180 protein-coding genes and 8 tRNA genes (2 of these 188 running past the window's edge) are annotated in these 230,686 nt (G+C 30.8%); 104 read left to right on the forward strand and 84 right to left on the reverse strand.

All coding sequences use genetic code 11. The annotated features are described in order from the left end of the window. On the forward strand, positions 1-892 hold the final stretch of the coding sequence (locus LPC16_RS04995; protein ID WP_229637052.1) for an alpha-mannosidase. Its footprint begins 2,213 nt before the window's first position; 892 of the gene's 3,105 nt are visible here — the last part of the coding sequence; its start codon lies off the left edge, out of view; it ends in the stop codon at positions 890-892. Between the two features lie 76 nt (positions 893-968). Here the strand turns inward: LPC16_RS04995 and ruvA are convergent, their stop codons facing one another. After that, positions 969-1,610, reverse strand: a complete 642-nt coding sequence (ruvA, locus tag LPC16_RS05000) for a Holliday junction branch migration protein RuvA (RefSeq protein ID WP_229637061.1) — start codon at positions 1,608-1,610, stop codon at positions 969-971. A gap of 631 nt (positions 1,611-2,241) precedes the next feature. Here ruvA and psaA point away from each other — a divergent pair. Both psaA and psaB read left to right on the forward strand, forming a co-directional pair. Next, positions 2,242-4,482 carry a photosystem I core protein PsaA gene (gene psaA, locus LPC16_RS05005; protein ID WP_040054741.1) on the forward strand — a complete coding sequence of 747 codons (2,241 nt, stop codon included), beginning with the start codon at positions 2,242-2,244 and terminating at the stop codon, positions 4,480-4,482. 207 nt (positions 4,483-4,689) lie between these two features. Beyond that, the gene (psaB, locus tag LPC16_RS05010) at positions 4,690-6,906 is read left to right on the forward strand and encodes a photosystem I core protein PsaB (protein WP_040054740.1); all 2,217 of its coding nucleotides are present in this window, start codon (positions 4,690-4,692) and stop codon (positions 6,904-6,906) included. 96 nt (positions 6,907-7,002) lie between these two features. Here the strand turns inward: psaB and LPC16_RS05015 are convergent, their stop codons facing one another. Together LPC16_RS05015 and LPC16_RS05020 are read right to left on the reverse strand one after the other, a co-directional pair. Then, positions 7,003-7,422: an acyl-CoA thioesterase gene (locus LPC16_RS05015; protein WP_229637062.1), complete on the reverse strand. Its 420-nt coding sequence runs from the start codon at positions 7,420-7,422 to the stop codon at positions 7,003-7,005. 33 nt (positions 7,423-7,455) lie between these two features. After that, a complete protein-coding gene (locus LPC16_RS05020; RefSeq protein ID WP_229637063.1) occupies positions 7,456-7,992 on the reverse strand; it encodes a hypothetical protein in 537 nt (178 codons plus the stop codon). A gap of 1,282 nt (positions 7,993-9,274) precedes the next feature. On the opposite strand from LPC16_RS05020, the gene LPC16_RS06200 reads away from it, so the two are divergent. Both LPC16_RS06200 and LPC16_RS05025 read left to right on the forward strand, forming a co-directional pair. Next, entirely contained in the window at positions 9,275-9,409 is a 135-nt protein-coding gene (locus LPC16_RS06200; protein ID WP_261345098.1) for a hypothetical protein, read from the forward strand. A 157-nt stretch (positions 9,410-9,566) separates the two neighbouring features. Further along, positions 9,567-9,752: a hypothetical protein gene (locus LPC16_RS05025; RefSeq protein WP_229637064.1), complete on the forward strand. Its 186-nt coding sequence runs from the start codon at positions 9,567-9,569 to the stop codon at positions 9,750-9,752. 123 nt (positions 9,753-9,875) lie between these two features. Here the strand turns inward: LPC16_RS05025 and LPC16_RS05030 are convergent, their stop codons facing one another. Beyond that, entirely contained in the window at positions 9,876-10,472 is a 597-nt protein-coding gene (locus LPC16_RS05030; protein ID WP_040054735.1) for an ATP-dependent Clp protease proteolytic subunit, read from the reverse strand. A 43-nt stretch (positions 10,473-10,515) separates the two neighbouring features. Continuing rightward, positions 10,516-11,196, reverse strand: a complete 681-nt coding sequence (locus LPC16_RS05035; RefSeq protein ID WP_040054734.1) for an ATP-dependent Clp protease proteolytic subunit — start codon at positions 11,194-11,196, stop codon at positions 10,516-10,518. A gap of 809 nt (positions 11,197-12,005) precedes the next feature. Between LPC16_RS05035 and LPC16_RS05040 the strand changes: the two genes are divergently transcribed. From LPC16_RS05040 to infB, 5 genes are all read left to right on the forward strand, one after another. Then, positions 12,006-12,818, forward strand: coding sequence for a squalene/phytoene synthase family protein (locus tag LPC16_RS05040; RefSeq protein WP_040054733.1), 813 nt, complete (start codon positions 12,006-12,008; stop codon positions 12,816-12,818). 438 nt (positions 12,819-13,256) lie between these two features. After that, the gene (gene rimP / locus LPC16_RS05045; protein WP_040054732.1) at positions 13,257-13,712 is read left to right on the forward strand and encodes a ribosome maturation factor RimP; all 456 of its coding nucleotides are present in this window, start codon (positions 13,257-13,259) and stop codon (positions 13,710-13,712) included. Positions 13,713-13,756: 44 nt separating this feature from the next. Continuing rightward, positions 13,757-14,908: a transcription termination factor NusA gene (gene nusA / locus LPC16_RS05050; RefSeq protein WP_040054731.1), complete on the forward strand. Its 1,152-nt coding sequence runs from the start codon at positions 13,757-13,759 to the stop codon at positions 14,906-14,908. Between the two features lie 57 nt (positions 14,909-14,965). Beyond that, positions 14,966-15,223, forward strand: coding sequence for a YlxR family protein (locus tag LPC16_RS05055; RefSeq protein ID WP_040054730.1), 258 nt, complete (start codon positions 14,966-14,968; stop codon positions 15,221-15,223). A gap of 222 nt (positions 15,224-15,445) precedes the next feature. After that, positions 15,446-18,424, forward strand: a complete 2,979-nt coding sequence (infB, locus tag LPC16_RS05060) for a translation initiation factor IF-2 (RefSeq protein ID WP_229637065.1) — start codon at positions 15,446-15,448, stop codon at positions 18,422-18,424. Positions 18,425-18,548: 124 nt separating this feature from the next. On the opposite strand, the gene LPC16_RS05065 is transcribed toward infB, so the two are convergent. Further along, complete coding sequence (locus tag LPC16_RS05065) at positions 18,549-21,542, reverse strand: glycosyltransferase (RefSeq protein WP_229637066.1); 2,994 nt, start codon at positions 21,540-21,542, stop codon at positions 18,549-18,551. Positions 21,543-22,240: 698 nt separating this feature from the next. Between LPC16_RS05065 and LPC16_RS05070 the strand changes: the two genes are divergently transcribed. The 4 genes from LPC16_RS05070 (at position 22,241) to gmk (ending at position 26,310) form a co-directional block, all read left to right on the forward strand. Further along, positions 22,241-22,831: an L-threonylcarbamoyladenylate synthase gene (locus LPC16_RS05070; protein ID WP_229637067.1), complete on the forward strand. Its 591-nt coding sequence runs from the start codon at positions 22,241-22,243 to the stop codon at positions 22,829-22,831. 539 nt (positions 22,832-23,370) lie between these two features. After that, on the forward strand, positions 23,371-24,831 hold the full coding sequence (locus tag LPC16_RS05075; protein ID WP_229637068.1) for a CCA tRNA nucleotidyltransferase: 1,461 nt from the start codon (positions 23,371-23,373) through the stop codon (positions 24,829-24,831). Between the two features lie 628 nt (positions 24,832-25,459). Further along, complete coding sequence (gene remA, locus LPC16_RS05080; RefSeq protein ID WP_040054726.1) at positions 25,460-25,729, forward strand: extracellular matrix/biofilm regulator RemA; 270 nt, start codon at positions 25,460-25,462, stop codon at positions 25,727-25,729. 20 nt (positions 25,730-25,749) lie between these two features. After that, on the forward strand, positions 25,750-26,310 hold the full coding sequence (gene gmk / locus LPC16_RS05085; protein WP_229637069.1) for a guanylate kinase: 561 nt from the start codon (positions 25,750-25,752) through the stop codon (positions 26,308-26,310). Positions 26,311-26,330: 20 nt separating this feature from the next. On the opposite strand, the gene rlmN is transcribed toward gmk, so the two are convergent. Continuing rightward, positions 26,331-27,356: a dual-specificity RNA methyltransferase RlmN gene (gene rlmN / locus LPC16_RS05090; RefSeq protein WP_229637070.1), complete on the reverse strand. Its 1,026-nt coding sequence runs from the start codon at positions 27,354-27,356 to the stop codon at positions 26,331-26,333. 360 nt (positions 27,357-27,716) lie between these two features. On the opposite strand from rlmN, the gene LPC16_RS05095 reads away from it, so the two are divergent. Then, on the forward strand, positions 27,717-29,288 hold the full coding sequence (locus LPC16_RS05095) for a photosystem II high light acclimation radical SAM protein (protein WP_407084178.1): 1,572 nt from the start codon (positions 27,717-27,719) through the stop codon (positions 29,286-29,288). A gap of 217 nt (positions 29,289-29,505) precedes the next feature. Here the strand turns inward: LPC16_RS05095 and LPC16_RS05100 are convergent, their stop codons facing one another. The 6 genes from LPC16_RS05100 to sufB form a co-directional block, all read right to left on the reverse strand. Continuing rightward, positions 29,506-31,248, reverse strand: coding sequence for an ABC transporter ATP-binding protein (locus LPC16_RS05100; RefSeq protein WP_040054722.1), 1,743 nt, complete (start codon positions 31,246-31,248; stop codon positions 29,506-29,508). A gap of 72 nt (positions 31,249-31,320) precedes the next feature. After that, positions 31,321-32,529: a lipid-A-disaccharide synthase-related protein gene (locus LPC16_RS05105; RefSeq protein WP_229637071.1), complete on the reverse strand. Its 1,209-nt coding sequence runs from the start codon at positions 32,527-32,529 to the stop codon at positions 31,321-31,323. Between the two features lie 677 nt (positions 32,530-33,206). Continuing rightward, the gene (locus LPC16_RS05110) at positions 33,207-34,451 is read right to left on the reverse strand and encodes a SufS family cysteine desulfurase (RefSeq protein ID WP_229637072.1); all 1,245 of its coding nucleotides are present in this window, start codon (positions 34,449-34,451) and stop codon (positions 33,207-33,209) included. Positions 34,452-34,500: 49 nt separating this feature from the next. Beyond that, positions 34,501-35,838: a Fe-S cluster assembly protein SufD gene (gene sufD / locus LPC16_RS05115; protein ID WP_229637074.1), complete on the reverse strand. Its 1,338-nt coding sequence runs from the start codon at positions 35,836-35,838 to the stop codon at positions 34,501-34,503. Between the two features lie 117 nt (positions 35,839-35,955). Continuing rightward, positions 35,956-36,726 (reverse strand): Fe-S cluster assembly ATPase SufC, encoded by a 771-nt coding sequence (gene sufC / locus LPC16_RS05120; RefSeq protein WP_229637079.1) that lies wholly within the window; start codon positions 36,724-36,726, stop codon positions 35,956-35,958. Positions 36,727-36,797: 71 nt separating this feature from the next. After that, positions 36,798-38,240, reverse strand: coding sequence for a Fe-S cluster assembly protein SufB (gene sufB, locus LPC16_RS05125; protein WP_229637081.1), 1,443 nt, complete (start codon positions 38,238-38,240; stop codon positions 36,798-36,800). Between the two features lie 935 nt (positions 38,241-39,175). Here sufB and LPC16_RS05130 point away from each other — a divergent pair. Continuing rightward, positions 39,176-39,248, forward strand: a tRNA-Thr gene (locus LPC16_RS05130). A 194-nt stretch (positions 39,249-39,442) separates the two neighbouring features. Continuing rightward, a complete protein-coding gene (gene secA, locus LPC16_RS05135; protein ID WP_229637083.1) occupies positions 39,443-42,241 on the forward strand; it encodes a preprotein translocase subunit SecA in 2,799 nt (932 codons plus the stop codon). Between the two features lie 26 nt (positions 42,242-42,267). Here secA and LPC16_RS05140 read toward each other — a convergent pair. Further along, positions 42,268-42,352, reverse strand: a tRNA-Ser gene (locus tag LPC16_RS05140). A gap of 537 nt (positions 42,353-42,889) precedes the next feature. Here LPC16_RS05140 and metG point away from each other — a divergent pair. The 5 genes from metG to acs all read left to right on the forward strand — a co-directional run bounded on the left by metG (position 42,890) and on the right by acs (position 50,308). Further along, positions 42,890-44,500, forward strand: a complete 1,611-nt coding sequence (metG, locus tag LPC16_RS05145) for a methionine--tRNA ligase (protein ID WP_229637085.1) — start codon at positions 42,890-42,892, stop codon at positions 44,498-44,500. 128 nt (positions 44,501-44,628) lie between these two features. Continuing rightward, positions 44,629-45,234 carry a LabA-like NYN domain-containing protein gene (locus LPC16_RS05150; protein WP_229637728.1) on the forward strand — a complete coding sequence of 202 codons (606 nt, stop codon included), beginning with the start codon at positions 44,629-44,631 and terminating at the stop codon, positions 45,232-45,234. 52 nt (positions 45,235-45,286) lie between these two features. After that, a complete protein-coding gene (gene lptC / locus LPC16_RS05155; RefSeq protein ID WP_229637086.1) occupies positions 45,287-46,462 on the forward strand; it encodes an LPS export ABC transporter periplasmic protein LptC in 1,176 nt (391 codons plus the stop codon). A 520-nt stretch (positions 46,463-46,982) separates the two neighbouring features. After that, positions 46,983-48,122 (forward strand): DegT/DnrJ/EryC1/StrS family aminotransferase, encoded by a 1,140-nt coding sequence (locus LPC16_RS05160; protein ID WP_229637088.1) that lies wholly within the window; start codon positions 46,983-46,985, stop codon positions 48,120-48,122. A gap of 176 nt (positions 48,123-48,298) precedes the next feature. Further along, entirely contained in the window at positions 48,299-50,308 is a 2,010-nt protein-coding gene (gene acs / locus LPC16_RS05165; RefSeq protein WP_229637094.1) for an acetate--CoA ligase, read from the forward strand. A 228-nt stretch (positions 50,309-50,536) separates the two neighbouring features. Here the strand turns inward: acs and tatC are convergent, their stop codons facing one another. The 3 genes from tatC to psaM form a co-directional block, all read right to left on the reverse strand. Continuing rightward, entirely contained in the window at positions 50,537-51,301 is a 765-nt protein-coding gene (gene tatC / locus LPC16_RS05170; RefSeq protein WP_229637095.1) for a twin-arginine translocase subunit TatC, read from the reverse strand. Positions 51,302-51,571: 270 nt separating this feature from the next. Further along, entirely contained in the window at positions 51,572-51,919 is a 348-nt protein-coding gene (locus LPC16_RS05175) for a slr1601 family putative cell division protein (protein WP_229637096.1), read from the reverse strand. Positions 51,920-52,018: 99 nt separating this feature from the next. Next, positions 52,019-52,111: a photosystem I reaction center subunit XII gene (psaM, locus tag LPC16_RS05180; protein WP_040054708.1), complete on the reverse strand. Its 93-nt coding sequence runs from the start codon at positions 52,109-52,111 to the stop codon at positions 52,019-52,021. Positions 52,112-52,324: 213 nt separating this feature from the next. On the opposite strand from psaM, the gene LPC16_RS05185 reads away from it, so the two are divergent. Continuing rightward, on the forward strand, positions 52,325-52,681 hold the full coding sequence (locus LPC16_RS05185; protein WP_229637097.1) for a phage holin family protein: 357 nt from the start codon (positions 52,325-52,327) through the stop codon (positions 52,679-52,681). A gap of 63 nt (positions 52,682-52,744) precedes the next feature. On the opposite strand, the gene LPC16_RS05190 is transcribed toward LPC16_RS05185, so the two are convergent. After that, positions 52,745-54,406 (reverse strand): TolC family protein, encoded by a 1,662-nt coding sequence (locus LPC16_RS05190; protein ID WP_040054707.1) that lies wholly within the window; start codon positions 54,404-54,406, stop codon positions 52,745-52,747. 424 nt (positions 54,407-54,830) lie between these two features. On the opposite strand from LPC16_RS05190, the gene groES reads away from it, so the two are divergent. Continuing rightward, the gene (groES, locus tag LPC16_RS05195) at positions 54,831-55,142 is read left to right on the forward strand and encodes a co-chaperone GroES (RefSeq protein WP_012954133.1); all 312 of its coding nucleotides are present in this window, start codon (positions 54,831-54,833) and stop codon (positions 55,140-55,142) included. Positions 55,143-55,202: 60 nt separating this feature from the next. Next, entirely contained in the window at positions 55,203-56,831 is a 1,629-nt protein-coding gene (gene groL / locus LPC16_RS05200) for a chaperonin GroEL (protein ID WP_040054706.1), read from the forward strand. Between the two features lie 113 nt (positions 56,832-56,944). On the opposite strand, the gene kaiC is transcribed toward groL, so the two are convergent. Further along, positions 56,945-58,504 (reverse strand): circadian clock protein KaiC, encoded by a 1,560-nt coding sequence (gene kaiC / locus LPC16_RS05205; RefSeq protein WP_229637098.1) that lies wholly within the window; start codon positions 58,502-58,504, stop codon positions 56,945-56,947. A 315-nt stretch (positions 58,505-58,819) separates the two neighbouring features. Continuing rightward, the gene (locus tag LPC16_RS06230; protein WP_407084200.1) at positions 58,820-58,930 is read right to left on the reverse strand and encodes a hypothetical protein; all 111 of its coding nucleotides are present in this window, start codon (positions 58,928-58,930) and stop codon (positions 58,820-58,822) included. An 816-nt stretch (positions 58,931-59,746) separates the two neighbouring features. On the opposite strand from LPC16_RS06230, the gene scpB reads away from it, so the two are divergent. Both scpB and LPC16_RS05215 read left to right on the forward strand, forming a co-directional pair. Then, entirely contained in the window at positions 59,747-60,223 is a 477-nt protein-coding gene (gene scpB / locus LPC16_RS05210) for an SMC-Scp complex subunit ScpB (protein ID WP_040054704.1), read from the forward strand. Positions 60,224-60,325: 102 nt separating this feature from the next. Then, positions 60,326-60,682, forward strand: coding sequence for a DUF760 domain-containing protein (locus LPC16_RS05215; protein WP_040054703.1), 357 nt, complete (start codon positions 60,326-60,328; stop codon positions 60,680-60,682). Between the two features lie 241 nt (positions 60,683-60,923). On the opposite strand, the gene LPC16_RS05220 is transcribed toward LPC16_RS05215, so the two are convergent. Beyond that, the gene (locus tag LPC16_RS05220; protein ID WP_229637099.1) at positions 60,924-62,243 is read right to left on the reverse strand and encodes a proton extrusion protein PcxA; all 1,320 of its coding nucleotides are present in this window, start codon (positions 62,241-62,243) and stop codon (positions 60,924-60,926) included. 88 nt (positions 62,244-62,331) lie between these two features. On the opposite strand from LPC16_RS05220, the gene LPC16_RS05225 reads away from it, so the two are divergent. Next, positions 62,332-64,446 carry a DEAD/DEAH box helicase gene (locus LPC16_RS05225; protein WP_229637100.1) on the forward strand — a complete coding sequence of 705 codons (2,115 nt, stop codon included), beginning with the start codon at positions 62,332-62,334 and terminating at the stop codon, positions 64,444-64,446. 150 nt (positions 64,447-64,596) lie between these two features. On the opposite strand, the gene rpsU is transcribed toward LPC16_RS05225, so the two are convergent. Together rpsU and LPC16_RS05235 are read right to left on the reverse strand one after the other, a co-directional pair. Next, on the reverse strand, positions 64,597-64,779 hold the full coding sequence (rpsU, locus tag LPC16_RS05230) for a 30S ribosomal protein S21 (RefSeq protein WP_229637109.1): 183 nt from the start codon (positions 64,777-64,779) through the stop codon (positions 64,597-64,599). A 140-nt stretch (positions 64,780-64,919) separates the two neighbouring features. Beyond that, positions 64,920-67,100, reverse strand: coding sequence for an IMS domain-containing protein (locus LPC16_RS05235; RefSeq protein ID WP_229637111.1), 2,181 nt, complete (start codon positions 67,098-67,100; stop codon positions 64,920-64,922). Between the two features lie 352 nt (positions 67,101-67,452). On the opposite strand from LPC16_RS05235, the gene pdhA reads away from it, so the two are divergent. From pdhA to cysE, 7 genes are all read left to right on the forward strand, one after another. Further along, positions 67,453-68,484 carry a pyruvate dehydrogenase (acetyl-transferring) E1 component subunit alpha gene (pdhA, locus tag LPC16_RS05240; protein ID WP_040055045.1) on the forward strand — a complete coding sequence of 344 codons (1,032 nt, stop codon included), beginning with the start codon at positions 67,453-67,455 and terminating at the stop codon, positions 68,482-68,484. 415 nt (positions 68,485-68,899) lie between these two features. Next, entirely contained in the window at positions 68,900-69,439 is a 540-nt protein-coding gene (locus LPC16_RS05245; protein WP_261345099.1) for a Ycf51 family protein, read from the forward strand. 98 nt (positions 69,440-69,537) lie between these two features. Further along, positions 69,538-70,164: a cobalt-precorrin-8X methylmutase gene (locus tag LPC16_RS05250; RefSeq protein WP_229637114.1), complete on the forward strand. Its 627-nt coding sequence runs from the start codon at positions 69,538-69,540 to the stop codon at positions 70,162-70,164. A 34-nt stretch (positions 70,165-70,198) separates the two neighbouring features. Beyond that, positions 70,199-71,446: a precorrin-6y C5,15-methyltransferase (decarboxylating) subunit CbiE gene (cbiE, locus tag LPC16_RS05255; RefSeq protein WP_229637116.1), complete on the forward strand. Its 1,248-nt coding sequence runs from the start codon at positions 70,199-70,201 to the stop codon at positions 71,444-71,446. A 334-nt stretch (positions 71,447-71,780) separates the two neighbouring features. Continuing rightward, entirely contained in the window at positions 71,781-72,326 is a 546-nt protein-coding gene (cysC, locus tag LPC16_RS05260) for an adenylyl-sulfate kinase (protein WP_040055049.1), read from the forward strand. 356 nt (positions 72,327-72,682) lie between these two features. After that, the gene (locus tag LPC16_RS05265) at positions 72,683-73,264 is read left to right on the forward strand and encodes a PspA/IM30 family protein (protein ID WP_229637118.1); all 582 of its coding nucleotides are present in this window, start codon (positions 72,683-72,685) and stop codon (positions 73,262-73,264) included. Between the two features lie 348 nt (positions 73,265-73,612). Continuing rightward, the gene (gene cysE / locus LPC16_RS05270; RefSeq protein ID WP_040055050.1) at positions 73,613-74,320 is read left to right on the forward strand and encodes a serine O-acetyltransferase; all 708 of its coding nucleotides are present in this window, start codon (positions 73,613-73,615) and stop codon (positions 74,318-74,320) included. Between the two features lie 10 nt (positions 74,321-74,330). Here the strand turns inward: cysE and lepB are convergent, their stop codons facing one another. The 6 genes from lepB to LPC16_RS05300 form a co-directional block, all read right to left on the reverse strand. After that, complete coding sequence (gene lepB / locus LPC16_RS05275) at positions 74,331-74,912, reverse strand: signal peptidase I (RefSeq protein WP_229637120.1); 582 nt, start codon at positions 74,910-74,912, stop codon at positions 74,331-74,333. A 284-nt stretch (positions 74,913-75,196) separates the two neighbouring features. Further along, positions 75,197-76,849: an apolipoprotein N-acyltransferase gene (gene lnt, locus LPC16_RS05280; protein ID WP_229637122.1), complete on the reverse strand. Its 1,653-nt coding sequence runs from the start codon at positions 76,847-76,849 to the stop codon at positions 75,197-75,199. 70 nt (positions 76,850-76,919) lie between these two features. Beyond that, a complete protein-coding gene (locus LPC16_RS05285; protein ID WP_229637124.1) occupies positions 76,920-77,447 on the reverse strand; it encodes a hypothetical protein in 528 nt (175 codons plus the stop codon). A 335-nt stretch (positions 77,448-77,782) separates the two neighbouring features. Further along, positions 77,783-78,583: an LmeA family phospholipid-binding protein gene (locus LPC16_RS05290; RefSeq protein ID WP_040055054.1), complete on the reverse strand. Its 801-nt coding sequence runs from the start codon at positions 78,581-78,583 to the stop codon at positions 77,783-77,785. A 51-nt stretch (positions 78,584-78,634) separates the two neighbouring features. Beyond that, the gene (locus LPC16_RS05295; RefSeq protein ID WP_040055055.1) at positions 78,635-78,949 is read right to left on the reverse strand and encodes a DUF3067 family protein; all 315 of its coding nucleotides are present in this window, start codon (positions 78,947-78,949) and stop codon (positions 78,635-78,637) included. 256 nt (positions 78,950-79,205) lie between these two features. Continuing rightward, positions 79,206-80,564, reverse strand: a complete 1,359-nt coding sequence (locus LPC16_RS05300) for a UDP-N-acetylmuramoyl-tripeptide--D-alanyl-D-alanine ligase (protein WP_229637125.1) — start codon at positions 80,562-80,564, stop codon at positions 79,206-79,208. Positions 80,565-81,161: 597 nt separating this feature from the next. On the opposite strand from LPC16_RS05300, the gene LPC16_RS05305 reads away from it, so the two are divergent. Next, on the forward strand, positions 81,162-82,676 hold the full coding sequence (locus tag LPC16_RS05305; RefSeq protein ID WP_229637127.1) for a UDP-N-acetylmuramoyl-L-alanyl-D-glutamate--2,6-diaminopimelate ligase: 1,515 nt from the start codon (positions 81,162-81,164) through the stop codon (positions 82,674-82,676). 446 nt (positions 82,677-83,122) lie between these two features. Here LPC16_RS05305 and LPC16_RS05310 read toward each other — a convergent pair whose 3' ends face one another. After that, positions 83,123-83,347: a ferredoxin family protein gene (locus tag LPC16_RS05310; RefSeq protein WP_229637132.1), complete on the reverse strand. Its 225-nt coding sequence runs from the start codon at positions 83,345-83,347 to the stop codon at positions 83,123-83,125. Positions 83,348-83,467: 120 nt separating this feature from the next. Here LPC16_RS05310 and LPC16_RS05315 point away from each other — a divergent pair, with 120 nt between their 5' ends. The 3 genes from LPC16_RS05315 (at position 83,468) to LPC16_RS05325 (ending at position 87,561) form a co-directional block, all read left to right on the forward strand. Next, positions 83,468-84,613: an AZOBR_p60025 family cell surface glycopolymer formation protein gene (locus LPC16_RS05315; protein WP_229637133.1), complete on the forward strand. Its 1,146-nt coding sequence runs from the start codon at positions 83,468-83,470 to the stop codon at positions 84,611-84,613. 522 nt (positions 84,614-85,135) lie between these two features. Beyond that, entirely contained in the window at positions 85,136-86,005 is an 870-nt protein-coding gene (gene bchL, locus LPC16_RS05320) for a ferredoxin:protochlorophyllide reductase (ATP-dependent) iron-sulfur ATP-binding protein (RefSeq protein ID WP_040055060.1), read from the forward strand. Between the two features lie 158 nt (positions 86,006-86,163). Beyond that, complete coding sequence (locus tag LPC16_RS05325) at positions 86,164-87,561, forward strand: ferredoxin:protochlorophyllide reductase (ATP-dependent) subunit N (protein WP_229637140.1); 1,398 nt, start codon at positions 86,164-86,166, stop codon at positions 87,559-87,561. 205 nt (positions 87,562-87,766) lie between these two features. Here the strand turns inward: LPC16_RS05325 and LPC16_RS05330 are convergent, their stop codons facing one another. From LPC16_RS05330 to LPC16_RS05340, 3 genes are read right to left on the reverse strand one after another with little or no spacing between them, the layout of a single operon-like run. After that, positions 87,767-88,006 (reverse strand): 2Fe-2S iron-sulfur cluster-binding protein, encoded by a 240-nt coding sequence (locus LPC16_RS05330; RefSeq protein WP_229637142.1) that lies wholly within the window; start codon positions 88,004-88,006, stop codon positions 87,767-87,769. An 18-nt stretch (positions 88,007-88,024) separates the two neighbouring features. Beyond that, entirely contained in the window at positions 88,025-89,509 is a 1,485-nt protein-coding gene (cobQ, locus tag LPC16_RS05335) for a cobyric acid synthase CobQ (RefSeq protein WP_229637153.1), read from the reverse strand. A 49-nt stretch (positions 89,510-89,558) separates the two neighbouring features. Continuing rightward, positions 89,559-89,915: an Npun_F0494 family protein gene (locus LPC16_RS05340; RefSeq protein WP_407084201.1), complete on the reverse strand. Its 357-nt coding sequence runs from the start codon at positions 89,913-89,915 to the stop codon at positions 89,559-89,561. A 150-nt stretch (positions 89,916-90,065) separates the two neighbouring features. Between LPC16_RS05340 and LPC16_RS05345 the strand changes: the two genes are divergently transcribed. The 4 genes from LPC16_RS05345 to LPC16_RS05360 all read left to right on the forward strand — a co-directional run bounded on the left by LPC16_RS05345 (position 90,066) and on the right by LPC16_RS05360 (position 93,371). Continuing rightward, the gene (locus LPC16_RS05345; RefSeq protein ID WP_229637162.1) at positions 90,066-90,506 is read left to right on the forward strand and encodes a peroxiredoxin; all 441 of its coding nucleotides are present in this window, start codon (positions 90,066-90,068) and stop codon (positions 90,504-90,506) included. Positions 90,507-90,760: 254 nt separating this feature from the next. Beyond that, positions 90,761-90,955, forward strand: coding sequence for a 50S ribosomal protein L33 (rpmG, locus tag LPC16_RS05350; RefSeq protein WP_229637163.1), 195 nt, complete (start codon positions 90,761-90,763; stop codon positions 90,953-90,955). 32 nt (positions 90,956-90,987) lie between these two features. Next, complete coding sequence (gene rpsR, locus LPC16_RS05355) at positions 90,988-91,203, forward strand: 30S ribosomal protein S18 (protein ID WP_040055066.1); 216 nt, start codon at positions 90,988-90,990, stop codon at positions 91,201-91,203. A 152-nt stretch (positions 91,204-91,355) separates the two neighbouring features. Beyond that, positions 91,356-93,371: a ribonuclease catalytic domain-containing protein gene (locus tag LPC16_RS05360; protein WP_229637164.1), complete on the forward strand. Its 2,016-nt coding sequence runs from the start codon at positions 91,356-91,358 to the stop codon at positions 93,369-93,371. Between the two features lie 313 nt (positions 93,372-93,684). Here LPC16_RS05360 and LPC16_RS05365 read toward each other — a convergent pair whose 3' ends face one another. After that, positions 93,685-94,605 carry a hypothetical protein gene (locus LPC16_RS05365; protein WP_229637166.1) on the reverse strand — a complete coding sequence of 307 codons (921 nt, stop codon included), beginning with the start codon at positions 94,603-94,605 and terminating at the stop codon, positions 93,685-93,687. A 184-nt stretch (positions 94,606-94,789) separates the two neighbouring features. Here LPC16_RS05365 and LPC16_RS05370 point away from each other — a divergent pair, with 184 nt between their 5' ends. Continuing rightward, on the forward strand, positions 94,790-95,017 hold the full coding sequence (locus LPC16_RS05370; RefSeq protein ID WP_229637743.1) for a hypothetical protein: 228 nt from the start codon (positions 94,790-94,792) through the stop codon (positions 95,015-95,017). Next, entirely contained in the window at positions 95,007-95,465 is a 459-nt protein-coding gene (aroQ, locus tag LPC16_RS05375; protein ID WP_229637168.1) for a type II 3-dehydroquinate dehydratase, read from the forward strand. The genes LPC16_RS05370 and aroQ overlap by 11 nt, the downstream gene beginning before the upstream one ends. A 215-nt stretch (positions 95,466-95,680) precedes the next feature. On the opposite strand, the gene thrS is transcribed toward aroQ, so the two are convergent. Beyond that, positions 95,681-97,507 (reverse strand): threonine--tRNA ligase, encoded by a 1,827-nt coding sequence (thrS, locus tag LPC16_RS05380; protein WP_229637170.1) that lies wholly within the window; start codon positions 97,505-97,507, stop codon positions 95,681-95,683. A 203-nt stretch (positions 97,508-97,710) separates the two neighbouring features. On the opposite strand from thrS, the gene serS reads away from it, so the two are divergent. Further along, positions 97,711-98,994 carry a serine--tRNA ligase gene (gene serS / locus LPC16_RS05385; protein WP_229637171.1) on the forward strand — a complete coding sequence of 428 codons (1,284 nt, stop codon included), beginning with the start codon at positions 97,711-97,713 and terminating at the stop codon, positions 98,992-98,994. Positions 98,995-99,306: 312 nt separating this feature from the next. On the opposite strand, the gene LPC16_RS06235 is transcribed toward serS, so the two are convergent. Continuing rightward, a complete protein-coding gene (locus tag LPC16_RS06235) occupies positions 99,307-99,417 on the reverse strand; it encodes a redoxin domain-containing protein (protein WP_407084202.1) in 111 nt (36 codons plus the stop codon). On the opposite strand from LPC16_RS06235, the gene LPC16_RS06205 reads away from it, so the two are divergent. Further along, positions 99,380-99,514 (forward strand): hypothetical protein, encoded by a 135-nt coding sequence (locus tag LPC16_RS06205; RefSeq protein ID WP_261345100.1) that lies wholly within the window; start codon positions 99,380-99,382, stop codon positions 99,512-99,514. The two genes, LPC16_RS06235 and LPC16_RS06205, sit on opposite strands and share 38 nt — an antisense overlap. 442 nt (positions 99,515-99,956) lie before the next feature. Here LPC16_RS06205 and rodA read toward each other — a convergent pair whose 3' ends face one another. After that, positions 99,957-101,231: a rod shape-determining protein RodA gene (gene rodA, locus LPC16_RS05395; RefSeq protein ID WP_229637173.1), complete on the reverse strand. Its 1,275-nt coding sequence runs from the start codon at positions 101,229-101,231 to the stop codon at positions 99,957-99,959. A gap of 89 nt (positions 101,232-101,320) precedes the next feature. After that, on the reverse strand, positions 101,321-102,382 hold the full coding sequence (locus LPC16_RS05400; RefSeq protein WP_040055072.1) for an Mrp/NBP35 family ATP-binding protein: 1,062 nt from the start codon (positions 102,380-102,382) through the stop codon (positions 101,321-101,323). A 536-nt stretch (positions 102,383-102,918) separates the two neighbouring features. Between LPC16_RS05400 and LPC16_RS05405 the strand changes: the two genes are divergently transcribed. The 3 genes from LPC16_RS05405 (at position 102,919) to bchM (ending at position 106,039) form a co-directional block, all read left to right on the forward strand. Next, a complete protein-coding gene (locus LPC16_RS05405) occupies positions 102,919-103,224 on the forward strand; it encodes a DUF6825 family protein (protein ID WP_040055073.1) in 306 nt (101 codons plus the stop codon). Between the two features lie 119 nt (positions 103,225-103,343). Next, positions 103,344-105,029, forward strand: a complete 1,686-nt coding sequence (locus tag LPC16_RS05410) for an ABC1 kinase family protein (RefSeq protein WP_229637730.1) — start codon at positions 103,344-103,346, stop codon at positions 105,027-105,029. Positions 105,030-105,349: 320 nt separating this feature from the next. Beyond that, a complete protein-coding gene (gene bchM / locus LPC16_RS05415) occupies positions 105,350-106,039 on the forward strand; it encodes a magnesium protoporphyrin IX methyltransferase (RefSeq protein WP_229637174.1) in 690 nt (229 codons plus the stop codon). Positions 106,040-106,315: 276 nt separating this feature from the next. On the opposite strand, the gene LPC16_RS05420 is transcribed toward bchM, so the two are convergent. Next, the gene (locus tag LPC16_RS05420; protein ID WP_229637175.1) at positions 106,316-107,605 is read right to left on the reverse strand and encodes a glucose-1-phosphate adenylyltransferase; all 1,290 of its coding nucleotides are present in this window, start codon (positions 107,603-107,605) and stop codon (positions 106,316-106,318) included. Positions 107,606-107,900: 295 nt separating this feature from the next. Between LPC16_RS05420 and uvrB the strand changes: the two genes are divergently transcribed. Beyond that, entirely contained in the window at positions 107,901-109,895 is a 1,995-nt protein-coding gene (uvrB, locus tag LPC16_RS05425) for an excinuclease ABC subunit UvrB (RefSeq protein ID WP_229637177.1), read from the forward strand. 119 nt (positions 109,896-110,014) lie between these two features. Here the strand turns inward: uvrB and LPC16_RS05430 are convergent. The 3 genes from LPC16_RS05430 to LPC16_RS05440 all read right to left on the reverse strand — a co-directional run bounded on the left by LPC16_RS05430 (position 110,015) and on the right by LPC16_RS05440 (position 112,850). Continuing rightward, positions 110,015-110,095 (reverse strand) — tRNA-Leu (locus LPC16_RS05430). A 369-nt stretch (positions 110,096-110,464) separates the two neighbouring features. Continuing rightward, on the reverse strand, positions 110,465-111,151 hold the full coding sequence (locus LPC16_RS05435; RefSeq protein ID WP_229637179.1) for a M15 family metallopeptidase: 687 nt from the start codon (positions 111,149-111,151) through the stop codon (positions 110,465-110,467). 40 nt (positions 111,152-111,191) lie between these two features. Beyond that, on the reverse strand, positions 111,192-112,850 hold the full coding sequence (locus tag LPC16_RS05440; RefSeq protein ID WP_229637180.1) for an ABC transporter substrate-binding protein: 1,659 nt from the start codon (positions 112,848-112,850) through the stop codon (positions 111,192-111,194). A 285-nt stretch (positions 112,851-113,135) separates the two neighbouring features. Here LPC16_RS05440 and sat point away from each other — a divergent pair, with 285 nt between their 5' ends. From sat to LPC16_RS05475, 7 genes are all read left to right on the forward strand, one after another. Further along, positions 113,136-114,299 carry a sulfate adenylyltransferase gene (sat, locus tag LPC16_RS05445; RefSeq protein ID WP_229637181.1) on the forward strand — a complete coding sequence of 388 codons (1,164 nt, stop codon included), beginning with the start codon at positions 113,136-113,138 and terminating at the stop codon, positions 114,297-114,299. A 150-nt stretch (positions 114,300-114,449) separates the two neighbouring features. Next, positions 114,450-116,678, forward strand: coding sequence for a caspase family protein (locus tag LPC16_RS05450; protein WP_229637182.1), 2,229 nt, complete (start codon positions 114,450-114,452; stop codon positions 116,676-116,678). A 294-nt stretch (positions 116,679-116,972) separates the two neighbouring features. Further along, complete coding sequence (locus LPC16_RS05455) at positions 116,973-119,525, forward strand: DUF3769 domain-containing protein (RefSeq protein WP_407084179.1); 2,553 nt, start codon at positions 116,973-116,975, stop codon at positions 119,523-119,525. Between the two features lie 79 nt (positions 119,526-119,604). Next, a complete protein-coding gene (gene rpsP / locus LPC16_RS05460; RefSeq protein ID WP_040055199.1) occupies positions 119,605-119,853 on the forward strand; it encodes a 30S ribosomal protein S16 in 249 nt (82 codons plus the stop codon). After that, positions 119,846-120,187: a KH domain-containing protein gene (locus LPC16_RS05465; RefSeq protein ID WP_315855027.1), complete on the forward strand. Its 342-nt coding sequence runs from the start codon at positions 119,846-119,848 to the stop codon at positions 120,185-120,187. Before rpsP ends, LPC16_RS05465 begins: the two co-directional genes overlap by 8 nt. A 74-nt stretch (positions 120,188-120,261) precedes the next feature. Beyond that, a complete protein-coding gene (locus LPC16_RS05470; protein ID WP_229637183.1) occupies positions 120,262-121,521 on the forward strand; it encodes a glycosyltransferase family protein in 1,260 nt (419 codons plus the stop codon). A 242-nt stretch (positions 121,522-121,763) separates the two neighbouring features. After that, positions 121,764-122,177 (forward strand): DUF2996 domain-containing protein, encoded by a 414-nt coding sequence (locus tag LPC16_RS05475; protein WP_040055196.1) that lies wholly within the window; start codon positions 121,764-121,766, stop codon positions 122,175-122,177. A 221-nt stretch (positions 122,178-122,398) separates the two neighbouring features. On the opposite strand, the gene murB is transcribed toward LPC16_RS05475, so the two are convergent. The 4 genes from murB to fabG all read right to left on the reverse strand — a co-directional run bounded on the left by murB (position 122,399) and on the right by fabG (position 127,143). Then, complete coding sequence (murB, locus tag LPC16_RS05480) at positions 122,399-123,334, reverse strand: UDP-N-acetylmuramate dehydrogenase (RefSeq protein WP_229637184.1); 936 nt, start codon at positions 123,332-123,334, stop codon at positions 122,399-122,401. A gap of 116 nt (positions 123,335-123,450) precedes the next feature. Further along, positions 123,451-124,905, reverse strand: coding sequence for a UDP-N-acetylmuramate--L-alanine ligase (murC, locus tag LPC16_RS05485; RefSeq protein WP_229637732.1), 1,455 nt, complete (start codon positions 124,903-124,905; stop codon positions 123,451-123,453). A 674-nt stretch (positions 124,906-125,579) separates the two neighbouring features. Then, a complete protein-coding gene (locus tag LPC16_RS05490; protein ID WP_229637185.1) occupies positions 125,580-126,179 on the reverse strand; it encodes a peroxiredoxin in 600 nt (199 codons plus the stop codon). 208 nt (positions 126,180-126,387) lie between these two features. Next, entirely contained in the window at positions 126,388-127,143 is a 756-nt protein-coding gene (fabG, locus tag LPC16_RS05495; RefSeq protein WP_229637186.1) for a 3-oxoacyl-[acyl-carrier-protein] reductase, read from the reverse strand. 88 nt (positions 127,144-127,231) lie between these two features. Here fabG and LPC16_RS05500 point away from each other — a divergent pair, with 88 nt between their 5' ends. Both LPC16_RS05500 and LPC16_RS05505 read left to right on the forward strand, forming a co-directional pair. Next, the gene (locus LPC16_RS05500) at positions 127,232-129,595 is read left to right on the forward strand and encodes a DHH family phosphoesterase (protein ID WP_229637187.1); all 2,364 of its coding nucleotides are present in this window, start codon (positions 127,232-127,234) and stop codon (positions 129,593-129,595) included. An 88-nt stretch (positions 129,596-129,683) separates the two neighbouring features. Continuing rightward, positions 129,684-130,517, forward strand: coding sequence for a tetratricopeptide repeat protein (locus LPC16_RS05505; protein ID WP_229637188.1), 834 nt, complete (start codon positions 129,684-129,686; stop codon positions 130,515-130,517). 142 nt (positions 130,518-130,659) lie between these two features. Here the strand turns inward: LPC16_RS05505 and LPC16_RS05510 are convergent, their stop codons facing one another. The 3 genes from LPC16_RS05510 to LPC16_RS05520 form a co-directional block, all read right to left on the reverse strand. Then, positions 130,660-131,859 (reverse strand): class I SAM-dependent methyltransferase, encoded by a 1,200-nt coding sequence (locus LPC16_RS05510; RefSeq protein WP_229637189.1) that lies wholly within the window; start codon positions 131,857-131,859, stop codon positions 130,660-130,662. A gap of 314 nt (positions 131,860-132,173) precedes the next feature. Further along, complete coding sequence (locus LPC16_RS05515; RefSeq protein WP_229637191.1) at positions 132,174-133,106, reverse strand: glycosyltransferase family 2 protein; 933 nt, start codon at positions 133,104-133,106, stop codon at positions 132,174-132,176. Positions 133,107-133,194: 88 nt separating this feature from the next. Then, positions 133,195-134,067, reverse strand: a complete 873-nt coding sequence (locus tag LPC16_RS05520; RefSeq protein ID WP_229637193.1) for an FkbM family methyltransferase — start codon at positions 134,065-134,067, stop codon at positions 133,195-133,197. Between the two features lie 179 nt (positions 134,068-134,246). Between LPC16_RS05520 and LPC16_RS05525 the strand changes: the two genes are divergently transcribed. Continuing rightward, positions 134,247-136,028, forward strand: coding sequence for a hypothetical protein (locus LPC16_RS05525; RefSeq protein ID WP_229637195.1), 1,782 nt, complete (start codon positions 134,247-134,249; stop codon positions 136,026-136,028). Continuing rightward, entirely contained in the window at positions 136,025-138,196 is a 2,172-nt protein-coding gene (locus LPC16_RS05530; RefSeq protein WP_229637197.1) for a 6-pyruvoyl-tetrahydropterin synthase-related protein, read from the forward strand. Before LPC16_RS05525 ends, LPC16_RS05530 begins: the two co-directional genes overlap by 4 nt. A gap of 56 nt (positions 138,197-138,252) precedes the next feature. Here LPC16_RS05530 and LPC16_RS05535 read toward each other — a convergent pair whose 3' ends face one another. Further along, positions 138,253-138,978 carry a WecB/TagA/CpsF family glycosyltransferase gene (locus LPC16_RS05535; protein WP_229637199.1) on the reverse strand — a complete coding sequence of 242 codons (726 nt, stop codon included), beginning with the start codon at positions 138,976-138,978 and terminating at the stop codon, positions 138,253-138,255. A gap of 335 nt (positions 138,979-139,313) precedes the next feature. On the opposite strand from LPC16_RS05535, the gene rpsL reads away from it, so the two are divergent. The 5 genes from rpsL (at position 139,314) to rpsJ (ending at position 144,231) form a co-directional block, all read left to right on the forward strand. After that, entirely contained in the window at positions 139,314-139,688 is a 375-nt protein-coding gene (gene rpsL / locus LPC16_RS05540) for a 30S ribosomal protein S12 (protein WP_040054393.1), read from the forward strand. 104 nt (positions 139,689-139,792) lie between these two features. Continuing rightward, positions 139,793-140,263, forward strand: a complete 471-nt coding sequence (rpsG, locus tag LPC16_RS05545; RefSeq protein ID WP_040054392.1) for a 30S ribosomal protein S7 — start codon at positions 139,793-139,795, stop codon at positions 140,261-140,263. A 160-nt stretch (positions 140,264-140,423) separates the two neighbouring features. After that, entirely contained in the window at positions 140,424-142,520 is a 2,097-nt protein-coding gene (gene fusA / locus LPC16_RS05550) for an elongation factor G (RefSeq protein ID WP_229637201.1), read from the forward strand. A 52-nt stretch (positions 142,521-142,572) separates the two neighbouring features. Then, positions 142,573-143,802 carry an elongation factor Tu gene (tuf, locus tag LPC16_RS05555; RefSeq protein ID WP_229637202.1) on the forward strand — a complete coding sequence of 410 codons (1,230 nt, stop codon included), beginning with the start codon at positions 142,573-142,575 and terminating at the stop codon, positions 143,800-143,802. A gap of 111 nt (positions 143,803-143,913) precedes the next feature. Beyond that, complete coding sequence (gene rpsJ, locus LPC16_RS05560; protein ID WP_040054389.1) at positions 143,914-144,231, forward strand: 30S ribosomal protein S10; 318 nt, start codon at positions 143,914-143,916, stop codon at positions 144,229-144,231. Between the two features lie 150 nt (positions 144,232-144,381). Here the strand turns inward: rpsJ and LPC16_RS05565 are convergent, their stop codons facing one another. Continuing rightward, positions 144,382-145,074 carry an NnrU family protein gene (locus LPC16_RS05565; protein ID WP_229637733.1) on the reverse strand — a complete coding sequence of 231 codons (693 nt, stop codon included), beginning with the start codon at positions 145,072-145,074 and terminating at the stop codon, positions 144,382-144,384. 205 nt (positions 145,075-145,279) lie between these two features. Between LPC16_RS05565 and LPC16_RS05570 the strand changes: the two genes are divergently transcribed. Next, a complete protein-coding gene (locus tag LPC16_RS05570) occupies positions 145,280-146,281 on the forward strand; it encodes a LysR family transcriptional regulator (protein WP_229637203.1) in 1,002 nt (333 codons plus the stop codon). 232 nt (positions 146,282-146,513) lie between these two features. Here the strand turns inward: LPC16_RS05570 and LPC16_RS05575 are convergent, their stop codons facing one another. The 3 genes from LPC16_RS05575 to nblS all read right to left on the reverse strand — a co-directional run bounded on the left by LPC16_RS05575 (position 146,514) and on the right by nblS (position 150,437). Continuing rightward, complete coding sequence (locus LPC16_RS05575) at positions 146,514-146,882, reverse strand: 2Fe-2S iron-sulfur cluster-binding protein (protein ID WP_040054387.1); 369 nt, start codon at positions 146,880-146,882, stop codon at positions 146,514-146,516. A 100-nt stretch (positions 146,883-146,982) separates the two neighbouring features. Continuing rightward, positions 146,983-148,155, reverse strand: a complete 1,173-nt coding sequence (gene moeB, locus LPC16_RS05580; RefSeq protein WP_229637204.1) for a molybdopterin-synthase adenylyltransferase MoeB — start codon at positions 148,153-148,155, stop codon at positions 146,983-146,985. Positions 148,156-148,478: 323 nt separating this feature from the next. Next, positions 148,479-150,437, reverse strand: coding sequence for a two-component system sensor histidine kinase NblS (gene nblS / locus LPC16_RS05585; RefSeq protein ID WP_229637205.1), 1,959 nt, complete (start codon positions 150,435-150,437; stop codon positions 148,479-148,481). Between the two features lie 203 nt (positions 150,438-150,640). Here nblS and LPC16_RS05590 point away from each other — a divergent pair. From LPC16_RS05590 to LPC16_RS05605, 4 genes are all read left to right on the forward strand, one after another. After that, positions 150,641-150,722 (forward strand) — tRNA-Tyr (locus LPC16_RS05590). A gap of 6 nt (positions 150,723-150,728) precedes the next feature. Next, a tRNA-Thr gene (locus LPC16_RS05595) sits at positions 150,729-150,800 on the forward strand. A 210-nt stretch (positions 150,801-151,010) separates the two neighbouring features. Further along, on the forward strand, positions 151,011-152,051 hold the full coding sequence (gene recA, locus LPC16_RS05600) for a recombinase RecA (RefSeq protein ID WP_229637206.1): 1,041 nt from the start codon (positions 151,011-151,013) through the stop codon (positions 152,049-152,051). A 186-nt stretch (positions 152,052-152,237) separates the two neighbouring features. Beyond that, positions 152,238-153,308, forward strand: a complete 1,071-nt coding sequence (locus LPC16_RS05605; protein WP_229637207.1) for a Gfo/Idh/MocA family protein — start codon at positions 152,238-152,240, stop codon at positions 153,306-153,308. An 88-nt stretch (positions 153,309-153,396) separates the two neighbouring features. Here the strand turns inward: LPC16_RS05605 and LPC16_RS05610 are convergent. Then, a tRNA-Val gene (locus tag LPC16_RS05610) sits at positions 153,397-153,468 on the reverse strand. A gap of 88 nt (positions 153,469-153,556) precedes the next feature. Here LPC16_RS05610 and LPC16_RS05615 point away from each other — a divergent pair. Then, entirely contained in the window at positions 153,557-154,081 is a 525-nt protein-coding gene (locus LPC16_RS05615) for a metal-binding protein (protein WP_229637208.1), read from the forward strand. Between the two features lie 66 nt (positions 154,082-154,147). Here LPC16_RS05615 and nuoK read toward each other — a convergent pair whose 3' ends face one another. The 4 genes from nuoK to nuoH form a co-directional block, all read right to left on the reverse strand. After that, positions 154,148-154,459: an NADH-quinone oxidoreductase subunit NuoK gene (gene nuoK, locus LPC16_RS05620; protein ID WP_229637209.1), complete on the reverse strand. Its 312-nt coding sequence runs from the start codon at positions 154,457-154,459 to the stop codon at positions 154,148-154,150. Positions 154,460-154,492: 33 nt separating this feature from the next. Then, positions 154,493-155,116, reverse strand: a complete 624-nt coding sequence (locus LPC16_RS05625; RefSeq protein ID WP_229637210.1) for an NADH-quinone oxidoreductase subunit J — start codon at positions 155,114-155,116, stop codon at positions 154,493-154,495. Positions 155,117-155,208: 92 nt separating this feature from the next. Then, positions 155,209-155,802: an NAD(P)H-quinone oxidoreductase subunit I gene (gene ndhI, locus LPC16_RS05630; RefSeq protein ID WP_229637211.1), complete on the reverse strand. Its 594-nt coding sequence runs from the start codon at positions 155,800-155,802 to the stop codon at positions 155,209-155,211. A 32-nt stretch (positions 155,803-155,834) separates the two neighbouring features. Then, entirely contained in the window at positions 155,835-156,953 is a 1,119-nt protein-coding gene (gene nuoH / locus LPC16_RS05635) for an NADH-quinone oxidoreductase subunit NuoH (protein WP_229637212.1), read from the reverse strand. A gap of 374 nt (positions 156,954-157,327) precedes the next feature. Here nuoH and LPC16_RS05640 point away from each other — a divergent pair, with 374 nt between their 5' ends. From LPC16_RS05640 to ald, 7 genes are all read left to right on the forward strand, one after another. Further along, positions 157,328-158,254 (forward strand): NAD-dependent epimerase/dehydratase family protein, encoded by a 927-nt coding sequence (locus LPC16_RS05640; RefSeq protein WP_229637213.1) that lies wholly within the window; start codon positions 157,328-157,330, stop codon positions 158,252-158,254. Positions 158,255-158,268: 14 nt separating this feature from the next. After that, positions 158,269-158,859 carry a D-sedoheptulose 7-phosphate isomerase gene (gmhA, locus tag LPC16_RS05645; protein ID WP_040054377.1) on the forward strand — a complete coding sequence of 197 codons (591 nt, stop codon included), beginning with the start codon at positions 158,269-158,271 and terminating at the stop codon, positions 158,857-158,859. Positions 158,860-158,866: 7 nt separating this feature from the next. Next, positions 158,867-159,439 (forward strand): D-glycero-alpha-D-manno-heptose-1,7-bisphosphate 7-phosphatase, encoded by a 573-nt coding sequence (locus LPC16_RS05650; protein WP_040054376.1) that lies wholly within the window; start codon positions 158,867-158,869, stop codon positions 159,437-159,439. A 19-nt stretch (positions 159,440-159,458) separates the two neighbouring features. Next, a complete protein-coding gene (locus tag LPC16_RS05655) occupies positions 159,459-160,643 on the forward strand; it encodes a glycosyltransferase family 1 protein (RefSeq protein ID WP_229637214.1) in 1,185 nt (394 codons plus the stop codon). Beyond that, positions 160,636-161,811, forward strand: a complete 1,176-nt coding sequence (locus tag LPC16_RS05660) for a glycosyltransferase family 4 protein (RefSeq protein WP_229637215.1) — start codon at positions 160,636-160,638, stop codon at positions 161,809-161,811. Before LPC16_RS05655 ends, LPC16_RS05660 begins: the two co-directional genes overlap by 8 nt. A gap of 70 nt (positions 161,812-161,881) precedes the next feature. Then, positions 161,882-162,979: a glycosyltransferase family 4 protein gene (locus tag LPC16_RS05665; protein WP_229637216.1), complete on the forward strand. Its 1,098-nt coding sequence runs from the start codon at positions 161,882-161,884 to the stop codon at positions 162,977-162,979. A gap of 37 nt (positions 162,980-163,016) precedes the next feature. Beyond that, positions 163,017-164,099 (forward strand): alanine dehydrogenase, encoded by a 1,083-nt coding sequence (gene ald, locus LPC16_RS05670; RefSeq protein ID WP_040054372.1) that lies wholly within the window; start codon positions 163,017-163,019, stop codon positions 164,097-164,099. A gap of 16 nt (positions 164,100-164,115) precedes the next feature. Here ald and LPC16_RS05675 read toward each other — a convergent pair whose 3' ends face one another. Continuing rightward, positions 164,116-166,548: an endonuclease MutS2 gene (locus LPC16_RS05675; RefSeq protein ID WP_229637217.1), complete on the reverse strand. Its 2,433-nt coding sequence runs from the start codon at positions 166,546-166,548 to the stop codon at positions 164,116-164,118. 243 nt (positions 166,549-166,791) lie between these two features. Then, a tRNA-Glu gene (locus LPC16_RS05680) sits at positions 166,792-166,864 on the reverse strand. Between the two features lie 281 nt (positions 166,865-167,145). Here LPC16_RS05680 and accD point away from each other — a divergent pair. The 3 genes from accD to LPC16_RS05695 all read left to right on the forward strand — a co-directional run bounded on the left by accD (position 167,146) and on the right by LPC16_RS05695 (position 171,007). After that, positions 167,146-168,069, forward strand: a complete 924-nt coding sequence (accD, locus tag LPC16_RS05685; protein ID WP_040054370.1) for an acetyl-CoA carboxylase, carboxyltransferase subunit beta — start codon at positions 167,146-167,148, stop codon at positions 168,067-168,069. 771 nt (positions 168,070-168,840) lie between these two features. Further along, complete coding sequence (locus LPC16_RS05690) at positions 168,841-170,826, forward strand: DICT sensory domain-containing protein (RefSeq protein ID WP_229637218.1); 1,986 nt, start codon at positions 168,841-168,843, stop codon at positions 170,824-170,826. 100 nt (positions 170,827-170,926) lie between these two features. After that, positions 170,927-171,007: transfer RNA gene (locus LPC16_RS05695), tRNA-Leu, on the forward strand. Positions 171,008-171,037: 30 nt separating this feature from the next. Here the strand turns inward: LPC16_RS05695 and LPC16_RS05700 are convergent. Then, positions 171,038-172,792, reverse strand: coding sequence for an ABC transporter substrate-binding protein (locus tag LPC16_RS05700; RefSeq protein WP_229637219.1), 1,755 nt, complete (start codon positions 172,790-172,792; stop codon positions 171,038-171,040). Between the two features lie 112 nt (positions 172,793-172,904). Next, positions 172,905-173,930: an ABC transporter permease gene (locus tag LPC16_RS05705; protein ID WP_229637220.1), complete on the reverse strand. Its 1,026-nt coding sequence runs from the start codon at positions 173,928-173,930 to the stop codon at positions 172,905-172,907. 506 nt (positions 173,931-174,436) lie between these two features. Between LPC16_RS05705 and LPC16_RS05710 the strand changes: the two genes are divergently transcribed. Both LPC16_RS05710 and LPC16_RS05715 read left to right on the forward strand, forming a co-directional pair. Beyond that, entirely contained in the window at positions 174,437-175,570 is a 1,134-nt protein-coding gene (locus LPC16_RS05710) for a hypothetical protein (protein ID WP_040054366.1), read from the forward strand. 279 nt (positions 175,571-175,849) lie between these two features. Beyond that, the gene (locus LPC16_RS05715) at positions 175,850-176,194 is read left to right on the forward strand and encodes a hypothetical protein (protein ID WP_040054365.1); all 345 of its coding nucleotides are present in this window, start codon (positions 175,850-175,852) and stop codon (positions 176,192-176,194) included. A gap of 170 nt (positions 176,195-176,364) precedes the next feature. On the opposite strand, the gene LPC16_RS05720 is transcribed toward LPC16_RS05715, so the two are convergent. From LPC16_RS05720 to LPC16_RS05735, 4 genes are all read right to left on the reverse strand, one after another. Further along, complete coding sequence (locus tag LPC16_RS05720; RefSeq protein ID WP_229637221.1) at positions 176,365-179,259, reverse strand: UPF0182 family protein; 2,895 nt, start codon at positions 179,257-179,259, stop codon at positions 176,365-176,367. A gap of 434 nt (positions 179,260-179,693) precedes the next feature. Beyond that, positions 179,694-181,583 (reverse strand): DNA-directed RNA polymerase subunit gamma, encoded by a 1,890-nt coding sequence (locus LPC16_RS05725; protein WP_040054363.1) that lies wholly within the window; start codon positions 181,581-181,583, stop codon positions 179,694-179,696. Between the two features lie 571 nt (positions 181,584-182,154). Then, complete coding sequence (deoC, locus tag LPC16_RS05730) at positions 182,155-182,817, reverse strand: deoxyribose-phosphate aldolase (RefSeq protein ID WP_229637222.1); 663 nt, start codon at positions 182,815-182,817, stop codon at positions 182,155-182,157. Positions 182,818-183,679: 862 nt separating this feature from the next. Continuing rightward, entirely contained in the window at positions 183,680-184,993 is a 1,314-nt protein-coding gene (locus LPC16_RS05735) for a GAF domain-containing sensor histidine kinase (RefSeq protein WP_229637223.1), read from the reverse strand. 223 nt (positions 184,994-185,216) lie between these two features. Here LPC16_RS05735 and LPC16_RS05740 point away from each other — a divergent pair, with 223 nt between their 5' ends. Further along, the gene (locus tag LPC16_RS05740; protein WP_040054359.1) at positions 185,217-185,537 is read left to right on the forward strand and encodes a DUF3155 domain-containing protein; all 321 of its coding nucleotides are present in this window, start codon (positions 185,217-185,219) and stop codon (positions 185,535-185,537) included. Positions 185,538-185,615: 78 nt separating this feature from the next. On the opposite strand, the gene LPC16_RS05745 is transcribed toward LPC16_RS05740, so the two are convergent. Beyond that, positions 185,616-186,143: a cofactor assembly of complex C subunit B gene (locus LPC16_RS05745; RefSeq protein WP_229637224.1), complete on the reverse strand. Its 528-nt coding sequence runs from the start codon at positions 186,141-186,143 to the stop codon at positions 185,616-185,618. A gap of 1,790 nt (positions 186,144-187,933) precedes the next feature. On the opposite strand from LPC16_RS05745, the gene LPC16_RS05750 reads away from it, so the two are divergent. Then, entirely contained in the window at positions 187,934-188,686 is a 753-nt protein-coding gene (locus LPC16_RS05750; RefSeq protein WP_040054356.1) for a Tic22 family protein, read from the forward strand. Positions 188,687-189,135: 449 nt separating this feature from the next. Then, positions 189,136-191,205: an FAD-dependent oxidoreductase gene (locus tag LPC16_RS05755; RefSeq protein ID WP_229637225.1), complete on the forward strand. Its 2,070-nt coding sequence runs from the start codon at positions 189,136-189,138 to the stop codon at positions 191,203-191,205. A gap of 160 nt (positions 191,206-191,365) precedes the next feature. On the opposite strand, the gene smc is transcribed toward LPC16_RS05755, so the two are convergent. The 3 genes from smc to LPC16_RS05770 form a co-directional block, all read right to left on the reverse strand. Next, positions 191,366-194,956 (reverse strand): chromosome segregation protein SMC, encoded by a 3,591-nt coding sequence (smc, locus tag LPC16_RS05760; RefSeq protein ID WP_229637226.1) that lies wholly within the window; start codon positions 194,954-194,956, stop codon positions 191,366-191,368. Positions 194,957-195,247: 291 nt separating this feature from the next. Next, positions 195,248-196,183: a 4-(cytidine 5'-diphospho)-2-C-methyl-D-erythritol kinase gene (gene ispE, locus LPC16_RS05765; protein WP_229637227.1), complete on the reverse strand. Its 936-nt coding sequence runs from the start codon at positions 196,181-196,183 to the stop codon at positions 195,248-195,250. Positions 196,184-196,308: 125 nt separating this feature from the next. After that, positions 196,309-196,716 (reverse strand): hypothetical protein, encoded by a 408-nt coding sequence (locus LPC16_RS05770; RefSeq protein WP_229637228.1) that lies wholly within the window; start codon positions 196,714-196,716, stop codon positions 196,309-196,311. 364 nt (positions 196,717-197,080) lie between these two features. Here LPC16_RS05770 and hisS point away from each other — a divergent pair, with 364 nt between their 5' ends. Further along, positions 197,081-198,379: a histidine--tRNA ligase gene (gene hisS / locus LPC16_RS05775; RefSeq protein WP_229637229.1), complete on the forward strand. Its 1,299-nt coding sequence runs from the start codon at positions 197,081-197,083 to the stop codon at positions 198,377-198,379. Positions 198,380-198,612: 233 nt separating this feature from the next. Here hisS and LPC16_RS05780 read toward each other — a convergent pair whose 3' ends face one another. The 3 genes from LPC16_RS05780 to LPC16_RS05790 are packed head-to-tail and all read right to left on the reverse strand — an operon-like array spanning position 198,613 to position 201,044. Continuing rightward, positions 198,613-198,774 carry a DUF5989 family protein gene (locus LPC16_RS05780; protein ID WP_229637230.1) on the reverse strand — a complete coding sequence of 54 codons (162 nt, stop codon included), beginning with the start codon at positions 198,772-198,774 and terminating at the stop codon, positions 198,613-198,615. Beyond that, a complete protein-coding gene (locus LPC16_RS05785; RefSeq protein WP_229637231.1) occupies positions 198,774-199,172 on the reverse strand; it encodes an SxtJ family membrane protein in 399 nt (132 codons plus the stop codon). Before LPC16_RS05785 ends, LPC16_RS05780 begins: the two co-directional genes overlap by 1 nt. Positions 199,173-199,202: 30 nt before the next feature. Continuing rightward, positions 199,203-201,044, reverse strand: a complete 1,842-nt coding sequence (locus LPC16_RS05790; RefSeq protein WP_229637232.1) for a carbamoyltransferase family protein — start codon at positions 201,042-201,044, stop codon at positions 199,203-199,205. Between the two features lie 795 nt (positions 201,045-201,839). Between LPC16_RS05790 and aspS the strand changes: the two genes are divergently transcribed. Then, a complete protein-coding gene (aspS, locus tag LPC16_RS05795) occupies positions 201,840-203,636 on the forward strand; it encodes an aspartate--tRNA ligase (protein ID WP_229637233.1) in 1,797 nt (598 codons plus the stop codon). A 90-nt stretch (positions 203,637-203,726) separates the two neighbouring features. Here aspS and LPC16_RS05800 read toward each other — a convergent pair whose 3' ends face one another. Both LPC16_RS05800 and cofH read right to left on the reverse strand, forming a co-directional pair. Beyond that, a complete protein-coding gene (locus LPC16_RS05800; protein ID WP_040054348.1) occupies positions 203,727-204,881 on the reverse strand; it encodes an FtsW/RodA/SpoVE family cell cycle protein in 1,155 nt (384 codons plus the stop codon). Between the two features lie 199 nt (positions 204,882-205,080). Beyond that, complete coding sequence (gene cofH / locus LPC16_RS05805; protein WP_229637234.1) at positions 205,081-206,226, reverse strand: 7,8-didemethyl-8-hydroxy-5-deazariboflavin synthase subunit CofH; 1,146 nt, start codon at positions 206,224-206,226, stop codon at positions 205,081-205,083. Between the two features lie 328 nt (positions 206,227-206,554). Between cofH and galE the strand changes: the two genes are divergently transcribed. Further along, positions 206,555-207,556 carry a UDP-glucose 4-epimerase GalE gene (gene galE, locus LPC16_RS05810; RefSeq protein WP_229637235.1) on the forward strand — a complete coding sequence of 334 codons (1,002 nt, stop codon included), beginning with the start codon at positions 206,555-206,557 and terminating at the stop codon, positions 207,554-207,556. Between the two features lie 146 nt (positions 207,557-207,702). On the opposite strand, the gene acsF is transcribed toward galE, so the two are convergent. After that, the gene (gene acsF, locus LPC16_RS05815; protein ID WP_040054345.1) at positions 207,703-208,779 is read right to left on the reverse strand and encodes a magnesium-protoporphyrin IX monomethyl ester (oxidative) cyclase; all 1,077 of its coding nucleotides are present in this window, start codon (positions 208,777-208,779) and stop codon (positions 207,703-207,705) included. A 576-nt stretch (positions 208,780-209,355) separates the two neighbouring features. Here acsF and LPC16_RS05820 point away from each other — a divergent pair. After that, positions 209,356-209,994, forward strand: a complete 639-nt coding sequence (locus LPC16_RS05820; protein WP_229637236.1) for a cofactor assembly of complex C subunit B — start codon at positions 209,356-209,358, stop codon at positions 209,992-209,994. Positions 209,995-210,134: 140 nt separating this feature from the next. Here the strand turns inward: LPC16_RS05820 and LPC16_RS05825 are convergent, their stop codons facing one another. Beyond that, positions 210,135-211,964, reverse strand: a complete 1,830-nt coding sequence (locus tag LPC16_RS05825) for an ABC transporter ATP-binding protein (RefSeq protein ID WP_229637237.1) — start codon at positions 211,962-211,964, stop codon at positions 210,135-210,137. Between the two features lie 72 nt (positions 211,965-212,036). After that, positions 212,037-213,452 (reverse strand): amidase, encoded by a 1,416-nt coding sequence (locus tag LPC16_RS05830; RefSeq protein WP_229637238.1) that lies wholly within the window; start codon positions 213,450-213,452, stop codon positions 212,037-212,039. 280 nt (positions 213,453-213,732) lie between these two features. On the opposite strand from LPC16_RS05830, the gene wecB reads away from it, so the two are divergent. Further along, on the forward strand, positions 213,733-214,857 hold the full coding sequence (gene wecB, locus LPC16_RS05835) for a non-hydrolyzing UDP-N-acetylglucosamine 2-epimerase (RefSeq protein WP_229637239.1): 1,125 nt from the start codon (positions 213,733-213,735) through the stop codon (positions 214,855-214,857). Positions 214,858-214,915: 58 nt separating this feature from the next. Further along, the gene (gene cysS, locus LPC16_RS05840) at positions 214,916-216,364 is read left to right on the forward strand and encodes a cysteine--tRNA ligase (RefSeq protein WP_229637240.1); all 1,449 of its coding nucleotides are present in this window, start codon (positions 214,916-214,918) and stop codon (positions 216,362-216,364) included. A gap of 15 nt (positions 216,365-216,379) precedes the next feature. On the opposite strand, the gene ftsY is transcribed toward cysS, so the two are convergent. Then, positions 216,380-217,684: a signal recognition particle-docking protein FtsY gene (gene ftsY / locus LPC16_RS05845; protein ID WP_229637241.1), complete on the reverse strand. Its 1,305-nt coding sequence runs from the start codon at positions 217,682-217,684 to the stop codon at positions 216,380-216,382. 288 nt (positions 217,685-217,972) lie between these two features. Here ftsY and rpsO point away from each other — a divergent pair, with 288 nt between their 5' ends. Next, complete coding sequence (rpsO, locus tag LPC16_RS05850) at positions 217,973-218,242, forward strand: 30S ribosomal protein S15 (protein ID WP_040054338.1); 270 nt, start codon at positions 217,973-217,975, stop codon at positions 218,240-218,242. 156 nt (positions 218,243-218,398) lie between these two features. On the opposite strand, the gene chlG is transcribed toward rpsO, so the two are convergent. Both chlG and LPC16_RS05860 read right to left on the reverse strand, forming a co-directional pair. After that, positions 218,399-219,379, reverse strand: a complete 981-nt coding sequence (gene chlG, locus LPC16_RS05855) for a chlorophyll synthase ChlG (RefSeq protein ID WP_229637242.1) — start codon at positions 219,377-219,379, stop codon at positions 218,399-218,401. 198 nt (positions 219,380-219,577) lie between these two features. Continuing rightward, the gene (locus LPC16_RS05860; protein WP_229637243.1) at positions 219,578-220,822 is read right to left on the reverse strand and encodes a site-2 protease family protein; all 1,245 of its coding nucleotides are present in this window, start codon (positions 220,820-220,822) and stop codon (positions 219,578-219,580) included. 611 nt (positions 220,823-221,433) lie between these two features. Between LPC16_RS05860 and LPC16_RS05865 the strand changes: the two genes are divergently transcribed. The 4 genes from LPC16_RS05865 (at position 221,434) to LPC16_RS05880 (ending at position 223,448) form a co-directional block, all read left to right on the forward strand. Beyond that, a complete protein-coding gene (locus LPC16_RS05865; protein ID WP_229637244.1) occupies positions 221,434-221,598 on the forward strand; it encodes a hypothetical protein in 165 nt (54 codons plus the stop codon). Between the two features lie 47 nt (positions 221,599-221,645). Further along, positions 221,646-221,840: a hypothetical protein gene (locus tag LPC16_RS05870; RefSeq protein ID WP_229637245.1), complete on the forward strand. Its 195-nt coding sequence runs from the start codon at positions 221,646-221,648 to the stop codon at positions 221,838-221,840. A 109-nt stretch (positions 221,841-221,949) separates the two neighbouring features. Then, positions 221,950-222,183 carry a hypothetical protein gene (locus tag LPC16_RS05875; RefSeq protein ID WP_229637246.1) on the forward strand — a complete coding sequence of 78 codons (234 nt, stop codon included), beginning with the start codon at positions 221,950-221,952 and terminating at the stop codon, positions 222,181-222,183. A 473-nt stretch (positions 222,184-222,656) separates the two neighbouring features. Next, positions 222,657-223,448, forward strand: coding sequence for an HpsJ family protein (locus LPC16_RS05880; RefSeq protein ID WP_229637247.1), 792 nt, complete (start codon positions 222,657-222,659; stop codon positions 223,446-223,448). Between the two features lie 55 nt (positions 223,449-223,503). Here the strand turns inward: LPC16_RS05880 and fabI are convergent, their stop codons facing one another. Then, positions 223,504-224,280, reverse strand: a complete 777-nt coding sequence (gene fabI / locus LPC16_RS05885; RefSeq protein ID WP_229637734.1) for an enoyl-ACP reductase FabI — start codon at positions 224,278-224,280, stop codon at positions 223,504-223,506. 241 nt (positions 224,281-224,521) lie between these two features. On the opposite strand from fabI, the gene ntcA reads away from it, so the two are divergent. Genes ntcA through LPC16_RS05900 form a run of 3 tightly spaced genes read left to right on the forward strand, consistent with a single transcriptional unit; the run spans position 224,522 to position 227,099 of the window. Then, positions 224,522-225,199: a global nitrogen regulator NtcA gene (gene ntcA, locus LPC16_RS05890; RefSeq protein WP_040054403.1), complete on the forward strand. Its 678-nt coding sequence runs from the start codon at positions 224,522-224,524 to the stop codon at positions 225,197-225,199. 24 nt (positions 225,200-225,223) lie between these two features. Then, complete coding sequence (locus tag LPC16_RS05895; RefSeq protein WP_229637248.1) at positions 225,224-226,684, forward strand: DUF3084 family protein; 1,461 nt, start codon at positions 225,224-225,226, stop codon at positions 226,682-226,684. Next, a complete protein-coding gene (locus LPC16_RS05900; RefSeq protein ID WP_229637249.1) occupies positions 226,677-227,099 on the forward strand; it encodes a pre-16S rRNA-processing nuclease YqgF in 423 nt (140 codons plus the stop codon). The genes LPC16_RS05895 and LPC16_RS05900 overlap by 8 nt, the downstream gene beginning before the upstream one ends. A 48-nt stretch (positions 227,100-227,147) precedes the next feature. Here LPC16_RS05900 and alaS read toward each other — a convergent pair whose 3' ends face one another. Further along, positions 227,148-229,790, reverse strand: a complete 2,643-nt coding sequence (alaS, locus tag LPC16_RS05905; protein WP_229637250.1) for an alanine--tRNA ligase — start codon at positions 229,788-229,790, stop codon at positions 227,148-227,150. 190 nt (positions 229,791-229,980) lie between these two features. Between alaS and LPC16_RS05910 the strand changes: the two genes are divergently transcribed. After that, positions 229,981-230,400: a BlaI/MecI/CopY family transcriptional regulator gene (locus LPC16_RS05910; protein ID WP_229637251.1), complete on the forward strand. Its 420-nt coding sequence runs from the start codon at positions 229,981-229,983 to the stop codon at positions 230,398-230,400. A gap of 2 nt (positions 230,401-230,402) precedes the next feature. Then, on the forward strand, positions 230,403-230,686 hold the start of the coding sequence (locus LPC16_RS05915; protein WP_040054330.1) for a M56 family metallopeptidase. Its footprint extends 568 nt past the window's final position; 284 of the gene's 852 nt are visible here — the first part of the coding sequence; the start codon lies at positions 230,403-230,405; the stop codon falls past the right edge of the window.

Raw genomic sequence — 230,686 nt, forward strand, 5'->3', positions numbered from 1 at the left:
TTGGAATATTGATCCAGAATATAATAAATATCCTTTGCCTAATGCAACATTGAAATTTATTGAGGTTTTAGAAAAAGGTCCTATTCAATGGAAAATAAGAGTCATTAAAAAGATAGGACAATCTCAATTTATTCAAGATTATATATTACAGATAAATTCTTCTATCTTAGAGATTGAAACTACTGTTGATTGGAAAGAAACATATGTATTAGTTAAAGCTTCTTTTCATTTTAGTATTAGAGGTGATTATACTAGTTATGAAATTCCTTTTGGTTCTATAAAAAGAACAAACCTGTCTAAAACAAGTTATGAAAAATCAAAATGGGAAGTTCCAAGTTTGAGATGGGCTGATATTACTGACAACAATAATAGTTACGGAGTTAGCTTACTAAATGATTGCAAATATGGTTATGATAGCAGGAATGACTTGTTAAGATTAACTTTATTAAAAAGTCCCAGATGGCCTGACTCGAATTGTGACAAAGGAATTCATCAGTTTAGTTATGCTATTTATCCCCATAAAGGTACTACAAAAGAGGCAAAAACTATTCATAAGGCACATGAATTTAATATGCCTTTACAAGTCATTAGAATTAACAGTCAGTATAAATGCAGAGCTAAGTTACCTCCTGTTTTCTCAGGGATAAGTATCAATAATGATAACTTAATTCTGTCTGCATTTAAACCTTCAGAAGATAAGAAATATAATTATATACTAAGGTGTTACGAATCTGAGGGAGAAAAAACGAATATAGATTTCAGAAGTGATCTAGAGTTAAGATTAGACAAAAAAGTTAATTTATTGGAACAAGAAGTTGATCAAAATAAATACTTAGTTAAGCCCTGGGAGATTATAAGTTTTATGCTTATAGATAAAAATTTATGTAATTAAAGTTTAGTACATATTTTGTTTTTATATAATAATGTAAAAAAACTTATACATAAGGATTTTTTAATCAATTAAAATATTAATAACTATTATTACTCAACCAAGTAATTGCTACCCTTAATAATTCTTCTATATCTATCTTTTTTAATAAGAATTTATTATTTTGTAAATAAGTAGTTGCAAGATTAACTTCTTTATGACTGTAACCTAAAGATAATAAGGTCAATTGAATATCTTCCAACATACCTTCATATGAAATACAAAAAGATGATTCTGCTTTTATTTCAAATAACTCCATTAATTTTAATAATTTACTATTTAATTCTAAAATTATTCTTTCAGCTGTCTTCTTACCTACTCCAGGTGATTTAGATAATGTTTTAATATCACCTGAACAAACTGCTTTTATTAACTCTTCTGAACCTAACGTGTTAAGCAAAGTGATTGATAATTGTGCCCCAATACCAGTAATATTTACTAGCTGACGAAAAATCTCTTGTTCCAACTTATCAATAAATCCATATAAAATCTGGCAATCTTCTCGTATTTGCATGTGTATAAAAACTTTAATTTGATCTGATTTCCTATCAGATATTTTTTTTGCTAGCTTGGAAGTAATTTGTAATTCATATCCTATTTGATTAACTTCCATAACTAAAATTATTCGATTTTTAGTATTGTTTACAATCTCGACAAATTTTCCCTTAAGATAGTGAATCACAAGCGCCTTATATATTGATTAACAGTAAAATTGCAACAAAATTATTAAATTTGATATTATCAAAGAAAATATAACTTTAACAATAATCTTCTGTCTATATCTGAAGTTTGATATTTGAAACGATATTTTTATGGAGTAAAATAAACAGTTAAAGCCTATTTTTTTAAAAAAATAATTATTCTTCTTAGAACTCCTTTCAATTAGTAATTATTGAAATTAACTTATATTTTTAAAAAATATAAGTTAATTTATTTATGTCGAAAATTAGAGTGATTTCTGAATATTTAAACTTAGTAACTAAGCTTAAGATTTTTATTTTTCTATAAGCTGATCGAAGACCTTCTTTTTTAGTTCGATATGTCTTTAGTGAAGCTTTACCTAAAAAGGCGGCACTATAAATGTAAACCTAATCTTAATAATTGTTAAGCTTCTTTCTCAGAACATAGATCTAACCTTTATTATTTATGATGAATGGAATGCTTTTGATTGCTTTGCTTGGAACTAAATTGAAACAGGCATACTAAAATGCGGTCATGTAGATAAAGCAAGTTGTTTTATCATCAATGGATGCTGCACTCAAAAGAAAAACCTTAAAGTTTATAAAGTTTATTGTCGAGAGAGAAGAACCCTCATGGCAAAAGGTACTGAGGCGAGAGCTAAGGTTATAGTAGATATCGATCCAGTGCCCACCTCTTTTGAAAAATGGGGTGAGCCAGGACATTTTGATCGCACTTTGGTTCGAGGTCCCAAAACTACTACTTGGATTTGGAACCTCCATGCTAATGCACACGATTTTGATAGTCAAACAGATGATCTAGAAGATGTTTCACGGAAAATTTTCAGTGCGCACTTTGGTCATCTAGCCGTTATTTTTGTTTGGCTGAGCGGCATGTTTTTTCATGGCGCAAAATTTTCTAATTATGAAGCGTGGTTAACTAACCCAACACTTATCAAGCCTAGCGCTCAAGTTGTTTGGCCAGTCGTAGGCCAAGGAATTTTAAACGGAGATATGGGTGGTGGTTTTCATGGTATTCAGATCACCTCTGGTCTGTTCTATCTATGGAGATCCTCAGGTTATACTAATAGCTATCAACTCTATGCTACTGCCATTGGTGCATTAGTCATGGCTGCTTTAATGTTGTTTGCTGGATGGTTCCATTACCATAAAAAAGCTCCCAAGCTTGAATGGTTTCAGAACGTGGAATCCATGCTTAATCATCATGTAGCGGGAATATTAGGATTAGGTTGCCTTTCTTGGGCAGGTCATTTAATTCATGTTTCTTTACCAGTTAATAAGTTGTTAGATGCTGGGGTAGCTATCAAGGATATCCCTCTTCCTCATGAGTTTTTCGATGCTAGCAAAATGGCCGAATTATATCCAAGTTTTGCTAACGGAGTAACTCCTTTCTTTACTTTGAATTGGGGAGCATATTCAGATTTCTTAACTTTTAATGGTGGACTAAATCCACAGACAGGAAGCTTGTGGCTTACTGATATAGCTCATCACCATTTAGCAGTTGCTGTCCTTTTTATAATTGGCGGCCATGTTTATAGAACTAACTGGAATATTGGTCATGGGATGAAAGAGCTTCTTGATGCTCATCAAGGTCCTCTTACAGGAGAAGGTCATAAAGGCTTATATGAAATTTTAACTACTTCATGGCATGCCCAGTTAGCAGTCAATTTAGCGCTGTTAGGGTCATTGAGTATCATAATAGCTCAGCATATGTATGCTATGCCTCCTTACCCTTATTTGGCAACTGATTATGCGACTCAGCTATCTTTATTTACCCATCATATGTGGATTGGTGGATTTTTAATAGTTGGTGCTGGTGCGCATGGTGCAATCTTTATGATAAGAGATTACAATCCTGCCCAAAATGTCGATAACCTCTTGGATAGAGTAATTCGTCATCGTGACGCAATAATCTCCCATCTTAATTGGGTTTGTATGTTTCTTGGTTTTCATAGTTTTGGACTCTATGTTCACAACGATACTATGAGAGCACTAGGACGTCCACAAGACATGTTTTCAGATTCAGCTATTCAATTACAGCCAATTTTTGCTCAATGGTTGCAGAATATTCACACACTAGCACCTAGTGGAACAGCACCTCATGCACTAGCAACTGCTAGCTATGCTTTCGGTGGTGATACTATTGCAATTGCTGATAAAGTTGCTATGATGCCTATTACTTTAGGAACAGCTGATTTCATGATTCATCATGTTCATGCTTTTACTATTCATGTAACTGTTCTTATTCTTTTAAAAGGTGTACTGTATGCTCGTAGTTCTCGTCTTATTCCAGACAAGAATGAACTAGGATTCAGATTCTCTTGTGATGGTCCTGGACGAGGCGGTACTTGCCAAGTTTCTGGTTGGGATCATGTATTCCTTGGATTGTTTTGGATGTATAACTCTATCTCTGTAGTTATCTTTCATTTTTCTTGGAAAATGCAATCAGATGTTTGGGGAACGGTATCTTCTAGTGGAGATGTTACACATACTACTTTAGGTAACTTTGCACAAGGCGCTATTACCATCAATGGTTGGCTAAGAGACTTCCTTTGGGCACAATCAGTTAACGTAATTAATTCTTACGGTTCTGAATTATCAGCATACGGAATTATGTTCTTAGCTGGTCACTTTGTATTTGCTTTTAGTTTAATGTTCCTATTTAGTGGACGTGGTTATTGGCAAGAACTTATAGAGTCTATTGTTTGGGCTCATAACAAGTTGAATGTTGCACCTTCTATTCAACCTCGTGCTTTAAGTATCATTCAGGGACGAGCTGTTGGGGTAACCCACTATCTATTAGGTGGAATCGTAACTACTTGGGCATTCTTCTTAGCAAGAAGCTTATCACTTTAGTTTGTGGCAAAAGGATTAGGAAAATAAAATTAGTTAGTAATTTTTTTTCTATTTGTCCTTTACCCAATTTTGAAAAATCTAAACGATCAATTTATATCGTTCTTTTTCTAATAAGTCTTTAGTTATAAAAACTAATGGCATTTGGAAAATAAATAGCACTTTTGCAACAGCCTCATTGTTTTAGAGAGGAGAATTTCCTAAAAAGCTATGGCAACTAAATTTCCAAAATTTAGCCAGGATCTCGCTCAGGATCCAACTACCCGTCGGATCTGGTATGGAATGGCTACGGCCCACGATTTTGAAATCCATGATGGAATGACCGAAGAAAATCTTTATCAAAAGATTTTTGCTTCTCATTTTGGTCATCTTGCTATCATATTTTTGTGGACTTCCGGTACCCTTTTTCACGTAGCCTGGCAAGGTAACTTCGAACAATGGATCAAAGATCCTCTTAATACCCATCCTATCGCTCATGCGATATGGGATCCGCATTTTGGTAAAGGCGCGATTGATGCTTTTACACAAGCTGGTGCTTCTTCTCCTGTTAATATAGCTTATTCAGGTGTTTATCATTGGTTCTATACAATTGGTATGACAAGTAATAGCGAACTTTACCAAGGATCTATTTTTCTTTTGATTCTTGCTTCACTATTATTGTTTGCTGGTTGGTTACATTTACAACCTAAGTTTCGTCCAAACTTGGCTTGGTTTAAAAATGCTGAATCCCGCTTAAATCATCATTTAGCTGGTTTGTTTGGCGTTAGTTCTTTAGCTTGGGCAGGTCACTTAATTCATGTTGCAATACCTGAATCTCGTGGTCAACACATACGCTGGAACAACTTTTTATCTACTCCTCCTCACCCAGCAGGACTAGAGCCATTTTTTACAGCTAATTGGAGTGTTTATGCACAAAATCCTGATACTATCAACCATGCTTTTGGTACAGCTGAAGGTTCAGGAACAGCAATATTAACTTTCTTAGGTGGTTTTCATCCTCAGACTGAATCACTTTGGTTAACTGATATAGCTCATCATCACTTGGCAATCGCAGTAATATTTATTATTGCAGGCCATATGTACAGAACTAACTGGGGAATTGGTCATAGCATCAATGAAATACTTGAAGCTCATAATCCTCCTCTTAGTGATCCATTCCATCATGGAAGATTAGGTGCTGGTCATCGTAATATGTATGACACAGTCAATAACTCTCTTCATTTCCAACTTGGTTTGGCATTAGCTTCTTTAGGAACTATTACTTCCTTAGTAGCACAACATATGTACTCCATGCCTTCTTATGCTTTTATTAGTCAAGATCACACTACTCAAGCTGCTCTTTATACTCATCATCAATACATAGCTGGATTTTTGATGGTAGGCGCTTTTGCTCATGGTGCAATATTCTTTGTACGTGATTACGATCCTGAAAGTAATAAAGATAACGTTCTAGCACGAATGTTAGAACACAAAGAAGCAATTATTTCACATTTAAGTTGGGTATCGTTGTTTCTTGGTTTTCATACCTTGGGACTATATGTTCATAACGATGTAGTAGTTGCTTTTGGAACTCCTGAAAAACAAATTTTAGTCGAACCAGTATTTGCTCAGTTTATACAAGCAGCTTCTGGAAAAGTTATGTATGGCTTTGATGTCTTATTATCTAATCCTGATAGTATGGCGTCTACTGGAGCTGCATATCTACCAAATTGGCTAGAAGCGATTAATAGTGGAAAAAATTCACTATTTCTTGATATTGGTCCTGGTGATTTCTTAGTACATCATGCTATTGCTCTTGGATTACATACTACAGTTCTAACTTTAGTCAAAGGAGCATTAGATGCTAGAGGTTCTAAGCTAATGCCTGATAAGAAAGATTTCGGCTACGCCTTCCCTTGTGATGGGCCTGGTCGTGGAGGTACTTGTGATATTTCTGCTTGGGATTCCTTTTACTTAGCAATGTTTTGGATGCTTAATACAATAGGATGGGTAACTTTCTATTGGCATTGGAAACATTTAGGTATCTGGTCTGGTAATGTAGCTCAATTTAATGAAAATTCAACCTATATAATGGGTTGGGTCCGTGATTATCTTTGGGCTAACTCAGCTCAGTTAATTAATGGATATAATCCATATGGAACAAACAATTTATCCGTCTGGGCTTGGATGTTCCTACTCGGACATTTAGTTTGGGCAACCGGATTTATGTTCTTGATTTCTTGGCGTGGTTACTGGCAGGAGTTAATCGAAACACTTGTTTGGGCACATGAACAAACACCGTTAGCTAACCTAGTACAATGGAAAGATAAACCAGTTGCTCTTTCTATTCTACAGGCTCGTTTAGTTGGCTTAACACACTTTACAGTGGGTTATGTACTGACTTACGCCGCTTTTCTTATTGCTTCAACCGCTAGTAAGTTTGGCTAAAACAGTTTATTGTTTAAAGCATAAATCAGTTTAAAAAAGAGATCTTCTACCTTTTAGATAGAAGATCTCTTTTTTAAACTGATTTATGCCTGAGTTTCACTTATGCATATTCTCACTCTTTTTATGTAACCAGTTAAGAATGGATGGTGCAAGAGAGGTTCTCTGACGGTTATTAATATCAATAGACACATGAGTAGTTTGGGCTATTGCAGAATATTTATTAGGAATTAATTCGGAAATTACATAATAAGTAATGCTAAAACCAGTATTGTTGTAATTAGTAATTGAAATATCTAACCGTAGATTATAACCACAAAATAAAGGTTGATAAAAGTCAATTTCAGCATGAGTAATAGGAATTGCTATTTCGGAATTTAGAAATAGACTTTTTAAATCAATTCCCATTAATTGGAGTTCTCTCTCATAAGCTTCATGACAAATTGATAATAGAGAAGAAAAATATACAACTCCTGCTGCATCAGTATCTGAAAGATGAATAGTTCGATGGTAGGTCATTTATTATACTGTGTATTAATTAAGCTAGTAGTTTTAGTTATTAATATTATTAGGTAATAAATTACTGGAATATTTTATGGTTATATAAGCCAATGTCATGCTGAGTAATATTAAAGACATGATAATCGGGAAAAAATTGAACATTTTTAGGATCATAATACCTAGGCCTAAATAATTAGCTGTCAAAACAGAAATTCTTTGAAAAATACCAGAACATTCAATTGATATTATCTTTAGAACTAAGATATTGATTTTTGCAAAAGAATTAAAAAATATTAAACTGATCAAAATTATTGCTATACTCCAATCTTTAGAAAAAGATACTAAATAAAAGCCTAGTAACTCCATAGTAATAGTAATACTAGTAATAATTAAAAAATTATCAAGTTGAGGATCTCTTAAATACTTTTTAGATATTCTGATATTTGTAAAGTCTACTGTGGCCATCTTTGCCTGTTCTAAGCACATCATAAAAATAGTCAGGCATAAAATCTGATCATTCCAATTTGTACTGATAGTAAGCTGATAAAAAATATTTACTCCAGCAAAAGAAAATAATAGAAGTATCATAATATTTGATTTTTAGTAAAAGATTTGATTACAGCACCATGGTTCAAGACTACTTATCATAATTTTTTTATATTAACTTCAATAAACTTCAAACATAACAATTTCTAATAAATTAATGTAGATTTTATTATTAAAAGTAAGAGTATTAGCTTTGTACTTAATGATTTTAAATAGTAAAAAATGTACAACTTTAAATTATAAATTAATTTCTACTTTTAAGAATTATTTAAAAAAGTCTATCATTCATTTTTGGTACGTAGATATTATATCGACTAGTACTAATAATAGTATGGAAAAGCTTAAATTTAAGATGTATAGAAATAAGATACTATAAAAAGTAAATGATAAGGCAACTCATATAAAAACTTTTTCAGAAAATAAATCATTTGATAAAGTCATTCCTTTAAAAAAACAAAACTTACAAATGGAAAGTATGCCATTTTCTGTCTGTTTAATAACTATTGAAAAGGCTGTAAAAAAATTCCCAGAATTCGAAGATGTAATATTAATTTTGCGTTGAAAAAGATGATTATTTTTTATAACCTTCATAAAACAAATATAGAAGAATTCATTTTTTCTATTACGGAAATAGGATATTGAGCGTATGTTCTAGATACTAATAATAAAAAAAGTTTAAATATTAATAAACAAACAATAGAGTATTCTTATTTACTAAGAAAGGTGATTTTTGGGAGCATTATAAATTTAATATTATGAGTTATTTCTTCACCAAAAATGGTTGGTTTTCCTATTCCCCTGATATCTAATTATTTGGGTAGTCCTAGATTACAGTTAATTTTAAGTGTTCCAGTGGTTCTTTGGTATGGAGAGTATTTTTATAGAGGAGTAATTAAATATTTAAACCAGTTAACTACCAAGATGAGCATATTATTAATAATAAGAACAGGAACTGCTTTTTTTGTATTCTATTTTTATAACTTTTTTCCCTAAAATTTTAACTTTTCATGAATTAACTACTGGTATTTACTATAAAGTATCGGTAGTTATTATTACTTTAATTCTATTAGATTCAATTACTAAAATGTAATGTATCTGAAAAAACTCTAGAAATAGTTAAAAGTTTAATGGACTTGCAGGCGAAAACTGCTAGAGTAATTCGCTACAATACAATTCAAGATACTGCCATTAATAAATTAACGATATTATTATTGTGCGTCCAGGAGAAAGAATACTAATTAATGGAAAAATAAAAGGTTTGTTCACGATATCTGATATTGTTAAACCTTCATCTACTAAAGCTATTAAGTAGTTTACAAAGATTATGCTCACTGGGGATAATTTACAAACTGCCAAAGCAGTATTTGCTGAAGTAATAATATATAAAACCTTTGCACAAGTACGTCCTAGCGGAAATGTAGAGAAAATTAAACAATCATTAAGAAAATTGTTGAGATGATTGGAGATGGTATTAATGATGCTCCAGCACTAGACAGGCATCTATTGGTATTGAGATTGGAATAGGGACAGATATCGTAATATCAGCTAATGATATTACTTTGATTTCAGGAGATTTAAGAAAAATTATAGTAGCAATTCAACTAGATCTTATAACTATGAATAACATTCGCGAAAATCTGTTTTTTACCTTTATGTACAATATAATAGGGATTTCTATTGCTGCAGGAATTTTATATACATCACTTGGCATTTTGCTAAACCCTATGGTAGCTGGAGCAGCTATAATTTTCAGTTCATTGTCTGTAATCTTTAATTTACTAAGATTAAATCAACATAAATAAGTTTTATTGTTATTATTTTCTGCGAATATTGAGTATTAGAAAATAATAAACATAAAATAAACAACCCTCATACTTTTTTCATGGTGAGGGTTATTTATTTTATGCCAATTGATAACTTAAAGGTTATGTTCTTTCTTCGATCACTTGATCAATCAGGCCATACTTTTTAGCTTCTTCTGCAGATAAGAAGTAATCTCTATCCGTGTCTTTCTCAATCTTTTCAAGAGGTTGTCCACATTTACTAGCTAAGATACTGTTTAATTGAGCACGAATACGTAATATTTCATTAGCTTCAATTTCAATATCTGATGCCTGACGTCGTCCAGTACCTCCCATAGGTTGATGAATCATAATTCGAGCATGAGGTAGTGCTAAACGTTTTCCTGGGGTTCCTGCTGCTAATAGAAACGATCCCATAGAAGCAGCCAAGCCAACACAAATAGTGATTACATCTGATTTAATGTATTGCATGGTATCAAATATAGCCATACCAGCTGTTACAGAACCACCAGGTGAGTTTATATAAAGATAAATTGGTTTACCTGAATCTTCGGAGTCGAGATACAATAAGAGAGCAACAATACGGTTAGCAATACCATCAGTTACTTCTTGACTAAGAAAAATTATTCGTTCTTGACCTAGGCGAGTATAAATATCTATCCATCGTTCATACTGACTACCAGGGAGACGATAAGGAACACTAGGAATACCAATGGGCATGACTTTAAATAAATATTGGGATAGTCTAAGAATAAGCCAGTAATTAATTAATAAGGCTGGCAGATTTTGGAAGTTCTTTAGTACTTTCTAGTACCCGATCAATTAGTCCGTATTCTTTTGCCTTTTTGGGTGTTAGGTAAAATGTGCGGTCTATATCTTTAGATATTTTTTCGACAGCATTTCCTGTATTTTTAGAAAGAATTTGCAACATAGTGCTTTTATTTCTTAATACTTCCTTCGCTCGAATTTGGATATCTGTTGCTTGACCTTGTGCACCTGAACGATTTTGATTGAGAACAATAGTTGCATGAGGAAGGCTTGCTCGACAACCTTTTGTTCCTGCAGATAATATCATAGCTGCAGTTCCCATAGCCTGACCTATACAAATAGTATGAATTGGAGGCTTTACATAATTCATTGTATCGCAAATTGCAAAAGCTTCCGTTTCGAAACCGACTGCATCTCCAGTGTACCAGGATGTACCCGTCGAATTAATGTAAAAAAAAATAGGTTTATCTGGGTTATCAAATTGCAAATAAAGCAATTGAGCGATAATGAGTTGGGTGACATCAATTCCAACTTGTTGCTTGACCTCATCAGAAGAAAAGAGAGGCAACCCTAGGTAAATAATACGCTCTTTAAGTAATAGAGATTCTAAATCCGGTGGAGGAGTACGAAAATTTGCATCTCCATAGTAAGCGGACTGAACAGCTTTAATTTCCATTGGATAGTTTTTTTATCTAAACAAACGGTGAGTAGAAAATACTCTAATTTCAATTTTAACGAATTCTAAAAATAATCCATTAAAAACAAAATTTCTCTAAAGCCTCAATTAATAATTGAAGCCGAGGTAAGATTAAAAAGCGAAACTTTTATACTAAATCATACTTTTTACACATATACCATTATAGTATATTTCTTGTTATATTAAATAAATTAAAAAATAGCGGTTTCTATTAGATTTTCTAATTATCTACAATAATGATATCGGAAAACATAAGTTTAAACATTTTCTCTCTATCAAGTTTTTTTATGCCTGTCAAAATAGTCCTATAAATAAAAGCTTGTCTCAAAATAAGTCAAATTTTATTAAAGTCACTATTATATATAAAGAAATAATAACTTCTAGTTTAAATAATTAGAGAAAACACATTAACTTAAACTTAGTTACCAAATAGAATCTCACCAAGATAAGGTTTTTATTAATATTAGTCAAAGCGATTTTTAAAAATTTTATCATCATTTCCTTGAAGATAAAATTTGAGTTTTTTAAAGTTTCATTTATTTTTTGTAAAAAGTTAGAAGAGGTAAGAAAAGAAAATCATCGAATAAAATTGAAGAATTGCGGTAAATTTTTACAAACCGTAATACAATAGACACCATCTTTAATGAAAATCTGTCTTCAAATCGGAACTCTCATGGTAAAGTCCAAAAATTTCGTTTGCCAGAAACTTCATAATAACTTATTAGGATCTTACAAGTTAAGTAAGTGTATGTTAGTGCTTAAGTTGGCGTGAGGAGTGAAATTAATTAATGAATTTGCAAAATGATGCTCTAAAGGCTCTCAAAGAAACTAGTAGAACCTTCTATATACCAATTAGTCGTCTTCCTGATAATTTGCGTGAAGCTGTTGCTTCAGCTTATCTCTGTATGCGTGCTATCGATGAAATTGAAGATCATCCCGACATTGAAAACTTCATCAAAGCTAAGATTTTGCGACAAATGAGTCTTAATTTGCAAGCTGTAAATGAAAAATCAGGAGTTAAAGATTTTTCAGCAGATTTGGCACCTTATGGCACTGTCTTACCAGATGTTAGCTTACAGTTAGGGAAATGGGCCTTACTAGCTCCTAACACTATTGCACCTCGAATTTGGGATGCAACGGCAGCAATGGCTGATAGGATGGCTTATTGGACAGAAAATAATTGGACGATTCGTACGGAAGCTCACTTAGATCAATACACTTTTAGTGTAGCTGGTGCAGTAGGAATATTGCTATCAGATTTGTGGTCATGGCACGACGGCACTCAAACAAATCGTCAACATGCTATTGGTTTTGGTAGAGGGTTACAAGCTGTTAATATTATTCGCAATCATCGAGAAGATTTAAATCGTGGAGTAAGCTTCATTCCTCAAGGTTGGCACATAAAGGATGTATACAAATATGCTCGCTATAATCTTACCTTAGCAGATCTCTATACTAAATCCCTTAGTTCAGGACCTGCGTTAGATTTTTGTAAAATTCCTTTGGCTCTGGCTCATGGGACATTAGATGTAATGGCCTTAGGAAAAGATAAACTTAGTCGTAGTGATGTAATGGCTTTAGTACAGCAAGCAACACACTAAATTTTAAATAAATAGAATGTTAGCCCAATTATCATATTAAATTTCTTTTTGAAGAAATCATTCTTTATGCTAATCAGTAATCTTATTAATTTGTCTTATTTAACTAATATTACTTAAGTACATTTTAGATTTCTTAATTAAAAAAATATGAAAATATGAAATTTATTAAGTAGCTTCAAACAAATTTACTTATTTTGTTTAATTATTGAAAAATAGTTATATTGAAAGCTAGTGATTTTTTAACTATTTTAGGCTAAAGTTCGTTTTTATTCGGTTTTTATTAATCTTAAATCCTACCTTTTTTAATTCAAGATTTGTTAGGATAGTAGGCTAAGGCACATTCAAGTAGTATTTAATACTATTTTTCCTAATTATTTAAAGTTATCAAGGAAGTGGGTCATTACCCCACTTCCTTTATTGTCTGATATTTTTTAAGTAATGACTCATTTATTAATTCCACAAATTATTAGTTTAACAACTCCCATTATCAAAGAAATGGGAATAGATATAGTGAATGTATTTTTTCAAACCAATAAGCGTCCTTCTATTTTACGATTTGATATTTCTAATCCTACTAAAAATATCAGTTTGAAGGATTGTGAAGAAGTAAGCCGATCTCTAGAGTCTATTTTAGATGAGACTGCTATTATTCCATATGCTTATATTTTAGAAGTTTCAAGTCCTGGCATATCTCAAACTCTAAATACTAAACGAGATTTTCTCACATTCCAAGGATTTGATATTAGTATTACAACTGATCCTCCCTATTTAAATAAAAAAGAATGGCGAGGAAAACTTCAAAAACGAGATTCTGAAATTATTTATCTTAACTGTAAAGGTAGAATAGTTTCTATTCCACGTTTTTTAGTAGTTCAAGTCCAATTAGCAGACTGATACACACTAGATTTATATAATTTATATATTTAGGAGATTTTTCTATGTCCCTGGTTAGTTTACCTGGATTAATTAATATGATTGGAGAAATTAGTCAACGTCATAATTTACCCAAATCTGCTGTTCAAGAAGCCTTAAGAGAAGCTCTTTTAAAAGGCTATGAACGTTTCCGGCGTTCTCAAAATTTAGACCGTCAACCTTTTTATGATGAATATTTTGACAATTTTGAGGTTGAATTAGATACAGAAGAGGAAGGATTTAGAATTTTATCCACAAAGAAAATTATGGAGAATGTGGAAAATATTGATCATCATATTTCTCTTCAGGAAGTACAAGAAGTAGCTTCTGAAGCTCAACTGGGTGATGAAGTCGTATTAGATGTTACACCTGAGCAAAAAGATTTTGGTAGAATGGCTGCTATTCAGACTAAGCAAGTACTTTTACAGAAATTGCGGGATCAGCAAAGAAAACTCATCCAAGAAGAATTTCAAGAATTAGAAGGTACAGTTCTTAGTGCAAGAGTTTTACGCTTTGAGCGTCAAGATATTATCGTTGCCGTTCAGAGCACTTTTGGTCAGCCTGAGGTGGAAGCAATTATCCCTAAACGAGAACAACTACCAAATGATAATTATCGAGCTAATTCATCTTTTAAAGTATTACTGAAAAAGGTGAGGGAAGGATCTCATCGTGGTCCACAACTTTTAGTATCACGTGCAGCAGCAGGATTAGTAGTAGATATGTTCTCTGTAGAAGTTCCTGAAATTGAAGAAGATATAGTAAGGATTGTTGCTGTTTCTAGAGAAGCTAATCCTCCTTCCCGTTATGTGGGTCCTAGAACTAAAATTGCTGTTGATACTTTAGAGAGAGACGTTGATCCTGTAGGAGCCTGTATTGGTGCACGAGGTTCTAGAATCCAAGCAGTCGTTAATGAACTAAGAGGAGAAAAGATAGATGTTATTCGCTGGTCTCCTGATCCAGCTACCTACATAGCTAATGCTCTTAGTCCTGCTCGTGTGGATGAAGTCATATTGATTAGCCCTGATGAGCGACATGCCCTAATATTAGTTGCAGAGGATCAGCTTAGTCTAGCTATTGGCAAAGAAGGGCAAAATGTTAGATTAGCAGCACGATTAACAGGATGGAAAATTGATATTAAAAATACTATTGCTTATAGAGAGGAATTAGAAAGCCAATAATTTGAAAATTAATTCTATTTAAGATATGTCTTTCGCAATAGACCAATCTAAATCATAATGAAAGCAAATTATCGACGCTGTGTTAGCTGCCGTTGTACTAATCATAAGAAGACATTTTGGAGAATAGTAAAAGTCTATTTATCCCAAAAGGTACAATTAGATAAGGGAATAGGAAGGTCAGCCTATTTATGTCCCAATGAAACTTGTTTAGCTATTGCTAGTCAAAAAAATCGTCTGGGACGAGGACTAAGAACTTCAATTCCTCAAGACATCTATAAGAAGTTATGGAAACGTTTAGAGAGTGAAAGTGCTTAGAAAAGTCTATTTCAGATTATCTATTAGTTTCATAAATTCGAATATAATTTTCTTAAAAATTTGGATACAAAAAATAGTATTCTCATAGATATAGAAGAGAAAATTGTTTTCATAATCATGATTATAAAACTTTACTCATATAGTTTTACAAAGAGCTTTTTCGTCAATTTTGTCGAGAAACTCAGCATTTACAATAGCCAAACTTAGTTAGGGGGATAGTGGATGAACAACGTACATAAAGTGAGAATTTACGATTTATCAAAAGAATTAAATCTAGAAAACAAAGAGATTCTAGAAATTTGTGCTCAACTTAATATTGCCGTAAAAAGTCATAGTAGTACAATTACAGAATCACAGGTTGAGCGTATTAAAGTAATGGCAGAAAAATACATTACAAAACAAGGAACAGCTCAAGTAAATGACATCACTATATCGGGTGAGAAAAAACAGCAAATTTTAGCTATTCACCATAAACAAATTCACTCTTCTTCTACTGAAGGTGAATCTGATGATCAATCAAATTATTTAGAGACTTCACAAACTGCTATTTCACCGCAGTCACCAACAGCCCCGAAACCGCCTCAAAGACCAATTCCACCAACATCGACTAAATCACCAAAAATTGATCGAGGTAACCTATCCAAACCCTCGATTTCAACAGAAAAATCTAAACCAGAAATTATAGATCCTGATTTATTAGAACCTCCCAGTTTAGAAAAATCTTCTAAAGAAAATTTTGAAAAGCCTACTAATAAACCAAGTAGAGAAAAACCATCTTTAGAAGGGAAAAATAAAATTAAACTTCCAAAAAGAGTTTCTAAAAGTATCTCTCTTAAATCAAAAGAAAAATCAGAAATAGTAGATAGCACAACTGAACTTCAACCCAAAAAAAATCTAAAAAAACCTAGCATTGGAAAGCCAGATCTGAAAAAGCCTTCTTCTCATCCAGCAGAAGAGAAAAAACATACTGTAACTTTTTCTACTCTTGACCCCTCTTCAATAATTGAAGAAGAAGACGAAGAAAATGATGAAAATGATGAAATCCTTGATATTGAGCTTAAGCCAAAGCCTCAATTAAAAAGACCTGCACCACCACGAATTTCTAAGAAAAAAGCTTGGGAAGAAGAAGAGGAAGAGGGAAATAAGGCAAAAGCGAACAAGGTAGGTACTAAAGCAAAACGCCGTTTTCAAACGATCGAAGACGATGATGATGATTTTGAATCAGAATCAGACCTTAATACTGTTTCTTTAAGCTTAAGCCTCTCTACAGCACGTCCTCCAAAACCAAAGTCTGATCTTCAAATGGCTGAAGTAGTTCATAAGCCTAAAAAGCCAACTTTAAAAACAATTGGCTCAGGAACTGAACGTAATCGTTCTGAACGTAAAGAGCGTCAAGAAGCTCCTGGACAACCAGAAAAAATAATTCTTGAAAAGAATCTTACAGTTAGAGAATTATCAGAACGCTTACATATATCAGAAACAGAGATTATTAAACTTCTATTTACTAAAGGAATTGCGGTGAATATCACTCAAACTTTAGATCAAGAAACAGCTAAAATGGTTACAGAATCGTTTGGAGTTATTGTAGAAATTCCAGATGAGAAATCTGCAGCTATTAAAAGTATAGAAATGCTCGATGAAACGGACCTTGATAAGCTTCATCGCCGTCCTCCTGTAGTTACAATAATGGGCCATGTAGATCACGGTAAAACAACACTGCTTGACTCTATTAGACAAACGAAAGTAGCTCAAGGAGAAGCGGGTGGTATTACACAACATATTGGTGCTTATCATGTAGATATTGAGCATGACAATAAAAAACAACAACTAGTATTTTTAGATACACCTGGACATGAGGCTTTTACAGCGATGAGAGCTAGAGGAGCCAGAATAACAGATATAGCTATCCTTGTGGTAGCAGCCGACGATGGTGTACAACCTCAAACTAGAGAAGCTATTAGCCATGCAAAAGCAGCTGAGGTCCCAATTGTTGTAGCTATAAATAAAGTTGACAAATTAGAATCAAATCCGGATCGTATCAAACAAGAGCTATCAGACTTAGGTCTTGTACCAGAAGAATGGGGCGGAGATACTATAATGGTTCCAGTAAGTGCTCTTAAGGGAGATAACCTTGATCAGTTACTAGAAATGTTGGTCTTAGTATCTGAAATTGAAGAGTTATCAGCCAATCCTAACCGTTTAGCAAAAGGAACAGTAATTGAAGCTAATTTGGATAAAAATAGAGGCCCAGTAGCAACATTACTAATACAAAACGGTACCCTACGGGTAGGAGATCCTCTTGTTGTTGGTCCTGTATTTGGAAAAATACGCGCGATGATAGATGATCGAGGAAATAAAGTAAAAGAAGCTTCTCCTTCTTTTGCAGTTGAAATTCTTGGATTAAGTAGTGTCCCAGCTGCAGGAGATGACTTTGATATCTATTCAAGCGAAAAAGAAGCACGAGCTGTGGCTAATAAAAATGCACAAGAAAATCGTAAAACGAGATTACAACAAGCTCTATCTTCACGTCGTGTTACTTTAAGTACGTTATCAGCTAAGGCTCAAGATGGAGAGCTTAAAGAATTAAATCTCATTCTTAAAGCTGATGTTCAGGGATCCATTGAAGCAATTTTAGGTTCTTTAGAACAGTTGCCTCAAACTGAAGTACAAATACGTGTTTTATTAGCTGCTCCAGGAGAAGTCACAGAAACAGATGTGGATCTTGCTGCTGCAAGTGGTGCAGTTATTATTGGCTTTAACACTAATTTAGCCAATGGTGCTAGATCTGCTGCAGATAAAGAAGAAGTAGATATTAGAGAATACGATATTATTTATAAACTTCTAGATGATATTCAAGGAGCTATGGAAGGTCTTCTTGAACCTGAAGAGATAGAATCTCCTTTAGGACAGGCTGAAGTCCGGGCTGTTTTTCCGGTAGGAAGAGGAGCTGTTGCAGGTTGCTATGTGTTATCTGGCAAAGTTGTTCGTAACCGCTTTATACGTGTTATCCGGGATGGTAATACGATTTACCAAGGAACACTAGATTCCTTAAAAAGAATGAAAGAAGATATGAGAGAAGTAAATTCTGGTTATGAATGTGGTATTGGTATTGATAAGTTTAATAACTGGAAAGAAGGTGACACGATTGAAGCCTTTGAGATGATTATGAAACGTCGTACTTTAATCGGAAGATCCACATAAATTCTAATTAAAAACGCAACTTAGAACTTTAAGTTGCGTTTTTAATTAGAAAACTAACTTGTAATAATAGACTTGATCTCATCAAGTTTCACTGACAAAACAATAAATTATCAATTATATTGTTTTATTTATTAATTTGAGTAAACCATAAAGATGAATGTTGCTCATGACGATTATCATTAAATATAATATAAGTTGGTTCTAATCCTAAACTTAAATCTTTATTCCATGAAGCTCTATGTTCTTTTTGGATTTGAGAAGCAACTTTACGAATCTCTAATATTTTTTTGAGAGGAGACCACTGAGATAGTTTAGAAATACAATCCAATGAACGATAAGACCTTATTAAGGTTTCAATCCCATTAAAATATTTTAAAACCTTTGACTGGGGATAAATTTCTTTCAAATAAAGACATAAATTATAAGCATATTCTAAATCTGTACTTGTATGTGTACAATAAGATTTTCGGTAACATAAGCACAAATAAATTAGATTTTCTACCTCCTCCATACTTCTATTTGCAAAAGCATAACGAATTCCTCCGAGAGTACGATGAATATACCAAGCTCTCATATCCTCGATTTCGATAGCTGGACTTTGTGTTGTCCTTTCATCAGGGTAATTCCAAAATACTCCTAAAGTACAATCTACAATCTTGCTTTTTATAAATGGAAGAATACGACTTTTAAATTCAGTATCACCAGCTCCTCTAAAGCTACTGTCGTAATAACCAAATCTTTTATGTATAGAACGACGATATAGAGCACCTACCCATGACAAGTAACAAGTTTCCAAATAAACTAAATCTTGTCTATATTCTTTCCGATAATACGGCATAATATCACTTACCCAGCCACCATTACTATCGACTTCGGTAACAAGACTATGTCCAGTAACCCAATCTAAATCTGGAGCTTTATCTAATTCGTGAGCGAGAATTTCTAGACAATTAGGAAGAATTGTTTCATCTACTCCTAAAAAAGATAAAAAGTCTGCTTTAGACAAATCAATTCCTCTATTCCAAGCCATTTGTATGGTTTCTCTCTCTTTAGACCTTGCATAAACAACAGGAATATCTAAGTCATCAACTATTTGCTTAAAGACTGTGTATTCATCTCCTGGGGAACCACTATCTATCAGGATTATTTCTGCTTCTTTTTTTTGAATAAGAGTTTGATGTTTTAAAGTTTTTAAAAAGAAAACCAGTTTAGAGGATGCATTATAAAGAGAAACTATAATACTGACACGATAAGTCGATTTATGACGTCGATCATCTAGAAATTCATAATTCCATTTATTGTTTAAGGAATTGCTTAATCGATTTTGCTCTAATAATTGATAACATTTATCTTCTTTATCTTCTGAAGTACTATACATTGCCTCTATTACATCGGATTCCTTCGTAAAACCTTTATTTTTTAAAACTCTTACTATGGAGGGAAGATCATCAAATAAATCTTTGTTTAGTAAACGTATGCTTCTTAATTTATAAGTAACTGCAACCAGTTCATTCCCTCTCAAATCTTCGATTCTAGCAATTCCTTTCCATAGGCGAGCCCTGTCGATACGATATCCATTACCTAATCGGCTCCGTATACCTTCACTTTCGTAATCAACGTTTGAACCTAATTTCCAGCATTCTTGAATTTTTTTATCAAGATCCTTCTGAGTCAATTCTAAAGTATTAAAAATATGCTTATATCGTCTAACTAGCTTCGGAGCTTTTAAGACTTGGGCATTATGAGCTTTACTTAGCGGAACTTTGATAAGCTCCTTATTTCTTCTAACTTCATTCTTAATTTGTTGATAGATTGGCTTTACATTAGATCTAATTTTAGATTTTAATAATCTAAGACCTGGTATTTTATCTAGGCTGCTTAATTGACCAGACTCCCAATAGCTTATTAATTGTGAGTACCAGCGATTTAAATCTTCGCAAATTTCAGAATTCGAAGTTGGAGAAGAGCTGTAAATTTCCTTCAATAAAGGATCGCTACTTGTAAAATTTGAGTCACGAATTCCAGCAATTAACTTATTTCTATAATCATCATAATTATTTAATAAATTAATAATTTCTGGTAGAGAATCATAAATGTTATTAATATCAATCTTAATAAATGGAATTTTTGGAAAATTATCTTCTAGAAAACGACATACTCCTGCACCGTTTCCGATAATAGTAGGACATCCTGAAAAAAGTGACTCTAAAGCTACTAAATTTAAAGTATCGTATCTAGAAGGAACAAAAGTAATTGATTTACTATTAAATAACTTCACTAGATCTAAATGCGACATTGATGAACATATTTTTAGATCTTTCCCTCTATTTTCAATCATCTTTTCTAAATAATCTTCAGATGATTGAGTTCCATTATAGTTATAACTATGAGGACCTATTATAGAAGCATTACTATATTTGTCTCGTGGTATCCACCAAATTAAATCTACAAATATATCAGGTCCTTTTCGTTTTTCTGTTCTACCAATAAAATTTAGACTAGGTAAAGATTTTGAAGTAGAGTCTAGCCTAACCTCAGGTAAATCCATAAAATGCAATGGATTATAATAATAAGTTTTTAAACTATCAACTTTCTTCCATTCATCTAAATAACTTTTACTAATTCCATAACGAATATCCACAGTTTGATATTGCATTTTTTCTTGTAAAGAAAGTGGAATATTTTCTTTACCCTCGAACCAATCTAACTGTAATGTTTTAGATATTATGCCGTGCATCGAAAGTGCAATTAACCCGCAATTTACATGAAAATAATTTAAAGCAGGACGTAAAAACATTCCCCACTGCTCATAATCAGGTACATCAACCACATCAAAGTTCATATTTGTACAAGAAGCTGCTATGTTACTGGCTTGAACAAAAGCTGACTGTACCCATTTAGGTGGTGTCGTCTCAAAAAAATTTTTGAAATCTTCAGAATTAAATACTTCTTGATAAGGTATTTTATGGGAATTATCAAGATGAGAAGTATTTAAAAATTCATTTTTAGCAATGTAATAAAAATCTATTTGAGGATTCTTTTTGATAAGACTACGATAAAAAGTTTGCCCGCCTCCCATCTTCTGAAATAAATCAAAGTCAGCAATAAGAACTTTCATATAATTAATATTTATATTTGAATAATCGATTAATTTTAAATGTTTTTGAAAACTGTAGCCAAATAATTAGCAAAGTTAAAAATAGTATATTAGTTTAACTGTTATAAAAAAAATAATGAATTGTAAAATGTTGTAAGTTATTCATAAATGTTAAATACAAAAAGAAATATAGTTAATTTATCAATAAAAATTTTCTAAAATTTAGTCAACTAGAGAAAAATTAATCTAAATAAATTATGTATATGTATCACTAATATAACAATATTCAAAAAAATATATCGCTACAAACCGTTTTATAAAAGATAATTTCTTTTATAGATACGATTTACAGTATGTATTGTTTAATTTATGATTATTACATATATGCTAATAAATACTATCAATACCGGTTTTATTTATTATTTACTAGACTAAATTATACATATACAAAAAATTAAACTTCAATGATACTTATAATATTTGTACGTTATTTTTAATAAGCACAACTTTTTGATTTTGTATCGTACTATATAGTTATTATCTAGTTTTTAAATACTTGAATTAATAAAAAGTGTCTCAGTATTTCTTTTAAAAAAATTTATAATGCTACGAATATAAGATTTTATTAATAAATATATGAGTATTATTGTTCTGATGTGATCAATACCTTTTGTTTTTTATCTTACAATGTTTTTATACTATTTACATACTCATAAAAAATGCCAGAAGTATCGCCAGCTGAATTAGTTCAAGGACTATTTAAAGGTAAAGTGGTTAGCTTCCCGACTGATACAGTTCCTGCTTTAGCTACATTGCCTCAAAATGCTTCTTCAATTTTTACAATGAAGAAGCGCTCTTTTAAGAAACCTCTAATTTTAATGTCTTCATCATCAGAATCTGTCTGGAAATATACTCAAGGAACCTCTAGTGAACTGAAGATTTGGAAGAACATAGCATATAAATATTGGCCAGGGCCTTTGACCTTAGTATTACCAGCCTCTAAATTTATTATTAGTACCAACACTAATAATCTTATTAATTCGAAAACAATAGGAATACGTATTCCTAATTGTTTTGCAGCACAAAGAATATTACAGAAAGTAGGATGTTTATTTACCACTAGCGTTAATATTTCAGGAGAAAAACCTGCCAAAAACATAACTGAAATATTAGAAAATTTTCCTGAAGTTTTAGTTTTGCAGAGGCAAAATTTTAATAATTACAAATACAGTAGTGGGCTACCATCTACTGTTGTTGAATGGAAATTAAGAAAATGGGAAATCTTACGACAAGGTTGCATTAATATTTAATATAAATTATCTAAAATAGCAAAAGTATATATTATTACCTAATAAATGAAAATTTTATATATTTAATTTGTAACTTAAAATATTATTCAAGAATATTTTTTCAATAAAATAATAGCTTAAAAACTACTTTGAAATTAACAACTACAAAAAGCTATTTTAGTAAAAAGAACTTTATATAAGAAAAGTTTGGTATACTCAAAGTTATTTTATAGTTAAGATAATTGATGATGAAACAGACTTATTGATTATTGGTAAACCTAATTCTTTTTATAACTATTATTAATCTAATTATCAATATGTATAAAGCACTGGCCAAATTAACTCAACTTAGTAAATTCAACTTACTGATAATAGTTTTAACCAAATAGGTATGCATAGTTTTTTATAAATATTTAGAGCTTTTTGTTGCACATTATGTAGATTTTACGATTCTCAATAAATCTTTCAAAAAAAATTATTTAGAAAGTATTCTATCTTAAGTAAAACTATTTGAAATACGGTACTTTTTAAATACTCTTAATATGAAAAGTATAGCTATCATGAATAAGAAGAAATTACTTAATATCTTAGGGAAAAAAGATCTGTTAGAAATAAACACTAAAAATAGTCTAGTTCGGAATCTTTCTAACGAAAATTTAATTGAAACTGATTTAATAGAATTAATATCTAATCTAGTCAATCATAATATATGGCAACTAATTAAAGAAATTACTTGGGAAGCAGAAATTAAGGCTTGGGATTTATATATTGTAGGTGGTGTAGTTAGGGATTTATTTCTTGTAAACAAAAATAAAAAGATACTAACACAAGATATTGATTTAGTAGTAGATGGAAATAATTCTCCCCTCAATATAGGTGCGGGAATAGAAATAGCACAAACTATAAAACAACGTCACCCCGAGGCTAAATTAGTTGTGCACTATGATTTCAAAACAGCATCTTTATCATGGAATGAAGATAAAAGATATGGTTCAATACAAATTGATATCGCGACATCGAGAACTGAAATATATCCTTATCCTGCTGCAAATCCAAAAGTGCAACTAGCTTCTATTAAACAAGATTTGTCTAGGAGAGACTTCACCATAAATGCTTTAGCAATAAAACTAACATCTCCTGAAAGAGGTAAGTTACTAGATTTATTTATGGGTTTATTAGATTTAAAAAAAGCTCAGATAAAAGTATTGCATCCTAATAGTTTTATTGAAGATCCTACTAGAATTTATAGAGCAGTAAGATTTGCTATACGCCTTAACTTTAATATAGAAGCCAATACCATACAATATATTTATGATGCGACCAAGAATGAAATTTACGATAAAATAAACTCAGAAATAAGTATTCTACCTAGTTTAACTATACGTCTAAAAAACGAATTGAGATCTATTTTAGGTACTAATTGTTGGAGAGCCTCTTTAGAACTATTATCTTACTTTGGTGCCTTAAACTATCTACATCCTAAGCTTACTTTAAATAATAAAGTTTTATGGCAAATGCGTTATGCTGTGAGATTCATAAAATATGTCAATCCTCATTATAAAATAGTACAATGGCTGCTTATATTAGAAATATTACTTTCCTCGATTCCTCAAAAAGAAAGAAATTTTGTTGCTACTAACTTGCAACTTCCTTCTGAGAGCATAAAAAGATTATTAGAAATACAAAATATTAATAAAAAGATTAATCAAAGATTATCGAGCTACTGTAAAGTTAGCGATAAAGTGAAATTATTGAATAAGTTCAATAACGTAGAATTAATATTAGTTGCAGCACAATCTAAAAAAGAAATTCGCTCTCTCATTTGGCAATATTTTACAAGGTTTTCAAAAATAAGTTCTCCTCTAAGTGGTCATGATTTAAAAAAAATGGGGTATTTGCCAGGACCAAAGTATAAAAAAGTTCTCAGCATATTGTTAGACAAAACCCTAGACCGAGAAATTAAGACAAGAAAGGAGGCAGAAGTAATAGTTCAACAGATAATGGCAAGAAGACTCGATTAATTAATTTTTTGCTTTTAATATTAATCAAAATAATTTTGATTATGTAATATCTTTATTTAAATTTTAATAATAACTCTTTAGCTAATATAAAAAAATAACATTTAAATTAACTCTCATAATTAATACACTGTACTTAACAACTATAGTGCGTTCTTCTCATTTAAGATTCTTTTTTATTTTTTATAAATTATGCATTCATAGCCTAATTAAATATAATGAATATCGACTTTTATAGAGATAAAAAACTATAATCAAAACAAATATATAAAATTTCATTATAGAAAATAATTACTCAAGAATACTAAATAAAAAAAACTTGAATCATATAAAGAATGTGTATATGTTAAGTTTAAACTTACTATCTTAATACTTGAAAAAAATCATTTTTTATTTAAAACTATAATACTATCCTAAAATATATCTTTAAATTTATGTTTGTTGCAAGTTTTTCCCTAAAATCATTTTAAATCTAAGTAACATTTATACTTGAAATTAAATATTATTTTTATAGTTATTTATATAAAATAATAATTTAGCTCGAAAAAACTTACTGACTTTGATATTATTAATCTTGACTTTAACAAATATTATTTAATTTTGACGATACAACTATATTAAATTAACTATTATGAAAAATATACAACTCATTAATATTGGGTTTGGTAATATTGTGTCTGCTAATAGAATAATCTCTATCATTAGCCCAGATTCTGCTCCCATTAAACGTATTGTTACTGAGGCAAGAGATCGCGGGCAACTGGTTGATGCTACATATGGTCGCCGTACACGTGCTGTTATTGTTACAGATTCTAGCCATATTATTTTGTCTGCTATACAACCGGAAACTATAGCTCATCGTTTTATTTCTGGTAAGGAAAATATTATTAATAGTAACTAGTAATTAATTTTTTTATTTTTATGATATCAGGTAAACTTATTGTCTTAACTGGTCCTAGTGGCGTAGGAAAAGGAACACTAGTACGTACTCTATTAAGTCGTCATCCAAAGCTTTATCTATCAATTTCTGCAACCACTCGTTCTCCCCGTCTTGGTGAAATTAATGGTCAAGATTACTATTTCATTAACAATACAAAATTTGAAAGTATGATTCAACAAAACCAATTATTAGAATGGGCTCAATATGCTGGCAACTATTATGGAACACCACGTATTAATGTTCAAGAAAAAATCAATAAGGGATTCATTGTTCTCTTGGAAATAGAAGTAGCTGGAGCAGAAGCAATTAAAAAAACTTTTTCTAATGCTTTGAGAATTTTTATATTACCACCTTCTCTTAAAGAGCTTGAAAGTCGCTTAAGAGGTAGAGCGACTGACTCTGAGCAGTCTATTACAAAACGTCTCAAACTTGCGAAAGAAGAATTAGCAGTTAGTCAAAAATTCGATAAGGTAATCACTAACCATAATTTAGAGAAAACATTAAGACAATTAGAACTAATTATTTTTTCTACACAGTCTTAGTTATTTATTAACAACTAAGACTATGTATTATGTGATGCCCTTAACTGTCCACAAGCAGCATGTGTTTCAAGTCCCCTTGAATATCTAATGCTTGCAGGAATTCCATATTTTTCGAGTTGATAAGAGAAAGTTTTAATTCTTTGAGATGAAGATCGTTGATATTTAACTTCTTCAATAGGATTGTAAGGAATTAGGTTAACATGATTTTGAAAACCTTTAAGCAATTTAGCTAACTCTACTGCTTGCTCTAGTGAATCATTGATTTTTTCCAAAAGTATATATTCGAATGTTAATCTTCTTTTCGTTATTTCAACATATTTTTTACAATCACTTAGTAAAGTTGATAAAGGATAAGATTTAGAAGTAGGAATTAATTGTTCTCTTAATATTTGGTTGGAAGCATGAAGACTAACAGCAAAAGTAATCTGCAGCTTATAGTTAGCAAATTCTAAAATTTTTTTAGGAATTCCAACTGTAGAAACAGTTAAGGAACGTTGTCCTATGCCTATATCTTGGTTAATTATTTTTATCGCTTTTATTACTTCTTCCATATTTAGTAAAGGTTCCCCCATACCCATAAATACTACATGACTGACTCTTCGTTGAAAGTCTTCCTGTACAGTCAAAATTTGATCTATAATCTCTCCACAAGTTAAGTTTCTTTTAAAAGTTCCTTTTCCAGTTGCACAAAAATCACAGCTCATAGGACACCCAACCTGTGAAGAGACACAAACAGTTAAACGTTTAGGCGTTGGAATACCTACGGTTTCTATAATTGATCCATCCTTTAAGCTTAGTAAATATTTCCGAGTTTTATCTGGGGCAACCACAAGATCATGAATAACAGAACGACCAATAGGATAGTGTTCCAGATCTTTTCTCCAGCTTTTAGGAAATACTGAGATATCTGTAAATGATCTAATACCTTTACGATATAGCCACTGATGAAGTTGTTTTCCACGGTAATTGGGTTGTCCTTGTAGTTCAACCCAATTAGTTAATTCCTCTATAGATTTGCCCAGTAATGTTTCTTCTTTTAATTGCATAAAAAATTTATAAAATCAAATAACTTTATTTAGATTGAAGTAAAAAAATATATAGTTCGGAGTTACTTTAGAAACTATATCATAAGCTTTTTCGTAACATATATCACTTCAAGGTGAAAAAGATAAAAATATAAACTTTAATTTAGCATCAAAAGCTTACATATCATATACATAGTAAAAAATATTACTTGCTGATTATTAATATAAAAGTTATTATTGGTAGAGATTTAAATGACTTGCTTCTACTTAAAGACTTGGAAGTATATTGTGTTATGAGCTGCAACAAATTAGCAATATGATGTTGATGCTCAAAATATACTCCAGAAACTCACCTCAGAAATGGATTTTAGGATAACAATGATGAAAAAACAGCGTATTTTATACTGCCGCCTTCCTTGTAATCCAATTTTTCCTATCGGTATAGTTTATTTATCAGATCATGTACACAAGTTATTTCCCGAAACTAAGCAAAGAATTCTTGATCTAGGAACAGTACCTCCATTAGATTTCAAAAAAACTTTAAAAAAATGTATTGACGAATTTAAACCTACTTTGCTCATATTTTCATGGAGAGATATTCAGATTTATGCTCCCGTAGGAGGTAGAAGTGGTAATCCTTTACAAAACGCTTTTGAGGTATATTATTCACAGAATATTTTTACTCGGTTAAGAGGAGCTCTAGGTGGTTTAAGAGTAGTTAAAGATTATTACAGTGAGTTATGGAGAAATGTTAATCTAATAAAATTAGGTTTTAGACAAGCTCAAAAATATCATTCAGAAGTAAGATTAATAGTTGGTGGTGGTGCTGCAAGCGTATTTTATGAACAAGTACAGTACTATCTTCCTCACGGAACTATAGTTTCAGTTGGTGAGGGTGAGGGACTGCTACAAAAACTATTAAGTAATAAAGATTTTTCCAATGAAAGATGCTATGTAATAGGAGAAGGTAAACCCCGTGAAAGGTTAATTCATGAATTTCCTGATCCTCTATATAAAACAGCTTGTAACTATGACTATATAGAAACTATTTGGGACGAGTTTAATTATTACTTCGAAGAAAGTGATTTCTATATTGGTGTACAAACTAAGCGAGGTTGTCCTCATAATTGTTGTTATTGCGTTTATACAGTTGTTGAAGGTAAACAAGTTCGAATAAATCCTGTTAATGAAGTAGTTGAAGAGATGAGTCAGCTGTATAAAAGAGGAATTCGAAACTTTTGGTTTACAGATGCACAGTTTATCCCTGCTCGTAAATTCATTAAAGATGCAGAAGAACTGTTAGAAGCAATCATTAAATCTGGAATGACAGATATTAATTGGGCAGCATATATCAGGGCAGATAATTTAACTCCAAGACTGTGTGATCTTATGGTTAAGACAGGAATAAGCTATTTCGAAATTGGTATCACTAGTGGCTCACAAGAGTTAGTTAGAAAAATGCGAATGGGATATAATTTGAAGACTGTTTTACAAAATTGTCGTTATTTAAAAGATGCAGGATTTAATAGTTTAGTTTCTGTTAACTATTCTTTTAATGTTATTGATGAGACATTTGATACTATCCGTCAGACAATTGCATATCATAGGAATTTAGAAGAAATTTTTGGAAAAGATAATGTTGAGCCAGCCATCTTTTTTATTGGCCTACAACCTCATACACATCTAGAAGAATATGCATTCCAACATAAAATTTTAAAGCCTGGATATAATCCAATGAGCTTAATGCCTTGGACAGCAAGAAAGCTTTTATGGAATCCTGAACCATTAGGAAGTTTCTTTGGAGAGGTTTGTTTACAAGCATGGAAAAAGAATCCTAATGATTTTGGTAGAGAAGTAATGAATATCTTAGAATACAAATTAGGAAAATCTAAAATAGAGCAAGCGCTATCTGCACCAATAGTTTCTAAAAATAAATACTTATCTCAAGTATGAATAAAAGTAATTAGTAAATGAGATATATTGTGTCATTTACATTGTTTTTGACTTAAATTTTATTAGCTTACTCAATTATTTTTATTTATAGATAATTGAGTAAGCTGATAGTAATTGCTGTTTATAAAAGTTAGTTAATATAAATTAATTTTCGATTTGAAATAATTCTATGTTTATCAATTTTAGTAGGATTACTGTCGATAGGTAAAGTATCAACCTAAAAGTTATCTAACCCTTTAGCATATTGCTGTTCATAGAACTTTGCATAATATCCCTTCTTAATTAATAATTGATTATGATCTCCTGATTCAACTATTTGTCCATTATTTAAAACTATTATACAATCAGCATTTCTAATTGTGCTTAAACGATGAGCGATTACAAAAACTGTACGATTCTTCATAACTCTTTCTAATGCCTCTTGAACCAAAGCTTCTGATGTAGAATCTAAAGCTGATGTAGCTTCATCTAATATCATGATACGAGGATTTAACATAACGGCTCTAGCAATTGCTATTCTCTGTTTTTGCCCTCCTGAAAGATTTACTCCTCTTTCTCCTACCCAAGTATGATAACCTTGCGGAAATTGCATAATAAATGAATGTGCATTTGCAATTTGTGAGGCTTTTTCTATTGCCTTAAAATCTAACTGATCTTGTCCATAAGCAATATTCTGAGCAATAGTTCCTGAAAATAAAATATTTTCTTGCGGAACAATTCCAATTTGTCGTCGTAAACTAATTATGTTTAGATCTTTAATATCTATATCGTCAATAGAAATTTTTCCTTCTTGAGGATCATAAAAGCGTGAAATTAATTTTACTAAAGTCGTTTTACCAGCACCAGAAGAACCTACTAAAGCTATAACTTTGCCAGGTTGTACTAGTAGATCTAAATTTTTTAGAACTGGTTCATTATATTTATAGTAGAAACTAACTTGTGAAAATTCTACTTTTCCTAATACTGTTGGCAGAGTTAAAGAGTTTTTTTTCTGTTCAACTGCTGGTTGTTGGTCCATTAACTCAAAAATGCGATCCACAGATGCTTCAGCTTGTTTAAATTCATTATAATTACTTGTAATTAGATCAATTGGCTGAAGTAATATAGCAACTGCTGCTAAATAGCTTACAAATTCTTCAGACTTCAAATTTCCTTGAGAAATTTGCCATCCTCCAATAAAAAATAAGAACATGATACTAACAGCTTCTAAGAATCCAACAATAGGATATTGAGTAGCTTTTAACTTTTCTGCTTTGTATCTTGCATTTCTATTATGCCTAGCTTCTTGTGAAAATCTTTCAACTTCATAGTCTTGTGCAGCAAATGCTTGTACTACGCTAACACCATTAAAAACTTCTGTAAGTAAAGAAGATAAATTAGAAATTCGATTTTGACTACGGCTGGATAAAACTAATAATCTTTCTCCAAAACGACTAACCAAGACTGCCATTAAAGGTGCCAAAATTAGACTAGCAATAGTTAGTTGCCAGTTTAGATAAAGCATGTATAAAGGAATTACAATTAACTGGAGTACGTTGGAAACAAACTGATGAGATAATTTATCAACAATTTCTCCGACCTTATCTATATCTTCGGTCAACCTGTAAGTAAGATCTCCTGTCTTTACAGTTTCAAAGTAATCTAATCCTAATTGATGTAAATGTGCATAAGTTTTTCTACGTACATTTAAAACCATTTCTAGGGAAGCATTAATCATGAAAATATTTTGTCCATATTGAAAAATACCTCGTACTAAAAAAGCTAATGTCCCTAATCCCAACCAATAAGTAACTTCTTCTAGTTTTCCTTGTCCAATATGTAAGGAAACTTTTCCTGCCAGATAAGGTAATGATAAGGTTACTAAAACGAAGCCTAAAATACACATTAAACCCTTAGATAGAGACGACCACTCTTGTAATAAATAAGGTAATAGACGTAACCAATTTGATTTTTTTTTCATTTTAAAGAATTAGAACCATTTTTATTTTTTGTTAGTAAATGGTGATTTTATTAACTTTCAACTTAATAGACATTAATTATTATCAATACCCAAATGGCCTAACAGAGAATTTGCAATTCTTATAGAAGCTCCAGGAGATCCAAATCTTTGTTGTCCTTTTTCTACGCAAGCCAATAGATATTCTTTATTGTTTATAGTATCCACAACACATCGGGCAGCCTCTCTTAGAGTTTCTAAAGAAGCAGGTCCTGTACCAATAGTTTGAGCACAACTACCAATTAATCTCGTTTGTGCTTCAGCAAAACTATAAGTAAACTGTGGTCCTTCTCCAGGTATTTGAATAACTGGTTTCCCAATAGCTATCCCTTGGTCTACTGCTAAACCAGCCATTCCAAGCATTAAAGTACACTCATGTAAAATATCGTTAAAAGCATCTGAGTAACATAGGATCTCTACTCTTTGTGCATTATTTTGGTGAATTAATTTATTATTATTACACTCCCATCCTTTACTGCTAGCAATTTCTTCTAACTTGCTCATTAGTCTTGGAACCAAAGCCGCACGAAATTGAACTCTTGAAAAAGATGTAAGTTTACAAATTTCTAAGACAAAATCTAATTGTAATTTTAAGTTACGAATTGCTTCTGGTAGTCTTGAACCTGGAAGTAAAGCAATCATAGGGATATTAGCTTGAAGATTTAAGTTTTTGCCAGTAGGCTTTAATTTATCAAGAGAAGGGATACCACCAAATTTGGCCTTACTTATATTTTGGCTCTGCAAATCTTGGGCAGTATAAGGATCTCTAGTAAATACAGTTAGACATCTGGAAGAATGTAAAAAAGTTCCTAAAAAAGGACCTATATTTAATTTCCCTTCATAAAGAGCAGATAAACAAGATATAAAAGAAATATAAGGGCGACCAGTAGAATAAGCAAAACCTTGAGATATTGAATCTCCCGTAGCCATTATCAAATCACAGGTAGTGGAATATTCCCAAACTTTTTGCAATTGTCTCCAAGTTAAACTTAATAGTCCCGATTGTAGATCCTTTAAAAAATGCAATCGATTAGTATAAGAAAAGCCGCCGGATGGTATATTCTGTGTTGGACCAATAATAGGAATACCTAATCGACGATAAGCATTACCTTCACCGACTATGGGCATTGCTGCTATCTCTATACTTGGGTGCATCTCTAGTAAAGTTTCAATAATATAAGATGAATGATTATCTTCTCCATGACCATTACTGATAAATAAAATTCGTTTTGATGATGATGACATAATGATTTTTTAGGCAATCTCTAATAATTATTATTTAAGCCCAAATTTTAGAATTTATTAATTATGTTTTTAAAAGATTATCTAAATACTATTGGCTAACTACTCTTTTCTGGACTCTGAAAATTTATTTAGCCTATTGAAATTTTATAGAATAAAAATAACATTGTCAGTTTTCTCATTAATATTTAGAAACTGAATTGATACATAATAAATAATCAATAGCTATTGTATTAGATTAATCTTCAAAATAATAATAGTTTATTCTAATTATAATTATTAGTTCATATTAAATGTGTTAATTTAATTAGTTTATACTCATATACAATCTGAGACTTAAATTTTTTAAAATATTATATGTGTTTATTCTTTATCGTTCCAAAATTATTAACAAAGATTTTTCTAAAGTAAATTTATAAATAGTGCATATTATTTTAGATAAAGAGCAAATTAAAAAAAATTTATCTTAATTTTATACTCAAGATTATTTGTTGTTAGCCAAGTATAAACTAACTTTTAGCTTCTGAGAAAAATCAATATGAATTATTTAGTTAATCTATATTAAAAAGTTATACTCTGATTCGTGAATGTAATTTTCTGGTATATTATCCTAACTAAAATTCTAATAAGTTTCACTAAAGAATAAACGATATTCTTTCCATAATCTAGACTGCCTTACATTATTCGGTTATCTTTGTGAAAAAATCAATAGTTTCTTTTAAAGCCACAGTAAATTTATCTATTTCTTCAAAAGTATTATAAAAGTATAAACTTGCTCTAGCACTTCCTGAAGCTTTTAATAAGTGATGTAAAGGTTGAGTACAATGATCTCCAGAACGAATAGCAATTCCTTCATTATCTAATAAAGTTGATAAATCACTTCCGTGTATTCCATCTACATTAAATGATGCCAAGGCAGCCTTTCCTATGCCATTTTTAATTTTCTTTACTCCATAAGCCCTGAGATTTGGAATTCTTTCTAATTGTTGAAATAAATAACTTGATAACTGTTCTTCATAAGAATGAATGGTATTCATTCCTATCTCCGTTAAGTAATCAACAGCTCTTCCTAAAGCTATTGCTTCTGCTATTGCTGGAGTCCCTGCTTCAAATTTATGAGGTAATTCTCCATAAGTAAAATGATCGAGAAATACTTCATCAATCATTTCTCCTCCTCCCAAGAATGGAGGCATTGATTCTAAAATTTTACGTTTTCCGTATAAAAAACCAATACCAGTGGGACCACACATTTTATGACCACTTGCTACCAACCAATCACAATCAATATTTTGTATATCAATTGGAGTATGTGGAACACTTTGACATGCATCAATTAATACTTTAGCTCCAAAACTATGAGATAGTTTAGTTATTTCTTCAATTGGGTTTATACAACCCAGCATATTAGAGATATGAACGATAGAAACCAGTTTAGTCTTTTCAGATAACATTGATTTAAAGTGATCTAAATCAAGATCTTCATTATCCGTTAATTGAATATACCTTATAACAGCTCCTGTCTTCTGAGCAATCATTTGCCATGGAACTAAATTACTATGGTGCTCCATTACAGAAGTTAAGATTTCATCTCCTTGTTTAAGATGATTTAGCCCCCAGCTATAAGCAACTAAATTGATAGCTTCTGTAGCATTTCGCGTAAAAATTATTTCTTCTCGGCAATTTGCGTTAATGAATTTTGCCACTTTATCACGAGATGCTTCATAAGATTCTGTCGCTTTAACACTTAAGGTATGAACACCACGATGAACATTAGCATTATCTTTTTCATAATAGTGGTGTAAAGTCTCGATAACAACTGATGGTTTTTGAGAGGTTGCAGCGCTATCTAGATAAATTAAAGGTTTACCTTGTATCGTTTGATTTAAGATTGGAAAATCATCTCGAATATTTTGAATTAAAGTCATAATGAATTTGCTATAAGTATTTTGCAATTAAATAATTTTTGCATAGAAATTAATATTGTTTAGTATGAGAAACAATATATTTTATCAACTTTTGTTCGAGAGATTTATAAGGTATCTTCATTATTATTTCACGTATGAAAGCATTAACCAACAAATGGCGTGCATTAGCTTCGCTTAAACCTCGGCTTTGCAAATAAAAAAGTTCATTAGATTCTAATTGGCTAATAGTTGCGCCATGAGAGCATTTGACATTATCTGCTGTAATTTGAAGTTCTGGTTTAGTATTAATACGAGATTTTTTTGACAATAACAAATTGCGATTTAGTTGTTTGGCATTAGTTATTTGAGCAAGCTTAGATACAATAATTTTTCCATCAAAAATTCCATGAGCTTTATCATCAACAACATATTTATGTAATTGATCAATCATTCCATTAGGATGATTAAGATTAATAGAAGTTTTTGTACAAGAAATTTGATCATCATTAAGAATACTCAAACCATTTAAGCAACTTTCTGTTCGAGATCCATTCTGACAAATTTGTATATTATTACAACAAACCCTTGAGCCCAAATCAATTTGATTTAATGCATAAAAGCTATCTTTATCTTGAGTAACATTACTTTTTCCAATATGAAAACTTATATTTGACTCTAGTTGTATTCGATTATGAGTAACTCGCGCGTTATCTTTTAAAAAAATTTCTGTTACAGAATTAGTAAAATAGGGATTAATCTGATCTTGATTTAAATGTGAGTTTTCTATGGTTGAATAGCACTCAATAAAAGATACATTAGCTCCTTTTTCTGCTACAAGTAATGTATGTGGCTGTACTAATGAAGAACTACTTTGCTGAGTTGAAATAAATAATAACTGAACTGGTTCCTTGATAGTGGTATTTTCACTAACTATAATAACTGCAGGATCGATCAACCCTATTGTATTTAGTCTACTAAATATATCTTTTTTGTTTAAGTTATTATTTAAAAGAGTATAAACTTCATCCTTCTTTATATCTGGCAAATTTTTTAACGTACCGATAAAGATATCATTGGGTGATAAGGTAATACTTGATAAAGATTCATCATATAGGCCATCTACGAATACTATACAATTTGCCTTAACTTCAGGAATAATAAGATCTTCAATACTTTTCTTTGTAACTTTTGTAGCTTTTGCAATTTTAAATTGATGTTTGTATAGTTCCCTAAGGTCTATAAATCTCCATTCCTCATCTTGGGAAGTAGGGAAAGATAACTTTCTAATTTGTTCAAGTGAATCCTGTTTTAAACTCTTGAAATTATCAATATTATTGATTTGGAATTGATTTAACAGGTTATCTAAATAAAATTCTTTACTTGTTGTTTCTAATATAGAGTTTTTCATGCATTTAAAATCAATAATTGCAAATACAGCGATAATCTTGAATTGTAGTTAAGGCTCAATAAATATTTAAAATGGCTAAAATTTTAATATTTATTAATGATTAAATATGTAAATAATTTAAGTTGTTTTCAGTAATTTTTCTTCTATAAAATCATAGCCAGTTTCTTCTAGCTCTAAAGCTAATTCTTTACCACCACTAATAACAATTTTTCCATCATACATAACATGAATATGATGAGGTTGAATGTATGTAAGTAGACGCTGGTAGTGAGTAATTAGTAGAAAAGCATTATTAGAATGAGCTAATTGATTAACTCCATCAGCAACAATTCTTAAAGCATCAATATCTAAACCGGAATCAATTTCATCTAAGATTGCTAAAGTTGGTTCTAAAAGTGCCATTTGAAGAATTTCGTTCCGTTTTTTCTCTCCACCAGAAAAGCCTTCATTTAAGCTTCTATTAAGAAAAGCAGGGTCCATTTTAACAATATCTAATTTTTTTTCAACTAAATCTTCAAAATCAAAGGTATCTATCTCTTCTAGACCTAAATGTTTTCTGCGAATATTATACGCAACTCTGAGGAAATCAAGATTACTTACTCCAGGAATTTCTAGAGGATATTGAAAAGCTAGAAAGATTCCATCTAATGCTCTTTCGTGGGGTTCTTTTTCTAAAATATTTTGTCCTTTATAAATTATTTCTCCTCCAGTAACTACATAGTCAGGATGCCCTGCAAGGATTTTTGAGAAAGTACTTTTCCCCGATCCATTTCTACCCATAATTGCATGAATTTCTCCTGCTTTAATTTCTAAGTTAACACCTTTTAAAATAGGTGTTCCACTAACATTAGCAGTTAAATTTTTAACAGATAAGATAACATTGTCCATAATTTTTTCTAAATACCTAATAACAAACTAACTATATTTCAATTAATGCTCACACTTTATATTTAATTATATTAACCTACACTTCCTTCTAGTTTAAGGCTTAATAACTTATCTGCTTCAGAAGCAAATTCCATAGGTAGCTCACTTAGTACATCCTTGCAAAAACCACTAACTATAATTGAGACTGCATCTTCTTCAGGGATGCCTCTCTGGGCAAAGTAAAATAATTGATCCTCTCCTATTTTAGATGTAGAAGCCTCATGTTCAACTTTTGTCGTATTGTTATCTGCTTGTATATAAGGAAAGGTATTAGCCTCTGCATTATCACCAATAAGCATTGAATCGCATTGAGAATAATTTCTAGCCCCTTGAGCCTTGGGACCCATTTTAACTAAGCCTCTATAACTATTTGTGGAGTTTCCTGCAGAAATTCCTTTCGAAATAATAGTACTGCGAGTATTTTTTCCAATATGTACCATCTTAGTCCCAGTATCTGCCTGTTGTTTATTGTTAGTCAGCGCAATTGAATAAAATTCTCCAATAGAGTTATCTCCTACTAGTACACAACTTGGATATTTCCAAGTAATAGCTGAACCTGTCTCTACTTGAGTCCAAGATATTTTAGAATTAACTCCTTTACAAAGTCCCCTTTTAGTAACGAAATTATAAATTCCTCCTTTTCCTGTTTCATCGCCAGCATACCAGTTTTGAACGGTAGAGTATTTAATGCTAGCATTGTCTAGGACAACAAGCTCAACTACAGCAGCATGCAATTGGTTAGTATCGAACATTGGAGCTGTACAACCTTCTAAGTAACTCACAGAGGCTCCTTCTTCTGCTACTATTAAAGTTCTTTCAAATTGTCCTGCATCTCCACTATTAATACGAAAATATGTTGAAAGTTCCATAGGGCACTCCACACCTTTAGGGATGAAGGCAAAAGAACCATCACTAAACACGGCAGAATTTAATGCTGAAAAAAAGTTATCACTTATGGGTACTACGCTTCCAAGATACTTTTTAATTAACTCAGGATATTGTTCTAGTGCTTCAGATATAGAACAAAATATAACTCCAGATTCAGCTAATTTGTCTTTAAAGGTTGTTGTTATTGATACACTATCAAAGATGACATCAACAGCTACATTACTAAGACGTTTTTGCTCTGACAAAGGAATTCCAAGTTTATCAAAAGTTTCCAGTAGTGCAGGATCAACTTCATCTAGATTATTAAGTTTTTCTTTTTTTTGCTTTGGAGCAGAGTAGTAGATAATATTTTGATAGTCAATTTTTGGATATGTAATATGAGGCCAAGAAGGCTCAAACATTTTCTGCCATTGCTTGAAAGCCTTGAGACGAAAATCAAGCATGAAATCTGGTTCATTTTTCTTTGCTGAGATGAGGCGGACCACTTCTTCACTTAAACCACGAGGAATAGTATCAGCTTCAATGTCAGTAACAAAGCCATATTTATAAGGTTGATTGACTAGGTTCTTGACGTTTGTTGCATTCATTAGATTTTACGTTCTCCATTTCTCTTTAATGATTCTCCCCGGCAGTGAAGAATCAAGTAATTTCAGATGATTCAAAAGTGTTGATAGATTAGGGTATAAATTATAATAACCCTAGAATCTGCATTTTTTGAGCAGAAGTCAATAAAACAACATTTGTATTTATTAATTATATCTCATAGTAAACTAATTAGTTGATAAAGTGTTACCTCTCCAAGCCATCTAAATCTTTATAAACTACATGTTTAATAGTTGCGAAAATGATAATTGTATAACTTCTTTTAATCAAAGAAGATATTTCGTAGCAGCTACTTAAACAAGATGAAATTACTATTAAAAAATTACAAAAGTTCTTAATACTAAGATTGAAAAAACTTATAGTTGTCTAATAAGTATAAAATATTAAATAATTTAAAAAAGAACACTATATGCTTACCTTCTTAATAAGTTGGGACATAATTATTTGTTAAAGCAGGATGAAAATTTATTAATATTTTTTATAGGTCTTGATAGAAGTAATAAAGAAATAATCTTGAAAAAGTAGTAAAACCACAAGATATAACGAGCATATTAACTAATAGATACTTGAAGAAAGAATAGAAATCACTAATAAAATCTAAAATTTCTTGTTGAATATAAATATGTCGTTTCTATAATTGAAGAATTTGATGCAATAGCTTGTAATGATAAATTAGAATATTCAAATATTGTAGGGTGAAAAGAACATAACTGTGAATATTTAATCAACATAAAAAATCATAAATTTAATGTTAAATTTTATTAATTTACTAAATTCATTATTTCAATTACATATAAGTTATATGTAATTGAAATAATACACCACTATATTTATTAACCTTTTTATTTATAAAAATAACAAAAATATGTTATAGTATTATGTACTTATACATAGAATACTTGTAAAGTTTCATTTTATTGCTTCCTTAGCTCAGTTGGTAGAGCAACTCACTTGTAATGAGTAGGTCGTCGGTTCAAGTCCGACAGGGAGCTTTACAAAAAAAGATACTAACTAAAATTACTATTTTAATTAGTATCTTTTTGTTTTGAGCAATAATGTCTTCATATATATACAATAATTTAGTAGTCTGTTCTATATTCAAATCAATAATTATAAATCTGGATCTCATATTTAAGAAATATGAAAGAGCAGTTAGAAAGTAAAGTTAGTTTTAAAAAAATATCTTATGTTTAAAGCTTTATTTGGTGATCCTAATACTAGAAAAATTAAAAAATTTCAGCCAATTGTTACAGAAATTAACTTGTTGGAAGCAGAGATCCATAAATTATCTGATCAACAACTTAAATATAAAACACATGAACTTAGAGAGGTACTAGGTACCGCTAGTAGTGATGAAGAGTTAAGAAATATTTTAGATGAGATTCTTCCAGAAGCTTTTGCTGTTGTGAGAGAAGCAAGTATACGTGTTTTGGGGATGCGTCACTTCGACGTGCAACTTATTGGTGGTATGGTTCTCCATAAAGGACAAATTGCAGAAATGAAAACTGGAGAAGGAAAAACTCTCGTTGCAACACTACCTGCTTATCTAAATGGACTAACAAAGAAAGGTGTTCATATTGTTACTGTAAATGATTATTTGGCTCGTAGAGATGCAGAATGGATGGGACAGGTTCATCGTTTTCTTGGATTAAGTGTTGGTCTTATTCAGTCAGGTATGAATCCTGAAGAGCGTAGAAAAAATTATTCTTGTGACATAACTTATACTACCAACAGTGAGCTGGGATTTGATTATTTACGAGATAATATGGCTACATCTATGGCTGAAGTCGTACAGCGTCCTCCTTACTACTGTATCATTGACGAAGTTGACTCAATATTAATAGATGAGGCCCGTACCCCGTTAATAATATCTGGACAAGTAGAAAGACCGACAGAAAAATATCTCAAAGCTACTGAAATTGCGAAACATCTCGAAAGGCAAGAGTCTGAAAACGATCCGAAAGAATATGAAGTAGATGAAAAAGCGCGTAATGTCTTGATGACTGATCAAGGTTTTGAAAAAGCTGAAAAATTATTAGAAGTTCAAGATTTATACGATCAAGAGAATCCTTGGGCTCATTATATTTTCAATGCCATTAAGGCTAAAGAATTATTTATTAAAGATGTTAACTATATAGTTAAAAACCAAGAAGTTGTTATCGTTGATGAATTTACTGGACGTGTTTTAGCTGGTAGGCGTTGGAGTGATGGTCTTCACCAAGCTATCGAAGCCAAAGAAGAAGTTCCCATTCAAAAAGAAACACAAACTTTAGCTACTATTACTTATCAGAACTTTTTCCTATTATACAATCAGCTTTCAGGAATGACTGGAACTGCTAAAACAGAAGAGACAGAGTTGGAAAAAGTCTACAATCTTCAAGTTACTATTATTCCTACGAATAGACCTTCTCAACGCTATGACAATCCAGATGTAGTGTATAAAACTGAAATAGCTAAATGGAAAGCAGTAGCACAAGAAGTTGAAGAATTTTATAAAGTAGGACGTCCTATTCTAGTCGGGACAACTAGTGTTGAAAAATCAGATGTAATATCTTCTTTATTGCAAGAAAAAAATATTCCTCACAATATTCTTAATGCTAGACCAGAAAATGTAGAAAGAGAATCAGAAATTGTTGCGCAAGCAGGCAGGAAAGGAGCAGTTACGATTGCTACTAATATGGCAGGAAGAGGAACAGATATTATCTTAGGTGGAAATTCAGATTATATGGCACGTCTTAAAATTCGAGAATACTTAATGCCTCAGGTTGTTACACCTGAAGATAATAAGTTAATAAAAGAAGCAAAAATTAATAATTCTCATTCTCGAGGCTTTGGACAAGAGCATAATAGAAAAAAGTGGAAGCCATCAGCTGATATTTTTCCTACTCAGCTTTCACAAAAAGCACAAGAATTGATTAAAAGTGTAGTGACATTTGCTGTTGACAAATATGGGTTGCAAAATATTTCAGAACTAGAAGCAGAAGAGAAAATAGCTATTGCTTCTGAAAATGCACCTACTGAGGATGTTGTTGTTCTTAAACTAAGAGAAGTTTATAAAATCATACGTCAAGAATATGACATATATACGAATGCAGAACACGACGAAGTGGTTGAACTAGGAGGATTGTACGTAATGGCTACAGAGCGCCATGAATCTCGTCGAGTTGATAATCAATTAAGAGGAAGATCTGGGAGGCAAGGAGATCCCGGAACAACTAAATTCTTTTTAAGTTTGGAAGATAACCTATTAAGAATATTTGGTGGAGATCGTGTAGCAGGATTAATGAATGCTTTTCGAGTTGAAGAGGAAATGCCTATTGAATCAAAAATGCTGACTCGTTCTCTAGAAGGGGCTCAAAAAAAAGTAGAAACCTTTTATTACGATACTCGAAAACAGGTCTTTGAATATGATGAGGTAATGAATAATCAAAGACGAGCTATTTATGCTGAACGTCGTCGTGTATTAGAAGGTTTAGATCTTAAGGAACAAGTTTTGCAATATGCAGAAAAAACCATGGATGAAATTGTTGATGCTTATGTTAATCCAGAACTTCCACCTGAAGAATGGGACGTAAAAAATTTAGTAAATAAGATCAAAGAATTTGTTTATCTCTTAAAAGATATTGTTGCAGAAGATATGGAAGAAATGGATGCTGGAGATATGAAAATTTTTCTTCATGAAGAAGTCCGTAAAGCATACAGCATGAAAGAAGGTCAAGTAGATAAAACTCGACCTGGTTTAATGAGAGAAGCAGAAAGATTTTTTATATTACAACAAATAGATACATTATGGCGTGAGCACTTACAGTCTATGGATGCCTTAAGAGAATCTGTTGGATTAAGGGGTTATGGACAAAAAGATCCTCTTATTGAATATAAGCAAGAAGGCTATGAAATGTTTTTAGAAATGATGATCGATATTCGAAGAAATGTTGTTTATTCCTTATTTCAATTTCAGCCCCAAGAGCAACCTTCAACATTATAGTTGAGATAACTCATGACTATAGGAAACGGAGAGGGTGGGATTCGAACCCACGTTGGCTTTCACCAAACCCGATTTCAAGTCGGGCGCATTCGACCACTCTGCCACCTCTCCACACTCTCAGAAATAATATCCTAACATATAACTGCTACAGACCCCTAACATAACAATTAATCTTTGTAAAAAAATATACAAAAATTATCACTATTACTAATACTCGGAATCAACGCCAAGAAAGTTAGCTGAAATAAAGAGAAAATATCTGTTTAGGCTAATTATTGTCACAACCTGTTTATTTATTTTGAGATATTTCTTCTATAACCTACTATTTTACAAATATCTAATAATATATCCTTTGTTATAAGGTGATTCACAAAGTCATTTTTTTTAAAACTATTTAAATAAAAAACTACTTTAGATTCTTGTTTATTGTTTGTGTTAGAGAATTTTTCGCAAAAACTCTTAAAATAATGATTTTATTCTTAATAAATGGTCCTTAAGAGTATTTTTATTGAAAAGAGAAATATATTTAGGTTATTAGTTAAGAAGTTACACATAGTAATGACTAAAATGTACAAACGCTGCCTATACTTGTGAATACTAAATATAAAACATAAGTATGCCGTTTATTAATAAATATTTATCTTATAAATGACCTTAAAAAAAGTAAAACCTAAAAAATTTGTTTTAACCACTCCTTTATATTACGCCAATGATTTACCACATGTTGGTAGTGCTTACACAACGATGATAGCTGATGTTATTAGTCGTTATAAAAAACTTAAGGGTGAAGAAGTTCTTTTAATCACAGGAACTGATGAACATGGTCAAAAAATAGAAAGAAATGCTGAAGCAAATAACTTACCTGCACAAGAACATTGTGATCGCATCGTCAATAGTTTTAAACTCCTATGGGATAAGTTAGATATACAATATGATCGCTTTAGCCGGACAACAGATTACCAACATAAAAAGATTGTCTATGAATTTTTTCAACGTGTTTGGGACAATGATGATATTTATCTTTCTAGGCAACAAGGATGGTACTGTGTCGCTTGCGAAGAATTTAAGGAAGAAAGAGAATTACTAGAAGGTGGCTATTGCCCTGTGCATTTTAATAAAAAAGCAGAGTGGTATGATGAAGAAAATTATTTCTTTAGATTGTCTAAATATCAATTACAACTAGAAGAGATATATAAAAATAATCCTGAATTTATTAAGCCGGTAAGTTGTCGTAATGAAATTCTAAAGTTTGTTGGTCAAGGACTTAGAGATTTTTCCATATCTAGGGTTAATGTAAAATGGGGCTTTACCGTTCCTAATAATCCAAAACACACTATTTATGTCTGGTTTGACGCTCTTCTAGGCTATATTACTGCTTTATTAGAACCAGAGTCAAAAGAAATAACACTCAATAGTGCTATTTCTCAAGGATGGCCTATTAACTTGCATTTGATTGGAAAAGATATTCTACGATTTCACGCAATTTATTGGCCAGCTATGCTTATGTCAGCAAAGCTACCTTTGCCTGAACATGTCTTTGGTCATGGATTTTTGACAAAAGATGGCCAAAAAATGGGGAAGAGTTCAGGTAATACTTTAAATCCATTCGAATTAGTTGATAAATATGGTTCCGATCCAATACGCTACTATTTTCTAAAAGAGATAGAATGTGGAAAAGATGGTGACTTTAATGAAACCCGCTTTATAAACACTGTTAATGCTGATCTTGCTGATGACTTAGGAAACCTTCTAAATCGTACTTTAGGAATGGCTCAGAAATATTGCAAGGGATTACTACCTTCAATAACTGGGACAGATTTACCTCAAGAACATCCACTCAAAAAAATAGGATTGGATCTAGGAGAAAATGTAATTAAAACTTACGATGACCTTAAATTTAATGAGGGATGCGAAGAAATTTTTACCTTAATTAGAGCAAGTAATAAATTTATTGACGAGCAAGCCCCTTGGACTTTGTTTAAGAAAGGAGAACATGAAGAAATGGAAAAGGTTTTATACGGAGTGTTAGAATCGGTGCGTCTTGCTGCTTATTTATTAGCTCCAATTATTCCGGGCCTTAGTAGCAAAATCTACAAACAACTTGGTTTTTCAGTTGATTTTAATCAAGTTGAGTATTTAAAGAAAATTATTCCTTTTGAGAAACATAGCCAATGGGGAAAAATAGCTCACGACAAACTTTTATCTAAACCTCAACCTATTTTTGCTAAACTTGACGTCTCTTTAAACAAAAACTTTTAGAAACTAAGAAAATCAAAATTTTTCTATTTTTTACTGAAAAAACCAACATAACGATGAAATACAAAACTGAGCTTACAAACAACTTTCATAATTCAACCTTCTTTGATGATCAGAGAGGCATAACAACAATGTATGATGACTTTGAAGATGATTTGCTTTTTACTCCTGAACAGATGCTAGAAAATAGAGGAAGAGTCGCCATCTTTATTGATGGTTCTAACCTATTTTATGCGGCGTTGCAATTAGGTATTGAAATTGATTATACTAAGCTCCTTTATCGTTTAACTGAAGGTTCGCGTCTTCTTAGAGCTTTTTTCTATACTGGTGTCGATAGAACTAACGAAAAACAGCAAGGTTTTTTATTATGGATGCGAAGAAATGGTTACCGTGTTATTGCAAAAGATCTTGTTCAACTTCCAGATGGATCAAAGAAAGCAAATTTAGATGTAGAAATTGCCGTTGATCTTATGGCACTAGTCGGATCGTACGATACAGCAATAATTGTAAGTGGAGATGGAGATTTGGCCTATGCTGCAAACTCTGTAAGTTATCGTGGAGCAAGAGTAGAAGTTGTTAGCTTACGATCTATGACTAGTGATAGCTTAATTAATGTTGCAGATCACTATATTGATCTTGATCAAATCAAAGAAGATATTCAGAAGACCCCTAGAACTAATCTAGCCTATAATAGTTACTCTACTGTTGGAATACTTGAACAAAACAAACCACGCTAATATTCACGTTAATATTAAAGTAGAAAAAATATTCGATTATCATTAAAGGGTAATGGATCAAAAGTATAGAAATCGACAACAGCATTCTCTAAAGCTAAAATTAATTAGGAAGGGAATGCTGCTGCTATTATTAAGTCTACTTGCTTGTCAGGTAGAAGATAAAACTAACACAAATACAAAGACTTTAGAAAAAGTAAAAGAAGAAACTAATTTAAATCTTCAAAATGCTACTTTAGAACAGTCTGATGCTGATGGTAAACTACTCTGGAAAATACAGGTAGATGAGGCTAAATATAGTCCAGATCGTGAAAAAGCAACTTTAACTGCTGTAAAAGGTAATATTTTTGAAAATGGTACACTTGTTTTACAAATCAAAGCAGATTATGGAGAAATTCATGGTAATGGAACTAAGATTTTTTTAAGAAATAATGTTTTAGCAATTGATCCAAGAAATCAAGCAGTTATTCGTAGTGAAGAAATAGAATGGCAGCCACGTGAATCACTTTTAACAATGCGTAAAAACCTACGAGGTTTTCATCCTCAGCTAGAAATTTCTGCTAATGAGGGAAAATATTATACACACAAGCAAAAGTTAGAATTAAAAGGAAAAATTGAAGCCATATCAGAACATAAGAAAATAAAGATGAATACAGAACATTTGTTTTGGGAAATTGAAAAACAAATGGTAACCAGCAATAAGTTATCAAATATTGTTAGGTTCGAAGGTGATACTATAACTGCTAATCTAATAGCTCAAAAAATAGTTATACATTTAAACAAACATCATATCCTTGTTAGGGACAATATTGAATATAAATCTATTCAACCACCTCTTCAAGCATCAGCTAATGCAATTTTATGGAACTATCAAACTCGTCAAATATTTTCTGATCAACCAGTTCAATTAGTTCAATATGAAGAAAATATTACTCTTATTGGCAATAAAGCACATGTTGATTTAAGCAATAATATTGCTTATCTTAAAGGCAAAGTTCAAGGAATAAATAACAATAATAAGAGTGTATTACAAGCTAATAATTTAACTTGGTATATTATTGACCAAAATATTGAAGCTATAGGTAGTGTATTTTATCTTCAAGAAGAAAATCCTAAGTTTACTCTGGCTGGAGATAAAGCCGTTGGAAGTTTGAAAGAAAATACTATAGTTGTAACCAATAGTAATAGGGAAGAACGAGTCGTTACTGAGTTTTTTACAAATTCAAAGTAAACTAAATAATCAATATTATTTACTTGTCAAATATAATAATATCGTTTGTTAGTATGATGGACTTTTAATTAATCATTTACCGATATCAGAAAAAAACAAAATTATATATATTTAAATACAGTTTTAATTAAGAAAGGATTTTCTTTTATTTTAAAATATAAGATAAATAAACTATCAGTATTAATAATTTACAACACTTATGGCAAAAACAATTATATTAGAACTACTAAAAGACTGGTAGTAAAAAAATGATAGGTTTCCTCCTACTTAAGTATAGTCACTATGTTTTTTGTTATCAAATAAAATTGCTTAAAAGTTAAATTTTTGAATATACTTTCTGAATATCGATAGTTTTATATGTATAGATAAAGTTAACATAATTAAAATTTTTAATATTAAGCTTTTAAAGTTAATTATTTTCTATGTTAAGATGCATATTAAATAATGAGATCTCATATATTATTCTCGTTTATCTACAATATATCTCTATTTATGAAACGAATTGCTCTTATAGATAAAAATGCAAGTAAATACTATTCCTCCCGTTGATTTAGTTCGTCAATACGAGTCTATTAATAAAGAAATCGATAATGCGATCCTTAAGGTGGTACGCTCCGGCCACTATATTGGTGGTTCTGTTGTAAAAGATTTTGAACAGCAGTTATCTCAATATATAGGTACCTCCCAATGTTTAACCTGCAACTCAGGTACTGACGCCCTCTATTTAGCCTTAAAAGCACTAAATATTGGTTTTGATGACGAAGTAATCACTACTCCTTTCAGCTTTATAGCTACTGCAGAAACGATTAGCTTAGTAGGAGCAAAACCAGTCTTTGCTGATATTGAGCGTGATACTTTTAATTTGGATTTGGAAAATATAGAGAAAACAATTAGTCCTAGAACTAAAGCAATTATCGTAGTTCATCTTTTTGGACAACCTGTCAATATGACTCGCTTAATGGAAATTGCTAATAAACATAACTTATATGTTATCGAAGATTGTGCCCAAGCTACTGGGGCTAAATGGGAAAAGAAAGTTGTTGGTAGTATTGGACATGTAGGCTGTTTTAGCTTTTTTCCCACAAAAAATTTAGGAGCGTGCGGAGATGGTGGAGCGATCACAACTAATGATTCTAGAGTTGCTCAGACTATTAGAATCATTAAGGAGCACGGCTCTATGCAACGCTATCATCATGATGTAGTTGGTATTAATAGTCGTTTAGACACTATACAGGCTGGCATTTTACAAGTAAAGCTATCTTATCTAGATACATGGAATGAACAAAGACGTAAAATAGCTGATTATTATGACAAGTTATTAAATTCAGTTTCAATGATAAAACTTCCTAAGGAAATTATGGGAGGATATCATGTTTGGAATCAATATACAGTTTTAGTAGAAAACAAAATAAACAACAAAAAATATAATAGAGATATTTTAAAAAAAGGTTTAGAAGATCAAGGAATTATTTCTATGGTCTATTATCCTATTCCTATTCATTTGCAAAAGGTTTACGTAAATTTAGGGTATAAAGAAATGTCATTTCCAATTACTGAAAAGGTATCCCACGAAGTGCTTTCATTACCCATATTTCCTGGCATGTTACCACAGGAACAAGAACAAGTTGCTAATGCAATAAAAGCTAGTTTTAATACATAGCTAATCATTCTGGTTTAACTTTAATTTTTATTCTAATATTATTTATTTAATTTTTATTACATATTTTTAATATATGGTTTATTTTTACTAAATATTGAAGATAATTAAATTTGACTATAAATCAAAGTTATATAATTAACTTGAAAATATAATTTTTACAACTATGATCATATGCCATGTTAAATCACCACAAAGAAGATACTATAGAATCTATTCTTCAAGAAGAAAGAGTTGTTTCTCCTTCATCCAATTTTAGCATTAATGCACATATCAAAAGCTTTCAAGATTATGAGAAACTTTATAAGAAATCTATATTAGAGCCAGAAAGTTTTTGGGAAAACCTTGCAGCAAAAGAGTTGCACTGGTTTCATAAATGGGATAATGTTTTAGAGTGGAATCCACCTAATTCTAAGTGGTTTGTTAATGGAAAATTAAATATTACTTATAATTGTATTGATCGTCACCTTACTCCCTCAAGACGAAACAAACCAGCTATTATATGGGAAGGAGAACCTGGCGATTCTCGAATTTTAACATATGAAAATCTATATGTGGAAGTTTGTAAATTTGCTAATATTCTGAAGCAATTAAAAGTAACCAAGGGTGATTGTGTAGCGATATATATGCCAATGATACCTGAGGCTATCATTGCTATGCTTGCTTGTGCTCGAATAGGTGCAGTTCATGCAGTTGTCTTTGGAGGTTTTAGTGCTGAATCTTTAAAAGGACGCTTAAAAGATTCACAAGCAAAAATTTTGGTTACTGCAGATGGTGGTTTTCGTAAAGATAAAATTGTTCCTCTTAAATCTCAAGTTGACATAGCTCTGGAAAATAATTCTTCAAGCATTGAGAAAGTAATAGTAGTTAGACGCACAGAAGAAAATATTACGATGAGAAATGGACGTGATTTTTGGCTGCATAATTTGCAGCAAAATATCTCTACTGATTGTCCTCCAGAAATTATGGATAGTGAAGATACTTTGTTTATTCTTTACACCAGTGGAAGTACTGGAAAACCTAAAGGAGTAGTACATACTATTGGTGGATATAGTCTATATACTCATATAACAACTAAATGGGTCTTTGATCTAAAAGATACAGATATTTATTGGTGCACAGCTGATATAGGCTGGATTACAGGACATAGCTATAGCGTTTATGGCCCATTGTCAAACGGAGCCACCTCTTTAATTTATGAAGGTGTTCCTCGACCATCAAATCTTGGCTGTTTTTGGAATATTATTGAAAAATATGGTGTTAATATTTTTTACACTGCACCAACTGCCATCCGTTCTTTTATGAAAATGGGGGAAGATATACCTCAAAAGTTTGATTTATCCTCTTTGCGACTTTTAGGAACTGTAGGAGAACCTATAAACCCTGAAGTTTGGATGTGGTATTACCGGATAATAGGTAATGAGAAATGTCCTATTGTAGATACTTGGTGGCAAACAGAAACAGGTGGAATCATCATAACGTCTTTACCTGGAGCAATATCTAGTAAACCAGGTTCGGCTTCTCTTCCTTTTCCTGGCATTATTGCGGATGTAGTAGATAAATGTGGCAACAGTGTGTCTAGAAATACTGGTGGATTGTTAGTAATTAAGAATCCATGGCCAAGTATGTTAAGAACCATTTATGGTGATCACCAACGTTTTGAAAAAAGTTATTGGAAATTTTTATCCGATAAATCGGATAAATGTATGTATTCTTCAGGAGATAGTGCACGTAGGGATACCGATGGCTATTTCTGGATTTTAGGGCGTACTGATGATGTTATGAATATTTCAGGTCATCGCCTAGGTTCTATGGAGTTAGAATCAGCATTAGTCTCACATCACACAGTCAATGAAGCAAGTGTAGTTAGCGTACCACACCAAATTAAAGGAGAGGATATTTATGCTTTTGTAACACTTAATAATAGTTTCAAGGCGAGCGATCAGCTATCTAATGAGCTAAAACAACATGTTACTAGAGAAATCGGAGCCATTGCTCGTCCTGCAACTATTCAGTTTACACAAGAATTGCCTAAAACACGTTCTGGAAAAATTGTTAGGAGATTTTTAAGACAAATTGCAGCAGGACAAAGTATTGAAGGAGATAAATCTACGATAGTTAACCCTAATGTTTTGAATGAACTAGAAGAACAAGCTAAATGGCTACGTAATAATAATTTGTATTACTAGTTACGATAGCTGAAAAACACACGTAAGAATTGATTTGGAGATTTATCAGTTATGTACAAATATTATTTATGTTATTAATATATATGTAGCAATATTAGGACAAATTACTTAACAAAAAAAACATACATATCCATTTTGGATCTTAAAAGTTGAATAGAAAAGTTTAATTATAGATATTAGCCATAGCCTAAATACCTATTGTGCATTAAGAGAACTATTCTTAGTATATTATTTACCACTTAATTTAACGATAAAAATACCACCAAAATATAATACTAGGACTGCTCCAGCTAATAAAGATTGAGTTAAAGGATCTGTAGATGGTGTTAAAATAGCTCCTAAAATGACTGCGCCTACTACCACTATACGCCACTCTCTCAACATTTTATGGGATGATATGATACCCAAGTAACCCAACATTAACTGAATTATAGGAATTTGGAATGCAATACCAGTACTAAACATTAATAGTAAAATAAATTCAAAATAACGATCAATTGACCAAGCTTGTTCAACTACATTAGAGCCGTAAGTTATAAAAAAGTTTAATGCAGCAGGTATTAAAATCCAATAGGAAAATCCTATCCCTGCGAAAAAGAGAACACTAGAGATAAGAATAGTGGGACCTAATAGACGACGTTCCCTACGAGTTAATCCAGGTAAAATAAATCTTAAAATTTGGTAAATGATAAAAGGGCTCGTAATCAGTAAACCACTATAACCAGCAACTTTTATAGAAACAAAAAAGAATTCTCCAGGTGCTAGTTGTAAAAGTTTTACTCCTTGTGCAGGAACCTCCAACCATCTTACGAGGGGTTTTACTACTACAAAACATAAGATTATATTCAAACATACTGCTGCTAAAGCATAAAGAATACGTGTTCTTAACTCTTCAATATGATCTAGTAATGGCATTTCTGCTTCATCTGGTATCTCATTGAGATATTCCTCTTTTCCCAGTTGATCACAAGTTTCACTTAAGGGTTGCTTCATAAGATATAAAATACAGTTTTTTGTTTTTTAATTGTATAAAGTAAAGTTTAATATCTAGTATAATTTTTTATTTTATTGCTCAAGATTCATAATTGATTTTACTATGTCTAGTATTCACAAGAAATAATAATGAATAATAAGTCTTTCTAAAGTCATAACAATATAATTTTACCTTCTAAAAAAGTACTAATAGAATATGAAAATTAAGAATTTATTAGTTATTTGCAAAAACGATGCTTTGAGCAATTTATAATGACTTAATTAATTTTTTTAATTATCGTTTCTATCTGGTAGGTAGATAATTCTTCTACGTTCAGGTTCTGTAAAATGACTCTGCTTATACATAACTCGATAAGTCATATTAGGAGAAAAACTATCTCCAAATTCTCTTGCTAATTTGGAAACCCGTTGTCTAGTCTCTTGAAGTTCAGCTTGTAATTCTCTAAGATTAGTTTGTTGTAATTTTAAATAATTAACCGATCTAATAATACTTAAAATTGCAATAGTTGATAGTAGCCCATTCATTATTAATTTAGTAACAACTTCTATAATCATCCACTTATATTCAAAATGATAGCTATTAGTATCTTTTTTTTGATGAATATGTTTTCTAGACATTAAATAATAAGTAAAGTTACATTAAATACTTATGAAGTTCTCTAGCATCACTGCTAGAGAACTTCACAATATACCTGCTAGTCTTAGCAGACATATAAATTATTTATAAAGTTCCGTAGATAAACGAAACGCTAGAATACCAGGAACTAAAGCAACAGCTAAGGCAATGAAAATTTGTGCATTAGATAACATAAGCTATAAACTCCCTAAAGCTAATAAATATAATCACTTCTCTACTTTGCTTTATGATAAGATTTTATGAAATATATTGTTACAAAGATTTAACTTTACTATTTATCCTTTAAAAAAACTAAATTATGTTTTTCTCTGATTAATATTACGGTTTTCAACTTCTAGTTACTTAAATTATAATATAGCAAAATAATAAATGAGAGAAGAGGTAACATGATAAGTTTACTAATTGTTTGGATCACTACATCAGCAAGTTTGTTACTTGTTAGTAAACTACCTATTGGTGTTGATATAGATAGTTTCACTAAAGCTCTAAAAGCTTCCATTATTTTTGGAATTCTTAATACTTTACTTAAACCAATTTTGGTTTTTTTAACAATCCCTTTAACTATAGTAACACTTGGACTATCTCTGCTAATTATAAATGCTATGATTTTCGGTATCACCTCTATATTTGTTGAAGGTTTTCGTTTACGCTATGGTTTATGGAGTGCTGTTTTAGGTTCAGTTTTTCTAAGCCTTACTAACAATACTGTCTTGAAGATACTTACAGTTACAGGGTGGAACTGAAAACCTTAACGTTAGCATAATTGGATATTCTAATTACTCTTGTTTTATTTGTGATTTATTGAATTAAATTTTTTTGAATAGACGGCTATCTGGAAAGTTACTTACTGCTCTTTGAAGTAAATTAATAGAACGGTTATATTCAATGATTGCTTGCAAAAAATCTCCTCGTGCCTTAGACAAATCTCGTTGAGCATCTATTACATCAGTTTGGACACCTATTCCTTCTTGGAATCTTAATCTAGCTAATCTTAGTCCTTCTTCTCTAGTAATAATGTTTTTGCGTGTACTTTCGATATTTCCTTTGTTGGCAATGAGATTGTAATAAGCCTCTTCGACTTCAAATCGAATCTGACTGCGTAAATCTGCAAATTGGATATTGGCTTGATCAATTCTACGTTCTGCAGCTCTAGCACCTGCAAAAGCCCTACCACCATCAAATAGTCTCCATCTTAAACGAGTCTCAAAACGATAATTAATTAATGCTCCTAAAGCATCTTCAAATTCATCATTAAAGCCATACTGAGCAATAATATCTAGTTTAGGGATTATTTCTGCGATCGCAATACGACGATCTTGCTTTCCTATCTCTACTTGAATGAGTTGTTGTTCTAATTCTGCACGATTTTTATATGCTTGAACTATAGTTTCTTCTAACGAAAGTTTCCAATATCCTAGTTCAGAAATATTGTCAGCAGCTGATAGCTCAACTTTTTGACCTAAATTTAAGGTTTCTGTAAGTTTTTTCCTTGCTATTCGCTGTTTTGCAACAGTTCTTGCTAATTGTTCGTTAGCAGTCGCCAAATCTCCATCTGCACGTAATATATCAAACTTAGTTCCTAAACCAGCCCTTTCTAAAAGCTGTGCATCTCTTAAAGTTTGAGTGGCATTTTCAACATCTGCTTGAGCAATAGCCACCTCAGCATCAGCATTTTGTAAAAGGTAATAATTATCTGTTGCTTCAAAACGAATTTGTTCAGCAATTTGTTCAAGCTGTAGTTGTCGACCCCTAATTTCTCGTTCTGCTTTTCTAATACGACCGTCTCTCTCACCACCAGTATAAATATCATACCGGAGGGAAACATTGAAAATTCCTGTTGTTTCCCGAGAACTTGCTGCAACTTGTTTTCTGAAACCTTGGCTAAAGTCAATAGATTGTCTCTCAAAAAACTTATGATTTAAGCGTGAATCTATATCTAAACTAGGATAAAGCTTTGCTTCCTGCTCAATTAGTCGTGCTTTAAACTCTTCTATGACAACACGAGCATTTTCTATTTCTTGATTATTTTGTAAAGCTACAGAAATAACTTCTCTTAGAGTAAGAGATCTATTAAGTATTATCTTAATATTGTCCTTTTTTATAGAAGATACTAAAAATTTATTATCTATACTTGTACATTCGGAAAGTGATTTTATAGAGACAGTTTTTAAGTAATCAACATATCTAAAATTAAAGGGAAAATTTACTTGTTTACAGTTGATTTCAAAAGATGATTTTATTGTGTTTATGTAATTGCTTTTTTCAAAACTAGATTTTATCAATAAATCCTGTTTTCCTTTAAAATCATCGATATAGTTTTTAACTTGTGATTTTTTATTAGATTTTGGGAAAAGCTTTGTAGTTTCATATTCTTCTTGCATGGGGGATAAAGCCTGTGCTATCAACGACAAATTAAATAGCAATACCATTAAATAACCAGCACATGCATAGTAATTTAGAAGAAACATGATTTTTTGCAAAAATTAAATTTGGATAACTATAGTATTAACTAGAAAAATAAAATAGAAATACTTATCAAGGTATCATACAGTCTACAATATATTTCATTTAATTAAAAACAGGCTAAATTGATCACCTCTTATTACATTACTTGTCATAGTTATAGTTATATGATCTTTATAATTTAAGTAAGATTCTTTTAGTCTTGACCTTCATAATTTATCATAAAAAAAATCTATATCGCATGAAATATTACATGAATATTTTTATTATTTAATAATAGAAAGTTCGGGAACCCGTACACAATGAACAGTTGCCAGAACTCCTAATATTTCGTTAAATTAGCACTCAAGGATTAAGAGTGCTAACTCTATAAAAAGTTACCTTAAAGAACTCTTGATTTTTCAATAAATATTAAAGGAGGATTTATTCATGGCAGCAATCAGTATTAATGTATCTACCGTTAAGCCCCTTGGAGATCGTATTTTTCTTAAGGTCAATCCTGCTGAAGAAAAAACTGCTGGCGGTATTTTATTGCCAGATAATGCTCAAGAAAAGCCTCAAATAGGTGAAGTTGTTTCTGTTGGGCCTGGCAAACGTAATGATGATGGTAGTCGTTCTGAACTGGATGTCAAGGTAGGTGATAAAGTCCTTTACTCTAAATATGCTGGAACTGATGTCAAGCTATCTGGAGAAGACTATGTACTACTTTCTGAAAAAGATATCCTAGCAGCTGTTGCTTAAAATATACATAGCAAATTCTTATTAACTTTATTTAGAATTGACATAAAAGAGGAATAATCTATGGCTAAGTCTATTGTTTACAACGAAGATGCACGTCGTGCATTAGAGAGAGGAATGGACATCCTTGCAGAATCTGTTGCTGTTACTCTTGGTCCCAAAGGTCGTAACGTAGTTCTCGAAAAAAAATTTGGTGCTCCACAAATTGTTAACGATGGTATTACCATTGCGAAAGAAATCGAGCTAGAAGATCATATTGAAAATACTGGTGTATCCTTAATTCGTCAAGCTGCCTCAAAAACTAATGATGTAGCTGGAGATGGGACAACTACTGCTACAGTACTAGCTCACGCTATTGTAAAAGAAGGTTTACGCAACGTCGCTGCTGGAGCTAATCCTATATCTTTAAAGCGTGGTGTTGATAAAGCTACTAATTTTCTAGTAGAAAAGATTGCAGAACATTCAAAACCTATTGAAGATTCTAAAGCTATCGCTCAAGTTGGTTCTATTTCTGCAGGTAACGATGAAGAAGTAGGTCAAATGATCGCCGATGCCATGGATAAAGTTGGTAAAGAAGGTGTTATCTCTCTAGAAGAAGGTAAATCAATGTTTACTGAACTAGAAATAACTGAAGGGATGCGTTTTGACAAAGGATACATTTCTCCTTACTTCGTTACTGATCCTGAAAGAATGGAAGCAGTTTTTGAAGAACCATGTATTCTTATCACTGATAAAAAAATTAATTTGGTCCAAGATTTAGTTCCTATCTTAGAGCAAGTTGCTCGTCAAGGAAAATCTTTAGTTATTATTGCTGAAGATATTGAAAAAGAAGCTTTGGCAACCTTAGTAGTTAACCGTTTACGTGGTGTTCTAAACGTTGCTGCAGTCAAAGCTCCTGGTTTTGGAGATCGTCGTAAGCAAATGCTTGAAGATATTGCTATTCTTACTGGTGGTACTGTAATTAGTGAAGAGACAGGTTTAAAGCTGGAAGGCGCAACAATTGAAATGTTCGGGTCTGCACGACGTCTTATTATGACTAAAGATAACACAACGATTGTAGCTGAAGGTAATGAAGAAGCAGTTAAATCTCGTTGTGATCTAATTCGTCGACAAATTGAAGACTCTGACTCTTCATATGACAAAGAAAAGCTACAAGAACGTTTGGCTAAGTTGTCTGGTGGAGTTGCGGTTATCAAAGTTGGTGCTGCTACAGAAACTGAGATGAAAGATCGCAAACTTCGACTAGAAGATGCTATTAATGCTACAAAAGCTGCTGTTGAAGAAGGTATTGTTCCTGGTGGTGGAACAACGCTAGCACATTTTGCTCCAAAATTAGAAGAATGGGCACATGCTAATCTTGATATTAGTGAAGAATTAACTGGTGCATTAATTGTCGCCCGTGCTTTAACTGCTCCTTTGAAACGCATTGCTGAGAATGCAGGTCAAAATGGGGCAGTTATTGCTGAACGTGTTAAAGAAAAAGATTTTAATATCGGCTACGATGCTGCTACAGGACAATTCTCTGACATGTTAGCTAGTGGAATTGTTGATCCCGCAAAAGTAACTCGTTCCGGAATACAAAATGCTGCTTCTATTGCCGGCATGATTTTAACCACTGAATGTATTGTAGTTGACAAGCCAGAGAAGGTGAAATCCGCTGCTGCTGGAGGTCCTGGAGATTATGATTATTAATAACTGCTTCTTAATTAAATAAATAAGGAATGCTCTGTCTTTTTATAAGACAGAGCATTCCTTATTTATTTAATTAAGAATAAATTTAATCTATTTTGCCAGAAAATGTAACGCTATGATCCCGTTGCATCTCTAACACCATGAATAGTGTGCGAAAGTTCATTTGTCTCATTGAAAGCTACTCTAGTTTTAGAATTACTGACTATATCTTCACAGTTACGAAAAAAGTCTTGAATAATAGGGCCATTATGATTAATAATATATTGTCTGATATTTTTATCATGCCAAGATCCCCTCATCTTAAAGACATTAATTGATTTAGACATTTTTCCATGATTTTCTACATATTTAAGCATTAATATTGTATCTGTAATAGTAGAAATATGAGTCTCTGTAATAGAGTAATCCTCCATAAGCTGATCAGTTGTATTAGTAAAAAATCCTGTAATTTCTTCTTGTTTTACATATCCTGTGATTCCAGTTACAAATTGATGAAAAGCATTTTTTGTAACACCTCGAGCTAGAGCAGATAGAGAATCAATAGCAATACGAGAAGGTTTAAATCTGGAAATTTCTGACTTGATCATTTGTAAGTGATCTTCTAGACCAGCAGATTCTGGATAAGTACATAATAGTTTAAGAAGCCCTTTATGCTCCATTTCCTCAAAATTAATCCCCCAAGACATGGCATTACGAGACAACTGAGCCTTAGATTCTTCATAAGCAAATAAAATTACTCTTTCTTTTTGATGACATCCTTCTTCTAAGAATTTACTTAAAAATAAAGTTTTTCCAGTTCCTGTAGTACCTGTTGCTAAAATAATAGAATCTTTGAAGAATCCCCCTCCACACATTTCATTAAGAGTTTGTACTCCAGAAGAAATACGTATGTTAGATGATCTTTGAGTTAATCTCATTGCTCCTAAAGGAAATATGTTAATTCCATCATTAATAATAGTGAATGGATACTCTCCATTCATATGAGTTGTACCACGTAACTTGAGAATCTCAATTGTACGACGACGGCGCTCTCCTTCTAAAACATTACGTACAACAATTACATTATCTGAGACAAATTCTTCAATACCAAATCTAGCAATTTGGCCATATTCTTCTATTCGTTCTGTAGTTAAGATAGAAGTAATTTCTAATTGTTTCAATCGAGATACAAGACGAAAAATTTCTCTTCTTATTACAGAAACAGCGTTATATTGTTGGAAAACTGTAGTTATAGAGTCAATAGAAACAAGTTTTGCTTTATATTTCTGAATGGCATATTGTATTCTTTCAATTAGTGCTGATAAATCAAAATTTTCAAATATTTCTTGTCCTTCAGGATCTGGGGACGCATCTAGAATAAATAAATAACCATCATCCACTAATTTTTGTAAGTCCCAGCCAAAACTATATGCGTTCTCAATAATATCATTTGGAGATTCTTCAAAAGTAACGAAAAGACCGGGATAGTCAAAATATTTAATCCCGTTATATAAAAATTGTATAGCAAGGAGTGTTTTTCCTGTTCCTGATGTTCCACTAACAAGTGTTGTTCTTCCTAAAGGTAGTCCTCCATGGGTTATTTCATCTAAACCATCTATCATAGTACGAATTTTACGAACACCGTTAAGAGCTAATTTTAATGGTATGTCTTTTCTTGAAAAAGGCTGATTCATAACTTCTTAATTAATTATATTATATTGAAATTTTTAATGGAACAACAGAAGAAAGCTGAATCTTAAATATTTTTATAAGGAGAATCTAGCTTAATTTAAAAAATCTTTTTTGCTATAAAAAATTTTAGAATTGTAATCGCAGATTTGTATTAATAACCAATATATTATTTTTTATTGTAATTTCTTTAAAAAATCAATAATTTTTGTATACAAATTCTTTCAGCTTTATTTATTTATATCTATTTGGACTGTAGTAAATAATTAATTTATATAGTTAGTTACTGTACAGTCAGAATTCATTTTTAATCTTACAATTTATTTTAAAGTAGAAAAACGATATATCTCTTCTAAATAGGCAAAGACATCAATAATAGTTAAATCATAATCTAAAAATATTTTATATTTATCTCTTTTAACTTGATCTATTGTGGTGGTTCATCAATTAATTCCATACGAATTTTTAAAATCTGAGAAATTGATTTATTGGTAGCAAGAGTTGTTTAATAAATTAATTAGTAAATTTACTGATTTTGACATAGTTTTAATAACTTTTTACTACTTCTCAGAAAAGTTGCAATAAGAATATTGGTTATCTTTTCTATAATAGTTCTCCAAGTATTTAAGCTTTTAAACTAATCTGTATTTTTTTAGCAATAAAAATATTTCTCGTAATATGATTAGGCCCTAAGCATCAAGAAAAAGTGACATCATAGTTAATAAATGTTTTAATAATGAGCTTTAGCATTATATTAAAAATAATCTAGAAATTAACTATTATATTTAGTAAATCTTTCCTTTATATTAAAGTTTATTCAAAAAAGTGTAAGTGATGTTGGAATACTTTATTTACAAAGTTTGTGTAAGATATATATTACACTTAATTTCTGCTATATTAATGGACTATTTATTAATAGTTAGTTTTCTCTAAAGAAACGTAATAGTTTTTTGACTCTAATTATGATATAGATATGATGATTTCAATTCCTCAATTTATTATTTAGTTACTAAACAATAAGTTGATCACTAGTCTAAAGATAAATTAATGTCTCAGCATACAATGTTCTTCAAGAAAATAGGAAGAATTCAAATGAAATCTTTCGCTAAAAATTTAACATAAATATTTATCTTTTGTTTTCACATTAGTTAAAAGTAAAGAAGACTGCATTTATTAATAAGTAAATGAAGATTAAAATAAATTATGTTCAACTTAATATTTTCATTAATAAAAGGTGATATTTAATAATGATAAGATTAGCAACAAGAATTGAAGCAGTTTTATACCTTAAAGGTCAATCTCTGAGTCTGGTCGATATTGCTAAATATCTGAACTGTAAAACTGAAGTTGTACAAGATGCAATAATTGAATTAATGTCTGATTACGCATATCGTGACAGTGCACTGGAAGTTATAGAAACAGAAAATGGTTATAGCTTACAACTCCGTCCAGTCTTTAACGATCTTACAGACAACATAATTCCTGCCGAATTAGGGAAAGCAGTGTTGAGAACTTTAGCGGCAATTGCTCTCAAGAATCCTATTGTTCAAACTGAATTAATTGAATTGAGAGGGAATAGTGCTTATCAACATGTACAAAAATTAGTAGAGCTAGATTTTATTCGTAAATATAGCAAGAAACCTGGACGTTCCTATCTTTTATCAATTACCCCTAAATTTCATCAGTATTTCGAAATTGATCAGCTTCCAAAGTCAGTGAATTAGATTCTTAGCTATTTTTTCGAGTAAGGCTTATATTGTAATGGTATATGACAATAGCAGAACATAAATAAATTAAAATTAAACTCAAATTTGGAGTTCTAGAGAATGGTATTCAACTTTGATTTTCTCTCAGAAGAACAAGATCCTAGCCCCCTCATACAATATCTTAAACAACAGCAACCTGAAACACTATCACGAATAGCACAATCTGTTAGTTTAGAAGTTGAGCAAATTATTACCAAAAATGTACAAGGACTAATGGGAATACTTTCTTCCGGAGACTTTAATATACGAATAGCTACTGATCGCGAAAGTCTAGATAACCTTCTTGCTTCTGCAATGATGACAGGATACTTTCTTAGTAAAATAGAACAACGTAAAGATCTAGAAGTTAATTTTTCTAATACTGAATTTTCAAATTCAAGCTTATCTTCCAGCCAGACAGAGGAACAAAAAGAATAGTGATAAGAGAAATCATAGAGAAAATTTACTTTTTTTCTATAATTTCTCTTAGTAAAAATTTATCCGCCTCTAGAAAAGCTTCCCATTACAAAAGCAGATAGTAATATTCCTGGACTTAGTAAAGCAATTAATAGCAACAATTGATCAACAGTCATAAATGTTATTTTAGATTGTAATATCTTCCACTTGTTAAATTAACGCAATTCCTCCAAAATTTCGCTAAGTTAACTAAATTTTAATATTATTCATTCATGTTTTTATAAGTAGCTACAGCCGAAGGAGAAATACGATTAAGATAGCGAAATATCCAATATTTAAGTACTGTGTCCAAAATAACAGGGAATGTTGCAATAAAAAGGAAATTAAACTCTTGGTTTTCTGGTAATCCAAAATGATGGGAGATTCCTTCTAAAATAACTTCCCATCCATGTGGAGAATGAAATCCAACAAACATATCTGTAAATAGAATAATTAAAAATGCTTTGGCTGGATCACTTAATCCATATAAGATTTCGTCTAGAAAAGCTTTTAAAATTTCTATCTCTTTCCTACTAAAAATAACAACTATTACAAAAGCAGTGACAGAAAAAAGATCAGCAAAAACATTGCCAACTGAATTTATACCCTGTATCCGATATTGCTGTGTTATTTCTTGAGCTTTCTCTTTAACCTTTTCTTCAACTTTTTCTTCATTCAAAGGTTCTCTTAGTCCTATTAAGCCTTGAAATCTGAGAATTTCTTCATAATGACTCAACTCTTCAAAAGCTTCTTCTTCTAAATCTTTGTTAATAAATACTACTTGTCCATGATCTTGAAAATATTGACGAATTATTGGAGTTAATAAAAATGTTTTAGTTAACTGATGAGTCAGTAAAGGAATTATGATTAGTAGTAAAATAAATTTGATAGAAAGGGCAGTTCTTAATCGAGATTTACGATGTCTATTTAAAACCTTTTCTTCACTATCCTCTGATTTAGGATCTATTTCTTGTCTTAGTCTATTCAGTGTATCAACAAAAGATCGTGGTAAAACACCTATGTTTTGATTTATAGACTCTAGACGATGCCTATCTTTTGGAGATATATTTTCAATGTTATTAGTTTCTTCTTTTATTTTAAGTGCAGTCTGTGTTGAACTAGTAGAGTTATTTGAATTATTTTCATTTCTACTTAAGTTATATTTCAATATAATCTTGTCAATAAATTTTAACTTTTCAAGAACAACTGTATTTTTTATAAAATTCTGTTGTTCTTCTTCATTTAGTATTTTTTCTTCATAAATATCTTGTGAGATATTTATAAACTTTAAGAATAGTCGACTAGTTTTGAAAATATTTAGCTCTGAATTAATTTTTTTGAGATAGCTATCAATTTCTATCTTAAAATATGAAACAACACTGCTACCATAACTAGTATGATCTTGAGATATTATTTGTCCACCAAAATATTTATCTTCAATTTCTTTTACTTTTAAAGCCATTTTATAGGCACGGTCTAAAGATCTCTCTGGAGTTGATGTCAGCCAATCAAAAGTTTTTTTAATCAAGAACTGAATTTTCATAGTAACTAGTGCTTATTTACAATGAGTAAAAAATTAAAGAATAAAAATATTTTAGAAATGATTGTATGTTAACTAATTTAATTGAGGAATGTTTGTGAAGTTAAACTCCTTATGGATTGAAGGAACTACTCGTACTGGCAAAACAACCCAATTAGTTAAGAAGTTTTTTTACTTAATTCAAGAGAGGGGAAATGGCCAAAGTTTAACCCCTATACAATCAATTACTCATAACCTTGCTTCATCAGTATTAGTTTTATCTGCAAATGACGATAATCGTCGTAAATTGTTTGATAAACTTTCTTCTATAACTAAAGGTAAATATGCTATTCATTGTAAAACACCTTTAGGATTCATGAGAGATGAATTAAAGTTATTTTGGCCTCTTCTATTTAAAAAACTAAAGCTAAAGGAAGAATTCCCTTTATTTTTAAGAACCGAAACTGAACAAGCATTCGCCACTAAATTATGGAAACCATATTTAGAAAAGTATCAAATATTACTTACTAAGAATCATGAGTTTCGCTTTATTCGCCAAACTCTAGACTTATTGCAATTAGCAAGTGCTAGTGGGGTAATGGTTGAAGACATATCCTTTATATTAGAGTATGGCTTAAAAGAAGAATACTACTTTTTAAAAGAATTCCATAGCTCTATCCATACTAAAAAAACTTTGCCAAAGTTACAGCAGAAATTAATTACACAATGGAAAGGATGGTGTTTTAGTCGTGGCATAATAACTTATGGACTTATCTATAACTTATATTGGCAGTATTTATTGCCTAACTCTCAATATAGAGATTTTTTAATTAACCGTTATCGTGGAATTTTTGCAGATGATATTGATGACTATCCTGCTATAACTAAAGATTTATTTCAATTTTTTATAGATCATCAAAAATTTTGTGTTTTTACTTACAATCCATATGGACAAGTTAGATTAGGTCTAAGCGCTGACCCTAAGTACTTATGTCGTATAAAGCCTTATTGTAATACGATAATATTATCTACATATCCAAAACTTTTTGATATCAGCAATCAACTTATCTTAGAACAAATAGATAATCCTTTATCTTCAAAAAAACTTCCTTACTTTTTCTCATCAATTAAAACTTCTTCAAGAGCCGAACTTCTTCAAAAAACAGCCAATTTTATAGTTAAGGCTATTGAAAATCATCAAGTTACTCCTAACGAAATTGCAATTATTGCACCTGGTTTAGATGAAATCGCACGTTACACTCTAATTGAGACCTTATCAACAGCTAATATTCCTGTTAGATTATTAAATGAACAACGTCCTCTGATAAGTTTCCCAATTATTCGTGCATTATTAACTCTTTTGGGACTAGTTTTTCCTGGACTAGGACAATTTGTTGAAACACATGATATTGCGCAAATGCTCACTATATTAAGCTATGATTATGAAAATAATACAATGATAATTGACCCTGTTAGATCAGGAATCTTAGCTGATAATTGTTTTTATATGGATAAACAACATCCTAAGCTATTACCGTTAGAGCAATATTCTAGGTGGGATAGGATGGGATACAATGCTGCTAAGGCTTATAAAAGGTTATATTCTTGGGTAAAAGAAACAAGATATGAAATAGAACAAAAACAACCTGCTAACCCTATAGAAGTTATCGATTCAGCAATTAAAAAATTTATAGAATCTAGGTATCAATTACCTCATGAACAACTATTAGCTCTGAAAGAACTTACAGAAACTGCCCAACATTTTTGGGAAATAGATTACCGTTTACAAAAATATAATACAAATATAAAGTCTCTAACAAATAACTTAGTTGATTTTATTCAATTACTCAGAGAGGGCATAGTCACAGCTAATCCTAAACCTGAAGATTATTTTAGCAAAAAGACTGACTATGTAACTTTGACTACAATTTTTCAGTATCGTTCTTTAAGAAGTTCTCATAATTGTCATTTATGGTTAGATATTTCGTCTCATTTATGGGAAACAGCTGGGGCATCAGTTTTATTTTATGCTCAGTTATTTTTAAGAGATCAATTAAGTAATTTAAACAAGTCTGAAGAAAACAAAAAACGTTTAAAACGTATTTTAATGGATTTATTAGGCAGAGTAAATAATGAAGTAGTTTTATGTCATAGCGATTTAAACATTAAAGGGATATATCAGTCTGGTCCACTACTAACCTTTATGAATAACTCTAAAAAAAGATAAACAATTTACAACTATTATTTTGGAATAGTACATGTTAACTATTGGTAAAGCCCCTAGCTTTTAAATAACAGTTAGGGGCTTATTAAGTTACTAAGCTAAGCTCAAACTATAAAAGCTCTACAATTCCTAAGATGCAATATTTTATCAAGCTTAATGTTGGCGGGACCTTTGTCTTTGCCGAGTAGCTTCTTTACGTTTACGCTTTTCTTCTGGCGTTTCAAAAAATTGATGCTTTTTATAGTCTATATAAATTCCAGCTCTAGCAACCTGCCGTTTAAATCGACGTAATGTAGATTCAATGGGTTCGTTTTGACCAACGACTACTTGAGTCATTATGAAAGTTAACACCTCCTTTTGTTTAATAAATAAGAATAATAAGTTAACTATCTTCTTTTATTAAAACTTATTCAAGTATATTATTTCAACCCTAGAATATATCTTTTTTATAAATTTAGACGAATAAGGTCGACAGTTTAGTTAATAATATCAATTGTTTGAATTAGCCAACGATCATTTTTGCGAAGTAAAGTATAACGTACTTTTAAAATATCATCGTAGGCATAATTGATATTACCCTGATGGTAATATTGGGCAGTTTCTTTGATATCAGCTTCACCAATAACTTGATATAATTTATTCTGATTAGGCTTCAGATGGTTAACCTTGATTTCATGTTGATAAACCCAATAATCTTGGTTTTGCTTCAATTTTTGTGCATGATTACGCCATTTTGAAAGTAAAGGATCAGCTAGAATATTATTTAATGAACTAATATCATGATCTTTCCCAAAAGCTTTAGATTTACTTAGTAACCATGTTTTTATTGATTGGTGAAAACCTTCAGATGTCAATATACCTGTTGTGCTAACCATTTGTGTATTAGCTAAGGGTATATTTATTAGCGGTTTAATAAGAGATACTCTATATTGATTTTTCTCTAAAGTAAATAATGGAGAATTAATCTGATATGCTAAAAGTAAGCAAATACCTGTTACACTCGCACTGCCAAGAATAGTTAACGTATTTCTTTTCGATCTCGAAAAATAGTAACAACTTTTAATATAATTGACTCTCAATAGTATTTTTAAAAGTTGAGTAGTATACAAAGAACTCTTATTAAATTGAACTTTAATATTCTTTTTAGTAAAGCTTTGCACTAAATTTTTAATATTTGTTATTGAAGTCTTTTCAGTTTCTAAATATGGAAAAAGAGAAGGATTTTTTGTGGATAGAGAGTGAGAAATTGAGTCTAGACTAACTGGTTGCAACTTTTGTAGATTTTGTCTGTAGTTATAATATTGACGGCTTTCCGTAAAGGTATCAATGATGGGAAAAGTTGAATAATTTCTTCTTCGATTGGACTTTTCATGAACATCCACACAAAAATTATCTAAATAGGCTCGAACCTTTTTATTAAGATAATACTCTTTTAAAGAAAATGATGATTCTTTTAAGTCTCTAAAATAATTAGAAACTTCTGTTTTTAACCATATTTCAGTATAAAGACATAAACCAGGTAGTAAATCAGGAGAACCTTGAGAATTTAATCTAATAAAATTTAAGATTGGCTGATTGTCTACTTTATTTAATAAGATTTTTTCAGCTAACTGGGTTTGTCCTAACAATAAAGCAACAATAGTTTGTTCTATAGAGACTTTCTTGTGAGATTCTAAGTTTTCAAGTATTGTTTGAGCTTCTAAAATTAGGTAAGGTTCTTTCTCAAAAAAACCAAGGGCTATTAAGATATTTACTTTTAAATAGGATGTTACAAGAGAAGAAGAATATTTATAAGTGTCTACAAAAATTTGTTTCTGTTCATTAATAGTTAAATGAATTCTCATTTGCTGGAGAAAACTTAAAAAGTCATTAGTTTTAAGATTAAAATAACTTTTTGTTTGTTCATTAACTTCATATTTATTTTCAAGCATAGTTCCTAATAGATCAATTCCTTTTTGTCTTAGAGATTGACAATGTATAGGATGAGCTAACAATTCTAAGATACGATAAGGTCTTAATTTATCAAGTTCCGAATAAATTTCTTTTTGTATAGACAAAAAAAGTTGATTTGTTTCTAAAAAAGTTAATCCTTTTAATCCAGCAGCAGCAGCTTTTTCATATGTCTTATCATGCCAAAGCTGTCGAGCAATTTCTAAATAAGCTGAAGAAATACTCAAAACTATATCCATTTGAGACGTTGTTAAACTTTTGTCACTTATAAGTTTTGGATAAGAATCAAATAACAATTTAAGATAATTTTCTCCATATTGTATGACTAATTCATATTCGCTTAATTCATATAGTATTAAAAGGGCTCCAGAAAGATGATTTTCATGGATTTTAATGCTTGAGCTTTCATATATAGACTGTTGTTCTTGATTAACTATGTCTGACTTTTTATTATCAAACATAGAATCTTTATTAGCGCTAGAGAAGACTTCTTTTAAGAAACTTGACTCATAGTCGGTTTTTGTAACTGGATTAGATAAAACGTGGAAAGCTTCATTTAATAGATTTATACGTTTTTGAATTACATCTTCACTATATTCATGGTGAGGAAGTTGTATAATTTTATCTTGATAAGCTCGATGAAGTTGTTCATCTACTGTATTCGGAGAAACTCCTAATATTCTGTAATAGTCTAAGGGTATACGCACGTTTGATTTCCTCGAATCAAAGTAGTCGAAATTTATACTTAATAGTTAAGTATAAATATAGTTAACAAAATCCCTATTAAAAAATGTCGTTCTTTTTCAAATTTGTTATAGCTATTCAAGTATAGTGAGAGTTTTAAAATTGTAACCATAATATGAGCTCTTCAAATATGGTAATTATATCTACATAACATTAAAATATCTGTTTAGTTTAAACTATGACCAAATAGAATATATCTATTTTTCAGTTATATTAAGATAACTTATCTTGATATAACTATAACAATATTCCCAGTTCTCGTTTTTTATAATTCGATTTTTTCTCTGTCCTGTTATTAAATTTATTTTAGTTATTATGAGCTCTGAACGTATTCTACCTACATTTGATATGAGATCTATCCATTTAACTAAAGATGAAGGATTAATCCTCTATGAAGATATGCTCCTAGGTCGCTTATTTGAAGATAAATGTGCTGAAATGTACTATAGGGGAAAAATGTTTGGATTTGTTCACCTATACAATGGTCAAGAAGCTATTTCCACAGGTATCATTAAAGCTTTACGTCCTAGTGAAGATTATATTGCCAGTACATATAGAGATCACGTGCATGCCTTAAGTTCTGGTATTTCTCCTCGTAAGATTATGGCAGAACTATTTGGTAAAGAAACAGGATGTAGCAAGGGTAGAGGAGGATCAATGCATCTATTCTCAAGAAAACATCGTTTCTTAGGAGGATATGCTTTCGTTGCGGAAGGTATTCCTGTCGCTACAGGAGCTGCATTCCAGAGCAAATATCGTCGTCAAGTTATGAATGATAATAATTCTGATCAGGTAACAGCTTGTTTTTTTGGAGATGGTGCAAGTAATAATGGCCAATTTTTTGAATGTTTAAATATGGCTGCGCTTTGGAAGTTACCAATTATTTATATAGTAGAAAATAATAAATGGGCCATTGGAATGTCTCATGATCGAGCCACTTCGCAACCAGAAATTTATAAGAAAGCAGCTGTCTTTAACATGGTAGGAGTAGAAGTAGATGGAATGGATGTTTTAGCGGTAAGGCAAGTGGCAAAAGAAGCTATTGCCCGTGCCCGTGCAGGGGAAGGGCCTACATTGATTGAAGCTTTGACTTACCGTTTTCGAGGGCATTCTTTAGCTGATCCAGATGAGTTAAGAAAGTCAGACGAGAAAAAGTTTTGGGAACAGAAGGATCCTATTCAAAAACTCAGTAATTATCTGATTAGTCAAAATATAGCTAATCAAGCTGAATTAGATGCTATTCAAAAGAAAGTTAAAGAAGTTATTGATGATGCAGTAGAGTTCGCTGAGCAAAGTCCTGAACCAAAAGCTAATGAACTCTATCGTTATGTTTTTGTTGAAGATTAAAATAAATTCTAGATATTAGATTAAGTATCTCTTTTTAAATTAGTAGCCAAATGTTAAAAATTAACTGTGAAAAAACTCTAAATTTAGTAAATATGTTTTGTAAATGTTCATTCAACTATATAGTTTTAAGATAGAAATTTAGAAAATTAGTTTACTAACATATTAAGTGAGATATTAGTATTTTTAAAAAAATAACTAAATTTAGATTCTATTTTTTAGAAGTAATACTAAATAATTAGCAAATTCTCATTTATTTAAAAAAAAGAAATAATCCTATATTTAATTAACTGTATGTAGCAGAATATTTCTTAGTACTTCTCTGAAATTTTCTTTAATCATTGAAAATAAATCAAGAAACTCTTTAGACTCTGATAAGATTCATCAAAATTACAAACTGAAACTTATATTTAACAAAATGCTTACTTTTATAAATTTTCCGAATTATATACAATGGTCTCTAATGGCTACTATCATCCTACTCTTAGTTGTAATTTTGTCTTTCATGCTAAGTTGGAAAAATCGTTTCCGGCTAGTTGGAATTCTAGGATTTGTAATAGTTCTAACTGTAGGACTTTTTGGATTAAAAATAGGCTTGCTAAACTATAATAAAACGACTACGTCAGTATCTTTATCTCGTGTATATGATAATGCTGGTGATCAAATAGTAATTTCCGTTAAACCTTCTATTACTAAAATAAAGTTATTAGAGACCTTAAGACAAGCAGCTCAAAATTATTTCGTTTATGGAAGATCTATGGGAAAAGATAATAAATTAACGATAAGGGCACGAGTTCTTCTACATATAAATGAAAAAGAAGATCTTCCTTTATATCTTGGAAAAGCTGAGGAAGTATTAAATTTTCAAAGCTATGATGACTCAAAGATAAATATTGAAGTCTACAAGGATGCACTAAAAACTTTATCTGAATATCAAAGAAATATGAATTTATCTTAAATGTATATTTAAGTAAGAAAAAATATCATGAATGGTATTCATACAAGTATATTCTCTAGCTTTTACTAAATACTATTATTATTTAATGGTTATACCTTATGAAAAAAGACCTACTTTGGAGTCATCCTATTACCAATAAAAGCTTTGCAATCATTGATCAAGAAATAGGTCAGCATAAGTTTGAACCATTGGAATATAAAGTTGCTCGTCGTGTTATTCACTCTACAGCTGATTTTGATCTTATTAATTCCTTAGTTTTCAGTCCAGGTGCAATTATAAATGGTATCAATGCAATTAAAAAACAGACTACCATAGTGACAGATGTCACTATGGTAAGACAAGGAGTTTTTGGCTTAGTTGGTAAAACCTTTAAAAATTTGGTTGTTACTTCAGTTAATCAGGCTTCAAGTCCTAATCCTGGCAAAACTCTTACAGAGACAGGGTTGTTAAAATGCTGTAGTCAATACCCTACAGGAATTTATGTAATAGGTAATGCTCCAACTGCATTGCTAACCCTATGTCAGCAGATTATTTTAAACAAGATACAACCAAGTCTTATTATTGCTGCACCAGTAGGGTTTGTATCTGTTTTAGAAGCTAAACAGGCTTTAAAAAGAGTAAATATCCCAAAAATTTTTATAAAGGGACGCAAAGGTGGTTCTCCTATTGCAGCTTCTATATTGAATGCTTTAGTTGTTTTGGCCTACGAAAACGAGATAGTATAGCTTATAGTTAAACTTTTTGAATATCATAATAATAATGATTAGGGTTGTAGGAATTGGATTAAATGGGAAAGATAGCTTAACGACAGAAGTTAAAAGCATCGTAATAAATACTTCTATCTTGATAGGCAGCCAGCGACATCTTAAATATTTTTCTGACTATTCTGGGACTACAATCGCTTTAGAAAATTTTATTAAAGATATAAAAGTTTTAAAAAAACTCAGTAAAGATAATAAATCTATCGTTGTTTTAGTTAGTGGAGATCCCCTCTTTTTTGGCCTAGGACGTCTACTATTACAAGAGATCAATAAAAAAGATTTAGAATTTTATCCAAATCTGACATCAATTCAGCTAGCATTTAGTTATATAAAAGTTCCTTGGCATGATGCCCAACTTATTAGTATTCATGGTCGCAATTTAGATGAATTAATTCTTAGTTTTAAAAAAGGGAAGCAGAAAATTGCTATTCTTACTGACAACTATAATAGTCCACAAATAATTGCCAGTATTTATTTAAGCTTAAGCCTTCTTAAAAGCTATGATGTTTGGGTATGTGAGAATTTAGGTAGAGTTGATCAAAAAATTAATTGTTTTTCACCTCAAAAACTAGCTGATCTTAAACAGTATGAATTTTCCTCTTTAAATATTGTTATTTTTCTAGAAAATAACAATATTGCTTTAAACACACAAGAATACGCGCAATTACCTGTCCTAGGTATTAGAGATGAGCATTTCTTAACGTTTAAAGATCGTCCAGGACTTATGACAAAACGCGAAGTCCGAATAGCTATATTAGGAGAATTAAGTTTACAACCAAAACAAGTTATTTGGGACATAGGTGCAGGAACAGGTTCAGTTTCTATAGAAATATCTCGTTTGTCAAATACATCAAAAGTTTATGCGATTGAAAAAACTGCAGTAGGTATTAATATAATTACTAAAAATTGTAAAAGATTTCGAACTTATAACGTAGTTCCTTTCGCATTAACTAATCTCCAAGAGTTATATGAACTTCCCAGTCCTGATAGGATCTTTATAGGAGGTAGCGGAGGAAAATTGATTGAAATTTTAGAAATTTGTCAACAAAAATTAAAGGAAAACGGCATTATAACTATTTCTTTGGCAACCGTAGAAAATTTAGGAATGAGTATAAATTGGTTAAAGAATAATTCCTGGAACTATACTCTTCTGAGTATTCAGCTGTCCAGATCTCTAGCTATCGCTAATTTAACTCGTTTATACCCAATAAATCCAGTTTTTTTGTTGAGAGCTAACCGTAGATAAAAGTAGTAGTTAAAATTTTTCCTTATGTTACTTTTTTGTTTGCTGATAATCATACCTTATTTCTAATAACAACAATAATTACATAATAGATAACTAATTAAAAATATATTGAAGAAATCTTATATTTCTTAATAATGGATAAATTCTAATTGTTTTATCAGTAAATTGACTATTTTTAAAGTATTATTCAAAATGACAAAGAAGCTTTAATATTTATATCATTAATTCAAATCAAATTATCTTAGTAAAAAATTCAAAATATTGCTATTAGTTCACATTTAATGTAGTGTCGATAGTTGTTTATATTATCAACTAAGAGTTGATCGAAATCTGTATGAGACAAAATGGTGTAACTGTTTGGTTAACAGGATTAAGCGGAGCTGGGAAATCTACTATTTCTGACGCCTTAGAAAAAAAATTAAAAAGTTTTGGCTATTCACTGGAGATATTAGATGGTGATGTAGTAAGAACTAATTTAACAAAAGGACTGGGATTTTCCAAAGAAGATCGAGATACTAATGTTCGTCGTATTGGTTTTGTCTGTCAATTATTAACACGTAATAATGTAATAGTTTTGGTTGCCGCTATTTCACCATATAGAAATATTCGTAATGAAATTAGAGAGAAAATTGGAAATTTTGTTGAAGTATTTATTAATGCACCATTAACAATCTGTGAAACTAGAGATGTAAAAGGACTATATAAAAAAGCTAGAGCTGGTGAAATTAAATCATTTACCGGAATTGATGATCCTTATGAAGCTCCTTTAAAACCTGAAGTAGATTGTCGCACAGATGTTGAAACACTTGAAGAAAGTGTTGATAAAATTTTGAAGAAGCTCGAAGAAATGAACTATATAGAAATACCTAGTATAGAATAGCAGTTTTAAGAGAATTATTAGAACAAATTATATTGAATGTATTTTTTATTTATCATTAATCTTAATTTTTTAGAGATGATAAACTATTTCCTAGATGCTATATTATTTAATAATATATAGGAATTTTTTAGCAATTAAATTCAGACATATATAGTTTCACAATTACTTATTAATCATTGTTTTTATCCCTTATTTCTTATGAAAATAAGTAAGACTATATCAAAGAGATATTGTTTATGAAATTTAAGCAATGATTAAATTTTTTCTACAAATATTAGAAATTAATATGATTGATCTTACATTAGCTTTTTGATAAAGATTATAATTATCAAATATAAAATGTCAGGAGAGTAAGAATGAAATGGTTTCGGAAAGTTGGTCTTAATATAAAAAAGAGAATGGACAGATGGACAAATAAATTAAATAGTCCTGAAAAAATTTTAGAAATGGCAACTATGCAGATAGAGAATGAACTAATTAATATGAGAGGAGCGTTAGCAGAAACAATTGCCAGTTATAAGTTTTCAGAACGTCAACTATCACACTATGAAAACTTATCTAATAGATTATATCAAAAAGCTGAATTAGCTATATCTCAAGACAACGATTCTTTAGCAAAGAAGTTATTGATAGATCGCCAATCTTACCAGAAGCAAAATCATAATATCAAAACTGAATTAGAAGGTCAAAAAGTAATGATTCAAGAACTCAAAGAAAAATTACGAGTATTAGAAAATAAGGGACAAGAAGTAAAAACAAAAAAAAATATTTATCTCGCGCGTTTACGTTCAGCAAATGCAACGAAAAATCTCAGTGAAATATTAAATAATTTTGAAGAAAATAGCCCAAATAATTTACTTGAAATAATTGACAATAACATTATGAAATTAGAAGCAGGATCAGCAATTATAAATATGAAAAAGGAGCCTGATATTTAGGGAAAACAGTTTACTAAACTAAAAAATAATGAAAATATTCAGGAAGAATTGTCTAAACTTAAATAGGGTAAAAAAAAAGATCAGATTAGTCTAAGCTCATATACCTTCTTTTAGAGGTGTAGTAAAAGATAACAGCTTAAGTAAAATCTTAAGATGAGCTAATTTCAATTTTAGAAAGCAAAAATATTATTTAAATGTTTAAATATATTACTCTTATTAGCAGCATTTTGCATTTAATTTTTTTAACAATTGACTCTTCTTAAAGTTATTTAACTAATTTTTTTTTTCTAGTATTCTAATGGTAAAATAGATGCTGGATATATACTCTTAGTCAAAAAGTTCAGTCTTGTGTTATCTACTATAGTTACTGATTTTCGTATAATTTTTGATCGAGATCCTGCAGCTCGTAATTGGCTAGAAGTTCTTTTCTGCTATCCTGGGTTACAAGCTATTATCTTATATCGTTTTGCTCATTGGTTAGATAAATTAAATATTCTATTCTTACCAAGATTAATTTCTCATTTTGCACGCTTTTTTACTGGAATTGAAATTCATCCAGCAGCTCAAATTGGTGTTGGAGTATTTATTGATCATGGAATGGGTGTAGTTATTGGAGAAACTGCGAAAATAGGAGATTATAGTTTAATTTATCAAGGTGTTACTCTTGGTGGAACAGGGAAAGGAAGTGGTAAAAGACATCCAACTATTGGCAAAAATGTAGTTATAGGTGCAGGAGCAAAAGTTCTTGGAAATCTAAATATAGGAGATAATGTTCGAATAGGAGCTGGTTCTGTTTTATTACGTGATGTACCTTCAGATTGTACTGTTGTTGGTATCCCAGGAAAAATAGTTTATCAGTCAGGAGTACGAGTTAATCCTCTTGAACATGGTAATCTTCCTGATTCAGAAGCAAAAGTGATTAGATTATTATTGGATAGAATCGATTTATTAGAAAAACAATTTCAAGCATTAAAAAGCGAGAAACTAGAACAGTGGGAATTCGTTGACGAATCTAATAAAATATTACATTTAAAGTCAACCTATCATAATAAATGACTTTTTAATATTAAAGAATAGAAATACGTTTGAGAGGAAAAAAACGAAAAATAGCACGCCCTATAATATTCTTTTCTGATAAGAAACCCCAAACATGGGAATCGTTACTATTATTGCGATTATCTCCCATAACGAAAAGATATCCCTTGGGTACTGTAACTGGTTGTAAATCATAGTATGGTTTTTGTAAAATATATTTCTCTTCTAATAAAATATTATTAATATAAACTTTTCCATCTTTGACCTTTACAGTTTCTCCACCCACAGCAATTACTCTTTTAATAAAAGCTTGATTATTTTTATATCCTTGCAGTTTTAGTTGCACTGGAGGCTTGAAAACTACTATATCTTTTGCTTTAAGATCATAAAAATAGCGAGAAACTTTCTCAACAATTAGTCGATCACCTACTTTTAAAGTAGGATACATGGATTCAGAAGGAATATAACGAGGTTCGGCGATGAATGTACGAATAAAAAAAGCTAAAGCAATAGCAATTAGTAATATCTGCATATTTTCCCAGATTATTACTAATAAACTTTTATATGAATTAGATATATCAGGAGAACCATACTTATTTGAATTCCAAGGCATACACAATTTTTTATTTAGTCTATCAGTTATTATATAGCACTAATTACTTAAACTATATTTTACTAAGAGTATAGATATATTAGTATGATTCAATTATATAAAGTTCAAAATAGTTTTCATTCAAAATTTACATTATTTTAGATACTTTATATAGCTAATTATAGTTGAGGAGCTATTAATGTTAAATAATATTTTAAAAGTCTCAGAAAGTATGATGCTTCATTATATTTGAAAACTATTTACTAGCCAGATACAATGCTAGCAACTAACCAATAGTAGAATATTTACACTTTAATGGCAACAAGAAAATCTTTTAACAATGGTGTAATCGCTATGAGGTTCAATGTGATTGTCAACCAATCACCCATTTTTACATATAAAGTTAGTGTGTTCCTCGCATAAATTACTCCTTTGTGTATATCATATGTATTCATTTTCGATATCCACAGGCTATCTCCATTAGGGTTGATAATAGCAGAGTAACCCGTGTTAGTTGCCTTAGCCATCCATCTATCAGTTTCAATCGCACGAATTACATCTTGGGAATGATGCTGAGCAGACATAATCTGAGTAAAATGAGCATTATTAGAAGCTGTGATTATATATTCTCCTCCTAAACTTGTTTGATATCGGAAGTATTCACTAAATGCAGATTCGTAACAAATACCTATAATAGCCTGGCCTACAGAGGTGTCAAAAATTTGCTTATTTTCTCCTACAATTAAGTGGTTTTCTAATGGAGATAAGCTATAAACGAGTTTTCCTAAAATATTCTCTAGAGGAATATATTCTCCTAATGGAACCAATTTAACTTTATCAAAGCGACTTAATATTTTTCCATTTTCTACTATGGTGAAAAGACTATTAGTATAGCCAGCTTTTTTACCGCCTAATGCACCTAGAATAATAGGAACTCTATGTTCTATAACTTTTTCATGCAACAAGCTGTTCCTGAGGATATATTGTATGTTAAAAGGTAAAGCAACTTCTGGAGTTATTATTAAATCGACTTTCTTGTTTGCTAGAATTTCGTAGCCGTTACTATAATTTTTAAGGGCCCTAATTTTTCCTTCATGATTCAACTTAATAGTGTTAGGAATATTTCCTTGTATTATTCCAATTTTAATTTTTTTGTCATTAAAATCTAAAACTCTGTGATTATATAAAAACAAGCCATATAAATGTGAAGAAGATATGATAATTACGCTTAAAGAAATTAAAAATAAAAATTGCTTTTTATTTTTATCAATTACTAGTATTGATTCTGATATTAAACCATTAATTGCAATAATTAGAGCTGTTACTGTTGAGTGACCTGAAAGCTTTGTTAATTGTAAAATAGCTAGGTTATCTGGACTTTGTGTATAAGATAAAGAAGTCCACCACAAAGGACTTTGATTCCAAATCATCTCTAAGAGACACCAAATTGCAACTCCAAAAACAATTCTTCTAAAAGATTGAGTCAAGGAAGAAGTCAAAACTTCAGTGTCTTTAAGAGATTTTTTTTTTGTTTTTTTGCAATTAATTTCTTGTATATAATTAATATTATACCAAAGCATAAGGCATGACCAAACAAGTACTAATATAATTCCCCAGCATGTTACTAACAACCAACAAGAAGTTGTTATTATAAGACTTGATATCCAGGAAATTCCTATCCATGTGACAGGATGCAAGCTTGTTATCCAAAATAAACTAAAACCATGATATGAACAGCCCCAAGCTATAGCTCCTAAAATTATTTCACTAATTTTTGTTTTTGACTTTAATCTACTTTTCTTGCTTTTTATATCTCTATGGCTTATGTATTTAGTTTTTTCAGATATTATAAATGTCCATAGTGGAACTAATGATACCCATGCAAAATAAAACTTAGAGAATGGGGCAGTAGCTAAGCCCATTAACAAGCCACTAAAACCTACTAATAAAACTCTCATACTAACGTTCAATTTTTTATATCGAAATAGATCTAAATAAGAAAATTAATATTTATAACAGAAAATATATTTAAAATATACTTTCTGTTGTTAAACAAATAGACATTGCTTTGATATGAGTAATATCTTTTACTTCTTTTACTGTAGCAATTACACATTCAGCATAGAGTCCTGGATTTAGGCTAGAACGACAAGAATCTAATAAAGTCAATGAGTTTATTAAATTCTTGTCCACATTAGAATTAATGTCTGTTTGATTAGGCAATATCCTATGAATGCTAACGACACAGTTTCCTAGATCTATAGGTCTTCTTACCTGAAAACATGCTCTTAAGGAATCACTTCCATCAATTTGGCTTATATTTCCTATGATACTGACACATTGAGATAGCTCTTTAGGAATCAGTGCATCAGAACAAGCAGTTGCTGCATCTTCTCCTGATATCGAGAATTTTTTTAATTGGTTAATACAAACACTATATTGGTTCGAAGAACTTTGTACATTTCCATAAACACTAAGTGGAGCAATATAAAGGTTAATTACTAACGACCCAATGCAAGCTTTTAATAAGTTAAATCTATGTTTCAGTGAAATCATTAAGCAAGAATAAAAAATTGTTTACATTTAATAGACCCTAGTAACTAAAAAAGATTAAATAAAATTTTTTTAAATAATAAGTGAAATTTATAACTTTATAAAATATTACTAACTGATATAATGCCATAAAAGTTTTAATAAATTAAAAAAGTTAGCAAATTTCTTAGTTTTTGAATCTAAAGTTTGATAATTTTTTCTGCAAAACTATTGTTTTATTAGTAAGTGCTTCCTTTTAAAAGGAGGTTCTATCATGTATTAACTTAACAATAATCTGCCTATAAAAGTAAATATAATTGTTATTGTCTAATTAAATAGAAAATTAATTTTGATAAACTTTATAAAAGTGGGTCAAAACGAAAGAAAATGGCAACTTTCAACATATTGTCATCGACTTGCAGATTTAAAATTCTCGCTACTATCCCTTGTTTTTCAAGGGTCTTCAAGTTCAAATTTTCATTAATCCCTATTGTTAAAAAGTTCAAAAAACGTTTTGACAGTTTTCTCTTATTAAGAGTAGCATTCAAATTTGTTAACTTTATTAAATATCCTTTTTCTATCTCGAAGCCAACTTCTGTCGTAATTATTAGTTCATTTTTTGTTTCCTTAGAGGCTGAATCTTCTTCTAATTCAACTTCTAAGCCTAAATAATCCTTCCTGATAAAATTTATACGTAATGCAACTATTTTGAACTGAGGAGCTTGACGAGGTAATAAATCATTGATCAATTCTTGCAATTTAGATTTAATATTCTGTGATTCTAATGCTTGATTAAAATCTTCTTCTTTTATTGTGATTTTAAAAGCACCTTGAAGTGGCTTATTAAAAAATGATCTGAAGTTTTTGACTTTTCCTCCTTGTTGAATTTGATCAATATTAATATCAATTGGATCAGTTTCTAGCTCAAAGGAATCTATCTTAAGATTTTTAATAACTTCGGCTTTACGGCTTGCAATAGAAATATTATCAAATTTACCGTTCACTACTTTGTAGCTTGGAGTACTATTAACACGGACTGACAGTTTTTCTACATTTACAATTTGAGAACGTAATTCATTTTGAATAACATTATCAATAATAAATCCAACAGGAGAAACAGCTGTAATTAAACTGGATAAGAAAATAGTGAACCATTCCATAAAACAATGATTTTATTAAATATATTTAAAGAAAAATAAAATAACTAGGAATTAATTATCTAAAGTCCATTCAGAGTCCTTATCCTTGAAACTTAAGGGAATACTAACAGCTTTCCCCAAACGAGGTCGTTCTTTCGTAGTTTGTACATATGCAATAATCTCTTGTTCACTACCCCAAGCAGTTATATAATTCGCCACAGCATCAAAATGCTTAAAATATTCTTGTTCAGTCATTGGGAAAGATGCTTGTTCAAGATACTTCCACATTATTTGACAGAAAATTTGTTCTTTGACTTTTTTTAGCTGAATATCATAAGATTTATTCCATTTACTATAAAGCAATTCATATAATTCTTTCCCAGTCATCTTATTTTGCAACTCCTTGTTAAAGACTTTCCTAATATATAACAAAAGTTCGAAGAATATGGACAATATGTAATCTAAATAATTTAATTAAATAGATTACATATAAAATTATTTTATTAATTCTTTAAATCCTGTTTGGAAATTAATTACTAGAATGTTTACCTATAAACCTAACCTAAAATAAATTGTATAAATTTAATTTATCTTATAGCTAAAATTTAGTATTTTTAGAATCCTATGGTTTTATTATTAAAATTTACATAAAATGTTGATAAACTTGTTCAACTAATAATTTTAGATGAACAGAGTTAGAAGCCTTAAAGAGTACACGGTCCCCATCCTTAACTTCGCTAATTAATTGTTCTAGTAATTTTTTTTGATTTAAAAAACAATTTACCTCAATATCTTGAACTCCATCAGCAATAGCCTGAGCTTCATCATCACTAATTAGTATATAGAGTATGTCAATTTTTAATGTTTGTGCTGTTTCTCCAACTTCACGATGAAATTGAGAAGAATTTGCACCTAATTCTTTCATTGCACCTAAAACAGCAATATGCCTTTTTCCTGGAGTATCTTTAAGCATTTGCAAAGATGCTTTCATTGATTCTAAGCCTGCATTGTATGTCTCATCTAATAAAACGATATCTCCTGGTAAACTATATTTTTGTGATCGACCTTGAGGAATTTCAACTTTAATCTGTTTTGTAAGCATTTTCCAATCTAAACTTAAGCTTTTAACTACTGCTAAAGATGCTAAATAATTAATGGCATTATGGCGACCAACTAAAGGCAAAGGAAAATTCATATCCTCAACTTTCAAAGTTTTATCATTTACTAATTTTCCAATAACATCTCCTTGATCTAAACCATAAGTAAGTGTTTTACCTTTCCATACTTGGGATGCTGTTTTAATAAGTAACTCATCGTCATGGTTAAGAATAGCTATGCTATCAGATGGCATCTCAGATAATAATTCACATTTTGCCTGGGCAATAGCTTCTTTAGAGCCTAATCTTCCAATATGAGCTGTTCCAACATTAGTAATAATGCCAATACTAGGTTTAATTATTTTTGTTAATAAACGAATTTCTCCTAAGTTCCTCATACCCATTTCAATTACAGCAAAGTTATGGTGCTCAGATAATCCTAAAAGAGTACGTGGTACACCAATTTCATTATTATAATTAGCATAAGTTTTATGAACTTTTCCATATGTTGCTAAAGATGCTGCTATTAATTCTTTTGTAGTAGTTTTTCCGACCGATCCAGTTATAGCAATAATAGGAATTTTGTATTTATTTCTCCACCAACTTGCTATTTGCTGATAAGCTTCCAATGTATTACTAACAACTATTTGTGAAATTTTATGTATAGGATCTACCATAGCTTCTTCTTCAAGAATAATAACACTTGCTCCTTTCTCTATTGCTTGTCTAATAAACAAATGTCCATCAAAGTTTTCTCCATATAATGCTAAGAATGCATCACCTTTTCGAATTTTACGAGTGTCTGTACTAATTGAGCTAATGCTATCTAATAGTGATAAGTTAAGATACGATTTTTGTTGTTGGAAATTATTCTCTAAAATAGTAACAAGCTCATTAACATTCATTTGTTCGCCCTAATAATTTAATTATAATTTTTAAAAAGTTATTGATAGTATTCTTAAAAAATATTTTATCCAAAAAAAACGAGTAAAACTTTATAGTAATCATATATCCTGTAAATCAAGATATTAACATTGAAATAAGCATATAAGTAAGATTACAAGAATAAAATTATTTTTAATCTTATTCATACTTTAATATTTTGATAGCAGACTGTAAGCCTTGATTAATTATTTTCCATACAAGTCATATGATTGATACCTTAAGATCTAATTTATTCATATTGTTCTATATGGATAATGTGAATAAATTAACATATTTACTAAAAATCTTTTTGTAAATATACAATTAAATTCGAAGTTAAAGACATATTGTAAAATTTGTATTTTAAATAAATAATTTTATGTTATCCATGTGTTTTATTTCTAATTAAAATTCATATATTGAGATGTTTATTTATAATAAAAATATTCATGAATTGAATGCTTAATTTTTTTTGACTTCTTTTTTAGAAGCATCATTAATTTTATTCTGAATATAGAAACTTAAAAAATTGGTAATAGTCTAAATATTTACGTTTTAAAAACTTCAAAAAATTAATTATGGTAAAACTGTACGAACTGTTGAAAAAAGTTCCTAGTATTATCCAAATACCAACGCATAAAGCTTTAAATAAAAAAGTTGAAGGCATTTCTACTAATTCTCATTCTTGTAAACAGGAAGAAATTTTTATTGGTATGCCAGGAACTCGTGTAGATGGAGGTGAATTCTGGCAAAGTGCAATAAAGGCTGGTGCTGTTGCAGCTGTTATAAGTCCCCAAGCAGCTATTAAATTTCCTGCAAACGATCTTTATTGTGTAATTATTGTTGAAGATGTAATACTTACAGCCTCTGAAATTGCTGCAGCTTTTTATTCCTATCCTTCTAAGAAATTAAAAATGATAGGAGTAACAGGTACGAACGGGAAAACGACTACTACGCATTTAATTGAATATTTTTTGACTGAATGCCAAAAAGATACTGCCCTTATCGGAACTTTATATTCTCGCTGGAATGGTTTCAAACAAACTTCAGTCCATACCACTCCTTTCTCTCCTGAATTACAAGCGCAGTTATCTCAAGCAGTAATTGATAAAAATCAATATTGTGTAATGGAGGTAAGTTCTCATGCTTTGATTCAAGGAAGAGTGAAAGGATGTAATTTTGACGTAAGTATATTCACTAATCTGACACAAGATCATCTTGATTTTCATAAAAATCTAGAAAATTACTTCTTTGCAAAACAGTTACTATTTAGCTCAGAATACTTACAGGGGAAAGCAATTATAAATATAGATGATCCTTATGGGGAAAGATTAATTCAGGGCTTAGATTCTCAGTTAATATATAGCTATAGCATTGAAAATAATCTTGCTGATTTTTATACAACTAATCTTAAGTATAAACATGATCGAGTTGAAGGAGTATTACAAACACCTATCGGAAGTTACGAATTTCAGTCTCCTCTAGTGGGTAAATTTAATTTATCAAATTTGCTAGCTGCTATAGCGACATTATTCCAATTAAATATCAACTTAGAGATAGCTATTGAAAAACTACCTTATTTTCTTGGTGTTCCTGGAAGAATGGAAAAAATACAAATTAGTAAAGTACAGGATGTTACTGTAATTGTTGATTATGCTCATACTCCTGACAGTTTAAAAAATCTTTTAAAAGCCACTCGCCCTTTTGTCAGTGGAAAGATAATATCTGTTTTTGGTTGTGGTGGTGATCGTGATAGGACTAAGCGTCCTGTAATGGGCAAAATATCTGCAGAACTAGCTGATATTTCAGTTCTAACTTCTGATAACCCTAGAACTGAAGAGCCTGAGCAAATCTTATCCGATATACTGAAAGGTGTACCCCAATGTACAAATTTTTGGGTAATTAGTAATCGCAACGAAGCCATTAGAACAGCTATTTTGAAAGCTAATCCAGGAGATGGGATTTTGATTGCAGGTAAAGGACATGAAAATTATCAAATTTTAGGCACGGAAAAGATTTACTTTGACGATAGAGAGCAAGCAAGGGAATCATTGAGAGTTAGACTTGAGGGACCGCATGATTTATCTAATTAGAAATTTTACTTCACAATTTGTTGTAATCTCACTGAAACTATGTTTAGGTATTAATAAAATTTTAGTATGAAAGAATAGTTTGAGTTAGAGTATCTCAATTTTTTTAAAGCTAGTAAAAAACAGTATTCATAATTAAATAAGCAATGATTACTATTCAAATAAATTCTAAGAGAAAATCACAAAGCTTTTTTATCATTCCGAGTAACATCTAGTAATAATAAAAGTGCTTATTATTATGTAAAGTATAAACATTATGTAAAATATTTATACTTTACATATGTAAGAATTTAAGGTCTTTACTTACTTGTTGTTTGACAAAATATTAAATAAAGTTTCTTTATTTAATCAGGTTTCTTTCTATATATAATATATCCAAATTCATAACTTAGGATTTAATATATCTTATGCTTTATAAATACTGAGTAATAGATAGGAAAGTTATAATATCATGATATTTCTTGATATTCTGGTTTTTCTTCAGCTATTATGGCACCTTCTACAGGGCAAACCTGCAAACAGATTCCACAGTCAATACAGACTGAGAAATCAATCCAATACCAAGAAGTTCCTTTCAAGTTTTTACCTGGGCCTTCATGAATACAAGCAACAGGACAGGCTTCAGCGCAGTCGGCAACTCCTTCGCAAACTTTGGTAATAATAGTATGAGACAAAGTAATGCTCCTTTTCTAAATAATTTTAAACTATTTTATAACTATTTTATAACTATATATTGTTAGCCTTATTTAAGTTTTTTTTATAAAGCTTTAACTAGAAAAATTAATTAACACAAAATGTTAAAAAAAATTAGAAACGTATTATCTTCAGAATTTTTGAGTGTTATCTTTGCTCTAATTATAGTAGTTTCTGTTGCTACATATTTTTATTTTATTGAATTCGATAAGAATATTACAGGATTTTTTCGCATTGGTTCTGTTTTGCCTATTTCGCCTTATCTTTACCATAACAATTTATTTATTTATCAAAAAGAAATTGGTTATGATGGTCAACAATTTTTGAATTTAGCTCTCGATCCATTTTTAAATCATCCAGAAACACTAGATTCACTTGACCATCCAGTATATCGTTATCGACGAATCTTATATCCATTAATTAGTTATTTATTTGCATTAGGGAATAAGTCTTTAATTCCTTATATAATGATTGGAATTAACATTGTTTCGATAACTTTAATAGTCTATGTAATAAGCTTACATTATAGAGAAAAAGAAATTGTATCTTCATACAAGTCTTTATTGGCTTTATGTATTCCAAGTATTTGGATAGTACTATCTTTAGGAACATCTGACTTGCTTAGTAGCCTATTTTTAGTTACTTCTCTCTATAATTATTATAAAAATAATTATAGAAGTACAGCTCTAATGATTTCATTAGGTTGTTTAACTAGAGAGACTCTGCTAGTCGTATGGGCTTCGCTTTTTATATCAAGTCTTCTTGAAAATAAACATAAACAAATAAAGTATTTACTATATGGAATAATTCTTCCTATCCTATGGACATTTTACATAATACTTTTAGACTTACCTGGAAAAACAAGAATTGATGATAATTTTGGTATTCCTTTTTTAGGTATTTTTCATAAATTTATCAATATCCTAACGAATGGAATAAATACAAGTAATTTGTTTGAACTTTATATGTTTATCCTGTTACTTACAAGCTTTATTATTATTCCTTTATCTATAAAAAAAAATAGTAAAGACAATCTATTAATACAAATTTGCAATATTTTTTATGGAATTATATTTATTTTTAGCAGTTTTACAGTACTTAGTTATTATTTAGATTATTCAAGAGTTTTCATGGATGTCTATTTTTTACTATTATTTAGTCTGAACCATATCAAAACTCACGTAAGATTTTTCTTAATTTCCTGTATGAGTTTCGCAAGTTGTTTATTTTTAATATTTTATTCTTAATTTAATAGGCAATAGTTAATCTTTCTAAGGTTTGCAATTTCTTTGTTGTAAAACAGGATCCTAATTATTAAGGTAGTCTTTAATTTTTTCTTATTCTCTATATGTATATGTAAACTAATTCATAATTTTTGTTTTTCAAGGAGGGATCTTAACTGTTTAATAGATAATGATATACGCAATTATTTGTTTATTTCTGTATATTATTACCTACCACACTAAGAACTAATGATCAGATCTTAAAAATAAGAGTGAAGTTTTGTATCTAAAATCTTATTCTTTTTTTTATTAGGAATAAAAACTTTATCTATTTTTTAAGCTTATTATCTTCTATACGCTCAAAAAATGTTCTTAATGCTGTATTAATTATACTACTAATGCACACTTATTAATTAATGTTTAGCCTACGTTGGAATTCTTCGCTCTTTGCCCCATAATTTGATTAATAAGACTTATACATTTGCTTTTTTATAAAGCATCAGACTTAAAATCTTACTTCACTGTTAAAAATAGGAGATTTAATTAATGACTTTAACACTTGCAGTTTATGGAAAAGGTGGTATCGGAAAATCAACAACAAGCTGCAACATCTCTACAGCATTAGCTAAGAGAGGAAAAAAAGTATTACAGATAGGTTGCGACCCAAAACATGATAGTACTTTTACTTTAACTGGATTTTTAATACCAACTATTATCGACACGTTGCAAGAAAAAGATTTTCATTATGAAGATATTTGGCCTGAAGATGTTATTTATAAAGGATATGCTGGAGTAGACTGTGTAGAAGCAGGAGGTCCTCCCGCAGGAGCAGGTTGTGGAGGTTACGTTGTTGGCGAAACTGTAAAGTTACTAAAAGAGCTAAATGCTTTTGATGAGTATGATGTTATCCTATTTGATGTTTTAGGCGATGTAGTATGCGGAGGGTTCGCAGCACCTCTAAATTATGCAGATTATTGCCTAATAGTAACAGATAATGGTTTTGATGCCTTATTCGCAGCAAATCGTATTGCAGCGTCTGTTAGAGAAAAAGCAAGAACTCATTCATTACGTTTAGCCGGATTAATAGGAAATCGTACTTCTCAACGTGACTTGATTGATAAATATATAGAATCAGTGCCAATTCCTGTATTAGAAATACTTCCACTTATTGAGGAAATTCGGGTATCCCGTGTTAAAGGAAAAACCTTATTTGAAATGGCTGATCAAGATCCTTCTCTTAAATATGTTTGTGAGTTTTATTTAAATATTGCAGATCAATTATTGGCAATGCCTGAAGGAGTTATACCTAACGATGCTCAAGATAGAGAATTATTTACTTTATTATCTGACTTTTATCTTAATCCTGAACAATCTTCTGGTACTCAAGATCAAGAATTAGACCTAATAATGGTTTAGATTTAGAGTGCACTTTATCAAGTATTCTTTAGAAGATTTTAAAGTGCACATCTTAAAATTATCTTAATAAAAATTTTATAGAGATATTTTAATAAGATTATCTTTATCGTAAAAAAAATTGTTTTATATAAAACTTAAAAATAGGAGAAATATAAATAATGACTTCTGTAACAGAAACAACATCGGTACAGTTTGAATGTGAAACAGGTAATTATCATACCTTTTGTCCAATTAGTTGTGTTGCTTGGCTATACCAAAAAATAGAAGATAGTTTCTTTCTAGTTATAGGAACTAAAACCTGTGGCTATTTTTTACAAAATGCGATGGGAGTGATGATTTTTGCTGAACCTCGTTATGCTATGGCGGAATTAGAGGAAGGAGATATCTCTGCCCAGCTAAAGGATTATGAAGAACTTAAAAGATTATGTTTGCAAATTAAACGGGATCGAAACCCTAGCGTAATTGTTTGGATTGGTACTTGTACTACTGAAATCATTAAAATGGATTTAGAAGGATTAGCACCACAGCTAGAGGCAGATCTAGGAATCCCTATTGTAACAGCAAGAGCCAACGGACTAGATTATGCTTTTACCCAGGGCGAAGATACTGTACTAGCTGCTATGGCTCATAAATGTCCTAAAGTTATAAAAGAAGAAGAAAAAGAAGAAAGGAATTCTATTTACAAATTATTAAATTTTGGGAAAAAGAAAGAGACAATAGCAAAAGAAGAGTCTGAGTACATAGATCATCATCCTCTAGTTTTATTTGGATCATTACCCGATCCTGTAGTAACTAATTTAACTTTGGAATTAAAGAAGCAGGGTGTAAAAATTTCTGGATGGTTACCATCTAAGCGATATACCGAATTACCTATTATCGACGAAGGATATTATGTATGTGGCATCAACCCTTTCTTATCAAGGACTGCCACTACTCTTATGCGTCGTCGTAAATGTAAGTTAATTGGTGCACCCTTCCCAATAGGGCCAGATGGAACTCGTGCATGGATCGAAAAAATTTGCTCTGTATTTAATATTGAACCAAAGGGATTAAAAGAAAGAGAGGAACAAAATTGGAACAATTTAGAAGACTATATTAAGTTAATTCGAGGAAAATCAGTTTTCTTTATGGGAGATAATTTATTAGAAATTTCTCTGGCAAGATTTCTAATACGTTGTGGTATGACTTGTCAGGAAATTGGTATTCCCTATATGGATAAGCGTTATCAAAAAGCAGAATTAGATTTGCTTGAACAAACTTGTCATGAGATGGGAGTCTCTATTCCAACAATAGTTGAAAAACCTGATAACTATAATCAAGTTCAACGTATTTACAAATCAAAACCTGATTTGGTTATTACTGGTATGGCTCATGCAAACCCATTAGAGGCAAGAGGCATTAACACTAAATGGTCAGTTGAATTTACTTTTGCACAAATTCATGGATTTACCAATACTAGAGATATTCTGGAGTTGGTAACTCGTCCATTACGTCGTAATAATAATTTAAAAGAACTTGGATGGGAAAAACTGGTCAAAGAAGAAATTAAAATATAAGCTGGTTAAATAGTTTTCTTAGCACATATTAGTTTTTGTAAATAAAGTTACAAACTATACTCTAAAATCGTAGAGAAATGAAAAGTATAATAATTTAATATTTTTTATTTCTCTACAGAAAATATTAAATTTCATCTTTAAAGAAATATAAGTTTTATGTGTTAAATATTAAGATTTTAGATATACAAGCGAACTTTACTAAAAATTACCATCCTGTATCAGGATATAAAATAATATTTATATAGTTAGTTCCTGAAGGAATTGAACTAATACAAGCACACATATTATTACCTTCCTCCAATTCTATTTCACACGCATGACAGTATCCCATTAAACATCCAGTAGGAATGTTAATACCAGCACGTTTTGCTACTTCAAGTATTGGTTCTCCTACTTCAGCTTCAATAGTAATGTTATCAGGTAAAAAAGTGACTTGAACTTTCATAAAGTATTTCTTAAATAGCTATTTTAATAGTGGTGCTAAATCGATAAAGCTTTCAACTAAATCTGCTATGTCATCAAGTGCTTTTTCTCTTTGTTTTACATAATCTTCAACTTTTATTGAAAGGGGAGGTAATTTCTTTCTCCTTCTTAGACTATTTAACCACATTCTTCTCCACATACCATTCTCAAAAATTCCATGTAAGTAACATCCCCACATAGACAAATTTTTGTTAACGACTCCTAACGTAGGATCATCAAATAAGTAATGTAGTTGCTTATTTTTCACGATATCTGAATCTTTCAGAAAATTTGTAACTCCTTGATGTATCTCATAGCCTTTTACATTATGGCCTTCATGAGGATAGTTTGAAATAACTTCTCGTCTAAGTGTTGTCTTTTTAGAAGTTATTTTAGTCTCCATAGGCAGTAAGTTAAGACCCAAACATATTTCATGTTCTCCTTCTATTTTATCAGAATCAACAATTGTTTCTCCTAACATTTGAAATCCACCACAAATTCCTAATATAACTCCTCCTTCTTTAAAATATTCTTTTATCCGTATAGTCATGCCACTTTTATGAAGGGCAATTAAATCATTAATAGTAGTCTTCGAACCTGGAATAATTAAAACATCAGGATTACCTATATCTTGATTTAAATTTATATATTCTACGTTAATAGTATTTTCATATTTTAGAGGTTCGAAATCCGTGAAATTAGCTATGTGTGGTAGTCTTACGACTGTAATATTAATGTCTTTTGAACTTTTTTCTAGATTTCTGTTTAATAAATCCAGAGAATCTTCAGCAGAAAATACAATATCTGTTAAAGGAATTACTCCTAAAACAGGAATTTTAGTATAGCTCTCTAGCCACTTAATGCCTGAATTTAAGAGTAGCCGTTGTCCTCGAAATTTGTTGATAATAATACCTTTAATAAGGGAACGTTCAGCTTTATCTAATAACTGTAAAGTTCCTATAATATGAGCAAATGCTCCTCCCCTATCAATATCTACTATCAGTATGGTACGAGCATGTAAATATTTAGCAACTCTCATATTTGTTAGATCTCTATATTTCAGATTAATTTCTGCTGGGTTTCCTGCACCCTCACATATACAAAAATCAAACTCTGATTTTAAGATTTCTAGAGATGTTTTAATAGCTTTCCATCCTATTTTGAAATAATTTTGATAGTAATCTCCTGCTGATGTTGTTCCAATCACTTCACCATTAAGAATAACTTGCGATGTCATGTTTCCCTGTGGTTTTAGCAAGATTGGATTAATCTCTACTCTAGGTTCAATTTTTGCGGCCCAAGCCTGTACAGCTTGGGCATAACCAATCTCTTTTTCATCTTTGGTAACATAGGCATTAAGTGCCATATTTTGTCCCTTAAAAGGTGTGACTTTACATCCTTGACGAGCTAAAATTCTACAAATAGCAGCGGTGAGAAAAGATTTACCTGCATGAGATGTAGTTCCTACGATCATGATGGTTTTCATTAGAAACTTTCAACTCCGTAACTTAAATTATTCTTTTTCATATTAAATACTAAATAAGGGAATTTAAATAATATAAGAAACTATCAGACACTCGATCCAGTAATGACAGCTTATGAATATCTGTTCTCTTATTTTGCCATTTTTCTACTATTTTTTTCCCTAGAGGAGTTAAGCGAAAGCCATCAGTAATACCTTGTCCATCAACTTCTCTTCTTAAGATACCTACTTTTATTAACCATGTTAATCTCTGATCTATTTGTTGTTCAGACAAAAATTTGAGAGTATATCTCTTATTTTTTATCCGTGTATCAATAATTGTAGAGAAAGAAACACTTTGTTTTTTCATTGTTATAAATAATTCCAAAGAGAATGAGGAACATAGCAATGCTCTCTCTGCCCGAAGCATTGAATTGTTCGTATCAAAGTTACTAAAAAATAAAGTCACAATTTTTATTGCTATTAATTAAAAAGAGATTTTTTATTATGAAAGGTTTTCTATCTTCATGTAAAGTTTTATATTTAGACTAATAACTTTATTATTTATGAATGAAATATTATGACTTTAGCCGTTAAAACTATTGCACCTAACTTTACTGCCTTTGATGAGAAAGGAATAAAAATTTGCTTATCAGACTACAGGGGTAAAATTGTTGTTCTATATTTCTATCCAAAAGATGATACTCCTGGCTGTACACAAGAAGCTCAAAGTTTTCAAAATGATTATGAGAAATATCAAAATAGAAATATAATTATTTTTGGTGTCAGTATGGATAGTCAGGAATCTCATAAGACTTTTAAGGAAAAATTCAATTTACCTTTTCAACTTTTAGCAGATGAAGAAGGAATTTTGACTAAACTTTATGATGTTGCAGGAGAGAATTATTCTAGACGTGTTACATATATCATCAATGAAACAGGTATTATTGATCATGTTGATGAGAAAATAAATACTAAAACTCATGCCCAAGATGTTTTAAAAAAAATAAGCCAAGTATAGATATATTTAAGTTGACTTATTTTTATAATATAGTTTCTAGTTAATTACTATATAAATAGTGCCTGATTATTCAGAGACGTTATTTATATAGTAAAAATATCTAAAGTTTTAATATCTAAGATTTCTTTTTATAAGAAATCTTAGATATTAAGTAATTGAATTGTTTCTTGAATCTTGCAAATTTAACTAAAATATGAGACTATAATAGCTTGTGTATAAATATAAACTAATAGCTTAAGTTGTTAGGTTAAATTATGGCTAGTAAAAAAGGTGTTCGACTTATCATTACTCTTGAGTGTACAGAATGTCGAACGAATACAACAAAACGCTCACCTGGGGTTAATCGTTATACTACCAGTAAAAATCGTCGGAATACTACTGCACGATTAGAACTTAAAAAGTTTTGCCCCCACTGCAACAAACATACTACTCATAAAGAAATTAAGTAGTATCTTAATAAAAAATATAAAGAAAGTTAAGCATGAGCTATTATCGTAAACGTCTTTCCCCTATTCCTCCTAAGGATCCAATAGATTACAAAGATACTGAACTGCTTAGGAAGTTTATTACTGAACGAGGCAAAATTCTTCCCCGACGCATTACAGGTTTAACAGCAAAACAGCAAAGATCTCTAACAACAGCAGTTAAACGAGCAAGAATACTGGCCTTATTACCTTTTGTTAATAAGGAAGCCTAATGTTATCTCTTATTTAGATATCAGGGGTTGATATTTCAGAATGTCTCTCAAAAATTAACCCCTTAAATATCGAAGCAAATCTCAGGAATCAATTGAAGGCATGAAATTATAAATAATTAAAGACAAATACTAAAAATTAAGGCACGAAGTGGGTGGAAAAAGGTAAACTAATCGAGTTTAGAGTCAACGGAGAACGTCGCTTAGCTGTCGTTGATCGTCCAGAAGGAAAAAAAGATTGGATTGTAGTTGATAGTGAAGGAAGCTCATACAAGTTAAGACAACAAAGAGTAGAATACGAAGTGATGGGCGGACCGTATGTTTCTAACCAAATCCCTAAGTTTATTACAGATGCTAAGTCTTGTTTAGATCCATCTAATTTAGAAATAGCCTGGGAACTATTAATAGAAGAAAAGAAAACTTTCACACCAGAAGAAATGGCAAGCTTTCTTTTTTCTGCATGTTCTCCTGTAATTCTCTATGCCACTTATCGGTTACTTTCTGATGATAAGATTTACTTTAAGAAAAAAGGGGATAGCTATGAAGCTCGTTCTCCTGGACAAGTTGAAGAAATTAAGCATCAAATTGAAATTGAAAATCAACGCCAGAAAGATAAGGAGTTTTTTTTAAATAATATTCATCGTAGAATAGCTGGAGAAGAAATAATATGGACTGAAAAGGATTGTAGTAAGTTAGAATTACTAGAAAAATTTGTTTTACAACCTGATCAAAATCATCGAAACGCACAAGATCTTCTTAAGGAGCTAGGACAAATTGTAAGCCCAAATGCTGCGTTCGATTTTTTAGTAAGTATTGGGTGGTGGAGCCCAAATGAAAACTTATTCTTAAAGCGTAGCTCTTATCCTATTAATTTTCCCAAAAAGGTACTAGACGTGGTTTCTTTTTCTTTGCAAGACCTATCCCTCAACACTGATAATGAACGCATGGACTTAACTCATCTAAAAGTCTACACTATAGATGATGAAAGTACTGAAGAAATTGACGATGGTCTAAGTATAGAATTTTTAGAAGATAATACTATTAAACTATGGATACACATAGCAGATCCTACTCATTTAGTTAATCCAGGAGACGAACTTGATTTAGAAGCAAGGAAACGAAGTACAACCTTGTATCTACCTACAGGAATAATCTCTATGTTTCCGACAGAATTAGCTACTGGACCTATGAGCTTAAGGCAAGGTCAGTTGTGTCCTTCGCTGAGTTTTGGGGTAATTTTGAATGAGGATGGTGCCGTTCTTGATTACTCTATTCATACTAGTATTATCAAGCCTACTTATCGTTTAACTTATAACGATGTTAATGAAATTTTGCAATTAGGCATAACTGCTGAATCAGAATTGGCTATTTTAGCTAAAGCAGCAAAACAACGATGTTGCTGGAGGAAATCTCAAGGATCAATTACCATTAAAATGCCAGAGGCATCTATTAAGGTTAAATCTGAAGATGAAATTGTAATTGATTTATTGGAAACATCTGTTTCTCGTCAATTGGTAGCAGAAATGATGATCCTCGCTGGTGAAGTAGCTGGAGATTATTGTCAAAAAAATAGTATTCCTGTTCCTTTTAGAGGACAGCCTCAGCCAGACTTACCTTCCGAGGAAGAACTGCTATTATTACCTGCTGGACCAGTTAGATCATGTGCCTTACGCAGTTGCATGCCTAAAGGGGAAATGGCAACCATTCCAAATCGTCACTCAAGTTTAGGCTTAAATTATTACACTCAAGTAACATCTCCAATACGGCGCTATACAGACTTATTAACTCATTTCCAAATCAAAGCTCATCTTCGTAATCAGTCATTGCCATTCACATTAGATGTGATGCAAAACATCTTATATAGTGTAACTCTTTCGGCACAAGAGGCATCATTTGTAGAAAGACAAACTAACAGATATTGGGGCTTAGAATTTCTACGACGCAATGCTGATCAGGTCTGGCAAGGTTTAGTACTACGCTGGTTACGGGAAGATGAAGGATTAGGAATAATTTTATTAGAGGAATTAGGCTTAGAGCTGCCTCATCATTTTGGACGCTCAGTTCGATTAGGTGATCGAATTAATGTTCAAGTTAGTCGTTCTGATCCACACCGAGACGAAATCCGTTTTCGTGAAGTGCTAAAGGATAAAATTGAAACGCAAAAAATTTAAGATTATAAGATCAGAGTTAATCAAAAGTAAATATTTTTTCTGAATAAATTAATAAAAACAAATTTTAAAGAGAAGTTGTTCTAAAAGTAGAATCCTAAAATTTAATATTTTTACTAACAAATATGAATAGAAGTTAGATTAGATGAGAATATTTATTTTTTTTAATAAAGAAGAAGTCCAAGACTTTCCATGTTTCGTCTTGGCTTCTTCTTTTAGTTTACTCTTCACACCATCTATTAGTGTATATGAAAAATTTGCTCTTAAAGTATTATTTAAGTCTTTTTTAATTTTAGAGGTAAGTATAAAATGTATTTCAAGGTTTATTGAAACATACCTTTTGCAATAAACCTTGTGTAATAACTATTAGACCTAGCCTTGCTTGAGATTTTTCTATACTTTTTGATTTTTTAAAAGGAAAAATACGACAAGAACGTTCAAACTCTAATAGATAATAGCTAAGTATTAATGTTTGCTTGATATTATCTTTTTCAGACTTATTCACTTGAGAATCTAATACTGTGAAAATTTGGGAAATTAACTGTCTTTCTGTATAAGAATTTAATAGCAGTTGTTTAAGCTCTATATCATATGAAAAAATATAATCCTTATTCTTAAAAGTCTTTTGGTGATTTAAAAAATCAATGTTTGATCCTGTTATTATGCCTTGCTCTTTTGCTAAATCTAGCAAATCACAAGAACGTGCATAGGCATATTGGACAATCTGTAGAGAGTCATATAACTTATTACTATAAATAGTACAATATGTTGATATTTGAGAAATATATTGATGTCGCAACCATAAAAATAAACATTTATCATCTAGTATAAATTCTAGCCAGCCTGGCTTAATTAATTTAAAAGTAAAACTCATATATCGTATATTCGAATTATATTCTATGTTTCCTTGTCTATCTTCCACTGAAAAACAGGAACAATTTTGTTTTATCCATTCAAAAATTTCCTCAGCTAATATTATTGCTGGATAGGATGATCTACTAGCTAACTGGAAAGCAATAGTGCAACGATAGGTAACTGAATGAGAATAGGATATAAGAGAATAGTTTAAACGATTGATAGGAATAGAGTTTTGCGAGCAAATAAAGTCGACATCTTTAACCTTCCCAAGTTTCGTTAATTGGGAATATACATATAATTTAAGTTGCTCCTCAATTGAAATCTTAGTCTGCTTGATAAGTATAGGATAAATAACTCTTATAATTTTATCATTTTTCATATATTTTATAAGGTAACTAATAATCATAAAAAATTAAAATTCATATTTTTTATGACTATCAAATGATGTCTATTTATATTAAAAATTTATTTCTTTACTTAGAAACAGTAATATGCAGTTATGCTATAGTAGATGTTGTAAACTTATTATGTGGCTAAAGCTAACTATAACAGTTTAGCACTTTGTGAATATTCTCCAAGCACAAAATCTATTAGCCAAACTGGTAACTGTTCTGAGAAATAATTATTTAATAGGAGACTTTCATCTGATGGATTACCTAAAAGAAATTATAGAAAAGCTTAAAGAATTAGCACAAAAATTAATTGAAACAGTTCTAGGACCGAATAAAGAACCAGAAGTAGAACTTATACCTATACCAGTTGATGATCCACAAGATTATTATGGTAATTGATAACTCAAAAAGAATTAGTATACTAATACTCCATGGACCCAATTTAAACTTGTTGGGAAAACGTGAGTCTAAAATTTATGGTTCTATTTCTTTAAAAGAAGTTAATATTTTATTAAACAAAAAAGCTTTGGCTTTAAGAATTAGAATATCGATAGTTCAGTCTAACCACGAGGGCACTATTGTTGAGTTAATTCATCAGTCTTTGGGACAACACCAGGGGATATTAATTAATGCTGGAGCATATACACATACTAGCTTAGCTATAGCTGATGCTTGTCTCGCTGTTGAAATTCCAGTAGTAGAAGTACATTTGAGTAATATATATAAAAGAGAACATATACGTCATTACTCTCATATTGCTCCTATTTCTATTGGACAAATAACTGGATTTGGTGTTAACAGTTACTTATTAGGCTTAGAGGCTCTGTATGATTATCTTTGTCAATAGTTTTTTATTAAGGCTCACCATCGATGTATAAAATAAAACCTATCATACATTTTTGAAAATCGTCAAAAAATAACTCTAATAATTATTCAGAATGTCATGTTATTTCTAACATTTTTTCGTAAATAGTTCTAATCTATAAGCTATTCCAATAATTTTGAAATTAGAGTAGCTTATATTCTAGAATTATCTAAATAGTCAAGCAACGACTCCTTAGATTAGAAATTATCATGATTAGAAATAGTTTCTAATATATTCTTTATGAGATCATCAGTAGTAATTAGACCTAATTCTCCCGATTTTCTAGTTCGAATATTTAAAGAATTGGCTTCCATTTCTTTTGAACCTATTATTGCCATAACAGGAATCTTTTGTTTTTCTCCTCTTCGAATCATTTTTCCAAGTCTTTCCCCTGAAGTATCAACTTCTGCCCTAATTTTTGACGCAAGCATGATTTTCATTACACTTTTAGCATAATCAAGATATATATCACTTACAGGTAAAATACGTAATTGAACTGGGGATAGCCATAGAGGAAAGTCACCAGCATATTCTTCAATTAGAATGCCAATTAAACGTTCTAAAGATCCAAAGGGAGCTCGATGAATCATGATAGGTCTATGCTTATCACCTTCTTCTCCTACATATTCTAAATTAAACCTTTCAGGTAAATTATAATCAACCTGTACAGTTCCTAATTGCCATTCTCTATCCAGAGCATCTTGGAAAATAAAATCTAGCTTTGGACCATAAAATGCTGCCTCTCCTTTTGCTTCAAAATAATCAATATTCAACATTTTAACTGCACGATAAATAGCATTTTGTGACTTTTCCCAGACTTCATCACTCCCAATATATTTATCAGAATTAGAATCGCGGAAACTTAATCTTGCTTTAAATTTTTTGAGCTGCAAACTTTCAAAGACTGAAAGGATTAAATTTACAACATCAAGAAATTCATCATCTAATTGATCAGGTTTAACAAATAAATGAGAATCATCAACTGTGAAACCCCTTACACGAGTTAATCCACCTAATTCACCTGATTTTTCATAACGATAAACAGTGCCAAATTCTGCTAATCGTACAGGTAAGTCACGATAAGATCTTAGTTCACTTTTATAAATTTGAATATGGAAAGGACAATTCATAGGTTTTAAAACGAACCCTATTTCTTCATTTTTGGCATCCTCACTATCACTCATTAAGGGAAACATGTCTTCCTTATAGTTCTGCCAATGACCAGAAGTTTTAAATAGGTCTACTTTACCAATATGAGGAGTTACTACTGGAAGATATCCTCGTTTTAACTGTTCTTCTTTTAAAAAACTTTCTAAAACAGATCTAACTATAGTTCCTTTTGGAGTCCATAGTGGTAAACCAGGCCCTACAGAGTTTGAAAAAATAAACAAACCTAACTCTTTACCTAATTTCCGGTGATCTCTTTTTAAAGCTTCTTCTTTACGTTTTTTATACTCTGCTAATTGTTCAGGGTTTTCCCAAGCAGTTCCATAGATACGTTGTAATTGTATTCTAGTCTCATCTCCTCTCCAGTATGCTCCAGCTACTGACTCTATATCAAATGCTTTAGGATGTAAATCTCCAGTATTTTCTAGATGAGGACCACTACATAGATCCCACCACTGTTTCCCTAAATGATATAGCGTAATAGGTGCCTGAATATTTTCAAGAATTTCTAATTTGTAAGGTTCCTGAACTTTACTAATACGTTCTCTAGCCTCTTCTAATGTAATTTCTTCTTTTATGACTGGAAGTTTAGATTTGATAATCTTAACCATTTCTTTTTTAATACTTTTTAAATCTTGGTCTGAAAAAGGTTTAGAAATATCGAAATCATAATAAAATCCTGTTTCTGTCCAAGGTCCGATTGTAACTTTTGCTTCAGGGAAAAGTTTTTGCACAGCCATAGCCATGATATGGGAGGCAGTATGGCGGATGCATTTTAGTTTATAAGATTCACTAGTACGGAGTAGCTTTATAGGTTGCTGCTCAGATACTTCAATTAATGTAGACTGTTTAACCATTCACACCTATTTTCTATAATTTTTTGTTTAGTTTATTATGTACAGAGGAGTAAAGAAAAGATTATGACACTATTGATATAGTAATTCACTATAGTTTAAGTATAAAAATCTATTTTTTCTAAAAATAGAAATTTTTTATACTTTATGCCGTAAAATCAGCTATTCTAGCAGGGAGAGTTTTTATAATTAAAATTATACTATCCGTGTTAGACCTTAAAAAAATACGAGAAAATCCAGAAGTCATACAAACGTTACTTAATAGTCGTGAGCCTTATCCAAAATATGATCTTAAGCCTATTTTAAATTATGACAAACGACAAAGGGAATTAGAAGTCCTTTGTACCGAATTACAAACGAAAAGTAATGAAATTAGTAAATTAATTGGACAAAAAATAAAAAATGGCTTGGATCCAACAGTAGAAGAAATTAGTAACCTTAGAGAAGAGGGGAATAGTTTAAAAAAGAAACTTTTTGAATTAGAACCCGAAGAAAAAAAAGTAAAAGAAAAACTTGAAAATTTACTATCACAACTTCCCAACTTACCTATTTCTTCTACACCTGTTGGAAAAAATGAGACAGAGAATGTAGAGGTGAGATCTTGGGGAGAAGAGTATCTACCAAAAATACAAGTATTACCTCATTGGGAAATTGCTGAGAATCTTGGTATTCTAGAAGTGGAAAAAGCTGTCAAGATAGCGAAAAGCCGTTTTGTGGCGCTATTTGGAGCAGGAGCAGCTTTAGAAAGAGCTTTAATAAGTTTTATGCTTGATCAACATATAGCTTCAGGCTATCTAGAAGTTATGCCTCCTATCTTAGTTAATAGTAATGCTTTAAGAGGAACAGGGCAGTTGCCAAAATTTGCCGAAGAAAGCTTTTTTTGTCATGATGATGATTTGTGGTTATCACCTACTGCAGAAGTTCCTCTAATGAACCTTTATAGTAATGAAATTTTAGAAAAAGAAAAATTATCTATTAGGCATTGTGCTTTCACTCCTTGCTTTCGTAGAGAAGCAGGAAGTTATGGAAAAGATACAAGAGGACTAATTCGACTTCATCAATTTAATAAAGTTGAATTAGTAAAAATTGTTCATCCCGAAGATTCAGAGATGGAACACCAACAATTAGTGAAAGATGTAGAGGCCATTTTACAGGCTTTAAAACTTCCATATCGAGTTTTAGAGCTATGCACAGGAGATTTAGGCTTTGGTGCAGCAAAATGCTATGATTTAGAAGTATGGCTACCTTCATCTGATTCTTATAGAGAAATATCAAGTTGCTCTAATTGTTGGGATTTTCAGGCAAGACGAGCTAATATACGTTTTAAGGAAAAAGGCAAAAAAGGAACTATGTATGTGCATTCTCTAAATGGCTCAGGACTTGCAGTGGGAAGAACTATGGCAGCTATTTTAGAGAACTATCAACAAGTTGATGGAACTATTAAAGTACCTGATGTTTTACAACCATACTTAAAGAGAGAAATTTTATAGTTACTGATTAGCTCAATGTTATTTTTAAAAGTAACTATAACAATTAAAGCTCGAGCACTAATTATTTACTAGCTTTTTGAAAAAAATTATTTTAAAGATAAGCATATAAGCTTTAATCTAGATCCTAAATAAGGTACATATTGGTTTTGGAAGCTATGATACAGAAATTTTTTATAATTTTTCTAAAACAATTTCGTCGTGGTTTTTAACTTTTACATTAGCCTAAATATAGGCAATATTTTTATTTAAATTAACTAAGAAAGTAGGGCGAACAATTCCCATATATTCCTTTCCCATAATTTTTTTCAGCTTTTAAACAGTATACATTTTTGCAACTTTATGATTATAGTCAGATAATAACTCTAGAGATAAATTATGTTTATTAATGAGCTTAATATGTGATTTTTTAGAATCCGGACTAATACCTGAAACTTCAGCCTATAAAGCTTTAAAAATAGGCATTAATTCTGTTAATTCTTTAGCTTCTTTTGTACAAACAGATATATTGTTTTCAGGATAAAAGTATATGATTAGCTATTCTTTAGGTATATTTTGTAAATAGACTTCTTTACTATCTTGATTATCAATTTTAAGATTAGGCGCAGGACTACCGATATTTAATAAATTATCTATAGGAAAAGATAAGTATATTTACAAACTAAAGGATATCGTATACAAGTATATTTTTTTACAAAAATTTCATCAAAAAATATTTTCTATTATAACTTTTATGAGTAGAAAGGTAACATTCTTATAATCAAAAACTACATATATTGTGATAATTTATTCTAAACATTTCTTTTCTAGGCAAAAAAATTAACCTTATTTTCAATTGTATAAAAATTAATTATTATTTAAATACAAGCAATTGATCCGAAAAAATAGATATTAGTATCTTGATAATCAACTAAAATAAAAATAATTTATAGATATTTTAATAAAAAAACTATCACAAACAAATACTAATAAAGTCTTTTTCTTTGCTTATGCTTAAAAACTGACTCTACTAATCCTAATGCGATAAAGTTAGTTAGTAAAGCTGATTTTCCGTAACTTAGCCAAGGTAAGGGAATACCTGTAATAGGTGCTAGACCTACTGTCATACAAATATTAACAATTACCTGAAAAGAGGTCATTGATAAAACTCCTATAGCTAATAGGGATCCAAAATTTTCTTCTGCTTGAGAGGCAATCAAAACATACCTAAAACATATTAACCAAAATATTATCAAAACTACCATAGAACCAATAAAACCAAGTTCTTCACCTACCACTGAAAAAATAAAATCTGTGTGCTGTTCAGGAACAAAGTCCAATTGAGTTTGAGTTCCGTGAAATAATCCTCTTCCCCACAGCTCTCCAGAACCAATTGCGATACGAGATTGTATTAATTGATAGCCTCCGCCTAGAGGATTTTTCTCTGGGTCTAAAAATAAGGTTAGGCGATCTTTTTGATACTCCTTTAATAATCCCCAAAAGATATTACTTAATTTACCTGCCGCAAAGTTAATACTTATAATTCCTATTGTAGAAATAAAACGGTAAGGCAAAGTAAACCAAGAAATAATACCCATAATTATTGTCCAGCCAATCCAAACAATAAAAAAAATATTGAATAAAATAGCTGAAACGATGGGAGATATTAACAAGATCAACCAGCCAGGATGTATATTTGCCCAATAAAGCATTCCTAATGTAATCGCTGCAAAAACAAGTCCTGTACCTAAGTCAGGTTGAAACATTATTAAGGCCCAAGGGATAAAGGTTATTCCTAAAACACGTAACACCGATAGAATTTTACTTGCGTCATTTTGATGTAATAGTGCGGCTAAAGTGATTATTAAACCAACCTTTGCAAATTCTGAAGGTTGTATGTTAAACCCTCCAATTTCGATCCAGCTTTGAGCCCCATTTGCAGTTACTCCAAGAATAATAACCGCTATTAATGAAATATTTGTTATGAAGTAAATTAACCAATGCCATATCATTAAGTTTTTGTAATTAAATCTAGCTATAAAAAGCATTATGATAAAGCCAACACTTCCTAGTAATAAGTGCTGTAAACAATTAGTAGATGTTTCATTTAGCTCAGTACTCTTAATAATTAATCCACCTAAACTGGTCAAACTAACTACAAGTATTAATAACAACCAATCAATTTCAAAAAAAAGAGATAACCATGGGACAAAAAAACACTTGTTTTTTTTTTGAAAGTTGTATTTCTTGGACCTTAACATAATAATTGTGAAGACTACTTACATAAACAATATATTTCTCTAAGGCAAAAATTTTAAAGCTTATGTGGTGTAAAGTATTGTTATTTAATTTACGCTAAAGCTGCTACCGATATTTTACCAGCAATTTGTTGAGCAATAAGTTTCAAAGCTCTAGCTGAAGCGGATTGTGGATGTGATATTAATATAGGTACTCCTTTGTCTCCTCCTTCCCTGAGAGAAATTTCTAAGGGTACAAGACCTAGCAAAGGAATCTGTAATTCTTCTGATGCCTTTATTCCTCCCCCAGATCCAAATATATCATAAGAGTGATTTGGTAAATCTGGAGGAATGAAATAACTCATATTTTCCACAATACCTAAAATATTAATTTTTAGTTGTTCAAACATTTTAACTCCACGATATGCGTCTACTAAAGAAACATTTTGTGGAGTCGTCACAATAACAGCTCCAGCTAGAGGAACTGATTGTGCTAGAGTCAATTGTACATCTCCTGTTCCAGGAGGCATGTCAACTATCAGGTAGTCAAGAGGTCCCCAGTTAACCTGATATAAAAATTGACGAATAATTCCGTTTAACATAGGACCACGCCAAACTACTGGTTGACCGGGATTAATCAGAAAACCCATCGATACCATCTTTATTCCACTACTAAAGATAGGCTCTAAAATGTCTCCTTCTGGTCTTTTTTGGACTGTAACCTGATAGTCTTCTACTCCGAGCATTGTGGGTGCGTTAGGTCCATAAATATCAGCATCAAGTAGACCAACTTTTGCTCCCATCTGTGCTAAGGCGATAGCAGTATTGACTGCTACAGTACTTTTCCCCACACCTCCTTTCCCGCTAGAAACGGCAATTATATTTTTTACCTCTGATATGGATTGTTGAGTGGGTAAAGCTTTTTGTGTTGGAGTTTCTGATGTCACCTCTATCTCAACAGTTTGGACTTCTGGTAATTCTTTTAATGCCTTTTCACAATCTTGGATAATTAATTCTTTTAAGGGACATGCTGGGGTAGTTAATACTAAAGTAAATTTAACTTTACTATCTTCTATTGAAATATTACGAATCATATTAAGAGTTACTAAACTCTTTTTAAGCTCCGGATCTTGAACTGGTTGTAAAGCATTTAAAATTGATTCATTATTAAGCATAATAATTAATTGATTTTTTATAAATTCAAGTAAAAGCCTTTCACTGCATTTACTTATTAGATATTAACTGGTTTTTATTTTATGTGTTACTTTCCATATTGTTGAAAATAGGCCAAATCTAGAAAATACAAGAACAATAATAATACAAGGAGTAATAAATATTATTACTTTTTTTATTGATATTTATCTATATGGTGACTGTCTATGTAGTTTATAGAGTAAATAGTTACTTTACAATTAAATAGGTTTCTACTTTATCGTTTCTTTCCTAAGAACATTTAGATGATTTATCAAAAATAATAATGCAAATTTCATTTGATATAAACTATAAATTTTATCCATAAGTTATTATTTCTGAATTATAGAAATAATAACTATGCCCACAAAAACCATATCATTCTAAAGATTTTATTTCCTGAGAATATTATATTGAGCTATTTTTAAACGCAGAAACTAAAAAACTTTTTTGATAACTGACAGAATTCCAATAAGCAGGATATAATTTGTTATGAAGCTATTATTAAAAAATTTATCAAATGAATAATTCTGCTCTCAATGCCTTTTTCTTAGGTCGAGCATTTGCTGAAGTGCTTGGTGAAAAAATCGAAGAATCTTTAACTAATACACTTAGTGAACTAAGTAAGTTAGGTGCTGAACAAGAAGAAAATTTAAATGATTTTATTCAAGAAATAAAAATACGTGCGAAAAATAATCTAACGCAAGACGATCCTAGCAATATCACTGTAAATGATTTTTCATCTATAGATCTCCAGGAAACTATTGATGATTTAAGAGCAGAGATTGCCCGTCTTAAAGCAGAGTTAAAAAATTATCATAGTTAAAAACTTTAACTTTTTGGATCTTCTTCAGAATTGTTATATGTAAAACCAAGTATAAAATAATTAAAATAAATCGAGTGCCTGCTTTACCTACAAAAGTCAGTTCTTTTTCATCTGCAAATATTAATTCATCTGCGACAAACAAAAAATATCGCTGGAATAATAACAATTATTCTAATGTTCATCGTCGTTTAGATATTTGGCTATTCTTCTTATCTCTTATGTTCAAGCTATGGCTTAATAATAAAAAGTTTAGCTACAGAGGAGGATGGACTAAAGAAAAACTAATTAAGAGAAGAAGGATATTAGCAGTCTGGATACGAGAAAAATTATTAGACTTAGGTCCAACTTTTATTAAAGTTGGACAGCTTTTTTCAAGTCGTGCAGATCTTTTTCCTTCTGAATATGTAGAAGAACTGTCAAAACTGCAAGATGAAGTTCCTGCTTTTAACTATGATGAAGCGAAAAAAATTATTGAGAAGGATCTGGGAAAACCTTTGTCTCAGATTTTTTATTGTTTTGATTCTTTTCCCATTGCGGCTGCAAGTCTAGGGCAAGTTCATAAAGCTATATTATATTCAGGGGAAGAAGTTGTTGTTAAAATACAACGTCCTGGCCTCAAAAAATTATTTACTATTGATCTAGCGATTTTGAAACAAGTCACCTACTATTTTCAAAATCATCCTAGTTGGAATAAGGGGAAAGACTGGATTAGCATTTATAACGAATGTTATAAAATTCTCTGGCTAGAAACAGATTACCTTAAAGAAGGAAAAAATGCAGATACTTTCCGTCGCAACTTTCGAAATAAAGATTGGGTTAAAGTACCAAGAGTTTATTGGCGCTATACTGCCTCTCGTGTTTTAACATTAGAGTATCTCCCAGGAATCAAAATTAATAATTACCAAGCATTGGAGAATTTAGGATTAGATCGTAAAGTATTGGCTAAGTTGAATGCACAAGCTTACTTGCATCAAATATTAAATGATGGTTTTTTTCATGCTGATCCTCATCCTGGAAATATTGCAATCAGTGAAGATGGAGCCTTAATATTTTATGATTTTGGAATGATAGGAACTATTGAATCTGATGTCAAAAGAAAATTAGTAAATACCTTTGTTGGTATAACTCAAAAAGATAGTAACAAAATCATATCTTCTTTAATTGAATTAAACATATTAGATTCGAAAAGCGATATTGGTCCAGCTCGGCGTTCTATACAGTTCATGCTAGATAATTTTATAAATAAACCTATTAACGAACAGTCTATCACTTCTATTGGTGATGATTTATATGAAATTGCTTACAATCAATCTTTTAAATTTCCTGCTACATTTACTTTCGTAATGCGTGCATTTTCTATTTTAGAAGGTGTAGGAAAAGGTTTAGACCCTGACTTTAAATTTATAGAAGTTGCTAAGCCTTTTATCTTGGATTTTGCAAATTTTTTTACTGAAAATACTAATAATAATTTCCTGAATCTATTCTCTAATCAAGTAATAGAATTTGGTAGTGTAACTTTAGGACTGCCAAATCATATTGATAATACACTTAGAAAATTTGATCAAGGTGACATAAAACTAGGGGTTCGCTCGATTGAGTCGAATAGAATCTTACAACGACTCAGTATGATACAAATCGCAACTATTTGGGGAAGCTTTGTAAGTTCATTATTAATTTGTACAACTCTTCTATTTATTAATAATTATTTAAATCTAGCTTTAGTAGTTATAATAATTACATTAATTCCATTATCTATATTAGTTAGGCTTTTTTACCGCATAAACCGTCTGAACAAGCGATTCTGAATAATTATTAATAAATATGCAATTGCTTCCTGTTATCTTATATTCTATTTAGAAACTTAATTATGATCAATTTTATATAGTTTTTAATCAATGAATAAATCTACATAATTAGATACTTTAAAAAAAGTATCTAATTATGTAGTATCTTAATAATTTTTTAAGTTAAATCATGTAAAGCCTGTACAAAAATTTACTACTAAAAATAGAATAAGGTTTCATAACATATCTTAATCTTAATAATAAAATTATTTATTAAAGATGTACCCTTAGGTTACAATAAGTTGTTTTTGGACTGAGACTAAGATCACTTAAATCAAACTATGAAAATTAATACTGATGATAAAACTGTTGTTAAGGACTATTTCAATGCTATAGGATTTGACAGATGGCAAAATATTTACGGTAATGGAAAAGTCAATAAAGTTCAAGAGGATATCCGCTTTGGACATCAGCAAACTATTAATACAGTATTAGAATGGCTAAAATTAGATGGTAATTTATCTGGATTAATAATTTGTGATGCTGGATGTGGTGTAGGAAGTTTAAGTATTCCTCTAGCCAAAGAAGGAGCTATAGTCAGTGCTAGTGATATTTCAGAAAAAATGGTTACAGAAGCAAAGAGAAAAGCGGAAAATATATTAGGTAAAACTAATAACATAAATTTTTATGTTCAAGATTTAGAAAAATTGAAAGGTAGCTTTCATACAATAATTTGCCTTGATGTCTTAATTCACTATCCTACTGATAATGCGGCTAAAATGATTAACCACTTAGCTTCATTAACTAACTGTAGGATAATCTTAAGTTTTGCTCCCAAAACTTTTTATTTGACTGTTCTTAAAAAGATTGGTGAATTTTTTCCTGGTCCTAGTAAAACAACTCGTGCCTACCAACATAGTCAAGATAATATAGTACAGACTCTAAAACAAAATGGCTTTAAAATTCAACGAAAAGGAATGACAAGTACTAAATTTTATTATTCTCAAATTATTGAAGCTATCAAAGAGTAAATATTAAGAATACTATAATCATCTCATTAGATACTTTGAGAAATTTAGATATATATAATTTATTTTAAAAGATCAATAATAATTCAGTATCTTAAGAGGAATAATATGATCCTTTGTTGAGAAGTAAGCTATGTAGTTTTATTTTTAGCAAAGTTCATGTGCTGTATAAGTGAGTCTTATCTCAAGGAAATGATGAACATAGTTTATATTGTAAAAATTTAATTGACTATAAACAGCTTTGTATAACAAATATGTTAGTTATTTTTATTATGATTCTCATATTACTGTTCCATCAGGAATGACTGCGTTCTTGATAACGATAACAATTCCGTCACAGATATAAAACCCTTCATCTTCACAGTTAGATTCTTGTATATTGTTTTTATTTAGAATGGTTACATTCTCGCCGATCCGTACATTTTTATCAATAATTGCATGTTTAATTAAACTATTTTTACCTATACCTATAGGAATCATTTTATGATTATCATCAAAATTCTTAATAATTGAAGATTCGTAGAAATCTGCTCCCATAACCATTGTGTCCTCAATACAGCAATTCATTTCAATACGACTTCTAATTCCGAGTATTGAATTGTGGATACGACAGCTTTTTATAATACATCCTTCACTGATCATTGATTTTGTAATATGGGAATCAAAAACTTTAGTAGGAGGTAGATAGCGTGCACGGGTATATATAGGAGCTTGTTCATTATAAAAACTAAATGCAGGATTTGGTTGACAATTAAGAGCCAAATTGGCTTCATAAAAAGCTCGAACAGTTCCAATATCTTCCCAATATCCACGAAACAAATAGGCTCGAAGATCGCAGTGCATAGCTGCACTTGGCATAACCTCTTTCCCAAAATCTGTTTGCTCTGGATTATTTTTGAGAAGTTTTGTTAATACTTCTTTATTAAATAAATAAATTCCCATTGATGCTATATAAGGCTTTTTTTCTGCCTGCTCTTGATTTAACCCTAAAATTGAAGTTTCACATTGCATTTGATCCAATTCATTTTCTGTGGGTTTTTCGGAAAAGTGAATAATTCTACCTTGATTATTCATTTTTGTTAGGCCAAGGTAAGAGGCTCTTTTTTTGTCCACAGGAACAACAGCTAAAGTTATATCAGCGTTAGTTGATCTATGTTGTCTGATAAAATTACTATAATCCATACGATAAAGATGGTCCCCAGATAGTATTAAGTATTCATCAACGTTTGATTCGTTAAACAACCAAAGGTATTGACGAACGGCATCAGCTGTACCCTGGAACCAACTTGAATTGTCTTTTGTTTGTTGTGCTGCTAAGACTTCTATGAATCCACCACTAAAAGAAGTAAAGTTATATGTATGAGTTAAATGACGATTTAACGAAGCAGAATTAAACTGAGTTAAAATATAAATTTTTTGTATTTCTGCATTAATACAATTACTAATTGGTATGTCAATTAGACGATATTTTCCTGCAAGAGGAACAGCTGGCTTTGCTCTTAATTTAGTTAAAGGATATAAACGAGTACCTGCACCACCACCTAGTATAATTGCTAAAACTTTCTTCACATATACCTCATAATCATCTTTTCAATAAAGTATAGAACTGGTATGGAAATCTGAAAAATAAAACAAAAACTATAAATTTAAGTTGCTTCTAGAAAAGAAAGACTATCCTATCTTACAAACCATAATTTATATTATTTTCAAATATTATTTTGATTAATTTTAATGGTGTGAAGAATAAAATTATTCTTTCAACTAAAAAAAGTACTTTTATTAATAAAATATAAAAAATATTTAGAATAGTTATACTAAATTAGTACTTGTTAATTTACTAGTGATTTATGATAGTAGTATTTCTATGTATAAGTTAAAAGCACCTTTTAAGCCAACAGGAGATCAACCGAAGGCTATTGAAGAATTAACATTATCCTTACAAATGGGAAACAAATTTCAGACCTTATTAGGAGCGACTGGAACAGGTAAAACATTTTCTATTGCTTCAGTAATTGAAAAAACTGAAAAGCCAACTTTGATCTTGGCTCACAATAAAACTTTGGCAGCTCAACTATGTAATGAATTAAGAAATTTTTTCCCTAACAATGCTGTAGAATATTTTATTAGTTATTATGACTATTATCAACCTGAAGCTTATATTCCTCTAAGCGACACTTATATTGAGAAAAGTGCTTCGATTAATGATGAAGTAGATATGTTAAGACATTCAGCTACTCGTTCATTGTTTGAACGACAGGACGTAATTATCGTAGCGTCTATTAGTTGTATTTATGGGTTAGGAATGCCTTCTCAATATTCAAAAGCTTCTATCCTTTTACAAACAGGGATAGAGATTAACCAACGGCAACTTCTCAGAGACTTGGTTAATATTCAGTATTCTAGGAATGATATGGAGTTAAAACGGGGAAGATTTAGAGTTAGAGGAGATATTTTAGAGATTGTTCCTGCCTATGAAGATCGAGTAATTAGAATTGATTTCTTTGGGGATGAAATTGATGGTATTAGATATTTACACCCAGTTTCGGGAGATGTTTTAGAAAATCTTGAAAATGTTAATATTTATCCAGCACGTCATTTTGTTACACAAAAAAAAAAATTAGATACTTCCTGTAAAGCTATAGCTGAAGAGCTAGAACAACAAATTATTAATTTTGAGAAAGAAGGAAAGCTCTTAGAATCACAACGTATAAATCAGAGAACGCGCTATGATCTAGAGCTCTTAAGTGAAGTAGGATACTGTAATGGTGTTGAAAATTATTCTCGCCACTTAGCGGGAAGAAAACCTGGAGAACCTCCAGAATGCTTAATTGATTATTTACCTGAGGATTGGTTATTGATTGTAGATGAGTCTCATGTGACCATACCACAAATTCGGGGAATGTATAATGGCGATCAGGCAAGAAAAAAAGTTTTGATAGATCATGGTTTTCGTCTTCCAAGTGCAGCTGATAATAGACCCCTTAAATCAGATGAATTCTGGGGTAAGGTTAAACAATGTATTTTTGTCTCTGCTACTCCTGGTGAATGGGAGCTCGAAAAATCTAAGGGTAGAATTATTGAACAGGTAATTCGGCCAACAGGTATACTTGACCCACAAATATTTGTAAGACCCACAAAAAATCAGATAGATGATCTATTAGGAGAAATTCAAGATAGGGTAGAAAAAAAAGAAAGAACTTTAATTATTACTTTGACAAAAAGTATGGCAGAAGATTTAACTGAATATTTTCAAGAAAGAGAAATCAATGTTCGATATCTACATTCTGAAATTAAATCTATTGAGCGTATTGAGATTTTACAAGATTTAAGAGATGGTAAATTTGATGTTTTAATAGGGGTCAACTTACTAAGAGAGGGATTAGATTTGCCAGAGGTTTCTCTAGTAGCTATATTAGACTCAGACAAAGAAGGCTTTTTACGAGGTGAAAAGTCATTAATTCAAATTATTGGACGTGCGGCTCGACATGTTAACGGCCAAGCCATTTTATATGGAGATAAACTTACAGATAGCATGATTAAAGCTATAGAAGAAACAAAAAGAAGAAGGCGTGTACAATTACTATATAACAATAAAAATAATATTATTCCTAAATCTATAGTTAATGAACGTGAAAATTCAATTTTGAATTATCTTGATATTTCTCGCAATTTAGATAATGAACAACCTGAAAAAATATACGCTCATGTAGAGGAAATACCTTTAGATAAAATACCTAAATTAATTAAACAATTAGAGTCTCAAATGGAAGAATCTGCTAATCAATTAAATTTTGAAACAGCAGCAAAATATAGAGATCAAATAAAGCATCTTAAGGATAAGATGCTAGAGTACCCTTGAAACTTATTGGAAAATTTTATATATTAATTTCCTCGATTTGAATTTATAATTATAATTTTTGAATCTTTTAGAAGGTATTTTTCTAGTATATATGTATTAAAGTTTTAAGAAGTATTGTATGCGGATAGCGAGATTTGAACTCGCACGACCTAAGCCACACGCCCCTCAAGCGTGCGTGTCTACCGTTCCACCACATCCGCAGAAACTATATCTTAACATAAATTAGATAAAAAAAACTTACAATATACTAATAATCATCTATATATTAATCGAATTCTTATATAAAAAATTGCAATTGCAAGACTACGAAATAGTCATTGATCGTTGAAAAAATATTAATAATTGTTTATGTATTTAAAATGTATATAAATCGCATCACGCTTAAATTTTTTCAGATAACTCATTCATTAGTAATTATCTATCCCGAAACTACTCAACCTAATAATCATATTAAGTAATTAGATCTTAGAATAGTTTACAATTATAAAATTCTGCTAGTTAAAAACCTCTATTATTAGGGTTAAGTAATTCAATATACTAAAAATCTTGTAAATTTCTTCTGTAATTATTTAGACTCTTCCATAGTAAGCAACTTTTTTATTAGATTGCCAAGCCCACATTTGATCTCCCTGCGAAAAATGCCACCATTCATTGGGATGTCTTAAAAATCCATAATTACTCATAACTTTATTTAAAATTCCTCTCCTCCTATTATAAGCTTTTGCCTCAGAATTATTACTTTGAGAATAGTAAAAGGGTTGAGATTTTTCGGATAAATCATCAATTTCACATCCCATATCTAGTAAATTTCCTTTGCAGTCAACTAAAGTCAAATCAATAGCTGCTCCAGTACTATGTGGCGGTGGAGAAGTATAATCTTCAGAAGGAATGGCCCAAATTTTATAAACCTGATTGAGAATTTTTTTTTTCTCTAAGATAGATAGCTCTCTCAAGGTTAACTTTTTCTCTTTTATCAAGTAAGAAAAAGTATAATCTACCATGAATTGTTGCACTTCTATAGGACGATAAGCATCAAAAATATGAAGTTTCCATCCTCCATATTCCGTTTGTAAGCAATTTTGTACATTTTGAAGAGCTTCTAGAACCCTAGAACGTAAATAATAGGGAGATTTATTCTTATATGTGGCTCCTAATTTTTTATAGGGATGTGGATTTTGAACAGAAAAGTACTCTAAAGGAATAGGAACAAGATCATCTTTACAGTCTTGAATTAAAACATTGCTATAGTTTTTCATTAAAAAATTAATAAATATTATTTATAGATAACATTATAAATTATTTATTTATACCTCTAATCTTAGAGCGAGTAATTGTCCAAAACGGAAATGTTTGGTTTAGATTGAAAATAGTTCCATTGATATCATTTTGAATGAATACATATTCCTTAGTCTGCCAAAGAGGTATATAAGGAACGTCTTCAGCTAAAATTTTTTGAATTTTAACAAAGATTTCCTCTCTTTTTCGAGAATCTAATGTTTTTCTTTGTTGAATAATTAGTTCGTTCATTTTTTCATTATGGTAAAAGGAACCTTGAACTTGAGAACTTCCTTGTATACACTGTTGCTCTGCTGTACCTTGAGCACAGCTTAAAAAAGGATAAATATAGTTATCCGCATCTAAATAATCTGGATACCAACTAGAAAAGATTGACTGGTAAGAACCTAAGCTTAAGTTTTTAAAGAAAGCTACTGAAGATATATTGTTAGGAATAAATTTTAACAGTCCTTCTAATTCTCTCTTCGCTAGACTTCTAAGAATAGCGGCTGCTTGACTCATATTTGTTGAATCAGAAGAATACCATATTTCAACTATGGCAGGATTTTTTTTAGAGAAACCTGCTTCGATTAAAAGTTGCTTGGTTTTATTTATATTATTATATTTACTTTTAAAAACAGGTCGAGAAACATTAAAAGATTTAGGTATCATGGTATACGAAAGTTCACTTTGTCCTTTAAAAATACGCTCGTTAAGGAGTTCACGATCTATTAATGTTGCAATTGCTTTTCTAACAACCTTCTGCTTAGTGAATTCTGCGTTAACGTTTAAAGCCATAAAAGTGATATTTGTACTTATATTTTCAATAACTTTTCCTTTTCCTTCATGAGATTCTTTTAGCAGATACTCAATTTGTTCAGTAGTTAGAGACTGATAGGCAATATCAACACTTTGGGTGCGGAAAGCATTAAAAAGATTAGCTGCATTATTGGAATAAATCTGCAAATTAATACCTTTGTTTCGAGGCTTTTCTCCCCAGTAATCATCAAAAGTATCTAATTCTAATAAACCAGTTTGAAATCTTCTTAATTTATATGGTCCTGTTCCAACAAAACTATCTGGAATAAATTTTCCTTTCCCTATTTGATAAGCCTGAGGAGATATTGCACAAATTCCGGGAAAAGCCAAAAGAGCAGGAAAAGCAGAAAAAGGTTCTTTTAGCGTAATAATTAGCTCATAATCTCCATTAGTTTCTATTTTTTTAATAGTATTAGTTAATAGAAAAGAAGGTTTTCCCCCATTAGCCATAAATCTTTCTAATGAAAAAGCCATTGCCTTTGCATCAAAGGATGTACCATCATGAAATTTGACCCCTTTCCTGAGATGGATAGTATAAACAAGACCGTTCTTACTAATAGTGGGCATTTTTATAGCTAACTGCGGCTTTAAATTAGTATTTCCTAGCTCATAGGTATAGAGAGTATCACTTAAATTATAAATAATCATCATTCCAGATAACTCATAATTATCTGCTGGATCTATTGTACGTGGCTGAAAAGTTGTGCCAACAGTGATACGGTCACTATTATTTTTAGGAGAGAGTGTTAATTTTGATTGTTGATTACAACCTGTTATTAATACTAAATAAGTACTGAGAAATAATAGGGTTATTAGCTTTCTTACCTTATGTGAATGTTTCCAAAACCCATTTATAATCATATTCTATATTTTTTACAGGTAAGTTTATTTTTTTGTATTTAAAAGAAATAATTTTTTAGATCTTCAAAAGTAGAGGTTGATACTTTAATTATAAATATTTAATATTAGTTTGACTAAGGTTTTAATAAAATTTTAAAAAGTAGAAATTCATAATATGATGAACCTACAAATTTATTTTTATCAGAAAAAAGTTTTAATTATAAAATTATTTATTTAGTTTATATGAACTAAATATTGTCAGAGGCTGGTACGATAGACTTTGTAAGTTAAATTCTAATTTTGAAAATGATACATATAAACAGTGTCTTGCCTCATGGTGGTCAATTAATTGATCGCATTGCACCTTCAAATAAAAGAGAAGAATTTTTATCTCAAAAAGATAACTTACCAAGATTAAGATTGGAAGAACGTACTATTTCTGATCTAATTATGATAGCCATCGGGGGATTTAGTCCCCTCAAGGGCTTTATGGAACAAGCAGACTACCATTCAGTAGTTCAAAATATGCATTTAAGTAATGGAGTTCCTTGGTCAATTCCAATTACCCTACCTGTTCAAGAAGAAGTTGCGAATTCTTTGAAAGAAGGAGAATTAATTAGACTCGATAATTTAGCTGGCGAATTTATCGGAGTCCTAGAGTTAACTCAAAAATATAAGTATCAAAAAAACGAAGAAGCCATAAAAGTCTACAAAACTGAAGATGAAAAACATCCTGGGGTTCAAGTATTATATAAGCAAGGAAAAATTAATTTAGCTGGATCTATATGGCTACTAGAACGAAGTGAAAATAAACTCTTTCCCAAGTATCAAATAGATCCTAGAGAATCTAGGAAACTATTCCAGGAAAAAAAATGGTCTACTATCGTCGGATTTCAAACACGTAATCCAATTCACCGAGCTCATGAATATATTCAAAAATGTGCTTTGGAAGTTGTGGATGGTTTATTTTTACATCCTCTAGTTGGTGCTACCAAGAGTGATGACATTCCTGCAGATGTCCGAATGAAGTGTTATGAAATTATGATAAATAATTATTTTCCTCAAAAAAGGGTTATCTTAGCTATTAATCCATCAGCTATGAGATATGCAGGTCCTAGAGAAGCCATATTTCATGCAATTATACGTAAAAATTATGGTTGTACTCACTTTATAGTCGGTCGAGATCATGCAGGAGTTGGTGATTATTACGGAACTTATGATGCTCAAGATATTTTTAATGAATTTGATTTAAATGCATTAGGCATTATTCCGATGAAATTTGAACATGCTTTTTATTGTAAACGGACTCAACAAATGGCTACCAGTAAGACAAGTCCCAGTGGAGAAAATGAACGAATTCATCTATCAGGAACCAAGGTTAGAGAGATGTTGAGAAGTGGTGAAATGCCACCTGCACAATTTTCTCGTCCGGAAGTTGCTGCAGAACTCATAAAAGCAATGAATAATTAAGATAAGTAAGTTAAAAGGAGTCAAAATAAAGATTACTATTAATTTTTCAACTGACTCCTTAAAAACGTTATAATTAGAGCATGTAATTCAATCCATACATTTTAGAGTAAGTTTTATAGCGTTATTTCCCCAAGAGAGCAAATAGGAACCATGAAATGGGATCGACGAACTTTTTTACAGGCCTTACTCACCTGGGGGATTGCTCAGGGAAGTACTATACGGCCAAGCTACAACAGTAAATTTTATAGATACCACAAGGCCTTAGCAGAATCCACAAATCGTAAATTGGCTTTACTAATAGGTATTAATACTTATACTAAAAATCTTAGTTTAAAAGGTTGTTTAACCGACATTGAAAGACAAAAAGATTTATTAGTTAACCGTTTTGGTTTTCATCCAACAAATATTCTTACCCTGGCTAATGAACAAGCCACTTGTCAAAATATTAAAAATGCCTTTCTAGAACATTTAGTAAATCAAGCCAAAACAGATGATGTTGTATTAGTCCATTTTAGTGGTTATGGTACACAGGTCAAGATACCCTCAAACAGGATATCTCCTGTTTCCGATTATTCAGTCTTAACTCAAGGAATTATTCCTAGTGAAGGTAACCAATTAAATAAAAATATAACTCTCACGAATAATATTCTTCAAGAAACACTATTTTTACTAGGAAAATTAGTAGATACAGAGAAATTAACTATGGTCTTCGATACTAGTTATTATAGTACCGGAGAAATTAATCAAGGAAATTTGAGAGTACGTTCCTTACCATACCAGGTATCAGAAGCCAACACAGATGAGTTGGTTTGGCAAGCAGAATTAAAAAGTAAAATCCAGAATAGTGGAATCTCAAATGACTACGGAACCATCCTATCTGCTGCTGGGATAGGTCAAGTTGCTACAGAAATTAAAGGAAATGATTTCAGTGTAGGACTTTTTACATATGCATTGACTCAATATTTGTGGTCAGTTACTCCTGCGAGTCGGATTAATATAGCTTTAAACAAAGCTACAGAAGAAGTTCTACCAATTGTGGGAGAAAGCCAAAAACCACAGCAACAAAATAGCACTCAAAAATCTCTATTTGCATATTATCTGTTGCCTATTAATTTCCAAGGAGCAGAGGCTTTGATTGATCATGCTGAAGATCTTGATAATATCCAAATTATTTTTACTGGAATTTCAGCTGATATTCTGAGACATTATGGATTAAATTCTATTTTCCATACCATGTCTTCCAATCCATTATCTTTTTTCCAGTTACACTCTCGTGATGGTCTAAAAGGGAAGGTACACCAAATTTCGAAAGGAACTAGAATTTATCAGCCTGATTTAATAGGTCAATTATTACAAGAATCAGTCCGTTGTTTACCACGTACATTAGGACTAACTGTTGCCCTTGATTCAAAGTTACAAAGAATTGAAAGAGTGGATGCTACTAGTGCCTTTTCTGTAATTGATATAGTATCAGACATAACTAATGATGAAGAAAAACCTGTCGATTGTATTTTGGGATTACTTGCTTCATTTCCTTTTTCAACCTCTAGTTCAGAGTCTTTAAATTCATCAGAAAAATCAAAATATGGACTCTTTCTCCCAGGTGGGGTTCAATTCCCTAATACTTCGGGTAAAACTGGAGAAGCTATTAAGTCTGCTGTTGGAAGACTACATCCAAATTTGGAAAAACTTTTAGCAGTAAAATTACTACGATTAACTGTTAACGAAAGTTCTTCTAAATTACTTTGCTCCATAAATCTTGAGGGACTTAATCCTGAGCCCTATCCAATAGATAAAAGAGAGACTAATAGAAACAAAATATTTACTTCTCAAATAGGCGAAATTAAAGATAACCCTTACGAGATTTCTAACCTTCAGGGATTGCCCAAAGTTGCACGAGGTACTCGTTTACGCTATTGTTTGCACAATCAAGGTGATAAAACTCTTGATTTTATAATTTTCGGAATTAATAGTAATGGCAAAGTAATTGCTTATATTCCTGCTCATGAAAAAGAAATAGAATTAAAAGCCCAAGGTGCAAGCTTCTTGAAACCAGGTATGAAAAATGCTATTCCGTCTACTTCAAGTGGTTTAACCTGGACAACGTCAAGCACTAGAGGATGGGAGCAGATTTTACTAATTGCTTCAATATATCCCTTCTACAATACTTGGCAAGCTTTAAAAAAAATACCAGAATTTAAAATAGAAAAGGACCAGATTATTATTCTTAACGATCCATTAAGCATAGCTAAAGCGCTTTTAGAAGATTTAAACACGGCTAGTATACAAATAAATAAGAGGATTATGTCAAATTCTGATACTTATAATCTTGATGTTAAAGCCTGGTCTACCCTAAGCTTTATTTATCAAATTATATAGATTTAGAAATTTCAGGATATATTATGGCCAAGAATTTTAATTGTTTAAAAATTATAATTTCTACTAGAAAACTTGTAAGGCAGTTGGTTGTTTAGAAAGTATTGGGAAAAGTAACTATATTTATTAGATATATATCTCATACGTAAATAACTAGATACTATATTTATCGTTTAAGTAATTAATCTTATCAATTTTGTTAATCAATTTTTTTTTGTAGAAGTAAAGCTATTCTACACATAATTATAAAATAAGATTTGATTTTAGGTTAGTTTAAACAAGGTTGTGTTAACTTAGATGGGTAAAACGTATAAGAATGAGACAAAGTCTGCTTCTGCTCATCTCCTCTTATCACGCTGCAAGTATTTGGTTCCTAAACCCTTGAGCTTGATATTATCAATTAAGATGCTGTCATTTGTTCCACCACCTAATCTACCAATCCAAGTCCAAACGATTGTTACTCATAAAGAGAAACAATTTCAACCATTTTTGAATATTAACTCACTATTAATTGATTCAAAAAAATATAGTTCTAAACCAATTAAATTAAGTGGTTTAGGAAATGTTTCGCCTTCTAAAATTACTTTTAATAGCTTTAAAAATCAATTAACCGATATACAAAAACTTTCTAATTCAAAAGTTTTTTCTTTATCTTTGTTAACAGAAAAAAATATTGACAATTTAAAGAGAGTTACTCAAAGAGAGAATCTTGAAACCCTACAGTCTTTTAGAAAAAGTGCTAATGGGTTGTCAAAAAGACGAACTATTAAGGTAAATAAAAACTTCAATGAACAAGAGAAAATCTTATTTTCAAATCTTGACCCAGAAGACCAAAAATTACAACAATTAACATTTAATGTAATTACAGAAGATAAATCATCTATAAGCCAACAAATTAAACCTGTATCTAAACTTGCTCCAAGAAAAATAATTGGAGTAGTAGAATTGATTGCAGATCGTCAAGAGTATGACTCCGAAAAAGAAGTAGTATACGCAGAAGGAAAAGTTGTTATGCGTTTTACCAATGGAGTCTTACTGGCTGATCGCTTATGGATAAATCTTCCTAATAGGTTTGCCGTAGCTGAAGGTAATGTAGTCTTAGATCGAGGAGAACAGACACTACGAGGAGAAAGATTTGAATACTATTTCGTTCAGGATAGCGGAGTCATCTTTAATGCAAGTGGACAAATATATCAACCTACCACAGGACAGGATTTCACTCCTACTTTACCTACTGCATCTGATAGCAATTTAATTCCTAATCAAATTTTAAATGAAAGATTAGCCCTTGAACAGCCACTGAAGAAAGTTACTAGAGCAGAAGGAATAAGTTATTCCTTTGGACTTTCATTAGAAGAAGATAACATTCAAAATATGGGAGCTAATGTAGGCCAGCGCAATGGAGGACAAATTAATAGAATTCGCTTTCAAGCAGAACGAATAAAATTTGATGCCAATGGTTGGCGAGCTAATAATGCTAGATTAACGAATGATCCGTTTTCTCCTCCTGAAGTTGAAGTTCGTGCCGAGGCAGCTACTTATAGGAACATAGCTCCTTTGGTGGACGAAGTAAAACTTACCAATTCAAGAGTTGTTCTTGATCAAATCAATTCTTTCCCAACTCAAGATCGTCTTATATTTGATCACAGAGATCGTCAACCAGGAGTTATTTCTTTTGGCTTTGATGACCGTGATAGAGGAGGACTATTTGTGGAAAGGGGATTTAATATTGTTGATACAGATAACATAAATTGGGAAATAACACCTCAATACTATATCCAGAAAGCAGTTTCTCCTCAAGGATTAACTGTTGATGATCAAAATACGGATCTATTTCAAGAAGATAAAGATGATATTGAATTAATAAGCCCCCCTGCTTTTGGTTTAGTTAGTGAAATTAATGCTAATTTAAATAACAAAACTACGTTTTTTGCCAGAACCTCCCTTACAAGTCTAGAATTTGATGATGTAGAAGATCGTTTGAGAGTCAAAAGTTTTGCACAGTATAGAATTGGAAATTCGGCTGCTCCTCATGATTTAAGATTTGAATATAATTATCGTGAACGCCTTTTCAACGGTTCTCTAGGATTTCAAACAGTTCGCAGTAGTGCTGGAATTCTTCTTGTTTCTCCTGATATCGCCTTAGATAAATCAGGTCTTCAGCTAAGTTATCAAGGGTCTTTTCAAACTGTTAATGCTGATACAGATAAATATAGTTTGCTTGGACTTAATTCTAGTGATAATCGAATTAGTTTAACTCGACTGCAAGGAGCTGTTTCTTTAAACCGTCCATTTTTATTATGGTATGGAAAAGCTCTTCCTCCTGATCCAGAACAGGGCTTAAAATATACTGCGACTCCAGTACTACCTTTCCTAGTTCTATCAACTGGAGTTACAGGAGTAACAAGTTTGTATGGTAATGGAGATTCTCAGCCTTCTATCTTGGGAAATATTAGGCTATCTGGACAAGTTGGTAATTTTTCTAAACCGTTCTTAGATTATACTGGCTTCAATATTAGCTTTAGTCAAGCGCTTAGAGGAGATCCTTCTCCATTTATGTTTGATCGTTTTGCAGATTTAAAAACTTTATCTTGGGGAATAAGTCAACAATTATATGGTCCAGTTCGTCTTGGTGTACAAAGCTCTTACAATATAGACAGAGATCGTGAGATTAATACTGATTTATTCATTGAATATAGTCGTCGTACATATAATATCCTATTACGATATAATTCAGTCTTAAAGGTTGGTTCTCTTTCTTTACGTATTAGTGACTTTAATTGGGGAGGAAATCCAGGTCCATTTGATGGTACAGGTATTAGACCTGTCATCCAAGGGATGCCTCGCTAGATAAAATATCGTGATATAATAGTAGGCTTGAGATAAAAACTCATCAATAAAGTTCAAATCATAGGGACATAAAATTAGAATGGTTAAATTAAGATTGAAAAAATTTGGAAAAAAACGAGAAGCTAGTTATAGAATAGTTGCTATAAAAAGTAGAGCTCGTAGAGATGGACGTCCTCTCGAAGAATTAGGATTTTATAATCCGAGAACTAATGAAACACGATTAAATATTCCTTCTATTGTTGCTCGTTTACAACAAGGCGCTCAACCAAGCGATACTGTTCGAGCTATTCTTGAAAAAGCAAAAGTTTTTGAACAAATTAATGTTTGAGTTGACTGATGTGATTAGTTCTCATAATTCTAAAACTCCTGACTACTTAAAATTAGTAGAATTTCTAATTGAACCTTTACTAGAGTCTCCAAAATCTTTAAGTATTGACTGTGAGAAAATCAACAGTAGTCAAAGAGTTTGGATAAGATTAGCTGTTGATGAAGTAGATAAAGGGCGAATTTATGGAAGAGGGGGACGTAATATTCAGGCGATTCAAACTATTCTGACTACAGCAGCAAGTACTGCAGGTCAATCGCTTTATCTTGATATTTATAATATACCTGATAAAAATATCTATTCTCAGGTTTCCCCAAGAAATCAACCTATGTCGTAAATTTGTTTGACGATGTTCTCATCTTTAAAGAGACAATGCATAATAATTGCTCTTAAAACTCGTTAATAAGAAAAATGAAGCCCATTGACATTCTAATACTTTCAAATGGCCCAGGAGAAATAACTACCTGGGTCAGACCTGTTGTAGTTTCTTTGCGCAATCTTCTTGGAAATGATCGCTCTCAAGTCAGAATTTCAGTAATGTTATCCCCATGTCCTCATAGTACAGGACAAGAATCTCTTATTGTTGAAAATTATATTGAAGTAGACCGAGTACAGTCTAGTAAGTTTTTTTTCCCTTTCATATTATTTGGAAAAACATCTGATAATTGGGACTGGAGAAAAAAAGGAATTGTTTTATTTTTAGGTGGCGATCAGTTTTATACTTTACTTGTTAGTAAAAGATTAGGATATAAATCTTTAACTTATGCAGAATGGGAAGCTAGATGGTATCGCTGGCTTGATACTTTTGCTGTTATGAATCAACCTGTTATTAATAAAGTTCCACAAATATATCAAAATAAATTTATAGTTGTTGGAGATTTAATGGCAGATTTTACTCCAGCTCCATTAGACATAGTGAAAATGGTTGGTAATCCTTTCATTGCTCTTTTACCTGGTTCTAAAGCAGGTAAATTAACTCAAGGGGTTCCACTCTGTTTAGCTATTGCTAAGCATATTTATCAACAGCGTCCTAATACTTACTTCATTCTTCCAGTTGCTCCTACGTTAAATATTAGCGACTTAGTCCACTATGCTCAATCTAGCCATAATCCTCTTGTAAAAGAAATGGGAGGAGTAGAGGCTAGTTTAACAGTTAGAAATATTAACAAGGTAAAAAAATACTTTTTACAAATTAATAATGGACCTAATATAGAATTAATTAATGATTCTCCAGCACATTCTTATTTACGTAAATGTTGCCTTGCACTTACAACTGTAGGAGCTAATACTGCAGAATTAGGAGCCTTGGGCATTCCAATGATAGTTTTACTTCCAACTCAAAAGCTCGATGCTATGAGAACATGGGATGGTATCCCAGGAATTTTATCTAGCTTGCCATTTGTTGGGAGTAAGTTTGCAAAATTTATAAATTCGCAAGTTATTAAAGAAGGTCGTTTATTTGCATGGCCTAATATATGGGCAAAAGAAAAAATTGTTCCTGAACTAGTGGGAGAGTTACAGCCGGATCAGATAGCTAACAAAGTTTTAGACTTTCTAAATAACCCTTTAAAACTACAAAAGATACACTATAACTTACTAAAAGTTAGAGGAAATTCTGGAGCAGCTTTTCGAATTGCTAAAATTATTAGAGATCAATTAGATTTGACTTAATACTTAATTGTTTTCATCATATGAAGTTAACCTTATATTAAGGTAAAGTAAATATTTATTTTAAAATAATTCAAATATATAAATAGGTTTATGTGTCCATAATGAACAAATTATGTAAGATTAGACTGAATAGTTCGTATAGAAATTTTTCCTGAAAAATTATTTTGTGAATAGAAGCATAACTTACTATATAAATGGTAAGATCTTCTTGTCTGGCACAGTCACAATATTAAGGAAAAACCATGGTAGAAGAGACAAAGCCTAAAGAAAAAAAAGAGAAAAAGGAAAAACCTCCTGCTATTGAGGATAAGCCATTTACTGAGTTTATAGAGCAGCATTTTGTACCTACTCTTAAAGAAAGTTTAAATAAAAAAGGGTTAACTGATATAGAACTATCTTTTACTCAAGCCCCAATTTCTATTGTTGGTGCAAGTACCAATGAATCTTGTTCGCAAATCATTGGTACTTGGAGTAATAGTCAACGTCAATTTATAATTTATTTTCCTGAAGAAAGCATTAGTGGTCAAAAGGCCTTTTCTTATGGCCATAATAATAAATTTTTTAGCACTCTTGAATCTTTTATGATAGACGAGCGCAAGGTTACTCTAGATCTTCTAATACTGTACACATTGCAGCGTATTACTAGACAGAAATGATCTGCTAAATATTTATTAAAACTGAGTTGATTAATCATATAGGTCATCAACTCTATAATGGTGAAGATATAGCCTAGATTATCTTAGTTGATAAATACTTATTGTGAGGATTAGCGCTTCAGAAAGAAAATATGTTGATCCTCACATAGGCTATATAATTATAGAAACATACTCATCATAGTAGGTAAGTCTTAAATAATCTTTTTTTTTACTTACTAAGATTAGAAGGTAGAAAACTCTCCTAAGATTTTTACTTCTGGTTCAAGTAATAATGACCAATGGTCTTGAACCTTTTGTTGAACATAGCGAATTAAATAGAAAATATCTTCTGCCTTAGCATGACCACAATTTAAAATAAAATTAGCGTGACAATGAGATATTTCAGCATCACCTACACGGTGACCTTTTAATCCTAATTGTTCTATTAACCATCCTGCTGAATATGACGAAGGATTTCGAAACACGCTTCCACAGCTTGGCTTGTCATAAGGTTGAGAACTTTTTCTTTTTTGAAGATTTTCTTGCGTTTTCTTTGTTATCTCTTCTCTAGTGAATCCTTGTTGCAGTTGAAGAGTTGCTTCAAGAACTAAATATTTTCCATTTTGCAAAAAGGAAGTTCTATAATTATAATTTAGATCTTCAGGTGTCAATGTTTTAATTTTACCATCGTAAGACAAAACAACTACATTCACTAATAAATCAGCGATACACTTATTGTGAGCCCCTGCATTCATAACAACTGCTCCACCAACTGTTCCAGGAATACCAACAGCCCATTCTAGGCCTAGCCAACCTTTTTTAGCAGCTTGCCAAGCGACACTGACAATTGGTCTTCCCGCAGCTACTGTAACACATCCTGTCTCCTCATTAAATTGATAATGACGAAAATTACGTGTACTTAGTACTAATCCTTCAATCCCTTTATCACTTATTAAAAGATTAGAACCAGCTCCCAGTAATGTTAATGACAAATTTTTACTTGAGAACCATTCAAAAGTTGCTTGTAGTTCTTGCCAATTATGGGGAGTTGCATACCATTGAGCTTTTCCACCTACTTTGTAAGAAGTGTAAGGAGCCAAAGATACATTACTATGAATCTTCCCCATAGCACCATGTGATTTAATATATCCAGACAAAGAAGGAAATAGATGAGTCATAAACTATCTAAATTAATTAAAGTTGACTGGAAAATACGACTGCTAGCTTAATAAATTGTTCCGTTTCATGGACATGGTACATACTATAGTTTAATCAATTTTAATTATTAGTTAATTCAACAAAGATTAATAATATTAGGGATAATTTGGTTTAGATTACCTGCACCCAAAAATAGAGCCAAGTCTTTAGGCTGTAATAATTCAGGAAGTTTCTGAGATAGAATTTCTAGAGATGGAAAATAAAATACTTGAGGATGGTTTTTCTTAACTTCTCTAACTAGATCTTCGCCATGTATATTATTAATATTAATTTCTCCAGCACCATAAATATCTGTTAAAACTACTAGATCTGCATTATTAAAACAAGTAGCAAATTTCTCTAATAAAGCAAAAGTACGGCTATATCGATGAGGCTGAAAGATAACAACTACACGATTAATTAAAGTATTGTCAATTTTAGAAACTGCTGCTGATAAAGTTGCATCAATCTCACTAGGATGATGGGCATAGTCGTCAATGAAAGTGATTTCGTTACAATAACCACGTTTTTCAAAACGCCTTTTTGGTCCTTGAAAATTTAATAGCGCATTTACAATGGTAGAAAATTCTAAACCTAGTTCCCTTCCAACAGCAATAGTAGCAAGAGCATTACTAATATTATGATTACCAAGAATAGTTAAATTTAGCTGTCCTAAGCAAATTCCTCTTTCCCAGACTTCAGCTCTAGCTCCTTTATTATCATTAATAAGATTTTTAACTTTATAATCTGCTTGCTTATTAAAATCTAGGCTATAAGTAATATGAGGTGAAAAGTATGAAGAAATAATTTTACAATCAAGAGAGCCAACCAGAATATCACATTGTGCTGCAAAAATTTGAAATGTGTTGATGACCTCATCTAAGTCTTGATAATAATCGGGATGATCCAGTTCTATATTGGTTATAACACCAATATGAGGATGATGTTTAATTAGGGAACCATCAGATTCGTCTACTTCAGCTACAAGATATCCTTCTTTTGCACCCATTCTAGCATTACCATCCCAAGCATCCACCTCACCTCCAATAATAATAGTAGGGTCAATACCTGCTTGAAGCAACATATATCCAATTAGGCTACTAGTTGTTGTTTTGCCATGAGTACCTGCTATGCCAATACTCTTATAATCACTGATTAAAGCTGCTAAGATATCAGAACGATGAAAAATAGGACAACCCTTTTTTTTTGCAGCAAGATATTCAGGATTGTCATTGGTAATAGCTGTAGAACAAATTACTTGAGGCAAATATTTTTTATTTTGAACAATTTTGTTGTCGTAATTAGAAGTGAAAATTTCTTCTAACACCTGTTTTTGGTTACAGTTAAAGAATTCCAAATTTATTGCTTCTTGATGATTAAAAATACGAACACCAACTTTTTGTAATCGTTCAATAATATTAGTTGAACGTAAATCAGATCCAGAAACAGGAAGCTTACGTTTGGCTAAAATATATGCTAGAGCAGACATTCCAATTCCGCCAATGCCAATAAAGTGAAAAGGCTGACCACTAAAGTCTATAGTTTTTCCCATCATCTCTCCTTACAAACCACACAACTAGAACGAAATTAATAGATTACAGATTTATGGCCACTACATAAAAAGCTAATTTGTTGGTTATAAAGCAGACCAAATCTAATAATAACTACATTTGATTTAAAGGTAAAGGTATTATATCTATCAAAAAATTATGAAAAAACAATACCACAACTTTTGACTATTAAAATATCTATTTTTAACCATTTTTGTATTTGCTAAGATCTCTTAGGAATAGGCTAATAAGAGGCAATAAATTAACAAAAATTGTAAAAAATCGTTTACTTGGAAAGGTAATACTCTAACTACATATAGATGTTAAAGCTAAACAGTTAAGTTACTGAAAATAAACTTTATCAAAAATAAAGTTTATTTAGCTTATGAAAAGTACGTTCAAAGTTATCAAAATTGGCTGTGATTTTAGTTTTTTAGGCAACATTGATTATTATCTTATACTTATCTAATATATGAAATATAAGAACTAATATTAATAGTAGTTTCTCTTAAGGAAATTGAATTATTCTATATATTCATAGACGTTCATTGGGTTTTAATTTAATAAACTTAATATTGAACAATAAGCAGGCCATTTTTGCAAAAAAAATAGTTTATAGTTTTTTGAAAATCTTATATTCTGTAATCTTTGCCTAATTAAAAACTTATAAAATTATCTAAGTCTCAGAGAAGTACATATTTGACTTTCCTAAATTTAAGACTATTGCTTTATTTCCTTCTTGCCAGTCCACAGGACATACCTCTCCGGGATAATTCTGAACATGTTGTATTGCCTTGAGAATACGTAACGTTTCATTGATACTACGTCCAAAGGATAAATTGTTAATTGTGATGTGTTGAATAATTCCTTCTCTATCAATTATAAATAATCCCCTTAAAGCGACACCAGAATCTGGATCTAAAACATTATAAGCATTACTAATTTCTTTTTTCAGATCAGATATTAAAGGATAGTTTATATCAGCCACACCACCATTTGTACGAGGTGTTTGAATCCAAGCTAAATGAGAAAATTCACTGTCGACAGAAATGCCTAGAACTTCAGTATTTATTCTAGAGAATTCCTCATATCTATCACTAAAAGCAATTACTTCTGTAGGACAAACAAAAGTAAAATTTAAAGGGTAAAAAAACAAGACAACATATTTACCAAGGTAGTCAGAAAGCTTCTTAACTTGAAATTCCTGATCCACTATTGCTGTAGCTATAAAATCAGGAGCAACTTGTCCAACTCGTAAATTTTCTTGTATGTTCATAGTTCGATCTCTAACAATAAAATCATTTAAGATTTATATTCTGTCATAAGCTTATCTTCAAGCTAATTATATTAGCTTTGTCTTAACTTATTTGTTTCTGAAACAAAATATTTTTAGAATTAGCTATATACAGCAGATATAGAAATAATATGAATATTAAATTAATTTCACCGTTATCTTTGAAAAAGTAGAGTGAGATTACTTTGGTTTAGTTCATAACCATTCCACCATCTATATTGATTACTTGTCCTGTAATATAAGCTGCGGAAGGATCAACTGCCAAAAATTTTACGAGCCCTGCTACTTCTTTCACCGTACCTAACCTTCTTAAAGGAATAGATTGTAAAATATTTTCTTTTTCTATATCTTTTGTCATATTAGTATCAATAAAGCCAGGAGCGATAGCGTTAACTGTTATACTACGACTAGCGACTTCTTTCGCTACTGATTTAGTAAAACCCAATATACCTGCCTTAGCTGCACTATAGTTGGCTTGTCCAGGATTTCCTACTTCGCCTACTACAGAAGAAATATTAATTATACGCCCACTTTTTTGCTTGAGCATGATCTTTATAACAGCTTGAGTACAAAGAAAAACTCCTGTAAGATTTAAGTCTATAACTGTTTGCCAATCATCAGGTTTCATACGTAATAACAATTTGTCCCGTGTAACTCCGGCATTATTAACCAAGATGTCAATCCTACCAAATGTATTTAATGTGGTGTCAATAAGTTTATTAATATCTTCTGAATTAGCAACATTGGCTTGAACCGCAATGGCTTCTCCTCCATTCTCTGTTATATTTTTTACTACTTTTTCTGCTGCTATTTTAGAATTAGAGTAGTTAACAACAACTTTTAGGCCCAAACTACTTAGCTCTATGGCAATAGCACGGCCAATACCTTGGGATGAACCAGTAACAATAGCAACTCTGGAATCTAACGGTAAAACTGATGTCAACATCTTATTTATAAAGCTCTACTATCTTAACTGTTTATATTTTCAATTTTAGCTGTATAAATTAAGATAATATAAGAATTTTATAGATTTTTTGTCAAATCCTTTATTAATGGATACTCGTCAAATCAAATGGCAATCTCCACCATTTATAGATTTACCTTCTTCGTTTATAAATGATCTTAACTCTTTTAATATTTCTTCTCTAGAAAATTTTATACCTCAACTTTTATGGAATAGAAATATTAGAACTTTAGATCAGCTTAAAAATTTCTTAGATTTTAGTTCCTATGAATCTATAAGCATTTTAGAAATTTGGAATGAAGCTATACCTTCTATTCATAGATTAAAGACAGCAATTGAAAATAAAGAAAAAGTTATGATCTGTGGAAGAGAAGGTATTAATAACATTATTGGTACAAGTTTATTGTGGGAAGGATTAGGAAACTTTCTAATTCCTTATATCCAAATTAATTACTATATTCCTAGTTATAGCACTAAGTGTCATGGCTTTAATAATGCAATGATAAGGCAATTAGCCATAGAAGGAGTAAGTTTAATTATTAGTTGTGGTGTCAAAGACTTTAATTTACAAGACATTACTTATGCAAAATCTCTAGGTATTGACATTGTCGCAATAGGTAGAAATATTAACATCAACAATCTACATGATACTCTTTATACTATCGATTCTTACTCTTTATCTGAAAATCATCCTTTTTTTAATTTATCAGAAACTCCATTAGCATATAAGTTAATTGAAGCTCTTCATATAAAAATATCTAACATACCAAACAATAATTTAGATAGTCTATTAGATTTAGTAGCTATTAATTCAATTTCTACTTTATTGACATCAAATACAGAACTAAGATACTTAACTAAAAAAGGAATTCAAAATTTAGAGAAACAACTGAAAAATCCTAGTAGACCTGGGATAGCTTATCTATTGTACTTATGTAAATTATCTGGAAGTCGTCCGACCGATATTTATTCTGGTATAGGTTCTAGAATTAACTCTATTTGTTGTGTTAATAAAAGTTCTAGTTTTCTTGTAGAATTACTAACTAATAAAAATAAAGACTATTCTGAAAAACTTGCTCTTGAGGCTGAATTATCTAATATCCGATATAATAATCTATTACAACATATTATTAGAAATATTAGACAAACACTGAAAGATGTAGACTTGTTAACTACTCAAGTTATTGTTTTAGAAGATCCTGAATGGGAAAGTGAAATATTAAAATTAATTGTTCAAGAGGTTTCACGTGAATATGATAAACCAACAATTTTATTAACAAATGCAGAATGTAAGGAAAGTAAACAGCAAAATTTAATTTTTTCTAAAGGATATGCATTTTCTTCTAATAATGTCAATACTTATAAATTAATATCTTCTCAACGAGATCTACTATACTCATTTTATGGAGAAGAACATTCAAATTTAATTGATTTAAGTTTAAAGACTGAAAATGTTTCCTTATTTAGGGAGAGAGTAAACCAATATTTGCGGCAGGAGTTTGTCGAAATAAATATTGTGCAATCTATAATCAAAGCTGATCTAACAGTTACAGTTTCCCAACTTGGACAGTCTTTATTCAGAGAATTAAAGATTTTAGAGCCTTACAGTATAAATAATTTAATTCCTAAGTTACTAATTAAAAATTGTCATCTTAAAATTTCAAAGAGTAGGAACCGTAAACATGTCAAAAATAACACCTTAAAGTACATAAAAGCTGAGTTTACCATTTATGACTCCTCCTCTACAGAAGGATTTTTTGGTGTTTGGTGGGGACATTCCAGAGAAGAGTTACAGGTTAAAGAAGATAAAAAATTCGATGTTATTGTAGAGTTAAGTTATAACAACTTACAACCTGAAAACTATGAAATACGTTTAGTCGAAATGAGAGAAATTTCTCATTCCCATAATCTTTCTACAATAAAAAAAACAAAAATAAAATTATTAGATTATAGAAATAACAATAAAGTTATTCCTAATAGTATGGAAAATGAATCAGTCAACCTCTGCCCTGTTGATTGGCTAGAATTGTTAAGACTATATGACAAAAGCTGTAAAAACCAGCAGAGCTTAGTTTTGTCATACTCACATAGTATTGATTCATCTTCTATGAGTACAATCCAAAAAGCTATTGATATTGCCAATTTTTTATCTTGTAATGATAAAAAAATTACAAGAAAGAATTTACAGGAAATCTTATCATTAAGTGATTTTAGTCTAACATTAACGTTAAGTTTCTTGGAAAAATTTGGATTTTTAATCAATAAAAACAATGAAAGGTTATCTTTTCATGCTGTAATAAATACAAATAGTCAATACAAAGTATTGCTACAAAAACTTACTGAAGTAATTGAAGAGGAAAATTTTAAGAAAAGATATTTTATTCAAATTCCTATAGAGATATTAGAACAAATTTTAGCCCATGGCAGTCCTTAGTACCAAGTAATAACTTGCCTCTTAATAATCTAGAAAGTTGCATTATCTATTCAATCTCTAAGATAACGAAATTTTCAATTTAATTAATATGATTACTAAAATAATAAAAAATATTGGTATTATCATTATAATTAGCAGTTCTTTTGCAGTTTATTCCATAAAAAATGCAAGTCTTGCTCCTGGAAAAGATGATATACAGTATGAAAACAATACTTTAATGAAAGTATATAAAGATATAGAATTAGAAGCCATTCAATGGTATAACGAGGGAATTTTGAAGATAGAGAGTAAAAATTATCAGGAAGCAATTCTTTCTTTCACCACATCAATTGAGCTAAATAAAGATGATCCAGATTTTTACTATAATCGAGGTTATTCTTTTTTATCTTTAGAACAATTTCAGGAGGCAATTAGCGATTATACTCAAGCCATTCAACTCAATTCTGATTTTTCTTATGCTTACGGTAATCGATGTTATTCTTATCATCAAACAAAAGACTATGAAAAAGCTATTGAAGATTGTTCAATAGCTATTAGTTTAGAACCTGATTACGCAGATTTTTATACTTATCGTGGTAATGCTAAAGATAACTTAAAAATGCATGAAGATGCGGTTATAGACTATGGTAAGGCAATTTATTTAAAAAATAACAATTTTAAAACTTACTATAATCGAGCTCTAGCTTATAATCGCCTAGGAAAGTCACTTAAAGCAGTTCTTGATTATACAAAGTCTATTGAGCTCAACCCTGACTTTGCTAATGCTTACCACAATAGAGGTGTAACACAGTACAAGCTAGGAGAAACAGATAAAGCGATTAAAGATTTAAGGAAAGCGACTTTATTGTTTCAACTTCAAGGTAAAGTAGATAACGCTCAACATACTATAAGTACTTTAAAAGTTCTTCAACATGAAAAATGATATTCTCTTTGTATATATCGAATAAGATGATATTGTAAATACTTCACTAATATTCTAATTGCGATAAAAGACAATATATAAGGGTACTAACCATGATATGCTCACATATTTCTCACAATAGATTTAAGTAAGATATTTTGTTTTAAGGATTAACAGGAAAATAAAATTCAATACCTTTGTCGATTAGATGTTGATTGTTAGCTAAAATCTCTTTTTTAAAATTCCAAGCTAAAACATAATAAATATCAGGCAATTCTTTTAATTCTTTTTCTATTAGGACTGGAATATGCATTCCTGGAGAATAAAGGCCTCTTCTAAGTTCGTTTTTTTCAATTAAATAATTTAAGTATTGTGTTCCTATACCAAAATAATTTAACATTGTATTGCCTTTTACAGGAGCACCAAATCCCCAAATCTTTTTACCATCCTTTTTGGCTTGATCTAAAAAAGATAAGTTATCAACTTTCATTTTTTTAATTCTTTTCGCAAAATCTAAATAGGTAGCAAATTCATTACTTTTATCCTCTACTTCTGCTTTTCGCATTTTTAACAGGCGTTCACTAGGATTCTTCTTACCCTTATGGGTTACATACCCAATAATTGAGCCACCATGAATGGGCGATAAATATGCGTCAAACATTGATAAATCATGACGCTCAAGTAAGATTTCTATCGTATTCAGATTATAGTATAAGAGATGTTCATGATATATTTGATCGAATGCTAAATTATCTACAATTTTTTTCATGTAAAGAAATTGCACTACAAAAATACCATCTTCTTTTAATGCTTTTTTTATGCCTTCAGTGACAGAATGTAATTCCTCCAGGTGAAAGAAAACTCCTGCCGCATTAATGATATCAAATTTTTTATTAAGAGATTTTACTAAGTTAAGATTAAAAAAATTATTAACTGTTGGAATATTATTATCATTAGCAATTTTTGCGGTTTTCTTAGATGATTCTACTCCCAGTACTTCGTAATCCAAAGCTTGAAAATGTTTTAATTGAGTTCCATCATTAGAACCTATATCTAAGACAGACTTAGTACGAAAATCCTTAAAAAATTTATTATCGACTTCATGAGCAATATTTTTGAAATGTTCGCTTAGAGAATTTGTTACTCCAGATAGATAGGTATGATCTCCAAACATTATTTCTTTTTTGACAGTATAGTCCAGTTGTACTGTACCGCAATTGTGGCAATATAATACTCTTAATGGATAGAATGGTTCTTTTCCTATTGACTGGATATCCAAGAAATTGTTACACCAAGGTTGATGTCCTAAATCAATAGCTAGTTCTAAATCGGTAGAATCACAGACACGACAGATATTGTTCAAAATTTTTTCTCCTAGATGAAATATAAATTAACTTAACTTGAAGTTTAAAAATATTTTTTATATATCACTTTAGTAGTCTTTATAATTGTTCTGTTTTTAGAGAAACAGAACATGAAAAACTTTATAAAGTAAACTATTTATATTTTTAATTTTCTGAAAAAATAAATAAGGTATAAATTACAATTCTGTTTAAAAAACATTTATTTTTTAAATAGACTTTTAAATAATGAACATGTAGGCTTTTATCATATTAGTAGTGACTAAAATAACTACTACTAATGATTAATATGAATTAAGTCATATTAATGATATGCTTACCTTCGCAGAAAACCTAATTTTTCACGTACTAAATATAAAGGACGATGTTTATCTTCACGATAAATCCTCCCAATATATTCACCGATAACTCCTAAAAATACTAGTTGAGTTCCACCAACAAACAGAATTGCAATAAAAGATAAGGTCCATCCAGGTACCCAACTTAAAGTAAACAATCTTACAAATAAAGCATAAAATATTCCAATAACAGATAATGTAACAGTAAAGAGGCCAGCCCAAGTTGCCAATCTTAAAGGAACTAAAGAAAATGATAAAATACCATCAGCTGCAAAACGTATCATTTTAAAAAGTGGATACTTGCTAACTCCAGCTAAACGAGGACTACGCTGATAAGGAATTGCTATTTGACGAAATCCCACCCAGCTAACCATTCCGCGTAGAAAGCGATCACGTTCTGGCATCATTTTAAGCACTTCAACAACTCGTCTATCTATTAATCGAAAATCTCCAGTATCAATAGGAATTGTCACATCCGACATACGATTCATTACACGATAAAAAACTTTAGCACTCCATAATTTAAAAGCAGTTTCTCCTTGTCTATCAGTTCTTACACCATAGACAACATCATAGCCTTGAAACCAGTAAGATAACATATCCTTAATAATCTCAGGAGGATCCTGTAGATCAGCATCAATCAAGACTACAGCATCTCCCGAGGTATGATCTAGACCTGCAGTTACAGCCATTTGATGTCCAAAATTGCGAGATAAAAAGATTACTTTTACTTGTTCATTGTCATATTGCAATTCTCGTAAAATCTCTGCTGTTTTGTCTTGACTACCATCGTCAACATAAACTAATTCAAATTCAGGATTGAAATTACTTAGGACAGTTACTAACTGATTATGAGCTTCTTGAATAACTTCTTGTTCGTTATAACAGGGAATAACAATTGAAATAAGCACTATTTACATCCTTTCAGTCTCTAAGAAATTTAAAACAAGTAAATTATCTGTTCTAATATTAATAATTAAGTTATTTCCAAAATTATGATCATTTTTTGGGCGGTATTCCGTATAGAGTATGCTCTTCCATACTTAGGGTATAGCCCAAGGAATATAAAAAAGGTTGAATCGTAAGTAAAGAGGACTTTCCAGTTTTTACATCAGCATGAATATCTATACAAAGATAAGGTAAATAAGTTTGCAAAGTTTTTTTTGCACCTTGTAGTGCATAGAATTCAAATCCTTCAATATCAATTTTAATGGCTGATGGTTTTATTGATTCTTGAGCAATATACTCATCTAACGTTATTGTTTTTACTGTATAAGTAGTAAACTTTGTATTTGTATAAATATTACTATCTGAGGCTAAAGTTGACGTATCTGAAGCCCAAGATGAATTATTATCTTTATTGTATTCAATAAATTCAGCAGATCCTGATTGATCAGAAATTGCGTCAGGAACAACCATAACATTAGAAATATTATTTAAATTTAAAACTTTTTGTAAAATTTGTTGAGTATTCTTTGCAGGCTCAAAAGCATAAACTTTACCTTTATCTCCAACAGCTTGACTCAATGGTAAGCTAATGACTCCAAAAGATGCACCAATATCTAATACAGTATCTCCGTATTCGACTTTAGAACATAACCATTGCGCACAATGCTCTTCTACCAAGAAGTTAAGTTTCTTTTCTGGTAGAGGTGATAAACAATGCTGATAGGTTTGTAAAATCTCAATTGGAGATAAAATTTGAATTGCATTTAAGGAACATTGGACTACACTTTCAGGCTTAATATTATCTAAAAGATCTTTTATTATCTCACGTTTCTGATCTTTTAATATTTGATCAAGAGCATTTAAAATATCAATAATTCCTATAATTTTACGTAACTTATTGATTAAATAGTTTTTAGTTCCCATACTTTCTTTAAGTTGCCAATTGAAATAAATCTAACATTAAGAGATTAGTTAGAAGACTTCTAATTATATGTTCGAAGTTCCTAGAAATTAAAATAATTACTCTTTTTCCTATTTATATTTATCATGTATACGTGTAGATACTGAGAATTGAGAATCAAATTGTATTTATTAAACCAGATATGTATTCTAAAAACTTTAAACTTGAAAAATTTTCATCACAAATATTGTTTGCATCTTTAATAATCATATATTATTTAATTGGTTTTTATTTAATACAGAAAACATCAATCACTTCAGATGAATCTGCTTACATCGGTGCTGCGTACTCTTATATACAAGGTCTTGGATTAAACTGGGAACATCCTCTTCTTTTAAAGTTAATTGACTCAGTAATTTTTAACTTATTTTTCTCAAATCATGAAGCATTAATACCAACTATTAATCTTATTAATGGGCAAGAAAATATTGAAGCTCGTTTGGCTGCTTTTAATGTAGGGTATGAGCTCCTGACAAAAGATTCTGAAGCATTTCATAGAATAGTTTTTAGTCTACGCTTTGTACACCTGTTTTTCAACAGCTTCATTTTTATATGGTTTTATTTATATACTTTTATATTTAATGAGATTGATTCTATAATTTCTATAATTTTTCTTATTTTATATATTTTTTCTCCTAGTTTTTATAGTCATAATTTTTTAATTGCTTTTGATGTTAGTGTTAGTCTATATGCATTACTATTCATTCTGAGTTTTTCTTTTCTTGTAAAGTCTCTTGTTCAAGGAAAAAATAAATATTTAGCAGCATATTTCACTTTATTTACATTACTTTTATTTATTGCTATTAATGTAAAGTTTAGTAATTTAATTCTTATACCAATTATAGGATTGGTATACATCGTTTATAGTATTTATTTACTAATCAAAAAACGCAAGCAAAAATTTTTACAAATTACCTTTTTAGGAAGTTTGAGTTTGTTATTACAGGTTGTTTTGACTGTTTCAATTTATAGCTTGGCTTTTAGAAATTTACCTAATAAATCTTTGTCAAATATTCTAAATATTTATATTCAAGGTATTGGGATGAATTTAAGTACAGCAAAAGGTATAAGAGAGCCCTTCCTAAATGGACAGTTCATATCAACAACAGCTATTAATTATTTATTAAAAATTTTTTGGTTTAAGGAAAATTTAATCCTTTTAATAATAGCAATTTTTCTCTTTTTAGTTTGTACAAAAAAAATATTATTTGTACAATATCCTATACAAAAAATACTTAAATCTTACCTTAACAAAAAAATATTGTTAGTTGTTAGTATAGTTTCTATGTATCCAGTAATTTACTTATGGATAAGTAGTAGTAGTCGTTTTGTTATTGGGTATAGATACTTCTACCCTATTATCATATTTGTCTATTTATTGTTTTCTACCTTATTGGTTACTTTTAGTTACAAGTGGAAAAAGTACATCTTATTAGGATTAATGACATCTTATATTTACTTAGGAATCACAGGAATTTCTCAATCCTTAAGTTATGTTAATCCTCTTTGGAATAAAGAAAAATGGCAATTAGCTGATGACTCTACAGTTAATTGGGGACAGGAAACACAGCATGTAGTAGAGTATTTGATACAAAATAGATTATTGACAGAAAATAACGAAAATACTCTTGTCTATCAGCTTTTTGGTGTTAACATTGGTTTTGTACAATATCTTGAACTATTAAGTAAAAATTACAAATACCCTATTAATATTCAATCTTACTATCAACCTATACTTGATCTAAAAAATAAAGAGATTACTAAGTTACCTTATAAGTATTTGCTAATTGACAGTACTGTGAAACAGCAGATATATGTAGAAAAAAATAATAATCTCGCTGCCTCTCAGAATTGGGATTTTTTAATAAAAAGAAAGCCGATTTATTCACGCAATAATATTATTTATATCTATCAAATTAAATGATTCTAAACAATATATCTAAATTTGTAAATCAATTAATACACAGAAATCGTATAAGTTTTAAAATTATAGTTTTATATGGTGTTATTGCGCTTTCATTGATGGCACCAATGGCTTCATCAACAATAATTCCTTCTATTAATGATACTCCTTCCCATATAAGCTATATAGTACAGGCACGAGATGCTATCAACGAGGGGCAATTTCCTCTTCGTATAGCTCCTTTAGAAGATAATGGTTGGAGATATCCAGGATTTCAATTTTATAGTCAACTACCTTATTTTATAGGTGGGTGGTTTTATAAATTACTTACTCCTAATAATCCTTATGATGCATATAAGTTGGTTATTATAATATCTCTTACTATGGGAGGATTATATGTTTATTTCCTAAGTCTTAAACTTACCAGATCTCGTATAGCATCTATTTTGAGTGGAGTTGCCTATATGTCAGCTCCCTATTTTTTAAATAATATCCATGCGAGGGGAGCTTTTACTGAAACAGTTGCCCAAGGGATTCTCCCTATTGTTATTTACTATGCTCTCGAGTGCTACTTAACTAGAAAAAAACGCTACTTCGTTTTAAGTGCATTGAGCTGGTTTTGCTTAAGTATTACTCATATAATAACTTTTATTTACGGAACAATTTTTATTTTTTTTCTGCTTGTAATTGTTATTACTCAAACAAGGAAAACTAAATTTAGTTTTCCTTCTCTTGTAAGTTTACTAAAAGCTTATATTTTAGGATGGTTGTTAGGACTATATTTTCTTGCTCCTATTATTTTAGTTTCTCCTTATCTTTCCATTCGTAAGCAGATTAAGGCAATTAATCCTTTTGGGACTAATACTTACACACCTATAGCTAATTTATTTTCTCCTGTATCTCTACCAGCTGAACCATCAGAAAATGGTTTGGCAGCTACTTATGGGCTTCATCCAGCTATTGGTTGGATATTTCTAATTGCTTTTGGCATTGTAATATACTATAGATATTTTACTCCCTTCAATCCACCTAAATTAAAACTTATTCGTCCTTATATTGATGGATTACTATGTGTATTTCTTCTTGCTTTATTTTTAACTTGGAGTCCTATTAATATCTGGAATATTCTACCACGTCAGTTATGGGTAACCCAATTTACATTTCGTTTCATTACCCATATTATGTGGGCAGGAGCATTGTTAACAGCATATGCGATTGTTCTTATTTTTCGTGAAAGACTTGATCGTCGCCATTTAATTATTGGAATATTACTAATTATCTTATTTGGACGTTCATGGATCCCTGCCCCAAGAGGAACTCTAACTGTCAATAAGTTGGTAGAGGAACCGTTGTTCAAGTATTCCGGATCCTTGGATTACTTATATCGTGCTCCTGTAAAAACTATTTACGGTAAAAATGAATTGCCTTTATTACATCCGGAATGGATTCCTGGATATAGTACATGGAATACCTTTGTTAATCATCCTTTGATTCTTGATGCAGAGTTACGTTATCCAATATGGGATGAAAAAGAAAATCCTATAATCTTTTTAGAAGCAGAGATTTCTCCAATAAACATTGAACAACCCATTATTCTAGAAGCCTATATTGATGGTAGAAAGATAAGTTCTGTATTTCTTAATTCTCCTAAACTTAATTGGCAGATTCCTTTGCCTAAAATTTCACCATCTAGTAAAGATTTTGGGTTAAAGTTTGTGTTAAATGATGTTGCTGAAAATAAGCAGCTTCCCAACATTAGAGTTAATCGATTTTTCTTAGAAGGAATGTCTCCCGAGAAAACAATCATACCGGTTTCAGAAACACAACAATATTGTAAACAAGAAGGTATCAATACTGTTTGTGAACTTGTGGTTGGAGAAGAAGCTCAAATAGCTCAACTTCCTGTGCTTTATTATCCGAATATGTTTAAGCTATGGGTTGATAATAAACCCTTCAAAGAGTCTTTCCCAGTTCACTATCGAGATTATAGTCTAGTAGGTTTAAAACTTAAAACAGGAAGCCATATAATAAAAACTACTTTTAATGGCTTAGTTTGGGCCAATTGGATAAGTGGTCTAACTTGGCTTATTTTAGCTATCTACATTATTACACCTTTATATAAAGATTTGAAGAAAGAAAGCTTGAAGTCTCGAAATAATTCTTATTCCAAAAAATTAGGAAAGGATTAAATATATTACTTTTTTTCTTGAAATGAAACTTTAATTTACAGCTGAACAGATATATTTCATTGATTGAGGAATATTTCAAGAAAAAATTTAGGAATTGTTAACATGCGTTTCCAACGCCAAGGTTCCTGATAAAGTCTGTATAACCATTCTAAATTATTATTCTGTAACCATAGAGGAGCACGCGATTTATTTTCTGACCATATATCAAAGCTTCCCCCAATCCCCATCCAGATAGATTCAGGACATAGATCTCTATTTTTATAAATCCATTGTTCTTGACTAGGTACTCCTAGCCCAACCAAGATCAATTTAGGTTGTCTTGTAAACAATATATTTTTCCAATCCTCTTCTTCTTTAGAAGATAAATATCCATGGTTGGTTAGAATATCAGCTTTTGGTAATTTTTTTAGCCATTTTTCTGCTGATTTTTTAGCTACTCCAGGTTTTCCACCATAGAATGCAATTGGATGTCTATCTTTTTCATTACTTAATATTTGAATTAAAACTTCCGCTAGTTGAATACCTGGACAACGCTTTTGATCTATTCCATTAAGTTTTAAAGATAAAGTTATTCCTGCACCATCAGGAATAACCAACTGCGAACTTTTAATAATTTTTGCAAGTATACTATTCTGCTTCGTCATCATCGCCATTTCAGCATTAAGAGTAACAACATGTATTCCTTGATGCTCTTTTAGACTCTGTATCAACCATCCAGCATAATCAGTAGACAAATGAACAGGCAAACCAACAATTGGGAAAGATTTTAGAGATGATGGCATTACTTATTAAGACAAGATAGGCAAAACTAAATTATTAATATACAACAGACATCAAATAAAAACTAATTTATGAATATTATTCAGTTAATAGTTATAGATTGTAGTTTTTTTAATTACTTTAAACAAGTATTAGAAATCATCAACTTAAATCGTATATCCGATATGATTTTTTTGAGAGCCAAGCTACTAATTAAGGTTCACAGTAAAGAATATTGTTAAATTTAACTTAATGATGTTGACATATATTTGCTTTTTTTGATATGGTGAGAATTTGTCAGCTATCTTGAACAATTGATAGTTTTTTTGACATCTTCTTTCTATATAAAATTTATTTTATGCCTACTATTCAGCAGTTAATTCGGAGTGAACGCTCCAAAGCAAAAAAGAAAACCAAGTCTCCAGCTCTTAAACAATGTCCTCAGCGCCGAGGAGTTTGCACTAGAGTCTATACTACTACTCCTAAAAAGCCAAACTCTGCTTTGAGAAAAGTAGCCAGAGTCCGTCTGACTTCAGGGTTTGAAGTGACAGCTTACATACCAGGTATTGGGCATAACCTACAAGAACATTCTGTTGTATTGATTCGCGGAGGTCGGGTTAAAGATTTACCTGGTGTTCGTTATCATATCATCCGCGGAACCTTGGATGCTCAAGGAGTAAAAGATAGGAAACAAGGACGCTCTAAATATGGGGCTAAACGTCCCAAAGATTAGATCATATCTTTGAAAATACAGATTAATTAAAGTCCACAGACTTTGAGAGCCTAAATTGATAGAATCGTTTAACAGTCTTAATTATTCAAAAGGAAAAGATTATTATGTCCCGTCGAGGAAATATTAAAAGGAAACCAGTACCTCCTGATCCAGTATATAGTAGTTGTTTACTTAATATGACTATTCGTCGAGTAATGAAAAGCGGTAAAAAATCTGTCGCTGCAGGCATTGTATATGATGCTATGAAAGTAATTGGAGAACGAACTGGTAAAGAACCTCTAGAAGTTTTTGAACAGGCGATAAAAAATCTAACACCACTAGTAGAAGTTAAGGCCCGACGTGTTGGAGGGGCAACCTATCAGGTACCTATGGAAGTTCGCCCTTCTAGAGGCACAACTTTAGCTTTAAGATGGTTGATTCGATACTCTAGAATTAGGGGCGGCCGTACTATGGCTGGCAAATTGGCCAGTGAAATTATGGATGCTGCTAATGAAACAGGTGCAGCAATGAAAAAACGTGATGAAACTCATCGTATGGCTGATGCGAACAAAGCCTTCGCACATTATCGTTATTAATGAGAACTTTTTCAGCAATTCTGTTTAATTCTAGTACCTCCTTTCTGAAGTTAGCCTACTATAGATTTCTTAAAAGAGAAATATTAAGATTGTAAGTAGCATAATTTAGTAAATAATATAAACGTATAAAAATACTTAGGTAAGCCATAAGGAGGCAGTTTTGACACGTAATATCCCACTAGAAAAGGTACGAAATATTGGAATTGCCGCGCACATAGATGCTGGTAAAACTACAACAACTGAACGTATCCTTTTCTATACAGGAATCGCACACAAATTAGGTGAAGTTCATGAAGGTACTGCTATTATGGACTGGATGGTCCAAGAGCAAGAAAGAGGTATAACAATTACAGCTGCTGCTATTAGTACCAATTGGTCAGATCATCAAGTTAACATCATAGATACTCCAGGACATGTGGATTTCACAATTGAAGTTGAACGTTCTATGAGAGTACTAGATGGAGTGGTAGCGATATTTTGTGCTGTGGGAGGTGTTCAACCACAATCTGAGACTGTTTGGAGACAAGCTAATCGTTATGAAGTTCCTCGTATAGTGTTCATTAATAAAATGGATCGTACTGGAGCTAATTTCTTCAAAGTTCATGAGCAAATATGTGATCGCCTAAAAGCTAATATCATTCCAATCCAAATACCTATTGGTAATGAAAGTGATTTTTGCGGCATTGTTGATCTAATAAGAATGAGGGCTAAAGTCTATCAAGATGATCTAGGAGAAAAGATCGAAGATATTGAAATTCCTTCTGAATGCTTAGAAAAAGCTAAAGAATATCGTACTAAATTAGTTGAAGCAGTTGCTGAAATTGATGAAACTTTACTAGAAAAATACTTAGAATGTGAAGAATTAACAGAGACTGAGATTAAAGAAGGTTTAAGGAAAGGTACTCTAGCACGATCTATCATACCTTTACTATGTGGTTCGGCCTTTAAAAATAAAGGCATTCAGTTATTATTAGACGCTGTTGTAGAATACTTACCTTCTCCTCTTGATGTTCCTTCAATTAAAGGATTATTGCCCAATAACATAGAGGGTTGTCGTATAAGTTCTGATGAAGAACCATTTTCTGCTCTTGTTTTCAAAATTGCATCTGATCCTTATGGTCGTCTAACTTTTATACGTGTTTATTCTGGGGTATTAAACAAGGGAAACATTATTTATAATGCAACAAAAAAACAAAAAGAAAGAATTTCTCGCTTAATTATTCTTAAATCTAATGATCGTATTGAAGTAGATGAGTTGAGAGCAGGAGATCTGGGTGCAGTTATTGGCCTAAAGAAAACAACTACAGGTGACACACTGTGCGATGAGAATCATCCTATTCTACTAGAATCTTTGTATATTCCTGAGCCAGTAATTTCTGTAGCAATAGAAACTCAAACTAAACAAGAACTTGAAAAACTCTCTAAAGCTCTTCAATCTTTATCTGATGAAGATCCAACATTTCGAGTTAATATTGATCCTGAAACCAATCAAACTGTCATTGCAGGAATGGGAGAATTACATTTAGAAATTCTTGTAGATAGGATGTTGCGTGAATATAAAATCGAAGCAAGTATTGGACAGCCTCAAGTTGCTTATCGTGAAACTATCCTGAAGCTAGGCAAAGCAGAAGAAGAATATATTCGTGAAAATGTTGGTAAGAATCATTATGCTCATGTTTTAATTCAGATAGAGCCAAGTAAGAAAGGTAGTGGCCTTGAATTTGTTTCCGCAATTATTGATGGTATTATTCCAAAAGAGTTTATTACTTCGGTTGAGAAAGGTATTAGAGAAACTTGTGATTCAGGAATTATTGCTGGTTATCCAGTAACTGACATTAAAGTAACTTTGCTAGGTGGGTCATTTCATGAAATTGATTCATCAGATATAGCTTTTAAAATTGCTGGTTCAATATCTATTCGTAATGCGGTTATGAAGTCTTCTCCAATACTATTAGAACCTATGATGAAAATTGATGTAGAAATTCCTAATGATTTCTTAGGGGATATAGTTGGAGATCTTAATGCTCGTCGGGGTCAAATCAATGGAATGATCACCGAAGATGATCTTACAAAAGTATCTGCAAATGTTCCTCTAGCAGAAATGTTTGGTTATGCAACTGACATGAGATCAAAAACACAAGGTCGAGGAGTCTTCTCAATGGAATTTAATCATTATGTAGAAGTCCCTCATAAAATCGCTAAAGCGATAATTATGCAAAATACAGGGAACACTTATGACAGTGAAGATTATCAATAAATGATAAAGTATTACTGTTTAAAACAAAAAACAACAAAGGAACTTTTAATTTATGGCAAGAGAGAAATTTCAACGAACAAAACCTCATGTTAATATTGGAACTATTGGTCATGTTGACCATGGTAAAACAACTTTGACAGCTGCTATAACAATGACTTTAGCTGCTAGTGGTAATGCTAAAGCTCGTAACTACGAAGATATTGATGCGGCACCAGAAGAAAAAGCTCGTGGTATTACTATTAATACTGCTCACGTTGAGTATGAGACAGCAAATCGTCACTATGCTCACGTTGATTGTCCTGGCCACGCTGATTATGTCAAAAATATGATCACTGGAGCAGCACAAATGGATGGTGGTATACTAGTTGTCTCTGCTGCTGATGGTCCCATGCCACAAACACGTGAGCATATTCTATTAGCCAAACAAGTAGGAGTTCCAAGCTTAGTAGTCTTTTTAAATAAACAAGATCAAGTTGATGATGAAGAACTTCTCGAACTTGTTGAGCTAGAGGTCAGAGAATTATTAAGCGAATATGATTTTCCGGGGGATGATATTCCTATAGTATCTGGATCAGCTTTAATGGCAATTGAAGCACTGAAAGACAACCCTCAAATTCAAAAAGGTGAGAATCCTTGGACAGATAAGATCTTGGCACTGATGGATGCTGTAGATGCTAGTATCTCTGAACCAGAAAGGGAAATAGACAAACCATTTTTAATGGCAGTAGAAGACGTATTCTCAATTTCTGGTCGTGGAACCGTTGCTACTGGAAGAATTGAACGCGGTAAGGTCAAAGTAGGCGAAACTGTTGCTATTATAGGTATTAGAGATACACAGTCTACTACTGTTACAGGCGTAGAGATGTTCCAAAAAACTCTTGATGAAGGGTTAGCAGGAGATAACGTTGGTCTTCTTTTGAGAGGTACTAAAAAAGATGATATTGAACGAGGAATGGTAATAGCTAAAACTGGTTCTATTACTCCTCACACTTTATTTGAAGGGGAAGTATATGTTTTAACAAAAGAAGAAGGTGGACGTCATACACCCTTTTTCAAAAATTATCGCCCTCAGTTTTATGTACGTACTACTGACGTAACAGGAACTATTCAAGATTATACAGCTGATGATGGTACAGCTGTAGAAATGGTAATGCCTGGAGACCGTATTAAAATGACTGTTGAATTAATCAGTCCTATTGCTATTGAACAAGGAATGCGCTTTGCAATTCGTGAAGGAGGCCGCACAATCGGTGCGGGAGTCGTTTCTAAAATTGTTCAATAGAACAACTAAATAATAATAGCTGACTAGTATAAGGGTAAATTATCTCTTACTAGTCAGCTACTACCTTAAAATTTCATTGAACTAATTACTGAACCTTGAAAATTAAACATTATGGCCACTCTAGCACAACAAAAAATTCGTATCCGATTAAAAGCATTTGACCGTCGTTTATTAGATACCTCTTGCGAAAAAATTGTTGACACAGCTAATCGTACTGATGCAACAGCGGTAGGGCCTATTCCTCTACCGACTAAAAAACGAATCTATTGCGTCTTAAGATCACCTCATGTTGATAAAGACTCAAGAGAGCATTTTGAAACTAGAACTCATCGCCGCATTATTGATATCTATCAGCCTTCATCTAAAACTATTGATGCATTGATGAAATTAGATTTACCTGCAGGTGTAGAAATCGAAGTTAAACTTTAATTTAAAAATGCAGAAATAGCTTTTCGGATAGGAGTGAGTTTTCACTCCTATCTAATATAAAAAAATAATCTTATAAGAAATATTTTGTTGAGATTATTTTAAAACTAATGTAAAAATCAACATAAAGTATTTTTAATTTGTTGAATTTAGCTAAAATAATTGAAGATGACAGAACCAGATTAAGAGTATAAATCCAAATACTCCAACATAAGCAGGTCGTAAGAATTCATTTAATAACAAAGTTTGACGACCATCTAAAATTGCTAGAAACGGGACTATTGAAGTTCTCTGTTTTGCATAAATAAATTGTTCTCCATAAAGTTTTTCAAGGCGATAATCACCATGCCATATTGCAAATAAATGATATGTGATTAAAATTAAAGAGGTCATCACTGTAAAACTACTACCAATCCATAAAGTATGAGCAATACACCATATTACCTGTCCTACCATTTGAGGATGACGACAAACTCTCAGTATCCCTGTTTTATGTAAATGTACTTTAGGTTCATTAATAGCAGCAATTTCTAAAAGATTAAAAGTAGATGGATATAAGAAAAAAAATGATATTGCAGAAAGTAACCAAACTACAACCTTAACTGCTAAAAATTCTTGAAATTGCCATAAAATCAAGCCATCATAACGGTGGTAGAAGAAGTAAACAATTAGAAAGATAGCTATAGGAAGATTTACTAAAACAAAAAAAATTCTGTAAAATCTTACTCCAATTTTAGCTTCTCCCCATGTTCTTAAGGCTGCTAAACCACTGTGAAAAACACTAAATACCAATAATAATCCCAACATAATTAAATGACTTGTTGTTAGCCAAGCGGTTAATTCCATATCTCTATAACCAATCCACATAATATTAAATTAATTTATTATTCTATTTTAAGATCTTAGAATATATCAGTCTTTGTGTTATGTTACTCTCGTATTTAATTAAATTTTTCTGCTTTTTGAAACTTTTATATTAAGAATATTATGTAATTATTAATTATTCTAGTTGCTCTTTATACTGACTTTTTAAATATTTTTTGATGATTTTATGTCAGACATTCCTTTCACTTTAGACCAATTGCGTATTCTCAAGGCAATAGCTGCTGAGGGGAGTTTTAAACGAGCAGCTGACACACTTTATATCTCTCAGCCTGCAGTTAGCCTTCAGGTACAAAATTTAGAAAAACAATTAAATATACCATTATTTGATCGTGGAGGTCGCAAAGCACAATTAACAGAAGCTGGACGTTTACTATTGTCATATGGGGAAAAAATTATTACTCTTTGTAGAGAGACTTGTCGCGCAGTTGAAGATCTACAAAATCTTAACGGAGGGACTTTAATTATAGGAGCTTCGGAAACAACTGGAACTTACTTATTACCTAGAATGATTGGATTATTTAGACAAAAATATCCTGATATAGTGGTTCAGTTACAAATACATTCAACCAGAAGAACAGCCTGGGGAGTTAATAATGGACAAGTTGATCTAGCTATTATTGGAGGAGATATTCCCAATGAATTACAAGATGTATTGAAAGTAATTCCTTATATCAAAGACGAATTAGCACTTATACTACCAGCGAACCATCCTTTATCAAAAGTTAAAACAATTCAAAAAGATGACTTATATCGTCTAAATTTTATTAGCTTAGATTCCCAGTCTACTATTAGAAGAGTAATTGAAAAAAACTTAAATTGTTGCGGTATTAATACAAAGCGTCTCAATATAGAAATGGAACTAAATTCGATAGAAGCTGTTAAAAATGCAGTTCAGGCAGGTTTAGGCGCAGCTTTTGTTTCAATTACTGCAATTGAAAAAGAACTAAAGACAAAAGAAATCTATGTGGCTAATATTGAAAAAATAAAAGTTAAGAGAACACTGTCAGTTATAGTAAATCCTAATCGTTATCGTTCAAAGGCTTCAGAAACATTTATCAAAGAAATATTACCAAGATTTTCGAGCTATTATGAAAAATCAACTTTAGAATATTTTTCGATACCATCTAGTTATATAGAAGAAGTTAGCGAAAATATTAATTCGGTTTAAATTATTAAAGGTTTTCAAATAACATCTAATAGTTAATTTTATTATGTTACTAATAAACTATAAGTTAAGTAACTCTAGAGATATTGCTAATATTATTTATACATTTAAGTCAATAATTAATAAAACAAGGATATTTAATTTAAAAGTATCTATCAAACTGTTGAACTGATAAGTTTTAAAATATCCTTGATAAATTACTACATCTTATGATGAATAGCTTATTCTTTTTCATTTAATCATCATCGATAGGAAGCCCCAGTCTAACATTTCTTTTCCCATAATATTGCCCAAATTGTAACTCATATACCTCATCTTCATCCTGAGTCTCTACTTCTAGATTTGATTTGGGATAGCTTACACATAAAAGTGCATAACCTTTTTCTCTTAATTCATGAGACAATCCTATTGCTTCTGTTTGCTCAATTTCTCCTGATAGAATTTTTACAGCACAACTAGTACAAGCTCCATTACGGCACGAAAATGGAAGCTCATATCCTTGGCTTTCTGCACTGTGCAAAATGTAAGAGTCACTGGGAACTTCAAGAATGTACTCATCATCTACTTGACGGTGGTGTATGCGAATTGTATGGTGGTGGCTCATAGGTAAACAAAAATTAACTATAGATGTTGTAAACAATTAATCTTACAAAAACAAAAATTTTCAGTATTCATACTATTTTTAGTAAAATATAACTGTAATTTTAATATTGAGGAATACTAGTATCAACTTCTTGACTCCAAGCATTAATGCCTCCTTTAAGATTAGTTCCTATGATATCAAATTTTTCTAAAGTCTTTAGAGCTTTTATTGATCGTCCTCCCATCTTACAGTGAACAATTAAGCGTTTATTCTTTATTAAATTTTTAATTTGTGGAATTTTTGTACCATCTTCTATACTCGTTAATGGTATTAAAACTGAGCCACTAATATATGCAATTTCGTATTCATTAATATTTCTAACATCAATTAATACAAAAGAACCTGATTCTAAGTCCATTAATTTTTTAAGATCTTGAACTGTTATTTCAGGAATCATAGTGTTATCTTTAGGCTTAACTATTGAGCCATGAGGAATGCTACAAAATTCCTCATAATCGATCAACTTATCTATAGCAGGGAGATTAGGATTACGTCTTAACCTCAACTCCCTAAAAGTCATATCCCAAGCATTGTATAAAAGCAAACGTCCACTCAAAGTATTATTAGAACCTAATATGATTTTAATAGTTTCCGTAGCTTGAATTGTTCCAATAATACCGGGTAATACTCCTAAAACACCTCCTTCAGCACAAGATGGAACCATTCCTGGTGGTGGAGGCTCTGGAAATAGATCTCTATAATTAGGGCCTCCTTTGTAATTAAAAACTGTTGCTTGTCCTTCAAATCTGAAAATTGAACCGTAAACATTAGGCTTATTTAACAAAACACAAGCATCATTTATTAAATATCGTGTAGGAAAATTATCTGTTCCATCTACAACTACATCATAAGGTTTCAAAATTTCAATAGCATTTTCAGAAGAAAGACGATTTTTATATAAATCAACTTGACATGTAGGATTTATTTCTAGGATCCTATTCTTTGCGGATTCTATTTTTAGTTTACCAACCCATGAAGTACTATGTATTATTTGACGTTGTAAATTAGAACTGTCAACAACATCAAAGTCAACAATACCAATATGTCCTATTCCAGCAGCAGCCAGGTAAAGCAATAAAGGAGAACCTAAACCACCAGTTCCAATACAGACAACACTAGCAGCTTTTAATTTTTTCTGACCTTCTAGTCCAACTTCTGGGAGGATAATATGACGTGAATATCTTTCAATTTCTTCTTTGTCGAGTGTAACTGTTTCTAAATTAGGATTTATCATATCTGATCACGCCAATACGTTTAAATAAGAGTGTAATTGTCAATGTAAAGAAAGACTTATCTGAGCTATTGTACCCATTATTTATTTTAGATTTAAATGTAAGTTATTTATACTTAACAAAAGTAATAATTTAATATTTTATTTTAAAACACTTATGTAGATGATAAAGCATTAATATGTTCCTAAAATATTCATCAATTTTGCTCGGAGTCTTTTTGATCCTAGCTAACTTTAGCTATATATTACATGCTTTAAATAACATTTATAGAATTAAATCTTTACAAATTGGTATATCTTGAAAATTTAAGCTATTAACTCTTATTCTATATTGGATATATATTTACCGTTCTTGATAAAGTATTAGTATTTTTAGAACTTTCCAAAGAAGGACAATTGTCTTGAAAAAGAGCTAAGTCAAACCAAAAAGTTGTTCCAACACCAACTTCGCTAATAAGATTAATTTGACTATGATGCTTGTTTATAATGTTTGTGACAATAGAAAGTCCTAGGCCAGTACCCTCGAGAGTATGAACCCTATTCTCTACTCTGAAAAAACGATCAAAAATTGCAGTTTGGTCTTCGGGAGCAATTCCAATTCCAGTATCAGATATTTCTATTCTAACAAATGACTTATTATTAAATTGTTTAGATTTAACTTTGAAGTGATAGGCACGAACAACAATTGCTCCACCAGAAGGAGTGAATTTAAGAGCATTGCCAACTAAATTAGTTATTACTTGTAGTAGTAGGTCATAATGTCCTAATACTAAAGGTAAATTAGAATTAACTTCTTTATATAAAGTTAACTCTTTATCTTTTGCATTTAATCTATACGTTCTAATGGTTTGTTCAATTAGTTGAGAAAGATCTACTGCACTTAAATAATAAGTTTTAAAGGATTCTAAACGAGATAAATCTAAAACATCATTAACTAAGCGAGTTAAGCGATCAGTTTCATGGTTGGCAGTTTCTAAAAATTCTTTTCTTTCCATCTCTGTGAGATCTTCTCCAAACTCTGTAAGAGTCTCAATAAAAGATTTTATATTGAATAAAGGAGTTCTTAATTCATGGGATACATTGCTTATAAATTGACTTTTAGCTTCATTTAATCCTACTTCTCTAGTGATATCTTGTACTGTCATAGCGATTCCTTTTAAATCTCTATGTTGGTCAAAAACTGGGGTTAAAAGAACGCGAACAATTCTTGATGTTGGTTGCTGAAGTTTAATTCGATATTCTTCCGGCAATATTCTTTGCTCTACATGTGTATTATTAGTATGATGACTTTTCCGCATCATTTCTTGTAATGGAAGTTGAAGCTGATTGGTTAGCTCCTTAGGTAAAAGTTTTAGCACATTCTCGCCTATTAAGTTTATTCTATTCCAATCAAACATACGTCTGGCTGTAGGATTAACTAATAGAAGATTGAGACTAGTGTCTAACAATATTGCTCCATCAATAATTGTTGAAACTAAGGTATCTAACTTTGCTTTTTCTGCTGTTAATTCTTCAATATTGTGCTCTTCATGACTTTCAAGACGCTTAGCCATTTCATTGAAGTTAAAAATTAATTCTCCTAACTCCCCACCAAACGGAAGATTAATACGTTGTTTAAAATTACCTGTTGAGATATTTTTAACTCCAACCAATAATTCTTTAATAGGGCGTGTGATAGTTAAAGCATTAAACACTGCTCCTAAAATAACCATAACCCAAATAGATACAAATACTGCAATAGTTACATCACGAGTTAAATTAGACGAATTGACAACAGTTGCATTTGGGTTAATTCCTATCGCTAAAAAGCCTAAATCCTTATCTTCATGTTTTAAAGAAACAAAAACATCAGTAACTTTACCATTTGGACTTTTGTGTTGCTGTACTATAGGTAAATTATCATTATCAGAAGCTGTATTTGGTAGTTTAATACTACGTTGAACGGTTGAGCAGTTTTGAACTTCTGTTGAAGAATAAGGAATCGCAAAAAATATATGTCCTTCCTTATCAGCATAAATCATATAACGAACACTAGAAGTACTTTGATAAAATCTATTTGAGAAACGAGCGACCTCTGTTAAATTATCTTCAGCAATTAAAGGAGCAATATTAGAGGCTAATAATAAGCCAAGATCTCTACCAAAACGCGTATCATTTAGTCGAGCATCTTTCTGAATAATATTAACTGCCCAAAAGGTCAAACTACTCATGAATAAAGAAACTGCCAAGGTTACAGCTGCCATTAATTTGGTTTGCAGCGTAAATTCTGACCACCAGCGTTTCATGATTTTTTTGACTGTATTTAAAGGATTTAACAAAATTGATTTACATTTATAAATTTATAATTTGTGATTTTTGATTATATCTATAAAGTTATTTTAGCTTGTTTAGACTATAGGTATGAATTGGATAGTTAATTTTTTGAAAATTACAGTTGAAAACTATAACTTATTATGTTATTATTATTTTCTGTTAGGCAAATAAAAAAGGGTCGATGCCCGAGTGGTTAATGGGGGCGGACTGTAAATCCGCTGGCTATGCCTACGCTGGTTCAAATCCAGCTCGGCCCACCTTTTGCCCGTGTGGCTCAGTGGTAGAGCACACCCTTGGTAAGGGTGAGGTCACGAGTTCAATCCTCGTCACGGGCTCTCGCTATATAAAAATTAATAACAAGTAATCTGCAGAAAAACATATCATAAATGATTAAAATTCTGCATAGTGATTATTTATACAAGTATTAAGTATTTTAAAACGTCACTGTTTATTTTCTGGGCTATACGTTAATAACGTAGTAATATAAGCTTAATCGGGCATCTTCTATATTACAAAATATTTATATGAAGTAAATAAAGGTATCAATGGCTTCTACTACAAATAATAATGATAAAGAAAAAGCTTTAGACTTAATTCTCAGCCAAATTGAGCGAAATTTTGGAAAAGGGGCTATTATGCGCCTTGGAGATGCAGCTAAAATGAAAGTAGAGACTGTTTCTACTGGCGCCTTAACACTTGATTTGGCTTTAGGAGGAGGATTGCCAAAAGGAAGAATAATAGAGATCTATGGACCTGAAAGTTCTGGTAAGACGACATTAACACTCCATGCCATTGCGGAAGTGCAAAAAACTGGAGGAGTCGCCGCTTTCGTAGATGCAGAGCATGCTTTGGATCCAAGTTATGCTTCTGTATTAGGTGTTGATATTCATAATCTTTTAGTAGCTCAGCCTGATACAGGAGAATCAGCTTTAGAGATAGTAGACCAATTAGTACGTTCATCTGCTGTTGATATTATAGTCATAGATTCTGTTGCAGCATTAGTTCCCCGTGCAGAAATAGAGGGAGAAATGGGCGACACTCAAGTTGGCCTGCAAGCACGATTAATGAGTAAAGCATTACGAAAAATTGCAGGTAATATTGGTAGATCTGGATGTCTAGTTATTTTTCTCAATCAATTAAGACAAAAAATTGGAGTCACATATGGAAATCCTGAAGTAACCACTGGAGGGACTGCATTAAAGTTTTATGCATCAGTACGTCTAGATATTCGTCGTATTCAGACCTTAAAGAAAGGTACTGAAGGTGAATATGGAATTAGGGCTAAAGTAAAAGTGGCTAAAAATAAAGTTGCTCCACCATTTCGAATTGCTGAATTTGATATTATTTTTGGTCAAGGAATTTCCAATATAGGATGCATAGTTGACTTAGCAGAGCAAACTAATGTAATCAGCCGAAAAGGATCTTGGTATAGTTATAATGGAGACAATATCTCTCAAGGAAGAGATAATGCTATTAAATATTTAGAAGAAAACTCCAATTTTACACAGACTATTGAACGTCTAGTCCGCGAAAAATTAGCTTTAGGTCCTTTGGAATTAGATGTTTGTTCAGAAAATGATAAGTAATAGAATTCATTTCTTTTTGCTAACAAAAAATATCTATTTGTCATAAAATAACTTTATCAATAATTATCTAGATTTATTTATAATTAAAAGAACTGTGTTAACATCTTGGATGGTTAATACATAAATAAGTTACTTCCGAAGATAGACAATCAAAGATCTGTGGAGGAGTTTACAGGAGTACTAAGTATGGTAGATAGACAGCAACCTTTAATCTTACACAAAAACACTTTTGATCCTATTCGTATGGGTGTGATTGGTGTGGGTAATATGGGGCAACATCATAGTCGAATTCTTAGCTTACTAAAAGATGTAGAGTTAGTTGGTGTTTCTGATGTTAGTGTAGAAAGAGGAATTGATATTGCTAGTAAATACCGAGTACGTTTTTTTGAAAATTATTTAGATTTACTTCCTCATATTGATGCAGTTTGCATTGCTGTACCTACTAGGTTACACCATTCTGTTGGAATAGACTGCTTAAATGCTGGAGTTCATACCTTAATAGAAAAACCCATTGCTGCAAGTATAACTGAAGCTGAATCTTTAGTTAACGCAGCAGCAGATTCCAAAGGAATTTTACAAGTAGGTCATATTGAACGATTTAATCCTGCTTTTCAAGAATTGAGCAAAGTATTGAAAACTGAAGAAGTTTTGGCTTTAGAAGCACATAGAATGAGTCCTTATTCGCAAAGAGCTAATGATGTTTCTGTAGTTCTCGATTTAATGATCCACGATATTGATTTATTATTGGAACTAGTAAGTTCAACTGTCGTAAAGCTTACAGCGAGTGGTAGTCGCAGATCTAATTCAGATCACCTTAATTATGTAACAGCCACTCTTGGCTTCGCTAATGGAATAGTAGCAACCTTAACTGCCAGTAAGGTTACTCACTGTAAGATACGTCGTCTTGCAGCTCATTGCGAAAATTGCTTAACTGAGGCTGATTTTCTTAACAATGATATTCTAATCCATAGACAGACTACGGCTAATTACAGCACAGAATATGGACAAGTATGGTACAGACAAGATGGACTGATAGAAAAAGTACATACAACTAAGGTAGAGCCACTTCATGCAGAACTAGAACATTTCGTACACTGTATACGTGGAGGAGATCAACCATCTGTAGGTGGGGTACAAGCCTTAAAAGCTTTGCGTTTGGCTAGTTCTATTGAACAAATGGCATTAGATGGTAAAATTTGGCAGCAATCTGATATAAATTATCAATATCTTAATCCTTTATCAAGTAAAACTTTTTGACTATATTAGTTGAAAAAATCATCTCGAAATTAGATTTTTTAATAAAAAACATGAAAAATATCCTTAAATTCTAAAATAGTAACGAGTATGGGCGATACTGGATTTGAACCAGTGACATCCTGCTTGTAAGGCAGGCGCTCTACCACTGAGCTAATCGCCCTCATTAAGACCTATACATCATAACATAATCACCTTATAAAAACAATAGTTATTTTTATAAAATATTAATTCAACTTTTAAAAACTATTATGCCTTCTGGCCGTACTCATGATCGTATCACTATATTAAGTGTAGTTCCCATTACAATTCTATTTTATTTTGTCTTTCGTCGTAAAGAACTCATGCTATGGTTTAGCTTGTCTTATATTTTTAGTGGATTGATGTTTGGACCAGATCTAGATATTTATTCACTACAATATAAACGATGGGGAATAGGTCGTTGGATTTGGTTACCATATCAATATTCTCTTAAGCATCGTTCTTTTTTCTCCCATGGCTTTTTAATAGGAACAGTAGTTAGATTGATTTACCTTTCCATTATTGTTGTAGTACTTACTATTTTTACAAATATCGTAACTCAATTGTTTCTGGGATCAGCTTATAATTGGTGGCCTTTACTTATTACAAACTATGGTAAATTAAGAAACCAATATTTAGAAGAAGTAATTACTATATTTTGGGGCTTAGAATTAGGTGCTATGAGTCATACAACAAGTGATATTTTAGTTACAAATCTTAAACGGTTGAAAACCAAAATATCAAAAACTAAATAAAAAAATTACCCGATAAAACTAAGTTAGTATCATCGGGAAAAATAAAGATAATAAATATTTACTATCTCACCATTTAAGTAAATTAAACTGTTCCATATCTATGGTTTCACGGTTTCGATAGATTGACAAAATAATCGCTAAACCAACCGCAGCTTCTGCTGCAGCAACAGTAAGGACAAATATTGTAAAAATCTGTCCTTTAATTTCCTCTGAATCAAGAAAGTTAGAAAATGCTATTAAGTTTATATTAACAGCATTGAGCATTAATTCTATAGACATCAAAACTCGAACTGCATTACGACTATTTACAAGACCGAAAATTCCAATACAAAAAAGAAATGCTGCCAGTAACACATAGGATTCCAACTGTACTGCCATAAAACCTCATAGTGATGAATAAACTTTTACTTTTTATAAGTCTGAAGACTTATATGAAGACAGTTCCTGTAATTTTTCTTCTGTCAAACGTTCAGGTAACTCTAAAGCAGTCGATATACCTTCACTATCATAAATTTCAGGAATCAAATCGCGACGTGCTAGAACAATTGCTCCTACCATCGCTATTAATAGCAAAATAGAAGCTAATTCAAAAGGTAAAAGGAAATCACTGAACAAATGTCTTCCTATTTTTATAACCGTACTTTCTAAGACTTCTGGAGAAACAGGTTTCAAGTTCCAGGGAGTCATATAAATCACAGTTGAAAGTAAAGCAAAAATTCCCCCACATACTATGATACTAGAAACCTGACGTATCGATGTTTTGGATGAATTAGAGTAATCCACTTTTTTATTTACTAGCATAATAGCAAACAAAATTAAAACATTAATTGCTCCTACATAGATTAAGATTTGTGCTGCTGCTATAAAATCAGCATTTAGAAGAATATATATTCCTGATATTCCTATAAAGACTCCTCCTAATAAAAATGCAGAATAAACAATGTTTGACAATAAAACAACGCCTAAAGCAGAGATAATTACTAACCCAGCTAAAATGGCGAAAGAGACGAGTTGGACTCCTTCTGCTAAATTCACTATTATTGATACTCCTTTTTCGTTGATTAGTAAAAATTTGATAGATGATAAAAAATTTTGTTTCAGTAAGAAATTTTTTATCGACTACCATTTTATTCAGATAAAGTTTCTGTTTCTTGGACAATCTCTTCAGGTCTTTTACCTGTTCTATGTGACCCTAGTGGTAAATCATGAGGATCAAGTACTTCCTTCGGCAAGTAGGCTAATTCTCTTAGAGGTGTAACCATTGGATCTTGTGTAACTTTGTAAGGTAACCTTCCAAGAGCTATGCTGTCATAATTTAATTCATGACGATCATAAGTAGCTAGCTCATAATCTTCAGTCATGGATAAACAATTTGTAGGACAATATTCCACACAATTACCACAAAAGATACAAACTCCGAAATCTATACTGTAGTCTTTAAGATCTTTCTTCTTGTTTTCTTTATTGAACTGCCAGTTAACTACGGGAAGATTGATTGGACATGCTCGAACACATACTTCACAAGCGATACATTTATCGAATTCATGATGAATTCTTCCTCTATATCGTTCTGAAGGAATCAATTTCTCGTAAGGATACTGTACTGTAATAGGTCGACGACTCATGTGATCGAATGTTACAGACAAACCTTGGCCAATATACTTTGCTGCCTGAATTGTACTTTTAGCGTAGTCACCTACTTGCTTAAGAACATTAAACATTTGTTTTTTTCCTACTTCTTTAACGATAAAAATTAACCACCAAATGCTAACGGAAACACTAATTTAAGAGCTGCAGTTACAAGTAAATTAACCAAAGATATAGGTAAAAGGAATTTCCATCCCAAATCTAATAATTGGTCAATACGTACACGAGGAACAGTCCATCTCATCAAAATTGCGAAAAAGACTAAAAAATATGCCTTAATAACAGTCATAAAAATTCCTACAGAAGCAATAATTATCTGTAACCAGTAATTATTAGCATTTAGCCCTAACCATTGAGCCAACTTTTCAAGAGGAATAGGAAACTCCCAGCCCCCCAAGTATAAAATTGCAAAAATAAGAGCAGATAAAACCAAATTAACGTAAGATCCAAGATAAAAAAGAGCAAACTTCATTCCAGAATACTCAGTTTGATAGCCAGCTACGATTTCTTCTTCGGCCTCAGGTAAATCAAAAGGAAGTCTTTCACACTCGGCTAGTGCAGCAATCCAAAAAATTACAAACCCAACAGGTTGTCGCCAAATATTCCATCCTAGAATACCGTATCCTGATTGTTGATGTACTATATCTATTGTACTTAAACTATTAGACATCATAACAACGGCTAATACAGAAAGGGCTAGAGGAATTTCATAACTAATTGACTGTGCTGCTGCCCTTAAACCTCCTAATAGAGAATATTTATTGTTAGAAGCATAACCTGACATTAATAGGCCAATTGGAACAACACTAGACAAAGTTATCCAAAGAAAAATTCCGAGATTGAGATCACTAACAATTAAATCTTCTCCGAAAGGAACAATTAAATAAGAAACAAAGACTGGAACAACAACTAGTATTGGTCCAATAGTAAATAGCCAAGAATCAGCCTTAGCTGGAATAATATCTTCTTTAAAGACCAATTTAATACCATCAGCAACTGGCTGTAATACTCCTAACGGTCCAGCATATTCTGGACCAATACGTTGTTGAACGGCAGCAGAAATTTTTCTTTCTAGCCAAACTACAACTAAAACACCTACTGTTGCTGCAATAATCATCAAAAAAGATGGCAAAGGGATCCATAAGGCTTTAGCGGCCCCACTAGGAATCCCAAATTGTTTCAGAGATTCAATAAAATTCGTTTTTAGGTCAATTCCTGTGTTCATTACATTCTAACGCTATAAGTTAAGATTGCTAAGCCTCTTGCTTAGTATATCGTTGGACGTGAGATAATCTTGCGAGCTTTATGGTTAATTTCTGAAAATTGAGCATAAATCTACAATATCTATTTAAGACTTAGTTTGATTGATTAGGACAATATAATTTTTTATATTTTTAGAGTACCAATATTAATCAATCAAATCTTTCGCGACAGAGAAATAACTTATCCTAGTATTTAATTACAGGACTAGTCGTAAATTCGCTATCTTACTACAGAATATTAAACATTGAGACTGTTTGCAAAACTTTACGTTATGCATATAATAATTTCATTTTAATATTCATAATTGAAAATTTGATGCTTTTTTAGAAATTTACCATGAAGATTTTAATAACAGGTGCAACAGGATTTTTAGGAACTAGTTTGTGCTCTTTACTCGAGAGTCAAGGGCATGACTTGGTTTCCTTAAATTCCAAAAATTGTGATCTCACAAAATCAGACTCATTATTAAAATTTAACGATTTAGTCTATGATCAAGTTTATCATTTAGCAGCTTGGACACAAGCAGGAGACTTTTGTTTATATCATCCAGGTGAACAATGGATAGTGAATCAAAAAATTAATATAAATATCTTAGATTGGTGGCAAAAATATCAACCTCAGGCAAAATTTATTTGTATGGGAACAAGTTGTGCCTATGACAACGACTTATCTTTAATAGAAGAGAATTACTTAACAGGAATACCTATTAGTAGTTTGTTCACTTATGCTATGACTAAAAGAATGCTTTATGCAGGTCTTTTAGCTTTGAATAAGCAATATTCCTTGAATTATTTGTGTTTGGTTCCTTCAACTTTATATGGAGCTGGCTATCACACTGACGGTAGACAAATGCATTTTATTTTTGATCTTATCCGTAAGATAATTCGTGGAAAACTTTATAACGAACCTGTTATTCTTTGGGGGGATGGTACTCAGTCAAGAGAATTAGTCTTTGTCGAAGATTTTGCAAAGATTGCTATTGAATTAGCTCAATCCACCAATAATGAATTAATAAATATTGGTGCCGGTGAAGAATATACTATTCGCCATTTTGCTAAGTTGATTTGTAATCAAGTAGGATATGACTTTAATAAAATTCAGTTTGATTCTTCTCGATATGTGGGAGCGAAATCTAAATGCTTAGTGATTAATAAGCTTAGACAATCTTTACCTGATTACGACTTAACTCCTTTAGAATTAGGGTTAACAAAAACAATTGAGTGGTTCTGGCAGGAACAAGAACAACTTGTTCCTATTTATTAAGTGAGGAAGGAACGGTGAACTATTGGATTCAACATAGATTGAATAACCTAGATAAGGCTTTTAACTCTAGGTATTGTAATGCTCTTGAAAATACTGTTGATTTAGTTGCAAAACAATTTCAAACAGGTAATAAATTGTTAATTTGTGGAAATGGTGGTTCAGCGGCAGATGCTCAGCATATTGCTGCTGAATTTATAGGAAGGTTTCAACTTCATCGCAGAGGATTACCTGCCATGGCATTAGGTACAAATCCAGCCGTACTAACAGCATGGTCTAATGATTATGAGTTTGAAACTATTTTTGCTCGCCAGGTGGAAGCTTTTGGAAAACCTGGTGATATTCTATGGGGGATTTCTACGTCAGGCAAATCTGCTAATATCATTCGCGCAATGGAAATTGCGAGAGAAATAGGACTAATTACGATTGGTATGGCTGGAAATGATGGAGGAATGTTAAAAGATCTAGCGGATTATCCTTTATTCGTCTCAGAATATCATACTCCATATATTCAAGAGATTCATTTAATTACCTACCATAGAATTTGTGAACAAGTGGAAGCTCAATTATTTGCAAAGACTGGTTTGGGAGCGCAAATTGCCGTCTAAATGAAAAATGCTGAATACAATAGCAACTTCTACTTCGTATACTTTAGAAAATAAAAAAGCTCTATTTTTAGACAGAGACGGAGTTGTTATTAAGTATATACCCTATCTCTTTAAACTAGAACAAGTAGAGCTTCCTCTCGGTGCAGGGGAAGCTCTTAAACAATGGCAAGATGCTGGATATTTGTTAATTCTGATAACTAACCAAGCAGGCATAGGAAGAGGCTACTACAATTTAAAACATGTTAGAAGTGTACATAATTACATTTGTAAAGAATATAAAAAATTTGGAGTAAATTTTTATGATATCTTCATGTGCCCTCATCACCCTAATAATAGATGCTCATGTCGTAAACCTTCTCCTCAAATGTTAATTGATGCCTCAATTAAACATAGTATCCTACTGTCTAAATCGTTTTTTATTGGAGATTCAATTAGTGACGTTGAATCTGCATTAAATGCAGGTTGTCATCCTATCCTGTTGTTAACTGGTAAAGGACGAGACTCTTTAAAAAAGATAATTAAATATCCTCATAACATCGAAATTTTTGAGACCTTGCAAGAAACTGTGAAAATAATATAGTTAGATAAAATAATTAAATATGAACCGAAATGAAGAGAAACAACTAACACCAGTATTTGTATCGTTAGTTCCTAATTTAATGGAAGGTCAAGGACATATAGTTCCTTATCATAAATCTGTAGGTGAAGCCATTTCTCAATTAGGATGGAAACACTGTGTTGCTGTACCTATTAATAATAAGGTTTATGATTTGCCTGTCAATTGGGATGCATGTTTAAATACTTACGATTTAGAAAAGAAAGGAAGTTGGTATCATAAACTTTTTCACCTTCAAGAAGTTTGGATATTAGGGAAAAATATTGCTAATTATTTAAATAATAAAGTTGTTGATAAATCAAGACCTCATATTTTATTTTTAGAAAGATTTATACATCTACAACTTTTAGCTTTATTTTTATGTCTACTATTAATTCCTACTAACAATTTATCCATCTGGTTGTTGTATCGCAGAGATACCCATAAGGACAATACCAAAATTATTTATAAAATTCTCAATTATCTTATAAAAATTAGAATAAAGTCAGGTAGGTTTCAACTTCTTACAGATAGCGACTTATTAAGTGAGCAACTATCAAATTATTTTCACATACCTGTAAAAGTTTTTCCTATTCCTCATACTGAAGTAAGTTCATTTTTTAATACTCTAAACGTTAAATCTGAAATTCTATGTTGGTGGCCAGGATCACCTAGAGAAGAAAAAGGTTGGCAAACTATCAAGAAGTTAGTTAATTATTCTGGAGAAAATACGAAAAATATTCATTTTATCTGTTCAGAAGCAGCAAATTTGGAACCTGTTCAGGATGGAGTCAATCTTAAGTTAATTAAAAGTTACTTAACAAGAAAAGAATATTATTGTTGGCTTCACCTAAGCCAAGTAATTTTGTTGCCTTATAATTCTTTTGAATATGAATCAAGAACATCAGGTATTTTTACAGAGTGTATTGTTTCTGGAAAAATACCTTTAGTTACTAACAACACATGGATGTCTCATGAATGTACTAAGTACAATTTAACTGAATTAATTATTGATTGGCATAATCCAGAATATGTTTTTGATAGTATAAAAAAAATAGCTGAATCCAATACTATTCAAAATAAAATACAAAATATGCGAGAGAGTTATAAAAATTTTCACAATATCAGTAATTATAGTTTGACAATAAAAAATTTATATCAGGAAATGATAATTTCAAATTATGATTAAAGTCTATATTGATGCAACTTCTGTTCGAAATAAACCAACAGGTATTGGCTTTTATACAATTAATTTAATTAACGAGCTATATTATTTAGAAAATACAAGTGACTTAAATTTAAACATTTATTTTCATCCTTCCTTAAAAAATTGGCTTAGCCGTAATTTTTTGATTCCAAAATTACTAGAACAATATTTAAAAGTGTTACCTTTAAATATCCCAGTCAGCTTAGCTGATTTACTGGCAAAATATTCTCCTTTTATATTGTTTTGTTTTAGGAATAATTTAGGTGACATAGATCTTATACATGGAGCAGATCACTACATTTATCCTCATCAGCAAGCAAAAAAAGTTATAACTATCCACGATCTTACTTTTCTAAAATTTCCAAAATACTCAACTAAAATAGTTAAAAGTTATACCAAAAGAATTAAACAATGTTTAAAGTGGACAGATGCGATTATAACTTTTTCAGAAAATACCAAGCAAGATATTGTAGATTTCTTCAATGTTGATCCTAATGTCATATATATTATTCCTCAAGCAAGTCGATATTCAAATAATTATTTAACACCTCAAATACTAACCAAATGTATTGTTTCTATAGAAAAACATCTACATAGTCCTTACTTCCTTTTTGTTAGTACACTAGAACCAAGAAAAAATATTTTAAATTTAATTAAAGCATTTGAATATTTAAAAATTAACTATAGTATTCCTCATAAATTAATACTAATCGGGAAAAAAGGATGGGATTATAATTCTATTATTGATTACATAAATAAATCAACCTTTAAGGAAGATATTCAACACTTAGATTATATATCAGATCAATTATTAGCTGTTTTTTATAGCCAAGCAGAGGCTTTTATTTATCCATCTTTTTATGAAGGATTTGGGCTGCCTATTTTAGAAGCAATGACGTTAGGAAGCCCTGTTATTACATCTAACACATCTTCCTTACCTGAAGTAGCTGGTAATGCTGCACTATATGTTGATCCTTATGATTACTATCAATTAGCAAAAATGATGTTAAAGATATTAAATAATCCTGATCTTAGAAAAGAAATGATTAGTCGAGGTAAACAACAAGCTAATAATTTTTCTTGGAAGAATACGGCATTAAAAACTTTAAATGCATATAAATCTGTTTTAAGTAAAAGTAAAAAATTATAAATATTTGATTAGGTATAGTTAAAATTTTAGTTATAAATTTCAATTTTCTTGCTAACTATTTACACAACAAATGCAAAAATACTCTCAGTTAATTATCAATCTATCATTATTGTTGTCAAAACCGACAGGAATAAGCAATTATGCTAGAAATATCTTTCCTCACTTAAAGTCCTTAAAACCAATATTATTAACCTCAAGAGAGTACGAAGAGTTTGACAACCACTTAATTCCTAATGATTTAACACCAGAACAAGGTACGATAGGTCACATTAAGCGTTTATTGTGGACACAGTTTAAATTACCAAAAATTTATCAAAAACTTAATTCGTCACTTTTATTTTCTCCAGCTCCTGAAATTCCTTTATGGAGTTCTTGTAGATCAGTTGTTGTAGTACATGATCTAATACCATTACGCTTCCCTAATAAAAAATCGCCATTACACCCTTATTTTAAATATTATATTCCTAAAGTTTTACAACAAGCAGAACATATTATTTGTAACTCTCAAGCAACTGCTAAAGATATTCATGAAATATTAAATATTCCTAGTTATAAAATTACGCCTATTTTGCTTGCTTACGATAAAAAGCATTTTCGTTTGTTAAATTCAAATCAGAACAAAAATAAGTCTAATATTCCTTATTTTCTCTATCTAGGACGTCATGATCCTCATAAGAATATTACTAGTATATTAAAAGCTTTTTCTAAATTAAAAGATTATAAAAGTTATGAACTATGGTTGGTTGGTCCTAAAGATAAAAGGTACACCTTACAACTCCAAATTTTAGCTAAAGAACTAGGAATTAGTAAACAATTAAAAGTTCTCGATTATGTTTCATATCAAGAATTACCGCTACTGTTGAACGAAGCATTGGCTTTAGTATTTCCTTCTTTATGGGAAGGTTTTGGTTTTCCAGTTTTAGAAGCAATGGCCTGCGGAACTCCTGTCATCACTTCTAATATTTCTTCCCTGCCTGAAGTTACAGGAGATGCTGCCTTACTTATTAATCCTTATGTATCTAAAGAAATTACCTATGCCATGGAACAAATTATTACAGATAATAGTTTAAGATCACAACTAAAAATATTAGGCTTAAAAAGAGCTAAAGCTTTTAGCTGGAAAAATACAGGAGAAAAAACCTTGGCAATCTTAGCAAATTTTTTGTAAGCTACATCATAAGAAGTAATTGGAGTTAAAAAGTCATATGGAAATTGGTGTTCCTAAAGAAATTAAAGATCAAGAATTTCGTGTAGGGTTAAACCCTAGTAGTGTAAAAGTTTTATGTAGTCAGGGACACCAAGTTTTTATAGAAACGTCTGCGGGGGAAGGTTCTAGTTTTTCTGATCAAGATTATAAAAAAGTAGGTGCTAAGATTTCCGATAGAAAATCTATATGGAATAAAGAATTAATAGTAAAAGTTAAAGAGCCTCTAGTTGAGGAATATCAATATTTTAAAAAAAATCAGATACTTTTTACTTATTTACATTTGGCAGCTAATAGACCGCTTACGGAAGCCCTTGTTAAGTCAGGAATAACTGCCATAGCTTATGAAACAGTTGCAATGGAGGATGGAAAGCTTCCATTGCTAACTCCTATGAGCATTATTGCTGGACGCTTATCAATACAAATTGGTGCAAGATATTTAGAAAAGCAGCAAGGAGGACGAGGAATCTTATTAGGAGGTATTCCTGGAGTATCATCTGCTCAAGTAGTTATATTAGGGGGTGGCGTAGTAGGTTCAGAAGCAGCTCGTATTGCTTTAGGAATGGGAGCTAAGGTACAAATTTTCGATATTAATGTTGAACGGCTAAGATATTTAGAAACAATTTTTGGCTCACGTGTAGAGTTACTCCATAGTAATATTTATGAAATAGAAAAGATGATACCTAAAGCCGATTTATTAATTGGTGCTGTATTAATTCCTGGAAGACGTGCCCCAATTTTGGTTCCTAGTGAATTAGTATCTAGAATGAGCCCAGGATCAGTTATTATTGATGTAGCTGTCGATCAAGGGGGTTGTATTGAGACTTTAAAAACGACTTCTCATAGTTCACCTACCTATTTAGAACATGGAATAGTTCACTTTGGAGTTCCTAACATGCCTGGAGCTGTTCCTTGGACAGCTACACAGGCATTAAACAATAGTACTTTACCTTATGTTTCAAAATTAGCTAACTATGGATTAGAGGCCCTAAAAAAAGACACTAGCTTGGAAAAAGGTTTAAATGTCAAGGATAAATCTATAATTTATCCAGCGTTAAAAGAAATTTTTAATGATATTCATTGAAATCTATAATATTCTCCTATTTCAGATATGTTACTGTAACACCATCTCCTCCTTCCCTTTGAGGTGCTAATTTGAAATTTTTAATCTGCGGATGTATTTTCAAAAATTCATGGACTCCTTGACGCAGTTTACCAGTACCTTTTCCATGAATAATCCATAAAATTCCAATTTTGGTAGCTTTAGCAATTGCTTCTTCTAAGCTTGCTTCAGCTTCAAATATTCTCATACCACGAATATCGAGAGTATTATCATCTGTTCTAATATTGTGTACATTTTCAGTATTGATTGATCGAGTGTCTTGCTTCTGTAATGATTGTTTTCTAGTATTTAGTATGTTTATTTTTTTACCATCTAATGACTCGATATCTGTAAATAATATTTTCATTGTCATCAATCCGAAGCGAACAATTACTTCTTCATTCTCAGCAATAACATCTAATACTTGCGCAGTCTGACCAAATTTAATGATCTTAATTTTTTCTCCAATTTTAGGACAGTAAGAAGAAACATTCCTTTTAGTTTGAGGAAGTTTCTCTTTGGAAATATTTGTAATCTTTTCAGTCGCTTTTAACGCTTTTTGACTAGTTTTTTCTCCTTGTTGTAGATGCCTAATTACTTGGGCAATCTCCTCTTTAGCTTTAGTGATAGCTTTTTTAGTTTCTTTTTCTTGAAAATTTTTAAGATCTTGCTCTCTTTCTTTTAGAATAGCAGCTTTATATGATACTTCAGTGTAAAAGTTTTTAGCTTGTTTTAATAACTCTTGCGCTTCGTTAGCTTTTAACTCTTGTTTTCTTCGTTGTTCTTCTAAGCCTAAGATTATATCATTAACGTTTTGAGACTGCTCTCCAATAATATTCTTGGCTGCCTGTAGGATATTAATGTCTAGACCAAGGTTTTGAGCAATACTAAGGGCGTTAGAACGTCCTGGGATGCCCCATAATAGATGGTAAGTTGGAGAAAAAGTTTTATCGTTAAATTCGACTGAAGCATTTTCAAACCTTGAATCTCGATATTTTAAAGCTTTAAGTTCCCCATAATGTGTTGTGGCAATTGTTAACAGGGCATGGTTTGCTAAATAGTCTAAAAGTGAGATTGCTAAAGCACTACCTTCAGTAGGATCAGTGCCTGCTCCTACTTCATCTAAAAGTACTAAGCTTGAAGAGTGTTTAAGACTATCTGATATTTCTGGATCTTTTGATGTGGAGACATTAGATACAACTTTAAGAATAAGGATAATACGACGAATATGACTAGAGAAAGTAGATAGGTTTTGTATTATAGATTGTTCATCTCCAATATCGGCTAATACATTTTTAAACCAAGGTAATCTAACAGGACTTTCTGCAGGTATTAATAAGCCCACTTTAGCCATCAAGGCAGCTAATCCTAGAGTTTTTAGTGTAACAGTTTTCCCTCCTGTATTTGGTCCAGTAATAGAAACTACATTAGTCTTAGAATTAATTTGAATATCTATAGGAATTACTGGTGATCCTTGTTGATTTTTTTGTTGCCAAATCAATAACGGATGATATAGTTTTCGGAGAATTATTGTTTCTCCTGTTTTAATAAACTTAGGAATGTTTCCGCCTAACCATAAACCATAGCGAGCTTTGGCTGTTGCTAAATCTAGTTTCCCTATTACTTCAACAAGGTACTCCAAAGACTCTGCTACTTCAGCTATTTTTTCAGTTAATTGTCTCAGAATGATTACTTCTTCTATTTTTTCTTGTCGTAGATATTGGCAATACTTATTACCAATATCTACAATAAAACTCGGTTCTACATAAACTGTCATACCAGTATTAGAAGTATCATGAACAATACCTGAAATCTGGTCTTTTTGTAAGGTTTTTACAGGAATAACAAAGCGATTATTCCTTTGAGTAATAACGTTCTCTTGAATAGCTCCTTCTTTCCTATTCATAATACTTTGAAGCTTTTGATAAATTTCGCTGCGTAATTCTCTAAGTAAAAATCTGATTTTACTTAATTTTGAGCTAGCATGCTCAGCTATATCTCCACTTTCTTCAAGGCAATAACGTATTGTCTGTTCTAGTTCGGGATAAGTTTTAACGTTATTAACTAATTTTTTTAAATTGAGCAATTGTGATTCTTCATAACCACTGATTATTTTTTTTAATCTTCTAACTCTATCTAATGTAGTTGCAATACTTAATAAATCTTTCCCAAAGAGATATCCACCTAGAGTAGCTATTTTTACAAAGTCTCTGATATCTACTATTCCCTCAAATACTAACTTTATTTTAGGATCTTGTTCTAAGTAATAAATTTCTTCAGTTTGCGACAATAATTCCTGACTTTCTAGTAGCAATTCAGGAATTACTAAATTCTGAGCCGCAGTTATTCCCATTTTAGTCGTTGCAAAAGTGGCTAGATGCTCACATAAACGATGCCATTCTAAAAGCTTTAAAGTTTCTTGATGAATCAATTCTAGATATTTTGTATAAATAAATGCTAAGAACTATCTTAAAGTGATAATTAGACTTTGAACTATATAAAAATAATTTTTACTTACTTAATAGTTTAGGTAATACAATTACTACCTACAGCTGCCTTGAAAATTATAGTGACTATAACTAAGAATAGCTTGATTGATATATAAAAAATATACCACCTAAGACTCTCCTTAAATTAGTTATAAAGCTTTAGAATAAAAGCTTTATGATTTTGATACCCCCAAGGGAATTTGAATCCCTGTCGCCTCCGTGAAAGGGAGGTGTCCTAGGCCACTAGACGATGGGGGCTTGTGTATTAACCACTTAATAATAATAACAAGAGTTTTTACAGGTGTCAATACTTAGATATTTTTTCTTATGCTGAAATAATTCAATACATAACATTTTTATATTACTGAATTGAAAACACTACTTAGCTGATTAGATCATTAATTTCTTAATTAAGACGTTGACAAATATATTTCTGTTAAAATTGATCTAATTTTAAAGTGATGACTATCATACAATTATTAAATTTTTTCATGAGAATAAATAATTAAATAATAATAGAACAAATCGTAAATTAATTTATGTCTATATTTGATTGGTTTGCTAAACAAGAAAAATCAGAACCACCCATACAACAAAAAAAACATAAGGAAAGAGAAATTGCTGATGGTCTATGGACAAAATGTGAGGCATGTGGCACATTGACTTATGCAAAAGACCTTAAGACCAATCAACTTGTATGCAAAGAGTGCGGCTATCATTTTCGCATGGAAAGTTCAGAACGTATTATTCAATTAATCGACAATAACACTTGGAAACCTTTATCTGAAATGCTTTCTCCTATAGATCCTTTAAAGTTTTGTGATCGGAAGCTTTATAGTGATCGTATTAAAGATACCCAAAAGAAAACAGGATTAATAGATGCAGTTCAAACAGGAACGGGATTAATTGATGGTCTACCTGTAGCACTGGGAGTTATGGATTTTCATTTTATGGGAGGTAGTATGGGATCTGTAGTAGGAGAAAAATTATGCCGACTTATAGAAAACGCTACAAAGAGAAGATTTCCTGTAGTTATTTTTTGTGCTTCTGGTGGAGCTAGGATGCAAGAGGGTATGCTGAGTTTAATGCAGATGGCTAAGATTTCTGGAGCTTTAGAGAGACATAGAAATGCAAAACTTCTTTATATTTCTGTATTAACTCATCCTACAACGGGAGGGGTTACTGCAAGCTTTGCAATGTTAGGTGATATAATTCTTGCAGAACCTAATGCAACAATTGGTTTTGCTGGCAAAAGAGTTATTGAGCAAACTTTAAGAGAAAAACTACCTGACGGATTCCAGACGTCTGAATATTTACTAAAGCATGGATTTGTAGATTCTATTATCTCTCGTACTCAACAGAAAAAAATACTATCTCAATTGATCAGTATACACCAACCTTTTTCACCAGTTCTTCCATTATTTAATACCAATAGTGATAATTATTTAAACAACGATTTTTAAAGTTAACAAATTTTTACTAGAATAGTAAGCTATCTGATGGCAACTAAAACTGTATAAATCATAACGATTATTAATTAATATTTTCTTCATACTTATGAGAGTTTTTTAATAAAAGAATAGCTCTTCCAGAAAATTCCATAAATTATTAAAAGAATTATTGCCTTAATTACTTTTATGCAAAATCAACTAGTTTTTTATCATAGCTTTATGTAGATTTTTATTAAGCTTTTAGTATTTAACAGCAATTACTTATATTTGTTGTTAATAATCTTAATTTTTAAAATATCAGTTAAATACTAGTCGATTTTAAACTAACAAACTTTTACCACATGCTGCTAAGATTTACCTGCTTAAGGAAGAATGAAAAATTATTCAAATCTGATCTCTAATACTCATCCTCCAATAAGAATTTTATGAATTAAGTATTATTAAACTTTATTTACTTGTTTAATTACTAGGCGCTACAAGATGTAAGATAATAGTATAAATAAAAAATACTTGAAAGTTGCAAAATTTACATTTTTGTTAGCTGAAAATAAGTAATTATTTATATTAAAAACTCAAAAAGAAAAGCTAAGATATCTTGTCTCAAAACTATTTAAGTAGAATATTGAGATGTTACTTCTTCATCTTATGCTCCTAGCTCACTTGTAGGATAAAACTTAAGTAGTAATTACAGATTATTATTACTAATGATAATAGTCCTAATGATTTTTATCATAGGAAATAAAAGATATCGATTTTGTTAGAAGATCTCGGAAATAATTATTGATGAGCAGATCAAAATCGGTTTTAACAAAACTGTTACAAATTTTTCCTCAGTTACAGCCTCAAATGTATTTTAAGGCTTCTTTAACTGCTTTGTCTCATGCCATGGAAGATCAAGTACTTGCGGGAACTGAAAAACCATTAGTGATTGCTAGCTTTCAAAGAGAACGATTCTATCGTCAAGAAGCTCAACGATATCGACGTATTGCCAATAAAACTGATCAAGTATATGTTTTGGCTGCTCCAGAAACTGAATTCAAAAATAGTTCCCAGGATTACGAAACGATTGCTTTTGAATCAACAAATACCTTAAGTCAAGAGTGGCACCTGATTGTCATAGGGACGAACTATGTTAGTTGCTTAATCTGTCAGGAAAAAGTCATACTAAATAATCAAGGCATAACCTCAGTTATTGATAATAATCGACGCTTTGAGGGTATATGGACTTTTAACCGTGAAGTAGCTCAGCAAGCAGCCGATATTCTTTTAAAAATAATTGTTAATCACTGTCCAGAATTAAGAAGCAAAATACAACAAGCACGCCAAAAATATTTACCTCCTGATATCCTAAATCAAATAGTTGTTCGACAAAAAACTACAAACAATATCATTCACAATATAGAAAACAAAAATCCTGATCCATTTGTACAAAGATTAGTTACTTATCTACAAGCTGGCCATTATAAATTAATTAAAGCTAATCGTTCGTTAGCAGCAAAAGAACATAAAGAAAGATTAATTAATTCTATTACTACTGCTATTCGTTTATCTCTTAATCCTGATGAGATTCTACAAATTGCTGTTCAAAAACTAGGACAGGGACTGGGGATATGTAGATGTTTAGTTTATCGTTGTAAAGAAACTGACTTCAAAGCTACTGTTGAGCATGAATTTCTTAATCAAGATATTCCATCAATTAAAGAACAAACCTGGTTTCTACATGATAATCCTTTATTTCAAGAAGTTATTAAATTACAAGAAGCCTTAACTATTGACAATGCTGCTAATGATCCTCGTATTACTAATAGTTGTAAAGAAAAAGAGAAATCTTTGCAAACTCTTGTAAGAAACTGTTCAATTTTATCTTGGATGTTAGCCCCTATTTTATACCAAGGTCAACTTTTAGGTATGTTGGAATTACACCATTGCGGACCTAAACCTATTTCTTGGAAAGAAGAAGATGTTACTTTTATTAATGCTATTACAACTCAAATTGGTGTTGCGTTAATTCAGGCAGAAGCCTATGCTCATCTTCAAGATCTTAATGAGCAACTCGAGGCACTTGATTATACTCGTTCTAACTTAGTAGCTATTACAGGTCATGAACTTCGTACTCCATTGTCAACAATCCAAGTTTGTTTAGAAAGTTTAACATTAGAACCTGATATGTCTCCAGATTTACGTCAGGTTATGTTAAATATTGCTCTGCAAGATGCTGAAAGAATGAGGAAATTAATACAAGATTTTTTAATTTTATCTAGGTTTGAAAGTGGACGATTTGAGTGGAATACAGAAGTATTAAATTTACATGAATGTCTAGAGTTATCACTCAGTAATATTAAAGCTCGTTATAGAGGAAAACAAATTCCTCTAATTGAAGTTACAAATTTCTTAAATAGTGAGCTGCCTCTAGTAAAAGCAGATAGAGAGTGGTTGGGGGAAGTTTTAGCCAAATTATTAGACAATGCATGCAAATTTACCAGTAAAGAAGGAAGAATAACTATTATAGTTATTCGGAATAGTCTTCATTACCTGAAAGTTACCATAGCTGATACTGGTAGAGGAATTGAGCCTAAACGGTTGGAGACAGTTTTTGAAAGATTCTATCAAGAAGAAGGAGCTTTAAGACGCAGTATAGGCGGAACGGGTCTGGGATTAGCCATTTGTCGTCAAATAGTACAAGGTTGGGGTGGAAAAATTTGGGCAGAATCTAAAGGTAAAGAATATGGTAGTCAGTTTCATTTTACAGTTCCTATACATTTATCTTAATAGTAATGCTTTATAATTCAAGTGTTTAATTATCGGTTAAGTGATAATTAAACACTTGAATTATCAGGAAAAGTATGTTATGATTATTGCTGAAGTAAAAGCGGACGTGGCGGAATTGGTAGACGCGCTAGATTTAGGTTCTAGTGTCTTTGGCGTGAGAGTTCGAGTCTCTCCGTCCGCATAGGAAATTAACTACATCTAAATATAATAGCTATTCTTCGATGTCTCTAACAGATAGAATATCTATATTCCAAAATGCTCCTCCTAATGGAGAATAGTTGATACCTATAAAACGATCTTTAACTGCAGCAAAAGAGTAAGGATTAACCAGATAAATAAATGGTAAATTCTCTGAAACTGTTTTTTGAGCTTCTGCATAAATATCTTTTCTCTTTTCTATAGAAAGTTCTTGGGAACCAGCCACATATAAATCTTCTATTTTTTTCTCCCATCCTGATACTACTCTTCCAGTAATTAAACTTGAATTAGACTGTAAATCTTGATTAAACATGTGAAGATTACCATCTGTGTACCAAACATTCGGAGAATGCGGTTCATTTCCTCCTGTTAAACCAATAATATTAGCTTCCCAATCCAAAGAATTACTCAATTTATCTATTAATACATTAAAAGCAAGAGGACTAAAGTTAACTTTTATTCCTAATTCTTTTAAATCTTCTTTTACTTGTGCTCCAATAGCTTCTCGAACTTTATTTCCTGCATTAGTTATTAAGTTAAATTCTATACGATTTCCATTTTTATCTAATAAATTAGAGTCTTCATCATATTTAAAACCTTCTTTGAGTAATAAATCTCTAGATTTTTGAACATTATAATCATATCCTTTGATTTCCTTATCATAATAAGGAGATTGTGTTGAAATTTGAGTATTTTGAAGACTTCCCAAGCCTCTATAAATATTGTTTATTATTCGGGTTCTATTAATTCCATAAGCAATAGCCTGTCTAAAATTTTTATTGTTAAACCAACTAGATTTAATGGGATCTACTAAAAATTTTCCATCTCTTTCACCTTTATTAAGATTAAATGACATAAAGTTTGTACTATAAGAAGGTCCTCCATTATAAATAGTAAAATTGTTACGCTTTTCTTCTCTTTTTAAAAGAGAAAAATATTCGGGCGTAACACTAATAGAATCTAATCCTCCAGATCTAAACTGTAATAATGCAGTGTCAGTAGACTCGACAATCTCCCAAATAACATTTTCAATATTAGGTAATTGAGATCCTTCGGAATCTTTTTTCCAATAATAAGGATTTTTTTCAAAAATAATTCGCTGACTAGTGATATATTTTTTAATTTTAAAAGGACCATTAACAATAATATTTTTAGGAGGAGTGTCAGTTCCCCAGGTTGATAAAAATTTTGGATTTCCTTTTTCGTCAACATCTTTTACAGTTTCAAGTAGAGAATGGGCAGGCAATATGGGAAGCTGAGCATTATCTAAAAAGGGGGCAAACGGTTCAGAAATTTTAAACTCAATATGTTGTTGATCAACTTTTCTTATAATTGGTAAATCTCTACTTTTTCCCACTCTAAAATTATCTCGATAATTGTTAGGAATTTTTTTGTTAAGGTATAGGTTGTTATATGTAAAAATTACATCATCTACAGTTAAGTCTTCACCATCAGACCATTTAAGATTTTTTCTCAATGTGAATAAAATGCTTAATTTATCATCAGAAATTTTCCAAGACTTTGCAAGTGCTGGTTCTTTCCTACCAGTAATTGGATTCTCTGTAATTAATCCTTCATACGTCAATGAAAAAATATTTGGAGATTCCTGAGACAGAACAGCGTTAAAGGTCTTAGGGTCACTTAAAACAGATAAAACAACTTGATTCTTATTGTTATTTACAACACAAGCATTAAGTTGTAATAAACATATACTTGCAAAAATAATCAATAACCAACGTAGAAAAATAATATATTTTTTTTTGTACATTGTATCTAAGCAATTGATTGGTAACACCATCTAGAATATTGATAAAGTAAAGATATGTAAATAGAATAAAAGAATATCTGACTAAATAAGCTCTCTTTTTACATAACTTCAATTAATATTTAATGCGAGGATCAATATAGGCATTAACTAAATCAACTAATATACTTACGGAAACTACAATTACGGAGAAAAAAACTATAATTCCTTGGACTGTCGTGTAATCTCTCGCAGCTATTGCTTGATATAGGCTATTTCCTAATCCTGGCCAAGAAAAAGTTACTTCAGTTAGAACCGCGCCACCTAATAAAGAGGAAAAAACTAGGCCTAAAATAGTAACAACCGGGATAAGAGCATTTTTTAAGGCATAAAACAATATAATTCTATATTCGGTGATACCTCTAGCTCTGGCAGCCTCAACATACTTAGTTTGAAGAGTATACCGAAGATTTAGCCTTACTGTTCTCTCGAAAATACCACTGAGTAATAAACCTAAAGTTATACAAGGTAGTATTAAGTGATAAGCAGAAGTAAAGAATTGGTAGACATTACCATTTAGAAGACTATCTATAGTATAGATTCCTGTTATTTTATCAGGAGGAATCTTATCTAGTGGAAAACGAGTCCCAAGAGGAAGTAACTTTAGTTGAACTGCAAATATTAACTGAAAAACCATCCCTACCCAAAAAATTGGTAAAGAATAAGATATTATCCCAAATAATCGACTGATTAAATCTATTACAGTGTTAGGGTTTAATGCTGATATAGTTCCTGCAATTATCCCAATAATTATTGCTATAATCATACTATATATTGTCAATTCGGCAGTAGCAGGAAAGTGCTCTGTAATTATTTTCCACACAGGCTGTCCCTGGTTAACAATAGAATTACCTAAATTTAAAAATAAAAGTTGTTTTAAATAGCTTAAGTATTGGAACCAAAGCGGTTGATTTAATCCTAAAGTTTCTCTTAAGTTCTCTTTCGCAAACTCTGGGGCACGATTTCCCAAAATTGCATCAGCTGGATCTCCTGTTGCTACTCTTAAAAGCAAAAATACTAAAGTAACTATTGTCCATATCATTACAGGAGCAATAAGTAAGCGAACAAGAACATAGTTTTGTATTGCTTTTAAACGAGACATTAAAATAAATAACAGCGAATATTTTTATAGATATTCTACTATTCTAAAGGTTTTAATTTATTTTAGTAACTCTTTAGGCATCAATTTAAGATGCTTTAATTTATTTCTAGAATTTTTAATTCATTAAGTTTAAAATAAAAAATTAATTTTTATTTTTTAACGACCATGGATTGAAATATTTTTTATAAAAGTAATTAAGTTATATCAAGCTTGTACAAATATTCTTTCTCATTCACAATCTTTTAAAAGATATGTAATAAAAGTGGAGAAAATAGGCTTTGTGTATTAAATTGAAGAAATTACGCTTAAATTTTAAATAAATTCCTATTTTTATATTTAAGAATATATAGTATCAATATATAAATAATACTGAATATATGACAATAGAATTTAGCTTGTTTGAGAACTTGTTTATTCAAGTCTTAAATGAAGAAATTGATAAAAATAGTTAGAATATAAGACTAGTTTAAGATCTAGAGCAAGAAACTTACCTCTCGGTATGCTCCATGGCAGCATTTTTCAATAATCAATTTAAAGTTTTAATTCGCCCTCTAAAGTATGAGGATCTTGATTGGCTAGAGATCCTAGATGTTGAAGCAATCCAAGTTCAACCGAGTTTAGGTTATATTTCTTTTCAAGAGGAATTAAGACAAACAAGGTACTGGTTTAGGTTAATAGAAATCTTTAATTGGCTTCCTAATTTTTTGGGAAACTACCGTAAAGTATACATCGCAGAATTATTCAACATTTCTGGTAATTCAATATTAAAAGGATTTATTCATATCTCTCCTTTTAATATAAACTTAAGTACTTGGCGAATTGAAAGGATTATAGTTGTTTCAGACAAAAAACAACAGGAAAAGTTGAGTAACTCTGAAGAACTTAGAGCTCAACTACTACGTTATTGTTTAGAAATTATATGTGAAGCACGAACTTGGATTTTAGAAGTTGATATTAATCGAAATGATTTCCTAGCTCTATATCGCCAAAATGGATTTCAACCTTTAGCTAAACTTACTTATTGGTTATTAGATTCAAAACTACTTTGGACTTTATCACAACAAAATTCAAATATTCCTAATCTTTTACCTGTTAGTAATTCTGATGCACATTTACTATATCAATTAGACTGTGTTTCCATGCCTCCTTTATTACGTCAGGTCTTTGATCGTAATTCCCAAGATTTCAAAACATCTTTGTCAACATCAATATTTACAAAATGGCAACAATGGTTTTTTGACAAGGAAATAGCGAAGGGTTATGTTTTTGAACCTCAAAGGAAAATAGCGATTGGTTATTTTAAGTTAATTTTATCGAAGAGTAACTTTCAATCACATCAGGCATATCTAGTTATTCATCCTGCATATACTTGGCTTTACCCAAAGTTATTAATACAAATATCACAAATTGTTCAAAAATATCCTAATCAAAATTTAGAGATCGTCTCAGCAGACTATCAAAATGAAAGAGAAAATTATCTAAAAGAACTTGGAGCAAATCGCCTTAAACATACTTTATTGATGTCACGTTCTGTATGGCATAAGTTTAAAGAAGTAAAAACAAACGAACTTTATTTATCTGAAATGCTGCAAGGATTACGTGTAGCCCCAAGAAATCCTATTCCTAATAGATTTTTATAGACTGAAATGTTAGCAAGATTTTTCAACAAATATTGTTTAAAAAACATTTTATTTTTAGTTTTTTGAGTATAAACAGAAAAGATCCAAATTAACTTTCCGTATTTTTTATTCGATCATATTAATGATATAAGTCATTAATTAGTTTAAAAGATCAAGAAAATAGGAATTAAACATTTGCATAATATTACATTTTTCTTAAAAAATATAATATTGTGCAAATCTTATTAAATTATTGAGATAATATAAAGTCTTATTCTTATTTTGGTATTGAAATTTATCGTGTCCCAACTTACTCTTAATTTAGCTCAAGGATCCATAAAATTTAATTTTCCCTTTGAAGATGCACAGGCTCTAAAAGTAGAAATTGACAACTTAATGCAAAGACTGAAAATAGTTGCATCGAAGATTAACAATGGAGAACAAAAAAAGGCAGAAGAATCTCTAGACTACCAGTATAGAGGGGAAGTGTTGGTAGAAATTTTTTGTAATCCCAATATTTATCCTACTCCGTTTGCTGCAAAAGTATTACTTACTATTCGAAATGAAAAAATTCGTTTTAGTACAGAAACAGAACTAACCCGAATTGTTGATGATTTAAGACAATATTTAGAACAATATAGATAATTAGCCATACAGATAATAGTAATATAGATAACTATATTACTAGTTTAGCCTTTTCAAACGAAATATCAGTTAAGTATTTACATAAAGTCCATAGTCTTTTAGAAAATTATAATTTTCTAATTTTTATTCTAAATATTCAAATAAATACTAAATATAATTATATTTCTACTCTATTTAGAAAGAGTTGACATATTCATTCTTGTTTTGAAAATAGAGTTTAATGCTTCATTCAAAGTCTTTGCCATAACAACTTTATTTTCATAAACAACTATTACTCTCACTAAAGTTGGTAAACTATTTTTTTCTGCTTCTAAATATAATGGTTCAACATAAAGTAAAGACTGTTCTTTAAAAAAAGGAATTACTAAAAGATTTCCTTGTATAACTCTTGATTTCTGCCTAGTCCATAAAGATATTTGTTGAGAAATAACTGGATCTTGACTGATCAATGCTTCTATTTGTTCTGGTCCATAAATAATTCTTTGCTTAGGCAATCTAAATAATAACATTTCACCATAGTTGTTTTCATCTGAACGAGCAAATAATCCAGCAATTAAGTTATTACGGCTAGTAGGAGTATAAACATTAAATAACATAAACTCTGGTGTATCATTTATTAAACTTATCAATAAATAATAAGGTTCTATAGGTTGTTGATTTTCTCCATAGATCTCTTGAGGAATTCGCCACTGATCTTCTCGATTATAAAAAACCTGAGGATCTGTCATGTGATAAGTTAATAATCTCTCTGATTGAACATTAAACATATCTTTTGGATAGCGTATATGATTTTTTATGAAAAGAGGTATTTCTTGAAATGGTTTAAAAAGGTTAGGAAATATTTTACTCCATGTTTTGATTAGTGGATCATCTGGATCGATTACGTACAAACTAACATCTCCATCATAAGCATCAATAACAATTTTTACTGAATTACGAATGTAATTAAAAGTAGAATTCCCTGGTTCAGAATAAGGATAACGATTACTAGTTGTGTAAGCATCGATCATCCAGTATAGTTTTGTTTCCTTTAGATTATTATTTCCTACCTGCACTTTGGTTGTTACTAAATACGGATCGTTATCAAAAAGAAGAAATGGAGCAATTGTTCTTATCCTATGATTGATATTACGACAAAAAATTAGTCGAGTATCTGGAGTAAAATTACGGGTAAATATCATTTGCCAGTCTCTTAGATAATTAGCAAATAAAACTTTCCTAACCCAGTTTTTAATTTTAATTCCTCCTTTACCATCGTAGGTGTTATAAACATTATCTTGACCACTAGGAAAATCTAATTCTTGGACTTCTGTATTAGTCATGATATAAGTATTAGTTGATTCTCCGAAATAAATTCTAGGATTATCAATAGGAATTTCTAATTCATTATTAAAAGTTTGTAAGTTTCTTATTCTATTTTTTGTATCAATATTTTGTACAGAATAAAATGGTAATCCACCTTCATCTACTTTATTTACTGGTGATAAAGTAAATCCATAGCCATGAGTATATACTAAATGTTCATTGACCCAGGTTTTTGCAGGTTCTGGTACTGCTTCATACTCTAATTCCCGAGCTGCAATTAAAACTTGTTGTTTCACGATTTTAGATAAATTATTATCTGCTACTAGTGAGATTGAATAACGATCAATATCTGCATCGTTAAATTTATAATAAGGCCGAAGTTGTTGTAGTTGTCGATTAGTTTGTAATAAAGGACGAGGATCCCATAAACGAATGTTATTAATAGTAAGACGGTTTTCGTCTAAAAATTTTTCAGTTAAGTTTCCAGTTCCATGAAAAGTTTTAATTTTGATTTTATCAAGATTAAAAGCTCGACGAGTTGAAGCAATATTGCGTTTTATATATGGTATTTCTCGAGCCAATTCATTAGGTTCTACAATTAAACTCTGCACTATCTCTTGGCCAAACCAAGTAATAGGTAAAATAGCTATATATATGAACAACGGAGAATAGTAAAAAATACTTTTTGTATTATTTTTTGTTCCTCGAAATAATAATAATAAAGAGAAAATAACTAGTATGATCGCTGTTAGTGTATAAATAGGAATAAGAAAATAAATATCAGTATAACTAGCCCCAAAAACAACTCCTCTAGAAGAATATAGTAATTCATACCTAGCTAACCAATTATGAAATGCAACATCTAATGCAAATAGACCACCTAAAGTAAATATATGGCGTAGTTGTTCTTGAGAGAATCCTATAAATCGACCCGATCTTAGACTATTAGCTGCCATAAGATAAGTTAAAACAACATAGATTAATCCAAACAAAAACAAACCGCTTAACCAGAAATCAATTAATTTCCAAAATGGAAAACTAAAAATATAAAAACTAATATCTTTACCAAATTGAGGATCGGCTTCACCAAAAGGAGTAGAATATAAATATTGTAAAACCCGAGACCAATTACTTGACAACGTCAGACCCAATATTAAGCTAAAACTTAAAGACGTTACTCTAAAACAAAGATTTATATTCAATAAAATTACAAATATAGTTACTCCGATAATCCCAATTTTCCATAATTGATTTACTTCTTGCAGAATAAATTTAAAATTAAAATCCAATGGAGATAAGGAAGGTATCATTGGTATCTCGTTTTGTAGAGGAAAATTAGAGATCCAAGAATTATAAGCGACTTCACCATAATATAAGATTATTAACCCTATCACTCCCCCTAGTCCTATAACAATGCAAATTAAATAGAATAATCCTAGGGAAGGAGAAGAAGGATACCGATCAAGCTTTGTAAATTGAGATTTATCTTGGGTGTATATCTCATAGTCTTGAGAAGGATTACTCCATTTATAATATTCTGCTTGATTTAAATTTATAAATAAAAACCATATAGAACAACTACTAACAGATATTAATAAACCTAATTTCCAAAAAATCTGCTTAAAGAAAACCTCTAGATAGCCTACTTCCTCAAACCAAAATTTCTCTACAACGATGTAAGAAGATAGTTCACAAAGACATCCAAGAACTAATATCAGTAAACCAAGTCGAGTAAAATAACGTTTTGAAAATTTTATCATTATATGAAAATTAGAATTTTAAATATAAAAATTAAAAACTAAAGAGGGAGTAAAGATTAATATCTCTATATACAATCGTGATAATATCTTATTACTTATTTATTAATACATAGTACTAATATTTGTAAATATTATATTGCTACCTGATTATTTATAATTATTGTTTATTAAAATGTTTAGTCAATTGCTAACTTAGTAAATTAAGGTTATAAAGTTATTAAAAAATATATTAATACATTGGTTTTCAAAAGTTTAGATCATTAAAGCGATTTTTGAGAGAAAGAGTTATGCATAGTTATATATTTTGATTAACTATAAAGAATATACAAAAAAGTTTTCTATTTTTAGAATAGAAAACTTTTTGTATAGAATATGATTTGTTTTTTTAGCAGCTCTACAATAATCTTCTTATAGTATAGAAATACGTTAAAAAATTAGTGTAATGAAGCTAAGGCATCTTGAATCGTTTTGTTATAAATTATTCGTCCTGCAGTAGTACGAATAAACTGAGAAAGATTTTCTCCATTTAGTTCTCTAACTTTACGTTCTCTGTAATATTTGATTATACTACCATCCTCAGAGGTTTCTGTTTTTATTACTTCTTTATCTGGTTTGTCTGTAACAATCTCTTCATAAGGATCTTCACAACGAAGCCAAATATAAGCATGTAAATCAATATTACCTTGTTCATAGGCTTTAATAGCATCTTCAAAATTGGCGAAATATCTTCCTCCTCCTTGCTGAGCTTCAGGGTTTTCTGCTGTAAGGTAATAACATCCGAGGACCATATCTTGCGAAGGAGCAACTATAGGGGCTCCTGTTGCTGGTGATAGGATATTATGGCAAGCTAACATCAATAGTCTTGCCTCTGCTTGAGATTCCAATGATAAAGGAACGTGGACTGCCATTTGATCACCATCAAAATCAGCATTAAATGCTGGACAAACTAAAGGATGTAGTTGGATAGCTCTTCCTTCAACCAGAATAGGTTCAAATGCTTGAATTCCTAGACGATGTAAAGTAGGAGCACGGTTAAGCAAAACAGGGTGTCCAGTAATTACTTCTTCTAGAACATTCCAAATACTAGAATCGCCTTTAATAATAAGTTTTTTAGCAGCTTTGATATTATTTACTAGGCCTAAGCGAATTAGTCGATGAATAACGAAAGGTTGAAATAACTCAATAGCCATTTCACGAGGTAGTCCACACTGGTAAATTTTTAATTTTGGACCTACTACGATTACAGAACGACCCGAGTAATCAACCCTCTTCCCTAAGAGATTTTGACGAAAACGACCTTGCTTACCCTCGATTATGTCAGATAAAGATTTTAGTGGTCTATTGTTTGCTCCTACTACTGTACGACCTCTCCTTCCATTATCAATTAAAGCGTCAACTGCTTCTTGCAGCATTCGTTTTTCATTTCTAACAATAATTTCTGGAGCAAGAATTTCTTGAAGTCGAGCTAAACGGTTATTACGGTTAATTACTCTTCGATACAAATCATTTAAATCAGATGTAGCAAAACGTCCTCCATCTAGCTGAACCATAGGCCGAAGATCCGGAGGAATTACAGGAATTACTTCTAAAACCATCCACTCAGATAATGATCCAGTAGCAATAAAATTATCTATTACCCTTAAGCGTTTAATGAGTTTAGCTCTTTTTTGTCCTTTACTTTGAGTGATCTCTTCTCGAAGTTTTTCTGCTATTTCTTCTAGGTCCATTTCTTGAAGTAACCTATGAATAGCTTCTGCGCCAATACCAACTTCTATCCCATACAAATCTGAATCTTCAGCATAAATTTGATCTTCAATTTCAATCCACTGTTCTTCAGTTAATAGTTGTTTGTATTGAAGATTGCTAGCATTACCAGGATCTAGGACTACATAAGCATTAAAGTAAACAATTTGCTCTACGTCTTTTAAAGCCATATCAAGCAAGATGCTCATATAGCTAGGAATTCCTTTCAAATACCATACGTGTGTAACAGGAGCAGCTAACTTTATAAACCCCATACGATGTCTACGAACACGTGATTCTGTAACTTCAACACCACAACGTTCACAAACAATACCACGATGACGAACTCTTTTATATTTGCCACACCAACACTCCCAGTCTTTTGAAGGACCAAAAATCCGTTCACAAAATAGTCCGTCCATCTCTGGTTTCAAAGTTCTGTAATTGATGGTTTCAGGTTTTGTTACCTCTCCAACAGTAGTACCATTCGGAAGAGTTCTTTCTCCCCATTGACGGATACGTTCTGGAGAAGCTAATCCAATTTTGACATAGTCAAATCTTGTATCTTGTGCTGGTTTCATGTTTGATGATTTTAAAAATATAAAATTTTTTTCCTATCTCTACTAATTACTGTACAGTTAATTTTGTAAAAGATTCAGTAATATAATAGAGAGAAATTAATAGCAGTTAAAAATAAACTCAAGACTTTAAAGTAAAATAACGAATATTAATTTTTGTACTTAATACAATGAAATTTTTGGTATTTACTTTTATTAGAAATCTCAGAAATAATCAGCTTTTACACTAAAAGGCCTTAATATCAATTGTAATTTCTATTAAAAACCTCCATTTTCAGTTTATTTTTTAGAATATCTATTAAAAATAATACATATCGGATATAAAATTAAATTAGCTTCCTATCATACAGTTTTTTAGCTTTTAGAGCAATATCTTAAGCACTAGTAAGTAGTTAATATTTCTAATATAGACAAAAATATAACCCGTAGACCACATTAAGCTTAATAAATTAGTATTTCAGTACTTAAATACTCAATAAAGTATCAAAATTAAACATTTTAATTTATTTTAGTCTAAAACTTTATTTAGAAAATCAAATTGAAGTCGTAATTTTTATTACTTAAAGTATAAAAATTATTGATTCTGAGTTTTAACTATATCTACACCATGAGAAGTACCTATGCGACTTGCACCTAACTTAACTAATTCTAAAGCTTGTTCAAATGTATGAATACCTCCAGAAGCTTTAATCCCCATTTTACCGCTACAAATTTTATGTAGATATTCGATATCAATTTTTGTAATGCCTCCGAACCATCCAGTGTTAGTCTCTAAATATTTAGCTCCTGCATCTGCACAAATATCAGAGGCTAACTTCTTTTCTGCATTTGTTAATAAATTACTTTCTAAAACTATTTTAATTATCCTTTTTGTAGTTTCACATATTGATGATATTTCATCATAAATAAATCTTGAATTACCTAATTTTAATTCTCCCAGATTTATCATAATGTTCAATTCATTAGCACCATTATCTGTTGCTTCTTGTGCTTCATAAAGTTTAACAGATGAAGTAGTAGCTCCTGAAGGAAAACCAATTACTGTAGATATTGAAGTTTTGGTTCCATGAAGTAAATGTACTACCTGAGGAACGAAATGAGGATATACACACACACTAGGAAATTGAAAGTATTGAGCTTCATCACATAATGTTTTAATTTCTTCATAAGTTGAGTTAGGATTGAGTGATGAATGTTCAATATAGTTAGCAATATTAATATTTAATTCAGATTTCATGTTCTTTATTTCTACAAAAATTTATTAACTCAATTATCTAAATTGTAGTTTAAAAAAGCATGTGTTTCATAAGATATAAAAATGATATTTATCAGAATATAATTTCTCTAAGAAACATTAACTTTTAATAATGTTGAATAAGATTCAACAATTTAATTTTTCAAAGGTCATCACTTCTTAAGTACATATTAGAGCTTTTAATTCAATTAATTTTGTAGAGAATTGTTACTCATATAGAGTAAAGTTTATTTAGAGTTAGTAGCGTGTCATTCTCTTAAAAATTTCATACTTCTAAAGATAATAAAATTGTCTCTAAATATACTTTTTTCTAATAATCTTATTTATTAATACTATTACAATATTTATATAAAGTTTTTGAGTTTTAGTAGTTGCATTATATTGCTAGAATCTTGGTACTTATAACATTAAATTACCTAATATTAACTAAAAGCTACAAATAGTAAGTATGTTTATAAGCTCTAAAACGAATATAAAGTTACTTTTTTGTATATACTTTTACACAATATTTAAACACTGGAAATAGGCAAGGTTAAGTTTACTGTTATCGAAGATGAAACTTATTGGAGCTGGTATTAGTAAATCAGATGTTATAAATGAACGTGCGATCATTACAAATAGAGAAATAACAAAAATAAGAAGAATTAAAAAAGGAGCTATATATTCTCGAAAAAACTGCATAAAAACTTTTATCTTTAGTATATTACCAAATTATATCAGATTTTTTTCAACTGATTGAAAAAAATCTGGCAATTGGTACTAGGAATAAATACAGGAAAAATTGTAAAGAATACTATTTTAAACAATTAATTTTATACTTTTACCAAAATCAATACTTGTAAAATCAATTTGTTCTATACCTTGAATCTTTTAGAGATAACCATACTATAAATTGTGTCCCTTTATTATTTTGAAAATCAATTGGACTCAATAACTCAATCGTTCCATTCATTTTATCAACTAGTTCTTTGACAATTGATAAGCCTAAGCCGTTGCCTAGAATACTTTCTTGTGTTTTTGCTCCTCTATAATGTCGCTCAAAAATATATGGTTGATCTTCCGTAGAAATACCTAAGCCTGTATCTTGTATACAAATACCTTGATACTGTTTATTGTCAATGATTTTAAATAAACCTAGCCTAATATCTATTCTCCCAAATGGAGGAGTATATTTAATACTATTATCAATTAAATTACTAATTACTTCTCTTAATCCAAAAATACTAGCTAAAACTGGTTGTAAATAATTAGGAGCATGTATCTGCAGAATTATATTTTTATTTTGTGCAATAGGTTTCATAGAAATCAGAATATCTTCCAATATTTCTGATATGTAAATTTCATCCAATTCTAAAGATTGTGAAGGAAGTAAAGGAGACAATGAATTTTTAAAAGTGCCAACAAAGTTAGAATTTAAAGGAACAGTATCTAAACTCGCATCTATTGAGATTTGGTTGGTTTCAAATTCTTGGATTAAATCGTGTAAATGTTCTCCTTCTCTAACTATATTCTTAACGACAGCAAAACTTTGCTCATCAGATATTAAACGTTTAAGTAATAATTTACCAAAAATTTTTAGAGCTGTTAATGGATTTCTTAGTTGGTGAAATAAATTTTCAAGTCGATCATATTCTTGTTTATGTAATATTTTTTGCTGATGTAATTGTTTTTTAGAAGATGCTTGACGTTGATCTAATGAGCGTGCAATTGCTAAGGTATTTGCTATTTTTTTTATTTGAGTCAATTCATCTTGTTTCCAAGGATGATTAAATCTCCTTGTTACCAAAACTCCTAAAACAAGACCTTCATATACCAGAGGAAACCCTACTTGGTAAGGTTCTGATGTAAAAAAGTTGCTACTATGTACACTAGACAAATCTTCAGAAATAGATGATAAAGATCCTCTAAAAATTGGTATGGCGGTAATTTCTTTTCCTTCAATAAAATCAATATGATTAGTAAAAGTATTTCTAGCTGTTCCACCAGCTGGATAAACAACTATTGGTATAAGATTTATTTGTTGATTATCTTTTTCTGAAGTCAAATATACAGCACTCCATTCTGCTTGTAGAATTTTAGCCAAAAGAGTGATTTGTGATTGACACAAAGAAATAAAATCTGAACTCGGATAAGAAACTTTTGCTGTAGCAGAGAACATACTTTATTAAGTTTTATCAAGAAGTAAAAATTTGTAGCCTAAATATTAAATGAATTTGTTTTTAATCAAAAAAACATTGCTATAGTAATAATCATAATTTGAATTGCAAGAATTTACAATTTAAGTATTAAATGCTTGATCTTTTAAAATTAAACAGATATAATTGCTTCGGATTTTGTAGCTATGACTGCAGTCTATGTAGTCAAAATAGGAGGTAAAAGGGTTGGCAAGAAAGCGCAAACGGAAAAGTCGCCGTCGCCAAGAGGGTCGAAAAATTCTTGAACTTGTACCCCAATATAATATTGAGAGCGGTGAAGATAAGCCAGTAACTGCTGCTAGAAAATACATTCATGGAATAGGGATACAGGCGCCTGCTTTGTTAGTTGTTAGGCGTAATGAACACACTACTGATAGATACTTTTGGGCGGAAAAAGGTCTATTTGGTGCTCAATATGTTGAGGAAAATCATTTTTTGTTTCCTAGTTTAAAAGAATTTCAGCCACAAATTCAGAAAATGTCTATGAAAACTCCTATGGTAGGATAAATATTCAGTGAAGTTACTATAAGTGGCTGTGATTTTCTTTTTAAGAAATGAAAAAAGTTTATGTGTTGATTTGTTTTTCTAATTATTAAGCTGTAAAGGAAAGCTTTTTTTAAACTTAGCTATTTCATCACGATGACCAGTTAGAATAAAACAACTAGGTTTATCTAGTGTTTCTCCTGTATTGTGTTCAAAGTTTACGGTTACTGTCTCAGCTTTACATGCTTTTTTCCAATAAAATAAACCTGTTATGGGAGACAAAATGACTAAACTAAAAAATCCAGGAGTTAATGGCTGATAAAGAAACGATAAAATCAATCCAAAGCAGAATAGACCAACTGACGATAGAAAACTTAAGAAGATTGCCATAAACCAACTAGGACGAACTATTCCCTCAAAAATAATTTCATCTTCTTTATTAGAAATAATTTGATAGGATCGTTTTTCAAAATAAGTTTTAATTTGTTTCATTAATGGTATTTTAGATACCTGGAAAATAATTTTTTCTTTCTCTGTACGGTCTTTTACAGAGGCACGAATAAAAAAGAATAATCCTATAGTTAGTAAAAAAGTTAGAAAGAAAGTTGAAATTAAGGTAGGATTGCTCACAAGAATTAAAATAATGATAACTAAGTAATGAATTAAAATAGTTCTGTCTTGACTGATTGTAACCTATAAACATATAAACAAATGATTTTTAGCTTTGTTTACACAAACAGTTATCTAAGATAAAAATAAATGACTTAAGTAGTTAAGTAGAGTTATTAAAAATTTTAAAATAGAGATTTATCTAGTTAAAAGCACTTTTTTGTTAAGACTTTTAAAGTGTGAAAATTTTAAACTATTTGAATTACTTGTAATAATACCTATAACTATGCTGGACTAAAATTCAGTGATAGGTGGATTTTCAGATTTTATCTAAAGAAGTTCATTTTAATCTTGTAACTCTTCTTGTAATAAAAAATGTTAAAAGTATTTTATTCCTCATATAAACAAAAAGAAATGTCAGTTATGGGCTCTTTTAAATTAACAGTTGTAATAAGTCCAAAATGAGTTCTCTAAATTACTAAGAATTTAGATCTTTTTTCAAAGTATAAAATTTTTCAACTTTTAATGATTTAAACTTAATTTATTCCTCGTTTATTTTAACTTGAACATCATTAAAGATAGAAGTATTAAATTTAAATAAAATAATTAAACTCAGTATATGAATAAGCCAATGTGAGATTACTAAGCTCCAAATAATAGAGACTAAAGCAGTTGCAAAAGCAAGGACTCCAAAAATATCATTGTTAGTACGCTGATACCGTAAGATACTTCCTATTGAAATTACAAAGAATAGAAATGGAAAAACATAAAATATCATAGACAATTACCTTCCAATTTCTTATATAGTGAAAAACCTACAAAAAATAATTTTTACTGATTTAGATATTAGAACACGCTTATACTCTAACAATAGCATTATCTTATATGAGATGACAGCAATATAAACTATTTAGTTGAGATATCGTAAAAAATCTTCGTATAACTTTAAATTTAGACAAATTATATTAACTAATAATACTTATTATTAGCTAATATAGAAAATTGTACTAACTAGTTTTATACTTTATCTAGCAAAAACTAATTAGATGAAAAATAGATCAATAACTCTAGGCACTTTATCATAGAATAATTATATTTATATTACGAACTTTTAGCAAAAACTAAAAAACTTTAACTTACTTAGTAGATAAAATTAAAATTAGTCATAGAAGGTTAGAGCAACATAGAAATTTATTTAGAATACTTATCGGATTATTTAACTTAACTTGTCTAAATATTTTAACTATCTTACACTTTATATCTTAATACTCACCTTTCAAATATTGAATTGCAAATAAATATTTTCGTATATTACAATCCGTATTTTAATAATAACTTTTAAAAAACAATATAATTCTGATATTAAAATTAAAGACTATAGTATGAATTTTATAACTTAATTCTGTTAGTTGAAAAAATTACTATTAAATATTTTAAATATCAAGCTTGATTAATTTTATATTGTCACTAATAAAGAACAATTAATATTACTTAATAAAATAGTTTTTATAATTTGGTCATGTGAAACAAGTAAAGTTTCCTATCAACTTTTAAAAATATTGATATTTATAAAAAGTATTGAAACAATCATTTATTTTTTATTCAAGAGGAACTAACAATAGAAACTATTAGTCTAGTGAAAAGCGTCTATATATTCATTTTCTAAGATTAATTTCACTAGGTCAAGACTACAAAAAATTCAGAAAAATCTGATATAGTGCGCAATTTATCTTAGGATTCTTTATAAAAGCTATTAAGAATTTTATCAAGCAATCGAAATACATAAATTTATAAGATATGAGGGTATTTTTATGAAATCATTAGTTCGCTGGGGAACAACTATGAGCTTGATAGCAAGCACTTTGTTGACATCTTGGCTAGGGAAAGTGCCAAAAGTATTAGCTTTACCTGAAGCTGATATCATTAAGTTATTACAGACAGTTCCTGTCTTTACTATTACTACAGAAGAAGGAGGACCTCTTGTTGCAACGATAGAGGATAATCAAAAAGTAACACAAGTTTTTATGAGCTCACAGGATGCTGATGGTTTTTTAGATAAGCTTCGTCAACATCAGCCAGACGTTGGAAATAAAGTAAAAGTTCAAGCTGTTTCTTTAGGGGAAATATATCGTTTTGCTTTAGCTAATAATAGTGATGTAAATAAAGAATCTCTTCAATTTGTTTATGTTCCTATGAAGAGTGCTATAGACTCTGCAAAAAAACTTCTAGACACCAAAGGACAAGAATATAAAGGTGGAGTTCCTTTATTTATTCTGAGAGGAGGTCCCGAAAATAGTATGTTGACTATTCAACAAAATGAGAGAGAAGTTATCCCTCTTTTCTTTGAAGAAGCTCCAATTCAAGCTATTACAGAAAAAATGAAAAAGGATCAGCCCAACATCGTTAAATCAATAAAAATTGAAGTAGTTCCTTTAGAAAATGTAATTGGGTTACTGCAAACCAAAAATGATGAGGCACTTAAGCAAATACAATTAGTTCCACCTGAAGAGACTATTCAGTTTATTCAGAATAAAATTAAACTAGAACAGGCTCAAGAAAGCTAAAATATTCATCTATTAACTATTTACATTCAAGATCTCTTAAAAATTTAGAAATCTTGAATGTCCATATTTAATATTTACACAAATACAATATAAGTAATAACTTATTCACACATATCTGATAGATATAAGACATAGAGCTAAACTGATTAAAAAAATTGATTAAGATAAAAGTATTTTTATATAAAAACTATCATAGTCACTAATGTGGTTTTTCTATCTTAAAATTTAAAGAATATAAATATTTAAAATCAATTTCGGCTAATGCTGAGGAAGTGATGATTAATTATTAACTCAGTTTTTAAGAATATGAATAAAGACTTAAAATATCTTAAAATTTTCTATTAAGTTCTTTAGACTAAAAAGATAAAAAATAATATTAATAACTGATTAGCTATTTATACTTATAGTCACTGGTTAAATTTACAATATTTATATTCTAGAAAACAATTATGGGAAAATCTGAAACGAAAGAATTAATAAATAGACAGTTATTTTACCTGAAGAAAAACAATAAACTTAAGTTTTTAGGACATATTTTTACCTCACTATCTTTAGGTATAATCTCGTTAAGCACTACCCTTCCAGTTTCTGCACGTATACCTGAAGAATTGATTAGTTGTGACATACTTGTAGTGGGTGCTGGACTATCAGGTTCTGCTGCTGCTTACGAAGGTTTATTAGCTGGAAAGACTGTTTGTTTAACTGAATTAACTGATTGGGTGGGAGGGCAAATTTCTTCACAAGGTAATTCAGCTTTTGATGAGGGAAAACAACAGAGATCTTTACAGCATTTTCCTCGAGGATATAATATTCTGCGAAACAATATTGCTCGTTTTTACAATAGGCAAAACCCTGGAGAATGCTGGGTCAGTGAAAGCTGTTTCTTACCATCTCACGGTCACCAATTATTATATAAACAATTACAGAAAGCTCAAAAAATTGGTAATGGAACTTTGAAATGGTTTCCTTCAACTGTTGTCAAAGAAATAAAACTGAATGCAAATAATAAATTAATACAGAGCGTTATCGCTATTCAACATAGTCCTGCTGATCCTGGTCTTGATCTTTATAAAGAGCCTCTTTCCCAGACCATTCAGGATGCTTATACTTACAAAGATTCCAAACGTTTCAAAAAAAGAATTATTCGTTTTGAAGCAAAATCTCAAGAAAATAGTTCCGCTAATTGGTTTGTAATAGAAGCAACCGAAACAGGAGAAATAATTGCTTTAGCTGATATTCCGTATCAGCTAGGATTAGATCCCTTAAATCATCTTAATCCATCATCTCCGACAAAAAATAGGGATCCTTATTGTGTACAAGGTTTTACATATCCTTTTGCTATGGAAAGGATGACAAGTATTCAAACCCAAAACAAGCCAATATTTTATGATAAATATGAGCCATATTATGGATACGATAATGATAATCGATTAGCTCATTTTGACTTGGTATTTACCTATCGAAGAATCTGGAGTCCTCGTAAGGGAAGATTAGTAAAAACTGGACCTCTTAAGGTTAATGAGCCTAGCCCTGGAGATATTTCTATGCAAAATTGGCTATGGGGAAATGATTATCGTCCAGGAACATCACAAGACAATCTTATTTATACTCGTAAACAGCTAAAAGAAAACGGACAGTTAGAAGAAGGTAGATGGGAAGGAGGTTTACGTACAGAAACTTTAAAAAAAGGAGAGGAATTATCTTTAGGATTTTATTACTGGTTAGTAGCAGGAAATACTGATTCTCGCTTAGGTAATAATATTAAAAAACCATCCCCAAATCATCGTTTATTAAGTGGCCATAGTTCTCCTATGGGAACTATGCATGGACTATCTAAATATCCTTATATTAGGGAAGGGAGACGCATTATTGGAAGACCATCTTATGATCATCCAGATGGATTTTCTATAAATGAAATTGATATTTCGACTAAAGATTATTGGAATAATTTTTATCGTACTTCTTTGCCTCGGCCAATGTATCAAAGAGTATGGTCAACTATCGCTAACTTAGAATCAAGAATAATGACATTAAGTAACCGTCCTTCGTATTTAGTTACCAGACGCACCCATGCAACAATATATCCAGATTCTGTTGGCGTTACCCAATATATGATTGATTTTCATCCATGTATGGCTTTATCTCCTGCAGAAAAACCTGGAAATCTTGAAAGAAGAGAAGTTCGTGTCGCTCATGGTTCCGCTCATCCTGCACAAATTCCATTAAGAGCTATGATTCCTCAAAAAATAGATAATTTAATTGTTTCTGGAAAGAATATAGCTACTAGTCATATTGCAGCAGCAGCTTATAGGGTACATGGATTTGAGTGGTCAGCTGGAGCAGCTGCTGGCACATTAGCTAGCTTTTCTTTAGAAAAGGATATCTTGCCTTATGAGTTAGTAGATGATTTACCAAAACAAGAATCTGGGTTACAGGAATTTCGTCAAAAGCTAGAAAGTAATGGCAATCCTACAACTTTTCCTCAAGCTATGATGTTTAGTTACTTGCAAGGTAAGTAGTCTAGATGGTCTTTTCTTTAAGATCTTCTAAAAATAATTTTAGAGATAAAGATAATATTTAAAATTAATATGTTTAAATCTGAAATTATTTTTAATAAGTATAGATTTAAAGTATTGTTAATCTATACTTATTCTAAAAAAGAGATATAGGATAGTATGCTTATAATTTAATTCCTAAAACTTGAGTATGAGCTCCTCTCGCTTGTGTGACACCAATAGTTCTTTGGGATGCTTCAATCATTGGACGACGTAAACTCACAACAATAAATTGAGCCTTCTCTGTCTGTTTCTGGATCATTTGAGATAGTCTTTCTACATTTGCCCCATCTAAGAACATATCAACTTCATCAAAGGCATAAAATGGTGATGGGCGATATTGTTGCAAAGAAAAAATAAAACTTAATGCTGTTAATGATTTTTCCCCACCTGACATAGAATTTAAACGCTGTACCGGCTTACCTTTTGGATGTGCTACAAGATTTAATCCACCTTTAAATGGATCTTTTTCATCGTCTAACTGTAGATATCCATCACCTTGTGACAAAGTAGAGAAAATTTTCTTGAAATTATCATTAACTGCATTAAAAGATACTTTAAAAGAACGTAGCCTAACAGTTGTAAAGTTCTCAATTCTTAGTAATAGTTCTGTCCTTTCTTCTTGAATAGTAATTAGTTTATTTGTAAGCTCACGAAGTCTTTTCTGAACTTTTTCATATTCTTCTAATGCCAGCATATTAACAGGTTCCATTGATTCTAAGTATTTTTGCTTTTTATAGATTTCTTTCTGCAATTTATCAGTATGAGAAGATAAACTTTCTAAGCTTTCGTTTAATTCGGATAATAAAGGTATTTCTGGGAATGGAACTGGTAGCTTCAATTTAGCTATTTCTTCTTCTTTCTCAAGAATAGATAGTGCTTCTTCTCTTTCCTTTTGCCTAGTTTCTAATTTTTCTAATGTCCATACATGGGATTGATATTCTTTTTCAAGAATTTTAACCTTCTCTTCTAAACAGTCACGTTTTGTTTTTGTATCGTCTAATGTTTGAGTTAATTTTTCTAATGAAACTTCTAAATTTTCAACTTCGATATCAAACTTCTGAAGTTTATTTTCAATATCTACTTGTTGATTGTTTATATTAACAGTATGCTGCTCGCTCAATTTTATTTTTAATTCATCCTCATGAATTTTATGCTCTATACTAGTTATCTGATTTCTAATTTTTTGAAACTTTTCTTCTCCTTGGTGTAGTTCTATCTCTCGGTCTTGTAAATGATTTTCTTGATCTTTTATTAAAATTTGAACCTCTTTCCATTCACTATGGGAATGAGATTTCTCTATATTTTTAAGTTGTTTGTGTTTTTCTAATAATTCTATTTCTAATACGGAACTTATCTTATGAATATCTGTAAGTTCATTCTTTAAAGTTTTTATTTCTTGTTGATGATCAGATATTTTAAACTCTAAATCTTTTTTATAATTTTTGAGTCTTTCTATTTCGTTTCTAACTTGTTGATATTTTAATTGTTGTTCTCTACTCAATTGCTCTGTTTTTATTAATTTATCAGATAAGTCTTTTATTTGTTTTATCTTAATTTGTATGTTTTCTTCGTTTCTAAGTACAAGATTTTCTATATCTACTAGTCTTTGTCTAAATATTTTAATTTCTTCTGGTTCTCCTTGATTTAAAACTCCAAAACGTATGGAAGATCTTTGAGGTTTACTTCCACCTGTCATAGCTCCACTAACCTCTAATAAATCTCCATCTAAAGTAACAATACGCTGCTTGCCTAAATATTTCTTAGCATAGTCTATAGTCTCAAAAACAGCTGTATTGTTAAAAATATATGAAAAAACTTTTTTATATGCTGGATTACATATTACTAAATCAACTGCCAAGCCAATAAAACCAGGAGCATTTTTTAGATAATAATTACTTTGCTTTGAATAGAATCTAATTTTAGTTAATGGTAAAAAAGTCGCTCTTCCAGCTTTTGCTTGCTTTAATATATTAATTCCAGCAATTGCAATAGTATTATCTTCAACTACAATATGTCCTAAACGTGAACCTGCTGCAATTTCTAATGCTAATTGGTGATGTGGAGCAACTTGTCCTAACTCAGCTACCAAACCACATACACCAGATAAATCTGAATTTAAAATAAATTGAGAAGCATAAGTTCCTTGAATTTCCTGTTTTGCTTGTCTAGATGCTTCTAAACGATCTAGATGTCTCTGCTTGTCTCTATATTCTTTATTTAACTGTAACTGAGTTTCTTTTATAATACTGTAATCTTGCTTTTCTATATCTAATGTTTTAGAAATGATTTGTACCTCTTCTATATAAGAAATTGATAATTTCTCTAACTCCTTATTTTGAAGGTATATATCTTTTTCATATTTTCTTAATTGTTCCTCTTCTTTATTTAAAATACTCGATACTTGCTGATAACGTTCAGTTAATTTTGCTTTCTGTTCTAGTTGAGGATTTAATTTATTTTGTAAAGAAGATGTTTCTATACTCAGATTTGCTTGTTCTCTTATCCAGGAATCAGATGTTTCTGCAATTATTGCAGCTTGTTTTCTTACCATTTGTAGAGTTTGATAACTTCTTAATTTTTGTTCTTTAAGTAAAGGTAAGAGTTCTTGCTGCAATTTATTGCTATTTTGACTTAGTCCATCTAGTTCTTCTTTTTTTTGAAGAATAGTTGTTGTTATTTTATTTTTTTCTCGCTTAATTTTCTCGATTATACAAAAAAATTCTTTCTTTTGTTGCTGTAATTGGTTAACTTGTGCTTTTTTTGTACTAAGCTTAGAAGCAATAGTTAATCGTTCATCTTCTCCTAAAGCTTTAACCTGAAGGTTCAAGTTTTCAAGATCAATATTTATCTTGCTTAATCTAGTTTTTAAGTATAGGCTATTGTTAATCAGCTTATTTTCTGTTTCCTCATCATTTAATTTTTGTATTTTAATATTAGAAATTTTCTTTAATAAAGATTTCCATAATAAAACCATTTCCCATTCTTTCTTTTTAGAAATTTCTTGTTTAAGTTTTTGATATTTTTCAGCTTTTGTCCTATCAGCTGTCAAACGTTCCAATGAGTTCTCTAGTTCTATTTGTATAATCTTACAACGTTCTTCTCTATCCTTAACTTCTTCTAAAGTTTCTTTGGTTTTATTAATTTTACGATCGAATTCTGCCACTCCAGCAAGTTCATCAATAATAACTCTTCTTTCTTTAGAGTTCATACTGATGATACTAGTAACATCTCCTTGAAGAACGACATTATAACCTTCAGGATAAATACGAAAGCGATTTAATTCCTCATGAAGCTCATTAACATTACAAGGTCTTTCATTTATATAATAATTAGAAGAATAACTTCCTCCTTTCGTAACACGTAGACGCCTTGTTACTTTCCACTCATTTTTATGAACTAGACTGTCTTGTTGTTGTGTTATATCTAGTAATTTTTCTGAATTAAAATAATCTGAAATATCGAATGTAACAGAAACATAAGCTTCTTGATTACTGCGATTATTAGTACTAATATTAATTAAATCTGGCAATCTTTCGGCTCTTAATCCTTTAGAAGTAGCCAAACCAAGACAAAATAATAATGCATCCAATATATTAGATTTGCCTGAACCGTTGGGACCAGACACTACAGTAAATCCGGGTAAAAATGGAATAGATGTAGTTCTGCCAAAAGATTTAAAATTAGATAGTTCAATGCGCTTAATATGAACCATGGCGCGATAATAGTAATGCAATCGAGAAGTTTAACAAACAATTTAGGTATAGTCTTGTATACCTAGATTTAAAAGACTCTTCCAAATATGTATAGGTTTCCAATAACCAATAAAAATTGAAAGAACTTTTAAATGATATTCATAAGCTTTTCTGAAAGCTGGTATTAAACATAGTCTATATAGATGATCTTTAGAATCATTTAGTTTCATATCACGAAGTTCATGATTATTTTATAAATCACTAAAAATATAATATTTTAAGTTGTTATATTTGTTTGTATTAAAAATGCATCAATTTTCCATTATTTTTATACCATTATTTGACAATTTACTTATAAATAATTCTAGATTAGAATCTTGAAGTTCTTGTGTAATAACATTTTTTATATCTTGAGCTTTTTCGTAGGATTCACATAATGTAAATATAGTAGGTCCTGAGCCTGACATCATAGTACCTAAACCACCCGTTTTACTGATGAAAGATTTTAATTTATTAATTACCAAATGTTTTGGTAAAACAACTTTTTCTAAATCATTATGCAATAGTTCTCCAATTCTCTTATCATTTTTGTGACTAATAGCATTGACAAGAGATTTAAAATTATTATTTCTATTGTTACTATCAATTTTCCAATAATATTCACCGAATCGTTTCTTATAGTTTTGATAAGCCCAAGGAGTGGAAATAGAAAAATTTTGATACTTCGCTAGCACTACCCAAAGATTATCTAAATTCTCTATTGGGTTTAATGTTTCACCCCTTCCTGTAGCGATCGCAGTTCCTCCAGTGATACAAAATGGAACATCAGATCCTAAATTTTCTGACAGTTTCTCTAATTCGGTTTTATTTAATTTTAATTTCCACAGTAAATTTAATGCTAGTAAAACTGCGGCTCCATCAGTTGATCCTCCTGCCAGACCAGCAGCTACAGGTATACACTTATTGATAATAATATCAACGCCTCCATAACTATCAAAAAATTTGGGGAATTTTTTGACAATTAGTTGAGCAGCACGATAAGCAATATTTGTTTCGTTTAGAGGAACTAAAGAATTATTGCAATATAAATTGAAGTCTCGAGTTCCATTAAAATATATTTTTATGTAATCACTTAATTCAATGCTTTGTAAAACCATTATTAACTCATGATAGTGATCAACTCGTTCGCCAAGAACTTCTAAGTACAAGTTAATTTTAGCTGGGGCAACTAAGTTACAAATTTTCATTTTATTTGCCTATAAATCATTTCTAACATGATAATACTAATAAAATTTATAAATAATAGTTTTTTGTACTAATTATATTTTTGCAATAAATATAGTAAAAATACTTTTCTACTTTTATTTCATGATTAGTTGAGTCTCTCCAATTCAATGATGTAAAATTCTCCGATATCCTGATCATCAATAAGAATAGGCTGATATATGATTTCTCCCTTTATTTTTACCAATTCTCCTATTTTAGGCATTTCGTTAAAAGTCTTTAATACCCATATTGTTCCAGTTTTATCTTGAAGTTGATAAGAACCACTATTAAAAAAAAGAACAGAATCCAGAACTTTTCCTTTAAGATAAACTGTTTGAGAAGTTAAATCATTAGTATCAGTAGTAATCAATTTTTGATTAAAAAGTTTTTGAATGGGAGTAGTTGTAGACTGAAAAAAATCAAAGTAGTCTAAAGTGGTATATCTAATTATTACTCCTGCTATAATCACAGATAGAGTGATAATTTTAACTTTTCTGATATGTGAAATTTTCATAAAATGACAAGATTTTTTGAGTTTAATTGATCATTTAAAATATTTTGCTTAGAAGATAGGACATAATAGAATATTTCTGTATTTCAATACAGTTTATATGTTTCTAAAACTTATTATTATGTTGAACTTAACGTTCTTTTTTAGATTAATAGTCAACTTATATATAAATTTTAAAATTAAACTTATACTATTTAATTCACTAATGTTGTTTAACTAATATTTATCAAGATTGACTAATAATTATTAGTATTTAAAAAGTTAAAGAAAAAAATTAAAATTTCAGTGTAGTCACAGCTTTAGTTTCATATTTTTCTTAAAAGAGTTATCATCATTCTTAGATATTTGTGAGGATAAACTTAAGTTGATGGGTACAATAAGCACATTACCAGGAACGCGAGATATTTTGCCAGAGGAAATTGGTTATTGGCAATATGTAGAAGCTGCAACAGCAAAAATTCTTGGTCGTGCGATGTACTATGAGATTCGTTCCCCAATATTTGAGAATACTTCCTTATTTGAAAGAGGAATAGGAGAGGCCACAGATGTCGTAAGTAAAGAAATGTATACTTTTTCCGATCGAAGTGATCGATCAATCACACTTCGACCTGAAGGAACGGCAGGAATTGTACGTGCTTATCTACAAAACAATTTATATGCTTTAGGTGGAGTTCAACGTCTTTGGTATTCTGGCCCCATGTTTCGCTATGAGAGACCACAAGCTGGACGCCAAAGACAGTTCCATCAAATTGGGTTAGAGTTAATAGGTTCAAGAGGCCCAAGAGCAGACGTAGAGGTTATTGCTTTAGCAACAGATATCTTAAAATTTTTAGGACTAAAAAAACTAAAATTAAATATTAATTCTATAGGCGACCAATATGATAGGAAACTCTACCGAGAAGCATTAACTAATTACTTTTTATCTTATAAAGACGAATTAGATATTGACTCTCAAAATCGTCTAAGCAAGAATCCCTTACGTATTTTAGATAGCAAAAACGAAAAAACTAAAGAAATCAATAAGAACGCTCCTAATATTTTAAATTTTCTTGGAAAAGAATCCCAAAAACATTTTGATGAAGTTCAGCAATTATTAACAGATTTGGATATTGATTATCATATAAACCCATGTCTTGTTAGAGGCTTAGATTACTATACACATACTGCGTTTGAAATTCAGTCTGACAATTTAGGATCTCAATCTACAGTATGTGGAGGTGGACGATATGATCATTTAATCGAAGAGCTTGGTGGAACTTCAACTCCTGCAGTAGGGTGGGCCATAGGAGTAGAAAGATTAATTATTTTACTTAAACAAATTAGATGCTCTCCTGAGCATACCCCAGATATTTATATCGTTTCAAAAGGTCAAAAAGCAGAATCAATTGGATTATATCTAGCCCAAAGAATGCGTTCTGCAGAATTAGTTGTTGAGTTAGACATGAGTGGAAGTAACTTTGGAAAACAATTTAAGAGAGCAGATCGTAGCAAAGCATATGTTTGTATAGTTATTGGCGAAGAGGAAGCTAAGAATAGTACCCTACAGCTGAAATGGTTATATACGAAGGAACAAAGTTCTATGACTCAGTCAGATTTTTTACACTACATTGAAGAGTTGAAAAAACAAATAAATCAATATAAAAAAGTAACATCAGGACTAACTTAAAAAATAAATTAGTCAGTGAGGAATGTTCTTCTTGTATTTTTTACGAGGTACTTGGAAAGTTTCTCCTATTTTAGTTTGTTTTAACTATAATATTTTCATTATGATATGTAATGTAAATATCCAATTAAATAGAACATATGAAAAATAAATGAAACATATGCTCTATTTAATTGGATATTGATATTACATTGGCAATATATAGAACTTAGAAAAATGTAATAGACAATTGCTTCTTAGAACAGAGTGTAAATGAAAGGTGCTATTACCGAACCTTGGGTAAATACAATTAGTGCTCCCAATACCACTAAGGTTATTATTAAAGGAGCTAACCAAAACTTTTTGCGTTCATTAAGAAAGCCCCAAATATCTTTAATAAATTCAAAAAAATCATTCATTAGTAGGGCTTCTCCATACTTACTTTGTTTTTAGGTGTACTAAAAACACGATAACTTTCCGCATCAAATTCAAATTTTCTTTTCATTACATCATATTTAATAATCTTCATAAAAAATCCCATCGGGGTTACTAACACAAAAAAAATAATTCCTAAAATTAATCTACTGTTGATCCATGAAGCTACTTTTGCAAACAGCATCCACCCTTCATAAATTGGTGCAAGAAGATTGGGAGAAACAATGGAGAAAATAAGAAAAATGCCGCCAATTATCCAGAAAACTATAGGATAAGAATATCCCAGTAATATAGGAATAAAAGAGCCAAAAAATAGGATAAAAAATATTCCCATTAATATTCCGAAAGATATTAACTTTTTATTGTTTGTTTTTTGAGACATGTGATAAAACATACTTCCATTGTTTAATAATTAATCTAATTCAAACTCATTTTGCCAAGATTTATCATGCTTCCATTGATTCTGATCTACTTTTTTTAGTATATAGTTATTAATTATTAAATAGTCCATCTCTGTTCTCATAAAGCATCGATAAGCGTCTTCAGGCGTACAAACAATAGGTTCGCCTCTTACATTAAAAGACGTATTAATTAAAACTCCACATCCCGTTAAAGCTTCAAACTGTTTAATTAAATTGTAGTATCTATAATTATTTGTAGGATTAACTGTTTGTACTCTTGCTGAGTAATCAACATGAGTAACTGCAGGAATAGTTGATCGAATAGCTTTTAATTTATCTATGCCAAACAAGTTTTTAGTTTTTTCTTGCTCAGAGATGTGTAATTCTTCTTTAACTTTAGCAACTAATAGCATATAGTCACTAGACTCTTCTAATTCAAAGTATTCCGAAGCTTTTTCTGTTAATACAGAAGGTGCAAAAGGACGAAAAGATTCTCGATATTTAATTTTTAGATTCATAATAGATTGCATATCCCGATTTCGTGGATCACCAAGAATAGAACGATTGCCTAATGCTCGAGGTCCAAACTCCATACGTCCTTGAAACCAACCTACAACATATCCTTTAGATAAAATTAATGCTACTTCGGAAAGAAGATCATCATCCTCTGTAAAATAATCATATTTAGCTTTTATATCATCAAAATATTTTCTAATTTCATTGTCATCAAATTGAGGGCCTAAATAAGAGCCTTGCATCATGTCAGATGTACCTGTGTGACGTCGGTTACCAAGGTATTGATACCAAACTGCCAATGCAGCACCAATAGCGCCACCAGCGTCTCCAGCTGCAGGTTGTATCCAAATATTTTTGAATTTTCCTTCTCTAGATATTCTTCCATTCGCAACACAATTTAAAGCAACTCCACCTGCTAAACAAAGGTTTTCTGTCTTTAGTTCCTGATAGGCTGTATTAGCTAATCTTAAAATTACTTCTTCAGTGACTTTTTGAATAGAAGCAGCAATATCCATTTCGTGTTGCGTAATTTTATTTTCTGCTTTACGAGGAGGTTGGCCAAAAAGATTAGAAAATTTATTACTAATCATTTTTAGTCCCGTTGCATAATTGAAATAACTCATATTTAAACGAAAGCTACCATCTGCTTTTATATCAATTAAGTTATCTAGAATTAAGTTAAAATATCTTGGCTCTCCATAAGGAGCCAACCCCATTAATTTATACTCTCCAGAATTAACCTTAAACCCAGTGTAGTAAGTAAAAGCAGAATATAATAACCCTAGAGAATGAGGAAATTGAAGTTCCCATCTAGGGGTTATTTGATTTGATTTTCCAAGCCATAAAGATGTTGTTGCCCATTCTCCGACAGCATCTAAACATAGGATTGCTGCATTCTCAAAGGGACTGGGGAAAAAGGCAGAAGCAACGTGTGATTGATGATGTTCTGTAAATAATAGGGGAGGAAGTTGATTAACTTTACAATTATCTAGTTTTGCTAATTCTTTTTTAAGAATTGTTTTTAAATAAAGCTTTTCTTTTAGCCATACTGTCATAGCAGAAACGAAAGAATAAAAACCTTGGGGAGCATATGCTACGTAAGTTTCTAAGAGACGTTCAAAGGTTATTAAAGGCTTCTCATAAAAAACAATATAATCTAATCTTCTTAAAGATAGCTTTGCCTCCTCTAGCGCATAAGCAATAGCATTTTTAGGAAACCTTGCATCGTGTTTCTTACGAGTAAATCTCTCCTCTTGTGCAGCAGCGATAATATTACCTGACTTAACTAAAGCTGCTGCACTATCGTGGTAATAAGCAGAAATTCCTAAAATGTTCATCCTAAATTGAGTTCCTCACCTTAACTTGATAAAACGTAAAATCTTAGATTATATAGAGTTCTAATATATTAATTAATCGACAACTCATAGCTTGTATTTAAAAAAATAAATCTTAAATACAATTATTTTTTATTTAAAATAATATTGACATCGTTCAAATATAACCTAATCTTTCTTGTTGAATAACCGAAATTATTAAAATAGAGGAAATATTTTTTAAAATTATAATTTTTTTACACAAAGTAGGAGAAATTTTGAATGTATAATAAAAAATATATCTCAAACTATAATAAATTTCATTAATTTATTAATTAGACAAAACTTCAAAATACTTTTCGAATATGTGCCATTATATTATTGGTAAGCTCCTAAAAAAATAGATTAAAGACATTTTTTTAATAAATAAACCTGATTCTTGAAAAATAAAGTCAGTAACTTTTTGTTAGTCTTTAATTAGTAAAATTATAATTTATTTTTTCACTAAGATTTGGTTTTTAAAACATATTAATTAGTAATTAAGTAAAAAAGTTATAGTACACATAAGGTTAAGATATATATTTTCAGAAAACTTGAACTTTATGAAATAACCTAGAATCTTAGAAGAAATTAATCGTCTAGTCTACAAAATATAAATTTATTTAAGAAAAAATATCTCATGATGAATAATATAATTAACGATTGTATAAATAGAAAATAATAGGGAATCTTCTTGACTCTTATTATTTGATCATTCAATCTTTTCAATCTTATTAAAGATCAATATAATAATATTTAATATTTCAATTTAAATTTTAGATGCGAACTCATTACTGTAATCAATTAAGCACGATGGATCTTGATACGATTGTTACTCTTTTTGGATGGGTTGATCGTCGTAGAGATCATGGAGGAGTCATTTTCATTGATTTGCGAGACCATACTGGTATCATTCAAATTGTTAGTGATCCAAAACATGATTCTTCATCTTATAAGACTGCCGAAAGATTGCGTAATGAATATGTTATTAAAATTATAGGCAGAGTGAGTCGACGTCCTTCAGAATCCCTAAATTTGAAAATGAAAACTGGAGAACTAGAAATATATGCAGATTCTATTGAGATACTTAATGTAGTTACTAAGCAACTACCTTTCAGTATTTCAGGTTTAGATGAAGAGTTAATAAAAGAAGAAACTCGTCTCAAGTATCGTTACTTAGATTTAAGACGGGAAAAAATGTTAAAAAATTTACAGCTACGTCATAAAGTAATAAAAACAATACGTCACTACTTGGAAGATAGTCAAAATTTTATAGAAGTGGAGACTCCTATCTTGACTAGATCTACACCTGAAGGAGCACGAGATTACTTAGTTCCCTCTAGAGTTAGTTTTGGACAGTGGTATGCTTTACCTCAATCTCCTCAGTTATTTAAACAGTTGCTTATGGTATCAGGTTGTGATCGTTACTATCAAGTAGCAAGATGCTTTCGTGATGAAGATTTAAGAGCTGACAGACAGCCAGAGTTTACTCAACTAGACATGGAAATGAGTTTTATGTCTGAAGATGAGATTCTAGATCTGAATGAGGGTTTAATTTGTCATATTTTCAAAACTATCAAAAATATAGAGCTGTCTCGTCCTTTTCCTCGTTTAACATATCAACATGCTATGGAAAAATATGGAACAGACTGTCCAGATACTCGCTTTGATTTAACTTTAGTTGATGTGTCTGACATTGTTCAAAATAGCGGATTTAAAGTATTTTCAGAGGCAGTTAAAAATTTAGGGAGTGTGAAAGTTTTGCCTATTCCTGAAGGCAATAATATTATTTCTAATGTTCGACTTAAGCCAGGAGGAGATTTATTTCAAGAAGCAATAGAAGCAGGTACTAAAGGAATTGTTTACATTCGTGTAAAAGAAAATTCTAAAATAGAAACTATTGGAGCTGTAAAAGAAAACTTAACTGATGAACAAAAGAAAGCTTTGTTAGAGAGGACAGATGCAAAACCAGGTCATCTATTATTGATTAGTGCTGGAAGTACAGCAATGGTTAATAAATCTTTGTCTCGTTTAAGATTAATAATCGGGAAACAAATGAATCTTATTAACAATAGTAAAATAGATTTATTATGGGTAACAGAATTTCCTCTGTTTGAATGGAATTCTGATGAACAACGTTTAGAATCTTTGCATCATCCGTTTACTTGTCCTAATTCTTCAGATTTAAATAATTTAACTACGGCTAGAGCTCAAGCTTATGATTTAATATTTAATGGTATAGAAGTTGGTGGTGGTAGTTTAAGAATTTACAAAAAAGATATTCAAGAAAAAGTATTTAAAACTATTGGTTTATCGGAAGAAGAAATTTATAGTAAATTTCAATTTATGTTAGACGCTTTTGAGTATGGAGCTCCTCCTCATGGAGGGATAGCATATGGACTAGATCGATTAATAATGTTATTAGCAGAAGAAGATTCTATTCGTGATGTTATAGCGTTTCCAAAGACTCAACAAGCAAGCTGTCTACTTACAGAATCTCCTTCTTTTGTAGACTCTAAACAATTAAAAGAATTGCAGGTAACTTCAACTTATAAATCTAAAATTCAAAAGAATTAATGCAAGAAACTTCATTAATTCTTATTAATGTTAAATATATTTAATTTAGATTATGATGGAGGAAAATAACAAAAAATTATTGTCTGATTACTAATTTTTATTAATTACAGTTGCTAAGTCTTCACCGTTTTCTCTGATAACACGGATTAATAAACCTGCTAAAGTTAAACTGGCAATAATTGAACTTCCTCCATAACTCCACAAAGGCAATGGTAAACCGGTTGTCGGTAATAATCCTATTGTTACACCAATATTTAATAGAGCTTGTCCGACTATCATGATCATACTACCAACAGCTATTAATCTTTTTACTGGATGAATACAATTGATTAATATTTTTAGTGTAAAGGTTGCATATACAAATAATAATAAAAGCAGAAAAATACTTCCTACAAAACCGAACTCTTCTGCATAAACTGAAAAAATAAAATCAGTATAATGAATAGGTAAGTAGGACCACTTTTGTATAGATTGCCCATATCCTAATCCAAAAATACCTCCAGATCCTACAGCTATTAAACTCTGTATTAACTGGTAGCCATCAGTCTTCGCTATTTCATCTCTCCAAGGATCAAGGAAGGATAGAATTCTTTTAAGTTGATACCTATGAGTATAAACACTGAATGAAGCAGCTGATAAGCCACTAATAGCTGCTGTCATTAAATACCTAACTGGAATTCCAGAAGCAAGAGCAATTAACCATAAACTAATACCACATAAAGCTGTAGTACTTAAATTGGGTTGTATTAAGATACCTGCCAAAACAGCTGAGAATATTAATATCCACTGTATCTTAATGCGTAATGAATGACGATACCAGAAACCAAAGATATAAGCACTTTGCAGTACCAAACATGGTTTGATTAATTCCGAAGGTTGAATAATAGCGGGACCGATCTTAATCCAACGAGTCGCACCATTAACAGTATGACCTAATCCTGTCTTAGTTAATAAAATTAAACTTAGCAAGAAAAAAAGAAAAAAAGGAACGAACTTCATTAAATACTTCAACGGTACTCTCACGATTACATTAAATCCTTGTAATCCTATCCATATCCAGATAATTTGACGCATGATATAGTGAAATCCATTACCAAAATCTTGTTGAGCACTATGGTAAGATGCAGAAAAAAGAGCAATCATACCTAAAAACAGCCATAAAAAAGTTAACCAACGCAAAAAACGAGCTTCTTTTGGCCATTCCTTAATACTAGGATCAATTATAGGAATAAAAAATCTGAGCATGAATAATCTATTATTTGAAATGTTATGGTAAAGATTGAATAACTAATTGTTTACGGAGCAGATAGATTAGAAGATTATTTTATCTTTTGAGATAGTTAGATTTACTTAAAAGCTTATACATTATTGACCTACTAATATTCTATAGTTCATCCTTAGTAGACAAGTTAATATTTTTTATATAGTTAATATACTAATAAATTTAATCCTTACTGTAATCGTATAAGGTTTTTCTTGATTTATGATGGCGATGAATAGATTCAATAACTTGTTTAATTTTTTCTACAGATATAGAAGTACCATTTGTAGCTCCAGCCATAGCTGAAATACTTTCTTCCATTAAAGTTCCACCAATATCATTACAACCCCAATTTAATGTTTCAATAGCTTTACATAAACCTAGTTTGACCCAGCTTGGCTGGTGATTAGGTATCCATTTTCCTAAAAAAATTCTTGATACAGCTGTAAGTAGAAAGATTCTATTAAAATCAAGTTGTTGATTTTGTAGAGGCTTATGAGGAAAACTAGAAATATTTTTGCTAATGAAAGGTAAAAGAATAAATTCTGTAATTCTACCAGGGTATTTTTGTTGAATAGATTCTTGTTGCAATTTTCTTAAACGACTTAAATGTTCTACTTGTTGAGTTGCATTTTCAATATGGCCACACAGCATTGTGCTGGTAGTATATATTCCTAATGAATGAGCTAAACTAATAATTTCAATCCAGGTGTTACTATTAATTTTTTCAGGGCAAATTTTATTTCTTACTTCATCATTTAGAATTTCGGCAGCAGTTCCTGGTATAGAATCTAAACCAGATTTTTTAAGTGCCATTATTGTATCCACATAACTTAATTTATCTTCTTTAGAAATAAATGCTATTTCTTGAGGAGAGAATGCATGTATATGAATCTGAGGAAATTTTTTTTTAATAATTATCATTATTTTCTGATAATACTTCAAAGAACTTTTTTCTATCTTAAGATTTCTATTTAAAGCACCTTGAATACAAACTTCAGTAGCTCCTTTGTGTACAGCATTAGATACTTTTTGAATAATATTTTCTAAATTTAGAGTATATGAATCCCTATCTTCTAAATCGCGCCTAAAACCACAGAAAGAACAGTTTTGTTCACAAATATTAGTAAAATTTATATTATGGTTTACAACATAGGTAACGGTATCTCCAACTTGTTTTTGTCGAAGATGATCGGCTGATTGACGTATCTTATTAATTAGATCTTTATTCGTTTGAGATAGAAGAGTGATTGCATCATCTTCTGATATATCAATATCATCATCTACTTTCTTTAAAATACCCGCTATTATCTCTTCTTGATACAGCATTAATCAATTATGTTTTTACTATATAAAAAAATTAGAATAAGGAATAAGTTTACTCTTATATCGTACCCGTAGTGCTTAGTTTATGGTTGTTAAAATAGTGAATTATACTTTACGGAAAGCTAATTAATATAAACTATAACCATACCATTTTAAATGTAGTAGTTTCAATGATATTTTATAAAGTTACTCACTACAATTAGCTTCATTGCAAATGATTTCTTTTATACCTTGTCTCTTTATTTTGACTAGAAAAATCAAAAGACAGAGAACATCATTAGTAACAATTACTGCTATCATTATTTCTAATTTATAATAAAGGATATTTGCATTGAATAATAAATCTACGATTTTAGTTACAGGGGGAGCCGGATACATTGGTTCCCATGTAGCTTTATTACTTAAAAAAGAAGGATATGAAGTTCTTGTTCTTGATAATCTTTCTTTCGGTCATCCTGAAATTGTTAGAGACATTTTAGATGTTGAGTTAATTGTTGGAGATACTAATAATCGCTTTCTATTAGATCAAATATTTACGACAAGAAACATTTCTGCTGTAATGCATTTTGCTGCTTTTCTTTCAGTGGGAGAATCAGTTCATAATCCAGCTGTATATTATAAAAATAATGTAGTAGGAACCTTAACTCTTTTAGAAGCGATGGTTGCTGCTAATGTTAATAAACTGATTTTTTCTTCTACTTGTTCTATTTATGGGATTTCTAATGATATTCCCATAACAGAAAAACACCCTAATAATCCTTTAAATCCATATGCCTCTAGCAAATATATGGTTGAACAAATTTTAAAAGATTTTGATCAAGCTTATAGTTTAAAATCCGTCATTTTTCGATATTTTAATGCAGCAGGAGCTGATCCTTCTGGTAATTTAGGGGAAGACCATACACCTGAAGTTCATCTAATTCCTTTAGCATTACTTACAGCTTTAAAAAAGAGAGACCATCTTGTTATTTTTGGTACAGATTATGATACTCCTGATGGTACTGCGATTAGAGACTACATTCATGTTAGCGATTTAGCAACAGCTCATATCCTAGGTTTAAAATATCTTTTTAGTGGAGGGAACAGTGATATGTTTAATTTAGGAAATGGTGATGGATTTTCTGTACGAGAAGTAATTAATGTAGTGAAAAAAGTTACGAATGTAGATTTCTCAGTTAAAGAAGGTATTCGTCGTCCAGGAGATGCGCCAATCTTAGTAGGAAGTGGAGGAAAAATTCAATCTAAGCTAAGTTGGAAGCCTGAATATACTAATTTAGAAACCATAGTTGATCATGCCTGGAAATGGCATAATAAGAGACACGGAATAAAATAATAAAACTCATTTACTAGACAATTCAGATATTTTTGAAATTTAATTTTTATCTTTAATACATAGTATTTTAAAAATAATTCTTTGTTTGTAAATATCTTAAGATTTATAACCTATCCAAATAGATTATAAATCTTAATTACAAGACTTTACTGTATAGTTCCTTGCAAATGTTCGGTGCTAATCGGCTTTATCAAATATAACTTCAGAAGTTGAGTTACATTAGATATAAGTGCTGGTAATTTTCTTAAAGATTTTATAATATAGGGTTGTTTAGAAAAATTTATTTCTCTTAACTTAGCATTATTACTCACACATATCTCTAAGCCTTGATAGAATCTAGGATCTTTAAGATTTAATATTACTGGAAAAACTCGTCCAGCTATTTCATTAGTTTTTTCGATAACATACTTATCATAGTCTCTAGCATTGAGGCCAATAGCTGAGTAAAAATCACTTCTTTGGACATCATTAAAATACATCGTTGCAAATACTGATAATAAGAAAAAGCGACACCACAGGCGAGCCTTCCAATTATTTAATATTTCAGGATTTGCCTTCATAATTGCATCAAAAAAATCTCCATGACGGTTCTCATCTTGGCACCAGTTTTCAAAGAAATTAAAAATAGGATATATCTTATTTTCAGGATTATTTTCTAGATGTCGATAAATTGTAATATAACGCCAATAACCAATTTTTTCTGATAAATAAGTTGCATAAAAAATAAACTTAGGTTGAAAAAAGGTATAACTACGACTTTTAGTTAAAAATCCTAAATCTAAAGTCATATTAAAATCTGACAAAGCTTTATTCAAAAATCCAGCATGGCGTGCCTCATCTCGAGACATCAATAGAAAACATTCTGCAAGAATAGGATTTTTGTCTTTTAGGCGTCTTCCCAGTTCTTTATAAAGTAGAAAACCTGAAAACTCAGCTGTACATGAACGTTCTAAAAATTCAACAAATAACTTACGAGTATTTTCGTCAAAATGATCCCATGTTTGAGAAAACTCTTCGCGTCGAATAAAATGATAACGATTGTAATCTGTACGGAACTCTTCGAGAATAGCTTTCAATTCTTCTTCATTAATTGAAATATCCATTTTTGCTAACGCTTCAAAATCAGTCGTATAAAAACGAGGAGTTAAAAGAGTCTCTTTATCTGGAGATTTAATGTTTGGATGTAGTTCTTTGAGTTCAGGCTTTTGAAGAGTATTTACCATAAGTTATTTTAAATATTTTTTACAAAAAAACCATAGACCTAACACTTTTAAGGTAATAAAATTACCATTATTCTTATCAAGAATATATGAATAAAAAGCTGAGATTACAGTGTAACAGTATTAAGTACATTAAGAAATATTATTTATGTCAAGAATTACAACATATTATCAATTTATATTAAGAAAAATGGATTTCGAGTTAATCGTTTATTTTTTGTTAGATACTCAAAAAAACTATATTTGACCTGTAAATATTACAGTTATATTATTAATACTACTATTTTGTCATACTATTATAACCATCTCAAACAATGTCAATATAACATCTTATCTGACAAATATATACTTGTAAAATTCAAAAATGAATAGACCAAATTTATAGAAATTAAATTATAATTTCTATGATGCTAATTAATAGCAATTTCTTCCTCATAAAAAATTTTCTTCGTCAAAAAATATAGACAGAGAAATTAATAACCAATTTTTTAAAATGGTTATTTTAACTATAATAAAATAGATTCTACAACAAACAACTCATTGTAGAACTTTAAAACGACTCCTAGATAACTTTTTGAAATGAGCTCAAACTTTAATCAAAGTCTGCGACTAATCCCTATATTTTCAGGTGCCCTAGGTAGCATATTACTAGTAATTAATCGCTTCACAATAACACATTTAACTGATTCCCAAGCAAGATCTGATGTTGTAGGAATTATTCTCAGCGGGGTATTAGTTCTTGTTGGATTGCTTTGGCAGCAAATTCAACCAAGATCAGCGAATGCTGTTACTCTTATCGGAGAAGAGAAAATTGAGTTTAATAGTTATTTAGATGAAGAAACTAAGCTAGATTTAGCTTGGGCATCTCACCTAATATTGAATAATACTGTTACTAAATCTGTGATTATTTATTACAAAAAAGATATCTTACTTCGCCGAGGAATTTTGGGTGAAAATGATAAAGTTAACCCAGGTAAGATATTAAACAAAGTTTTTGAAAAACAAAAGGCAATTTATTTAGTTAATCTTGATTTATATCCAGGAAGAATTGAATTCGATTATTTACCAATAAACACACAAGGTGTCATTTGCCAACCATTAGGAAAAAATGGAGTAATGATTCTTGGTACTAACGTTTCCCGTAGTTATACTAAACAAGATGAAAACTGGATCGAAGGTATCGCTGATAAAATAACTTTAACCTTGCAAAAAAACTAGGTTAATTCATGTCATAGAAATTTCGTTATTTTATTTATGTGTAATAGTTTTTAACTATAAAATTTATTCTACCCAATATTGTTTTAAGCTAAATTACATATATCTCAATGGATTAAAATATGAATAATCATATCTATTTATTATTTGTGTTTCATCATTTGTAATTGATATAATTTTTTATATAAACCTTCTTGTTTGATTAAATTTTGATGGTTCCCTGATTGAATTATCTTACCTTGTTTTAAAACCAATATTCTGTCAACATCTTTAATAGTTGATAATCTATGAGCAATAATTAGTCCTGTTCTGTTAATTAACAGTTGTTTCAATGCTTGTTGTATTAAAGCTTCAGTCTTTACATCCAAACTAGCCGTGGCTTCATCTAATACCAAAATACTTGGATTGCGAATAGCAATTCTAGCAAAAGCTAATAACTGCTTTTCTCCTTTGGAAAGATTAGTACCTCTTTCTTTTAGTAGTGTATGATATCCTTCAGGAAATTTTTCAATTAATTGATCTGTATTAGTTAACCTTGCTGCTTGTTTTACTTCTTCTAAAGAATATTTTTCTCCTAAAGTTATATTTCTTTTAATATCACCAGCAAATAGAAAATTTTCTTGTAGAATTATTCCTATATATTTCCTAAGTTCTTGTTTGGAAATATACTGACTATCAATTCCATCAATTAAAATTTTTCCATGAGTAGGTTCATATAAACGTGATAAAAGTCTTATTATTGAACTTTTCCCAGACCCTGTCGGCCCCACTAAAGCAATCTTTTCCCCTGGAGAAATTTTAAAGTTTAAGTTTTTAAGAATAAAATCATTTTTTTTATATCCAAACCATACATTGTCAAAAATAATTTCGCCTATTTTTCTGTTATTATTTCTAATAATTGAAAAATCTATATTTGTTTTATTTTCTTTTGTTTCTATAGGTTCTTGCATTAGTTCTGTTATACGTTCAATAGCAGTAAACCCAGATTGAAATGTGGTAAATTTATCGGCAAATCGACGTAATGGATTAAATAATCTCTGAGCATACAAAATAAATGCAGATAAGGTTCCGAAATTAATACTAGTATTCATTATACCAATACCTCCTAGCAAAAGAACCATTGCAATTGCGACTAAACTTATCCACTCTAAAGTTGCAGAGACTGCTGAATCATGAAAAATTGTCTTACTAGTTGCTTGACGATAATTTTTATTTATGTCTTTAAATAATTTGCTATTGAAGTTCTCTCTCCGAAAAGTTTGAACTACATTAATACCTGAAATATTCTCTTGTATCATAGAGTTTAATTCAGATAATTTTTCTCTTGATTGATAATTTGCCTTACGATACTGTTTTTGGAAATAAACTACCAATCCTGCTACAGGAACTATCATAAACAAAAGTACCAAAGCCATTTTTGTGTCTAGTGTAAACATAGTAACTATAATTGCTAAGATGTAAACTGAATCACTAATAATCCCGATTCCACCACTAGCAAAGATATTTCCTAAAGCTTCTACATCACTAGTTAAACGAGTAATTAAATTACCTATTGGAGTCTTGTTAAAAAAACTACTTTCTAAGGAAATAATATGACTGTATAAGTCTCTCCTAATATCAGCTGTGATACTTTGTCCTAATTTCTGAACAATAAATCCTTGAATAGAGGAACAAATTAAACGAATAATTATTGTTATTAATAGCGAAATGATTAATAAATATAATCCTTGCTCAAAAGATAACATTCCTATAAAGTTCCAAGTTGCTTCTTTACGTGACAAAGAAATCGCTTGTCCTACAAGAAGAGGTTGCACTGCTCCTGCTATCGATAAAGGTACTAATAGAAATATTGATGATAATAATAAATCAGGATACGAAAGAGCATAAGGTAATAATTTAGAAGTTAAATTATCACCATATTTTTGTGAAATTGTAACAGATTTTCTGAATCGTAATTTAGAAGAAACAATCATATCCAAACAGTATAAATATTTACTACCATTTTTTAGATTAGCATTTAACAAATATTACTAATCAGACTAAATCTAGTTACTTACTGAGTTTGGTATTAACATTTGATAATTATTAATTTTCTCTAATTGAGCAGCTACACGAATTAAAGCCAGCTCATCAGCAGGTTTTCCTACTAGTTGGATTCCTATTGGTAATCCTAAATCATCGTATCCCATAGGTAAACTTATGACAGGTAATCCACTAGCATTAAATGCTGGGCAAGGAGATATCCAGTTAATAATTTTATCTAAAGTTTTTTCAGGTGATAAGTCAGACCATTCTCCAACTTTTATGGGTTGATGTAAATAGACAGGTAAGACTAAAATATCGAAAGTATCAAAAAAACTTACTAATTTACGAGAAAAAATTTGTACTTTATGAACTGCCTGTAAATACTCTCCTGCTGTTACAGTACGTTGTTGTAGCCAAATATTTAATGGGCTTAGAATACTCAATGGCAATCCAGCTGCTTCGACTCCTGATTGCCAAATAACTGTAAATGGATCAATTAAAGCTTCTACCGAAGGACATTTCTCTTCTAAATGATGTCCCAAAGATTCCAGAAGTAAAGCAGTTTTTTGAATTGTTTTTTTGATAATCAACTCAGTTTCTAGAAAAGGTGGAATATAGTGAGAAAAAGCAATAGTTAGAGGCTGAGAAACTTGTTTAGAAGCCTCTAGAAAAGAAGTTTTAGATGTGGGCAACCAGTATGGATCACCTTTAGTATAGCCTGCCATTATATCTAACAAAGCTGCAGCATCACTTACTGTACGTGCTATGGGACCATTACTAGAAATTCCACTTTGGTAATCTCCCATAGGAGCATTAGACACTCTTCCTCTGGAAGGTTTTATTCCAACCAATCCACAACAACCTGCTGGCCCTCGAATTGATCCACCCCCATCAGAACCTTGAGCAATCGGACACATCCCTGAAGCAACGGCTGCTGCTGAACCACCACTCGATCCTCCTGAAGTATAATCTAAATTCCAGGGATTTCGGGAAGGTAAAAATCCTGGAGGCTCTGTATATGGAAACGATCCTAACTGGGAAGTCGCTGTTTTCCCTAAAATTATAAATCCAGCATTTTTTAAACGCTTGGTCACTTCATCATCATAACTAGCAACATTATTTTTAAGAGCAGATATACCATAGGTTAAAGGCATATTGACTACAGAGTTAAGATCCTTTATACCAATAGGAACTCCAAAAAAAGGAGGAAGATAATTCAGATTAGATATGGTGTTTAATTTTTTCGTCTTTTTTTCGGCATCTCTAAGAGCAGCTTTTTTTGCAACGAAAAAAAAGCTTCCTAGTTTTGAATTATATTTTTCAATTCGTTCTAAAAATAATTGAGTTAGATCTAAAGGTGTAATTTGACGATCTAGAATTAGCTTAGCCAATTCTAAGGCAGGAGTAAAAGCTAAATCAATATCAATTGAGCTCATTTGTAATAGATACTAAATATCTTGTAATTATAGGATATCTGATTTAAAACTAGTATTGTATTGATGTACTAATCAATTATTTTATTATTAAGAATAATTGATATTACTTTTGATACTCTTCACATAGTCTTTCTGTAAATTTTATCTTATTGATAAAATAAATATTTTTCTAGTTTCATACTACTTCAGTAGTGTTTATTAAAATTTAGTAATGAGAAAGTTGATAGACATAATTTTATGTAACACTATAGTATTAACTAAGTTTTCATTGTCCTAATATATGACTTCATTCCCCTACAAAGTTTGTATTACTTTAGGAACTCGTCCAGAAGCGATAAAGCTTGCTCCTTTAATAAAAAAATTTCAGAGTTCCAAGATGCTTAATACCTATGTTATCTTAACAGGACAGCATCAAGAAATGGTAAGACAGGTTATGAAGTTATTTAATATTGAGGCTAATGAAGATTTAAAGATAATGCAGCCTGATCAAAGTCTTACTGATATTACTTGTCGTAGCTTAAAAGGACTAGAAGAGATTTTTATTAAAATTAAACCTCAATGTGTTATCGTCCAAGGAGATACTACCACTTCCTTCGCAGCAAGCCTAGCAGCTTTTTATCAGAAAATACCTATTGGTCATGTAGAAGCAGGCTTACGAACAGATAATATCTACAGTCCTTATCCAGAAGAGGTAAATCGTCGCTTAATTTCTCAGCTTGCTCAGTTGCATTTCGCGCCAACTTACCTAGCTTTAGAAAATTTGAAGCATTCTAATGTTACGGGAAAAATATACTTGACTGGAAATACTGTTGTCGATGCTTTATTAGAGGTTTCTAGACAATTTCCTGACTGTAATGTTAATGGTTTAGATTGGAATCAGTATGATGTTCTTTTAGCGACCGTACATCGAAGAGAAAATTGGGGTACTCCATTAGAAAATATTTTGAAAAGCTTTTGTCTTATTCTAGAAAAATTTCCTAATGTTGCTTTGCTAATACCCATGCATTGTAACCCGACTATTAGGAAACCTATTCAAGATACCTTAGGCAAACATCCTAGAGTTTTTCTAACTGAGCCTTTGGATTACACAGAGTTAATAGGTGCCATTCAAAAATGTTATTTAATATTAACAGATTCTGGTGGTTTACAAGAAGAAGCACCAAGTCTTGGTAAACCTTTATTAGTACTACGAGAAACTACAGAACGACCAGAAGCTGTTGAAGCAGGTACTGCTACTTTAGTAGGTACTGATCCTTATAAAATCTTTATGAAAGTTAATGAGCTACTTACAAATAAACCTTTGTATTCAAAAATGACTAATATAGTTAATCCTTTTGGAGATGGACAGTCAAGTAGTAAAATTCTAGGAATTGTTGAAAGCTTTTTAAAAAAACATAATTCATAGAAATAAAGTTTTATTTTCGTTTAAATTCAATTTTCTTTTTATTCTTTTAGTTATAACAATGTTAGTAATTCATAATACTTTAAATCGAACAAAAGAGCCTTTTACGACTATTGAAGAGGCAAAAGTAAAAATGTATTGTTGTGGCATCACTACCTATGATTATTGTCATCTGGGTCATGCTAGAACCTGTATTATTTGGGATACAGTAAGAAACTACTTACAATGGATTGGTTATGAAGTTAAATATGTCCAAAACTTTACAGATATAGATGATAAAATACTAAACCGTGCAACAAAAGAAAAAACAACAATGAAGAAAGTATCAGATACATTTATCAATGCTTACTTTGAAGATATGGAACGTCTTCATGTTGAGAAAGCTGATGCTTATCCTCGAGTGACTCATATAGTTGAGGATATTCAAAATTTGATTAAAGAACTAGAAAAAAATGGATATGCATACACTTCAGAAGGAGATGTTTATTTTAATATTCAAAGTTTTAAAGAATATGGTAAGTTATCGGGGCGCAAACTAGAAGATTTAAAGACAGGTGCTAGTGGTAGAGTTTCACTAGAGGATGTTCAAAGTGGCAAGAAGAGAGACTCTGCTGATTTTGCACTATGGAAAAAAGCTAAATCTACAGAAACATCTTGGGATTCTCCATGGGGGAAAGGTAGACCTGGATGGCATATAGAATGTTCTGCAATGATCAAGAAAGAACTAGGAGAAACTATTGATCTTCATGTAGGAGGTAGTGATTTGGTTTTCCCTCATCATGAAAATGAAATTGCTCAATCAGAAGCAGTTACAGGCAAAGAATTATCTCGTTATTGGTCACATAATGGAATGGTAAAGGTAGATGGAGAAAAAATGTCAAAGTCTCTAGGTAACTTCATCACAATACGAGAGTTGCTTGATAGATTTGAACCTATGGCAATAAGGTTATTTGTTTTACAAACACATTATCGTAAGCCGTTAGACTTCAGTAATAAGTCATTAGTCGCAGCAACCAGTAGCTGGCAAACTTTATCAGATGGTCTCTTGTTTGGACATCAATATGGCGAAAAATTAGGATTTAAAAATAATTCTTCCGTAGAACTCTTACCTGATTTGACCCAAAGATTTCAAAAAGCAGTAGATGATGATTTTAATTTTGCTGGCGGATTAGTAGTTTTATTTGAAATTGCTAAAAGTTTACGTAAAGAAAGTAATTTATTGATTCATACAGGAAACACCACATCATCGCCCAAGCTTTTGGAAGAACAGTGGTATACATTGAAGCATTTGGCAGGAATTTTAAGATTAGAGACTGATCAAAATATTGCAGATACAAGTTTATCCAGAAAGCTAACTGATGAAGAGATTAACGAATTAATCGAGAAACGTAAAATAGCTAAAAATGCTAAAAGATACGCAGAAAGTGATCTTATTAGAGATCACTTAAAAAAACACAATATTGTTTTATTAGACATGTCAGATGGGTCAACTACATGGCATTCTAACTAATAATAATATCATGTGCTATTCATTTAATAGAGCTTCCACGAATTCATAGCTAGAAAAAGGTTTTAAATCTTGAATGTCTTCGCCTACCCCAATAAAACGAATTGGTAAACCGAACTGCTGTGCTATGGCTATCGCAATTCCACCTTTTGAAGTTCCATCAAGTTTTGTCAAAATTACTCCGCTTAAATGAGCAGCTTCTAAGAAAAGTTCTGTTTGACGTAATCCATTTTGGCCTAAAGTTGCATCAATAACTAACAACGATTCAACATGGGCATTTTCTGCTTTCTTGTCAATAACACGTCTAATTTTAGCTAACTCCTCCATCAAATTTGTCTTATTTTGTAACCTTCCTGCAGTATCTATTAATAGTAAATCAACACCACGAGCCTGCGCCGCTATCAATCCATCATAAACAACAGCAGCTGGATCAGTATTTTTGCCTGGATTAGCAATAACAGGAGTATTAGTCTTCTCACCCCATAATCTTACTTGTTCAACAGCAGCAGCTCTAAAAGTATCAGCTGCTGCAATAATGCAACTATGTCCAAGTTGCTGAGCTAGATATGCAAGCTTTCCAATTGTTGTCGTTTTGCCAGCACCGTTGACTCCTGTTAATAGCCAAATATTTAAAACTTCTTTTTTAACTAAAATTTCTGAATTTTGTACTTTTTTTAAAGGAGAATTTAGAATATCACATAAAATATTTTTGAGATATTCAATTGCCTGTTCTGAAGGTAGAGATTCTTCTAATAATTTATCTTGCAAACTTGTAATTATATAATCTGTTGCATTAATTCCTATATCTGCTTGTAGTAATATAGCTTCTATTTCTGCAACGACATCATCGTTTAGGGGGCCTTGGCCTAAAACAAATTTTAATTTATTTAGTAATCCACGACGAGTTTTTCCTAAACCCTGATGAAGACGTGTTAGCCATTGAATTTCATCCTTTGTTACATCTTCTGGATCTCTACCCTGATTAGCTAAGATTTTGGCAGACCAAACAAACTCTTTATTCAAGTCTACAGAGGTTTCATTATTATAAGCTTTAGATTCAGTGGCATTTTCTTTAAGAGCATCCAAACGATTGGATTTTTGCATCCATGTAGGAATGTTTTTTTTTAGAGATTTATCTGAAGTAGAAGTATTAATGGATAAAGAATCAATAGTTTCTATAGTATTTACTTGTGAAGTATCTGATTGTTCTATTGCCTTTTCTTCTTGAATATGTTTGTAAGCTTTTTGTGCCCAAGATATGTAATATTCTTGAGATATCTTTTTATCTTCAGAATCGGGTTGATTATTAGGCCAATTAGACATAGTACAAAGATTGAATCGGTATTAGTATAGTAACTTATTAAGCATATTTAATGATAAATATTAAATAGAATAATCACTATATTAGTATTTATTTTATTTAATATTTTTTGTAAAGATAACCCATTTATATAGTTATTGCTTATAAACTTTGTCAATATGAGAGCAAAGAATAATATCCAAGCATAATTTATTTAGAAAAGTGGTTTAATTTCTAAAATCATACAGAGTAGTTATATTAAAAAATAAGTGGTATTATAGGAGACTGCAGTATTTATCAAACAATTTTTTATGAGTTTGACCCCTATTCAAAAGCAAACCCTGATGAGTGAATATCAAATTCATGATACAGATACAGGATCAGCTGATTTGCAAATTGCTATACTTACAGAACGAATTGTACAGTTAACCGGTCATTTAAAGAAAAATCCAAAAGATCATGCATCTCGTAGAGGACTATTAAAGATGATTGGTCGTCGTAGACGTCTACTGGCATATATCAAAGATAAATCCTTAAACCGTTATCAGGACTTAATTAAACGTCTTGGTATTCGACGTTAGTGTATATTCTGCTATTGTTAAAATTTAACTATAAAAAAAATAATAGTAAAAACAAAAGAATTACTTAAACCAAGCTACAAAGATGAAAAATTATCTTTGTAGCTTAAATTTGCAAAGTAGATTTTTAAGATCTGTTTAAGCAGATTTAATTTATAGTCATACCACTTGCCTACCTAGCGCTAAGCCAACTACTAGCATTCCCAGTACTAAAAATGGTTGAGCCATAGCTTGGTATTTCACATCATTTTTTAATGGATCTCGTAAAAAATACATATCTTGTAATGTTATCTGTGGAATAACTAATAATAATAAAATTGTTGCGTATAAGTTTTCATGAATGTAAATTAAGTAACTACCAATTCCTATCTGAAATATGTCAATCATCATGACACAGATCCATGATGCTATCGTTACTCCAAACATAACAGGCATGGAGCTTAACCCCAACTTAGAGTCTCCTTCAATGCTTTTGAAGTCGTTAATAATAGCAATCCCTAAGCCTGAAAAACTATAAAATAAAGTTAGAATAACAATTGTATAATTTAGTTCCCCAAACAAAGCATGACCTGCCCACCAAGGTAAGGCTATATAACTAGCTCCTAATGCATAATTACCTAACCAACCGTTCCTTTTTAACTTTAATGGTGGAGCTGAATATATATAAGATATAAATGCCCCCCCTAAAGTCAGACATAACATTGTTGGAAATTCATGACTGCTCCAAACATCTAGCCCATAACTTAATACTATCCCTAAGGTTAATAGAACTAAAATCTGTACTATTACCTGAGATACCGAGATCGCTCCTGAAGGAATAGGACGGTAAGGCTCATTAATAGCATCAATTTCACGGTCATAAAAATCATTGAGGGTTTGTGTGTATCCTGTCATTAAAGGACCTGATAACACCATACAAGCTAAAACTTTTGCAAAATCTTCTATTGTCCAGAAATAGTTTCCTGAAGATGCAGCTCCACATATTACTCCCCAGATTAGAGGTACCCAGGTAATAGGTTTTGTCAGTTGTAATCTCAGTTTCCAGATTGATTTTTTTTCGTAAATTCCTCCTTTCATTCCCAATAGTTGACGAGCTTGATTATTTGTTTTATTCTTATCAAGATTTGTAGAAACAGACATAAGCTAAATTTAATAAATGTAGTTTACAAGATTAAAATATCTATTATGCAAATTCATAATTAGAAATTTTTTAGTGATAGTTATTCATAATCCATACTGGTAGACGAACTTTTTTAAAAGAGTAGTGATGTTTATTGGCAAGAGCAAAATAAGTTTCATTAATATGTTATTTAGCTATTTTAAGATTAAAACAATACCTCATTTCTTTTCAGGATCATATTGTATTGTTTTTGAAATTGCAGATAATTCTAAGTAACTCGGATATTCACCATTTTCTTTAATATACTTAATTTCATCGTCAGAGATTGGTAAATTATTATATGAAGCAATTTTTTTAACAATATCTCCTCGATCAATTATTCCTACAACAGCACCAGCTGGAGAAAGAACGGTAATATAATACTCTTCACTTTCTTCCAACTTGTCAATAACTTTAATCAGCAGAGTTTTTTCTTCTACTGAAGATATAGTATCCAAAGGATGTGCTATGTCTCTTAACAAGCAATCTAAACTATTATTATACTCAATTTTTTTTAAATCCTTATTTGAAAGTAATCCTCGATAACGTCCCTCTGAAGCAGCAAAATATGCTGTTCCATGAGTCTTTTGACCATCGTACATATGAATAAATTCATATAAAGTGAGATTAGCATTAACAATACGGAAATTGTTAGTCATAACATCTGCAGCTGTAATTTCTAAAAAACTTTTTTGTAACTGAGAAACACGGCCATAATTATTTGCATTACGTAAAACAAACCATCCAACAATTACTATCCAGAAACCACCTAAAGATCCTGTCAATGAAATTATAAACAAGCCTAGGATAATACCTAGCCATCCTATTATCCTGCCGCTTATAGATGCATAACGGACTCCAATAAAATAATCATCTTTTAACTTCCATACTATGGCTTTAACAATTTGCCCTCCATCTAAGGGTAGTCCTGGAATTAAGTTAAAAACTCCTAGTACAAAATTCATTCTTGCTATATCTTCTAACATATAAGACAACAAAGGATGTAAGAGACTAGCTTCTTGATTTGGAAAAATAATATGGTTAATCGTAAATAAAATAATTGACAAAGCTAAACTAACTAAAGGTCCGGCGATAGCTATCAAAAACGCTTCAGTAGGTTTTTCTGATTCTTTTTCTATAATTGCAACTCCACCAAATAAAAATAATGTAATAGATTTAACATTAATTCCTTGAGTATAGGCGACTAGGCTATGACCTAACTCATGAGATAAAACTGAAATAAATAAAAATAAGGAGAGAAATAACCCTGATAACCATTCCAGCCACCATGAATTACCAGCCAGTCCCTGAATATTAATCTCTTGTACATTAGATAAAGTAATTAATCCTAGAATTAAAAACCAAGAAGAGTTGATATAGAAAGGAATGCCTAATAAGGAGCCGATTTTCCATTTTCTATCCATGATTTAGAAGGTGTAAGAATTGATTTTTTATTAATATCTAAGTCTAAGTAGATAGTTTCACTATACCGAATGTTGAAACAGAGTTCATCATTTAGTCTTTGAATAAAATATTTAAAATATTTGTTAACACTTATAAACTCTAACCTAGATTCTATTATTATAAAAGTTATATATAGAAAATATAGTAACTATTAATTAAAATATAACTAAATATCTATCAAGATAATTGATCTTAATTATTTTGAAGATTGCTGAAGAGTATAAGGATATTATTACCTTACTGTACTTTAATAATATCAGAGTAAAAGTTTCTAATTCAAAAGATAATGATGCAATAAGACCTTAAATAAGATAATAGATAAGGAAAGGCTCATTTATTATCTTATTCAAGTACTAAGAAATTAAATTTATTATTGACAGATATTAAAACATTAATTAATGTAGCATTGTAGCAATCTAAACTAATTATAGTTTGGTGGTCTGGAAATGCGCGTTTAGCTAATTTATCTGATAAGTAGCTTACTGCACACGTGGTTTGCGCAGTATTAATTATGTTTTAAGCAGGAGTATTTTGTTTATTTGAAGTAGCGCATTATTCTACTAATATTTTTATGGGAGAACAAAACTTGATTTTGATTCCTCATTTAGCTAGTTTAAGAATAGTTGTTAGTAAAGGTGATCAATTTAGTTATGCTTATCAATATTTTATTATTGGTGTTATGTATTTAATTCTCTCAGCTGTTTTAGATGCAGGAGTTCTTTTCATTCTAAATTAGTATTTACTCTTAGTCATCATTTACTTATATCAAGGTGAGAAGTTTTTTTGTTCGTTTTCTGGTTCTCCTTACATGGAGTTTATGATTCCATAATTGGAGATATAAGAAATGTTAACTCCCCTAGACTTAATCCAATAACCATTTTTAGTTATCAAATTCACTTTGTTGATACTAACTCTTTAGCAGATCTAGTTGGTGGACATATTTATATAGTGATCGCACTCATTCTTGATGGAGTATAGTATATATTTACTGCTTCTTTAAAATAGACTCAAAGTTTATTTGTATTTTTTCGGAGAAGCCTTTTTATCCTAAGCTTTCGGTAGTTTAGCTGTTTGTAAATCTACAGATGTGGCTTATTGCCTTCACGACATATTAGCTTATACTACAGATTTTTATTTTTTAGAGCTAAGATTTAGCATTGCTCATTATTTTGCAGACAACATGATACTTTCTAATGGTCTACATAGTGCTCGTATATGGCTGGCCAATGCACATTTCTTTTTACAAAATCATACTTTAAGAGCTATTGAACTTAAATTTAAGTGCATAGCAAAAGCTTCTACAGTATTAGGGATGAATTAAATAAACATAAAATTCAAAAAGTCATTAGACTATAAAATTGAGTTATGTACAATTAATTAAAATCTATCACAAATAGTTCAAACTTGATGGAAATGAGCAATAACACTGTCTATACGTTAGTTGTATAGATAGTGTTATCTTTCTAAAAATATTAAATATTATGGCGTTAGTAATAAATAATTCTAGCTAGAAGCCTACAAACATCATTTAAAAAGAAACAAAAACTTTCTTTTTATGAAAAAATTTAGTAATATAATTCTCAATTTTGCAGATAACCTGTTAAATTTATAGAAACATAATTTTATGTTAGCTAGTTTATTACAACTATTTAAAAAGTATTCTTATATAAATGTTAAAAGCTTTCGAAAAAAAGCATAAAAAACGAAATTTCGTTTTATTAAATATTTTTGATAATAATCATATAAGCAGTAAATAACAAAATTCTTGTAAATAATATTTATAAACTAAAAAGTATGAATTATTCAGTATTTACATCTCTTACGCTAAAAACTATTGGTATAGTTTTTATTCTTACCTCTTTATTACACTATACTATCTTATTTGTTCCCCTCAGTTTAGATATACAATGGCAAAACACTTTAATAGATTCAATAGTTGATAGGGGAATTTTACCCCTGGCAGGTATAGGATTTATAGTAACCAGTTATTTCATTGAAGATTTAATCGACAAACCAGCTACTAAAAAGTCAATATTTAATTTAGAATTGCTAATTTATATATTAGCTAGTATTTTAGGACTCATATTTTTATTAATAATTCCTGTACATCTAAATAACCAGAACACTACTAAAGTAGAAGCTCTAGAAAAAATTGAAGAAGGAGCTGTTCAAGGAGCCGAACAAATTAACCAATTTTTAATTCAAGTTGACACTTTATCAAAAAATCCTGATAGGCTTAACGATCAGATCGTGAGCCTTAATAGTATTTTAGAAATTAGACAACTTGAAGGAAAACCTTTAGAAGCTCAACAATTAGAAACTCTTCGACAACAATATCAGCAGCTAAAAGGTTTAAGAGAATTAGCAAAAAATCCTGAAGAATATAAAGAACGAACTAGTGAATTGAAAAAACAATTAGAAACTCAATTAGAACAGAATAGAAAAAAAGCTGAAAGCCAAGCTGTTAATCAGTCCATTAAAAAAGGTTTTAATGTCGGATTTAAAAGCTTAATGCTAGCTATTGCTTACAGTATGATTGGTTGGATAGGATTAAAATCTACTATAAATAATTTTAAAAAATCATAAATTGTGAGATTTTAAGCGTAAGTAAAAAGTAATAAACTTTTTACTTTTTACTTTTTTACATTCCCATAATTGTATATCCAGCATCTACATAAATTATTTGTCCTGTAATACCACTAGCTAAATTACTACATAGAAAAGCGGCAGTATTACCTATCTCTAGTTGAGTTACTGTTCTTTTCAAAGGAGCAATTTTTTCTACATGATTAATCATATCTAAAATGCCTCCCACTGCTGAAGAAGCTAGCGTTCTTATAGGACCAGCTGAGATGGCATTAATTCGAATATTTTGCGAACCTAATTCATTTGCTAAATAACGAACACTCATTTCTAGGCCAGCTTTAGCAATCCCCATCAAATTATAGTTAGGTATTACTTTAACTCCTCCTATATAAGTTAAAGTCAACACACTACCTCCTTCGCTCATTATCGGCTTAGCATACTTGACCATATTACCTAACGAAAAAGTACTAATTTCGAGAGATTGGTTAAAAACTTTACGAGACATGTCGCTATAGTCTCCTCCTAGTCCTTCTTTATCTGCAAACGCTAGACAATGGATTAATATATCTAGTTTTCCCCAACTATTTGAAAGATAATCAAAGGTTTCTTGTATTTGTAACTCATTTTGAACATCACAAGGTAGTATGATGGAAGGAGAGATAGGTTTAACTACATCACGAACTTTTTTTTCAAAGCGTCCTTTTTCGTCAGGCAAATATGTGACACCAATATTAGCTCCAGCTTTATGAAGTTGTTGCGCAATTCCCCAAGCAATAGAGCGGTTATTAGCAATTCCTGTAATAAGAGCGTTTTTTCCGGATAGATCTAACATAATTATCTGAATAATTAAACAAAGTTTTTCTCTAATATGCCACCATTTTTGAACAATGGTGGCTATAATCATTCACAGGGTAAGAGATGTATTTATCCTGATAAAAACATTGTGAAGCAAAATGTAGCAAAAATGTAACAAAAATCTTTGAAGATGCTTTAAATTAACATTTTTGTCCAGGATTAATATAATCTTAAATGTTTTAATTCCCTTTGTTTTTTTAATGTTCTATTAAAGTGTGATTGAATTGTCTGTGCTACAAAATAAACCACTAACGGCTATTTTGCGCCATATTAATGGCGAGGCTTATTCTTCGAATATTGAATTATTTGAACGAGGAAAAACTATTTTTTTCCCTGGTGATCCAGCAGACAAAATATATTTTTTACTTAAAGGAGCTGTTAAATTATCTCTTGTGTATGAAGCAGGAGACGAGATTACTGTAGCTTTATTGCGAGAAAATAGTATTTTTGGAGTACTTTCTTTAATTGCAGGACAAAAATCAGATCGTTTCTATCATGCTGTTGCTTTCTCTTCTGTAGAGCTATTATCTGCTCCAACCAATAAAGTAGAAGAGGCTTTGAAAAACAACTCTGATTTGTCTATTTTAATGCTTAAAGGCTTATCTTCTAGAATTTTACAAACAGAAATGATGATTGAAACTCTTGCTCATCGTGACATGGGTTCTCGCCTAGTTAGTTTCTTATTAATTTTATGTCGAGATTTTGGGGTTCCTGTATCTGAAGGTATTCATATTGATTTAAAGTTATCTCATCAAGCTATTGCCGAAGCTATCGGCTCCACTCGTGTTACCATAACTCGTCTTCTAGGAGATTTACGTCAGCAGGGAATAATCTCCATCTATAAGAAAAAAATTACAGTCCATAATCCTGTTAATCTTAGTCAACAATTTTCTTAATATTGGTATTAATCTTAAAAGCGAATGACTAGTTCTTATATCCTAGTACTATCGATTCTCATTTTAGGAGGCTTAATTGCAGCATTAGGTGATCGGTTAGGAAGTAAAGTTGGTAAAGCTCGACTCACTATCGGTAATCTTCGCCCAAAACAAACAGCTGTTGTTGTTACTGTTTTAACAGGAACTTTCATAGCAGCTTCAACATTTGGTATTTTATTAATTTCTAGTAAATCCTTAAGAGAAGGTCTTTTTCAACTTGATAAGATTCAAAAACAATTACGTATTGCTGAGGCTGATTTAGAAAGACTGGGTATAGATAAAAAAAATACTGAGAAAGAGTTGAGAAAAGTAAAAAGTGAACAATATGCTGTCGAAAAAAAGTTAGAAATGACTATTAATAACTTTAATACGGCTAAACACCAACTTAAATCAGCTTTTGACCAAGCTTTGAAGTTAAGAATTGATATACAAACTCTTTTAAATGAAAGAAGAGAACTTCGCCAGAATAAAGTAGATCTTGACAGACAAATTAAAAAACTGAAGCAAGAAATTATTAATCGAGATCAGGAACTAGAAAAAGGGAAAAAACAAATTATAGAACAAACTAAAATCTTAAATGAACGACAAAGTAGGTTACAAAGTCTAGAAAAACGCCAGAGTATTTTACAAGAAGAAATTGATAGGAGAGATGCTGAAATTATCAAACTTGATCAAGATATTAATGGCAAAGATATTGCTTTAAAAAACAAGGAATCACAACTTCAACAATTAGAGAGGAAATCTACATATCTTCAACGACAGATGGCTATCTTAGAGCAGTATTATCAAACTTATCAAGAGTTGCGAGAAAGGAAAATTGCTATTGTTAGAGGTCAAGTATTATCTATTGGTGCAGTACGTCTTGTAGTTTCTAAGGCTAGTACTCAAGTAGTTGATGAATTATTAAGACAAGCTAATAGGACTGTCATAGAGTTAATAGGTAAAAATACTATACAACCAGATTACAGAGTAGTAAAAATTACCCAGAGTCAAGTCCAACAATTAATTCAAGAGTTGCAAGATAATCAAGAATATGTGGTCAGAATTATTGCTGCAGGTAATTATGTACAAGGAGAAAAGGAAGTTAGAGTTTTTGCAGATGTTGCTCTTAATCAAAAAATTTTTAGTAAAGAAGAAACAATTTCTGTAATTTCAATTGATTCTTTAAAATTAACAGAAGAAATAATACAACAAAAACTAGACTTATTACTATCAGCAACTCAATTTCATGCCCGTCGTTCAGGAGTTTTAGGTGGCATACAAGTAGCGGATGGAAGATTGAAAACTTTAGTAGACTTTATTGAAAGTATTCGACAATCACAAGTGGGATTAGATAAACTTAAAGCAATTGCTATGCAAGATACTAAAACAATTGGTCCCTTGAAGTTAAAGCTTTTAGGGATAAGAGGAAGAGAAGTAATCTTAGAAACAAATAATAATGACTAAAAAAGAACCATTACCTATTCTAGGATTTGACCCTGGAAGAGATAAGTGCGGTGTTGCCATCGTTAATGAAGATGGTGAACTTTATTATCATGCAGTTATTAAATCATATGATGTTATTCAACAATTGAATTTTTTACAAAAGAAATTTTTTTTTAGATTATTAGTCATAGGAGATCAGACAACTTCGGAAGATTGGAAAAACTATTTAGAAAAAGAATTATTATTTTCAGTGCCTATAGTTAAGATAGATGAGAGAAATAGTACTTTAGAAGCGCGAAATCGATATTGGAAGATGTATCCTCCAAATTTTATCAGACGTCTTATTCCTGAAAGTTTAAGGATCCCAAATCGTTCAATTGATGATATTGTTGCCATTCTCTTGGTAGAAAGATTTCTCCAAACTAGTAAAAAATAAAGATAATCTATGGTGGGTAAATTTTACCTAAAGTTTACCCACCATAAATTATTTAAGTAGTTGAATAAGCTTATTTTTTGCAGTTAGCAATGCTTCTTCTAACTTACCTGGATTTTTGCCTCCTGCTTGAGCTAAATTAGGACGACCTCCTCCTCCCCCTTCACATATTTGGGCGATTTCTCCAATAAATTGACCCGCTAATATATTCTTATCTTTATAAATTTTTTTACTAAAAGCTGCTACAAGACTGACCTTATTTCCAGGAAGTGTAGATCCTAACACTACCGCACCTTCTCCAATTTTATGCTGTAACCTTTCAGCAGATTTTTGTAATGCCTTTGTATCCATATTTCCTACATTCGAGACAATTATTTTTAAATTATTGTCTAACAATTCTGCCATATCTAATAATTTATCAGATTTAATTACAGCTAACTCCTGTTGTATTATTTCCAATTGTTTCTGAGTATCTTTCAGTTCAATTTGTAATGATGTGATACGATTTTGAATTTCTTCAGGTTTTGTTTTAAGGTGGTCACATAAATTCTTAACTATATTTTCTCTTTCTTTTAAGTGGTTCAGAACAGTTGGTCCTGTAATAGCTTCTATACGTTTAACACCGGAGGAAATACCACTTTGTGAAATTATTTTAAATAATCCAATTTCAGCTATATTTTCTACATGTGTTCCTCCACATAATTCCATTGAAACTTCAGGAATATTAATAACACGAACTTCTGCCCCATATTTTTCTCCAAACATAGCTATGGCACCTTTTTCTTTTGCAACTTTTAAAGGCATATTTTCTACTTTTACAATATGCTTTTCAGAAATCCAAGAATTGATAGTATTCTCTACTTTTTCTATTTGCTCTGGAGTTATTTGACAAGAATGTTGGAAATCAAATCTTAATCTATCAAAAGTAACTAATGATCCTGCTTGTGTAATAGAGTCACCTAGAATTTTTTTTAGCGCAGCTTGTAATAAGTGAGTTGATGTATGATTTAGTTTAACTTGATGACGATAGTCATTATTAACAACTGCATTTACAACTTCATCAGCAAATATACATCCTTCTTCTACTTTTCCAGAATGTATAAAAATTCCAGATTCTTTTTGAACATCGTTAATCCTAATAAATGAATTTTGCCCAACTAAATGACCATGATCACTCACTTGACCACCTGATTCTGCATAAAATGGAGATTGATCCAGCACTATTTTTATATCATCTCCCTTTTCTGCTTTTGGAACAACTTTTTGATTAACTAGAACTTTTTTAATCACAGAAAATGAACTTAAATCAGAATAACCAAGAAATTTTGTAGCAGCTATATTATTTATTAATTTATTGACCCCATATTGCACAGATAAATTTACAGTTTCATGCGCTGCTTTTGATCTACATTGCTGTATTTTCATTTGTTTATAGAATTCGTTAACATTAACTTTTAATTGACTCTCTTCTGCAATTTCTTGAGTTAATTCTAAAGGAAATCCATAGGTGTCATATAAAGTAAAGGCATCTAAACCAGAAATTTGACTAGACTTCTCAAGCTTGAGTATTATTTCAGATAATAATTTCTCTCCTCTCTCTAGAGTTTTGAGAAAAATATCTTCTTCTCTTTCTAGTTCCTTATTAATAAAAATTGCTTTTTCTTTAATTTCTGGGTAAAACTCTCCAGAAGTTTGAATTGCAGTCTGTGCAATTTCATTAATAAATTTTCCCTCGATCCCGATCAAACGTCCATGTCTAATAATTCTACGAATTAAACGACGTAATACGTAACCTCTATCTGTATTAGAGGCAACAACACCGTCAGATATCATATGAACAACTGCTCTAGTATGATCCCCAATAATTTTCAAAGATCTTTTTACTTTTTCTTCTGCTTCTGCATAGTCAGTTGTAATTATGTTTGATATGGATTTAATTATTGGAAAAATTAGGTCTGTTTCATAATTATTAGGTACTTTTTGTAATATTTGAGCCATACGTTCTAGGCCCATTCCCGTATCAATATTTTTTTGTTCTAAGGGTAACAAATCACCATTATCATTACGATTATATTCCATAAATACGAGATTATAGAATTCAATAAAACGAGAATCATTTTCTAAGTCGAGATTTTGCTCTCCTAATTCAGGATAAAAGTCATAATACAATTCTGAGCAAGGGCCACATGGCCCAGTTTCTCCTGCTTTCCAAAAATTATCTTTTTCTCCCATTCTTATGATTCTCTGTTTAGAAATACCAATTACATTTTCCCAAATATCAAAAGCTTCATCATCATTTTCAAAAACACTAACAATAATATTCTGTGAAGGTAAAAGAAAAATTTCAGTAGATAACTCCCAAGCCCATTTTATGGCCTGCTCTTTAAAATAATCTCCAAAACTAAAATTACCTAGCATCTCAAAAAAAGTGTGATGCCTAGCTGTATAACCTACATTATCAATGTCATTGGTTCGAATACATTTTTGAGATGTAGTAACTCGAGAAAAGCGAGATAATTCTTGTCCAAGAAAGATAGGTTTAAACGGTAACATACCAGCTATTGTCAACAGAACAGTTGGATCTGTTGGTATTAATGATGCACTTGGAAGAATTTGATGCTTTTTCCCTTTATAAAATTGAAGAAATTTATGGCGTATTTGATTTCCAGTAAGAAAAGGTGGAGGTGTTATCATTATGGAATATTTGTTTGAATTTATAGATTGTTATATTGTTACATTTTGTGGATGAATATTAAAAATATACTATTGTTCTCAAGTGTTAAGATGATAAGTATTAGTATTGTTTCAAAAACTTTATTAGTACAATTAAAACGTAAACATTTTTATTAGCTATATTGTTCTTTAATTTTGATTGCATTCATTTATGTCTTCTTTACCTCAATATCGTCCTCAAAAACTTTCACTAGGATCTCTTGAAACTGAAATTTTGGAAATTCTTTGGGATCTTGAAAAGGCTACAGTTAAACAAATTCATGATCATATTTTGTCTGATTTAGAAAGAGAATTAGCTTATGCTTCTGTTACAACAGTTCTCAATCGTCTTACCAAAAAAGGTTGGTTAAAATGTTGTAAACAAAATAAAGCATTTTCTTGGGAACCTCTTGTATCTCGTGAACAGACAAATACGTTACGAGCTTGTGAGCAATTGCAACAATTTCTTGCTATTAGTAATCCTAATATGGTCGCTTCATTCGCAGATAATTTGGATACTACTAGCTTAGAACGCCTAGAGTTAATTGCTGCTAATTTACAAGAGATTCGTCGTCAACGGGAGATAAAATAGATATGCATATATTAATGATTTTACTGGTCTTAACTCTTGCTTTTGGAATCAGATTACTTTACCCTTCTAACTTTATGGGAATGAGCCGCTGGCAAATTTCTCTTATAACTTTTATAGTGCCTCCTTTGTTAGTTGTAGTAACAGCTATCTCAATTATTTCGATGGGATATGATGGTAAGATGTTAGGCTTGCCAGCAAGCCGCTTTAGTTATTCAACATCGATAATTTTTTTAGGTATCGCTCTAATAAAATTTATTAAAATCACTTTTCAAGGTTGGAATTCAGT

It is taken from the genome of cyanobacterium endosymbiont of Braarudosphaera bigelowii (assembly GCF_020885515.1).
GTDB classification, from domain to species: Bacteria; Cyanobacteriota; Cyanobacteriia; order Cyanobacteriales; family Microcystaceae; genus Atelocyanobacterium; species Atelocyanobacterium thalassa_A.

Coding starts and splice junctions, on each gene's coding strand:
- cobQ (WP_229637153.1), bottom strand. CDS start 89,509: ATGAAAACCATCATGATCGTAGGAACTACATCTCATGCAGGTAAATCT.
- deoC (WP_229637222.1), bottom strand. CDS start 182,817: ATGAAATCTGAATTAAATATTAATATTGCTAACTATATTGAACATTCA.
- LPC16_RS05160 (WP_229637088.1), top strand. CDS start 46,983: ATGCAAGTAAATACTATTCCTCCCGTTGATTTAGTTCGTCAATACGAG.
- alaS (WP_229637250.1), bottom strand. CDS start 229,790: ATGATAACACCTCCACCTTTTCTTACTGGAAATCAAATACGCCATAAA.
- ispE (WP_229637227.1), bottom strand. CDS start 196,183: ATGAAAATTTGTAACTTAGTTGCCCCAGCTAAAATTAACTTGTACTTA.
- psaM (WP_040054708.1), bottom strand. CDS start 52,111: ATGTTATCTAATGCACAAATTTTCATTGCCTTAGCTGTTGCTTTAGTT.
- LPC16_RS05175 (WP_229637096.1), bottom strand. CDS start 51,919: ATGTCTAGAAAACATATTCATCAAAAAAAAGATACTAATAGCTATCAT.
- cbiE (WP_229637116.1), top strand. CDS start 70,199: ATGATTAGGGTTGTAGGAATTGGATTAAATGGGAAAGATAGCTTAACG.
- LPC16_RS05780 (WP_229637230.1), bottom strand. CDS start 198,774: ATGAATGATTTTTTTGAATTTATTAAAGATATTTGGGGCTTTCTTAAT.
- LPC16_RS05615 (WP_229637208.1), top strand. CDS start 153,557: ATGCCTTCTGGCCGTACTCATGATCGTATCACTATATTAAGTGTAGTT.
- LPC16_RS05665 (WP_229637216.1), top strand. CDS start 161,882: ATGCAAAAATACTCTCAGTTAATTATCAATCTATCATTATTGTTGTCA.
- nuoH (WP_229637212.1), bottom strand. CDS start 156,953: ATGAACACAGGAATTGACCTAAAAACGAATTTTATTGAATCTCTGAAA.
- nusA (WP_040054731.1), top strand. CDS start 13,757: ATGTCCCTGGTTAGTTTACCTGGATTAATTAATATGATTGGAGAAATT.
- acsF (WP_040054345.1), bottom strand. CDS start 208,779: ATGGTAAATACTCTTCAAAAGCCTGAACTCAAAGAACTACATCCAAAC.
- tatC (WP_229637095.1), bottom strand. CDS start 51,301: ATGAAGCAACCCTTAAGTGAAACTTGTGATCAACTGGGAAAAGAGGAA.
- LPC16_RS05055 (WP_040054730.1), top strand. CDS start 14,966: ATGAAAGCAAATTATCGACGCTGTGTTAGCTGCCGTTGTACTAATCAT.
- LPC16_RS05025 (WP_229637064.1), top strand. CDS start 9,567: ATGAATAACATTCGCGAAAATCTGTTTTTTACCTTTATGTACAATATA.
- rpsO (WP_040054338.1), top strand. CDS start 217,973: ATGAGTTTGACCCCTATTCAAAAGCAAACCCTGATGAGTGAATATCAA.
- kaiC (WP_229637098.1), bottom strand. CDS start 58,504: ATGAATCAGCCTTTTTCAAGAAAAGACATACCATTAAAATTAGCTCTT.
- LPC16_RS05520 (WP_229637193.1), bottom strand. CDS start 134,067: ATGGGAACTAAAAACTATTTAATCAATAAGTTACGTAAAATTATAGGA.
- chlG (WP_229637242.1), bottom strand. CDS start 219,379: ATGTCTGTTTCTACAAATCTTGATAAGAATAAAACAAATAATCAAGCT.
- LPC16_RS05895 (WP_229637248.1), top strand. CDS start 225,224: ATGACTAGTTCTTATATCCTAGTACTATCGATTCTCATTTTAGGAGGC.
- LPC16_RS05820 (WP_229637236.1), top strand. CDS start 209,356: ATGAGCTCAAACTTTAATCAAAGTCTGCGACTAATCCCTATATTTTCA.
- LPC16_RS05315 (WP_229637133.1), top strand. CDS start 83,468: ATGTTAAAAAAAATTAGAAACGTATTATCTTCAGAATTTTTGAGTGTT.
- rpsU (WP_229637109.1), bottom strand. CDS start 64,779: ATGACTCAAGTAGTCGTTGGTCAAAACGAACCCATTGAATCTACATTA.
- LPC16_RS05830 (WP_229637238.1), bottom strand. CDS start 213,452: ATGAGCTCAATTGATATTGATTTAGCTTTTACTCCTGCCTTAGAATTG.
- accD (WP_040054370.1), top strand. CDS start 167,146: ATGTCTATATTTGATTGGTTTGCTAAACAAGAAAAATCAGAACCACCC.
- LPC16_RS05095 (WP_407084178.1), top strand. CDS start 27,717: ATGAAAAAACAGCGTATTTTATACTGCCGCCTTCCTTGTAATCCAATT.
- LPC16_RS05470 (WP_229637183.1), top strand. CDS start 120,262: ATGAAGCCCATTGACATTCTAATACTTTCAAATGGCCCAGGAGAAATA.
- LPC16_RS05365 (WP_229637166.1), bottom strand. CDS start 94,605: ATGAAAAATGATAAAATTATAAGAGTTATTTATCCTATACTTATCAAG.
- smc (WP_229637226.1), bottom strand. CDS start 194,956: ATGGTTCATATTAAGCGCATTGAACTATCTAATTTTAAATCTTTTGGC.
- infB (WP_229637065.1), top strand. CDS start 15,446: ATGAACAACGTACATAAAGTGAGAATTTACGATTTATCAAAAGAATTA.
- sufB (WP_229637081.1), bottom strand. CDS start 38,240: ATGAATGCAACAAACGTCAAGAACCTAGTCAATCAACCTTATAAATAT.
- rpmG (WP_229637163.1), top strand. CDS start 90,761: ATGGCTAGTAAAAAAGGTGTTCGACTTATCATTACTCTTGAGTGTACA.
- groL (WP_040054706.1), top strand. CDS start 55,203: ATGGCTAAGTCTATTGTTTACAACGAAGATGCACGTCGTGCATTAGAG.
- LPC16_RS05020 (WP_229637063.1), bottom strand. CDS start 7,992: ATGATACTTCTATTATTTTCTTTTGCTGGAGTAAATATTTTTTATCAG.
- LPC16_RS05015 (WP_229637062.1), bottom strand. CDS start 7,422: ATGACCTACCATCGAACTATTCATCTTTCAGATACTGATGCAGCAGGA.
- LPC16_RS05325 (WP_229637140.1), top strand. CDS start 86,164: ATGACTTCTGTAACAGAAACAACATCGGTACAGTTTGAATGTGAAACA.
- LPC16_RS05150 (WP_229637728.1), top strand. CDS start 44,629: ATGTATGATGACTTTGAAGATGATTTGCTTTTTACTCCTGAACAGATG.
- remA (WP_040054726.1), top strand. CDS start 25,460: ATGAAAAATATACAACTCATTAATATTGGGTTTGGTAATATTGTGTCT.
- LPC16_RS05225 (WP_229637100.1), top strand. CDS start 62,332: ATGTTTGTGAAGTTAAACTCCTTATGGATTGAAGGAACTACTCGTACT.
- rpsR (WP_040055066.1), top strand. CDS start 90,988: ATGAGCTATTATCGTAAACGTCTTTCCCCTATTCCTCCTAAGGATCCA.
- LPC16_RS05035 (WP_040054734.1), bottom strand. CDS start 11,196: ATGGAAATTAAAGCTGTTCAGTCCGCTTACTATGGAGATGCAAATTTT.
- fabG (WP_229637186.1), bottom strand. CDS start 127,143: ATGTTGACATCAGTTTTACCGTTAGATTCCAGAGTTGCTATTGTTACT.
- acs (WP_229637094.1), top strand. CDS start 48,299: ATGTTAAATCACCACAAAGAAGATACTATAGAATCTATTCTTCAAGAA.
- LPC16_RS05450 (WP_229637182.1), top strand. CDS start 114,450: ATGAAATGGGATCGACGAACTTTTTTACAGGCCTTACTCACCTGGGGG.
- LPC16_RS05075 (WP_229637068.1), top strand. CDS start 23,371: ATGAATAAGAAGAAATTACTTAATATCTTAGGGAAAAAAGATCTGTTA.
- rodA (WP_229637173.1), bottom strand. CDS start 101,231: ATGTTAAGGTCCAAGAAATACAACTTTCAAAAAAAAAACAAGTGTTTT.
- sufD (WP_229637074.1), bottom strand. CDS start 35,838: ATGAAAAACTCTATATTAGAAACAACAAGTAAAGAATTTTATTTAGAT.
- LPC16_RS05790 (WP_229637232.1), bottom strand. CDS start 201,044: ATGAACATTTTAGGAATTTCTGCTTATTACCACGATAGTGCAGCAGCT.
- LPC16_RS05735 (WP_229637223.1), bottom strand. CDS start 184,993: ATGTTCTCTGCTACAGCAAAAGTTTCTTATCCGAGTTCAGATTTTATT.
- LPC16_RS05465 (WP_315855027.1), top strand. CDS start 119,846: ATGTTTGAGTTGACTGATGTGATTAGTTCTCATAATTCTAAAACTCCT.
- scpB (WP_040054704.1), top strand. CDS start 59,747: ATGATAAGATTAGCAACAAGAATTGAAGCAGTTTTATACCTTAAAGGT.
- LPC16_RS05265 (WP_229637118.1), top strand. CDS start 72,683: ATGAAATGGTTTCGGAAAGTTGGTCTTAATATAAAAAAGAGAATGGAC.
- LPC16_RS05720 (WP_229637221.1), bottom strand. CDS start 179,259: ATGATAAAATTTTCAAAACGTTATTTTACTCGACTTGGTTTACTGATA.
- cysC (WP_040055049.1), top strand. CDS start 71,781: ATGAGACAAAATGGTGTAACTGTTTGGTTAACAGGATTAAGCGGAGCT.
- LPC16_RS05700 (WP_229637219.1), bottom strand. CDS start 172,792: ATGTACAAAAAAAAATATATTATTTTTCTACGTTGGTTATTGATTATT.
- LPC16_RS05575 (WP_040054387.1), bottom strand. CDS start 146,882: ATGAGCCACCACCATACAATTCGCATACACCACCGTCAAGTAGATGAT.
- rimP (WP_040054732.1), top strand. CDS start 13,257: ATGACTCATTTATTAATTCCACAAATTATTAGTTTAACAACTCCCATT.
- nuoK (WP_229637209.1), bottom strand. CDS start 154,459: ATGGCAGTACAGTTGGAATCCTATGTGTTACTGGCAGCATTTCTTTTT.
- rpsP (WP_040055199.1), top strand. CDS start 119,605: ATGGTTAAATTAAGATTGAAAAAATTTGGAAAAAAACGAGAAGCTAGT.
- LPC16_RS05505 (WP_229637188.1), top strand. CDS start 129,684: ATGATTACTAAAATAATAAAAAATATTGGTATTATCATTATAATTAGC.
- lnt (WP_229637122.1), bottom strand. CDS start 76,849: ATGAGAGTTTTATTAGTAGGTTTTAGTGGCTTGTTAATGGGCTTAGCT.
- gmk (WP_229637069.1), top strand. CDS start 25,750: ATGATATCAGGTAAACTTATTGTCTTAACTGGTCCTAGTGGCGTAGGA.
- LPC16_RS05825 (WP_229637237.1), bottom strand. CDS start 211,964: ATGATTGTTTCTTCTAAATTACGATTCAGAAAATCTGTTACAATTTCA.
- LPC16_RS05295 (WP_040055055.1), bottom strand. CDS start 78,949: ATGACTGGGAAAGAATTATATGAATTGCTTTATAGTAAATGGAATAAA.
- LPC16_RS05215 (WP_040054703.1), top strand. CDS start 60,326: ATGGTATTCAACTTTGATTTTCTCTCAGAAGAACAAGATCCTAGCCCC.
- LPC16_RS05690 (WP_229637218.1), top strand. CDS start 168,841: ATGAGCAGATCAAAATCGGTTTTAACAAAACTGTTACAAATTTTTCCT.
- psaB (WP_040054740.1), top strand. CDS start 4,690: ATGGCAACTAAATTTCCAAAATTTAGCCAGGATCTCGCTCAGGATCCA.
- ftsY (WP_229637241.1), bottom strand. CDS start 217,684: ATGTCTAATTGGCCTAATAATCAACCCGATTCTGAAGATAAAAAGATA.
- LPC16_RS05245 (WP_261345099.1), top strand. CDS start 68,900: ATGCTTACTTTTATAAATTTTCCGAATTATATACAATGGTCTCTAATG.
- rpsG (WP_040054392.1), top strand. CDS start 139,793: ATGTCCCGTCGAGGAAATATTAAAAGGAAACCAGTACCTCCTGATCCA.
- bchM (WP_229637174.1), top strand. CDS start 105,350: ATGAAAATTAATACTGATGATAAAACTGTTGTTAAGGACTATTTCAAT.
- cysS (WP_229637240.1), top strand. CDS start 214,916: ATGTTAGTAATTCATAATACTTTAAATCGAACAAAAGAGCCTTTTACG.
- LPC16_RS05190 (WP_040054707.1), bottom strand. CDS start 54,406: ATGTTTCTTCTAAATTACTATGCATGTGCTGGTTATTTAATGGTATTG.
- LPC16_RS05535 (WP_229637199.1), bottom strand. CDS start 138,978: ATGCCATCATCTCTAAAATCTTTCCCAATTGTTGGTTTGCCTGTTCAT.
- LPC16_RS05285 (WP_229637124.1), bottom strand. CDS start 77,447: ATGATTTCACTGAAACATAGATTTAACTTATTAAAAGCTTGCATTGGG.
- metG (WP_229637085.1), top strand. CDS start 42,890: ATGACCTTAAAAAAAGTAAAACCTAAAAAATTTGTTTTAACCACTCCT.
- LPC16_RS05290 (WP_040055054.1), bottom strand. CDS start 78,583: ATGGAATGGTTCACTATTTTCTTATCCAGTTTAATTACAGCTGTTTCT.
- LPC16_RS05490 (WP_229637185.1), bottom strand. CDS start 126,179: ATGAACATACAAGAAAATTTACGAGTTGGACAAGTTGCTCCTGATTTT.
- LPC16_RS05100 (WP_040054722.1), bottom strand. CDS start 31,248: ATGAAAAAAAAATCAAATTGGTTACGTCTATTACCTTATTTATTACAA.
- rpsL (WP_040054393.1), top strand. CDS start 139,314: ATGCCTACTATTCAGCAGTTAATTCGGAGTGAACGCTCCAAAGCAAAA.
- LPC16_RS05530 (WP_229637197.1), top strand. CDS start 136,025: ATGATTCTAAACAATATATCTAAATTTGTAAATCAATTAATACACAGA.
- LPC16_RS05040 (WP_040054733.1), top strand. CDS start 12,006: ATGAATTTGCAAAATGATGCTCTAAAGGCTCTCAAAGAAACTAGTAGA.
- LPC16_RS05455 (WP_407084179.1), top strand. CDS start 116,973: ATGGGTAAAACGTATAAGAATGAGACAAAGTCTGCTTCTGCTCATCTC.
- LPC16_RS05305 (WP_229637127.1), top strand. CDS start 81,162: ATGGTAAAACTGTACGAACTGTTGAAAAAAGTTCCTAGTATTATCCAA.
- LPC16_RS05250 (WP_229637114.1), top strand. CDS start 69,538: ATGAAAAAAGACCTACTTTGGAGTCATCCTATTACCAATAAAAGCTTT.
- ndhI (WP_229637211.1), bottom strand. CDS start 155,802: ATGTTTAATGTTCTTAAGCAAGTAGGTGACTACGCTAAAAGTACAATT.
- aroQ (WP_229637168.1), top strand. CDS start 95,007: ATGGTAATTGATAACTCAAAAAGAATTAGTATACTAATACTCCATGGA.
- psaA (WP_040054741.1), top strand. CDS start 2,242: ATGGCAAAAGGTACTGAGGCGAGAGCTAAGGTTATAGTAGATATCGAT.
- LPC16_RS05655 (WP_229637214.1), top strand. CDS start 159,459: ATGAACCGAAATGAAGAGAAACAACTAACACCAGTATTTGTATCGTTA.
- LPC16_RS05755 (WP_229637225.1), top strand. CDS start 189,136: ATGGGAAAATCTGAAACGAAAGAATTAATAAATAGACAGTTATTTTAC.
- LPC16_RS05400 (WP_040055072.1), bottom strand. CDS start 102,382: ATGCTTAATAATGAATCAATTTTAAATGCTTTACAACCAGTTCAAGAT.
- LPC16_RS05065 (WP_229637066.1), bottom strand. CDS start 21,542: ATGAAAGTTCTTATTGCTGACTTTGATTTATTTCAGAAGATGGGAGGC.
- LPC16_RS06200 (WP_261345098.1), top strand. CDS start 9,275: ATGCTCACTGGGGATAATTTACAAACTGCCAAAGCAGTATTTGCTGAA.
- LPC16_RS05865 (WP_229637244.1), top strand. CDS start 221,434: ATGGGAGAACAAAACTTGATTTTGATTCCTCATTTAGCTAGTTTAAGA.
- LPC16_RS05110 (WP_229637072.1), bottom strand. CDS start 34,451: ATGACTTTAATTCAAAATATTCGAGATGATTTTCCAATCTTAAATCAA.
- LPC16_RS05900 (WP_229637249.1), top strand. CDS start 226,677: ATGACTAAAAAAGAACCATTACCTATTCTAGGATTTGACCCTGGAAGA.
- fabI (WP_229637734.1), bottom strand. CDS start 224,280: ATGTTAGATCTATCCGGAAAAAACGCTCTTATTACAGGAATTGCTAAT.
- aspS (WP_229637233.1), top strand. CDS start 201,840: ATGCGAACTCATTACTGTAATCAATTAAGCACGATGGATCTTGATACG.
- pdhA (WP_040055045.1), top strand. CDS start 67,453: ATGAGCTCTGAACGTATTCTACCTACATTTGATATGAGATCTATCCAT.
- LPC16_RS05770 (WP_229637228.1), bottom strand. CDS start 196,716: ATGAAAATTTCACATATCAGAAAAGTTAAAATTATCACTCTATCTGTG.
- LPC16_RS05860 (WP_229637243.1), bottom strand. CDS start 220,822: ATGGATAGAAAATGGAAAATCGGCTCCTTATTAGGCATTCCTTTCTAT.
- sat (WP_229637181.1), top strand. CDS start 113,136: ATGATACATATAAACAGTGTCTTGCCTCATGGTGGTCAATTAATTGAT.
- LPC16_RS05440 (WP_229637180.1), bottom strand. CDS start 112,850: ATGATTATAAATGGGTTTTGGAAACATTCACATAAGGTAAGAAAGCTA.
- LPC16_RS05660 (WP_229637215.1), top strand. CDS start 160,636: ATGATTAAAGTCTATATTGATGCAACTTCTGTTCGAAATAAACCAACA.
- rpsJ (WP_040054389.1), top strand. CDS start 143,914: ATGGCCACTCTAGCACAACAAAAAATTCGTATCCGATTAAAAGCATTT.
- LPC16_RS05340 (WP_407084201.1), bottom strand. CDS start 89,915: ATGCTTCGGGCAGAGAGAGCATTGCTATGTTCCTCATTCTCTTTGGAA.
- LPC16_RS05880 (WP_229637247.1), top strand. CDS start 222,657: ATGAATTATTCAGTATTTACATCTCTTACGCTAAAAACTATTGGTATA.
- LPC16_RS05705 (WP_229637220.1), bottom strand. CDS start 173,930: ATGTCTCGTTTAAAAGCAATACAAAACTATGTTCTTGTTCGCTTACTT.
- lptC (WP_229637086.1), top strand. CDS start 45,287: ATGGATCAAAAGTATAGAAATCGACAACAGCATTCTCTAAAGCTAAAA.
- moeB (WP_229637204.1), bottom strand. CDS start 148,155: ATGATAAATCCTAATTTAGAAACAGTTACACTCGACAAAGAAGAAATT.
- LPC16_RS05750 (WP_040054356.1), top strand. CDS start 187,934: ATGAAATCATTAGTTCGCTGGGGAACAACTATGAGCTTGATAGCAAGC.
- LPC16_RS05525 (WP_229637195.1), top strand. CDS start 134,247: ATGTATTCTAAAAACTTTAAACTTGAAAAATTTTCATCACAAATATTG.
- LPC16_RS05220 (WP_229637099.1), bottom strand. CDS start 62,243: ATGAAAATTCAGTTCTTGATTAAAAAAACTTTTGATTGGCTGACATCA.
- LPC16_RS06205 (WP_261345100.1), top strand. CDS start 99,380: ATGAGCTTAATATGTGATTTTTTAGAATCCGGACTAATACCTGAAACT.
- recA (WP_229637206.1), top strand. CDS start 151,011: ATGGCTTCTACTACAAATAATAATGATAAAGAAAAAGCTTTAGACTTA.
- LPC16_RS05785 (WP_229637231.1), bottom strand. CDS start 199,172: ATGTCTCAAAAAACAAACAATAAAAAGTTAATATCTTTCGGAATATTA.
- ald (WP_040054372.1), top strand. CDS start 163,017: ATGGAAATTGGTGTTCCTAAAGAAATTAAAGATCAAGAATTTCGTGTA.
- lepB (WP_229637120.1), bottom strand. CDS start 74,912: ATGCCTTGGAATTCAAATAAGTATGGTTCTCCTGATATATCTAATTCA.
- LPC16_RS05030 (WP_040054735.1), bottom strand. CDS start 10,472: ATGCCCATTGGTATTCCTAGTGTTCCTTATCGTCTCCCTGGTAGTCAG.
- groES (WP_012954133.1), top strand. CDS start 54,831: ATGGCAGCAATCAGTATTAATGTATCTACCGTTAAGCCCCTTGGAGAT.
- cofH (WP_229637234.1), bottom strand. CDS start 206,226: ATGCTGTATCAAGAAGAGATAATAGCGGGTATTTTAAAGAAAGTAGAT.
- uvrB (WP_229637177.1), top strand. CDS start 107,901: ATGTATAAGTTAAAAGCACCTTTTAAGCCAACAGGAGATCAACCGAAG.
- LPC16_RS05640 (WP_229637213.1), top strand. CDS start 157,328: ATGAAGATTTTAATAACAGGTGCAACAGGATTTTTAGGAACTAGTTTG.
- LPC16_RS05405 (WP_040055073.1), top strand. CDS start 102,919: ATGAATAATTCTGCTCTCAATGCCTTTTTCTTAGGTCGAGCATTTGCT.
- LPC16_RS05725 (WP_040054363.1), bottom strand. CDS start 181,583: ATGAAACCAGCACAAGATACAAGATTTGACTATGTCAAAATTGGATTA.
- LPC16_RS05800 (WP_040054348.1), bottom strand. CDS start 204,881: ATGCTCAGATTTTTTATTCCTATAATTGATCCTAGTATTAAGGAATGG.
- LPC16_RS05710 (WP_040054366.1), top strand. CDS start 174,437: ATGGCAGCATTTTTCAATAATCAATTTAAAGTTTTAATTCGCCCTCTA.
- LPC16_RS05435 (WP_229637179.1), bottom strand. CDS start 111,151: ATGAAAAACTATAGCAATGTTTTAATTCAAGACTGTAAAGATGATCTT.
- sufC (WP_229637079.1), bottom strand. CDS start 36,726: ATGGACAATGTTATCTTATCTGTTAAAAATTTAACTGCTAATGTTAGT.
- LPC16_RS05185 (WP_229637097.1), top strand. CDS start 52,325: ATGATAAGTTTACTAATTGTTTGGATCACTACATCAGCAAGTTTGTTA.
- murC (WP_229637732.1), bottom strand. CDS start 124,905: ATGGGAAAAACTATAGACTTTAGTGGTCAGCCTTTTCACTTTATTGGC.
- LPC16_RS05650 (WP_040054376.1), top strand. CDS start 158,867: ATGCTGAATACAATAGCAACTTCTACTTCGTATACTTTAGAAAATAAA.
- LPC16_RS05570 (WP_229637203.1), top strand. CDS start 145,280: ATGTCAGACATTCCTTTCACTTTAGACCAATTGCGTATTCTCAAGGCA.
- LPC16_RS05910 (WP_229637251.1), top strand. CDS start 229,981: ATGTCTTCTTTACCTCAATATCGTCCTCAAAAACTTTCACTAGGATCT.
- murB (WP_229637184.1), bottom strand. CDS start 123,334: ATGACTCATCTATTTCCTTCTTTGTCTGGATATATTAAATCACATGGT.
- LPC16_RS05345 (WP_229637162.1), top strand. CDS start 90,066: ATGACTTTAGCCGTTAAAACTATTGCACCTAACTTTACTGCCTTTGAT.
- LPC16_RS05300 (WP_229637125.1), bottom strand. CDS start 80,564: ATGAATGTTAATGAGCTTGTTACTATTTTAGAGAATAATTTCCAACAA.
- nblS (WP_229637205.1), bottom strand. CDS start 150,437: ATGAAACGCTGGTGGTCAGAATTTACGCTGCAAACCAAATTAATGGCA.
- LPC16_RS05605 (WP_229637207.1), top strand. CDS start 152,238: ATGGTAGATAGACAGCAACCTTTAATCTTACACAAAAACACTTTTGAT.
- wecB (WP_229637239.1), top strand. CDS start 213,733: ATGACTTCATTCCCCTACAAAGTTTGTATTACTTTAGGAACTCGTCCA.
- LPC16_RS05565 (WP_229637733.1), bottom strand. CDS start 145,074: ATGGAATTAACCGCTTGGCTAACAACAAGTCATTTAATTATGTTGGGA.
- bchL (WP_040055060.1), top strand. CDS start 85,136: ATGACTTTAACACTTGCAGTTTATGGAAAAGGTGGTATCGGAAAATCA.
- secA (WP_229637083.1), top strand. CDS start 39,443: ATGTTTAAAGCTTTATTTGGTGATCCTAATACTAGAAAAATTAAAAAA.
- rlmN (WP_229637070.1), bottom strand. CDS start 27,356: ATGCAATTAAAAGAAGAAACATTACTGGGCAAATCTATAGAGGAATTA.
- tuf (WP_229637202.1), top strand. CDS start 142,573: ATGGCAAGAGAGAAATTTCAACGAACAAAACCTCATGTTAATATTGGA.
- LPC16_RS05105 (WP_229637071.1), bottom strand. CDS start 32,529: ATGTCATCATCATCAAAACGAATTTTATTTATCAGTAATGGTCATGGA.
- thrS (WP_229637170.1), bottom strand. CDS start 97,507: ATGGTTAAACAGTCTACATTAATTGAAGTATCTGAGCAGCAACCTATA.
- LPC16_RS05070 (WP_229637067.1), top strand. CDS start 22,241: ATGCCAGAAGTATCGCCAGCTGAATTAGTTCAAGGACTATTTAAAGGT.
- hisS (WP_229637229.1), top strand. CDS start 197,081: ATGGGTACAATAAGCACATTACCAGGAACGCGAGATATTTTGCCAGAG.
- LPC16_RS05330 (WP_229637142.1), bottom strand. CDS start 88,006: ATGAAAGTTCAAGTCACTTTTTTACCTGATAACATTACTATTGAAGCT.
- LPC16_RS05475 (WP_040055196.1), top strand. CDS start 121,764: ATGGTAGAAGAGACAAAGCCTAAAGAAAAAAAAGAGAAAAAGGAAAAA.